At 63.8% G+C, this 227,809-nt stretch carries 206 protein-coding genes, 2 tRNA genes, 1 pseudogene and 2 riboswitches (1 of these 211 cut by a window edge); of the genes and pseudogenes, 76 read left to right on the forward strand and 133 right to left on the reverse strand.

Annotation, left to right across the window (positions count from 1 at the left end; all coding sequences use genetic code 11):
• Window positions 1-342 precede the first annotated feature (342 nt).
• The 4 genes from GEV02_RS13995 to GEV02_RS14010 all read left to right on the forward strand — a co-directional run bounded on the left by GEV02_RS13995 (window position 343) and on the right by GEV02_RS14010 (window position 4,771).
• Entirely contained in the window at window positions 343-1,278 is a 936-nt protein-coding gene (locus GEV02_RS13995) for a DMT family transporter (RefSeq protein ID WP_152838567.1), read from the forward strand.
• Window positions 1,279-1,384: 106 nt separating this feature from the next.
• The gene (locus GEV02_RS14000; protein WP_008450109.1) at window positions 1,385-1,846 is read left to right on the forward strand and encodes a RidA family protein; all 462 of its coding nucleotides are present in this window, start codon (window positions 1,385-1,387) and stop codon (window positions 1,844-1,846) included.
• Window positions 1,847-1,947: 101 nt separating this feature from the next.
• The gene (locus tag GEV02_RS14005) at window positions 1,948-3,141 is read left to right on the forward strand and encodes an aminotransferase-like domain-containing protein (RefSeq protein WP_152838568.1); all 1,194 of its coding nucleotides are present in this window, start codon (window positions 1,948-1,950) and stop codon (window positions 3,139-3,141) included.
• Window positions 3,142-3,406: 265 nt separating this feature from the next.
• Complete coding sequence (locus tag GEV02_RS14010) at window positions 3,407-4,771, forward strand: diguanylate cyclase domain-containing protein (protein ID WP_152838569.1); 1,365 nt, start codon at window positions 3,407-3,409, stop codon at window positions 4,769-4,771.
• A gap of 9 nt (window positions 4,772-4,780) precedes the next feature.
• On the opposite strand, the gene GEV02_RS14015 is transcribed toward GEV02_RS14010, so the two are convergent.
• Window positions 4,781-5,734, reverse strand: a complete 954-nt coding sequence (locus tag GEV02_RS14015; protein WP_152838570.1) for a hypothetical protein — start codon at window positions 5,732-5,734, stop codon at window positions 4,781-4,783.
• 165 nt (window positions 5,735-5,899) lie between these two features.
• On the opposite strand from GEV02_RS14015, the gene GEV02_RS14020 reads away from it, so the two are divergent.
• On the forward strand, window positions 5,900-9,280 hold the full coding sequence (locus GEV02_RS14020) for a DUF4214 domain-containing protein (RefSeq protein WP_152838572.1): 3,381 nt from the start codon (window positions 5,900-5,902) through the stop codon (window positions 9,278-9,280).
• A 15-nt stretch (window positions 9,281-9,295) separates the two neighbouring features.
• Here GEV02_RS14020 and GEV02_RS14025 read toward each other — a convergent pair whose 3' ends face one another.
• The 4 genes from GEV02_RS14025 to GEV02_RS14040 form a co-directional block, all read right to left on the reverse strand.
• Window positions 9,296-10,528, reverse strand: coding sequence for a hypothetical protein (locus GEV02_RS14025; RefSeq protein WP_152838574.1), 1,233 nt, complete (start codon window positions 10,526-10,528; stop codon window positions 9,296-9,298).
• 89 nt (window positions 10,529-10,617) lie between these two features.
• Window positions 10,618-12,180, reverse strand: coding sequence for an FGGY-family carbohydrate kinase (locus GEV02_RS14030; protein ID WP_152838576.1), 1,563 nt, complete (start codon window positions 12,178-12,180; stop codon window positions 10,618-10,620).
• Window positions 12,181-12,211: 31 nt separating this feature from the next.
• Entirely contained in the window at window positions 12,212-13,825 is a 1,614-nt protein-coding gene (locus tag GEV02_RS14035) for a glycerol-3-phosphate dehydrogenase/oxidase (RefSeq protein WP_152838578.1), read from the reverse strand.
• Window positions 13,822-15,414: an FAD-binding oxidoreductase gene (locus tag GEV02_RS14040; RefSeq protein WP_152838580.1), complete on the reverse strand. Its 1,593-nt coding sequence runs from the start codon at window positions 15,412-15,414 to the stop codon at window positions 13,822-13,824. The genes GEV02_RS14035 and GEV02_RS14040 overlap by 4 nt, the downstream gene beginning before the upstream one ends.
• Window positions 15,415-15,536: 122 nt before the next feature.
• Between GEV02_RS14040 and GEV02_RS14045 the strand changes: the two genes are divergently transcribed.
• Window positions 15,537-16,556 (forward strand): AraC family transcriptional regulator, encoded by a 1,020-nt coding sequence (locus GEV02_RS14045; RefSeq protein WP_152838581.1) that lies wholly within the window; start codon window positions 15,537-15,539, stop codon window positions 16,554-16,556.
• Here the strand turns inward: GEV02_RS14045 and GEV02_RS14050 are convergent.
• The 3 genes from GEV02_RS14050 to GEV02_RS14060 are packed head-to-tail and all read right to left on the reverse strand — an operon-like array spanning window position 16,553 to window position 19,019.
• Window positions 16,553-16,993, reverse strand: a complete 441-nt coding sequence (locus GEV02_RS14050; protein WP_152838583.1) for a hypothetical protein — start codon at window positions 16,991-16,993, stop codon at window positions 16,553-16,555. The genes GEV02_RS14045 and GEV02_RS14050 overlap by 4 nt on opposite strands.
• Before the next feature lie 18 nt (window positions 16,994-17,011).
• Window positions 17,012-17,536, reverse strand: a complete 525-nt coding sequence (locus tag GEV02_RS14055) for an SRPBCC family protein (RefSeq protein WP_008450128.1) — start codon at window positions 17,534-17,536, stop codon at window positions 17,012-17,014.
• Window positions 17,537-17,585: 49 nt separating this feature from the next.
• Window positions 17,586-19,019: a cytochrome P450 gene (locus GEV02_RS14060; protein WP_152838585.1), complete on the reverse strand. Its 1,434-nt coding sequence runs from the start codon at window positions 19,017-19,019 to the stop codon at window positions 17,586-17,588.
• Window positions 19,020-19,099: 80 nt separating this feature from the next.
• Between GEV02_RS14060 and GEV02_RS14065 the strand changes: the two genes are divergently transcribed.
• Window positions 19,100-19,492 (forward strand): VOC family protein, encoded by a 393-nt coding sequence (locus GEV02_RS14065; RefSeq protein ID WP_152838587.1) that lies wholly within the window; start codon window positions 19,100-19,102, stop codon window positions 19,490-19,492.
• A 16-nt stretch (window positions 19,493-19,508) separates the two neighbouring features.
• Window positions 19,509-19,901 carry a hypothetical protein gene (locus GEV02_RS14070; protein ID WP_152838589.1) on the forward strand — a complete coding sequence of 131 codons (393 nt, stop codon included), beginning with the start codon at window positions 19,509-19,511 and terminating at the stop codon, window positions 19,899-19,901.
• 19 nt (window positions 19,902-19,920) lie between these two features.
• Here the strand turns inward: GEV02_RS14070 and GEV02_RS14075 are convergent, their stop codons facing one another.
• The 3 genes from GEV02_RS14075 to GEV02_RS14085 are packed head-to-tail and all read right to left on the reverse strand — an operon-like array spanning window position 19,921 to window position 24,134.
• Window positions 19,921-21,027 (reverse strand): alpha/beta fold hydrolase, encoded by a 1,107-nt coding sequence (locus GEV02_RS14075; protein WP_174999110.1) that lies wholly within the window; start codon window positions 21,025-21,027, stop codon window positions 19,921-19,923.
• A 28-nt stretch (window positions 21,028-21,055) separates the two neighbouring features.
• Window positions 21,056-21,256, reverse strand: coding sequence for a hypothetical protein (locus tag GEV02_RS14080; protein WP_008450136.1), 201 nt, complete (start codon window positions 21,254-21,256; stop codon window positions 21,056-21,058).
• A gap of 52 nt (window positions 21,257-21,308) precedes the next feature.
• Complete coding sequence (locus GEV02_RS14085) at window positions 21,309-24,134, reverse strand: M16 family metallopeptidase (RefSeq protein WP_152838592.1); 2,826 nt, start codon at window positions 24,132-24,134, stop codon at window positions 21,309-21,311.
• 95 nt (window positions 24,135-24,229) lie between these two features.
• Window positions 24,230-24,379: riboswitch (FMN riboswitch) on the forward strand.
• A 97-nt stretch (window positions 24,380-24,476) separates the two neighbouring features.
• Between GEV02_RS14085 and ribB the strand changes: the two genes are divergently transcribed.
• Window positions 24,477-25,139 (forward strand): 3,4-dihydroxy-2-butanone-4-phosphate synthase, encoded by a 663-nt coding sequence (gene ribB / locus GEV02_RS14090; protein ID WP_070360301.1) that lies wholly within the window; start codon window positions 24,477-24,479, stop codon window positions 25,137-25,139.
• On the opposite strand, the gene GEV02_RS14095 is transcribed toward ribB, so the two are convergent.
• Window positions 25,136-26,524, reverse strand: coding sequence for an MFS transporter (locus GEV02_RS14095; RefSeq protein WP_152838594.1), 1,389 nt, complete (start codon window positions 26,522-26,524; stop codon window positions 25,136-25,138). The two genes, ribB and GEV02_RS14095, sit on opposite strands and share 4 nt — an antisense overlap.
• 109 nt (window positions 26,525-26,633) lie before the next feature.
• Between GEV02_RS14095 and GEV02_RS14100 the strand changes: the two genes are divergently transcribed.
• From GEV02_RS14100 to GEV02_RS14125, 6 genes are read left to right on the forward strand one after another with little or no spacing between them, the layout of a single operon-like run.
• Entirely contained in the window at window positions 26,634-27,503 is an 870-nt protein-coding gene (locus GEV02_RS14100; protein ID WP_152838595.1) for a LysR family transcriptional regulator, read from the forward strand.
• Between the two features lie 52 nt (window positions 27,504-27,555).
• Window positions 27,556-28,344 carry an MlaE family ABC transporter permease gene (locus GEV02_RS14105; protein WP_152838597.1) on the forward strand — a complete coding sequence of 263 codons (789 nt, stop codon included), beginning with the start codon at window positions 27,556-27,558 and terminating at the stop codon, window positions 28,342-28,344.
• Window positions 28,345-28,357: 13 nt separating this feature from the next.
• On the forward strand, window positions 28,358-29,326 hold the full coding sequence (locus tag GEV02_RS14110) for an MlaD family protein (protein WP_152838599.1): 969 nt from the start codon (window positions 28,358-28,360) through the stop codon (window positions 29,324-29,326).
• The gene (locus GEV02_RS14115; protein ID WP_152838600.1) at window positions 29,323-29,973 is read left to right on the forward strand and encodes a hypothetical protein; all 651 of its coding nucleotides are present in this window, start codon (window positions 29,323-29,325) and stop codon (window positions 29,971-29,973) included. Before GEV02_RS14110 ends, GEV02_RS14115 begins: the two co-directional genes overlap by 4 nt.
• A 43-nt stretch (window positions 29,974-30,016) precedes the next feature.
• The gene (locus GEV02_RS14120) at window positions 30,017-30,514 is read left to right on the forward strand and encodes a DUF2867 domain-containing protein (protein ID WP_152838602.1); all 498 of its coding nucleotides are present in this window, start codon (window positions 30,017-30,019) and stop codon (window positions 30,512-30,514) included.
• 27 nt (window positions 30,515-30,541) lie between these two features.
• Window positions 30,542-30,892, forward strand: coding sequence for a translation initiation factor Sui1 (locus tag GEV02_RS14125; protein WP_152838604.1), 351 nt, complete (start codon window positions 30,542-30,544; stop codon window positions 30,890-30,892).
• On the opposite strand, the gene GEV02_RS14130 is transcribed toward GEV02_RS14125, so the two are convergent.
• Window positions 30,889-31,506 (reverse strand): cysteine hydrolase family protein, encoded by a 618-nt coding sequence (locus tag GEV02_RS14130; RefSeq protein WP_152838606.1) that lies wholly within the window; start codon window positions 31,504-31,506, stop codon window positions 30,889-30,891. The two genes, GEV02_RS14125 and GEV02_RS14130, sit on opposite strands and share 4 nt — an antisense overlap.
• Window positions 31,507-31,613: 107 nt before the next feature.
• Between GEV02_RS14130 and GEV02_RS14135 the strand changes: the two genes are divergently transcribed.
• A complete protein-coding gene (locus GEV02_RS14135; RefSeq protein WP_152838608.1) occupies window positions 31,614-32,603 on the forward strand; it encodes a GlxA family transcriptional regulator in 990 nt (329 codons plus the stop codon).
• Between the two features lie 12 nt (window positions 32,604-32,615).
• Here the strand turns inward: GEV02_RS14135 and GEV02_RS14140 are convergent, their stop codons facing one another.
• Window positions 32,616-33,881 (reverse strand): DEAD/DEAH box helicase, encoded by a 1,266-nt coding sequence (locus GEV02_RS14140; protein WP_152838609.1) that lies wholly within the window; start codon window positions 33,879-33,881, stop codon window positions 32,616-32,618.
• A 121-nt stretch (window positions 33,882-34,002) separates the two neighbouring features.
• Here GEV02_RS14140 and GEV02_RS14145 point away from each other — a divergent pair, with 121 nt between their 5' ends.
• The gene (locus tag GEV02_RS14145; RefSeq protein WP_152838612.1) at window positions 34,003-34,992 is read left to right on the forward strand and encodes a dipeptidase; all 990 of its coding nucleotides are present in this window, start codon (window positions 34,003-34,005) and stop codon (window positions 34,990-34,992) included.
• A gap of 6 nt (window positions 34,993-34,998) precedes the next feature.
• Here the strand turns inward: GEV02_RS14145 and GEV02_RS14150 are convergent, their stop codons facing one another.
• Window positions 34,999-36,165, reverse strand: coding sequence for a mandelate racemase/muconate lactonizing enzyme family protein (locus tag GEV02_RS14150; RefSeq protein WP_328595814.1), 1,167 nt, complete (start codon window positions 36,163-36,165; stop codon window positions 34,999-35,001).
• Window positions 36,166-36,258: 93 nt separating this feature from the next.
• Between GEV02_RS14150 and GEV02_RS14155 the strand changes: the two genes are divergently transcribed.
• From GEV02_RS14155 to GEV02_RS14170, 4 genes are read left to right on the forward strand one after another with little or no spacing between them, the layout of a single operon-like run.
• The gene (locus tag GEV02_RS14155) at window positions 36,259-37,176 is read left to right on the forward strand and encodes a LysR family transcriptional regulator (RefSeq protein WP_328595815.1); all 918 of its coding nucleotides are present in this window, start codon (window positions 36,259-36,261) and stop codon (window positions 37,174-37,176) included.
• A 16-nt stretch (window positions 37,177-37,192) separates the two neighbouring features.
• Entirely contained in the window at window positions 37,193-37,567 is a 375-nt protein-coding gene (locus GEV02_RS14160; RefSeq protein ID WP_235922777.1) for a DUF2946 domain-containing protein, read from the forward strand.
• 57 nt (window positions 37,568-37,624) lie between these two features.
• Entirely contained in the window at window positions 37,625-39,040 is a 1,416-nt protein-coding gene (locus GEV02_RS14165) for a PepSY-associated TM helix domain-containing protein (RefSeq protein ID WP_152838616.1), read from the forward strand.
• A 36-nt stretch (window positions 39,041-39,076) separates the two neighbouring features.
• Window positions 39,077-41,185: a TonB-dependent receptor gene (locus GEV02_RS14170; RefSeq protein ID WP_152838618.1), complete on the forward strand. Its 2,109-nt coding sequence runs from the start codon at window positions 39,077-39,079 to the stop codon at window positions 41,183-41,185.
• A 35-nt stretch (window positions 41,186-41,220) separates the two neighbouring features.
• On the opposite strand, the gene GEV02_RS14175 is transcribed toward GEV02_RS14170, so the two are convergent.
• Window positions 41,221-41,685, reverse strand: coding sequence for a hypothetical protein (locus GEV02_RS14175; RefSeq protein ID WP_152838620.1), 465 nt, complete (start codon window positions 41,683-41,685; stop codon window positions 41,221-41,223).
• A gap of 78 nt (window positions 41,686-41,763) precedes the next feature.
• On the opposite strand from GEV02_RS14175, the gene GEV02_RS14180 reads away from it, so the two are divergent.
• Window positions 41,764-42,135 (forward strand): MerR family transcriptional regulator, encoded by a 372-nt coding sequence (locus GEV02_RS14180; RefSeq protein ID WP_152838622.1) that lies wholly within the window; start codon window positions 41,764-41,766, stop codon window positions 42,133-42,135.
• An 83-nt stretch (window positions 42,136-42,218) separates the two neighbouring features.
• Here the strand turns inward: GEV02_RS14180 and GEV02_RS14185 are convergent, their stop codons facing one another.
• A complete protein-coding gene (locus tag GEV02_RS14185) occupies window positions 42,219-44,036 on the reverse strand; it encodes a DUF4153 domain-containing protein (protein WP_152838624.1) in 1,818 nt (605 codons plus the stop codon).
• A gap of 160 nt (window positions 44,037-44,196) precedes the next feature.
• On the opposite strand from GEV02_RS14185, the gene dapC reads away from it, so the two are divergent.
• The 3 genes from dapC (at window position 44,197) to GEV02_RS14200 (ending at window position 47,456) form a co-directional block, all read left to right on the forward strand.
• Window positions 44,197-45,411, forward strand: coding sequence for a succinyldiaminopimelate transaminase (dapC, locus tag GEV02_RS14190; RefSeq protein ID WP_043481100.1), 1,215 nt, complete (start codon window positions 44,197-44,199; stop codon window positions 45,409-45,411).
• Window positions 45,412-45,422: 11 nt separating this feature from the next.
• Window positions 45,423-46,250 carry a 2,3,4,5-tetrahydropyridine-2,6-dicarboxylate N-succinyltransferase gene (dapD, locus tag GEV02_RS14195; RefSeq protein ID WP_008450189.1) on the forward strand — a complete coding sequence of 276 codons (828 nt, stop codon included), beginning with the start codon at window positions 45,423-45,425 and terminating at the stop codon, window positions 46,248-46,250.
• Window positions 46,251-46,313: 63 nt separating this feature from the next.
• Window positions 46,314-47,456 carry a PilT/PilU family type 4a pilus ATPase gene (locus GEV02_RS14200; protein WP_152838628.1) on the forward strand — a complete coding sequence of 381 codons (1,143 nt, stop codon included), beginning with the start codon at window positions 46,314-46,316 and terminating at the stop codon, window positions 47,454-47,456.
• A 6-nt stretch (window positions 47,457-47,462) separates the two neighbouring features.
• Here GEV02_RS14200 and GEV02_RS14205 read toward each other — a convergent pair whose 3' ends face one another.
• The 4 genes from GEV02_RS14205 to GEV02_RS14220 all read right to left on the reverse strand — a co-directional run bounded on the left by GEV02_RS14205 (window position 47,463) and on the right by GEV02_RS14220 (window position 52,068).
• Window positions 47,463-47,978: a YfiR family protein gene (locus GEV02_RS14205; RefSeq protein WP_152838630.1), complete on the reverse strand. Its 516-nt coding sequence runs from the start codon at window positions 47,976-47,978 to the stop codon at window positions 47,463-47,465.
• Window positions 47,975-49,936, reverse strand: a complete 1,962-nt coding sequence (locus GEV02_RS14210) for a TonB-dependent receptor plug domain-containing protein (RefSeq protein WP_152838632.1) — start codon at window positions 49,934-49,936, stop codon at window positions 47,975-47,977. Before GEV02_RS14210 ends, GEV02_RS14205 begins: the two co-directional genes overlap by 4 nt.
• Window positions 49,923-51,221, reverse strand: a complete 1,299-nt coding sequence (locus tag GEV02_RS14215; RefSeq protein ID WP_235922778.1) for a sensor domain-containing diguanylate cyclase — start codon at window positions 51,219-51,221, stop codon at window positions 49,923-49,925. The genes GEV02_RS14210 and GEV02_RS14215 overlap by 14 nt, the downstream gene beginning before the upstream one ends.
• Before the next feature lie 196 nt (window positions 51,222-51,417).
• Window positions 51,418-52,068: a PEP-CTERM sorting domain-containing protein gene (locus GEV02_RS14220; protein WP_152838634.1), complete on the reverse strand. Its 651-nt coding sequence runs from the start codon at window positions 52,066-52,068 to the stop codon at window positions 51,418-51,420.
• 194 nt (window positions 52,069-52,262) lie between these two features.
• On the opposite strand from GEV02_RS14220, the gene GEV02_RS14225 reads away from it, so the two are divergent.
• The 4 genes from GEV02_RS14225 to GEV02_RS14240 all read left to right on the forward strand — a co-directional run bounded on the left by GEV02_RS14225 (window position 52,263) and on the right by GEV02_RS14240 (window position 56,786).
• Window positions 52,263-52,616 (forward strand): ArsC family reductase, encoded by a 354-nt coding sequence (locus tag GEV02_RS14225; protein ID WP_070268992.1) that lies wholly within the window; start codon window positions 52,263-52,265, stop codon window positions 52,614-52,616.
• A 2-nt stretch (window positions 52,617-52,618) separates the two neighbouring features.
• The gene (dapE, locus tag GEV02_RS14230; RefSeq protein WP_070360328.1) at window positions 52,619-53,752 is read left to right on the forward strand and encodes a succinyl-diaminopimelate desuccinylase; all 1,134 of its coding nucleotides are present in this window, start codon (window positions 52,619-52,621) and stop codon (window positions 53,750-53,752) included.
• A 58-nt stretch (window positions 53,753-53,810) separates the two neighbouring features.
• Window positions 53,811-54,698: a 50S ribosomal protein L3 N(5)-glutamine methyltransferase gene (gene prmB, locus GEV02_RS14235; protein ID WP_008450202.1), complete on the forward strand. Its 888-nt coding sequence runs from the start codon at window positions 53,811-53,813 to the stop codon at window positions 54,696-54,698.
• A 114-nt stretch (window positions 54,699-54,812) separates the two neighbouring features.
• Window positions 54,813-56,786, forward strand: a complete 1,974-nt coding sequence (locus tag GEV02_RS14240) for an ATP-binding cassette domain-containing protein (RefSeq protein ID WP_235922779.1) — start codon at window positions 54,813-54,815, stop codon at window positions 56,784-56,786.
• Here GEV02_RS14240 and GEV02_RS14245 read toward each other — a convergent pair.
• Entirely contained in the window at window positions 56,783-57,277 is a 495-nt protein-coding gene (locus tag GEV02_RS14245; RefSeq protein WP_152838638.1) for a chemotaxis protein CheW, read from the reverse strand. The two genes, GEV02_RS14240 and GEV02_RS14245, sit on opposite strands and share 4 nt — an antisense overlap.
• Before the next feature lie 126 nt (window positions 57,278-57,403).
• Here GEV02_RS14245 and GEV02_RS14250 point away from each other — a divergent pair, with 126 nt between their 5' ends.
• Both GEV02_RS14250 and arfB read left to right on the forward strand, forming a co-directional pair.
• A complete protein-coding gene (locus GEV02_RS14250) occupies window positions 57,404-58,477 on the forward strand; it encodes a CaiB/BaiF CoA transferase family protein (protein ID WP_152838640.1) in 1,074 nt (357 codons plus the stop codon).
• Complete coding sequence (arfB, locus tag GEV02_RS14255) at window positions 58,474-58,863, forward strand: alternative ribosome rescue aminoacyl-tRNA hydrolase ArfB (RefSeq protein ID WP_328595816.1); 390 nt, start codon at window positions 58,474-58,476, stop codon at window positions 58,861-58,863. The genes GEV02_RS14250 and arfB overlap by 4 nt, the downstream gene beginning before the upstream one ends.
• On the opposite strand, the gene GEV02_RS14260 is transcribed toward arfB, so the two are convergent.
• Window positions 58,853-59,617, reverse strand: a complete 765-nt coding sequence (locus GEV02_RS14260) for a sulfite exporter TauE/SafE family protein (protein WP_152838641.1) — start codon at window positions 59,615-59,617, stop codon at window positions 58,853-58,855. The two genes, arfB and GEV02_RS14260, sit on opposite strands and share 11 nt — an antisense overlap.
• 74 nt (window positions 59,618-59,691) lie before the next feature.
• On the opposite strand from GEV02_RS14260, the gene GEV02_RS14265 reads away from it, so the two are divergent.
• Window positions 59,692-60,588, forward strand: a complete 897-nt coding sequence (locus tag GEV02_RS14265) for a LysR family transcriptional regulator (protein ID WP_152838643.1) — start codon at window positions 59,692-59,694, stop codon at window positions 60,586-60,588.
• Here the strand turns inward: GEV02_RS14265 and GEV02_RS14270 are convergent.
• The 3 genes from GEV02_RS14270 to GEV02_RS14280 form a co-directional block, all read right to left on the reverse strand.
• On the reverse strand, window positions 60,585-62,429 hold the full coding sequence (locus GEV02_RS14270; protein WP_152838645.1) for a flagellar assembly protein A: 1,845 nt from the start codon (window positions 62,427-62,429) through the stop codon (window positions 60,585-60,587). The two genes, GEV02_RS14265 and GEV02_RS14270, sit on opposite strands and share 4 nt — an antisense overlap.
• A 132-nt stretch (window positions 62,430-62,561) precedes the next feature.
• The gene (locus tag GEV02_RS14275; protein WP_152838647.1) at window positions 62,562-64,406 is read right to left on the reverse strand and encodes a flagellar assembly protein A; all 1,845 of its coding nucleotides are present in this window, start codon (window positions 64,404-64,406) and stop codon (window positions 62,562-62,564) included.
• A gap of 233 nt (window positions 64,407-64,639) precedes the next feature.
• A complete protein-coding gene (locus GEV02_RS14280; RefSeq protein WP_152838649.1) occupies window positions 64,640-65,038 on the reverse strand; it encodes a hypothetical protein in 399 nt (132 codons plus the stop codon).
• A gap of 171 nt (window positions 65,039-65,209) precedes the next feature.
• On the opposite strand from GEV02_RS14280, the gene ompR reads away from it, so the two are divergent.
• From ompR to GEV02_RS14295, 3 genes are read left to right on the forward strand one after another with little or no spacing between them, the layout of a single operon-like run.
• Window positions 65,210-65,977, forward strand: coding sequence for an osmolarity response regulator transcription factor OmpR (gene ompR, locus GEV02_RS14285; protein WP_008450215.1), 768 nt, complete (start codon window positions 65,210-65,212; stop codon window positions 65,975-65,977).
• A 15-nt stretch (window positions 65,978-65,992) separates the two neighbouring features.
• The gene (locus tag GEV02_RS14290; RefSeq protein ID WP_152838651.1) at window positions 65,993-67,354 is read left to right on the forward strand and encodes an ATP-binding protein; all 1,362 of its coding nucleotides are present in this window, start codon (window positions 65,993-65,995) and stop codon (window positions 67,352-67,354) included.
• Window positions 67,354-68,055 carry a hypothetical protein gene (locus GEV02_RS14295; protein WP_152838653.1) on the forward strand — a complete coding sequence of 234 codons (702 nt, stop codon included), beginning with the start codon at window positions 67,354-67,356 and terminating at the stop codon, window positions 68,053-68,055. The genes GEV02_RS14290 and GEV02_RS14295 overlap by 1 nt, the downstream gene beginning before the upstream one ends.
• 18 nt (window positions 68,056-68,073) lie before the next feature.
• Here GEV02_RS14295 and GEV02_RS14300 read toward each other — a convergent pair whose 3' ends face one another.
• Window positions 68,074-68,571 (reverse strand): Imm26 family immunity protein, encoded by a 498-nt coding sequence (locus tag GEV02_RS14300; RefSeq protein WP_043481106.1) that lies wholly within the window; start codon window positions 68,569-68,571, stop codon window positions 68,074-68,076.
• Window positions 68,572-68,746: 175 nt separating this feature from the next.
• A riboswitch (TPP riboswitch) is annotated at window positions 68,747-68,845 on the forward strand.
• Window positions 68,846-68,898: 53 nt separating this feature from the next.
• On the opposite strand from GEV02_RS14300, the gene GEV02_RS14305 reads away from it, so the two are divergent.
• Window positions 68,899-71,037 carry a TonB-dependent siderophore receptor gene (locus GEV02_RS14305; protein ID WP_152838654.1) on the forward strand — a complete coding sequence of 713 codons (2,139 nt, stop codon included), beginning with the start codon at window positions 68,899-68,901 and terminating at the stop codon, window positions 71,035-71,037.
• Here the strand turns inward: GEV02_RS14305 and GEV02_RS14310 are convergent.
• The 3 genes from GEV02_RS14310 to pnuC are packed head-to-tail and all read right to left on the reverse strand — an operon-like array spanning window position 71,034 to window position 72,885.
• Window positions 71,034-71,759 (reverse strand): hypothetical protein, encoded by a 726-nt coding sequence (locus tag GEV02_RS14310; RefSeq protein ID WP_152838655.1) that lies wholly within the window; start codon window positions 71,757-71,759, stop codon window positions 71,034-71,036. The two genes, GEV02_RS14305 and GEV02_RS14310, sit on opposite strands and share 4 nt — an antisense overlap.
• Window positions 71,756-72,277, reverse strand: a complete 522-nt coding sequence (locus tag GEV02_RS14315) for an AAA family ATPase (protein WP_152838656.1) — start codon at window positions 72,275-72,277, stop codon at window positions 71,756-71,758. Before GEV02_RS14315 ends, GEV02_RS14310 begins: the two co-directional genes overlap by 4 nt.
• Complete coding sequence (pnuC, locus tag GEV02_RS14320) at window positions 72,274-72,885, reverse strand: nicotinamide riboside transporter PnuC (RefSeq protein ID WP_152838657.1); 612 nt, start codon at window positions 72,883-72,885, stop codon at window positions 72,274-72,276. The genes GEV02_RS14315 and pnuC overlap by 4 nt, the downstream gene beginning before the upstream one ends.
• A gap of 213 nt (window positions 72,886-73,098) precedes the next feature.
• Between pnuC and GEV02_RS14325 the strand changes: the two genes are divergently transcribed.
• A complete protein-coding gene (locus tag GEV02_RS14325; protein WP_152838658.1) occupies window positions 73,099-74,088 on the forward strand; it encodes a hypothetical protein in 990 nt (329 codons plus the stop codon).
• Between the two features lie 90 nt (window positions 74,089-74,178).
• On the opposite strand, the gene GEV02_RS14330 is transcribed toward GEV02_RS14325, so the two are convergent.
• From GEV02_RS14330 to GEV02_RS14360, 7 genes are all read right to left on the reverse strand, one after another.
• The gene (locus tag GEV02_RS14330) at window positions 74,179-76,320 is read right to left on the reverse strand and encodes a S46 family peptidase (RefSeq protein WP_408014850.1); all 2,142 of its coding nucleotides are present in this window, start codon (window positions 76,318-76,320) and stop codon (window positions 74,179-74,181) included.
• A gap of 70 nt (window positions 76,321-76,390) precedes the next feature.
• Window positions 76,391-78,136 (reverse strand): PAS domain-containing sensor histidine kinase, encoded by a 1,746-nt coding sequence (locus GEV02_RS14335; protein ID WP_152838659.1) that lies wholly within the window; start codon window positions 78,134-78,136, stop codon window positions 76,391-76,393.
• A gap of 1 nt (window position 78,137) precedes the next feature.
• Complete coding sequence (locus tag GEV02_RS14340; RefSeq protein ID WP_235922780.1) at window positions 78,138-80,723, reverse strand: chemotaxis protein CheB; 2,586 nt, start codon at window positions 80,721-80,723, stop codon at window positions 78,138-78,140.
• A gap of 153 nt (window positions 80,724-80,876) precedes the next feature.
• On the reverse strand, window positions 80,877-82,304 hold the full coding sequence (locus GEV02_RS14345; protein ID WP_152838660.1) for an efflux transporter outer membrane subunit: 1,428 nt from the start codon (window positions 82,302-82,304) through the stop codon (window positions 80,877-80,879).
• Entirely contained in the window at window positions 82,301-85,597 is a 3,297-nt protein-coding gene (locus GEV02_RS14350) for an efflux RND transporter permease subunit (RefSeq protein WP_328595817.1), read from the reverse strand. The genes GEV02_RS14345 and GEV02_RS14350 overlap by 4 nt, the downstream gene beginning before the upstream one ends.
• A complete protein-coding gene (locus tag GEV02_RS14355) occupies window positions 85,594-88,701 on the reverse strand; it encodes an efflux RND transporter permease subunit (protein WP_152838661.1) in 3,108 nt (1,035 codons plus the stop codon). Before GEV02_RS14355 ends, GEV02_RS14350 begins: the two co-directional genes overlap by 4 nt.
• Complete coding sequence (locus GEV02_RS14360; RefSeq protein ID WP_152838662.1) at window positions 88,698-90,062, reverse strand: efflux RND transporter periplasmic adaptor subunit; 1,365 nt, start codon at window positions 90,060-90,062, stop codon at window positions 88,698-88,700. The genes GEV02_RS14355 and GEV02_RS14360 overlap by 4 nt, the downstream gene beginning before the upstream one ends.
• Window positions 90,063-90,313: 251 nt before the next feature.
• Between GEV02_RS14360 and GEV02_RS14365 the strand changes: the two genes are divergently transcribed.
• Genes GEV02_RS14365 through GEV02_RS14375 form a run of 3 tightly spaced genes read left to right on the forward strand, consistent with a single transcriptional unit; the run spans window position 90,314 to window position 92,817 of the window.
• The gene (locus tag GEV02_RS14365; protein WP_152838663.1) at window positions 90,314-90,784 is read left to right on the forward strand and encodes a Spy/CpxP family protein refolding chaperone; all 471 of its coding nucleotides are present in this window, start codon (window positions 90,314-90,316) and stop codon (window positions 90,782-90,784) included.
• A 42-nt stretch (window positions 90,785-90,826) separates the two neighbouring features.
• Entirely contained in the window at window positions 90,827-91,540 is a 714-nt protein-coding gene (locus tag GEV02_RS14370; RefSeq protein WP_174999112.1) for a response regulator, read from the forward strand.
• A complete protein-coding gene (locus GEV02_RS14375; RefSeq protein ID WP_152838665.1) occupies window positions 91,540-92,817 on the forward strand; it encodes a sensor histidine kinase in 1,278 nt (425 codons plus the stop codon). The genes GEV02_RS14370 and GEV02_RS14375 overlap by 1 nt, the downstream gene beginning before the upstream one ends.
• Here the strand turns inward: GEV02_RS14375 and GEV02_RS14380 are convergent.
• From GEV02_RS14380 to GEV02_RS14405, 6 genes are all read right to left on the reverse strand, one after another.
• Window positions 92,780-93,322 (reverse strand): GNAT family N-acetyltransferase, encoded by a 543-nt coding sequence (locus GEV02_RS14380; protein WP_152838666.1) that lies wholly within the window; start codon window positions 93,320-93,322, stop codon window positions 92,780-92,782. The two genes, GEV02_RS14375 and GEV02_RS14380, sit on opposite strands and share 38 nt — an antisense overlap.
• 1 nt (window position 93,323) lies before the next feature.
• A complete protein-coding gene (gene sppA / locus GEV02_RS14385; protein ID WP_152838667.1) occupies window positions 93,324-95,207 on the reverse strand; it encodes a signal peptide peptidase SppA in 1,884 nt (627 codons plus the stop codon).
• 51 nt (window positions 95,208-95,258) lie between these two features.
• On the reverse strand, window positions 95,259-96,704 hold the full coding sequence (locus tag GEV02_RS14390) for a sodium:solute symporter (protein WP_152838668.1): 1,446 nt from the start codon (window positions 96,702-96,704) through the stop codon (window positions 95,259-95,261).
• Between the two features lie 73 nt (window positions 96,705-96,777).
• On the reverse strand, window positions 96,778-97,989 hold the full coding sequence (locus tag GEV02_RS14395) for an MFS transporter (protein WP_152838669.1): 1,212 nt from the start codon (window positions 97,987-97,989) through the stop codon (window positions 96,778-96,780).
• Window positions 97,990-98,092: 103 nt separating this feature from the next.
• Entirely contained in the window at window positions 98,093-100,009 is a 1,917-nt protein-coding gene (locus tag GEV02_RS14400; RefSeq protein ID WP_152838670.1) for a M61 family metallopeptidase, read from the reverse strand.
• Between the two features lie 146 nt (window positions 100,010-100,155).
• A complete protein-coding gene (locus GEV02_RS14405) occupies window positions 100,156-102,168 on the reverse strand; it encodes a serine hydrolase domain-containing protein (RefSeq protein WP_217433134.1) in 2,013 nt (670 codons plus the stop codon).
• Between the two features lie 182 nt (window positions 102,169-102,350).
• Between GEV02_RS14405 and GEV02_RS14410 the strand changes: the two genes are divergently transcribed.
• The gene (locus GEV02_RS14410) at window positions 102,351-104,006 is read left to right on the forward strand and encodes a histidine kinase (RefSeq protein ID WP_174999116.1); all 1,656 of its coding nucleotides are present in this window, start codon (window positions 102,351-102,353) and stop codon (window positions 104,004-104,006) included.
• Window positions 103,994-104,695 carry a LytR/AlgR family response regulator transcription factor gene (locus GEV02_RS14415; protein WP_174999118.1) on the forward strand — a complete coding sequence of 234 codons (702 nt, stop codon included), beginning with the start codon at window positions 103,994-103,996 and terminating at the stop codon, window positions 104,693-104,695. The genes GEV02_RS14410 and GEV02_RS14415 overlap by 13 nt, the downstream gene beginning before the upstream one ends.
• Before the next feature lie 15 nt (window positions 104,696-104,710).
• Here the strand turns inward: GEV02_RS14415 and GEV02_RS14420 are convergent, their stop codons facing one another.
• A complete protein-coding gene (locus GEV02_RS14420; protein WP_217433135.1) occupies window positions 104,711-105,064 on the reverse strand; it encodes a hypothetical protein in 354 nt (117 codons plus the stop codon).
• Between the two features lie 65 nt (window positions 105,065-105,129).
• Here GEV02_RS14420 and GEV02_RS14425 point away from each other — a divergent pair, with 65 nt between their 5' ends.
• Window positions 105,130-105,354: a DUF3820 family protein gene (locus GEV02_RS14425; protein ID WP_152838674.1), complete on the forward strand. Its 225-nt coding sequence runs from the start codon at window positions 105,130-105,132 to the stop codon at window positions 105,352-105,354.
• Here the strand turns inward: GEV02_RS14425 and GEV02_RS32890 are convergent.
• Window positions 105,341-105,517, reverse strand: coding sequence for a hypothetical protein (locus GEV02_RS32890; protein WP_174999119.1), 177 nt, complete (start codon window positions 105,515-105,517; stop codon window positions 105,341-105,343). The genes GEV02_RS14425 and GEV02_RS32890 overlap by 14 nt on opposite strands.
• Before the next feature lie 131 nt (window positions 105,518-105,648).
• Here GEV02_RS32890 and GEV02_RS14430 point away from each other — a divergent pair, with 131 nt between their 5' ends.
• Window positions 105,649-106,668, forward strand: a complete 1,020-nt coding sequence (locus GEV02_RS14430; RefSeq protein ID WP_152838675.1) for a M4 family metallopeptidase — start codon at window positions 105,649-105,651, stop codon at window positions 106,666-106,668.
• A 10-nt stretch (window positions 106,669-106,678) separates the two neighbouring features.
• Entirely contained in the window at window positions 106,679-106,984 is a 306-nt protein-coding gene (locus tag GEV02_RS14435; protein ID WP_152838676.1) for a protealysin inhibitor emfourin, read from the forward strand.
• Here GEV02_RS14435 and GEV02_RS14440 read toward each other — a convergent pair.
• From GEV02_RS14440 to GEV02_RS14480, 9 genes are all read right to left on the reverse strand, one after another.
• On the reverse strand, window positions 106,981-107,370 hold the full coding sequence (locus tag GEV02_RS14440) for a PPC domain-containing DNA-binding protein (protein ID WP_152838677.1): 390 nt from the start codon (window positions 107,368-107,370) through the stop codon (window positions 106,981-106,983). The two genes, GEV02_RS14435 and GEV02_RS14440, sit on opposite strands and share 4 nt — an antisense overlap.
• Window positions 107,370-107,735: a glutaredoxin gene (locus tag GEV02_RS14445; RefSeq protein WP_152838678.1), complete on the reverse strand. Its 366-nt coding sequence runs from the start codon at window positions 107,733-107,735 to the stop codon at window positions 107,370-107,372. The genes GEV02_RS14440 and GEV02_RS14445 overlap by 1 nt, the downstream gene beginning before the upstream one ends.
• An 88-nt stretch (window positions 107,736-107,823) precedes the next feature.
• Window positions 107,824-108,411 carry a BPSL1445 family SYLF domain-containing lipoprotein gene (locus tag GEV02_RS14450; RefSeq protein WP_152838679.1) on the reverse strand — a complete coding sequence of 196 codons (588 nt, stop codon included), beginning with the start codon at window positions 108,409-108,411 and terminating at the stop codon, window positions 107,824-107,826.
• Between the two features lie 41 nt (window positions 108,412-108,452).
• The gene (locus GEV02_RS14455; RefSeq protein ID WP_152838680.1) at window positions 108,453-109,163 is read right to left on the reverse strand and encodes a hypothetical protein; all 711 of its coding nucleotides are present in this window, start codon (window positions 109,161-109,163) and stop codon (window positions 108,453-108,455) included.
• A gap of 25 nt (window positions 109,164-109,188) precedes the next feature.
• Window positions 109,189-110,397 (reverse strand): hypothetical protein, encoded by a 1,209-nt coding sequence (locus GEV02_RS14460; protein WP_235922781.1) that lies wholly within the window; start codon window positions 110,395-110,397, stop codon window positions 109,189-109,191.
• Between the two features lie 133 nt (window positions 110,398-110,530).
• Window positions 110,531-111,226: a glutathione S-transferase N-terminal domain-containing protein gene (locus GEV02_RS14465; protein ID WP_152838681.1), complete on the reverse strand. Its 696-nt coding sequence runs from the start codon at window positions 111,224-111,226 to the stop codon at window positions 110,531-110,533.
• A gap of 80 nt (window positions 111,227-111,306) precedes the next feature.
• Window positions 111,307-113,469, reverse strand: coding sequence for a putative bifunctional diguanylate cyclase/phosphodiesterase (locus GEV02_RS14470; protein ID WP_152838682.1), 2,163 nt, complete (start codon window positions 113,467-113,469; stop codon window positions 111,307-111,309).
• Window positions 113,462-114,442 carry an EAL and HDOD domain-containing protein gene (locus GEV02_RS14475; RefSeq protein WP_152838683.1) on the reverse strand — a complete coding sequence of 327 codons (981 nt, stop codon included), beginning with the start codon at window positions 114,440-114,442 and terminating at the stop codon, window positions 113,462-113,464. The genes GEV02_RS14470 and GEV02_RS14475 overlap by 8 nt, the downstream gene beginning before the upstream one ends.
• A gap of 68 nt (window positions 114,443-114,510) precedes the next feature.
• Entirely contained in the window at window positions 114,511-115,455 is a 945-nt protein-coding gene (locus tag GEV02_RS14480) for a LysR substrate-binding domain-containing protein (protein ID WP_152838684.1), read from the reverse strand.
• 121 nt (window positions 115,456-115,576) lie between these two features.
• On the opposite strand from GEV02_RS14480, the gene GEV02_RS14485 reads away from it, so the two are divergent.
• From GEV02_RS14485 to GEV02_RS14500, 4 genes are all read left to right on the forward strand, one after another.
• Entirely contained in the window at window positions 115,577-116,278 is a 702-nt protein-coding gene (locus tag GEV02_RS14485; protein WP_152838685.1) for a pirin family protein, read from the forward strand.
• 123 nt (window positions 116,279-116,401) lie between these two features.
• Entirely contained in the window at window positions 116,402-117,055 is a 654-nt protein-coding gene (gene ribA, locus GEV02_RS14490) for a GTP cyclohydrolase II (RefSeq protein WP_152838686.1), read from the forward strand.
• 22 nt (window positions 117,056-117,077) lie between these two features.
• Window positions 117,078-118,505: a S1 family peptidase gene (locus GEV02_RS14495; protein WP_152838687.1), complete on the forward strand. Its 1,428-nt coding sequence runs from the start codon at window positions 117,078-117,080 to the stop codon at window positions 118,503-118,505.
• Complete coding sequence (locus GEV02_RS14500) at window positions 118,502-119,494, forward strand: FHA domain-containing protein (protein WP_152838688.1); 993 nt, start codon at window positions 118,502-118,504, stop codon at window positions 119,492-119,494. The genes GEV02_RS14495 and GEV02_RS14500 overlap by 4 nt, the downstream gene beginning before the upstream one ends.
• Window positions 119,495-119,570: 76 nt before the next feature.
• On the opposite strand, the gene GEV02_RS14505 is transcribed toward GEV02_RS14500, so the two are convergent.
• Window positions 119,571-120,179: a PEP-CTERM sorting domain-containing protein gene (locus tag GEV02_RS14505; RefSeq protein WP_152838689.1), complete on the reverse strand. Its 609-nt coding sequence runs from the start codon at window positions 120,177-120,179 to the stop codon at window positions 119,571-119,573.
• Window positions 120,180-120,303: 124 nt separating this feature from the next.
• Window positions 120,304-120,915 (reverse strand): TetR/AcrR family transcriptional regulator, encoded by a 612-nt coding sequence (locus tag GEV02_RS14510; RefSeq protein ID WP_152838690.1) that lies wholly within the window; start codon window positions 120,913-120,915, stop codon window positions 120,304-120,306.
• A gap of 103 nt (window positions 120,916-121,018) precedes the next feature.
• On the opposite strand from GEV02_RS14510, the gene GEV02_RS14515 reads away from it, so the two are divergent.
• Window positions 121,019-122,263 (forward strand): MFS transporter, encoded by a 1,245-nt coding sequence (locus tag GEV02_RS14515; protein ID WP_152838691.1) that lies wholly within the window; start codon window positions 121,019-121,021, stop codon window positions 122,261-122,263.
• Here the strand turns inward: GEV02_RS14515 and GEV02_RS14520 are convergent, their stop codons facing one another.
• Window positions 122,264-122,566, reverse strand: a complete 303-nt coding sequence (locus GEV02_RS14520; RefSeq protein WP_152838692.1) for a hypothetical protein — start codon at window positions 122,564-122,566, stop codon at window positions 122,264-122,266.
• A gap of 54 nt (window positions 122,567-122,620) precedes the next feature.
• Window positions 122,621-123,526 (reverse strand): LysR family transcriptional regulator, encoded by a 906-nt coding sequence (locus GEV02_RS14525; protein WP_152838693.1) that lies wholly within the window; start codon window positions 123,524-123,526, stop codon window positions 122,621-122,623.
• Between the two features lie 137 nt (window positions 123,527-123,663).
• On the opposite strand from GEV02_RS14525, the gene GEV02_RS14530 reads away from it, so the two are divergent.
• Window positions 123,664-124,389, forward strand: coding sequence for an SDR family oxidoreductase (locus tag GEV02_RS14530; RefSeq protein WP_152838694.1), 726 nt, complete (start codon window positions 123,664-123,666; stop codon window positions 124,387-124,389).
• 182 nt (window positions 124,390-124,571) lie between these two features.
• Window positions 124,572-124,985: a DUF433 domain-containing protein gene (locus tag GEV02_RS33115; protein ID WP_217433136.1), complete on the forward strand. Its 414-nt coding sequence runs from the start codon at window positions 124,572-124,574 to the stop codon at window positions 124,983-124,985.
• Here GEV02_RS33115 and ispF read toward each other — a convergent pair.
• The 38 genes from ispF to GEV02_RS14725 all read right to left on the reverse strand — a co-directional run bounded on the left by ispF (window position 124,925) and on the right by GEV02_RS14725 (window position 165,793).
• Window positions 124,925-125,413 (reverse strand): 2-C-methyl-D-erythritol 2,4-cyclodiphosphate synthase, encoded by a 489-nt coding sequence (gene ispF / locus GEV02_RS14540; RefSeq protein ID WP_152838695.1) that lies wholly within the window; start codon window positions 125,411-125,413, stop codon window positions 124,925-124,927. The two genes, GEV02_RS33115 and ispF, sit on opposite strands and share 61 nt — an antisense overlap.
• A gap of 15 nt (window positions 125,414-125,428) precedes the next feature.
• Window positions 125,429-126,142: a 2-C-methyl-D-erythritol 4-phosphate cytidylyltransferase gene (ispD, locus tag GEV02_RS14545; RefSeq protein ID WP_152838696.1), complete on the reverse strand. Its 714-nt coding sequence runs from the start codon at window positions 126,140-126,142 to the stop codon at window positions 125,429-125,431.
• A 5-nt stretch (window positions 126,143-126,147) separates the two neighbouring features.
• Window positions 126,148-126,879 (reverse strand): hypothetical protein, encoded by a 732-nt coding sequence (locus GEV02_RS14550; protein WP_152838697.1) that lies wholly within the window; start codon window positions 126,877-126,879, stop codon window positions 126,148-126,150.
• Window positions 126,876-127,433: an NUDIX domain-containing protein gene (locus tag GEV02_RS14555; RefSeq protein ID WP_152838698.1), complete on the reverse strand. Its 558-nt coding sequence runs from the start codon at window positions 127,431-127,433 to the stop codon at window positions 126,876-126,878. The genes GEV02_RS14550 and GEV02_RS14555 overlap by 4 nt, the downstream gene beginning before the upstream one ends.
• 34 nt (window positions 127,434-127,467) lie before the next feature.
• Window positions 127,468-127,773 (reverse strand): DUF2818 family protein, encoded by a 306-nt coding sequence (locus GEV02_RS14560; RefSeq protein WP_152838699.1) that lies wholly within the window; start codon window positions 127,771-127,773, stop codon window positions 127,468-127,470.
• Window positions 127,773-129,278: an NADH-quinone oxidoreductase subunit NuoN gene (gene nuoN, locus GEV02_RS14565; RefSeq protein ID WP_152838700.1), complete on the reverse strand. Its 1,506-nt coding sequence runs from the start codon at window positions 129,276-129,278 to the stop codon at window positions 127,773-127,775. The genes GEV02_RS14560 and nuoN overlap by 1 nt, the downstream gene beginning before the upstream one ends.
• Before the next feature lie 16 nt (window positions 129,279-129,294).
• The gene (locus GEV02_RS14570; protein ID WP_152838701.1) at window positions 129,295-130,800 is read right to left on the reverse strand and encodes an NADH-quinone oxidoreductase subunit M; all 1,506 of its coding nucleotides are present in this window, start codon (window positions 130,798-130,800) and stop codon (window positions 129,295-129,297) included.
• A 31-nt stretch (window positions 130,801-130,831) separates the two neighbouring features.
• Window positions 130,832-132,934 (reverse strand): NADH-quinone oxidoreductase subunit L, encoded by a 2,103-nt coding sequence (gene nuoL, locus GEV02_RS14575; protein ID WP_152838702.1) that lies wholly within the window; start codon window positions 132,932-132,934, stop codon window positions 130,832-130,834.
• Between the two features lie 48 nt (window positions 132,935-132,982).
• The gene (nuoK, locus tag GEV02_RS14580; protein WP_008450334.1) at window positions 132,983-133,291 is read right to left on the reverse strand and encodes an NADH-quinone oxidoreductase subunit NuoK; all 309 of its coding nucleotides are present in this window, start codon (window positions 133,289-133,291) and stop codon (window positions 132,983-132,985) included.
• Window positions 133,288-133,917 (reverse strand): NADH-quinone oxidoreductase subunit J, encoded by a 630-nt coding sequence (locus tag GEV02_RS14585; RefSeq protein WP_152838703.1) that lies wholly within the window; start codon window positions 133,915-133,917, stop codon window positions 133,288-133,290. The genes nuoK and GEV02_RS14585 overlap by 4 nt, the downstream gene beginning before the upstream one ends.
• Window positions 133,918-133,996: 79 nt before the next feature.
• A complete protein-coding gene (gene nuoI, locus GEV02_RS14590; RefSeq protein WP_008450339.1) occupies window positions 133,997-134,485 on the reverse strand; it encodes an NADH-quinone oxidoreductase subunit NuoI in 489 nt (162 codons plus the stop codon).
• Window positions 134,486-134,497: 12 nt separating this feature from the next.
• A complete protein-coding gene (gene nuoH, locus GEV02_RS14595; RefSeq protein ID WP_008450341.1) occupies window positions 134,498-135,583 on the reverse strand; it encodes an NADH-quinone oxidoreductase subunit NuoH in 1,086 nt (361 codons plus the stop codon).
• On the reverse strand, window positions 135,583-137,904 hold the full coding sequence (nuoG, locus tag GEV02_RS14600) for an NADH-quinone oxidoreductase subunit NuoG (RefSeq protein WP_152838704.1): 2,322 nt from the start codon (window positions 137,902-137,904) through the stop codon (window positions 135,583-135,585). The genes nuoH and nuoG overlap by 1 nt, the downstream gene beginning before the upstream one ends.
• Before the next feature lie 22 nt (window positions 137,905-137,926).
• Window positions 137,927-139,222, reverse strand: a complete 1,296-nt coding sequence (gene nuoF, locus GEV02_RS14605) for an NADH-quinone oxidoreductase subunit NuoF (protein ID WP_008450345.1) — start codon at window positions 139,220-139,222, stop codon at window positions 137,927-137,929.
• A complete protein-coding gene (nuoE, locus tag GEV02_RS14610; RefSeq protein ID WP_152838705.1) occupies window positions 139,219-139,698 on the reverse strand; it encodes an NADH-quinone oxidoreductase subunit NuoE in 480 nt (159 codons plus the stop codon). The genes nuoF and nuoE overlap by 4 nt, the downstream gene beginning before the upstream one ends.
• Before the next feature lie 9 nt (window positions 139,699-139,707).
• Entirely contained in the window at window positions 139,708-140,961 is a 1,254-nt protein-coding gene (locus GEV02_RS14615) for an NADH-quinone oxidoreductase subunit D (RefSeq protein WP_152838706.1), read from the reverse strand.
• Window positions 140,962-140,964: 3 nt separating this feature from the next.
• Complete coding sequence (locus tag GEV02_RS14620) at window positions 140,965-141,555, reverse strand: NADH-quinone oxidoreductase subunit C (protein WP_070268888.1); 591 nt, start codon at window positions 141,553-141,555, stop codon at window positions 140,965-140,967.
• Window positions 141,556-141,573: 18 nt separating this feature from the next.
• The gene (locus tag GEV02_RS14625; protein ID WP_008450353.1) at window positions 141,574-142,050 is read right to left on the reverse strand and encodes a NuoB/complex I 20 kDa subunit family protein; all 477 of its coding nucleotides are present in this window, start codon (window positions 142,048-142,050) and stop codon (window positions 141,574-141,576) included.
• 3 nt (window positions 142,051-142,053) lie between these two features.
• A complete protein-coding gene (locus tag GEV02_RS14630) occupies window positions 142,054-142,413 on the reverse strand; it encodes an NADH-quinone oxidoreductase subunit A (RefSeq protein WP_008450355.1) in 360 nt (119 codons plus the stop codon).
• 172 nt (window positions 142,414-142,585) lie between these two features.
• A tRNA-Leu gene (locus GEV02_RS14635) sits at window positions 142,586-142,670 on the reverse strand.
• A gap of 218 nt (window positions 142,671-142,888) precedes the next feature.
• Complete coding sequence (gene secG / locus GEV02_RS14640; RefSeq protein ID WP_152838707.1) at window positions 142,889-143,305, reverse strand: preprotein translocase subunit SecG; 417 nt, start codon at window positions 143,303-143,305, stop codon at window positions 142,889-142,891.
• 48 nt (window positions 143,306-143,353) lie between these two features.
• Window positions 143,354-144,100 (reverse strand): triose-phosphate isomerase, encoded by a 747-nt coding sequence (gene tpiA / locus GEV02_RS14645; protein ID WP_152838708.1) that lies wholly within the window; start codon window positions 144,098-144,100, stop codon window positions 143,354-143,356.
• A gap of 133 nt (window positions 144,101-144,233) precedes the next feature.
• On the reverse strand, window positions 144,234-145,214 hold the full coding sequence (locus GEV02_RS14650; RefSeq protein ID WP_152838709.1) for an NAD(P)H-quinone oxidoreductase: 981 nt from the start codon (window positions 145,212-145,214) through the stop codon (window positions 144,234-144,236).
• 46 nt (window positions 145,215-145,260) lie between these two features.
• Complete coding sequence (locus tag GEV02_RS14655; RefSeq protein ID WP_152838710.1) at window positions 145,261-145,869, reverse strand: tetratricopeptide repeat protein; 609 nt, start codon at window positions 145,867-145,869, stop codon at window positions 145,261-145,263.
• Window positions 145,870-145,889: 20 nt separating this feature from the next.
• On the reverse strand, window positions 145,890-146,657 hold the full coding sequence (locus GEV02_RS14660) for a GIN domain-containing protein (protein ID WP_152838711.1): 768 nt from the start codon (window positions 146,655-146,657) through the stop codon (window positions 145,890-145,892).
• Between the two features lie 97 nt (window positions 146,658-146,754).
• Window positions 146,755-146,955 (reverse strand): hypothetical protein, encoded by a 201-nt coding sequence (locus tag GEV02_RS14665; protein ID WP_152838712.1) that lies wholly within the window; start codon window positions 146,953-146,955, stop codon window positions 146,755-146,757.
• Window positions 146,956-147,176: 221 nt separating this feature from the next.
• The gene (locus GEV02_RS14670; RefSeq protein WP_152838713.1) at window positions 147,177-148,331 is read right to left on the reverse strand and encodes a glycosyl hydrolase family 18 protein; all 1,155 of its coding nucleotides are present in this window, start codon (window positions 148,329-148,331) and stop codon (window positions 147,177-147,179) included.
• Window positions 148,332-148,346: 15 nt separating this feature from the next.
• Complete coding sequence (locus GEV02_RS14675) at window positions 148,347-149,459, reverse strand: acyltransferase family protein (RefSeq protein WP_152838714.1); 1,113 nt, start codon at window positions 149,457-149,459, stop codon at window positions 148,347-148,349.
• 230 nt (window positions 149,460-149,689) lie between these two features.
• Window positions 149,690-151,165 (reverse strand): ATP-binding protein, encoded by a 1,476-nt coding sequence (locus GEV02_RS14680; RefSeq protein ID WP_174999121.1) that lies wholly within the window; start codon window positions 151,163-151,165, stop codon window positions 149,690-149,692.
• Complete coding sequence (locus GEV02_RS14685; protein WP_328595818.1) at window positions 151,158-151,865, reverse strand: response regulator; 708 nt, start codon at window positions 151,863-151,865, stop codon at window positions 151,158-151,160. Before GEV02_RS14685 ends, GEV02_RS14680 begins: the two co-directional genes overlap by 8 nt.
• Window positions 151,837-153,246 (reverse strand): ABC transporter substrate-binding protein, encoded by a 1,410-nt coding sequence (locus GEV02_RS14690; RefSeq protein ID WP_152838716.1) that lies wholly within the window; start codon window positions 153,244-153,246, stop codon window positions 151,837-151,839. Before GEV02_RS14690 ends, GEV02_RS14685 begins: the two co-directional genes overlap by 29 nt.
• A gap of 116 nt (window positions 153,247-153,362) precedes the next feature.
• Window positions 153,363-155,957: a family 20 glycosylhydrolase gene (locus GEV02_RS14695; protein WP_152838717.1), complete on the reverse strand. Its 2,595-nt coding sequence runs from the start codon at window positions 155,955-155,957 to the stop codon at window positions 153,363-153,365.
• Window positions 155,958-155,972: 15 nt separating this feature from the next.
• Window positions 155,973-158,621 carry a TonB-dependent receptor gene (locus GEV02_RS14700; protein WP_235922782.1) on the reverse strand — a complete coding sequence of 883 codons (2,649 nt, stop codon included), beginning with the start codon at window positions 158,619-158,621 and terminating at the stop codon, window positions 155,973-155,975.
• A 93-nt stretch (window positions 158,622-158,714) separates the two neighbouring features.
• Window positions 158,715-161,348, reverse strand: coding sequence for a TonB-dependent receptor (locus GEV02_RS14705; protein WP_152838718.1), 2,634 nt, complete (start codon window positions 161,346-161,348; stop codon window positions 158,715-158,717).
• Window positions 161,349-161,386: 38 nt separating this feature from the next.
• Window positions 161,387-162,526: an ABC transporter ATP-binding protein gene (locus GEV02_RS14710; RefSeq protein WP_152838719.1), complete on the reverse strand. Its 1,140-nt coding sequence runs from the start codon at window positions 162,524-162,526 to the stop codon at window positions 161,387-161,389.
• Between the two features lie 110 nt (window positions 162,527-162,636).
• Complete coding sequence (locus GEV02_RS14715; protein ID WP_152838720.1) at window positions 162,637-163,503, reverse strand: carbohydrate ABC transporter permease; 867 nt, start codon at window positions 163,501-163,503, stop codon at window positions 162,637-162,639.
• Window positions 163,504-163,513: 10 nt separating this feature from the next.
• Window positions 163,514-164,440 carry a carbohydrate ABC transporter permease gene (locus GEV02_RS14720; protein WP_152838721.1) on the reverse strand — a complete coding sequence of 309 codons (927 nt, stop codon included), beginning with the start codon at window positions 164,438-164,440 and terminating at the stop codon, window positions 163,514-163,516.
• A gap of 102 nt (window positions 164,441-164,542) precedes the next feature.
• Complete coding sequence (locus tag GEV02_RS14725) at window positions 164,543-165,793, reverse strand: ABC transporter substrate-binding protein (RefSeq protein WP_152838722.1); 1,251 nt, start codon at window positions 165,791-165,793, stop codon at window positions 164,543-164,545.
• A 410-nt stretch (window positions 165,794-166,203) separates the two neighbouring features.
• On the opposite strand from GEV02_RS14725, the gene GEV02_RS14730 reads away from it, so the two are divergent.
• From GEV02_RS14730 to GEV02_RS14750, 5 genes are all read left to right on the forward strand, one after another.
• Complete coding sequence (locus tag GEV02_RS14730; RefSeq protein WP_070357582.1) at window positions 166,204-167,247, forward strand: LacI family DNA-binding transcriptional regulator; 1,044 nt, start codon at window positions 166,204-166,206, stop codon at window positions 167,245-167,247.
• Between the two features lie 2 nt (window positions 167,248-167,249).
• Window positions 167,250-168,458 (forward strand): AGE family epimerase/isomerase, encoded by a 1,209-nt coding sequence (locus tag GEV02_RS14735; RefSeq protein WP_174999123.1) that lies wholly within the window; start codon window positions 167,250-167,252, stop codon window positions 168,456-168,458.
• Window position 168,459: 1 nt separating this feature from the next.
• On the forward strand, window positions 168,460-169,368 hold the full coding sequence (locus GEV02_RS14740) for a carbohydrate kinase family protein (protein WP_152838724.1): 909 nt from the start codon (window positions 168,460-168,462) through the stop codon (window positions 169,366-169,368).
• 135 nt (window positions 169,369-169,503) lie between these two features.
• Window positions 169,504-171,582 (forward strand): TonB-dependent siderophore receptor, encoded by a 2,079-nt coding sequence (locus GEV02_RS14745; RefSeq protein WP_235922783.1) that lies wholly within the window; start codon window positions 169,504-169,506, stop codon window positions 171,580-171,582.
• A gap of 3 nt (window positions 171,583-171,585) precedes the next feature.
• A complete protein-coding gene (locus tag GEV02_RS14750; RefSeq protein ID WP_152838726.1) occupies window positions 171,586-173,157 on the forward strand; it encodes a histidine-type phosphatase in 1,572 nt (523 codons plus the stop codon).
• Here GEV02_RS14750 and GEV02_RS14755 read toward each other — a convergent pair.
• Genes GEV02_RS14755 through GEV02_RS14765 form a run of 3 tightly spaced genes read right to left on the reverse strand, consistent with a single transcriptional unit; the run spans window position 173,154 to window position 175,470 of the window.
• Window positions 173,154-173,903 (reverse strand): LytR/AlgR family response regulator transcription factor, encoded by a 750-nt coding sequence (locus GEV02_RS14755; protein ID WP_152838727.1) that lies wholly within the window; start codon window positions 173,901-173,903, stop codon window positions 173,154-173,156. The two genes, GEV02_RS14750 and GEV02_RS14755, sit on opposite strands and share 4 nt — an antisense overlap.
• On the reverse strand, window positions 173,900-174,934 hold the full coding sequence (locus GEV02_RS14760) for a sensor histidine kinase (RefSeq protein WP_328595819.1): 1,035 nt from the start codon (window positions 174,932-174,934) through the stop codon (window positions 173,900-173,902). The genes GEV02_RS14755 and GEV02_RS14760 overlap by 4 nt, the downstream gene beginning before the upstream one ends.
• 41 nt (window positions 174,935-174,975) lie before the next feature.
• Entirely contained in the window at window positions 174,976-175,470 is a 495-nt protein-coding gene (locus GEV02_RS14765) for a nuclear transport factor 2 family protein (RefSeq protein ID WP_152838728.1), read from the reverse strand.
• 247 nt (window positions 175,471-175,717) lie between these two features.
• Between GEV02_RS14765 and fdnG the strand changes: the two genes are divergently transcribed.
• From fdnG to GEV02_RS14800, 7 genes are all read left to right on the forward strand, one after another.
• The gene (gene fdnG, locus GEV02_RS14770) at window positions 175,718-178,789 is read left to right on the forward strand and encodes a formate dehydrogenase-N subunit alpha (RefSeq protein WP_152838729.1); all 3,072 of its coding nucleotides are present in this window, start codon (window positions 175,718-175,720) and stop codon (window positions 178,787-178,789) included.
• A gap of 19 nt (window positions 178,790-178,808) precedes the next feature.
• Window positions 178,809-179,723 carry a formate dehydrogenase subunit beta gene (gene fdxH / locus GEV02_RS14775; protein WP_070268843.1) on the forward strand — a complete coding sequence of 305 codons (915 nt, stop codon included), beginning with the start codon at window positions 178,809-178,811 and terminating at the stop codon, window positions 179,721-179,723.
• Entirely contained in the window at window positions 179,720-180,373 is a 654-nt protein-coding gene (locus GEV02_RS14780) for a formate dehydrogenase subunit gamma (RefSeq protein ID WP_152838730.1), read from the forward strand. The genes fdxH and GEV02_RS14780 overlap by 4 nt, the downstream gene beginning before the upstream one ends.
• Window positions 180,374-180,443: 70 nt before the next feature.
• Complete coding sequence (gene fdhE / locus GEV02_RS14785; protein WP_152838731.1) at window positions 180,444-181,442, forward strand: formate dehydrogenase accessory protein FdhE; 999 nt, start codon at window positions 180,444-180,446, stop codon at window positions 181,440-181,442.
• On the forward strand, window positions 181,439-182,917 hold the full coding sequence (selA, locus tag GEV02_RS14790; protein WP_152838732.1) for an L-seryl-tRNA(Sec) selenium transferase: 1,479 nt from the start codon (window positions 181,439-181,441) through the stop codon (window positions 182,915-182,917). The genes fdhE and selA overlap by 4 nt, the downstream gene beginning before the upstream one ends.
• Complete coding sequence (gene selB, locus GEV02_RS14795; RefSeq protein WP_152838733.1) at window positions 182,914-184,815, forward strand: selenocysteine-specific translation elongation factor; 1,902 nt, start codon at window positions 182,914-182,916, stop codon at window positions 184,813-184,815. The genes selA and selB overlap by 4 nt, the downstream gene beginning before the upstream one ends.
• Window positions 184,816-184,821: 6 nt before the next feature.
• Window positions 184,822-184,917: transfer RNA gene (locus GEV02_RS14800), tRNA-Sec, on the forward strand.
• Here GEV02_RS14800 and GEV02_RS14805 read toward each other — a convergent pair.
• Entirely contained in the window at window positions 184,902-185,609 is a 708-nt protein-coding gene (locus tag GEV02_RS14805) for an alpha/beta fold hydrolase (protein ID WP_152838734.1), read from the reverse strand. The genes GEV02_RS14800 and GEV02_RS14805 overlap by 16 nt on opposite strands.
• On the reverse strand, window positions 185,606-186,415 hold the full coding sequence (gene bla, locus GEV02_RS14810) for a subclass B3 metallo-beta-lactamase (RefSeq protein WP_235922784.1): 810 nt from the start codon (window positions 186,413-186,415) through the stop codon (window positions 185,606-185,608). Before bla ends, GEV02_RS14805 begins: the two co-directional genes overlap by 4 nt.
• A gap of 162 nt (window positions 186,416-186,577) precedes the next feature.
• On the opposite strand from bla, the gene GEV02_RS14815 reads away from it, so the two are divergent.
• A complete protein-coding gene (locus tag GEV02_RS14815) occupies window positions 186,578-188,002 on the forward strand; it encodes a PQQ-dependent sugar dehydrogenase (RefSeq protein ID WP_152838736.1) in 1,425 nt (474 codons plus the stop codon).
• Here GEV02_RS14815 and GEV02_RS14820 read toward each other — a convergent pair.
• The 10 genes from GEV02_RS14820 to rpsO all read right to left on the reverse strand — a co-directional run bounded on the left by GEV02_RS14820 (window position 187,987) and on the right by rpsO (window position 198,949).
• On the reverse strand, window positions 187,987-188,418 hold the full coding sequence (locus GEV02_RS14820; protein WP_152838737.1) for a DUF29 domain-containing protein: 432 nt from the start codon (window positions 188,416-188,418) through the stop codon (window positions 187,987-187,989). The two genes, GEV02_RS14815 and GEV02_RS14820, sit on opposite strands and share 16 nt — an antisense overlap.
• Window positions 188,419-188,463: 45 nt before the next feature.
• Window positions 188,464-189,462 (reverse strand): AAA family ATPase, encoded by a 999-nt coding sequence (locus tag GEV02_RS14825; RefSeq protein ID WP_152838738.1) that lies wholly within the window; start codon window positions 189,460-189,462, stop codon window positions 188,464-188,466.
• The gene (locus GEV02_RS14830; protein WP_235922785.1) at window positions 189,459-190,802 is read right to left on the reverse strand and encodes an AMP-binding protein; all 1,344 of its coding nucleotides are present in this window, start codon (window positions 190,800-190,802) and stop codon (window positions 189,459-189,461) included. The genes GEV02_RS14825 and GEV02_RS14830 overlap by 4 nt, the downstream gene beginning before the upstream one ends.
• 8 nt (window positions 190,803-190,810) lie before the next feature.
• A complete protein-coding gene (locus tag GEV02_RS14835; protein WP_152838739.1) occupies window positions 190,811-191,398 on the reverse strand; it encodes a hypothetical protein in 588 nt (195 codons plus the stop codon).
• Window positions 191,395-193,179 (reverse strand): vWA domain-containing protein, encoded by a 1,785-nt coding sequence (locus tag GEV02_RS14840; RefSeq protein WP_152838740.1) that lies wholly within the window; start codon window positions 193,177-193,179, stop codon window positions 191,395-191,397. Before GEV02_RS14840 ends, GEV02_RS14835 begins: the two co-directional genes overlap by 4 nt.
• Window positions 193,176-194,159, reverse strand: a complete 984-nt coding sequence (locus tag GEV02_RS14845) for a hypothetical protein (protein WP_152838741.1) — start codon at window positions 194,157-194,159, stop codon at window positions 193,176-193,178. The genes GEV02_RS14840 and GEV02_RS14845 overlap by 4 nt, the downstream gene beginning before the upstream one ends.
• A 1-nt stretch (window position 194,160) precedes the next feature.
• Window positions 194,161-195,741 carry an AAA family ATPase gene (locus GEV02_RS14850; protein ID WP_152838742.1) on the reverse strand — a complete coding sequence of 527 codons (1,581 nt, stop codon included), beginning with the start codon at window positions 195,739-195,741 and terminating at the stop codon, window positions 194,161-194,163.
• 69 nt (window positions 195,742-195,810) lie between these two features.
• Window positions 195,811-196,242 (reverse strand): DUF29 domain-containing protein, encoded by a 432-nt coding sequence (locus GEV02_RS14855; protein ID WP_152838743.1) that lies wholly within the window; start codon window positions 196,240-196,242, stop codon window positions 195,811-195,813.
• 93 nt (window positions 196,243-196,335) lie between these two features.
• Complete coding sequence (gene pnp, locus GEV02_RS14860) at window positions 196,336-198,459, reverse strand: polyribonucleotide nucleotidyltransferase (protein WP_008450435.1); 2,124 nt, start codon at window positions 198,457-198,459, stop codon at window positions 196,336-196,338.
• A gap of 220 nt (window positions 198,460-198,679) precedes the next feature.
• On the reverse strand, window positions 198,680-198,949 hold the full coding sequence (gene rpsO / locus GEV02_RS14865; RefSeq protein WP_008450438.1) for a 30S ribosomal protein S15: 270 nt from the start codon (window positions 198,947-198,949) through the stop codon (window positions 198,680-198,682).
• 225 nt (window positions 198,950-199,174) lie between these two features.
• Between rpsO and GEV02_RS14870 the strand changes: the two genes are divergently transcribed.
• The 3 genes from GEV02_RS14870 to GEV02_RS14880 all read left to right on the forward strand — a co-directional run bounded on the left by GEV02_RS14870 (window position 199,175) and on the right by GEV02_RS14880 (window position 201,958).
• Window positions 199,175-199,606 (forward strand): hypothetical protein, encoded by a 432-nt coding sequence (locus tag GEV02_RS14870; RefSeq protein ID WP_235922786.1) that lies wholly within the window; start codon window positions 199,175-199,177, stop codon window positions 199,604-199,606.
• Window positions 199,607-199,718: 112 nt separating this feature from the next.
• On the forward strand, window positions 199,719-201,044 hold the full coding sequence (locus GEV02_RS14875; protein ID WP_152838745.1) for an MFS transporter: 1,326 nt from the start codon (window positions 199,719-199,721) through the stop codon (window positions 201,042-201,044).
• Window positions 201,045-201,145: 101 nt separating this feature from the next.
• On the forward strand, window positions 201,146-201,958 hold the full coding sequence (locus GEV02_RS14880; RefSeq protein WP_152838746.1) for a hypothetical protein: 813 nt from the start codon (window positions 201,146-201,148) through the stop codon (window positions 201,956-201,958).
• Here GEV02_RS14880 and GEV02_RS14885 read toward each other — a convergent pair.
• The 9 genes and pseudogenes from GEV02_RS14885 to GEV02_RS14920 all read right to left on the reverse strand — a co-directional run bounded on the left by GEV02_RS14885 (window position 201,942) and on the right by GEV02_RS14920 (window position 209,388).
• Window positions 201,942-202,640 carry an ArsR/SmtB family transcription factor gene (locus GEV02_RS14885; protein WP_152838747.1) on the reverse strand — a complete coding sequence of 233 codons (699 nt, stop codon included), beginning with the start codon at window positions 202,638-202,640 and terminating at the stop codon, window positions 201,942-201,944. The two genes, GEV02_RS14880 and GEV02_RS14885, sit on opposite strands and share 17 nt — an antisense overlap.
• Complete coding sequence (locus GEV02_RS14890; RefSeq protein WP_152838748.1) at window positions 202,637-202,984, reverse strand: antibiotic biosynthesis monooxygenase family protein; 348 nt, start codon at window positions 202,982-202,984, stop codon at window positions 202,637-202,639. The genes GEV02_RS14885 and GEV02_RS14890 overlap by 4 nt, the downstream gene beginning before the upstream one ends.
• A 110-nt stretch (window positions 202,985-203,094) precedes the next feature.
• Window positions 203,095-203,712, reverse strand: a complete 618-nt coding sequence (locus tag GEV02_RS14895) for a TlpA family protein disulfide reductase (protein WP_174999125.1) — start codon at window positions 203,710-203,712, stop codon at window positions 203,095-203,097.
• Between the two features lie 215 nt (window positions 203,713-203,927).
• Window positions 203,928-204,395 (reverse strand): gamma subclass chorismate mutase AroQ, encoded by a 468-nt coding sequence (aroQ, locus tag GEV02_RS33800; RefSeq protein ID WP_235922794.1) that lies wholly within the window; start codon window positions 204,393-204,395, stop codon window positions 203,928-203,930.
• Window positions 204,396-204,398: 3 nt separating this feature from the next.
• Window positions 204,399-205,199, reverse strand: a pseudogene (locus tag GEV02_RS33805) (transporter substrate-binding domain-containing protein); the annotation flags it as partial.
• Complete coding sequence (locus GEV02_RS14905; protein WP_152838751.1) at window positions 205,199-206,746, reverse strand: 2-isopropylmalate synthase; 1,548 nt, start codon at window positions 206,744-206,746, stop codon at window positions 205,199-205,201. The pseudogene GEV02_RS33805 and the gene GEV02_RS14905, both read right to left, overlap by 1 nt.
• Window positions 206,747-206,805: 59 nt before the next feature.
• Window positions 206,806-207,678 carry a CDP-diacylglycerol--serine O-phosphatidyltransferase gene (gene pssA / locus GEV02_RS14910; protein WP_152838752.1) on the reverse strand — a complete coding sequence of 291 codons (873 nt, stop codon included), beginning with the start codon at window positions 207,676-207,678 and terminating at the stop codon, window positions 206,806-206,808.
• 104 nt (window positions 207,679-207,782) lie between these two features.
• On the reverse strand, window positions 207,783-208,553 hold the full coding sequence (locus tag GEV02_RS14915; RefSeq protein WP_152838753.1) for an SIMPL domain-containing protein: 771 nt from the start codon (window positions 208,551-208,553) through the stop codon (window positions 207,783-207,785).
• A gap of 67 nt (window positions 208,554-208,620) precedes the next feature.
• Window positions 208,621-209,388, reverse strand: a complete 768-nt coding sequence (locus tag GEV02_RS14920; protein ID WP_152838754.1) for an SIMPL domain-containing protein — start codon at window positions 209,386-209,388, stop codon at window positions 208,621-208,623.
• 140 nt (window positions 209,389-209,528) lie between these two features.
• On the opposite strand from GEV02_RS14920, the gene GEV02_RS14925 reads away from it, so the two are divergent.
• From GEV02_RS14925 to GEV02_RS32895, 3 genes are all read left to right on the forward strand, one after another.
• Window positions 209,529-210,428, forward strand: a complete 900-nt coding sequence (locus GEV02_RS14925) for a prolipoprotein diacylglyceryl transferase (protein ID WP_152838755.1) — start codon at window positions 209,529-209,531, stop codon at window positions 210,426-210,428.
• A complete protein-coding gene (locus GEV02_RS14930) occupies window positions 210,425-211,246 on the forward strand; it encodes a hypothetical protein (RefSeq protein WP_152838756.1) in 822 nt (273 codons plus the stop codon). Before GEV02_RS14925 ends, GEV02_RS14930 begins: the two co-directional genes overlap by 4 nt.
• 423 nt (window positions 211,247-211,669) lie before the next feature.
• Window positions 211,670-211,813 carry a hypothetical protein gene (locus tag GEV02_RS32895; RefSeq protein WP_174999127.1) on the forward strand — a complete coding sequence of 48 codons (144 nt, stop codon included), beginning with the start codon at window positions 211,670-211,672 and terminating at the stop codon, window positions 211,811-211,813.
• 43 nt (window positions 211,814-211,856) lie between these two features.
• Here GEV02_RS32895 and ilvC read toward each other — a convergent pair whose 3' ends face one another.
• Genes ilvC through GEV02_RS14945 form a run of 3 tightly spaced genes read right to left on the reverse strand, consistent with a single transcriptional unit; the run spans window position 211,857 to window position 215,140 of the window.
• On the reverse strand, window positions 211,857-212,873 hold the full coding sequence (gene ilvC, locus GEV02_RS14935) for a ketol-acid reductoisomerase (protein ID WP_152838757.1): 1,017 nt from the start codon (window positions 212,871-212,873) through the stop codon (window positions 211,857-211,859).
• A gap of 31 nt (window positions 212,874-212,904) precedes the next feature.
• Window positions 212,905-213,396 carry an acetolactate synthase small subunit gene (gene ilvN, locus GEV02_RS14940; protein ID WP_008450481.1) on the reverse strand — a complete coding sequence of 164 codons (492 nt, stop codon included), beginning with the start codon at window positions 213,394-213,396 and terminating at the stop codon, window positions 212,905-212,907.
• A 1-nt stretch (window position 213,397) separates the two neighbouring features.
• Complete coding sequence (locus GEV02_RS14945; protein WP_152838758.1) at window positions 213,398-215,140, reverse strand: acetolactate synthase 3 catalytic subunit; 1,743 nt, start codon at window positions 215,138-215,140, stop codon at window positions 213,398-213,400.
• A gap of 509 nt (window positions 215,141-215,649) precedes the next feature.
• Here GEV02_RS14945 and GEV02_RS14950 point away from each other — a divergent pair.
• From GEV02_RS14950 to GEV02_RS14970, 5 genes are read left to right on the forward strand one after another with little or no spacing between them, the layout of a single operon-like run.
• Window positions 215,650-216,219: an RNA polymerase sigma factor gene (locus GEV02_RS14950; RefSeq protein ID WP_008450484.1), complete on the forward strand. Its 570-nt coding sequence runs from the start codon at window positions 215,650-215,652 to the stop codon at window positions 216,217-216,219.
• Window positions 216,216-216,614 carry a DUF3619 family protein gene (locus tag GEV02_RS14955; RefSeq protein WP_152838759.1) on the forward strand — a complete coding sequence of 133 codons (399 nt, stop codon included), beginning with the start codon at window positions 216,216-216,218 and terminating at the stop codon, window positions 216,612-216,614. Before GEV02_RS14950 ends, GEV02_RS14955 begins: the two co-directional genes overlap by 4 nt.
• 47 nt (window positions 216,615-216,661) lie before the next feature.
• Complete coding sequence (locus tag GEV02_RS14960; protein ID WP_328595821.1) at window positions 216,662-217,408, forward strand: DUF3106 domain-containing protein; 747 nt, start codon at window positions 216,662-216,664, stop codon at window positions 217,406-217,408.
• A gap of 7 nt (window positions 217,409-217,415) precedes the next feature.
• The gene (locus GEV02_RS14965) at window positions 217,416-217,925 is read left to right on the forward strand and encodes an RDD family protein (RefSeq protein ID WP_328595822.1); all 510 of its coding nucleotides are present in this window, start codon (window positions 217,416-217,418) and stop codon (window positions 217,923-217,925) included.
• A 51-nt stretch (window positions 217,926-217,976) separates the two neighbouring features.
• Window positions 217,977-220,109 carry a prolyl oligopeptidase family serine peptidase gene (locus tag GEV02_RS14970; protein ID WP_152838762.1) on the forward strand — a complete coding sequence of 711 codons (2,133 nt, stop codon included), beginning with the start codon at window positions 217,977-217,979 and terminating at the stop codon, window positions 220,107-220,109.
• On the opposite strand, the gene GEV02_RS14975 is transcribed toward GEV02_RS14970, so the two are convergent.
• The 10 genes from GEV02_RS14975 to GEV02_RS15020 all read right to left on the reverse strand — a co-directional run.
• A complete protein-coding gene (locus tag GEV02_RS14975) occupies window positions 220,110-220,865 on the reverse strand; it encodes an rRNA pseudouridine synthase (RefSeq protein ID WP_152838763.1) in 756 nt (251 codons plus the stop codon). It abuts the gene before it with no gap.
• Window positions 220,862-221,884 (reverse strand): low-specificity L-threonine aldolase, encoded by a 1,023-nt coding sequence (gene ltaE / locus GEV02_RS14980; protein ID WP_152838764.1) that lies wholly within the window; start codon window positions 221,882-221,884, stop codon window positions 220,862-220,864. The genes GEV02_RS14975 and ltaE overlap by 4 nt, the downstream gene beginning before the upstream one ends.
• A gap of 21 nt (window positions 221,885-221,905) precedes the next feature.
• On the reverse strand, window positions 221,906-222,796 hold the full coding sequence (locus GEV02_RS14985; protein ID WP_152838765.1) for a class I SAM-dependent methyltransferase: 891 nt from the start codon (window positions 222,794-222,796) through the stop codon (window positions 221,906-221,908).
• Entirely contained in the window at window positions 222,783-222,977 is a 195-nt protein-coding gene (gene iscX, locus GEV02_RS14990) for a Fe-S cluster assembly protein IscX (protein ID WP_008450499.1), read from the reverse strand. The genes GEV02_RS14985 and iscX overlap by 14 nt, the downstream gene beginning before the upstream one ends.
• Before the next feature lies 1 nt (window position 222,978).
• On the reverse strand, window positions 222,979-223,320 hold the full coding sequence (gene fdx, locus GEV02_RS14995) for an ISC system 2Fe-2S type ferredoxin (RefSeq protein ID WP_328595823.1): 342 nt from the start codon (window positions 223,318-223,320) through the stop codon (window positions 222,979-222,981).
• 20 nt (window positions 223,321-223,340) lie between these two features.
• A complete protein-coding gene (hscA, locus tag GEV02_RS15000; RefSeq protein ID WP_008450503.1) occupies window positions 223,341-225,221 on the reverse strand; it encodes a Fe-S protein assembly chaperone HscA in 1,881 nt (626 codons plus the stop codon).
• Window positions 225,222-225,277: 56 nt separating this feature from the next.
• Complete coding sequence (gene hscB / locus GEV02_RS15005) at window positions 225,278-225,793, reverse strand: Fe-S protein assembly co-chaperone HscB (protein WP_152838766.1); 516 nt, start codon at window positions 225,791-225,793, stop codon at window positions 225,278-225,280.
• Window positions 225,794-225,799: 6 nt separating this feature from the next.
• On the reverse strand, window positions 225,800-226,123 hold the full coding sequence (iscA, locus tag GEV02_RS15010; protein ID WP_008450508.1) for an iron-sulfur cluster assembly protein IscA: 324 nt from the start codon (window positions 226,121-226,123) through the stop codon (window positions 225,800-225,802).
• 96 nt (window positions 226,124-226,219) lie between these two features.
• Window positions 226,220-226,609, reverse strand: coding sequence for a Fe-S cluster assembly scaffold IscU (iscU, locus tag GEV02_RS15015; protein ID WP_008450509.1), 390 nt, complete (start codon window positions 226,607-226,609; stop codon window positions 226,220-226,222).
• Window positions 226,610-226,634: 25 nt separating this feature from the next.
• Window positions 226,635-227,809, reverse strand: the 3' portion of a protein-coding gene (locus GEV02_RS15020; protein WP_008450511.1) for an IscS subfamily cysteine desulfurase. The gene runs 82 nt beyond the window's last position; the window shows 1,175 of its 1,257 coding nt (coding positions 83-1,257); its start codon lies beyond the right edge, outside the window — the gene reads right to left on this strand; its stop codon occupies window positions 226,635-226,637.

Genomic DNA, 227,809 nt, shown 5'->3' on the forward strand with positions numbered 1-227,809 from the left:
GCCCGGCCGGAGGCCGCGACCGAAGCCGCAGCCGCCTTGGCCGCCGAACGCGCCTCGGCCGCCGCCAGCGCATCGGCCACCGCCTCCGCCGCAGCCGACGCGGCGGCGCCCAAAAGTGAAGTGCGCGTACGTGTATTGGTCATTTTACCGTCACAGTATGAGAAATTATGTGCCGAAGTGTACTGGCACTGTACTGGTTTTGTCACGTAGCATACACCCATACCGCTTATAACCATATTTATAACGCCACCGGAGACCCGCATGACCCACAGCGCCCCGCCGCCCGCCGCCCCAGCGCCGTCATTCCCGCGAAAGCGGGAATCCATGCTGAGCGTGCGTTCTATGGATTCCCGCCTGCGCGGGAACGACCGTCCCGGCCTGAGCGACGAAACCACCGGCATGCTGCTAGGCCTGATCGCCGTCGCCATCTTCAGCCTCACGCTGCCGTTCACCCGCCTGGCCGTGGGCGGCGGCAGCAGCGGCGCCGGCATGTCGCCCACCTTCGTCGCCCTCGCCCGCGCCCTGGTGGCCGCCGTGCTGGCCGGCGGCTGGCTGGCCTGGAAGCGCGCCCCGCTGCCGCCGCGCTCCGCCCTGCTGCCACTTGCCATGGTCGCCATCGGCTGCATCATCGGCTTCCCCTGGCTGACCTCCATCGCCATGCGCAGCCTGCCCGCCGCCCACGGCGCCGTGCTGGTCGGCATCCTGCCATTGGCCACCGCCGTCTTCGGCGCCGTGCTGGCCGGCGAAAAACCCTCGTCCGGCTTCTGGCTGATGGCCAGTATCGGCTCCGCGCTGGTGGTGGGATTTGCGCTGCGCCAGAGCGGCGGCAGCCTGCACTGGGCCGACCTGGCGATCTTCCTGGCCGTGCTGCTGGCCGCCATGGGCTACGCCGCCGGCGGCCGCCTGTCGCAAACCCTGGGCGGCCAGCACACCATCTGCTGGGCGCTGGTGCTGTCCGCGCCGGTGCTGCTGCCGCTGGTGGCCTGGCTGTGCCGCGCCGAAGGCGCCCAATTGGCCGCCGCCAGCCCCGCCGCCTGGGGCGGCTTCGCCTACGTCTCCGTCTGCTCGATGTTCATCGGATTCTTCTTCTGGTACCGCGGCATGGCGCTGGGCGGCGTGGCGCGGGTCGGCCAGGTGCAGCTGGTCCAGCCCTTCCTGTCGCTGCTCGGCGCCGCCGTGATTTTGGGCGAGGCGCTGGAATGGCCTACTGTCATTTTTGCAATTGCCGTCATCGCCGTGGTGGGTGCGGGCCGCAAAATGCAGGTGAAACGCGGCTAAAACCGTAGACTATCTTGATTTTGCACCGATTGTGGGCAGGCCCTGCCGCTGACGTACAATATCGGTCTTAGCCTAATGCATTCCCACTTACTTTTTGGATAACCACATGTCTGTCTACGAAAAACTGAAAGCGCTCGATATCACCCTGGCCGCACCAGCCACCCCGGCTGCCGCCTACGTCATGTACGCCCAAACCGGCAACCTGGTGTTTCTGTCGGGTCATATCGCCAAGCGCGCCGACGGCAGCGTGTGGGTCGGCCAGCTGGGCAAGAACATCGACACCGCCGAAGGCAAGGCCGCCGCGCGCGCCATCGCCATCGATCTGATGGGCACCCTGCAAGCGGCCGTCGGCGGCGACCTGACCCGCGTCAAACGCATCGTCAAAGTCATGAGCCTGGTGAACTCCACGGCCGAATTCACCGAACAACACCTCGTCACCAACGGTGCTTCCGAACTGCTGGGCGAAGTCTTCGGCGAAGCCGGCAAGCACGCCCGTTCGGCCTTTGGTGTCGCCCAGATCCCGCTTGGCGCCTGCGTCGAAATCGAACTGATCGCGGAAGTCGCGTAAGCGGGCGGCCCCTTACCCGGAGCCGTTCCTTTTATAAAAGCACGCCACAAGCGAGCTTGTTGAACAGCCGGCAGCGCCGGCACACATCTAGTGAGACATGTATGAAAATCGAAAACCCGAATCCGATCCAGTGGCGCTTCTCCGAACGCGCCGACCAGCTGCAATCGTCCTTCATCCGCGAAATCCTGAAGATCACGCAGCAGCCTGAGATCATCTCCTTCGCCGGCGGCCTGCCATCGCCGCTGACCTTCCCGGTCGACGAAATGAAAGCCGCCTTCGACAAGGTGCTGCACGATTCCGGCAAAGTCGCCCTGCAATACGGCCCGACCGACGGCTACCTGCCGCTGCGCCAGTGGATCGCCGATTCGCTGTCGACCAACGGCGCCAAGATCGTGCCGGAACAGGTGCTGATGACCTCCGGTTCCCAGCAAGCGCTGGACCTGCTGGGCAAAGTGCTGATCGACGAAGGCAGCCGCGTGCTGGTCGAGACCCCGTCCTACCTGGGCGCGCTGCAAGCGTTCTCGGTCTACCGTCCTGAATTCAAATCGGTCGACACCGACGAACACGGCCTGGTGCCATCGTCGCTGGACAAAGTCGCCGCCGGCGCCCGCCTGCTGTACGCGCTGCCGAACTTCCAGAACCCGACCGGCCGCACCCTGTCCGTCGAGCGCCGCCTGGAACTGGTGGAGACCTGCGCCCGCCTCGGCCTGCCGCTGATCGAAGATGATCCATACGGCGCCCTGAGCTACAAAGGCGATCCGCTGCCGAAGATGGTCGCGATGAACCCGGACGGCGTGATCTACATGGGTTCCTTCTCCAAAGTGCTGACCCCTGGCATCCGCCTGGGCTACGTGGTTGCCCCGCTGCCGCTGGTGCGCCGCCTGGAGCTGGCCAAGCAAGCCGCCGACCTGCACACCTCGCAGCTGACCCAGATGGTCGTGCACGAAGTGATCAAAGACGGCTTCCTGGGCCGCCACATCCCGAAAATCCGCGCCCTGTACGGCGACCAGTGCCAGGTCATGCTGGACGCAATGGCCCAGCACTTCCCGGCCGGCGTCGAATGGACCAAGCCGGAAGGCGGCATGTTCATCTGGGTCACGCTGCCTAAGCACATCGACGCCATGAAACTGCTGGACGAAGCCATCGCCCAGAAGGTCGCCTTCGTACCGGGTTCGCCGTTCTACGCCAACGAGCCGGAAACCAACACGCTGCGCCTGTCCTTCGTCACCGTGGCGCCGGACCGCATCCGTACCGGCATCGAGATCCTGGGCAAGCTGATCGCCGCCAAGATCTAAGTCATCGCACCTCGTGGGCGGCGCCCGCCGCCCACATTCCCCTGCCGCAAATACAACACTGCCGCCGCGACTTTATCACCAAAAGTCACGGAAACCGGTCAAAGCCGTAACATCCCATCAACATTAAGTAAGCCAATAGCATGCTGGCGTGGCATGCTTGCCAATTCCGAAGCAATCCTCGAAAAACAGCGGATTTTTTTTCACCCGGCGCGGGGCCGACGCGTTATGATTTGAACGGATAGTCACTTTCAGATCAGGCCAGCCTTTGTTCAACCCAGTCCCAAATCCCATCATTGCCACGCGGCGCGATGCCGCGATACTCATAGTGGACGACGCGCCGGAGAACCTGAGCGCACTGCGCAAGCTGATGGTCCAGCAAGGCTACCAAACCTTTGTCGCCACCTCCGGCGAACGGGCGCTGAAGATCGCCCGCCGCGTCCATCCCGACCTGATCCTGCTCGACGTCATGATGCCCGGCATGGACGGCTTCGAAACCTGTCGCCAGCTCAAGAGCCACGTCGCCACCCAGGGCATCCCGGTGATCTTCATGAGCGCCCGCACCGAGACCGAGGATGTGGTGGCCGGCTTCGACATCGGCGCCGTCGACTACATCGGCAAGCCGCTGCGCATGGCCGAAGTGTGCGCCCGCGTGCGTACGCAGCTGCACATCCGCAGCAAGAGCGAGACCCAGGAAGAACAGGCCGAGCGCCTGCGCACCATCGTCAACAACATGGCCGAAGGACTGCTGATTATCGAAGCGGACGGCCGCATCCAGTTCACCAACCCGGCCTGCGACAAATACCTGGGCTACCAGGAAAACGAACTGGCCGGCCGCGCCATCTCGGAGCTGCTCAATCCCCTGGTGGCGCAGGAATACCTGGACTACTTCGAACGCTACGCCGCCGCGCCGGAGACGGCGCACAGCCACGGCACGCGCGAAGTCATCATCCGCCACCGCAATGGCAGCTCGGTGTGCATGGACTTGACGCTGACGCCGATGTATCTGCGCCAGCCGCTGTTCATCGGCCTGCTGCACGATATCACCCACCACAAGCAATCGGAAGACGCGCTGCAGCGCGCCGCGATGGTCGACCCGCTGACCAAGATCGCCAACCGCCGCCACTTCGACACCTTCCTGGAAAAGGAATGGCAGCGCGCCATGCGCAGCGGCCTGCCCCTGTCGCTGGTGGTGCTGGACGTCGACCACTTCAAGCTGTACAACGACACGCTGGGCCACCCGGCCGGCGACGCCTGTTTGCAGCAGGTGGCGCAGGCCATCGCCTCGCACGCGCTGCGCCCGACCGACCTGGCGGCGCGCTACGGCGGCGAGGAATTCGTGCTGCTGTTCGCCGAAACCGACGGCGACTCCGCCTACCTGCTGGCCGAATCGATACGCGCGCACGTGGAGTCGCTGCAGATTCCGCACCCGCGCTCGACCACCTCGGCGTGGCTGACGGTAAGCATAGGGGTGGCGACGATCAAGCCGCACCAGCTGGACAACACCGAATCGCTGTTCGTCGCCGCCGACCGCGCCATGTACGTGGCCAAGGAAGGCGGCCGCAATCAGGTGCAAGCCACCCAGACCGGCAGCGCCGCGATGGAAGCGGTCAAGGCGCTGGTGATGCGCTGATGTCTTGAATTATTGGGCGTTGTCGGCACGCAGCCGCTGCACGAAAACCTGTGCGGACTCGCGTAGCGCCGGCCTGGCGTCGCCTTTCGGACGGACCATCGAACTGATGACGATGGCGACACGCCCGTTCACGTTGAGCATCTCCGTGTAGGCCCCGCCAGCGTTTTCAGGAAGATAGGCGCACACTCTGTCCGCCTCGTCGCACGCCAGTTTGGCCGCGCCCAGTTCGGCGGCGAAGCGCTTCTTGATGGCCGCAAACTCTTTCACGTGGACGGGGATGGCTCCGGAGCGCACATCGTCAAGCACAAGCACCATCTGGGCCGGACCTGGTTGATCGACGGTGGTCCCGGCCGGAACAAACGCGCCGATAAACAGACTGGTATTGACGGCCGGGTGCAGGCGCTGGTCGGTATTGGGGTCAAGCAGCAATGGTTGCCACCCGGGCGGCAAGGTCATCGCCAGCGAGCTGGCTGGCGCATTTCCGATTCTGAGTTTGCTGTCGCCGCGCGGCGCGCAATCCGCTGCTTGAGCAAGCCCCTTCGGCCGCACACGCATGGAAACCGACTTCACACTGCGCGGCTGTTTGCCCGCAGCCGCCTTGGCGCCGGCATCCGCGAACTCCCGGTCGAACAGCAGCCACTGGTCTTCGATCCGATAGCGGACTTCCGATGGCGCCCCCTTGGCTTCCCGGCTTACCGGATCGAGCGGCGTCACGCGCAGCGTGTCCGCGCCAATCCGCTGATAGGCCGACAAGGTCTCCGTCAGACCCGACGCGGCATGACAGCGCGAACGAACGAATTGCGCATCGTATTCGGCCACGCAATCGCGGTTCTGGTCATTGAAAGACTGGTCGGCAAGCGTCACATGCACCTGCTGGCTGCGCCAACAGCCCAACAACGCGTCGTCGGCGTTGGCGGCAAAATGCGACAGCAGGAACACACCCGCAACCAGAGATTTCATCATGCAGAACTCCTGTCGTCTCGCGGCAGGCAAGCCTACCGGCGTGAAATGTTATCTAATTCACAGTATGACACGAAGCTTGCCGGGCGCCATGTGACAATTGAATAGTATTTCCAATTGGAAATATTGCTATCATGCCGCACCGCCCACCCACTGCCCCGATTCCGCATGACCGACGACTACCGCTCCGACACCAGCACCACTGGCCTACTCACCGCCGGCGGCTCCGTCACCGGGAATTTCGAAACAATCTCCGATCAGGACTGGTTCAAAATCTCGCTCCAAGCCGGGACCACCTACCTGTTCAAGATGACCGGCGCCCCCGATGGCGGCGGCACCATGTACGGCTATTCCCACGCGTTACTGGAGTTGGTGAATCAGGCGGGAAGCACGCAAATCATGCAGGATGTCGGCCTCTACGGACGCGCGCCGCTCAAGCAGTACACCGCCACGGTCAGCGGCACTTACTATCTTCAGGCCAGCGCCCCGCTGGTCGTCGGCAGCTACACCTTGTCGGCCACGTTGCCGGCGGCCGACGACTATCCAGCCGGCATCACCACCAACGGCGTCCTCGGCGTCGGCGCGCCAGTCCACGGTGCGTTCGAACAGGCCAATGATGTCGACTGGTTCAAATTCCACGCCGAAGCCGGCCAGCATTACAAGATCGCCGCCAAGAGGGATGGCGACCCCGGCCTGGCCAAGGTGACGGTCTACGACACCAGCGGCAATAAGGTCGCCGACAACGTCCATGCCGAGGCTTTTGAACCGGCCAGCGGCGGCGACTATTACCTGGCGCTGCGCGCCTCCGGCGTCGGCGCCTATACCGCCACGGTGCAGGTGCTGACCGACGACTACAGCGCCAACGACAGCGCGCCCGGACAACTCACGGCGGGCAGCTCGGCCAGCGGCGTGCTGCAATACAGCCGCGACATCGACCGTTTCAAACTCGATATGGTCGAGGGGCAGTTCTACACGATCGGGCTCAAGAAATCCACGGCGCCGGTCTTTAACAACTTCATGAGCCTGGACCTGCTGGGCCCGGCCCCGGCCGGCGGCGCCAGCGCAACCTATGCCCATGCGGACAGCAGCGGCACGCCCCTCTCCATCACGGTCAAGGCCGCTGCCACGGGCACCTACTGGGTCGATGTCACCGGCAGCCTCGACAACAGCCCCGACCCTGGCGCCTATACGCTGACAGCCAGCGCAAGCCCGGACGATTACGCCGACAACCGGGACAGCGCGACGGCGCTGGCGGTGGGCGGCGTCATGAGCGGCACGCTGCAGTCCGGGTCTGATACCGACGTGGTGAAGTTGACGCTGACGGCCGGCATCACCTATGCGTTCGCGATGCCACAGAACCAGGCTGCCGATGTGCGCGTCCTGTTCTATGGGCCAGATGGCAGCGTCATCCATGACAGCAAAGACAGCGACGCCTCGTTCGGCTACACGCCGGTCAGCAGCGGCGCCTACTATCTCTGGGTGGGTGGCCGCTATGACCGCGGCATTTATACGCCAACCGACACCCGCTATACCATCACGACCGCCCAGGTCGGCAACGACGTCAGCGCGAATGCCGACACCACGGCCAGGCTGGCTGCAGACGGCAGCTACCATGGAACGCTGAGCCAGAGCGGCGGCGACCGCGACTGGGTAGAGCTCGACATGACGGCCGGCACCACCTACGTAATCAACCTCGACGGCCAGCACTACACGAAGTTAAGCATCAAGGACGCGACGGGAAAACAACTGGCCCTGTCGACGCCCCAGACCGACGGGCTCCCCGCCAAGACGCTGTACTACACGCCCACCGCCAGCGGCAGCTATTACATAGAAGTGGCGGCAAGCTACGCCGACGCCGGTCAACCCTACCAGCTGCGCATGAGCAGCTTCGTCGACGACTACGGCAACGATACGGCCCATGCCGGCAAGCTGGCCTACGGCGCCACCGTCAACGGCGCCTTGGAGATCGCAAACGATGTGGACGTGTTCAAGATCACGCTGAACGCGGACGAAGCGTTTTCCATTGCGTTCAACTCGCCACAACTGAGCGGCGGTTCCACGCAACGCGCCAATGGCCCCATGCTGCAAATCGTCGACAGCGCGGGCAAGGCGCTGCTGCCCTTCGGCGGCGCCGAGGCCCGGCAAGACTCACTCCAGAGGTTTATGTCCCTGGGCTCTGGCGACTACTACGTCAAGGTCGTCAATGCCGGCGCCGCAGCCGCGCCAGCCAGCTACACGCTGACTCCAACGCTGGAATATCCCGGCGACGACATCGGCAGCGGGCTGGATTATGCCAACACACTGGCCATCGGCCAGCTGGTGGCGAGTGCGATCGACCGCAGGTTCGATGTGGATACGTTCAAGGTCCACGTCAACGGCAGCGGCGTGCTCAGTGTAGACCTGGGCGCGGCCGCCGGCACGGTCAAGCTGACAGTGATCGACAACAAAGGCTCGTCGGTGCAGCCCAGCCAGAGCACCGACTATGGCAGCCACACGGTGATCAGCTACGCCGCGCGCGCCGCCGGCGACTATCACCTGATCCTGACCACCCCGTGGGAAAAGCCAGTGCCAGCTGATTACTCGCTGCTGGCCACCTTCGCTTCGGACGACATCACCGCCCCGCTGATGAAGGGCGCGTCCATCGCCAACGGCGCCACCGGCGTCGCGCTGCATGCCAAGCTCACGCTGACGTTCAACGAAGCCGTGGCGGTCGGCACCGGCCTGGCGCTGATCGACGACCACGGCGTGGCCGTCACCGCGCCCGGCGGCGCGGCGCTGTTCAGCGCCAGCGGCAACACGCTGCAGCTCAACCCGCAAGTCCTGCTGCATCCCGGCACGACCTACACGCTGGCGCTGCCGCAGGGCAGCGTGCTCGACATGGTTGGCAACCGCTATGTCGAACATGCCTGCTACAACTACCACTTCACCACGGTGAAGCCGACCGAGACCGGCAGCAGCGGCAACGACCTGCTCGCCGGCAACGCAACCGGCAAGCACATCGATGGCGGCGCCGGCATCGATACGGTGTACTACGACGACAGCAACGGCCCGCTGGACATCACGCTCAAGCAAGGCCAGGCGACCGTCTCGCTGCATGGCGCCGACACCGGCGACACGCTGACCGGCGTCGAACGGCTGCTGTTCCCCGATCATGCGCTGGCGCTCGATATCAACGGCCATGGCGGCCAGGCCTACCGGCTATACCAGGCCGCGTTCAACCGCGCACCGGACCTCGACGGCCTCGGTTACTGGATCAAGACGCTGGACGACGGCTACTCGCTGGACAAGGTTGCGGGCAATTTCCTCATCAGCAAGGAGTTCAAGCAGCAGTATGGCGAGAACCTCAACGATCACGACTTCCTCACCAACCTGTACAGCAACATCCTCCACCGCGCGCCGGACCCGGACGGCTTCGCATACTGGATGAATACCCTGCACAATGGTTTCGACCGCGCCATCGTGCTGAGCGGCTTCAGCGAGAGCGCCGAGAATCAGGCGGCGCTGCTGCCGCTCATCGGCCAGGGCTTCCCCTACACCGTCACAGCATGACGGCGCGACGGCAAACTACGCGCCGGACTTGCCGCGCCCAGTCTCACCGGCCTTCGCCGCCGTAATCTGACCGACAGCCGATTCAAGCTGTTCAAGCTCTCCCGCCGGAAAATTCCTTTTCTCGTCCGGATATATCTTGATGAATTCATCGTCGAGAAAATGCACAGACGCGGGCGCATCGTCGCCCTTCGTCCGGTCTTGTTTCAGCGAGAACGCATAGATCAGCTTTTTATCCACCCACATCGCGTCGATATAATTCGCTCGCAGGGAGTCAGACCGGCGGGCAAAGATCTTGTTGCCTCGGCTACGGACAAAATACGTATGCCAGTCATCCCCTCGGTCGCTGACCCTGATCTCGTAGCAACTATCTTGATCGCTGGCGGGATCCGGAGTGACGCTGGCGCGTTCGATTTTTTTGAACAGCGGCTTTTTCGCCAGGGCGCGCCCGAGCGGCTCGCTTTCTCTCAAGCCGCAATTTTCCGGCCCCATTTCCATGTGCCCGGCGGTCATTGCCGCCATCACAAAGTGGCCGTTGCGGTCGATGAATCCCACCGGCTTGTTATCCGGATCCTCATATTTTTTCTGCCGCAGCTCCGCCAGCGCCCGATGCAGACGCTCGCCATCGGGCAAATACGGGATCACGGTGGCCTCCCCTTCGATGTCAAACGTGCCGGGACTTGTGCGGATCAGCGCGTTCTTGGCGACGTCGGTGTGCCGCACAAAACCTGCCGCATGGGCCGCCCCACCGGTGGACTGAGCCAAGGTAAAATTCCGGCCATTGACGCTGAAATCGCCATATTGCGTGTCGTCGCCATTCTTCCGGTCGACATAGCGATACTTGTTATCGAACACCGCGAAGCTGTCCAGCCGGTACGCTCCCGGTCCGTCGATCGCCACGTCAAACGGAAAGGAAACCTCGCCACGTTCACGGTCGACGTAGCCGGTCGGGTAGGCCGCCCTGGCCTCGACGAAGACGCTGCAGGGATGGACGTGCAAAATAATTCCGTTACATGACTTTTCCCGGGACACCCCTTTGTCGTCAGGCCGGCTCGCGCTGTACGACAGGATGACCGACATGTATTGCAAATCGTCCGGCGGCGCGCCCTGGAAACTGAGAACGATCACTGGCTTGCCCTTGGGCAGATCCTTCACATCCTTGGCGTGCGGATACCTGTCATAGATGTCGCCGATCACAAACACGGCCAACGCGAACAGCAAGACGCCGCCGAGTATCTTTTTTTTCTTCATGCGCTATTTGAACCAGGCGAAGAACGTGGATTTGCGCATTGTATGGAAACTTAAACATTATCGAAAATGCATTATGCCATAGTGTGCCGTCACAGCTGTTCCGGATAGCCCGTGATGTCCGCGATCTCCTGATACATCGGCTGCAATTGCTTGTACATGTTCAGGTACACGCGCCGATACAGCTTGTCGTAAATCTGCCGGTTCGCCGCGACAGGCTGGAACACCCGGCCCGGCCGCGTCATCGCGCGGGTCGCGCTGTCGAAGTCCTTGTGCAGGCCCAGCCCCGCCGCGATCGCAATCGCCGCGCCCAGTCCCGAGGTCTCGTACACATGCGCGCGCGCCGCCGGCAGGCCGAAGATATCGGCAGTCAGCTGCATCGCCGCGTCGCTCTGCGAACCGCCGCCGGCCACGCGCAACTCCGTCACCGGCACGCCGCTGCGCTTCTCGATGCGCTCCTTGCCCTCGCGTAGCGCGTAGGCCAGGCCCTCAAGGATCGCCCGGTACATATGGGCGCGCGTGTGCACATCGCCGAAACCGATCATCGCCCCCTTGGCCTCCGGCCCCGGGGTCCTGATGCCCGGGCTCCAGTAAGGCTGCAACATCAGGCCCATCGACCCGGGCGGCACCTCGTTCACCAGCAGATCGAACATCGCCTCCGGCGCCATGCCCTGCTGCGCGCCGGCCATCTGTTCGAAGTGTCCGAACTGCTCCTTGAACCAGTTCACCATCCAGTAGCCCCGGAAGATCTGCACCTCAGTGCTATAGGCGCCGGGAATGGCCGCCGGATAAGGCGGTATCAACGGCGTCACTTCGACATATTTTTTGGTGGTGGTGTTGATGGTCGCCGTGGTGCCGTAACTCAGGCAGGCGATGTGCGGCTCCAGCGCGCCCGCGCCGATCACCTCGCAGGCCTTGTCGGCGGCGGCGGCCACCAGCGGCGTGCCTTCCGGGATACCGGTCGCCTCGGCGGCGGCGGCGGTGATCGCACCAATCACCGTGCCCGGCTCCACCAGCTCCGGCAGCATCTCCTTGCGGATAGCCAGCGCCTCCCACTTCCAGTCGCGCGCGCCGGCCCATTTGTGGCGCTTGTAATCGAACGGCAGGTAGGCCACCTGCGAGCCGATCGAATCGACATGCCGCCCGCACAAACGGAAATTGAGAAAGCCCGACAGCAGCAGATACTTGTCGGTCCTGGCCCAGATATCCGGCTGATGCTCGGCGATCCAGTTGATCTCCGCCTCGCGCCGGAAGTACTCGATGGTGCCGGACACGCGCGCCAGCTTGAACGCCGTTCGCCACAGGAAGCTCAAAGGCTTCTGCTTGCCCACGCGCCGCTGGTCCAGCCAGGTGATCGCCGGCCGCAGCACCTTGCCGTCGCGGTCCAGGTTGACCACCGTGCCGCGCTGCGTCGTCACCGCCACGCCCTTGATGGCGGAACGCGGAATATCGGTGGAAGCCCACAGCTGCTGGCACGCCTGGCCGACCGCCTTCCAATAACCGTCGGCGTCATGTTCCGCCCAACCGGGATGATCGGAGAAGTAGGCCTGCAAATGCACCTGCGCCTTGGCGGCCAGGTTGCCGTTCAAATCGAACAGCAATGCGCGCACGCTCTGAGTGCCGTTGTCGATGGAAAGAAGGTATTGGTCGGCCATGTCGCTCTAGTCTCGTAATGTATGCCCGTACTTATGCGGGCAGACTGTAATGGGTATTCCATAATGCCAGATAGGCTGCCTGCTCGGCATCCCATCGCTCGTCGCTCCAGCCCAGCTCCGGCTGACAGATGGCGCGTATGCGGCCGAGGATATCCACGCCACCGCCGCGCAGCTGGATGCCGAGACGGCTGCGGCGCAGCATCAAGTCCTCCAGCTTTTGCACCGACTCGCAGCGCGCCGCCCAGCGCAGCTGCGCCCAGATGGTTTCCGTCCCCGCGATCAGCGCCAGTTCGCCCGGCTGCGCAGCGGCGATCAGCGCCTGCGTCAGCGCACCGTAGCGGCCTTGCAGACGCCGCGCCTGCCCCGCCGGCAAATGGCGCTGATAAGGCAGACCACGCGCCGCTGCCGCCGCGCCGAACACCGGCTGCGGCTCCAGCCTGTCGCGCCACTCCGGCAGCAGCGTCGCCGCCAGTTTGAGCGCATCGAGCGCGATCACGCGGAACGTGGTCAGCTTCCCGCCTGTCACCGTCAGCAATCCGTCCTCCAGCCACAGCGCGTGGTCGCGTCCTTCCTTCGACGGATCGGCCTTGCCACTGTCGATCACGGGACGCACGCCGGCATAACTGGCGATCACGTCCCGCTCCTGCAAGCCTAGCTGCGGGAACTGGTCATGCAGGGCCGCCATCAGATAGTCGACTTCGGCCCGCGTAATGGCGGCCTCCCGCGACAGATCGTCCTTGTGGTCCACATCCGTCGTCCCCACCAGCGTCACGCCCTCCCACGGGAAGGCGAACACCGGCCGGCCATCCAGCGGATGCATCAAACTGATCGCCTGCGCCAGCGGCAAGCGCCAGGCAGGCAGCACCAGATGGCTGCCGCGCAAAGGCCGCAATCGAGGCTTGGCCGCAGCAGCCTTGCCAGACGCACCACCTTGCGTACGCAGGCCATCGGCCCACGCGCCGGTCGCGCTGATGACCAGCTTCGCCCGCACCTCGTGCACCGCGCCGCTGACGCCATCACGCAGCCGCACGCCGCGCACGCCGCCGCCATCCACCCGCAGCAGCGACTCCGCCGCCATGTAATTGACGGCCATGCCGCCAAGCTGCTGCGCCTCCTGCAACACGCGCATGACCAGCCGCGCATCGTCGGTCTTGGCATCGGTGTAGACCATGCCCCCCTTTAGCCCAGCAGCCGACACATTCGGCGCCAGCGCCCCGAACTCGTTCAATCCAAAGTAATGCCGCCCCTTCTGCCCCGCCATCCGGTCGTAGATCGCCAACCCAAGCAGGAACATGCGCTTGCCGGGCTTGCGCCCTTCGTAATCGCCGAACGCAAAACTCTGCGGCTCCACCAGCCCGGCAGCATGCTGCAGCAGATGCTGCCGCTCGTGCACCGATTCACGCGTCAGCGCAAACTGGCCTTCCTTCAGATAGCGCAAGCCGCCATGCACCAGCTTCGAAGAGCGGCTCGACGTGCCCCACGCGAAATCGCGCTGCTCCACCAGCAAAGCCTTCAGCCCGCGCCGCGACGCCTCCAGCAATATCCCCGCGCCGGTGATACCGCCGCCGATCACGATCACATCCCACTCGCGCGCCAGCAGATCCGTCAACGCGGAGCGCCCGCCATTGCGCCAGTGCGCCGTCATGGCAGCAGCTTCCCGGGATTCATGGTCTGCTGCGGATCGAAGTGGTTGAACAAGGCCTGCATCGCCGACAAGCCCAACTCACCCTTCTCCGCCACCAGATACGGCGCATGGTCGCTGCCCACGCCGTGCTGATGGCTGATGGTGCCGCCGTTTTCGACGATCGCCATGCTCACCGCATGCTTGAGCGTGCGCCAGCGTGCCAGATTCTGCTCATAATCGCCGGCCAGCCGGTACACAAAGGTCGAATAAACGCTGGCGCCCTGCGCATACAGGTGCGACAGGTGCGTGTAGGCGTGCACCTTCTCGCCGTGCTGCGCCAGCGCATCCGCTGCCGCTGCCTCCACCGCCTGCATCATCGTGCCGACGCGCGGCCAGTCCACCGCCGTCTCCACTGTATCGATCGCATAGCCGTGCTGCCAGGCCGCGTTGCGCAGGTAGACATTGCGGAAGCGGTTCTGCTTCCACTTGTCGCCCATCTTGCGGCCGATATGCACGCCACCGTGCGGCGCCGCCAGCACCAGCGCATCCCGCAACGCAGCCCTGGCGGCGGCCTTGCGTCCGCTCACGCCTATCATCAGCATGCACTTGCCGTCCTTGCAGCCGCGCCAGGACAGATAACGCTCCAGCGCCGAGATCAATTTCTTGTGGCCGGCCAGCGCCAGCATGGTGGTGGTCTCCAATGGATTCGACAAGCGCAGCATCGACAGCGACAATCCCGCCTGCACCACCTGCCGCACCGCCGTCTCCGCCGCGTCCCAGCTCGGGAAGAACACCGCATGAAACGCTTCGTACTCCGGCAGCGGCGTCACGCGCACGGTGGCCTCGGTCAGGATGCCCAGTCGTCCTTCGGAGCCAAGCACCACCTCGCGCAGGTCCGTGCCCGCCGCCGACGCCGGGAAGGTCGGGATATCCAGCGTGCCGGCCGGCGTCTCCACCTTGCCGCCTCTGAACATCTGCTCGATGCGCCCATAGCGCAGCGATTGCTGGCCGGACGAACGCGTCACCACCCAGCCGCCCAGCGTCGAATACTCGAACGACTGCGGGAAGTGGCCCAGCGTGTAGCCGCGCGCGCGCAGCTGCGCCTCCAGGTCCGGCCCGAACACGCCGGCGCCGAAGGTCGCCAGCTGCGATTCGGTATCGAGGTAATGCAGCTGGCGCAAGCGCGTCAGGTTCACCGACAACACCGGCTGCGCACCGGCCGGCGCGGTCAAATGCCCGGCCACGCTGGTGCCGCCACCCTGCGGTATCAGCGCCACGCCGAACTGCTGCGCATAATCGATCAGCGCCCGCACCTGCTCAGGGCTTTCCGGATACGCCACGCCGTCCGGCGCCGTGCCGATCACGCCGTAGCGCAGACGCAGCCAATCCGGCAGGCTCTGGCCTAGCGCACTGCGCAGCCGAACCTCGGCCGAGGTGTCCACCAGCGCATGCGGCGGCAGCCGCGAAGGCGCGATCTGCGCGCAAGCCTGTTCGAACGCCGCATCCGCCACCGGCAAGCCCTTGCCGATGCGTTGCGCCAGAAAGCCCAGCGCATCGTCATTCAGCGCAAACTCTATCGTATCGTCACCCCAACCGTTCCAGCGTCTCATTGTTTTCCTGTCTGCGTAGCGGAGCGCTTGCTATACTGGCGCGCACCGAGTTTCAATGACAACAGAATAAGATAACGAACCTACCTGGTATTGCGCTTTCATGACATCCGCCTTGTTCGATCATGCCAAGCCCGCACGCTGACCTGTCGCGCCGCGTGGCCGGCTCCTATCTCCAGCCCCTGCTCGAAGCGGCAGCGGCGCGCGGCGTCACGGCTGCGGCGCTGGAGCACGCGGCCGGCATGCCCGCCGGCGCCCTGCAACCCCTGCCCGACTCGCTGCGCGCCGACGACTACGTGCGCCTGCTCGACATCGCCGCCCGGCTGGCCGACGATCCGCATTTCGGCCTGCACGTGGGCGAACGCGTCAAACTGGGCACCTACAGCGTCTACGGCCTGATTTTGCTGAGCTGCCGCGACTTCGGCCAGGCCTTCGAACAGACCATGCGCTACGAGCAGCTGGCGCACGACCTGGGTCGCTCGGCCTTAATCGTGGCGGACGGCGTGGCCCACTACACCTGGCACAGCAACTACGGCCCGGCGCAGCGCCACCTGGCCGACAGCGTCTTCGCCGGCATCCGCGTGTTCGGCAACTGGCTGGCCGGCGTCACGCTGCCCGCCGCGCAGCTCACACTGACCCACGACGGCGGCTCCCCCGCAGACCGCGACGAATACGTGCGCGTGCTGGGCGCCATGCCCGCCTTCGACGCGACGGCCAACGTCGCCAGCTTCGACGCCGCGCTGCTGGCCTACCCGGTGCCGAACGCCGACGTCAGCCTCTACCCGGTGCTGCAGCAGCACGCCGAACAACTGCTGCGCCAGCGCGCACAACCCGACAACGCCATCACCCAGCAGGTGCATGCCGCCATCGTCCGCAACCTCGCACACGGCCAGGTGCGGCTCGCGTCCATCGCTGAAGAATTGAAACTGTCGCCGCGCACGCTGCAACGCAAGTTGAGCGAGGCCGGCGCGACCTTCCAGCAGATACTGGACCAGGCCCGCTTCGCGCTGGCCAAGGACTATCTGCGCCAGCCGGAACTGAGCCTGGTGGATATCGCCTTCCTGCTGGGCTATCAGGAACAGAGCGCGTTCAATCACGCGTTCAAGGAATGGGCCGGCGTCAACCCCGGCGCCTATCGTGCCTAGATCGCGTTGCCCTTGACCCGGATGAAAGGCCCCAGACATTTGTCGGTACGCCGCTCCACGCACATCAGGAACATGTCGCCGCTGGGATGGAACAGCAGATAGGTGGTGGATGAGTGCCCCACCTCGCTCACATCGCCGAGGCAATCGCGCTTGCCGTTATCCTTGACGATGGTGTCGACCTCCTTGTAGAAGCCGTCCTTGTCCGGCTGGTCGCTGATGGAGAAGGTGGACTCGGCCACCTCCTCATTGCTGAACACCAGCGTGGTGCCGTCGCTGCGGATGCGGTAGGTCTCGCTGCACGAGCCATCGGGCATCGTGATCCGCCAGGTGCCGACAACGGGATGTCCCTGCCGCACCGGAGGCGAAGCGCCGGCAGTCGCCATCAACACCGCCGGCATCGCCAGCACCGCCACCGCCCGTCTCAGACGCAAGTTCATGGCTCACCTCCGCATATGCTATTTCTCGGCCACCGCCTTCATATTGGCCAGGCCGGCCTCGAAGTCCTTGCCTATCATGCTGTCCATGCTTACCACGAGGCCCATCAGCTTGGTCATGAACTCGCTGGGGCCGGACATGGTCCAGCTCACGGTGGTGATGTCGCCCTTGGTCTCCAGCGCGAACACGGTCTGGCAATGCGATTCGAACGGCTTCAGGAAATCGAGCTTGATATCGACCTTGGCCGGCGTCAGGCCGGTGATCTCCATGCGGCCGGCGCCGACCTTGTCGTCACCTTCCCATGCGTAGACCGCGCCCTGGTCCTTGGGCGCGCCGCTGAAGGTGCGCTTCATGGCGGGGTCCAGCTTCTCCCACGGCGACCACGAAGTCCAGTTGTGGAAGTCGCTGATCAGCGGCAGGATCTTCTCCGCCGGCGCCTTGATGGCGATGGTGCGCTGCACGCGATAACTGTCCGGCTGCATGGCGGCCAGGCCCAACACGATCAAAACCAGAACGACGACACCAATGGCGATCTTCTTCAGCATGATTTTTCCCTTTTTTTAAGATGCGGATGGACGCTGCGCACCTAGCCTATCATGTTTTTTTAGTCAGTCGCACCGGCAATGCGCTTGGCGTCATCGTGAAGGTGAAACGCTCCTCGACCGGCGCCGCGCCTGGCACGCGCTCGATCACGAAATTCTTGACCAGCATAGACATCGCCATCTTGATCTCGGCCATCGCCAGATAACGGCCGGGGCAGAAACGCGGCCCGCCGCCAAAGGGGAACAGCTTGCGCGCCGGGTCGTCGCCGCTGCCGTTGGCGCCCTCCAGCCAGCGCTCCGGCCGGAAGCGTTCCGGCTGCGCCAGTTCGCAATCCCGTTCGGAGGCCAGGCGCAGCAACAGAAAGATCACCGTCCCCTTCGGCACTGACAGGCCGCCGACCACCGCATCCTCGTTCGGCTGCGCCGCCATGATGGGCGCCACCGGCTTCAGGCGCATGGCCTCGCGCGTGGCGGCGTCGATATACTTCAGATGCTCCAGGTGGTGGTAGTCGTCCAGCACGGCCTTGGCGCCCAGGACTTGTTCGGTCTCCGCCGCCATGCTGTGCGCGGCCTGCGGATGGGTCGACAGAAAATCGATCAGCCAGGCGGTCGTATTCGAGGTCGTATCCTCACCCGCGAACACCATCGTGATCGCATTGCCGACCACCGCCTCATCGGTCAGGCCGGAATCCGGCTCGTCGCGGGCGACGATCAAGGCCTCCAGCATGTTGGAAGGCTTCTGCCGCAGCGCCGGATTGCGCTCGATGCGCTTGCGGGCCTCGGCGATGAAGCCGAAGATGGCGCGCTGGATGCGCTCCGCGGCCGCAATCGCCTCGTGGTCGTCGGCCCGCCGGAGCACCGACACGCGCCAGTAAGCGAACGGCGATGTCAGGCGCTTGGCCACCAGCTTGAAGAGGAATTCGATATCGCGCTGCAGCGGATGTTCTTCCAGCTCCAGCGTGTTGATGTCCTGCCCCATCGCCAGGCCGATGGTCACGTCCAGCGTATAGGCCTTCAGGTCGCGCAGCACGTCGACCGGCTGGCCGGCGGCGATGGCGTTTTCCCAGCGCAGGCGCAGGCGTTCGGTCAGCGCGGTCAGCGTGGGGAAAAAGTTATGGATCACTTCCGGCGTCAGAGCGCGCATCACCAGTTTGCGCTGGCGGCGCCAATCCTCGCCCTCCGCCGTGAACAGGCCACGCGTGCCGACCTCGTTGAGCGCATCGGCGGTGCGGCTGGAGCGGCGCATCGCGTCGGGCCGGTCGCGCAGCAGGCTGGCGATCAGCTCACGATCGGACGTGACGACGATCTCCTTGCGCAGCACGCGGAAACGGTACATGGGACCGAACTCGCGCCCCCACCCTTCCAGCACCTGATGCAAAGGCTTGCGATTGATATCGCGGACATTCCCCATCAACAGCTGCGCTTTCGGCGCGGGCAAATCGGCAATGCGGCGCAGCGGTGGCGGCGCGACGGACGTCAGTTCCATGGTGTTCCCCCATTTGATTAGTCTCCGGGTACACTATACCCCGAAATGTTGACGATCTGCTCACTCAACCGGGGAAACCGATGCTATCGCATATCTACATTGGAACCAACGACTTCGAACCGGCATTCGCCTTCTACAACGCCGTCATGACAGAGCTGGGGACTCGCCTGCGCTTCAACGACGCATCCAAGCCGTGGGCTGGCTGGCAGCCGGCCGAAGGCGCTCGGCCCTTGTTCATCATCGGCAAACCATACGACGGCCAGCCGGCCGCCAGCGGCAACGGCCAGATGACGGCCTTCATGGCGCCGACCCGCGAGGCGGTCGACCGGGCCCACGCCGCCGCGCTGGCGAACGGAGGCCGCTGCGAAGGGGCGCCCGCTTTGCGTCCGCACTACCACGCCAACTACTACGGCGCCTACCTGCGCGACCCGGAGGGGAACAAAATCTGCGTGGTCTGTCACGACGCAGTATAAGGAACCGCCCTACAGCATGAGCATCACAAACTACGAAGGACTGCGCGTGGTCTTGCGACCCGGCCCGCTGCCGAATACCTACGAATTCGTCGTCGAGAATAACGGGGACTTGTTATTGTGGGATGTACAGTTGGACGTCTACCCGCTGCAGGGACCCGGCGCGTTCGGGTTGGACGACACGCATATGCATGCAGTCCCCGAACATCAACGCACAGCGACGATCGACTCTCTTGCCCCGGGCGCCTCGGTCTGCATAGCGCAGGAAACCTGGATCAATCGGGCCAGCTTTAAAGTGACGGCAAAACGCAAGCTACTAAGCGGCACGTTCTCGACATCACAAGGTGGAGCGCCGCGATGGGGGCTGCGGGCCGATTTCGTCATCGCCCCGCCGATTTTGCGCGATCGCTGAAAGCGCCTCGCCAGCTTCTTTAACGACTCGCAGGAATCGCCAAAGGCCGCACATACTCCAGCAAGCTAGTGAGCGTTTTCCCCGGCTCCTCCCACGGAATCATGTGCGCCGAGCGTTCGAACCAGACTCCCTTTTTATAGGGTGCATCCACCTGCTCCAGCCAGGCAGCGGTGGGGGCCGAAGGCGTCGTGTAGTCGTGGCGCCCCATGAACATCACCACCGGAATTGGAAACTTGTGCACCTGCTTGTAGTCGACCTGGAGGAATTCGGGCAGTATCCGGTCCAGCGTGAACAGACTGCCCTGATCGACCGCCTGCGCTGACTTGCAGTCATATTCAGGCGACAGCAAAGGCGCGTCGAAATAGTACTTCGCGCCGCCATCGCGATACGCACTCAGGCCACCATAGAATTGCGGCCACTTCCTGGCGATGATGATGCGCTCCCGCGTGATCGGCGTGTTGCCCGGATACGGCGCAATGGAATTGAGCTCCGCGATCGCTTCCGCATTGTTATGCGCGCGGGCCTGATCCAATCCGTACTGAAAACTGAGCCGCTCGTTGTCGGGCGTGTTGATCACCTGGCCAATGCCGACGTAGGCATAGAACAGGTCGGGCCGCACAAGCGCAGCCTTCATGCCGATGACAGTTCCCCAGCTGTGCCCCATCAGGATCACCTTGTTCTTGCCGTAACGCTGGCGTATGAACTCGGCGACCTCAATGGCATCCTTGACGTAGCGGTCGATGTGGATGCTGTCGCTGATCTCTCCGGGCTTGGCCTCCAGATAAGTCTTGCCTGCTCCACGCTGATCCCAATTGACCACCGTGAAATACTCCTCGATCGGCCGCTGGAACTCCCAGATGCTCGGCGTCAGCGGCGCCGCAGGGCCGCCGTGCAGGAACAGGATAATGGGATTGGACCTGTCCTGCCCGCGCACGTTGAGCCACTGCTTGATGCCGCCGATGGTCGTCGTGTACGACTCATCGACGCCGCCCGGCGCCACGATGCGCTGAAGGTCGCGTACAACCGCCCTCGCCTGCTCATAAGACTTCCCGGCTGGGCACTCCTCGGCGTTGACCTGAGGGTAAAGCGTAACAAGGAACAGTAAGACAGCTGCGTATATTCTCATCGTGACAGTTCCAGCAAAAGACAATGTATCAGGCCAGCGCTTCCTTCGCGGCTTCTTCGGGCGTCAAGCCCTCATAGAACTGGTCGGTGAACCACTCGACCTGCTCTTCGATATGCTCCTGCGCTTCTTCCTGCGTGGCGCCGCCCTTGACCAGGAAGCCCTCCACTTCGATACACCAGTTGATCAATTCCAGGGTTTCCGGATCCAGCTCTTCTTTTTTCTTTGCCATGATTTACCTCTACATCGGTGAGTACAAGCCGCCAGTGTAACAGGCGGCCCGCCTACTTCGCCGGATACAGCACCACCTGCACATAGTTGTTCATGTCGAAATAGCGCCGCGCCGTCTCCTTCAACTCCGCAGCCGTCAGCGCCGTCACGCGCGATTCGTAGGTCAGCACCTCGGCAGGATCGGACTGATTGACGAAGGCGTTCATCATCACCGCCATCCAATAGCCGTTCTCGCGCAGGCCGTTGCGGTAGTTCTTCAGCCAGGTCGCCTTCACCTTCTCCAGGTCCGCATCCAGCGCGCCGCTTTCCTTGATCTTGTCGATCTCCGCAAACGTCGCCGCCAGCACCTTGTCGACATTCTCCGGCGCGCATGGCAAGGTGGCCGTCACCGCGTAGTGCTGGTACGGGATGCGCTCGATGCCGCCGCGTATGCCGCCGCTATACATCGCCCCCATCTTCTCGCGCAGCACCTCGATCAGTTTGATGTTCAACACCTCGATCAATGCCTGCAAACGCATGCGCTCCTGCGAGGAGAACTGCGTCTCGCCGGTGAAGGACAGCGAGATTGTGCTCTTCGGCTCCGAACCCGCATGCACTTCCTTCTTGACCACGCCGCGCACCGGCCGCACGCCCTCGTCCTTGAACGCCACCGGGATATCGCCCACCGGCAGGCTGGCCAGATACGTGGCGATCAGCGGCTTGACCTTCTCGACATCGAAACTGCCCGCCATGAAGAACGTGAAGCCCTTGGCGCTGGACATGCGGCTGCTGTACAGGTCCACCGCGCGGTCCATGCCCAGCTGGTCGAAATCGGCCGGCTTGGGCGCACGCTGCACGCGCGGGTTGTTGTTGTACAGCGTAGCCGTGATCGTATCGCCCAGGATCGACTCGGGCCGCGCCAGGTTGTTCTTCGCCAGTTCGCGCTGACGGTCCACATACGCGCTGTAGATGACGGGATCTTTGCGCGGCTGCGTCATGTTCAGATACAGCAGCTGCAACATCGTTTCAACATCGCCCTTGCCGGAAACACCGCTCGCCATCTCGTTAAGCGAGCTGACACTGGCACTGGCGCCCGCCGTCTTCCCGGCCAATACCTTCACCAGATCGCTCGGCGTGTAGTTCTGCACGCCCATCTGGTGCACGATATTGCTGGCGTAGCGGGCGCTGAACAAGTCCTGGTCGCCCAGCAGCGACCAGCCGCCGAAACGCAAGCCTGTCACGATCACCTGGTCGTTATTGAAATCGGTAGGCTTCAGCACCACCTTCACGCCGTTGCTCAGCACAAGCTCGGTGAATCCCAGCTTGGCATTGACGGTCTGGCTGACGATGCTACCGGCCTTGGGCGGAACCGCCATCAGCTGGCTGGCGTACACCTTCTCCTCCCGCGCACTGACGCTGATCTTTTCGGCGGCGCTGGCCACGGCCAGCAGCTCATCAGCCTTCGGCGTGAGCGTGCCCGCCGCCTCGCTGCCGGAGTAGACCACCAGCTTGTTCTGGCTGTCGGGGATCGCCGCGCGCACGGCCGCATTCACTTCCGACAGTGCGATGCCCGGGATCAGCTCGTTGGCGTAGCGGTACTCCGCCGCGATGCCGGGGATGCTTTCCTTGTCGAGGAAGTTGCGGATGTACTCCCCCGCATAGCCGGACGAATCGGACTTGTCACGCTCGTTGTACATGCGCTCGAAGTTGCGCAGCAGGCCTTTCTTGGCGCGCTCCAATTCGGACTCGGTCACGCCGTACTGGCGCGCGCGCTGGTCTTCCTGCACCAGCGCGTTGATGGCCGGCGTCACGCCGCCCTTGCCCAGCACCGCGCCGGCGACGAAGGAGCGATAGCCGCGCATCACGCCACTCATGCCGCTGAAGCCTTGCAGGAACGGCGGATTGGCCTGCTGCGTCAACTCATGCATGCGCTGGCCGAGAATGAAACCGTAAATATTCTCGATCATCTTCTGCCGGTAATCGGCGATGGTGGTGCCGGGTTCCCATGCCTGGATCGGATAGCGGATGAAGACCGAATTGCTGCCGATCTCCTTGTCGGTAAAGACCACGCCTTCAGGTTCGGCGCGCTCCGGAATCCTGGCATACTCGCGCGGCCGCTCGTTCTGCGGATTTTTCAACTTCCCGAAATGCTGCGTAATCAGCTGCTCGGCATCGGCCGGCTCGATGTCGCCGACCACCACCACCGCCATCAGGTCCGGCCGATACCAGTCGCGGTAGAAGCGCTTAACTGCGTCGTACTTGAAGTTCTTGAGGATGTCCTCCTTACCGATGGGCAGCCGCTGCGCATAGCGCGAGCCGTTCAGCACCTTCGGCAGCAGCACCTTGTTCATGCGGTCGTCCACGCCTTTACCCAGCCGCAGCTCCTCCAGCACGATGCCACGCTCGCTGTCGATGTCGGCGTCGTTGAAGGACAGCCCGTGCGCCCAGTCCTCCAGCACCTGAAAGCCCTGCTCCACCACCTCGCGCTTCTCGGTCGGTATCGGCAGCACGTATACGGTTTCGTTGAAGGTGGTGTAGGCATTGAGGTCGGCGCCGAACTTCACGCCTATCGTCTGCAGGTAGGACACCAGTTCGTTGCGCTTGAAATGGGTCGAGCCGTTGAAGGCCATATGCTCGGTGAAGTGCGCCAGGCCTTGCTGATCGTCGTCCTCCAGGATCGATCCCGCCTTGACCACCAGCCGCAGCTCCAGCTTCTTCTCGGGGCGGCCGTTCTTTTGCACATAGTAGGTCAAGCCGTTGGCCAGCTTGCCCACCTTGACCTGCGGGCCGATGGGAATCTGATCGCTCAAATTCAGCGGCGGCTGATCGGCGGCTTGCGCCATGAGAGTACACGCCAGCAGAACGGCGGCGGAGGCGCTACGCATTGTCATCAGCTTCATACCCGTTGCAATTTTAGGAAGGAAAAGGCTACCTTACACCGAAATTCTTAATTTGGGCTAGAATCCTTGCTCGCCTGCCAGCCGGCAGGTTTTAACGACGTCTTCGGGGCGGGGTGCGATTCCCCACCGGCGGTAAGGCCAGCGATGGCCAAGCCCGCGAGCGCCTTTGCAATCCACCGCAAAGGGTCAGCAGATCTGGTGTGACTCCAGAGCCGACGGTATAGTCCGGATGAAAGAAGATGTGCGGTGACGCGGCCTCCCGCCCGAGCGATCGGTGCGGCGGGCCGCGCGTATTCGCTTGCCCTGTCGCGTTTTTCGCCAATTTTGCGAGGAGCGTTCCACATGTTTGACCAACAATCCGCAGTATCCCCCTATTCCCTCGTTTCGGACGATCTGGAAGGCCGCATCGCCGCGGCGCTGGACGCCATGCGCGCCGGCGTGCCGGTGATCCTGCTCGACGATTTCGACCGCGAGAACGAAGCGGACCTGATCGTCGCCGCCGAAAAAATCACCGTGCAGTCGATGGCGATGATGATCCGCGAATGCAGCGGCATCGTCTGTCTCTGCCTGAGCGCCGACAAGGTGCGCGCGCTGGAACTGCCGATGATGGCCGCCGATAACGGCAGCCGTTACGGCACGCCGTTCACGGTGTCGATCGAAGCGCGTGAAGGCGTGACTACCGGCGTCTCGGCGGCCGACCGCGTCACCACCATCCGCACCGCCATCGCGGCGGACGCCGTGCCGCATGACCTGGTCCACCCGGGCCACGTGTTCCCGCTGCGCGCCACGCCAGGCGGCGTGCTGGCCCGCAAAGGCCACACCGAAGGCTCGGTGGACCTGGCGACGATGGCGGGCCTGAACCCGGCCGCCGTGCTGTGCGAACTGATGAACCCCGACGGCACCATGATGCGCGGCGCCGACATCGAAAGCTTCGCCGAACTGCACGGCATGCCCATCCTGACCATCGCCGAGATGATCGAATGGCGCCGTAAGCACGGCGTTTAAACCGGCTTACCCAGTTTGACGTAGCGGTACACCAGCAGCAGGGCCCCGGCGTATGCCGCTGTAATCAGGCAGAACGACAGCGGCAGACGCCACGCCCACTCGGGCGCCATATGCATCACGGTGCCCATCATCGCCACGCCGACCAGGGCGCCGATCTGACGATTGGCGTTCAGCGCGGCGGCGGCGCTGTTGGAATGCGCCTTGCCCGCCACCAGCATCACCGTCGCCGTCATGCCCGGAATCGCGATGCCGATGGCGAAGTTCATCACCACGGCGGCAAGCACCAGCAGCCAGTAAGGCGTTTGCGGCGTCAGGCCGATCAGCATCACAAACGCCATCACCAGCCCCACCATCAAGCCATACAGCATCGGCGGCCGCGTGCCGACACGCGCAGTGATGCGTCCCGAAGTCAAGTTGCCGACAGCGAAAGCGGCCATCATCGGTATCAGCTTCAAGCCCGTATGCAGCGCGTCCGCGCCGGACTGCTGGATGAAAAGGCTAAGCAGGAACAGTTGACCGAACACCGCAAAGTTAATCAGGAAGCCGACGCCATTGGCCGCCGCGAAAGCCGGCGTATCGAACAGCGCCCGTGGCAACAAGGGGTGTGCGCCATTGCGTTCGCGCCGCACCAGCATGAAGGCCGCCAGCACCGTCGCCACAACCGCGCCCAGCACCGGCGCCGAGCCCCAGCCCAGCGACGGACCTTCGATCAGCACAAAGCTCAGCGCCGCCAGCGCCACCACGCCCAGCAGATGGCTCAGCATCGACAGCGCGCGCTCATGACGCGGCGTAGCCGGCGCCACCACCTGCGTCAGCACGATGCCCAGCAGGCCGATAGGCACGTTCACCCAGAACACGCTGCGCCAGCCGAACGAATGCACCAGCAGGCCGCCCACCAGCGGACCTGCCGCCGACGAGCAACCGACGATGGCCGACCACGTTCCCAGCATGCGCGCGCGGGTGGCCTGGTCTTCATAGGCATGCGTGAGCAGGCTGAGGGAGCTAGGCATGAACAGCGCAGCACCGGCGCCTTGCAGCAGGCGCGCAGCGATCAGCGCATTGCCGCTCGGGGCCACAGCGCACAGCACGGAACCGAGGATGAACACACTCAGGCCGCCTTGATAAACGTTCTTCGGGCCGAAGCGGTCAGCCAGCGCGCCGCCCGCCATCAGCAGCGCGGCGAAGGTCAGCGTGTAGCCGTCCACCACCCAAACCAGGCCGGTGAGCGGAACGCCCAGGTTGACGGAGATATCGGATAAGGCGGTATTGACGGCGGTGACATCGATCATCGCCATCACAAAGCCTATGGCCAGTGTCATCAACACCAGCAAGGCGGGAATCTGGCGCGGCTGGATCGCCGGCGCCACGGAGACAGGGGTAGTCATGGTGCGTCCTTTAGAGAGATGCGCCGATGTTAGCCCGCTTGCATGATGCAGTAAATACGCATAACATCAGCACTCCGATGCAAAAATGCATCACCCTCGGACACACCGCATGGATTGGGACAACGCCAGGATCTTCCTCGCCATCTACCGCAAAGGCACGCTGCGCTCGGCCGCCGCCTTCCTCGATATCGACCAGGCCACCGTCGGCCGGCGCCTCAACGCGCTGGAGGCCTCGCTTGGTGCGCGCCTGTTCCTGCGCACGCCGTCCGGCTACCTGGCCACGCCGGCCGGCGAACTGGCCGTCACCGCCGCCGAATTGATGGAGCACGCTGCGCTGCAGTTCCAGCGCGAGATGCAGGGCATCGACAACCGCCTGTCCGGCACCGTGCGCGTCGCCACCTCGGACACCATCGCCAGCCACTCGGTGCTGGGCGCCATGCAGCGGCTGCACGTCATGCATCCCGAAATCCGCGTCATCCTGAGCACCAGCACCGAGATCAGCAACCTGACCCGGCGCGAAGCCGAGCTGGCGGTACGCACGCTCAAGCCCACCAGTCCCGACCTGATCTCGCGCCACCTGGCCCGGCGCAGCATGGGCCTGTACGCCACGCCGGCCTACCTGTCCGAACGCGGCATGCCGATCCCCGGCAACGGCATGCAGGGCCACGACATCATCATCTACCAGGGTTCGGTGGCGCCGCGCCACAAGGAGAAGCTGTGCCTGGAGCCGATCGCCAACGCCCGCGTGGCGATCGAGGTCAATAGCGGCATGGTCATGCTGGACGCCGCGCGGCGCGGCATGGGCGTGGCCGAACTGCCCTGCCACATGGCCGACGGCGATCCGCAACTTACCCGCGTATGGCCCGAACGCGTCGACCACTACGAGGTCTGGCTGGTGATGCACACCGATCTGAGTCGCAGCGCCCGCGTGCGCGCCACGGCCGACGCCATCATCGCCACCTTCGCGGAAGAAGAATAGGCGCGGCCGTGCCGGACACCTTCCGACGCCGTCGCGGTGCTAAGATGACCACATGAGCATGGACGCTTCTATTCCTCCGGCGCTGCGGCGCCTGAACCGCGCAACCGTCGCCTGGCTGAACAGCTGGTGGCGGCTGCTGCAATTCGCCGTGCTGATGCTGCCGCTGGCCTTCAGCCCCACCAGCTATCGCGGCGCCAACCGCAACCTGCTGGCGCGCCACATCGTGCGCGACACCGCCCCCAACCTGGCCTGGTATGGCGTGCTGTCGGCGCTGGTCAGCCTGGTGTTGATCCGCATCGTGGTGGTCACCTCGCAGAGCTATGGCCTCTCGCGCTTCGCGCTGGAGATGGTGGTGCGCGTGCTGGTGCTGGAGCTCATCCCGCTGACCGCCGCCGCCTTCGTCGCGCTGCGCACCACCCTGCCCGCCGGGCTGGAGTTCTCGCAAAGCCGCAACAGCGCCGCCAACACCAGCGAAGCGGAACTGCGCCAGGAATTCTTCCCACGCGTGGCCGCCGGCGTGTTCGCCGTGTGGATACTGGCCGCCGTCAGCTGCGTGATGACGCTGATCCTGGCCTACCTGTCGATGTACGGCTTCACGCCGTGGGCGCTGCCGGGCTACACGAGGGTGGTCGGCCAGGTGTTCAACCCGGCGGTGGCGCTGATCCTGGTGTTGAAGATCGTCTTCTTCAGTTTCGCAGTCGGCCTGATACCGATGGCCTCCTCCTTCTACTTCGGCAGCAGCTACCGCGCCAAAGTCACGCACGGCCTGTACGACATGGTGCGCCTGTTCGCCGTGATGCTGCTGATCGAAATCGCCTCCTTGATGGGCAACTACTACTGAGCGGAATAAAGCGATGACCGAACAAACAAACGAAGTGGCGCCGGTGCGCAACGCGGAATTCAAGGCGGCCCTGCTGCTGGTGCTGATGGTGGTGCTGGTGGCCGGTTCGGCCCTGTACCTGATGTATGCGCGTGGCGCCTTCGAATCGACGCAGACGCTGGTGCTGCAAGCGGACGATTCGGAAGGCGTCACCGTCGGCATGGACGTCACCTTCGCCGGCTTCCCGATCGGCCGCGTGCGGCGCATAGAGCTGGGCAAGGACGGCAAGGCACGCGTCATCGTCGACGTGCCGCGCAACGACGCGCACTGGCTGCGCAGTTCAAGCATCTTCACGCTGGAGCGCGGCCTGGTGGGCGGCGCAAAGCTGCGCGCCTTCAGCGGCATTCCGACCGATCCGCCGCTGGAAGACGGCGCAGCCCGCGCGCTGCTGGTCGGCGATGCCGGCGCCGAAATTCCGCGCCTGCTGGCCGCCGCCAAGGATCTGCTGGAAAACCTCAACGCGCTGACGGCGGAAAATTCCGCGTTGGCCGCCAGTCTGGCCAACGTGCAGGGCGTCACCGGCAAGCTCAATGGTCCAGGCGGCGCCATGGGCCTGATCGCCGGCGACGACAAGAACGCCCAACAATTGACTGAGCGCGCCAACAAGCTGCTGATTACCGTGAACGCACTGGCCACCAAGGCCGATAGCCTGATAGGCCACGCCGACACGCAAGTCTTCGGCAAGCAAGGCGTGATGACAGACGCGCAGGCGACCATCGTGCAGCTCAACGGCCTGCTGGCGGACGCCCGTAACAGCCTGAAGAAAATGGATGCGGTGCTGGTCGAAGCGCAAGCCGTCGGTGCCAACGCCAAGGAGGCCACGGCGGATCTGGGCGTGCTGCGCGGCGAAGTGGAAAGCAGCTTGCGCCGGGTGGAGCAGCTGGTCAATGAAATCAACCGTAAATGGCCGTTCAAGCGCGACACGGAGATCAAGCTGCCATGAAGACTACCGCTCACCTGATTGCAGCACTGACCGCCGCCACGTTGCTGGCCGCCTGCGGCAACAACCCGCCGGTGCCGGACTGGCAGATGAACGCGCAAAGCTCCATCGAACGCAGCACCGCAGCCTACATGTCCGGCAACGCCCGCGTGGAAGCGGCCGAGTACCAGCGTGCCCGCGCAGCGCTGGCCAGCACCGGCAAGGTCGATCTGATGATACGCGCCGAGCTGATACGCTGCGCCGCGCGCGTCGCCTCACTGGTGTTCGAAGACTGCGCCGGCTACGACAAGCTGTCGCAAGACGCCACCCCGGCCGACCGCGCCTACGCCGCCTACCTCTCCGGCCGCGCCAGCGCCGCCGACATTGCGCTACTGCCGCCCCAGCACCAGCCGGTAGCGGCAGGGATCAGCACCACCCAAGCCATCACCGACCCGCTCTCGAAACTGGTGGCCAGCGGCGTCCTGCTCCGCGCCGGCAAAGCCACGCCGCAGGTGCTGAGCGACGCCGTGGACACCGCCTCCGCCCAAGGCTGGCGCCGTCCGCTGCTGGCATGGCTGGGCGTCCAGGCCATGCGCGCCGAGAAATCGGGCGACACAGCCGAAGCCCAACGCATCAAACGCCGCATCGACCTGATTAGCGAAAAGCCGTAATGTGATACTGTTGGGGCATACTCTTTCATGCACCCGGAGCGCCATGATTTCCGTCATCGACATCCCGCCTCAAAGCGAAATATTCCGCCACCTTGACGGCGCCGACTTTTACGACTGCTACGAAACGGCCATCAAGCCAACGCCGCGCTCCGCGCTGGACTTGTATTTGCAAGTGGTCGCAGGTACCCCGGCATGGATCAACAGCCTGATGGCGTTGCGTAATCGCGTGGTCCAGCTGGTCGGCCTGAAGAACCTTGGCGGCCTTGGCGACGTCAACGCCGCCAAAGCGGCCAGCGACTACCGCATCGGCGACCGTGTCGGCATCTTCACCATCCGCTACCTCAGCGAGCAGGAAGTCATCCTCGGCGACACCGACAAACACCTGCACGTCGAAGTCTCCGTCTGCAAGCTGCAGGACAAGGTCGCCATCAGCACCGTGGTCCACATCCACAACCTGCTGGGCCGCGTCTACATGCTGTTCGTCGCGCCCATGCACCGCCGCATCGTGCCGGCATCGCTGAGGAACGCCCGTTTTATCTAGACCGGCTTCTGCTAGAATTCCGGCTCTATGAAAACCCGCCTCGTCTACTCCACCGAAACCGGCCGCATGTGCCCTGACTGCGGCCAGCCTGTCGCCGATTGCAGCTGCAAGGCCGCCGCCAAAGCCAAACCCGCCGGCGACGGCGTCGTGCGCGTATCGCGTGAATCCAAAGGACGCGGCGGCAAGACCGTCACACTGGTGAAAGGCCTGGCGCTGGACGCGGTCGCACTCGCGCTGCTGGGCAAGCAGCTGCGCAGCGCCTGCGGCTCCGGCGGCACCGTCAAGGACGGCGTCATCGAAATCCAGGGCGACCACTGCGACCTGGTGATGGAAGCCCTGAAAAAACAAGGCCACCAGCCCAAGCGCACCGGCGGTTAACGGGTACGCTGGTTCGACAGATAGATGTTGTCGGATTCCAGCTTGCGGCCGTCACGCACCGCCGCCTGCCAATCCTCGGTGCTCACCACCGCGCCGAAGTTCGAATGGAACACCGTATTGAAAACACGGTGTATCTCCTCCGCGCTGGCCTTGCCCGCCGCATTCTCATACGGCAGCGCGCCGGTGGCATTCTCCAGAACCTCCACTTGCAGGCCGCGATGCTTCGCCTCGAAGATGGTCGACGCATTGCAGTTGTGCGTCATGTAGCCGGCGATGGTCAGCGTATCGATGCCGCGCTCCTTCAGCCAGTCGGCCAGGTCGGTCCCGGCAAACACGCTGGCCATGCTCTTGTTGATGAAATGGTCGTGCGCTCGCTCGGCCACCACGGGATGCACTTTCCAACCGTCCGAACCCATGCCGAAGATCGGCGAAGCTTCCGGCGCATCGTGCTGCACCACCACCACGGGGATACCGGCTTCGCGCGCGGCGTCCATGGCGCGGCCGATATTCGGCAGCGAAGTCTCAACCGGTGGATACTCGATCTTCATCTTGCCGGTGAAGTATTCGTTTTGAACGTCGATCACGATCAAGGCACGGCGTGGGGTTGCGGTCATGTTGTTCTCCTGTAGGATAAGGCGGAAGCGCCCGGTGAGTGACATTCTGCGCCGCCGCACCGTTATTCAAAAGTGGCCCGAAGGCCACCATACGATATAATCAGGCCATGTCGACACGCACCCCGCCCATCCATAAATACCGCATCGCCGTCATCGCCTTCGACGGCATCAATCCTTTTCACCTGTCGGTACCATGCCAGGTATTCGGCGCCCAGCGCGCCGACTGCGGCAGCGCGACCTTCGACGTCAAGGTATGCGCGGAAGACCCGGCCGCGCCGCTGAGCACCACGGCCGGCTTCGACATCGTCGCCACCCACAGCCTCGCAGCACTGACCCGCGCCGACATCGTCATCCTGCCATCCTGGCACGCCGACTGCCGCCCGGCTCCCGCCAGCCTGCTGCATGCCTTGCGCCGCGCCCACCAGCGCGGCGCGCAGGTAGTGGGCCTGTGCATAGGAGCGTTCCCGCTGGCAGAAGCCGGCCTGCTGGACGGCTACACGGCCACCACCCACTGGGCCTGCGCAGACACCATGACCACGCGCTACCCCAAGGTCAAGGTCGACCGCGAAGTCCTGTATGTCGATGAGGGGAAAGTGGTAACGTCGGCCGGCGTGGCAGCGGGCCTGGATTGCTGCCTGCACCTGCTGCGGCAGCTGTGCGGAGCGGAGGTTGCCAACCGGGTGGCGCGGCAGTTGGTGGTGGCGCCGCACCGGCAGGGAGGACAGGCGCAGTTCATCGAGCGCCCGCTGCCAGTGACCGGCAGCGACGACCGCTTCGCACAAGTACTGGCGTGGGTTGGAGAGGATCTGACACAAAACCACGGCATCGACGCGCTGGCCGAGCGTGCGCTGATGAGTCGCAGGAACTTCACGCGCCACTTCCGCAACGCCACCGGTACCTCGTTCAAACAATGGCTGCTGAACCAGCGGCTAACCCACGCGCAGCATCTGCTGGAGAGCAGCGAAGTATCGATCGAAGTGGTGGCGCAGCAGGCGGGATTCGGTTCCGCGCTGTCATTGCGACAGCACTTCCGGGCGGCGCTGCGGACCTCGCCGTCCGAGTACCGCAAGCTATACCGCTCCGCCGCGCCGGAGTGACGGCGCGAGTCCTTACTCGTCCGAAGCCGTACCTGCGGCCGCAGCCGCTTCGCGCAGCTTGTCCTTCTTGCTCTTGCGCTTGCCCTTGATGCCGCCGTTGACGGTGTCCGTCACCGAATTGGCTGGCGCAGGCGGCAGCGTCTCCACCGCCTCAAAGCCCGCGATTTCCTCACGCGGCAGCAAAATACCCTGGCGCTTCTCGATCAGGCGGAAATGCTGCTCCGTCTCCGCGCTGACGAAGTTGATCGCCACACCACTCTCACCCGCGCGGCCCGTGCGGCCGATGCGGTGCGTATAGTCCACCGCCGAACGAGGCAGATCGTAATTGACCACCGCTGGCAGTCGAGCAATGTCGATACCACGCGCCGCCACATCGGTCGCTACCAACACTTGCAGACGGCTGGCCTTGAAGTCGCCCAGCACCTCGGTGCGCGCACCCTGGCTGAACTCACCGTGGAAGGCCCCGGCGCGGATGCCGTTTCGGTTCAATTTATCGGCCACATGCTCGGCCGCGTACTTGGTCGCGACGAACACCAGCACCCTGCTCCACTTGTGCTCCTGGATCAGATGCTTGAGCAGCATGGTACGGCGCGGCACATCGACCATGATCGCACGCTGGGCGATATCCGGCTTGCTCACCGGCTCGGACAGCACCTCGATGCGCGTAGGCTGATGCAGCATGCCATCCGCCAGCGCCTGCACCGCCGGCGGGAAGGTCGCCGAGAAGAACAGGTTCTGGCGCTGCTTCGGCAGCAGCTCAAGGATGCGGTTCAATTCTTCGCTAAAGCCCAGGTCCAGCAGGCGATCCGCCTCGTCCAGCACCAGCATCGCCGTGCGCGAGATCTTCAGCGCATTGTGGTCGATCAGATCCAGCAGCCGTCCCGGCGTGGCGACGACGATATCGGCGCCTCCGCGCAAAGCCATCATCTGCGGGTTGATCGACACGCCACCGAACACGATCGACACCTTGACCTGCATAGACAGATGCGACGCCAGCTTGCGGATCGACTCGCCCACCTGCGCCGCCAGCTCGCGCGTCGGCACCAGCACCAGGCCATGCAGCTGGCGCGGGCCGCTGCGGTTGTCCAGCAGCGCCTGCAACAGCGGCAGCGCGAAGGCAGCGGTTTTGCCGGACCCGGTCTGCGCCGCACCCAGCACATCCTCTCCGCGCAGGATGGCGGGAATGGCAGCGCTCTGAATGGCGGTCGGCTCCTGATAACCGATTTCGGTAACGGCGTTAATCAGTGAGGGAGCAAGGCCCAGCGAAGAAAAAGACATGTTGGCCTTAATAATGTGAATTTGTCGCCAGTATAAAGCATGCGCACCACACCCCGGCCGCCGTGATTTGCCCTGGACACGCATTCGTGGGAATATAGTATTTTCGACAAAGCCTACGAACATGATTAACTGGGACGCCCACGCTTGCCTGCCGCAGCATCCTCAGGCCGACTTCACGCCCGTCCAGCGGCTGCACGCCGCCGGGGTGAACTACGTCTCACTCAATGTCGGCGGCGACATGAACCCGGTCTCGCAAGTGATGTCGGTGATCGCCGGCTACCGCGCCACCATCGCCTCAGATCCCGACCGCTACGTGCTCGTTTCGAGCGTGGACGACGTGATCCAGGCAGCAGCCGACGGCCGCATGGCCATCAGCTTCGACCTGGAAGGCGCGATGCCGCTGCTCGAACAACCGGAGATGGTGGCCCTGTACGCCCAGCTGGGCGTGCGCCAGATCCACTTGGCCTACAACCGCAACAACAGCATCGCCGACGGCTGCCACGACCTGCCACGCGGCCTGACGCCGCTGGGCCACAGCATGGTGGCAGCGGTCAACGACGCCGGCATGCTGATGGACTGCTCGCACACGGGCCGTCTGTGCAGCCTCGATATCATGGCCGCATCATCGCAACCGGTGATCTTCAGCCACTCGAATCCCTACGCGCTGGTGCCGCACGGCCGCAACGTCACCGACGAACAGATACGCGCCTGCGCTGCCACCGGCGGCGTGGTGTGCATATCCGGCCTGTCGTGGTTTGTGGGTAAAGAGCGGCCGGGCGCCGACGATGTCGCCCGCCACGTGGCTTATGTGGCTAACCTGGTGGGTGTATCGCACGTCGGCATAGGCCTGGACATCTGCTTCCAGCAGCCGGGCCTGGACGATACGCCACCCGGCGTTTTCGACCCGGGCCACTGGTGGCCCGCTTCCGCCGGCTACAGCGCCGAACGCCCGCCAACGTTCACGCCGCCGGAAGTCTGGCGCCAACTGGCCGCCGCGCTGCGCAAGGTCGGCATGACCGACAGCGAGGCCGAACTGGTCATGGGCCGCAACATGATGCGCGTGGCGCAGCAGGTCTGGAGCAAGCCGCAGGCTCTGTTGAAAGCGGCCTGACGACGATCACGCGCTGAGCGCCTGCATCTCCGCATACAGGTTGACCTTGCCCTCGAAGCCGATGCCGACGAGGTCCGGCATGGTGATGTAGCCGTTATCGACCGTCACGCCATCCGGGAAGCCACCGAACGGCTGGAACAGGTCCGGGTACGACTCGTTGCCACCCAGGCCCAATCCCGCTGCGATATTCAGCGACATCTGATGACCGCCGTGCGGGATGCAGCGCTTGCGCGACCAGCCATGCTCCTGCAGCATATCCAGCGTCCGCAGGTACTCGACCAGGCCATAGCTCAATGCGCAATCGAACTGCAGCCAGTCGCGGTCCGCGCGCATGCCACCGTGGCGTATCAGGTTGCGTGCATCCTGCATCGAAAACAGGTTCTCGCCGGTGGCCATCGGCTTATCGTAGTAATTGCGCAGCGTCGCCTGCAATTCAAAGTCCAGCGGATCGCCCGCTTCCTCGTACCAGAACAGGTCATACTTCGACAGCGCCTTCGCATACTTGATCGCGGTGTCCAGATCGAAGCGGCCGTTGGCGTCCACCGCCAGCTTCTGGCCGTCGCCCAGAACACTGAGGATGGAGTCGATGCGGCGCAGGTCTTCATCCAGCGAGGCGCCGCCGATTTTCTTCTTCACCACCGTGTAGCCACGGTCGATGTAGCTGCGCATTTCGTCCTTCAGCTTCCCGTGGTCCTGGCCCGGATAGTAGTAGCCGCCCGCAGCATAGACGAAGATCTTGCGGTCCGGCGTGCCGTTGCCGTAACGGTCAGCCAGCAGCTGGAACAGTGGCACGCGTTCGATCTTGGCGACGGCATCCCACACCGCCATGTCGATGGTGCCAATGGCGACCGAACGTTCGCCATGGCCGCCCGGCTTCTCGTTGGTGAACATGCAGTTCCAGATCTTGTGCGGATCGAGGTTGGTGCCGGCGTCGTTCATCAGCGACACCGGATCCGCTTCCAGGATGCGCGGAATGAAGCGCTCGCGCATCAGCATGCCCTGGCCATAGCGGCCGTTCGAGTTGAAACCATAGCCCACCACCGGCTTGCCGTCGCGGATAACGTCCGTGATAACCGCCACCAGGCTCAGAGTCATCTTGCTGAAATCGATGTAGGCGTTGCGGATGGGGGAACTGATAGGGATGGTCTTTTCGCGGATCTCGACGATTTTCACGGTGCTGTCTCCAGTGGGCTAAGAATGGGACCAAGCTTACTCTTGAAAAGCAGTCGTATAATTCACTGATATTTACTCCTTTATACACTTCAAGTGAATAATGACATCGTCTCCGAATTGTCTTTCTTCGTGCTGCTGGCGAAGCTGGGCAGCCTTTCCGCCACCGCGCGGGAGCTGGGCATCACGCCGCCGGCCGTCACCAAGCGCCTGATGCTGATGGAGCAGCGCCTGGGCGTGCGCCTGCTGAACCGCACCACGCGCCGCGTCAGCCTAACCAGCGAAGGCGAAACCTACCTGTCGCAAGCCGCCCGCATCCTCGGCGACATCCGCGACATGGAGGAATCGGTATCGAGCAGCCGCGCCGCGCCCAAGGGCCTGTTGCGCGTGAACGCCACGCTGGGTTTCGGTCGCACCACCATCGCGCCATTGGTCTCCGCGTTCGCCCGCCGCTATCCGGACGTGGAAGTGCAACTGCAGCTGACCGACCGCGCCATCAACCTAGTGGAAGACGCCTACGACCTGGGCATCCGCTTCGGCGAACTGCCCGATACGCGACTGGGTGCGCGCAAGATCCTGTCCAACCGGCGCTTCCTGTGCGCCTCGCCGGCCTACCTGAAGCGGCGCGGCATGCCGCATCTGCCGCAGGATCTGGCGCAGCACAGCTGCATCCTGCACCGCCAGAACAACGATACCTACAGCACCTGGAAGCTGCAAAAGGGCCGCAAGGCCGAGACGGTGAAGGTACACGGCAGCCTGTCCAGCAACGACGGTGACGTGGTGCTGGGCTGGGCGCTGGACGGCCACGGCATCCTGCTGCGGTCCGAATGGGACGCGGCCAAATACCTCGACAGCGGCCGCCTGCAAGTGGTGCTGGCCGATTACACGCTGCCGTCGGCCGACCTGTACGTCTACTATCCGAGCCGGCAGCAGCAGCCGGCCCGCGTGCGCGCCTTCATCGACTTCCTCGCGGAGAGCATTCCGGCAGCGGCAAATAAACGCCATCGGATATAATGACAACATGATCGAAATGGCAAAACGACAAACGCTGCACATCTGGATAGCCTTGCTGGCAATCCTGTTCAGCGCACTCGCGCCTTCGATTTCGCACGCACTGGCCGCAGCCGGCGCCGACACCGTGGAAGTCTGCACGGTGAGCGGCTACAAACTGGTCAAGCTCGCCCCCGGCGACAACGGCAAAGCCCCAGCATCCGCCAAGCACGGCATGGAGCATTGCGCGTTCTGCGCCACACACGGCGGTTCCGACGCCATCCCCACCGCACCGGCTACCGTGCTGCTTGCGGATGGCGGCCGCGCTATCTACCCATCCCTCTTTTACGCCGCCCCGCAGCCGCTGCACGCATGGTCTGCGGCTCACGCACGCGCACCGCCCTCCCTCGTCTGATCCCTGCCCACGGGCGCACTTTTGTGCGCTAGGTCAAACTGTCTGACGAGGATAGCAATGAGCTTATCGTATTCTGCTACGGCCGCAGTCACGCGCGCCGGCCTGTATCGACGCATCTGGCGCTGGCATTTTTTTGCCGGCCTGGTTTGCGTACCTTTTATTTTTTCACTGGCGGTGACTGGCGCCATGTACCTGTTCCATCGCCAGATCGACGACCTGGTCTACGCCCCGCAAATGCTGCGCGCGCAGGCCAGCGACAACATGCAGCAGCCGTCCCGGCTGATCGCCGCCGCGTTGCACTCCTACCCAGGGCGGCCCAAGGCGCTCAACCTGCCTGAGGACGACCGGCACAACGCGCAGGTGGATGTGATCCTCCCCGACGGCAGCACGCTGCAGGTGTTTGTCGATCCCGCCACCGCCAAGGTTGCAGGCACCATCGCAGAAGACCAGCGGATCATGACCACCGTGAAGCACATCCATTCGCTGGCCATCGCCGGTGACGGCGGCAAGGTAGTGATTGAAATCGTGGCCGGCTGGATCATCGTCCTGATGTCCACCGGTGTCTACCTGTGGTGGCCGCGTGGCCGTCGAGTGGGCGTGGTGTCGATACGGCCGGGAGCCGAGGGGCGAACGTGGTGGCGCGATCTGCACGCCGTCACCGGCGCCTTTAGCGGCATCGTCATCCTGTTCCTGGCGCTGACCGGCATGCCGTGGTCTGTGTTCTGGGGCGCAAACGTCAACGCATGGCTGACCGCGCACGATCTAGGTGTCCCGAATGGCATGTGGCGAGGCGTACCCAAATCCACGCTGCCGGCGGGCGCCCTGGGCGAACTGCCGTGGACCCAGCAGCAGCTCGCGGTTCCTGAATCGGACGATCCGCATGCACACCACAAGGCCGTGCCGCACGAGGCCAGCGCCAACGACTATGTCCTGCTAAGCCACTCCGGCACGGCCAGCCCGGACGCCGTCGTCGCGCAACTGGCATCGATAGGCATCGATCGCGGCTACCGGCTTGCGTTGCCGCGCGATCCCCGTGGCGTCTACAGCGCGATCCGCAGCACCGGTCGTACGGAGGACCAGCGCGTGATCCACATCGACCAATACAGCCGCAATGTACTGATGGATATCGGCCCGGAGCGCATCGGCGCGATAGGCCGCATCACCGAATGGGGCGTCAGCGTGCATCAGGGCGGAGAGTACGGCACGCCCAACCTGCTGCTCATGCTGGCCGGTTGCCTGGCGCTGATCGCGCTTTGCATCAGCGGCATCGTCATCTGGTGGAAGCGCCGTCCCACCGGCAGGCTGGCCGCGCCCGAGCGCCGCAACAGCGACCAGCTGGCGCGTGGCGTCGTGCTGATCGCCGTGGTGCTGGGCTGCTGCTTCCCGCTGCTCGGCGCATCCATGCTGGCCGTGCTGCTGCTCGACACGCTGATCGCCGCGCTGCGCCGCCGTCCGCACACAAACTATCAATAACAGTAACTATCAACGACAGTAACAAAAGGATTTAGCATGAAACAGCACTACCTCACCGCCTGCCTGGCCATCGCCAGCGCCGCCGCTGCAACCGCCAACGCACAAACCGGCAACGAAGCGACCGCCGAGCCACGCATCAAAGTCATCGTCTCTGCCATTGGCGAAGGCTGGCTGCAACGACCGAATGCCGTCAGCGATTCCGCATTGCTGCTCAGCGCAACGCCCGGCTACAGCGCGGCGCAGGCTGGCGGCGTCTCGGCCCTGCCATTCGTCAATGGCCTGGGTGACGACCGCCTCAAGATCCGCATCGACGGAATGGAGATCACCTCCGCCTGCGCCAACCACATGAATGCCCCGCTGTCGTACATCGACCCGAGCCAGGTCGGCCGCATCGAAGTGCTGGCTGGCGTAACGCCGGTCAGCACCGGCGGCGACAGCATAGGCGGCACCGTCACCGTCAAATCCGCCGCGCCGGTGTTCGCCGAGACGGCGGATGCACTGCGCAGCACCGGCCGCATCACCATGAACGCTGGCAGCAATGGCGAGACGATCAACAGCGGCATCTCCGCCGGCATCGCCAGCGACCGCTGGAGCCTGGGCTACAGCGCAGCCTATGCGCGTGGCCACAGCTACGACGACGGCGATGGCCAGCGCGTGCTGGCCAGCCTGTACGAGAGCATCAACCAGTCGGCGGTGCTGGCCCTGCGCGGAAAAGACCAGCAGCTCACACTGCGTGCAGGTATCCAGCACATTCCCTACCAGGGCTTCCCCAACCAGTACATGGACATGACCGGCAACGACGGCAAGTTCGCCAACCTGGGCTACGTCGGCCGGTTCGGCTGGGGCGAGCTGGATGGCAGCGCCTACTGGCAACGGACCAACCACGATATGGGTTTCTTCACGCCGGAACGGCGCGGCATGATGCCGATGGTGACGCGCGGCCGCAACGCAGGTTACGCTCTCAAGGCCACGCTGCCTTGGGGCGACGCCGGCAAGCTGCGCGTCGGCCACGAGTACCACACCTTCCGCCTGGACGACTACTGGCCTGCAGTTCCCGGCTCAATGATGATGGGACCGCAGACCTATGTGAACATCAACGACGGCCAGCGTGACCGCGTCGCGCTGTACGGCGAGGCGGAGACTGTGCACAACGCGCAATGGACGTCGCTGCTCGGCGCACGTTGGGAGTCGGTACGCATGGATGCTGGCGACGTGCAGCCCTATTCCAACAACATGATGAACGCCGCCGACGCCGCAGCCGCTGCGGCATTCAACGCCCGCTCGCGCCGTCAGCGCGACAGCAATCTGGATCTGACCGCGCTGGGGCGTTTCGAAGCCGATGCGTCCACCACATATGAACTGGCGGCGGCACGCAAGACTCGTTCGCCCAATCTGTACGAGCGCTACTCCTGGGGGCGCGGCACGATGGCGATGACCATGACGAACTGGTTCGGCGACGGCAACGGTTATGTCGGTAATATCGATCTGAAGCCGGAGACCGCGTACACACTGGGCTTCACCGCGCACTGGCACGGCGCGGGGACTGCGGGATGGTTCGTCAAGCTGAACCCCTACTACAGCCGCGTGCAGGACTATATCGACGTGGATGTACTGGGGCAGTTCCATCCCTACATGCGGATGAGCGCGAGCGGTGCGCTGCTGCGCTTTGCCAACCACGACGCAAAACTGTATGGCGCCAACCTGTCCTGGAGCGTACCGGTTGCCAGCAGGTCTTCCTTTGGTTCGTTCACCTTCACCGGCAACGCCGCGTACGCGCGCGGAAAACGCACGGATGGCGGCGACCTGTATCGCATCATGCCGTTCAACGCCTTGCTGACGCTGGAGCACACGAGCGGCGCGTGGCACAACCAGATCGAAACCAAACTGGTCTCCCGCAAGGACCGTGTCGATGCACGCCGGTTGGAGCCGAAAACCGCAGGCTATGCCCTCCTCAACGCGCGCACCGCCTACCAAGTGCGGAAGAATGTGCGCCTGACGGCCGGCGTCAGCAACCTGCTGGATAAAGAGTATGCCGATCCACTGGGCGGCGTCTACCTGTCCGGCCTGCGCGCCGACGGCGGCGCACTGCGCCCGTTGCCGGGCCACGGCCGTTCGATCGACGTTGGCATCAGCGTCGACCTGTAAAAAATTGGGGTCAAGTCTGACATTTGGACACGGCCTCAGCCATCCTTGGCTATTTGCGGCAGAGCTCGTGTCCGAATGTCAGACTTGACCCCAGCCGTTTTTTGAGGCGCCACGCGTACCGGCAGCCACTGCGCCACGCAGAAGGCCATCTCCGGCAGGATAAACAGCCAGAGTAGCGGTGCGCCGGTGACGCTGAGCGTCCAAATCATCCAGGTTGAAAACAGCAGTCGCGCCACGCCGTCGAAACGGCCGAAGCGCTGCTGCGGGTCGCTGATACGCAATAGCGCCCACACCAGCACCACACTACCCAGCAAGCAGGCAAACAGCACATGGAACGGCGCGAACTCCGGCAGCGCGGGGCCGCCCAGCCGCTGGTTGATGTCGTCCAATTGCGTGCGGGCGAAGGCGAAACTCCACGGCGTGGCAAAGGGCGCCGTCACGATCAGATCGTAGATGGCGCTGCCGAGGACAATTTTACGAAAGGTGGATGCTGCAAGCATGACGTCTCCTGGAATATGGTGGAGCCATGCTAAAGCCTGGAGTACACTCCAAGGTCAAACGATATTTGGAGTTCGGGCATGCAAATCGGAGAAATCGCCAGCGCCACGGGGCTAAGCCGCGACACCCTGCGCTTCTACGAGAAGCGCGGCCTGCTGCGCGCGCGCCGCAGCGCCAACGGCTACCGCGACTATCCGCCGGAAGCAGTGGACTGGCTGCGCTACATCCGCCTGGCGCAAACGCTGGGCTTCACGCTGGGAGAGATCGAAGCCGACCTGCCGCTGCTGGCCGAACCGGAATCCTCCGCGCCCCAATTGCGCGCGGCGCTGGAACGCAAGCTGGAAGACATCGACAAGCGCATCGAAGGCCTGCACACCTTGCGCGGAGAACTGGCGCGCAGGTTGGGCGAGAACATGCAGGCCTGCCCGTTACAAGCCACATCCGACACTTAGAGTTCGTCAGCCTTTCCATCCGCATCAACTGAGGAAGCACCTCCGACTAGACGAACGGACTGGCTTCATACTCTCCCTTAGCGCTACTTCGCCGCCTTGATAAGCTTGCAGTTGTCAGGACCGAACTCCGACTGAAACTGCAAGACCTGCCCTGCCACTTCCAACGCCTTCATGCGCGGCGCCACCAGCGTGTACTGCCCCGCTTTGAGCTTGTCGATCAGCGGCTGGCATAGGCTTTCATCCGCATCCAGGTGTCCGACCGCCTTCCATTTTCCATCCGCCTGCTCGGCATAGAGCGACGGAGTTGTGTAAGGGCCTGTGTTAAACAGCAGCACCTCCGGCTTGCCGTCACCGTCGACATCGATCACCAAGGCGTCGCAAGTACGCCCGGACGTGACCAGACACTGAGCCTGAACCGCATCCGGCATGTTGTACCACTTCTGCGCCAGGAAGCTGGCCGGCAATCTGGTGGACGACGGCCACACCTTGACGTTGTCGGTGATAGACAACGGGGCCGCCGGCAGGCCATCATGCCAGCGGTTCGTCTCCTTCAAGGCCTTCGCGGCCAGGTCGCGTATCAGCGCCGCATCCGGGCCGGTGGCCTGCTGCGACAAACGCGTCAACGCCTCCTGGCCATAGCGCTGCCCATCGAAACGCAAATAATGGAAATCGAATTGCGCCGCCTTGATGCGGCCTTTCTCCAGTCGCGCCACCTGGTTGCTCACCGACAGCCGCGCAGGATCGGAGACAGGCGTGAACAATGCCAGCAGCACCGCCAGCACCACGAAGGCCGTCGCCACGTTCACTTTGGCGATGGGGCACAGCCACGTCTCGTAGCGATGCGCAGCCCATGCATAGCCCAGCGCATAGCAGCTGGCGACCACCAGGCAGGCGGCCGCGATCACGCGGTCCGAGGTCCAGCCATAGTCGTGCACCCGCAAACCCAGGGCATAGACGGCGATGGCCGTCAGCGGCAGAATCAGCAACGCCGCCACGCGGGCGCTCACGCGCACCACCAGCGCCGCCTTGGCCTGGCCGTTCTGGAAGGCCGCGTTAATCAGCACGATCAGCACCGCATCGGCCGCCAGCAGCAGCGAGGTCGCGTGGCGCGTGGCCCACAGCACATCCAGCCCCGTGAACGGCAGCGCGCACAGGAAGCCGCTGACGATCAGCGCCGCCACCGGCAATATCCACGACAGCAGCACCAGCAGCAGGCTGCGGATTCCGCGCACGATGGCGGGCCGCACGTCCGTGATGTGCATCGCGCACGACCAGGCGAAACAGATCACCGGCACCACGAACCAGGACTCTTCCATCATCTGCTTGAGGAAGTCCAGCTTCACCATCGCGAACAGACCGCTGCCCATCAACAGCACCAGCCACAACGCGCCGACAAAGAAGGCCGAGAACATCAGCTGCACCGCCAGCTTCCACGCCAGCTCGAAATAGGTGTGATAACTGGCGACGCGGCGCTTGTCCGCAGCTCCCGCCATCACCAGCGCATGGGCGATGTACATAAAGACCGCGCCGAAAACCATCATGGGGCCAGGTATCGACGTGAACGCGCCCTTCGCCAGCTCACCGGCGCCCCGCGCCAGGTCCGATTGGCGACTGACGGCATGCAATGCCATGACCAGCACCACACAGACAGCAGCCAGCATCCACTGCGCCACATTCTTCGGCGCCATATGGCCCATGGCCGATATCAGCATCGCCGGCAGCAGCGCACAGGCCATCAGCAGAGGCGTCATCACATACGGCGTCCCGGCCGGCCACCAGCCTCCCCGGTCGGCCTGGTACAGCCAATACAACAGCGCGCCCTGCACCAGTCCCGTCGCCAGCCGCAGCACCATCACGCGCCGGCTGACGCCCGCGTCCAGCATCGTTTCATCCTGTTCCATGCATAACCTCTTCGTGAACCATGGGCCGAAGTATCTCACACGTTTATTATTTGGCATTGATAGCAACGCTTCTAATGGTCGTATGACGAGGCCAGTGCGGAGGCGCTATAATGCTCGTCTACGCTGCTCTTTTATCAACGTTCCGCACCCGGTCCGCCAAGTGAATCCACATCTCGACAAGCTGCAACCCTATCCGTTCGAAAAACTGCGTCAGCTGTTCGCGCAGGTGACTGCCAGCCCACAGCACAAGGCCATCAGCCTGGGCATGGGCGAGCCCAAACACCCGACGCCGCAGTTTATCCAGCAGGCGCTGATCGACAATGTGGACGGCCTGGCCAGCTATCCGACCACCATCGGCTCGGACGCGCTGCGCGGCGCCATCGCCGGCTGGCTGGAACGCCGCTATGGCATCCCCAAGCTGAACCCCGCCACCCAAGTGCTGCCGGTGAACGGCTCGCGCGAGGCGCTGTTCGCGCTGGCCCAGACCGTGATCGATCCGGCTGCCAAATCGCTGGTGGTCAGCCCTAACCCGTTCTACCAGATCTATGAAGGCGCAGCCTACCTGGCCGGCGCCGAACCGTACTTCGTCAACTCCGACCCGGCCCGCAACTTCGGCTGCGACTACGACAGCATCCCGAGCTCGGTCTGGGAGCGCGTATCGCTGCTGTTCCTGTGCTCCCCCGGCAATCCGACCGGCGCAGTGCTGACACTGACCGACTGGGAAAACCTGTTCGCCCTGTCCGAGCGCTACAACTTCATCATCGCCGCCGACGAGTGCTACTCCGAGATCTACCACGGCGACAAGGCGCCACTGGGCGCGCTGGAAGCGGCCCACACCCTGGGCCTGTCCACGATCGACAAGCCTTACGCGCGCCTGGTGGTGTTCAGCAGCCTGTCGAAGCGTTCCAACGTGCCGGGCATGCGCTCGGGCTTCGTGGCCGGCGACGCCGACGTCCTGAAAAAATTCCTGTTGTACCGCACCTATCACGGCGGAGCCATGAGCCCTTCCGTGCAAGCTGCTTCCATCGCGGCCTGGAACGACGAAACCCACGTCGAACAGAACCGCGAAAAATACCGCGCCAAATTCGCCGCCATCACCCCGCTGCTGCAGGAAGTGCTGCAGGTGGAGCTGCCGGACGCCGGCTTCTACCTGTGGGCGGACGTCAGCCAGACCGGCCTGTCGGACACCGAATTCGCCCAGCGTCTGTACGCCGAATATAATGTCACGGTACTGCCGGGCAGCTACCTGGCGCGCGACGCCCACGGCGCCAATCCGGGCCGCAACCGCATCCGCATGGCGCTGGTCGCCGAAACGGAAGAAGGCCTGGAAGCTGCGCAGCGCATCGTCCAATTCTGCAAGTCCCTTAACAAATAATTGAGTAAATCATGAGCCAACAACTCCAGCAAATCATCGACCAGGCATGGGAAGACCGCGCCAACATCAACCCGGGTAACGGCACCGCCGAACTGCGCGACGCGGTTTCGCACGTGATCGCGGGCCTGGACGCCGGCACCATCCGCGTGGCCGAAAAAACCACCGGCGACTGGGTTGTGAACCAGTGGGTCAAGAAAGCCGTGCTGCTGTCCTTCCGCCTGGAGAACAACGTGCAGATGCCGTCCGACGGCACCATGCAGTTCTACGACAAGGTTCCAACCAAGTTCGCCAACTACACCGCCGAAGATTTCGCCAAAGGCGGCTTCCGCGTGGTGCCTCCAGCTGTGGCGCGCCGCGGCTCCTTCATCGCCAAGAACGTGGTGCTGATGCCTTCCTACGTCAACATCGGCGCTTACGTCGATGAAGGCGCGATGGTCGACACCTGGGCCACCGTCGGTTCGTGCGCGCAGATCGGCAAGAACGTCCACCTGTCCGGCGGCGTCGGCATCGGCGGCGTGCTGGAACCTATGCAAGCCAATCCGACCATCATCGAAGACAACTGCTTCATCGGCGCCCGTTCGGAGATCGTCGAAGGCGTGATCGTTGAAGAGAACTCGGTGATCTCGATGGGCGTGTACATCGGCCAGTCGACCAAGATCTACGACCGCGCCACCGGCGAAGTGACCTACGGCCGCGTGCCGGCAGGTTCGGTGGTCGTATCGGGCAACCTGCCTTCGGAAGACGGCAAGTACTCGCTGTACTGCGCGGTCATCGTCAAGCGCGTGGATGCAAAAACCCGCGCCAAGACCGGCATCAACGAACTGCTGCGCGGTATCTAAGCAGGCAACAAGAACCGGGGACTCTTTGCAGTCCCCGTTTTTTTTGATACTGAGGAGAGAGCCATGGCCATGGAGCGACTGTTCCAGCTGATGAAGGAAAAGAACGCGTCGGACATGTTCTTTGCGGTGAATTCGCCGGTGCACATCAAGATCAACGGCAACCTGATCCCCATCAATCAGCAAAAGCTAGAGCCGGACAATATCCACTCGCTGCTGTCGGAGATCGCCTCTCCCGCGCAGATGGAAGAACTGGCCGCGACCAATGAGCTGAACATGGGCGTGTCGGTGCCGAACATGGGCCGCTTCCGCCTCTCCGCATTCAAGCAGCGCGGCACCATCTCCGCCGTGTTCCGCTTCGTGCCCGCCACCATCCCGCTGCTGGCCGACCTGCAGCTGCCGCCTGTGCTGGCGGACCTCATCATGGAAAAACGCGGCCTGCTGCTGCTGGTCGGTTCGACCGGCTCCGGCAAGTCCACCACCATCGCCTCGATGCTGGACCACCGCAACGAACTGCGCTCCGGCCATATCCTGACGCTGGAAGACCCGATCGAGTATCTGTTCAAGAACAAGAAGTCCATCGTCAACCAGCGCGAAATCGGCAGCGACGCCAAGGACTTCTACACGGCGCTGCGCAACTCCATGCGCCAGGCGCCGGACTGCATCCTGATCGGCGAGATCCGCGACAAGGAAACCATGGCCGCCGCGCTGGCCTACGCGCAGTCGGGCCACCTGGTGCTGGCGACCCTGCACGCCAACAACAGCTATAACGCGCTAAACCGTATTATCAGTTTCTACCCTATCGAAAACCGCGCGGCGCTGCTGCAGGATCTGTCGTCGACGGTGAAGGCCATCGTCTCGCAGCGGCTGGTCCGCTCGATCAATGGCGGCACGCGCACGGCGGCGGTGGAGGTGATGGTCAACACCCGCTACATCTCGGACCTGATCGAAAAAGGCGAAATCGGCCAGATCAAGGAAGCGATGGAGAAGAGCATGTCGCCCGGCTCGCAATCGTTCGAACTGGCCCTGCTCAAACTGGTGCAGGATGGTTTAATCAGCCAGGACGAAGCGCTGGCCAACGCCGATTCCGCCACCAACCTGCTGTGGCTACTGAATAATGGCCCGGACAGCAAGAGCGCCCAGGCCGAGCCGGACGCCAAAACTGCGCCGGACGAGGCCTCGTTCACCGAGTTCACGCTCAATACCTGAAGCGCCCTACTTCACCTCGCGCGCCAGCTTCAGCATCTGGTAGCTGATCGCCAGGCCGCGCCGCCTGGCTTCCGTTTGATTGATGCGGAACGCCAGGCCATTCGGCTCGATCACCAGGCCGATGATGGCGCCGCTGCGGAACGACTCCGCGCTGTCGCCCACCACCAGTACCGGATCGTCCGCCAATATCTCCTGCCAGCGCCGCAGATCGCCGCGCACGCCCGCACCAAGGACCAGCAGCTGGCATTGCGGCACGCGCTGCGGCTCGCTCAGTTGCAGCGTATGCACCGGGATGCCGCCCGGCGTGGACTGCATCAGCGCGCGCAGCGCGTCCTGCAAGGGCGCGTCGCCCGCCACGCAATAGGTGAACTCGCGCTGCGGCGGTGGCGGCCATTGGGTCAGCTGCGCGAAGCGGTAGATGAACGCCGCCTTCAGTTGCAACTGGTCCTGCCCCGCGCGCGCAGGCGACGCCAGCGCCGCCAGCATCGGCAGCAACAGCCATGCTTTGCGCCAGGCCGTCATGGGCCGAACTGCCTGCTCAGCGACAACCTCAACACGCGCCCCTCCTGCCGCAGTGGCGGTCCCACGCCATCCGGCTGGTCGTAGTAACGCGCATTGCCGACGTTGTACAGCGACAGGGCGATGTTGACGTCCGCGCCCCGGCGCCACAGCAGCGTGCTGTTAAGCAGGGTATAACCAGGCAGGGTTGTCGTCGCTGTCACGCGCCGGCTTTCGCTCAGCACCTGCCAGGACAGCCGCAGCTGGTCGCCTTGCAGCGGTTGGCTGTACAGCATTTTGAGCAGCGCACGCGGCGAATTATTCAAGCGCTTCCCCAGCGCGTCGGTGGTGCGTTGCAGCGACAAGGCGGCCTGCCACTGCTGGCCTCCGGTCCAGCGCCGCTCAAGGCCGAACTCCGCGCCCAGGCTGCGTATCAGGCCGGTGTTCTCAAACACGCCGCTCTCCTGGCCTACGCTGATCAGGTCACGCAGCCGCGATGCATACACCGACGCCCGGTACTGCACATTGCGGCTTAACGCATGGTCCCACGCCAGCTCCAGCGTGCGCACCCGTTCCGGCGTCGGCAACGGCGCTTCCCACGGCGCGTTGACCTGGTATTCGAACAGGTTCGCCTCGCGGTAGGCGCTGCCGTACATCAGCTTGAGCGACGCATCGGGCACGCCGCTCCAGATCCAGGCGAAGCGTGGATTGGTGTTGATGCCGCCGACCACCGTGCTGTCCCGGCGCAGGCCGAGCGTCACGCGATGGGTGTCGCTGAGGCGCCAGGAGTCCTGCACGAACAACCCTCGCCGCCGGTTGTCGCCATAAAACTCGGCGTCGGCCTCCTCGCCGACCGGGCCGGCGATGATCTGCTGCGTGCGGTCGTACTGGTACTCGAAACCGGCCATCAATTCGTGATCGCGCCAGCGCTGGGTGCTGACGCGCAGGTCGACGTTGTACCAGCGGCCCAGCGAGCGCTTGTCGAATTCGAACGGCGTCAGATCCCGGTGTATAAACGGGAAGGCCTGCAGGTAGTCGCTGCGCTTGGACGACACCGCGCCGTACAGGCTCCAGTCGTTCCCCAGGTCGCGCTGGTACTCCGCCGACAGGAAGCGGTTGTTGAAGACATTCCGGTTCTGCACGATAGGCACCGGCGCTTCCGGCGGCAGGAAGCCTGGCGCTCCCTGCTCGCGGTGGCTCAGGCCCGCGCGCAGCGTCAAGCCGCCGTAGCGGCCCATGCCCAGCAGGCGCTGGCCACGATCCCAGTTGTGCTCCGTGAAGGGCGCGTCGAAGCCCGGCGGCAGCGGATACTGGGCGTCGATGTCGCTCTGCTTGAAGGCGCTCAGCGCCAGCCAGCCCTCGCCGCCCTGCTCCCAGCGATGGCCGACGCTGGCGCGCACTTCGCGCAGACGGTTGGAGTCCACGCTGGCCCGCATTTGCACGCCATGCAGCTTGTCGGTGCCCTTAGTGATGATGTTCACCACGCCGAAGAAGGCGTTGTTCCCGTACAGCGCGGAGCCCGGGCCCGGCGCATACTCGACCCGGTCGATCAGGTCGACGTCGACAAAGAACTCGGAACCCAGCAGGCCGGCATCGTAGATGTTCTCGTTGATGCGCATGCCGTCGATCAGGAACAGCAGGCGCGAATTGTAGTCGCCGGGCCGCCCCAGGCCGCGCGCGCCGACGTAGACGAAGTTGCCGTCGCCGGTCACGTACAGGCCCGGCATGCTGCGCAGGACGTCCGCCATATTGCGCATGCCGTGGCGGGCGATGTCGGCGTCCGTCACGACGTAGGTGACGGACGGCGCCTGCGATGCGCTCTGCGCAAAGCGCGACGAGGTCGATTCCTCGACGTCGCGCGTCACATCGGTCGGGGTTTGCCGCAGCAGTTCTTCGAGGCTGGCCGGGGCCTGCTGTTGTGCCAGCGCCACGGGCGCGCAGCACGCAGCCGCCAGCAGCAGGCCAGGCTTAAGCGCCCGCATGCCGCGCCCTCCTGTAGGTGTTCTTGCCGGCCCGCTTGGCTTCATACATGGCCTGGTCCGAGGCATTGAGCAAGGCCGAGGCGTCGCTGGCGTCGACGGGCGCGAACGCCAGTCCGACGGTGGCGCCGATCGGCATCACCACGCCGTTGATCGTCAGCGTCACGCGCACCGCGTCGATCAGGCGCTGCGCCAGATGTTCGGCCGCCTCCTGGTCCGGCAGCGCCGGCAGGATCAGTGCGAATTCGTCGCCGCCCAGACGGCACAACACATCGCGCGAACGCACCACGCTGGCCATGCGGCGCGATACCTCGCACAACACGGCGTCGCCGGCTTCGTGGCCATGCTTGTCGTTGACTGTCTTGAAGTTATCCAGGTCGATGAACATCAGCGCCATCAACTCGTCGTTCTCCGTGCTGAACGCAAGATAGCGCTGCAACTCGCCCTGGAAGAACAGGCGGTTGGGCAGGCCGGTCAGGCTGTCCCTGTGCGCCAGTTGCTGGAACTGCTGGCCGGCCTCCTGCTCCTGCTCCAGTTGCTGGTGCAGGTCGGCCTGCCACACTTCGATCCGTTTCAGCATATCGTTGAAGCGTTCGGTCAGACGCCCCACTTCGTCGCGCCGGTAGACCGTGGCGCGCTTGCCGTAATCGCGTTCGCGGGCGATATGCTCGGCCAGATTGGACAGCTCCACCAGCGGCGCCAGTGCGCGGCGCTGCACCAGCAGCAGTCCGCGCCAGGCGATCAGGATCGCCATCGCGATCAGCGCAGCCGCGGCAGCACTGAGCGTCAACACCGCCATTCGCAAGCCGGCCAGGCTTTCGCGCAATACCAGCACGCCAACCACTTCATCCTTCAGACGGATCGGCGCCCATACTTCCAGCTCCTGCATCGTCACCGATGTCGCATCGGCCAGCAGTGCGGCGGCGACCGGCGGCACGATGCGCGGCGGCGGCGCATCCTCGCCGGCCTGCCACTGCGCGAACACGGCGCCGGCCGGGGTCTGCACCTGCACCAGCAGCAGATCGCTGCGGCGGGAAAACGCTTCAAGCTCGATCTGCGCAGCGGGACGGTCGGCAAACACCATCATCGGCGAGACGCTGTTGGCCAGCAGCCTGGCGCTGAGCTGCGCCGCATGCACCTGGCGGCCGCGCGCGACGTACCACGTGGCCGTCGCCAGCAGGGCGAAGGTCAGCAGCATGGTCACGCTGAGCAGCTGCAGGTTCATGCGGGTCAGACGCCTGACCAGCGAATCGGCGGGAGGAGATAAAGAGGCTTCGGACTCGGTCATGGATACAGTCGGCAGCATGGGCGGCAAAGGGCGCGGCGGCGCCGCAAAACCCCAGCAATGGTATTTCCACAAAGAATGTTCTTAGTGGAATTGTAAGCGCAAAGGCGGGGAAAGTGGGGCGAAAGCTGGGGCGTCGTGGCGGCGCTGCCACCATGGGGCGCGGGCAGGCCGCCCGCGCCGGTGCAACGGGGCGAAATCAGCTCCGGCGACGGGCCGCGATGCCGATGGCGCCCAGGCCAAGCGCCAGCATCAGCCAGGTCGATGGTTCCGGTATCGCGTTGACGGCATAGGTGATGTTGTCGATGCCGACGTTGTAGGCGCTGTCGTGCCATTCGATGCGGATGCCGCTGAGCGAAGTCCAGCTGCCGTCAAAACTGCTGGGCATATTGCCAGGCAGGCCGCCGACATTGCCGTCGTAGCTGAACAACACAGGGCCGCCGACCGCGGAAACCGTCAGATGGGTGCCGCGCATGTTGTTGGGATAGGAGCCAAGGTCGAAGTGGGTGACGGTGACGGCCATGCCGTTCAAGGGCAGCAGATCGATCTGCGCCGCCGAGTTGCCGTCGCCGCCGACCGCCCAGGCCACGCCGCGCAGCGTGTTGTAATCGCCATCCCACCAGCTCAAACTGGTGTCGTGCGCGCGCAGGGCCGAGTACTGCACATCCAGCACGCCCGGCACGTCGCCGTAGGACTGCGCGATGCTGCCGTAGTTGGCGCAGCCGACGATGCTGCCGTTGCCATTGGCCGCGTCGCTGCACACGGGCGCCGGTGGATTGAAGTCGATCACACCCGCTTGCGCCAATGCGGCGGCGCCGCCCAGCGCCAGGGCCATCAGAGTCTTTTTCATATTATTTCTCCGTTGTTGGTTGCGGCCAGAGTTAATATTGTTTCAGACCGCCCCGGGCATGTCTATTCGATATTTCTTTCCCCCGATGGCGAAGGCATAGCTTGCAACTAAGGAGCGTCCACGCAGATCAACAGGGGCCAGCCATGGTATTCTGTCGCCCTTCGCCTATAACACTCGTTTCCGCATTCAAGCACATGAAAATCACCCTCTACGGCATCCCGAACTGCGATACCGTCAAAAAGGCCCGCGTATGGCTGGCCGACCAGCAGCAGGATTTTGTCTTCCACGATTTTAAAAAGCAGGGCCTGACCCGCGAAATCGTCGCCGGCTGGCTGCAGCACCTGTCGCGCGATGTGCTGGTCAATAAAAAAGGCACGACCTGGCGCGCGCTGTCCGACGAACGCAAAGCCTCCATCGTCGATGACGACAGCGCCATCGCCCTGATGCTGGAAAACCCGTCCGTGATCAAGCGCCCGGTGCTGGACAAGAACGGCACCTTCGCCGTGTCCTTCTCCGACGCCCAGTACAAACAAATCTTCGACAAATAAACATGACCCCTTCCAAGACCCTGGCGCTGACCGAAAAGCTGATCGCCCTCTCCTCTGTAACGCCGGACGATAAAGGCTGCCAGCAGCACCTGATCGATTTGCTGTCGCCGCTGGGCTTTGCCTGCGAAGTGATCGAATCGAACGGCGTGACCAACCTGTGGGCGCGCCGCGGCACGACCTCGCCGGTGCTGGTGTTCGCCGGCCATACCGACGTGGTGCCGACCGGCCCTGTCGAGCAATGGCGCTCGGAACCCTTCAACCCCACCCACCGCGACGGCAAGCTGTATGGCCGTGGCGCCGCCGACATGAAGACCTCGATCGCCGCCTTCGTCGTGGCCTGCGAGGAGTTCGTCGCCGCCCACGCAGACCATAAAGGCTCGATCGCCTTCCTGATCACCAGCGACGAGGAAGGCCCCGCCACCGACGGCACCGTCATCGTCTGCAATATGCTGAAAGAGCGCGGCGAGACGCTGGACTATTGCATCGTCGGCGAGCCGACCTCCGACGAGACCCTTGGCGACATGATTAAGAACGGCCGCCGCGGCTCGCTGTCCGGCCGTTTGACGGTCAAGGGCGTGCAAGGCCACATCGCCTACCCGCAGCTGGCGCGCAACCCCATCCACCTGGCCGCGCCCGCGCTGGCCGACCTGGTGGCGGAACGCTGGGACGAAGGCAACGAGTACTACCTGCCGACCTCCTGGCAGATGTCCAACATTAACGCCGGCACGGGCGCGAACAACGTGATCCCGGGCGAGATGGTCATCGACTTCAACTTCCGCTTCTCGACCGCCAGCACCCACGAGGAACTGAAGCGCCGCGTGCACGCCATCCTGGACAAGCACAATCTGCACTACGACCTGAAATGGGCGCTGAGCGGCCTGCCCTTCCTGACTCCGCGCGGCACCCTGAGCGATGCGCTGGCCGCCGCGATCAAGTCCGAAACCGGCGTCGACACCGAATTGTCGACCACCGGCGGCACCTCGGATGGACGCTTTATCGCTCAGATCTGCCCTCAGGTGATAGAATTCGGGCCTCCCAACGCAAGTATCCACAAGATCGACGAGCATATCGAGCTGCGTTTTGTCGATCCGCTGAAGAATATCTACCGCCGTACGCTGGAAAACCTGCTGGCCTGAGTCACGCAGGCTGGCGGCGCGGCGTGCGCAAACCGATTACTGTTTTACCGAGATAGCCATGAACACGACTCCTTTCACCACGCCGCGCGACCTGTTGCGCTATGCCGTCACCCGCTTCAACACCGCCAAGCTGTTCTTCGGCCATGGCAGCGTCGAAGCCTTCGATGAAGCGGCCTACCTGATCCTGCACACGCTCAAGCTGCCGCTGGACCACCTGGACCCGTTCCTGGACGCCAAGCTGCTGCCGGAGGAAATCGCTGCGGTCATGGCTGTCATCGACCGCCGCACCAACGAGCGCGTGCCGGCCGCCTACATCACCAACGAAGCCTGGCTGGGCACCTACAGCTTCTACGTGGACGAGCGCACCATCGTGCCGCGCTCCTTCATCGCGGAACTGATCCCGCAGTACTTCGCGCCGTGGGTCAACGAGCCTGAAAACGTCAGCAACGTGCTGGAACTGTGCACGGGCTCCGGCTGCCTGGCCATCATGCTGGCCGACGCCTTCCCGGACGCTCATGTAGATGCAGTCGATATCTCGGCCGACGCGCTGGAAGTGGCGAAGAAAAACGTCGCCACCTACAAGCTGGAAGACCGCCTGACGCTGATCCAGTCCGACCTGTACGCCAATGTGCCGGACAAGAAGTACGACCTTATCATCACCAACCCGCCGTACGTGAACTCGTCGTCGATGAGCAAGCTGCCGATGGAATACCGCGCCGAGCCTGAACTGGCGCTCGATGGCGGCAAGGACGGCATGGACCTGGTGCGCAAGATCGTCGCCGGCGCCGCCGAGCGCCTGACCGACGACGGCATCCTGATCGTCGAAATCGGCAATGAACGCGAGTTCGCCGAAGCGGCCTTCGGTGAACTGGGCCTGACCTGGCTCACCACCAGCAACGGCGACGACATGGTATTCCTACTGACCGCAGACCAGCTTAAACTCTAAAAAAAACCGCGTCATTCCCGCGCAAGCGGGAATCCATGCTGACTATGGATCCCCGCTTGCGCGGGGACGACGGCACGAAAGATTCCAATGATTCGCTTTATTCAAGTAAGCCTGATGCGCGGTATTAAGCCGCTGCTGGAACAGGTCGATGTCACCCTCAACCCCGGCGACAAGATTGGCCTGATCGGCGCCAACGGCGCCGGCAAATCCAGCCTGTTCGCGATGATGCGCGGCGAGCTGCACCCGGACCAGGGCGAGATCGATTTCCCGGCCAAATGGCGTGTCGCTTACGTGGCGCAGGAAACCCCTCCGCTGGACCGCGCGGCACTCGACTACGCCATCGACGGCGACGTCACCCTGCGCAAGCTGGAGGCCGAACTGGCCCGCCTTGAATCGGAGCCTGAATCGTCCGAAAACGGCATCGCCATCGGCGAGATCTACAGCGCGCTGGCCGACGCCGACGCCTACACCGTGCAGTCGCGCGGCGAACAGCTGCTGCTCGGCCTGGGCTTCTCGATCGACCAGATGCAGCAACCGGTGGCCAGCTTCTCCGGCGGCTGGCGTATGCGCCTGAATCTGGCGCAGGCGCTGATGTGCCCTTCCGACCTGCTGCTGCTTGATGAACCAACCAATCACCTGGATCTGGACGCGATCATCTGGCTGGAGGACTGGCTCAAACGCTACGCCGGCACGCTGCTCATCATCTCCCACGATCGCGACTTCCTCGATGAAGTGGTCAACGTGGTGGTGCATATCGACGAGCGCAAACTGAAACGCTACTCGGGCAACTACTCGTCCTTCGAACGTCAGCGCGCAGCGCAGATGATCCTGGCCGCCGGCGCGCTGGAAAAGCAGCAGCGCAAGCGCGCCCACCTGGAATCCTTCGTCAACCGCTTCAAGGCGCAGGCCTCCAAGGCCCGCCAGGCACAGAGCCGCATGAAGGCGCTGGCCAAGATGGAAGAACTGGCGCCGCTGCGCGCCGCCGCCGAATTCTCGTTCGAATTCCGCGAACCGCTCAGCGCCCCGAACCCGCTGCTGGTGATGGAAGACGTCGACGCAGGCTACAAGATCGAAGACGAAAAAACCGGCGAGATCACGCACAAGACCATCGTCAACAACATCAAGTTCTCGCTGCAGATCGGCCAGCGTATCGGCCTGCTGGGTGTGAACGGCGCCGGTAAATCGACGCTGATCAAGACCATCGCCGGCGAGCTGTCGCCGCTGACCGGCGACGCAACCATGGGCAAGGGCCTGAACATCGGCTACTTCGCCCAGCACCAGGTGGAGATGCTGCGCCACGACGAATCGCCGCTGTGGCACCTGGCGAAGATCGCGCCGACCGTGCGTGAGCAGGAGCTGCGCAACTTCCTGGGCGGCTTCAACTTCCCGGGCACGATGGTGACCAGTTCGATCGCGCCGTTCTCCGGCGGCGAGAAGGCTCGCCTGGCGCTGGCACTGATCGTCTGGCAGCGCCCTAACCTGCTGCTGCTCGATGAACCGACCAATCACCTGGATCTGGAAACCCGCGAGGCACTGACCGAAGCGCTGGCGCAGTTCGAAGGCACGCTGGTGGTCGTATCCCACGATCGCCACCTGCTGCGCGCCACCACCGACCAGTTCATCATCGTCGCCGACGGCAAGCTGCAACCGTTCGACGGCGATCTGGATGACTACAAGGACTGGCTGCTGCAAACCAAAATGGGCAAAGGCACCGACGTGCTGCCGGCCGCCGGCAAGGCTAACAAGACCGATTTCCCGGTCGCCTCGCCGGTCGCGCCGCCGCCTACTGCGGCGCCTGCGGTCAACACCAAGGAACAGAAGCGCAAGGAAGCCGAAGACCGCCAGCGCCTGGCCACGCTGCGCAAGCCGCTGGAGCAGAAGATCAAGCGCCTGGACGACCAGATCGCCAAGCGCAGCGCGCAGAAAGCCGATGTGGATGCGGCCCTGGGCGAATCGTCGATCTACGACGCGGCCAACAAGGCCAAGCTGAAACAGCTGCTGGCCGATCAATCCTTCTTCACCAAGGACCTCGGCCAGCTGGAAGCGGAGTGGCTGGAGCTGCAGGAGCAGCTCGAAGCCCTCGCCTAAGCGGCCTGGCGGGCGCCGACCTGAACTTTTTGGATCGACATCAGCTTATCGATGTCGACCACGATCAGGCGGCGCCCGTCCGCTTCACCGATGCCCACCAGGTAGTCCACCGCGCTGGCGCCCGGTATCGGCTTAATCTGTCCCAGCGACAGCGGGACGATATCCGTCACCCCATCCACCACCATCCCCATCACGCAGCTCGACAGCTTGAGGATGATTACGTCCGTCAGCGGGTCGTGCTCCGGCGGGCGTGGCCCGAAGGCGATGCGCATGTCGACGATGGGCATGATGACGCCGCGCGACACGGCCACCCCGGCCACGATCTCCCCCTCCGATGAAAAGCGCTCCAGCGCCTTCAAGGGCCGCAGCTCTTGCACCTTGGTGAAATCCAGCGCGTAATCGAGACCGCCCAGCCGGAACACCAGATACTGGCTGGAGGCGACGACGGCGGTTTGGTCGGCGCTGGCGGATTGCGTAGTCAATGAAGGCATGATGATCCTTTCGTCCGGGACGTGCGGTAACAGGCATGTGCCATCCTACCTTTGCGTCCCCAAGCGGTCGTTGAGCAACGTCAACATTCGCCGGGCTCGCGGTTGCTGGTTTGCTACAATGAATCCATGACTACAGAACTCCCTCTCAGCGGCATCCGCGTGCTGGACCTGACGCGATTGCTGCCCGGCCCCGTCGCCACCATGCACCTTGCGGACATGGGCGCGGAAGTGATCAAGATCGAAGACCCCGGTCCCGGCGACTACGCGCGCGCCATGGGGCCGGTGCGCAATGAGGTGTCGCAGTTCTTCGTCGCCGTCAATCGCGGCAAGCGGATGATGCGCCTGGACCTGAAGGACGCCGCGCACCGCGAGCAGCTGCTGGCGATGGTGGAGACGGCCGACGTGCTGGTCGAAAGCTTCCGTCCCGGCGTGATGGAGAAGCTGGGCCTGGGCTGGCACACGCTGCGCGAGCGTAATCCCAAGCTGGTGATGTGCGCGATCTCAGGCTACGGCCAGCACGGCCCCTACGCGCTGCTGGCCGGGCATGACATCAACTACATCGGCTATGCCGGCATGCTGGACCAGAACGCCGGCGCCGGCGGCGTGCCGGCGCTGCCCAACCTGCAAGTGGGCGATCTGCTGGGCGGTGCGCAGTCGGCACTGCAGGGCATACTGGCGGCGCTGGTCGCGGTCAAGATGGGCGGCGCCGGGCGCATGGTCGATGTCTCGATGACGGCCGCCGTCATGGCGCATAACATCATGCCGCTGGTGGGCGTCAACAACGGAGCGCCCGCCGCGCCGGGCCGCGATCTGCTGACCGGCGGCGTCCCCTGCTACAACGTCTACCGCACGACCGACGGCCGCTACATGGCGGTCGGCGCGCTGGAGCTCAAGTTCTGGCAGGGTTGCTGCGATGTGCTGCAACGGCCGGACCTGAAGCCCCGCCACTGGCAGCTGGGCCAGCAGGTCGGCGGCGAAGACGCGATGGCGCTCAAGGCGGAACTGGATGCGGTGTTCGCCACGCGCACGCTGGCGCAGTGGACGGAGGCTTTCGCCAACACCGACTGCTGCGTCACGCCCGTTCTGCGCACCGAGGAAGCCTTGCAACACCCGCTGTTCCGCGACATCGTCAGCCGCCGCCTGCACGATACCGAAGGCGAGTCGTGGGCCGTGGCGCAGCCGGTCAGGTTTGCGCCGTGATCGATCCGAATGAAGTGGAGTTCACCGCGATCCGCGCGCAGGGGCCGGGCGGGCAGAACGTCAACAAGGTTTCAAGCGCTGTGCATCTGCGCTTCGACATCGTCGGTTCATCGCTGCCGGAGCATATCAAGGAACGCCTGCTGGCCATGCGCGACCAGCGCATCACCAAGGATGGCGTGGTGGTGCTGAAGGCGCAGCAGTCGCGTAGCCAGGAGGCCAACAAGGAAGAAGCCTTGCGCCGCCTGCAGGAGCTGGTCGACAGCGTGGCCGTTCTGCCCGCCGCGCGCCGCCCTACCCGGCCCACACGCAGCTCCCAGCGCAAGCGGCTGGACGGCAAGAGCAAGGACGGCGAACGCAAACAGCTGCGCGGCAAAGTCAGTCTGTAAAGGCCCGCAGGCACTGGTGCGCGCCCAACGCCAGCAGGCTGGCGAAGAAGCAGCGCCGGAACAACGCAGGCGCCATGCGCTCGCGCAGCCACTGCCCCAGCAGCATCCCACCCGCAGCCGGCAGCAGCGCCAGGCACGAGGCGCCCGCAGCAGCCGCATGCCACGCTCCCTGATACGCCAGCATGACCGCCAGCGCCAGCGTCGACACGGTGAAGGCCAGCCCCATCGCCTGCACCAGATCGTCCTTCTCCAGCGCCAGCGCTTGCAGGTAAGGCGCCGCCGGCATGACGAAGACACCGGTAACGCCGGCCAGCGCGCCGGTGACGACGCCCGCCAGCGGCCCAAGCCAGCGTTCGGAGCGCGGCGCAACCTGCCAGCGCCAGCCGGCCAGGCCCAGCGCGCCGTAGGCCAGCAACGCCAGTCCCAGCACCGCCCCGCTCCACGCGGCGCCGCCCCTTGCGCCATTCCCGGCGCCGACCAGCACCGCCGCCAGCGCAGTGCCGACGCACACCGCCAGCAGCATGGGCCGCAGGCGCCGCCACAGCGGGTACAGCGCCGGCCCGGCCGCCAGCTGCCAAACATTCGTCACAGACGAAGGCACGATCAACAGCGCGGCAGCCTCCAGCGGTGGCATCTTCAACGTCAACAGCGCCACCGCCACCGTCGGCAAACCCATGCCCGTTACGCCTTTAACCATCCCGGCAAGCACAAACACCAGCGCAATAAAAATGTAAGAAGTATCCATGAGCGCCATTGTGGCGCAGCACATGGCGCCTGAAAATCTGGAATATACTCAGTCAGACTTCGTCAATTCCATAGGCAGAAACCATGCGCTTCGACCTTACCGATCTCAAGCTGTTCGTCCACATCGCCGAAAGCGGCAGCATCACGGCAGGAGCGCAACTGGCGCATCTGGCGCTGCCTTCCGCCAGCGCCCGCATACGCGGCATGGAGCAAGCCCTGGACGTGCCGCTGCTACAGCGCGGCCGGCGCGGCGCCGAGCCCACCGAAGCCGGCCGCGCCCTGCTGCACCATGCGCGCCTCATCGCCCGCCAGGTGAACGACATGCAGGCCGACCTGGCCGAATTCGCCTCCGGCCTCAAAGGCCGCATCCGGCTGCTGTGCAATACCTCGGCCATGACCGAGTTCCTGCCGGACGCGCTGGCCGCCTTCCTCGCCGCGCATCCGCAACTGGGCATCGATCTTGAAGAACGCCTCAGCCGCGACATCGTGCAGGCCGTGGCCGAAGGCGCAGCCGACATCGGCATCGTCAGCGACGCGGCAAATGCTGAGGCGCTGCAAACCTTCGCCTTCCGCGACGACCGGCTCGCTCTGGTGATGGCGCGCAGCCATCCGCTGGCGCGGCAGTACCGCAGGCGCAGCAGCATCCGCTACGCCGACGCCCTGGCCCACGACTTCATCGGCCTGGCCGGCGACAGCGCCTTCCAGCAGTACGCGGCGGGACAGGCATCGCGACTGGGATTGCACATGCACTGCAAGATCCGCCTGCGCAGCTTCGAAGCGGTATGCCGCATGGCGGCCAGCGGCGCCGGGCTGGCGCTGATGCCGGAAACCGCGGCCCGCCGCAGCGCCGACGCCAACCGTCTGCTGGTGCTGAAATTAAGCGATGAATGGGCCGACCGAAAACTGCTGATCTGCGTGCGCGACCTGGATGCGCTGCCGCGCCATGCGCGCGAACTGGTGGCGACGCTGCGGCGGGATTAATCCGTCTCCGGCGCCCAGGCGACAGGCCCGGTGGCGCCGGAATAGATAGTGACCATACCGGCGGCCGTGGTGCGCACCTTGGCCTTGACCTCCTTGGCCGGACGGTCGTAAGCCGGCGGGCCGTCCGGCACGAAGGTCATGGTCCGCAGCAGCACGTCGCCGGTCAGCATCTGCACCATGCAGCGTGAACCGCGCATGACGGCCAGCTTCTGGCGCTGCACCTGGTTGACCTCTTCCTGCGCCTGCTCCTGCTGCACCTGCGCCGCCTTCATCGCCAGCGAAATTTTCGCCACCGCCTTCAGCGAAGGCCCCACCGCCGCCGCCATCTTGTGGAACAGAGGCTCCTGCTCGGGCGTCAGCATCACCTCGCGCTTGCGCACGCGGGTGGCCAGCGTCAGGTAGTTGCGCACCTCGGTCTGGCCGGTGATCGCATCGATTTCCGCCTTTCGCAGATTGGCCTCGTGCGCCGCGTGCTGCACCTTGGGTTGCAACTCCGCGATCTTCTTCTCGAACTTGGAGGTGTCCGGCACCAGCGTGTAAAGCAGCATCTCGTTCTGCTTGCGCGGCCCTGCACTGGTGATCTCGATCTTGCGCGCGGCAATGGCGCAACCCTCCGCCACCTTGATGACGACTTCCTCCGCCATGATCTCGCAGTTGCTAGCCTCGCCGATCACCACCCGCGTGCCGGAGATGATGCAGCTCTCCGCGCGCGCCAGCGTCACCTCGCCTCGTTTCGTTTGCAGCACCGCGCCCGACGCCACGCCCTGCACGCGTATGCCGCCGTCGGCATTGGTGGCGGTGCCGCCCATCAGATTGCGGCTCAGGACAATGTCGCCGCCGCGCGAATTGATGATGCCGAACACGTCGCCGTGGATGGTGATATTACCGCCATCGACCGAGCGCTGCTCCTGCACGTCGCCGAATTCCTCGTACTCGCCGGTCAGCTGAAGATTGCCGGTGGTGCGTGCGCTGACGCCCTCGCGGCTGATGATCTTGGGGCCGATCGACAGCCGCTTGGTGGCCGGGTCCACGCTGAGGAAGCCCTCCACCGCCGACACCAGGAACTCGCCGTCGCGCAGGTTCTCGATCACCGTGCCCTCGCCGGCCACGCTGCTCAATTCGATGTCCTTGGGCGCGGGCGGCTCCAGCACGATGCCCGACAGTTCGAAGCCACGCACACCCGGCGTACGCGGCACCTTGCGCAGCAGCTTGACGTTGGGCTTCACCTGCGGGAAGCGGTTCTGGAAGGCCTGCAAATCGAGCTTGCCATCCGATTTTTCACGCGGCGCATTGCTGCGGTGGATATCCGCCGACACTTCCACGATGGTAGCGTCGCGGCCCGGCGTGGCGTTGAGACGGCGCGCGACGATGATGCGCGCCAGCCGTCCGTTGGTGATGACGTCGCGCACGGCCGGGGCGTCGATGCCGAAGCGTATGCCCTTGACCCACATGTCGGAGACGAATTCGTCGAAGTTCAGGCGCGCCGGTTGCAGCGGCATATCCGGCACCTCGAAGAACACCGGCTCGAAATAGTACTCGGCCTCGCCGTTGATGATCTTGACGGACTTGTACAGCGCGCGGCGCGGCGGATGGAAAGGCTCGATGCTGTCGGCGAAGCGCACCAGCGGCTTGCTGGTCAGGCTGGGCGGCAGGTCGGGGCCGCAATTGTAGAGCAGCTTGATGAAGATCGCGTAATCGAGGTTGGCGAAATAGGCGCTGCCGAGGAAGATCTGGCTGACCGCCGCCAGGCAGGACACGGCCGTAGCCTCCGCCGCAAAATAGACGCCGTCGGCGCGCTTGACGATCGCTGATGGCAGATCGTTTTCCGCGCTTGGTTCCATCGCCGTCGCGTCATCTGACACAGTAATCCCCAGGAAGATGTACGTCGAAGCGCCGCCGCAGCGGCACTTCTTCACTTTTTTAATGTTATTTCTAGATTAGCATGAACCGCAGGCCTTGTGCGCGCACCATGGCTAGCCAGCCACAGGCCGCAGACGCGGATTCAGATGCCAGTCCAGCGAGCCGGCGCCGTCGCAGAACAGCAGCTCACCGCCGTTGGGCGTACCGCGCAGGCGCTGCTTGATGTCCTTGGACGGCAGCTGCGTGAGCGCTGCAACCTCGGCCTGGAACGGCATGGTACGCACCGTGGTCTCGCCGCTGACCATGCGCAGGCCGCAGCGGGCGATGCCGGCCGCCTCCACCTTCTGCTCGATCACCCGGGTCAGCTTGTCCTGCAATAGCTTCAACTGCGTCTGGCCGGCCTGCAGGTCGGTGCGCAGCTTGGCGATGGCTTGCAACTCTGCCGCCACCGCGCCCGCGATCTTGCGCAGGTGCTGGCCCTGCTCGGCGTTCAGTTGCAGCTCCTGGGTGCGCAGCTTGGCCGCCAGCGCCAGATAGCGGCGCACGTCCGGGATGGCCGCGATGCGCTCCACCTCCTGCTGGTAGCCCAGGTTGGCCTGCTCGAAGCCGGCCACCCGCAGTTCCAGGTCGGCGATCTCCTTGTCGAACTGGCTGACATCCTTCACCAGCACATAGACCACCATCTCGGTGCGGCGGCGCGGGCCGGCGCTGTCGATTTCCACGTTACGCCCCGCCACCGCGCAGCCCTCGGCCACTTCGATGCGGATTTCATCGGCGATGATCTCGCAGTTGGAGGCCTCGCCCAGCGTCACGATGGTGCCGGAGATGACGCAGTTCTCGGCGCGGCCGATATGCACCGCGCCTTTGCCGGTATGGATCACCGAGTTGGAGGCCACGCCGGTCACGGTAATGCTGCCGGCCGCGTTGGCGATGCTGCCGCTGACCAGGTTCTTGTCCAGCACCACGGTGCCGCCGCGCGAGTGGATATTGCCGTAGACGTTGCCGTGCACCGTGATGTCGCCGCCGGTGACGTCGCGCTGCTCCTGCACGTCGCCGAACTCCTCGTAGGCGCCGGCCAGCTCCAGGTTGCCGGTGGTGCGTCCGCTGACGCCATCCAGGCTGACGATTTTATCGGTGATGGAAATGCGGTTGGACTTGGCGTCGACGTTGAGGAAGCCTTCGCGGGTCGACACCAGATACTCGCCATCCTCCAGCATCTTGGCCTCGGTGCCGTCGCCGGCGAAGAAGCGCAGCGTCAAATCCTTGGGCTGCTCGGCCGGCGTCATGCGGCCGGACAGGTCGAAGCCCGGATGGCCAGGCACGGCCGGCAGCTTTTTCAGCAGCCGCACATTGGCCTTGATCTGCGGGAAGCGGTTCTGGAAGCTGCCCAGGTCGATGCGGCCGTCGGCCCTGGCCTTGGGCGCGTCGCTGCGGTGCAGGTCGGACGATACCTCGACCACGGTGGCGTCCTGGCCCGGCTCGGGTTCCAGCTCGGTGGCCACGGTGATGCGGTCGGCCTTGGTCGACGCGATGGCCGCCGCCACCGCCGCCACCTCGATGCCGAACAGAATGCCCTTGTTCCACATCTCGGCCACGAATTCGTCGACATCGAGCCGGGTCGGCCGTTCCGGGATCACGGTGCCGTCGGGCAGCGTGATCTCATCCAGGTACAGGGTCTCGAAATAGTATTCGGCATAGCCGCGCCCCATCTTGGGCTGCTTGTACAGCGCGATGCGCTGGTCCTCCATCACGCGCAGCTCGCTCGCCAGCCGCGTCATGCCCGGCGTGCCCAGGTCGGGGCCGACGCCGTACAGCGCCTTGACCAGCACCGGATAATTCAGGCCGACGAAATAGCTGTGGGAATGGAAGACTTCATTGATGGCCGCCGCCAGCGTCAGCGGCGACAAGGACATGTCGATATAGATGCCGTCCGGGCGCTTGGCCAAACCGATAGGCATGCCAGCGCCCGGAGCGTGCGACTCCTCTCCTGGCACTGCAGGTGCTAGCGGTTGAACCACAGTCTTCCTCCGAACGGCACGCGGCCGAAAGGCATTGCGTGTAATTAATTAATATTACACTTGGGCCAAGAAAAAGAAAGCGATTTTAGTGACATCGACGATAAAACTGTGAACTTATTGCTACAGATCAATGTTCAATAAATAACATCGGAGCAATACGCAACAGTCAACGACTAGTGGCGCGGCGGATTGGCGTAGATATCCTGACCCACTTCATTGATCTGGCGGCGCAGATCGCGGCGTTCGTCGGGCGTCAGGCGGCCGGCGCGGCGGCTCATTTCGGCGTTGCGGCCGGCTTCCTGCATGGCGCGGCGCTGCTCTTCCGCGCGGGCGTCGTAGCTGCGCGGATCGATCTGGCGGGGTTCCACCTGGCGTTCCATGCGTTCCTGGCGCACCGGCTGCACATCGCGTGAAGCAGGCAGGCTGCGTGGATCTTCGCGGCGTGGCGGGTCGCGGTCGGCTGAACTATCGTGCGCCATGGCGCTGCCGCTCAGCAGCAGAACACCCAGCAGGGTACGAACGCAAAAAGTTGCGCTTGCTGCCGCGTAGTGTTTTTTGTGATCGATGCCCATGGCGTTCCTAAAAAGCTGAATCTATGCCCAGAGTGTATGATGCTTTACCTGAGGGGGTAAGACGAATTGGGTAAAGTTTGTAACACTTTGTAATGGGTTGTCACAGACGTTTTCGCAAGTCCGAATATGACGTTACCATAGCAACATGAATATGACAAATCTGGCAGCCAAATGACTAGCACAACGACTGAATCCGGCAACACTCCCGCCAACCAGCATGGCCACCAGGCCAAGATCATGGTAGTGGACGACGACGTCCGCCTGCGCGACCTGTTGCGCCGCTACCTGACCGAGCAGGGTTTCAACGTCTTCACGGCAGAGAGCGCCACCGCGATGAACAAGCTGTGGCTGCGCGAGCGCTACGACCTGCTGGTGCTGGACCTGATGCTGCCGGGCGAAGACGGCCTGTCGATCTGCCGCCGCCTGCGCGGCGCCGGCGACCAGACGCCGATCATCATGCTGACCGCCAAGGGCGAGGACGTGGACCGCATCGTCGGCCTGGAAATGGGCGCGGACGACTACCTGCCCAAGCCCTTCAACCCGCGCGAGCTGGTGGCCCGCATCGGCGCCGTGCTGCGCCGCCGCGGCCCGGACGAGATCCCCGGTGCGCCGTCGGAAACCCCGCAATCGTTCGAGTTCGGCCAGTTCGTGCTGGACCTGGGCACCCGCACGCTGAAGAAAAACGGCGAAACCGTGCCGCTGACCACCGGCGAGTTTTCGGTACTAAAAGTATTCGCCCGCCACGCCCGCCAGCCGCTGTCGCGTGAAAAGCTGATGGAACTGGCGCGCGGCCGCGAATACGAAGTGTTCGACCGCAGCCTGGACGTGCAAATCTCCCGCCTGCGCAAGCTGATCGAGCCCGATCCGTCGAGCCCGCTGTACATCCAGACCGTCTGGGGCCTGGGCTATGTGTTCATTCCGGAGGGGCAGCCGCGCTAAGGCGCGGACGCGCGCATGAAGTCGAAGTTCCCTTTCACGTTTCGACCGGCCAGCCTCAAGAGCGGCCTGTTCTGGCGCACCTTTTTCCTGCTGGGCGCGCTGACCACCACCAGCATGACGGCCTGGGTCGGCATGATCAGCGTGGTGCAGCACGAGCCGCAGGTGCAGCAAATCTCTTCCCAGGTGATCTCGGTGGTGACGATCACGCACGCCGCCCTCACCCACTCGGCGCCGGAACTGCGGCGCGAGCTGCTGTTCGACCTGGTGTCCAACGAAGGCATCCGCGTGTTCACGCTGGAGGACGACGACAAGGTCGATCCGCCGCCCGACAACGCGCTGATGCCCGACATCCAGAAGCTGGTCAAGGCCAAGCTGGGCGCGGACACCCGCTTCTCCGCGCGCGTCAACGGCGTGGCCGGCTTCTGGGTCAGCTTCAAGATCGATGACGACGCCTACTGGCTGATGCTGGAACGCGAGCGCATCCGCGGCCTGACCGGCATCCAGTGGCTGGGCTGGGCCAGCGTGGTGTCGGTGGTGTCGCTGCTGGGCGCGGCCTTCATCTCCAGCCTGATCAACCTGCCGCTGCGCCGCCTGACGCAGGCCACGCGCGCCTTCGCCCAGGGCAAGCGCCCCGAGCGGCTGCCGGAAAAAGGCCCGATGGAAATCATGGAAGCCAACCGCAGCTTCAACCAGATGGTGGTGCAATTGCAGCAGGTGGAATCCGACCGCGCCGTGATCCTGGCCGGCATCTCGCACGACCTGCGCACGCCGCTGGCGCGCATGCAGCTGGAAGTGGAGATGGCCAACCTGTCGAACGAAGCCCGCGAAGGCATCCAGTCCGACATCGGCCAGATGGACGCCATCATCGGCCAGTTCCTCGACTACGCCAAGCCGACCGAGGTGTCGAGCTTCATCAACGTCGACCTCAGCGAGCTGCTGAGCGACACCGCGCATGAAGCCGAGCGCCTGCCGGACGTACGCATCGGCACCGACATCGTGCCCAACGCCCACGTGATGGGCAACGCCACCGACATCAAGCGCGTCATCAACAACCTGATCGAGAACGCCCGCCGCTACGGCAAGACGCCTGGCAGCGAGCTGACCGAGATCGACATCAAATGCAGCATCAAGGGCATGCACACGTCGCGCCGCGTGGTGGTCGAAGTGCAGGACAACGGCAACGGCGTGCCGGACGACCAGATCGAACAGCTGCTCAAGCCCTTCACCCGGCTCGACGCCGCGCGCGGCCAGGCCAACGGCGCCGGCCTGGGCCTGGCCATTGTCGACCGCGTGATGCTGCGCCACGGCGCCGAACTGCAGGTGCGCAACCGCGAAGGCGGCGGCCTGCTGATCCAGATCGTGATGAAGGCGGTTTGATGCGGGCTCTGACGATTGCACTGCTGCTGAGCGCAGCCGGCCACGCCATGGCCGCCAAACCTGCGCCCGCGCCGCCGCGCATCGAACAACGCGCGCCGACCGAAGAAGAACGCAATTCCTTCGACATCTACTTCCACCAGAAAATGGTGACAGAGTCGCACGGTGCGCGCCCGGTGATGCCGCTGTTCGCGCCGGCCTTCGACATCGAGCGCCAGCGCGGCAAGCCGTGGCAGGTGATCGCCCGCGTCGATTCGGCGCCGCGCCATTCGGCGGTCGACCTGTGCCGGCAGATACGTTCCAGCTTCATCTACGACGCCAAGGCGCCCAAGGACAGCCGCTGGAGCGAAACGGCCCAGGAACCGACGTGGCATGTGTGGCTGGCCCAGCCTAACACCATCTGCAGCGCCGTCCAGCACACCGTGCTGATGGACCAGGCGGTGCGGCCGGAGGACGTGGTGGCGCTGCTGCGCCAGCATGGCGAACTGCTGAGCCGCGCACGCCTGCTCTTCGCCGGCAACTCGCACTGCATCCGCCAGCGCGCACTGCCCTTCACGCTGCGCGCGATCGCACCGGCAGCGCCGGCGGCCGGCGCGCCCGTGATGTTCAGTCTGGTGTTTGAAAGCGACCGCGACACCGTGGCCCGCGTGGCCGTGCGCCGCCATCGCGGCGAGTACGCGGCCTGGAACGTGGACTGCGATTAGGCCACGTCCAGGCGAAGACTACGCGCTGGCGCCGCTGCGGTTGATCGGATGGTCCAGCGGCTCCAGCAGCCGCGTCAGCAGCAGCTCGGTCGAACCGTAGCCGTACAGCGAATCCGTCTCCAGCCCCGGCGTATCGTAAGGCACGGATTCCTCCCGCTCCGAGCGGCTCGGGTCGGCATCCGAATACGTCACGCGCCAGGCGCGCTTGAGCGCGTCCGCGCGGCGCAGGAACTGCGGCACCGGCCACTGCGCCGGATCCCATTCCAGCGCATCGCCCAGCACCGGCCAGTGGCCGCTGGCCAGCGCCATATCGCCCACGCGCAGCACCTTGACCGCATCCTGCGGCCGCAGCGTGGCAAGCTCTTCCAGTGACGGCAAACGCGGCAGCTTGGGGCCGAACAGATACGCCAGCATGATCTTGCTGCCCGGCGACAAGCGCGCCACCAAACCCCAGCCATAGCCGCCATCCAGCAACGGCACGGCAAACCAGCTTCCCTCGTGATACGACTGCCTCATTCCTAACCTTTCACTCGCACGATGCAGCAGGGTGTCGCCAAAATGTACCGACATGACGGCGCCTCCGATAAAAGCTGTGACTGCTTCGTTGGCGCCCTGCGGCGCAAAGCGCAAGTTTAGCGGCGCGGCGCGGAACGCGGCGCACGGCACCGCAGCCCGCGCCTGTGCTACACTACTGCCTCGCTAGGGGTCCTGGAGCTTTGCTGCCGGGTGAGAGATACCCTTCGTACCTGATCTGGATAATGCCAGCGAAGGAAAGCGCAAAGTAGTTCTCCCCTCCTTTGATGGCTCTCTTCGCGGTTCCAGCCGAACACGTAGAGAGTCCATATGTCCACACCAAAATTTGCAGTTTCCGCCATCGCCATGGCGGTGTTACAGGCTTTTCCCGGCGCCGCCGTCGCTGAAACCTCCGCCCCCGAGCAAGCCCTGCCCGAAGTGGTAATCACCGGCGCCAAGGCGCAGGCCAGCCGCGCCTCCGTGGCCGGCTTCTCCAACGCGCCTCTGCTGGAAACCCCGGCCTCGGTCAGCGTGCTGAGCTCGCAGCAGATGCTGGACCTGCAAATCCGCTCCACCACCGACGCCGCCAAATACGACGCCAGCCTGAGCGACGCCTACAACGCGGTCGGCTACTCGGAACAGTTCTCCATCCGCGGCTTCAAGCTGGACAACGCCTCCAGCTACCGCAAGGACGGCATGGCCATCCCCGGCGACACCCAGATCCCGCTGGAAAACAAGGAACGCCTGGAAGTGCTGAAAGGCTTGTCCGGCCTGCAGGCAGGCGTGTCCGCGCCGGGCGGCATCGTCAACTACGTCACCAAGCGTCCGACCGATACGCCGGTGCGCACCGTGGTGCTGGAAGAGCGCGAGCGCGGCACGCTGTACGGCGCCGTCGACCTGGGCGGCCGCTTTGAAGACAACCGTTTCGGCTACCGCTTCAACGCCGCCGCCGAACGCCTGCGCTCCTACATCAAGGGTGCGGACGGCAACCGCAAGTTCGTCTCGGCCGCCTTCGACTGGAAGATCTCGCCGCAGGCGCTGCTGCAAATCGACGCCGACTACCAGAAGAAATCGCAAGTGACCGCGCCCGGTTTCCAGCTGCTGAACAACCAGACGCTGCCGAACATCCCGGCCGACACCATGCTCAACAACCAGCCGTGGAGCCGTCCGGTGGAAACCACCAGCAGCAATATCGGCGCCCGCTTCGAGTACCAGTTCACGCCCGACTGGAGCGCCACCGTCAGCGCCAACCAGCACAACTTCAAGCGCGACGACTACACCGCCTTCCCTTACGGCTGCGGTGCGCAGGATCTGTACCCCGGCTTCTGCGGCAATGGCGACTACGACGTCTACGACTACGTCAGCCTGGGCGAGAAGAAATCGCCGCTGACCGTGCAAGCGCTGGTGCAGGGCAAATTCACCACCGGCTCGATCGCGCACGCCTTCACCGGCGGCGCCTCGCTGTTCAAGAACAGCGAGAAATGGGGCGACGCGCTGTACACCCAGGCCGGCCCAGACGGCAAGGCCTTCAGCAACATCTACCATCCGATCATGGTGGCGCCGAACGGCGGCACCAGCCTCCCGGTCTCCGAACGCCGCCGCGACAACGAACGCGCCCTGTTCGCGCAGGACATCCTGAGCCTCAACGAACAACTGAAGCTGCACGCCGGCGCGCGCTACGTGCAGGTCAAACGCGACGAAATCGTCGACGCCACGCTGCCGTTCGCCCACACCGATATCGGCTTCTGGCTGCCGAACGTGGCGCTGGTGTACAGCCTGCGTCCCAACGTCTCGGTCTACACTTCGTACGCGCAGGGCCTGGAGCACGGCGGCGTCGCCGGCATCGGCACCAAGAACGTTGGCCTCGCACTGGCGCCCGGCAAATCGAAACAGGTTGAAGTGGGCGTCAAGGCCGACATCCATCCGGACCTGAGCGCCAGCGTCGCCCTGTTCGAAATCCGCAAGGGCCTCGAATACACCAACGCGCAGACCTACCTGGTGCGCAATGGCCAGGCGCAGAACCGCGGCCTGGAGATGGCCCTGAACGGCCGCGCCTCGCGCGATCTGACGGTGGGCGTATCGGCCACCGCGCTCAACACGCGCCAGCGCGACACCGGCCAGGCGGACATGGACGGCAAACGCGTCCCCAACGTCGCCGCCTTCAAGTCGAGCGTGTACGCCGACTACGCCGTGCCGCAAGTGGCCGGCCTGTCGGTCAACGCCAACTGGGTCTACTCGGGCAAGAAGGCGTTCGACAAGGAGAACCAGGTGTTCGTGCCGGGCTATCACGTGATGAACCTGGGCGGCGCCTACGCCACCCGCATCGCCGGCATGCAGACCACGCTGCGCGCCAGCGTCGACAACGCGTTCGACAAGTTCTACTGGCGCGATGTGACGCCGGACCTGGGCGGCTACCTGATGCCGGGCGCCACGCGGACCTTCCGGGTGTCGGCCCAGATGGACTTCTAAAAGATCAGCTGCGCGCGCATCGAAAAACTCTTCGCTGCGCGCGCCGAGTTCCTGCCGATCAGGTAAGCGAATTCGTACTTGATCTCCTGCCGGCCGATATCGCGGTGCCCGAACACCGCCGGTCCGGCGCGGTGCGACTGCTGCCGGTATGGCAGCCAGTCATTCCACTTCCCCACTTCACCGAAGGCCTGCACGCCGGGCTGCAGCCACGGCTTCCAGTTGTGCTTGACCTGCAGCTGGGAAGTCAGCTCCATCGGATGCTCGCCGCCGCCCGGCGCCACGCGATAGTCGCGCTGGAAGAACAGATTGGCGTTGAACTGCGTGCGGCCGATTTCCGTCTTCAGCACCGGTCCCCATTCCAGCGCGTAGCCGCTGGCATTGTCGCGTGCCTTTTCCAGCTTGGTGTGCAGCGCCAGGTCGAAGTCGTACTGGCCCTGCGTCAGCAGATAGTCGTTCTGCCACGCCGTCTCCACCCAATGGCCGGCGCCGCCGTTGACCTTGACCCACTTGGCATAGACCTCGGTGTACCAGCGCGACGTGACGCCGTAGCCGATGCCGATTTCCGGCGCAGCCACGGTCAGGCCCTTGTAGTGGGCGTTCCAGTATTTGTAGTCGAGGGAGAGCTGGCCCTCCACGTCGTAGGTGGAGACCAGGTAGTAGCCGGTGTCGGCCAGCGCCAGCGGGGATACGCACATCAACATCGCCGCCAGCTGCTTTTTCATCGTAGGTGCCGCTCCACTTGGGACAGTCGTTCAGCCGGATCGCCGGATACCAGCAGATAGGGTATCCCACGCGCAGCCAGCTCGTCCAGCAGCATGCGGTCGATAATCACGCTCACCTCTTCGGATTCGCGATGCAGGCCTTCCTCCACCCATGGGATATCCGGCGCCGTCACCAGCGTGATGGCGTAATCCTGCCGGTGGCTGGCCGCCAGCGCGCCCAGTTGCTGGTCGAAGCCGCCGAAATAATGGCGGCCGTACACCAGCGTCATCAACGGCGCGGTGTCGCAAAAAAGATACTGGTGGGCGCGCGGCGCGGCTGCATCCTCGCGGTCGCGCTGCGTGGCGGCGATGTGGAACTGGTCCTCCGCCACCGGCACCCGCTCTTCCGTGTCGACGAACTCGCGCAGATACTCCGGCACCCACAACGTTTGATAATGCTCGGCCAGCGCCGCGGCCAGCGTCGACTTGCCCGACGAGGTCGTGCCCAGCACGGCCACCCGCAGCGGCGCCGCGCTCATTCCAGCACCATGCGGCGGTCCTTGCCGTCTATGCGCCAGGCGCGCAGGCCGATCGCCGCCATGGCGACGAACACCGCGTACAGCACCGCCGTCAACATCAGGTGCTTGTGCACGTACAGCACCACGTACAGCACGTCGACGATGATCCATACCACCCAGTTCTCCAGCTTTTTACGCGACAGCAGAAGCTGCCCCAACAGGCTGCCGGCGGTCAGGAAGCCGTCGGCCATCGGCACATCGGTATCGGTGTAGTGCGACAGGAACCACCACAGCAGCCCGAAACCCAGCAGCCAGCCGCCGACGGCCAGCCAGCCGCTGTTGCGGTCCAGCCGCGTCACGGGCAGCGACTCGGCCGTGCTCGGCACGCCGCTCAGCCACTGCTTCCAGCCCCATACCGACACCGCGATAAACACCAGCTGCAGCGCCATGTCGCCATACAACCTGGCGTCGTAAAACACCACGCCGTAAATCGCCGACGACAGGATGGACAGCAACCAGGCCCAGTGCAACTGGGTGATGTTGAACAGCACCGTGATTACCGCCAGCACAAAGCCGAGCAGTTCAAGCGGCGTAGTGCCGAAGCCAAACAGGACAAGCGGATCGTTCATCAGTTCCGGGGGTAGCGCGGCCAGGGCCGCCAGGGTGGGAAATATCGCCGCGGCAGTATGCGAGTTTTCAGCTGAATAAGCAAGATTTGGCGGCTCGCCGCCCGTACATTCCTAAAAACATAACATTACAAATTAAACATTGTTATTGATTTGAAATTGCCCATATGTCATTATTAATTGGCAACATCCTTTTAATCCATATGGAGCATCAGAATGCGAAAAATCCTGTTTCTTGCCGCGATACTGGCGGCTGGCGCAGCACACGCCGACTTCATTCCCCGCGTCCGGTCCGGACAAAACGTCGCCACCGTCAGCCTGAACGGCGGCAGCCTGACTTACTCGCAACCCTGGGGCAGCGGCACGCTGGGCGCCCTGATTGTCGATGCGCAGAATGTGCCGCGCCAGATCGAAAACGGCTTGAACGCCGCCGCCGCCAACGCCATCAACGGCCATGGCGCGACCTTCGGCCGAGGCACCGTGACCGGCACCCCCACCCTGACCTTGCGTCCCGACGCGAGCGGCGTCGTGTTCGCAACCATGACCGGCCTCAGCTATCGTGTCACCTCGTCCTTCAGCGGCACCAAGTGGGGCGTAATCAACTACAGCTGCACCAACACCACCGACTACAACAACATCACCGTCACCGCGCAGTACGGCACGGCCGATGGCGTGATCCCGCCCACCAAGGTCGGCATCAACGGCACCCTGAACACTTCCACCGATTGCGATTCCAACCTCAGCTGGATACTGCCGGTGCTCGGCGACATCCTGATTAACAAGGCCGAAGGCAAGGTCGATGCCGGCATCGCCAACGCCGTGCAAAATGGTCTGGCCGGCGTCACGCAGAACTTCTTCTTCAAGCGTGACCAGAACTGGCTGGTGGGCCTGAACCGCCTGATCCCGGCCGACAAGGTCGTCACCTACCCGGGCGGCAGCTTCCCGATCGGTCAATACATCGCCAACAACCTGCCCTACCTGATCGCCAACAGCCAGATCACGCTGAAGCTGGGCCGCGGCGCCAACCTGAATCCCGTATTGGGCACCAACGAACCGCCGTATGACCTGAGCGGCGACGCCATCACGCTGACGCTGACGTCGCCGGGCGTGAACTTCACCGCCAATCTGAGCGAACAGGTCAACGTGTACTGGCTGTGGCAATGCAGCATCGCCAATCCATCGCGCAAATGCCAGGATCCGCGCTAAGCACGGATAAGGAAAAAGCCCCGTGTGCGCATGCGACGCTCAAGATCGTCGCACGCCACACGGGGCTTTTTGCATCGGGATCGTCCAGGCTTACTTGGACTTGGCCGGATACTTGATGGTCATTTCCCTCAGCACGTTATCGGCGTGGTCCACTTCGGCCATCACCCACAGCATGTAGCGGATATCCATGTGGATGGCGCGGGTGATGGCGGTATCGAAGTACCAGTCCTTGGTGATGGACTCGTAGGTCGAATCGAAATTCAGGCCGATCAACTCGCCGTTACGGTTCATCACGGCGGAACCGGAATTGCCGCCGGTGGTGTCGGCGCTGGTCAGGAAGTCGACCGGCACCGTGCCCAGGACAGGATCCTTGAACTGGCCGTAGCGCTTGGCCTTGATCGCATCCAGCAGTTTCTGCGGCGCGTTGAACGGATCCTTGCCGGTGTTCTTCTCGACGATGCCTTCGACCGTGGTGAACGGCCCTTTGGTGATGCCATCCTTGGGCGAGTATGGCGACACGGTGCCGTAGGTCACGCGCAGCGTCGAATTCGCATCCGGGTAGACCGGCTTGCCCTGCGATTTCTTCCACGCGATCACGGCCTGCATGTATTGCGGGATCACGCGTTCCAGGTTGCCGTCCAATTCCTTGCGGCGTTCCTTCAGCAACTGGGTCACGTCGTCCAGCTTGACGGCCAGCTGCACGAAGGCGTCGGTGGACGCGGCCATCGCGGCGGCATCCTTGCCCACCCACGCCAGACGCTTGGCGGTGTCGCCCAGTTCGGACTTGGCGTACAGCGCAGGCACCGCGTCCACGGCCGGCAGCAGCGCATCCATGCCGCTGACATGCATGGACTTCGGCAGCTTGGCGTAGCGCTGCAAGGCGGCGACGAAGCGCGCCTGGTCCACGCTGCCCACGTAGGACTGCTCCAGGCGGTTCAGGCGGGCCTTGATGAAGGTCAGGTCGCGCTGCTGGTAGCCGGTTTCGCGTTCCGCGTCCGGCTTGGCGCTTTCACGCGCCAGGCGATACAGCGTGCTGCCGCTTTTCAGCAGGTCGCCGGTGGTGGCGACGCTGTAGCCGAATTCCTCGTCGCTCAGCGCCAGGTCGGCGGCGATCACGGCGTCCAGTTCGGCCAGCAGGGTTTTCGACACGCCCGCCTGCTTGTTGTACCAGGCGCGGAACTCCGCATCCTGCACGTCCTTGATGGCGGCGATGTCCTTGCGCGCAAAGCCGTCCAGCAGGCCCTGGGTTTTCTTCATCACGTTGTTCATGCTCTTGTCGACGCTGGCGTAACGCACGGCGGCGGCAGGATTGCCCTTGGTGGCGGCGGCGATCACGTCCAGGTCGGCCTGGATCTCGGCCACTTTGGCCGGGTAGGCCGAATCGCGCGCGGCGCGGATTTCCGACGGCAGCTTGTAGCGGCTGGTGCGGCCAGGGTAGCCGGCCAGCAGCACCGGATCGCCGTTTTTCAGGCCGGCGGCGGAGACCACCAGGAAGTCCTTCGAGTGGTAAGGCACGTTGTCCGGCGACGGATCGGCCGGACGGCCATCCTTGCCGACGTAGGCGCGCAGGAAGGAATAGTCGCCGCCCTGGCGTGGCCATTCGTAGTTGTCGATGTCGCCGCCGAAGTTACCGATCATGTCGGCCGGCGCGTACACCAGGCGCACGTCGCGTATCATCATCTGGCGGATGCGGTAGTACTCCAGGCCGCGGTGGAAGGCCGGCACCGAGCAGCGGTAGATCTTGTCGCTCTCGCATTCGGCGATCAGCGCCTTGATCGATTTTTCCACAGCGTCGTGGCGCTGCTTGCCGCTCATGGTGTCGCTCACGCCCTTGAGCACGCGCTCGGTGACGTTTTCCACCTTGTCGGTCACGTAGACCAGCGTGTTCGGGCCGCCCGGCAGCTCTTCGGCGCGGGTCTTGGCCAGATAGCCGTCGACGATGTAGTTGTGTTCAGGCGTGGCGTTGCGCTGGATCGCACCGTAGGCGCAATGGTGGTTCGTCACCACCAGGCCGGCGTCCGACACGAACGACGCCGAGCAGCCGCCCAGCGAAACGATGGCGCTCATCGGATGCTTGGACAGGTCGGCCAGTTTTTCGGCCGGGATGGTGATGCCGATGCGCTTCAATTCGGATTTCAGCTGCGGCAGCTGGTACGGTTGCCATTGGCCTTCGTCGGCCTGGGCCGCGGTGGCGGCCATCAGCGCCGCTGGAAGAACGAGATATTTTAACAAGATATATGCCCCAGTTTGAGTTCTGGCGGCAGTATATGCCTTCTGCGGAAGGCTGAAAATGCTTTTATGTTCAGATAGGCAGCTCAAAGTCCATCGTCAGCGTGCAGCCGACACCCGGCTTGTAGCGGCCGATATCGAGGCGTCCGCCCAGCGACGCCGCCCGCTGCGCCATGCCGATCAAGCCAAACGACTCGCTCTTGTCGCGGTGCTGGGGCGCGATGCCGATGCCGTTGTCGCTGACGATGAACAGCAGCCGGCCGCCCTTGCGCCGCAGCGTCACGTCGACCCGGCTGGCGCCCGCATGGCGCCGCACATTGCTCAGCGCCTCCTGCAGGCTGCGGAACAACACGATCTCCATCGCCGGAACGATGGCGGCGAACACCGCTTCCGCCGGCAGCACCAGCTTGCAGGCCAGGCCGCTGCGCTTGCGGAACTCGCCCACCTGCCACTCCAGCGCCGCCTGCAGGCCCAGGTCCAGCACCGCCGGCCGCAGATCGTTCATGATGCCGCGCACGCTGCTGATGGTGGTGTCGACGTTTTCCAGCACCGCGTCCACCCGCTGGTGCAGCCGCGCATGGCGCTCGCTGGTGCGGGTGCTGAGCATGGAGATGTCGATGCGCAGCGCCAGCAGGTTCTGTCCCAGCTCGTCGTGGATATGGCGGGCGATGCTGGTGCGTTCCTCTTCCTTGACCACTTCCAGGTGCTCGGCCAGCTTGCGCAGCTGTTCGCGCGATTCGTGCAGCGCGGCCTCGGCGCGTTTGCGTTCGACCACCTCCAGCATCAGCTGGCGATTGGCCTCGGTCAGTTCGGCGGTGCGCTCCTCCACCCGCGCATCGAGCTCGCGCGACAGTTTCAGCAGCGCCGCCTCGGCCTGCTGGCGGGCCGTGATGTCCGAGAACACGCCGATGAAGTAGCTGATGATGCCGTCGTCGTCGCGCACCACCGTCAGCGACATGGAGGCCACATAAGGCGTGCCGTCGCGCCGCCGGTTATACACCTCGCCCTGCCATTTGCCGTAGGTGCGCAGACAGCGCATCGCCTCGGCGTGGTAGCCGACTGGATGGGCGCCTGGCCGGCCGAGGAAGCGCGGATTGCGGCCCAGCGCCTCCTCCACCGTGTAGCCGGTCAGCGTGGTGAAGGCAGGGTTGACGAACACGATGTCCTGCAAGGCATCGCATACCAGCACCGCCTCGTTGATGCTGTCGAGTACCTGGAAGGCCCGCCGCCGCGCCTCGTCGCGCACATCGTCGCTGCCGATGTCGGTCAGGATCATGCGGCACTTGGGCACCACCATATCCATATTGGCTTCGATGCGGATGCGGTGCAGCGAACAGGCCGCCGCGCCGGCCTGCGGATCGAACAGCGGCACCTCCAGCACGGCGCGGCCGCCGTTGTGGCGTAGCGCCAGCAGGAAGCTGCGCAGCGTCGCCTGCGATTGCGGCGCCACGAACTGTTCGAAGCGCTTGCCCTGCAGATTCTGGCGCGCGCCGCCCAGCAGTTCGGCGGCGGCGAAGTTGGCGCGGATGATGCGGCCGTCGGCATCCAGCGACAGATAGCCGGCCGGCGCCTGATCGTACAGCGCCGCGTACCGGTCGCGCCCCGCCTCGGCCTGGTCGCGCTCCTGCTGCAGCTCGACCAGCGCGGTGTTCTGCATATCCAGTTCGATCTGGCTGACCTGGAGTTCATGCCATCGTTTGAGCTCATCGCTTTCGTTCGCCGCCGACGGCGGGCGGGCATCCGGCAGCGCTGCCACCGTCATTTCGGCGATCTGGCGCAGCTGCACTGGATCGAGTTCGGGACGATGGCGTTTGCGCATGCTAGTCTAGGCCTCTCTGCATCGAGCGTAGCTGCGTTTCAAGCTGCTTCGACTCGCTGATGTTGATGAAAGTAACCACTACTCCGTCGATCACATTCTCCACTGTCCGGTAGGGCATGATGCGTACCGTGTACCAGCCGCCGCTATGCGTGGGTATTTGCCGCTCGCTGAACACCAGCGTGCGCAGCACCTCCTGGGCGTCGCGCTCCAGGTCCGGGTATTGCAGGTCGTTGACGATGTCGCTCAGCGGGCGGTGCACGTCGCCCGGTATCAGCTTGTAGATCTGCGTGCTGCGGTCGGTGTAGCGGCGGATGCGCAGCTCGCCGTCGAGGAAGATGGTGGCGACATCAGTGCTGTTGAGCAGATTCTTCATGTCGCCGTTCACCAGCGACAGGTCGTCGACCTTCGATTGCAGCTCGGCGTTGACGGTGTACAGTTCCTCGTTCAGCGACTGCATCTCTTCCTTCGAGGTGGTCAGCTCCTCGTTGGTCGATTGCAGCTCTTCGTTGGTGGACTGCAGCTCTTCGTTGGCCGACTTGAGCTCCTCGCGTGAGGCCTGCATCTCGTCGCGCACCGCCTTGATTTCCAGCCGGGCCTGCGCCAGCTGCTGCTCCAGTTCCAGCACCTGCGGATTGTTGGAGCGCGAGCGGCGCTTTTCCGGCGGCAGCGGCGCGCTGCCAAAGGTCAGCAGCACGCTGCCGGACAAGGGGCCGTTGCCGGGCATGGCCTCGGCGGTCAGGTCCAGCGCCTGCGACGGCTTGCCGGCGTCGTCGCGCTGGATCAGGCCACGCACGGCGATCATGCCCTCGCCCTGGACCGCGCGCTTGAGCAGGTCGGCCAGCTCGTGCCGCAGGCCCTCGCGCGCCATCGCATGGATGTTCCAGTTGGCCTTGCCCGCCGCAGGTTCCAGATAAGCGCCGGTGCGGCCGTGGATGTACAGGATGTCGCCATGGGCGTTGACCAGCACGGCGGCCGGCGCATGCTTCTTGAGCAGCTGCTGCTCGACCTGGGATTGAAGATTACCGTTCATGGATGGGTGTTGGGTCTCGCTGGCGAATGGAATCGATACGCTGCTGACGCGTGTCGGAAAATAGTTGGCGACGCGTTCGATGGACGCGTCCAGGCGGCGATAGATGCGGCCCGCGCCGCTCATCGGCGCGAACAACTCGTTGAAATGGCCGGGCGTATCGGCGCTGCCGAGCATCAGCAGGCCGTCGGTCTTGAGCGCGTAGTGGAACAAGGGGATCAGCTGTTCCTGGAGCTTGGCCGTGAAGTAGATCAGCAGGTTGCGGCAGCACAGGATATCGAGCTTGGTGAACGGCGGATCGGAAATGATGTTCTGGCGCGCGAAGATGATGGTGTTGCGCACATCTTTGCGGATGCGGTAGCCGCCATTTTCCTCCGGCATAAAGTAGCGCTGCAGCTGCTCGGACGAGACATAGTCCTCGATGCCGGCATCGAACACGCCCTGGCGCGCGCGGTCGATAGCGTCGCCATCCAGGTCGGTGGCAAAGATCTGCAGCGTGTAGCGCGCCTTGGGCCGCTGCTGCTCCAGCACCTCGTTGAAAGCGATCGCCAGCGAGTAGGCTTCCTCGCCGGTCGAGCAGGCCGGCACCCAGGCCTTGAAGGCCGCGCCGTCCGGATGAGCCGTCAGCAGCTGCGGCAACGCCGTCGTCGTCAGGTACTCCCACACCTTGGCGTCGCGGAAGAAATTGGTCACACCGATCAGCAGCTCCTTGAACAGCAGCTCGATCTCAACAGGATTCCCGGCCAGCACGGCGACGTAATCGGCCAGCGCGGCGCACTGGCGCAGCTGCATGCGGCGGTCGATACGACGCAACATGGTGCTCTGCTTGTAGTCAGAAAAATCGGCGCCGGTCTGCTTGAGCAGCAGATGGAACACTTGCTGCAGCGCGCTGCGATGGACGGCTGCATCGGCCGGAAAAACGGTGGGCTCGCCGCGCCACCAGTCAGCCAGTCGGGCCGCCATCTCGCCCGGCAGCGCCACGATATCGACCACCTTGGCGGCGATGGCGCTGGCCGGCATGGGATCGAAACGCGCCGACTCAGGCAGCTGCGCCATCGTCAGACCGCCGCGCTCGCGCACCGCGCGCAAACCCAGCGTGCCATCCTCGCCCATGCCGGAGAAGACGATGGCCACCGCCCGGTCATTGCCGCGTACAGCCAGCGCCTGGAAGAAGCTGTCGATAGGCAGACGGCGGCCGCGTGAGCCGGACGGCGGCAGCACGGCAAAGCGGTCGCCGTCGAAACCGAGATCGTGATTGGGTGGGATCACATACACATGGCCTGCCTCGACCGCCATGCCGTCTTCGACCTCGCGCACCGGCATGCTGGTGACACGCTGCAGCAGCTCCGGCAGCAGCGCCTTATGCATCGGATCGAGATGCTGGATGACGACATAGGCGAAGCCGCTGGCCGGCGGCACGCAGGCCAGGAACTCGCAGATCGGATCGAAGCCGCCAGCCGACGCGCCGATGCCGACCACTGGCACAGCACCGTCGTCCGGCATCAACGCCGGGGCTTCGACAGGAGGAGCTAGCAATGCATGGGCGGTTCGTTTTGTCATTGTGGCATGGCCACCGCCGGAAGAACCCTGCACCGGCGGTCAGGCGTCTCGGAGAAAATGGTATTTGTTTACATCTTGCCAGATGATTATACAAACACCACGTCCAAAAACCAAGCGCCGCCGCCCCGCTGTTGCAGGCCGCTGTTGTAGTCCCTACTCGCTAGCCATATGCCAGCCGCCGCCGAGCGACTGGATCAGCGCCACCGCAGTCGTCTGACGATCGGCCTGCGATTGCACCAGTGCGCGGCGCGCAGCCAGCGCCGTGTTCTGCGCCGTCACCACATCGCTGTAGCCGACCTGGCCGGCGCGGTAGCGGTTGAGCATCTGCGCCTCGACCTGGTCGGCCGCCTCGGAGGCGACCTTGCGCAAGTCCTGCTGCTGGGCCAGCGCACGCGTCGCGGCCAGCTGGTTCTCGACATCGGCAAACGCGGTCAGCACGGTCTGGCGATACTGGGCAATGGCAGCATCGCGCGCGGCCTCGGCGCCGCTGACGCGGGCCTTGGTGGCGCCGGCGTCGAACAAGGTCTGCGCCGCCGACAAGCCCAGCGACCACAGATTGTTGGAGGCGTTGAACAAGCCGCCGGTGGAGCCGGAACCGTAGCCGAAAGAGCCGGTCAGGTTCAGGCTCGGGAAGTAGGCGCTGCGGGCCACGCCGATCAGCTCATTGGCGGCGGCCACGCGACGCTCGGCGGCGGCGATGTCCGGCCGGCGCTGCAGCAGCGTCGATGGCACGCCGGTCGGCACATCCGGCACCACCACTTTCCACGGTGCGGGCGGCAGGCTGAAATCGCTGGCGGCCTTGCCCAGCAGGACCGCGATCGCATGTTCCAGCGTGGCGCGCTGGCGGCCCAGCGTAACCTGGTCGATGCGCGCATTGGCCAGCTGCGTTTGCGCTTGCAGCAGGTCCGACTTGGCGGCGATGCCGGCGTTGAAACGGTTCTGCGTGATCTGCAGCACGCGCTCGTAGCCTTCGGTGGTGGCGTCCAGCAGCGCCTTCTGGGCGTCGGTCTGGCGCAGCGAGAAGTAGTTGGTGGCCAGCTCGCCCTGTGCCGACAGGCGCGCCGCGGCCAGTTCGGCGGCGCTGGCTTGCATGCCGGCGCTGGCGTTGTTGGCGCCGGCGCGCAGCTTGCCCCAGATGTCCGGCTCCCAGCTGCCGCCGATGCTGGCGCGGTACTGGTTGGCGGTCGGCGTGTTGCCGCCTCCGCCGGAGCGGTTGGCGCTGCCGTTCAATGTCGCCGCCGGGAACAGCGAAGCGCGCTGCTGGTCGACCAGCGCCCGCGCCTGCGCGTAGTTGGCGACGGCGGCGGCGACGTTCTGGTTGGAGACGTCGATGCTGTCGGCCATCTGGTTCAGCAGCGGATCGCCGAACAGCTGCCACCACGGGCCGCGTTCCAGCGTATCGGCCGGCGCGGCGGCGGTCCAGCCGGCGGCGACCTTCTCGGCTTCGCTGGCGGTTTCCTTGTAGGCCGACGGCTGCGGCGTGGACGGCAGCTTGTAAGCCGGGCCGACGGCGCAGCCGCTGGCCAGCAGCGCCGCCAGCGCGATCAATGTGTAGCGGAAGGATGGTGCGTATGTGTTCATGGTGTGCTCGGCGCTTCGCTGTGGATGCGGCTTAAATGTTGTTCGGACGGGCTGCGGCGACGCAGCTTGTCCATCAGGATGTAGACCACGGGTGTGGTCAGCAGCGTCAATACCTGGCTGGCGATCAAGCCGCCGATGATGGCCACGCCCAGCGGCTGGCGCAGCTCGGAGCCTTCGCCGAAGCCGATCGCCAGCGGCAGCGCGCCCAGCGCGGCGGCCAGTGTGGTCATCAGGATCGGGCGGAAGCGCAGCAGGCAGGCTTCGCGCACCGCCTGCAACGGCGTCAGGCCGCGTGAGCGCTCGGCTTCCAGCGCGAAGTCGATGATCAGGATGGCGTTCTTCTTGACGATACCGATCAGCAGGAAGATGCCGATCAGCGAAATGGTCGAGAACTCCATCTTGAAGATCAGCAGCGCCAGCACCGCGCCCACGCCCGCCGACGGCAGCGTGGTCAACACGGTGATCGGATGCACCAGGCTTTCATACAGGATGCCCAGCACGATGTAGATCACCACGATGGCGGCCAGGATCAGCAGCGGCAGCGACTTGTTGCTGTCCTGCGCGGCCTTGGCCGAACCCTGGAAGCTGCCGCGCACATTGTTCGGCATGCCGATTTCCGCCTCCGCCGCCTTGATCTGCTCAGCGGCGTCGGACAGGCTGGTGCCGGGCTGCAGATTGAAAGCGATGGTGGTCGCCAGCTCGCCGTCCTGGTGGTTGATCGAGGTCGGCGCCGAGCTTTCGGCGAAGCTGGCCAGCGTCGACAGCGGCACCATGGTGGTGGCCTTGGTGCTCAGCGCCGAACCGGACGAAGCATCCTTGACCGCTGGCGCGGCCACGTTGGCCGGCGTGGCGCTGGCCGCGGTGGAACTGGTACTGGTGCCGCTACTGGTTGCGCTGGAGGCCACCGTCAACGCCACCGGTGCGCCGTTAGGATTGCTGGCGCTCGGCGCGGGCAGGCCTTTGGAAGGCACGTAGACATCGTTCAGCGCCGCCGGGCTCTTGGCAAACTCGCGCGGCACTTCCATGATGACGTGATACTGGTTCAGCTCAGAATAGATCGTGGCGACCTGGCGCTGGCCGAAGCTGTTATACAAGGCGTTGTCGACATCGCGCGCCGACAGTCCCAGGCGCGAAGCGCTGTTCTTGTCGATGGTGACGAAGGTTTCGACGCCGTTGTCCGCCTGGTCGGTATCGACATCGGTGAGCGCCTTCTGCCCTTTCATCGCATCGGCCAGACGGCTGGCCCACTTCTTCAAGTCGGCCTGGTTGTCGCTCTTGAGCGTGTACTGGTAGTTCGAATTGGCCTGGCGTCCGCCGGCCCGCAGATCCTGCACGGGGCTGAGGAACAGGCTCACGCCCGTGACCCTGGCCAGCTTGGGCCGCAGGCGCGCGATCACGGCCTGCCCCGCCACCGTGCGCTGGCTGGCCGGCTTCAGATTGATGAACATGAAGCCGCCGCCGGCCCTGCGGCCGCCGGTAAAGCCCACCACCGTGGCGACATCGGGATCGTCCTTGATGATGTTGACCAGCTGCTTCAGCTTGCCCTGCATGGCCTGGAACGAGATGCTCTGGTCGGCGCGGATGCCGCCGTTGATCTGGCCCGTGTCCTGCTGCGGGAAGCCGCCCTTAGGTATCGCCGCGAACAGGTAGAAGTTCAAGCCGATCACGAACACAAGGCTCAGCATCACCAGCCATACGCTGGACAGCGCCCAGTCCAGGCTATGCTCGTAGCCCTTCAGGATGAAATCGAACCCGCGCTCGAAGAAGCGGGCGATGCGGCCCGGCGGCTTGGCGTGAACGTGGCCCGGCTTGAGCAGCCAGGCGCACATCATCGGCGTGGTGGTCAGCGAGACCACCAGCGAAATCATCACCGCCGCCGACAGCGTGACGGCGAACTCCTTGAACAGCGCGCCGAACTGGCCGCCCATGAACAGCAGCGGAATGAACACGGCGATCAGCGAAAGGCTGATCGACAGCACGGTGAAGCCCACCTCGCGCGCGCCCAGCAGCGCCGCTTCGAAGCGGTCCATGCCGGCCTCGATGTGGCGGGTGGTATTTTCCAGCACCACGATGGCGTCATCGACGACGAAGCCGGTGGCCACCGTCAGCGCCATCAGCGACAGGTTGTTCAGGCTGAAGCCCAGCAGGTACATGGCGCCGAAGGTGCCCAGCAGCGACACCACGGTCGCCACCGCAGGCACGATGGTGGCGCGCACGCTGCGCAGGAAGGCGCTCACCACCAGCACCACCAGCAGAATGGAGATAATCAGCGTGATCTCGATCTCGTGCAGCGACGAGCGGATCGAATTGGTGCTGTCGCTGGCCACGTCGATCTTGACGTCCGGCGGCAACTGCGCCTGCAACTGGGGCAGCTGCGCGCGCACGCTGTTGACGGTCTCGATGACGTTGGCGCCCGCCTGCGAACGCAGGATGACGATGATCGCCGGCTTGCCGTTGAACAGACCGAGGTTGTTATTGTCTTCAACGCCATCGATCACCTGCGCCACGTCCTGGAGGCGAATGGCGGTGTCGTTGCGCCAGCCGACCACCAGGTTGCGGTAGTCGGCGGCGGAGCGTCCGCCGCTGGCGTTGGCCGAGACGGAATAAATCTGCAAGCGGCGGCCGTTGCCCTGCAAGGCGCCACGCGGACGGTTGGCGTTGGTGGCCTGGATGGCCGCGCGCACGTCTTCCGCCGACAGGCCGTAGCGGTTCAGCGCATAGGGATTCAGCTCCACGCGCACCGCCGGCAGCGAGCTGCCGCCCAGCTCCACGTCGCCCACGCCGGTCACTTGCGACAGGCGTTGCAGCACGGTGTTGGAGACGGCGTCGAAGATCTGGCCCGGCGTGCGGGTGTCCGACGTCAGCGCCAGGATCATCACCGGAATGCCGGAGGTATTGGCCTTGCGGTAGGTCGGGTTGCTGCGCAGCGTGGCCGGCAGATCGACGCGGCTGGCGTTGATGGCCGCCTGCACCTCGCGGGCGACCGAGTCGACGTTGCGGTTCAAATCGAATTGCAGAGTGACGCTGGAGGAACCGGTGTTCGATTGCGACGTCATCTCGTTGACGCCGGCGATCACGCCCAGGTGGCGCTCCAGCGGCGTGGAGACGCTGGTGGCCATGGTGGCGGGGCTGGCGCCAGGCAGGTTGGCGTTGACCGAGATGACGGGGAAGTCCACCTGCGGCAGCGGCGCCACCGGCAGCACGAAGAACGCGCCGATGCCGGCCAGCGCCAGGCCGCACGTCAGCAGGACGGTGGCGATCGGACGCTTGACGAAGGGCGAAGACAGATTCACAGCGCACCACCTTCAACGGAGGCCGGCTGGTTTGCGTCCTTGCGGCCGAAGCGGCGCGCCAGGCTGTCGAAGCCGAGGTAAATCACCGGCGTGGTGAACAGCGTGAGCATCTGGCTGACGATCAAGCCGCCGAAGATGGCCAGGCCCAGTGGGCGGCGCAGTTCCGCGCCCTCGCCCCAGCCCAGCATCAGCGGCACGGCGGCGAACAGCGCGGCCAGCGTCGTCATCAGGATCGGACGGAAGCGCAGCAGCGCGGCCTGGTGGATGGCCTCGCGCGGCGGCTTGCCCTCTTCCCGCTCGGCCTCGATGGCGAAGTCGATCATCATGATGGCGTTCTTCTTGACGATACCGATCAGCAGGATGATGCCGATGATGCCGATCACGCCCAGATCCTGGCCGCTGACCAGCAGCGCCAGCAAGGCGCCGACGCCGGCCGACGGCAGCGTCGACAGAATCGTCAGCGGATGGATATAGCTCTCATACAGCACGCCCAGCACGATGTAGACGCAGATCACGGCGGCCAGGATCAGCCACAGTTGATTCGACAGCGATGCCTGGTAAGCGCCGGACGCGCCGAGGAAGGTCAGCGTGACCGAGGCCGGGAAATGGATCTCGGCGGCGGCCTGCTTGATGCCATCCACCGCCGTGCCCAGCGAAACGCCGGGGGCCGTGTCGAAGCCCAGCGTGGTGGCCGGATACTGCGCCACGTGCGTGACCTGCAACGGCGCGGCGCGCTCGCTGATGGTGGCCACCGCCGACAGCGGCGTGGCCTTGCCCGAGCCGGTGCGGATCTGCAGGTTGCCCAGGTCGGCCGGCGTGGTGATGTCGTCGCGGCGCGCTTCCAGGATCACGCGGTACTGGTTGGTCTCGGTGAAGATGGTCGAGACGATGCGCTGGCCGAAGGCGCTGTACAGCGCGTCGTCAATGGAGGCGGCGGTGATCGACATGCGCGAGGCGCTGTCGCGGTCCACGCTGACGTAGGCCGCATTGGCGCTGGCGCCCACGTCCGACACCACATTGCGCAGCTCATGCCGCGTGCGCATCTGCTCCGCCAGTTTGTTGGCCCACAGGTTGACGGTGGCGTTGTCCGCACCTTCGATCGACACGCGGAACTGGGTCGGGCCGGATTCGGCGTCGATGGTCAAGTCCTGGGTCGGTTGCAGGTACAGCGTCAGGCCGGCGATCTGCGACACGCGCTGGCGCAGGCGGTCCATGGTCTCCTGCTGGCTGCCGATGCGCTTGTGTTTCAGGTTAATCAGCATGCTGCCGGTATGGAGCATGGTGTTGTTGGCTGCGTCGACGCCGACCACGGAACTGAGCGTGCCGACGTCCGGATCTTCCAGGATCAGGCGCGCGGCCTGCTGCTGCAGCTCCGCCATCTTGGCGTAGGAGACGGCTTTGCCGGTTTCCAGGCGCGCCTGCAATTGGCCGGTATCCTGCGTCGGGAACAGGCCTTTCGGGATCACCACGTACAGCAGCACCGTCAGCGCCATCGTGCCCAGCGCGACGAGCAGGGTCAGGCCCGCGTGGTTCAACACCCAGGTCAGCGAGCGGTCGTAGTGGCCGACCACCCAGTCGAAGAACTGCTGGAAGCGCTGCGCGAAGCGGCTAGGCTTTTCTTCGGCGTGGCTCTTGAGCCAGCGCGCCGACATCATCGGCACCAGCGTCAGCGAGACCACGGCGGAAATCAGGATGGTGATCGCCAGCGAGATCGCGAACTCGCGGAACAGGCGGCCCACCACGTCGCCCATGAACAGCAGCGGGATCAGCACGGCGATCAGCGACACCGTCAGCGAGATGATGGTGAAGCCGATCTGCTTGGCGCCCTTGAGCGCGGCGGCCATCGGCGTTTCGCCTTCTTCGATGTAGCGGGCGATGTTCTCGATCATGACGATCGCGTCATCGACCACGAAGCCGGTGGCGATGGTCAGCGCCATCAGCGACAGGTTGTTCAGGCTATAGCCCAGCAAGTACATCACGCCGCAGGTGCCAATCAGCGAGATCGGCACCGACAGGCTGGCGATCACGGTGGCGCGCAGGCTGTGAAGGAAGGCGAAGATCACCAGCACCACCAGCACCACGGCCAGCAGCAGCTCCATCTCCACGTGTTCGACCGAGGCGCGGATGCCGGTGGTGCGGTCGCTCAGCACCTCGACCTTCATCGCGCCCGGCAGGCCGGCTTGCAGCTCCGGCAGGCGGGCCTTGATGGCGTCGACGGTGGCGATGACGTTGGCGCCGGGCTGGCGCTGCACGTTGAGGATGATGGCCTGCTTGTTGCCGGACCATGCGCCCAGTTCGACGTTTTCCGCGCTGTCCTTGACGATGGCGACATCGTTCAGGCGCACCGGGGCGCCGTTCTTGTAGGCCAGGATCAGTTCCTTGTAATCCTTGGCCGTCACCAGCTGGTCGTTGGCGTTGATGCTGTAGGCGCGGGTCGGGCCGTCGAAGCTGCCCTTGGCGCCATTGGCGTTGGCGGCGGTGATCGCGGTGCGCAGCGTGTCCAGGCCCAGGCCATAGGAAGCCAGCGCGTTGGTGTCCGCCTGGATGCGCACGGCGGGACGCTGGCCGCCGCTGAGCGTGACCAGGCCGACGCCCGACACCTGGCTGATCTTCAGCGCCAGGCGGGTGTTGACCACGTTCTGCACTTCGGTCAGCGGCATGGTGTCCGAGGTGATGGCCAGCGTCAGCACGGGCGCGTCGGCCGGGTTGACCTTGGCGTAGACCGGCGGCGCCGGCAGATCGGTCGGCAGCAGCGAGGCGCCGGCGTTGATCGCGGCCTGCACTTCCTGCTCGGCCACGTCCAGCGTCTGGCCCAGGCCGAACTGCAGCGTGATGATGGAGACACCGGCGGCGCTGGTGGAGCTCATGCGCTGCAAGCCGGCCATCTGGCCGAACTGGCGCTCCAGCGGCGCGGTCACGGTCTGCCCCATCACTTCGGGGCTGCCGCCGGGGTACAGCGTCTGCACCTGGATGGTTGGGAAGTCGACCTGCGGCAGCGCCGACAGCGGCAGGAACTTGAAGCCCACGATACCGGCCAGGACGATCGCCAGCATCAGCAGCGATGTCGCTACCGGGCGCTGGATGAAGGGTGCTGATGGACTCATTGTTGTGCCGCGCCCTGTTCTTTGCGATGACGGCGCTCGCCGGCCGGCGCGGAGGCGTCGGCGGATGCGCCGGCCGAAGCACCGGCGGATCCACCGCGCTTGCCCCTGCCGCCTTCGCCCGGCAGCGTGACTTTGGCGCCCTCTTTCAGGCGGTCGCCGCCCTCGGTGATGACTTGCTCGCCCAGTTGCAGGCCGCTGGCGATCTGCACCTTGTCCACCGTGGCCTGGCCGCGCGTCACCGGACGCACGGTCACGCTCTTGTCGGCCTTGAGCACGTAGACGAAATCGCCGCTCGAACCGTGGCGCACCGCCGTCACCGGCACCATGATCGCGTCCTTGATGGTGCGCAGTTCCAGGCGTACGTTGACGAACTGGCTTGGGAACAGGTTGGATTTGGCGTTGGCGAAGCGCGCCTTGGCTTTCACCGTGCCAGTCTGCACATCGACCTGGTTGTCCATGGCGGAGAATTTGCCGTTATCCAGCGCATTGGTGCGGGTGCGGTCCAGCGCGATCGCCGTCAGCGAAGCGCCGTCGTTCACCTGTTTCATCACGCCTGGCACGCTGTCCTGCGGGATCGAGAATTCCACATCGATAGGCGACAGCTGGGTAATCACGGCGAGTCCGTTGGCGTCGCCCGATCCCACCAGATTGCCGACATCGACCACGCGCAGGCCCACGCGGCCGGTGATCGGCGCGATGACCTTGGTGTAGCCCAGATTCAGCCTGGCCGTGCCTTCCTGCGCGCGGTCGGTCATGACCGTGCCTTCAAGCTGCTTGACCAGCGCCGCCTGCGTGTCCACGTCCTGGCGGGCGATCGAGTCCTGGCCCAGCAGCGTGCGATAGCGGTTCAGCGTCAGCTTGGCGTTTTCCAGCTGCGCCTCGTCGCGCTGACGCTGGCCGGAAGCCTGCAACAGCGCCATTTCGAACTGGCGGGGATCGATCTGGGCCAGCACCTGGCCGGCCTTGACCATCTGGCCTTCCTTGAACAGTACATTCTGCAAGATGCCCGATACCTGCGGCCGCACGGTGGTGGTGGCCGCAGCCGTCACCGTGCCCAGCGCTTCCAGCGTGACCGGGATATCGACCTTCTCTGCGGTCGCCACGCCAACCGTGGTGGGCGCACCGCCACGGCGTCCGCCGCCACCGCCTGGGCCACCAGGGCCGCCAGCGCCCGGACCACCGGCGCCTTGCGCTCCAGGCGCGCCCGGACCACCGCCGCCGGCCGGCTGGTGCGTCAGGTACCACGCCAATCCGCCCAAGCCCGCCATGGCGGCGACGGCGATGACGCTGCCGACCACCCTGGAACGGCGGCTGCGCTGCGGTGGAGTGGCGGTCTGATTCGGCTTGACTGGTGTGTCCATCTTTATCCTTGTGTAGGCGTGCGTGTCCATGGCAAACACACCATGGCGATCAATGCGTGGACTCTAGCACAGGCGTCCTGCCGCTGTCAGTCGCAGCCGACCGAAGGTTACAAACTCGCTACAAATCAAGGACTTTGCGCATTCTCCGTTAATGTAGCTTTACATATCTTTACCGGCGCGACATCGCCGCTTCACGCTGGCGGCGCACACTGGCCTCGTTGTCTCCCAAATCAACCAAACGAGGACAAAACATGAGTATCTTTAACCGCCAAACCGTTGCCGCATTCCTGCTGGGTTCCACGCTGGTCGTGGGCGTCGGCGCCTTTGCCGTCGAACGCCACATGGGTGGCACGCACGCCGCCATCGACGCCGGCGCCCATATGGACCGCATGCTCAAGCACCTGTACGTTGAAGTCGACGCCACCGATGCGCAGAAAGCCAAGATCGAGCCGCTGGTGAAGGCCGCCATGGCCGACATCAAGCCGCTGCACCAGCAGGTGCATCAGCTCCATGCGCAGCTGATTGAGCAGATTTCCGCCGCCACCATCGACCGCACGGCGCTGGAAACCACCCGCGCCAACGGCCTGGCGCTGGCCGACCAGGCGTCGAAGCGCATCGTGCAGCTGCTGGCCGATGTGGGCGACACCCTGACGCCGGCGCAGCGCCAGAAGCTGGCCGAGCACCTGAGCCAGATGCACGGCCGCCATGGTCATCACGGCTAAGCCGTCTTGTGAAGCGGCTCGCCTGTCCGTAGAATGGTTCGCATGACTGATCATATTCTGCTGGTCGAAGACGACCCCCGCCTGGCCGAGATGCTCGTGGAGTATCTGGGCCAGGCGGCCTTTCGCGTCACGCACGCGGCCAACGGCCGCGCGGCGCTGGACTGCATCGCCGCCGGCGAGGTCGACGCCGTGATCCTGGACCTGATGCTGCCCGATATGGACGGCCTCGATGTCTGCCGCCAGCTGCGCGCCGTGTCCGATATTCCGGTGCTGATGCTGACCGCGCGCGGCGACGCCATCGACCGCATCATCGGCCTGGAGATCGGCGCCGACGACTACCTGCCCAAGCCCTTCGAACCGCGCGAGCTGCTGGCCCGCGTGCGCGCCATCCTGCGCCGCCGCGTCGAGCACCGCCACCAGCCGGACGCCGCGCCCCAGCGCGTCAGCGAACTGCTGCAGTTCGGTCGGCTGGAGATCGACCCGGCCGCCCATGCGGCCCGGCTGGATGGCGTCTCCTGCGAGCTGACCGCCTACCAGTTCGACCTGCTGCAGGTCCTGGCCCGCCACGCCGGCCGCGTACTGTCGCGCGACAGCCTGATGGAACTGCTCAAGGGCGAACCGCTGGAAGCCTTCGACCGTTCGATCGACGTCCACATGTCGCGCATCCGCGCCGCCGTCGAAGACGATCCGAAGAAACCGCGCCGCATCATCACCGTGCGCGGTGCCGGCTACCTGTTCGCCAAGGTGCAGGACTGATGGCCGGCCCGCGCTTCAGCTGGGGCCTGCCGCGCCTCTACTTCCGCTTCTACGCGGCGCTGCTTTTCAGCCTGCTGCTGTTCGCGGTGGCCGTGGTCATGGTGTGGAACCGCACCGGCGGCCCGCTGGAACGCTCCAACGCCACGCTGGCGATGGTGATGCAGAACGTGCTGGCGCCGGCCAACGCGCCGCGTGCCGAACAACAGGCCGCGCTGGAACGCGTGGCCGCCAACCTTAACGCCCACATGACGCTGTACACCCACGATTGGGAGCCGCTGGCCGTGGTCGGCGTGCAGATACCGGCACGCCACTGGCGGCAGCACAATATGGACGCCCCGCCGCCGGAATCCTACGTGCGGTTGCCGGACGGCCGCCGTCTGCTGTCGAGCGAACCGCTGGGCTTCACGCGGCCCAAGGCCATGCTGCACAACGCCCTGCTGCTGCTCGCGCTGGGCATAGGCATCGCCGCCTTCCCGCTGGTGCGGCGCCTGACCAAACGCCTGGAGCGCTTGCAGCAAGGCGTGGAATCGCTGGGCGCAGGCGACCTGACGGCGCGTGTGCCGGTCGAAGGCAAGGATGAAATCGCACGGCTGGCGCGCAGCTTCAACCGCGCCGCCGATCAGATCGAGGAGCTGGTCGGCGCGCATAAGACGCTGCTGGCCAATGCCTCGCACGAACTGCGCACGCCGCTGGCCCGCATCCGCCTGGCACTGGAGCTGATAAAGGACGATGTCGATCCCAAGCGCCGCGCAGGGCTGGAACAGGACATCGCCGAGTTGAACGAACTGCTGGACGAGATCCTGCTGGCCAGCCGCCTGGGCGCGATCAACGACAACACGCAACTGGAAGAGCTGGACCTGCTGGCCTTGGCGGCGGAAGAATGCGCGCGCTACGACGACGCGGTGCTGAACGGCGCCTCCGCCCCGATGCAGGGCGATCCGCGCCTGCTGCGCCGGCTGCTGCGCAACCTGCTGGAGAACGCGCACCGCCACGGCGTGCCGCCCGCGCACGTCAACATCGCCATTGCCGACGGCACGGCCACGCTGGCCGTGTGGGACAGCGGCCCGGGCATACCGGAAGAGGAATTCGAGCGGGTGTTCGAGCCGTTCTACCGCCGCCGCGGCACACGCGACAACAGCGGTGCGGGCCTGGGCCTGGCGCTGGTGCGCCAGATCGCCCGCCGTCACGGGGGCGAAGCGCGCTGCGTGCTGATGCCGGATGGCCGCAGCAGCTTCGAGATTACGCTGCCGCTGGCTGCAACGGCAGCGCCAGAATGATGTCGTCGTAGTCGGTATCGCCGACACGGAAGGTGCGCTGGCCGATCTGCGCAAAGCCGCAGCGCCGGTAGAACGCCAGCGCATCGTGGTTGCCCGCATAGACGCCCAGCAGCACGCGGCCCGCGCCACGCGCGCGCGCATCGGCCACCGCCGCATCCATCAGGCGCTTGCCGACGCGCTGGCCGTGAAAACGGTGCAGCAGGTAGATGCGCTTGATTTCCAGGTCGTCCTCATGCGGATCGGCGACCGGCAGCTTGGCCGGCGCCAGCACCAGATAGCCGATCGGCGCCCTGCCCGGCGTGGCTTCCGCCAGCCAGATGCGCATGTCGCCGTCGGCCAGCCAGTCGCGGTAGACGGCTGCCGCATGCTGGCGTTCGCAGTGCGCGATGATGTCGCCGCCATCGAGGATGCCGGCAAACGCTTCGAGAAAACTGGCCTTGCCCACTGCGGACAAGGCCTCTTCATCGCCGCGCGCGGCGGCGCGGATGCCGATCTCGTTGCTCATATCAGGGCGATTCGCACAGGCAGTGGGTGATCGCGGTGAACGGCTTGCGTGCCGCCGAAACCTCCGACAGCCAACCCAGATCGTTGACGATGCCGACGGCCGCGTTAGGCGGCAGGCCGGTGCTGGCGGTAACGCCCACCTTCAGCTGCGCGCCCAGGGTTTGCGCGACCGACTGCGCCACCGCGCGCGCGGCCGAACCGCCCACCATCTCGACCAGGCGATCGAATTTGCTGGTTTCGCGTTCGATGTAGACCACGCGGTAGTCGGTCAGCTTGGCGCGCTTGGCGGCGGACTTCAGCGCGTCGCCGTAGCTGCCCAGCGTATCGACCAGGCCACGTTCCTTGGCTTGCGCGCCGGTCCATACACGGCCCTGCGCCACGGCGTCGATTTTCTCCGGCGTGGTCTTGCGGGCCTTGGCGGCGCGGCCGGTGAACTCGGCGTAGACGTGGTTGATGCTGCCCTGGATCACCTGGCCGAAGCGCGGATCCAGCGGACGCAGTGGATTGCTGGCGTCGCCCAGCCAGGTGGTCGGCTGGCCGGCGGTGTGGATGCCCAGCTTGTCGATCACCTTGTCGGCGGTCGGCAGGATGGCGAACACGCCGATCGAGCCGGTGATAGTGTTCGGGTCGGCGATCACTTCATCGGACGACATCGAAATCCAGTAGCCGCCGGATGCGGCGACGTTACCCATCGAGACCACCACCGGCTTGCCGGCGGCGCGGGTCAGTTCCAGCTCGCGGCGGATCAGCTCCGAAGCGAAGGCGCTGCCGCCAGGCGAATCGACGCGCAGCACCACGGCCTTGATATGGTCGTCCTCGCGCGCGGCGCGTATCAGCTTGGAGGTCGAGTCGCCGCCGATGGCGCCGGGACCCGTGCTGCCGTCGCTGATCTCGCCCTGCGCCACGATCACGCCGACGGCGTCGCCGGTGAATTTGGGGCGCACGCGGGCCAGGTAGTCGTCAAAGCTGATCTGGCGGAAGCTCTTGCCCTCGGTGTCGAGCGCGCCGCGCTTGATCATCATCTCGCGCACTTCGTCCTTGGTTTTCAGGCCGTCGACCAGCTTGGCCGACAGCGTCAGCTTGGCCAGGTCGCCGTTGACCGCGGCCACTTGCGCCGGCAGGTCGTTGATGGTCTTCATGACCAGGCCTTCAGGCAGCTTGCGCGCCTTCTCGATGTCGCCGGTGTAGGAAGCCCACAGCGCGTTGTTCAGGTAAGCCTCCGCCTCGGTGGCGGCAGGCGATGGGCCGTTGGCGATATACGGTTCGCCGAAGCTCTTGTAGGTGCCCACGCGCAGCAGGTTGACCGTCACGCCCAGCTTGTCCAGCGCATCGCGGTAGTAGTTGCGATAGCGGCCGAAACCTTCCAGCATCACCACGCCCATCGGGTGCAGATAGACTTCGCTGGCATGCGCGGCCAGCAGGTACTGGCGCTGGTCGTAGCTGGAGCCCCAGGCCACCACCGGCTTGCCGGAAGCCTTGAAGCGTTCCAGCCCCGCCGCCACTTCGCGCAGCATGGCCTGGCCGCCGCCTTCCATTTCATCGGTCAGCAGCACGGCGCCGGTGATCTCGGGATCCTTGGCGGCCGTCTCCAGCACGGACAGCACATCGCGCAGCTGCATCATCTTGTGGTTCTCGCCGCCGCGCACGCTGGTCAGCAGCGCGTCGCGGGCGTTGCCGCTGGACTGTTCGACCAGCTGGCCCTTCAGGTTCAGCACCAGCGTGGTCTTGGATTGCAGCGGCTTGGCGCCGCCGCCGAAGATGGCGTAGCCCAGCACGATGAGCACGAACAGGAACAGCAGGTTCAATACCGCGCGGCGGCCGGTATCCAGCGCCCGCCACAAAAAGGCACAGCCGCTGCGTATGTAGGAAAACGTTGATCTGCTCATTGATACTCCAGGTGATTGCGTAAATTACAAGAATAATACTGCATGCCACTGCTACTGTCGCGGTTTGGAAATCAGGCACAGCCCGGCAAACACCAGCAAGCCGTTCATGATAAGCAACTCCAGGCCCAAGCGGTAGCTGCCAAAAAGCAATTTCTGATGATAATCAATGGCGTAGCAGATGGCGGGACCGGCCAGCGCAACCAGCGGTACCCAACGATCGCGCACGCTGCGTCGGGTCAGGATGCCGAAGGCGAACAGGCCCAGCAGCGGGCCGTAGGTGTAGCCGGTCAGCTTCAGCACCAGGCCTATCATGCTGGCGTTGTCCACCCATTTGAACAGCAGCACCAGCAGCAGGAACAGCGCGCAAAAGCCCAGGTGCACGCGGTGGCGCAGGCGCAGCTGGGCCGCCGGCGGCAGATCGCTACGGCGCTGGATGCCGAGGATGTCGATGCAGAAGGTCGAGGTCAGCGCGGTCAGCGCGCCGTCTGCGCTGGGGAACAGCGCCGACACCAGGCCGATGAAGAAGACCAGCTGCACGGCGGCCGGCATGTGCTGCATCACCACGGCCGGGAACAGCTTGTCGCCGCTGGCGGCCAGGCCGACCGTGGGCGCGTACAGGCTCAGCAGGCCACCGAGGAACATGAACAGCAGCAGCACGCCGGTCAGGATCACGGTCAGCAGCAGCATGTTCTTTTGCGAATCGCGCAGCGTCCGCACCGAGATATTTTTCTGCATGATTTCCTGGTCCATGCCGGTCATCGCCAGCACGATGAAGAAGCCGGCCAGGAACTGCTTCCAGAAATAGGCGGGGCTGTCGACCGAGCTGGTGACGACACGCGTCAGGCCCTGCGCCTCCATCGCGGCCAGGCTGTCCGGCAGGCTCAGGCCAAGTTGGCCCAGCAGCCAGCCGGCGCAGATCAGCAAGCCCAGCAGCATGCCGGTGGTTTGCAGCGTATCGGTCCAGACGATGGTCTGCACGCCGCCTTCGTAGGTGTACAGCAGGATCATGGCCAGGATCACCAGCGTGGTCAGCCAGAACGGCACGCCCAGGCTGTCGAGGATGGTCGCCTGCAGGATGTTGACCACCAGGTAGAGCCGCGCCGACGCGCTCAGCGTGCGCGACAGGATGAAGAAGGCGGCGCCGCTCTGGTAGGACCGGCGGCCCAGCCGCACGTCGAGATAGTGGTAGATCGAGGTCAGCTTGAGGCGGTAGTACAGCGGCAGCAGGATGTAGGCGACGGCGATGTAGCCCAGCACATAGCCCAGTATCACCTGCACATAACCGAAGCCGTCGCGGCCGATAGCGCCGGGCACGCTGACGAAGGTGACGCCGCTCAGCGTGGTGCCCACCATGCCGAACGCGACCAGCATCCAGTTGCTGCGCTTGTTACCGATGAAGAAGCTGTCGTTGGTGGCGTTGCGGGAGGTGCGCCAGGCCACGGCCAGCAGCAAGGCGAAATAAGAGAAGACCAGGCAGAACAGGGAAACAGCGGACATGAGGTGGCGATTTAGTGATTCGATTCGCCGCCAATATACACCGGCCGTGCCTGCTGCGCGGCCGGTCCCTGTTTTAGTGGGCTACGGCGTGGATCGATTTCTCGCCGCCGGCGCTGGCGGGACGCGGATTCAGACGGTCCAGGCGGCCGCTGAGCACGGTCAAGCCCAAGGCGCCCAGCACCACCAGGCCGCCGACCCAGCCGGTATGGATCAGGCCGAAATGATCGACGATCAGGCCGCCGCCCCAGGCGCCGCCGGCGATGCCGACGTTGAAGGCGGCAATGTTCAGGCCCGAGGCCACGTCGACGGCGCGCGGCGTGAAGTGCTCGGCCTGCTGCACCACGTACACCTGCAAGCCGGCGACATTACCGAAGGCCACGGCGCCCCACGCCAGCACGGTCGCCAGCACCAGCCATTTGTACGGCGCGGTAAAGCTCAGCACGAACAGCACGGCGGCCAGGCCGAGGAAGATGATCTTCAGCGCGCCGATCGGACCGCGCCGGTCGGCCAGCTTGCCGCCCCAGATATTGCCGACCGCGACAGACACGCCGTACACCAGCATCACCAGGCCCACCGTGTTGGCGCTGAAGCCGGTGATGTCCTGCAGGATGGGCGCGAGGTAGGTGAAGGCGGTGAACGAACCGCCATAGCCGAGCGCGGTGATCGCATACACCAGCAGCAGACGCGGCTCGCCCAGCACCTTGACCTGTTGCAGCAGCGAGGCAGGCTTGCTGTGCTTGATGGTCGACGGCACGAACAGCAGGCTGCCGAGGAAGGCGATCACGCCCAGCGCGGACACGGCCAGGAAGGTTTCGCGCCAGCCGAAGTGCTGGCCGATGAAGGTGCCCAGCGGCACGCCCGTCACCAGCGCCACGGTCAGGCCGGTGAACATGATGGCGATCGCGCTGGCGGCCTTCTCTTTCGGTACCAGCGAGGTGGCGATGGTCGAGCCGATCGAGAAGAACACGCCATGCGCCAGCCCGGTCAGGATGCGGGCGACCACCAGCGATTCATAGCCAGGCGCTTTCCAGGCCAGCAGATTGCCGAGCGTGAACAGCACCATCAGCGACACCAGCAGCGTCTTGCGCGGCACTTTGCCGCTGAGGGCGGTCAGCACCGGAGCGCCGACGGCGACGCCCAGCGCGTACAGGCTGACCAGCAGCCCGGCCGACGGCAGGTTCACGCCCAGATCGGCGGCGATGGTCGGCAGCAGGCCGACGATGACAAATTCGGTGGTCCCGATGGCAAACGCGCTGATGGTCAGCGCCAGCAAGGCAATAGGCATGACATTCACTCCTGAAAAGTTGATGTCATGCAGTATCGGGACTTTCGTTAATGAGAAAAAGACTCGAAAATGGCAAACATATTTGATTTCAAGTCAATAATCATCACTCCATCTTGCCCAGCAACTGCGAGAGGCGTTCGACCGTGCCCGGAATGCGCTCCAGCATCGGGTAGCGCAGCGATCCGAAATACTCGATGCCGACCGCGTGTTCGGCGCCGTCCGCCGCGAAGGTCAATTCGATCGCCTGCCGGCTGGCGGCGGCCGAACGGATCGCCTGCTTCAACGCTTCATCGCTATACGGCTGCTTGCCGACAGTCAGCAGCCTGGCGCCGATGCTGATCCCCGCGCGGAACGCCGGGCCATCCCAGGCCACGCTTTTGACCGCGCCGCTGCGCCCCACCACGACGCCCAGCGACGTGGACAGATCGGCGCCGCCCAGGTCGGCCTCGTGCTGCACAAAGAACTCGCTCGGCTGGTCGGTGTAGACCAGGCGGTAGCCGCCGCGCTTCAGGCCGTCCAGCAGATGGGTATCGTCGTGCGTATGCAGGCGCTTGGTGAAGTAGTCCGCCCAGTTGTAGGCCACGATGCGATTCAGGGTTTTGCAGACATCGTCGAAGGTGTAGGTCGATATCGTGCGGCTGTTCTGCCCTGCGCCAAAGAAGACGGCGGCGAAATCCGCCAGGCTTTTCTTGTCGCCGCTCAGTTCGCGCAGCAGCATGTCCACGTCCAGCCACAGCATCACGCCTTCGGGGTAGTAGTCTTCGCGGCGCTGCCAGTCACGCCAGTTCGCCTGCTTGCCCGGCATGTACAGCGCGTCGATGGTGCTGTCCTGCAGCGATTTCCATAGTCGGCCCTTGCGCTCGCTCATCAGCGAGGCAGTCTCCGCCAGCGCATCCAGGCCCTGCTGCACAGTACGCATGCCCAGGCGCGAGGCCATGACGTCGGCCCAGAACTCGGTCTGTCCTTCGTACACCCACAGCAGGCTGCCGCGCATCGGCAGGTTCAGGTTGGGCGACCACAGATCGGCCGGCTGCCGCGTGCGGCCGTTCCAGGAGTGCGCGAACTCGTGCACGATCAGGTTGGCCAGGAACATCTGCTCGGCGGGATTGTGTGCATAGCCGGCCGACACGTTGATCTCGGTGGACTCCTGGTGTTCATAGCCGCCGCCGGACTGCATCACGTCCGACATCGACATCAGGAAATCGAAATGGCGATAGTGCTGGGAACGGAACAACTGCGGCACGGCCACCACCATCTGCTTGAGCCGGGCCAGCCATTCCGCCGGCAAGTCCAGCGCCGCATCGGAGTCGCCGAACAAATTCAGGCGCACCGGTATCGCCGGCGCCGAGGTCAGGTCGATGCGCTTGTAGTGCAGGCCGGCATAGACCGGCGCATCGGCCAGGTCTTCGAAATTGGCCTGCTTGAACGTGATGCGGTTGGCGGCCGCGCGCTCCGTTTCCAGCGAGGTGGCGTACTGAAAATCCTTGGGCAGCGCCAGCTCGGCCTGGACCGCGATATTGCGGATGAACCAGCCGGCCGGATACAGCGCGACCTTGTGCCAGGGCAGCGTCAGCATATGCGGGGAGATCAGCTTGGGGCCGTACAGGGCAGGCAGAAACTGGAATTCGATGTTCAGTTGCTTGACGCCTGCCGGAACGTCGAGCCGGAAGGCAAACGGATTGACCGGATCACGCTGCCAGTCCAGCCGTCGCGCACCGGCCTTGATCTCCAGGCCGGCCAGCGGCGCGACCTCCTGCGTGGCCGAATGGCTGCCGGTTTCCCATTGCGGATACAGCAGCACCATCGCACCCGGCTTTTGCACCGGGATGGTTTCATGGACGCGGAATATCTTGTGGACGGTGTCGGTCGCATCGACCTTCAGCTGGATGGCGCCGCGAAACGGCCGGTCGCGCGGGGTTTCAATCCCGGTGGCGTCCGGCGCGGGCCGCGGGCCGACGCTGGCGTAGACGGGGGCCGCGATCCCGATGGCAGCCAATACAGCGAGTAGCAGGTTTTTCATTTTGAGATTGCAATGAGCATGGAAAGCTTTCACTTGCAAAATGCATGCCAACTCCCAATGCAAAGCTCAGGGGCAAGGATGGACGCTACGCTGTCCGCAGCGTGTCTAGCGATGTCCGGCGGACGTCCGCTGCCGGCATGACCGCATTATTCCACCTTGCGATGCACATAGGCACGCGCCACGGCGGCGTTCGGATAATCCGGCCGCAATTCCAGCGCCTTGCGGTAGGCGTCCAGCGCCTGCGCGCCCTGCCCTTGTGCCGCAGACAGTTCGCCCAGACTGTCGTAGAGGTTGGCGTCGTCCGGATACAGCATGGTCGCGCCCTGCAAAACTTTGACGCCGTGCTGCGGCTGGCCGGCGCCGCTCAGTTCATAGGCGAAGCGATTGAGCGCTTCGGCGCTGGCGCCGCTGCCCGGATCGAGCGCCTGCGCGGCGCGCAGCTGGCGCAGGCCGGTATCGCGCCGGCCCACGGCCATTTCCACCGTGCCGTGCAGCGCCAGCGCGCCGGCATCGGCCGCGTACCAGGCGCCGGCCAGCCGCGCCGCCGCCAGCGCACCGGCGTCGTCGGCACCGGCCAGCATGCGCATCGCACCAGCCTTCAGTTCAGCCACATGGTCCGGATAGGCACGCTTGCCGGCATAGCGCAGCTTCATTTGCCGCTCCAATGCAGCAACGCCTGCCGCACTGCCCAGATCGGGCTGCCGCAGCGGTGCCGCAACGCTGCTGCGCCAGTCGCTCTGCAAGGCGCCGATGGCGGCTTCCAGCGACGGCGCCATGCGCTGCGCCCCGGGCAAGGCCAGGTAGTCGGCGAAGAAGGACAATGCACCCCGGTTCGAATAATCCTCCAGGCGGGCGCCGTTGGCCTTCAACGCGGCGGCCATGGCGCTGCCCAGCCGCGCCAGATGCAGGCCGCCCTTCGGATGGCGCGCAGCTTGCAGGCTGGCCGGGTCCGGCTGCGCGCTCCAGGCATTGACGAAGGCTAGCGATGCTGCCAACTGGCCGGCATCGGCGTCCATGGCCCGGCCGTTGCGCTCGAACCAGGCGCGCCCTTCGTCGAACACCGCCTGGGCCAGTACGTTAGCCGGCTGCAAGCTGGCATCCGCCACGTAGGCGCGACGGTGCCAGGCTTCGCCGGTGAGCTGTTCAAACAAACGCTGGACCAGCAGCCGCGTCTCCACCCGCTGCAAATTGGCCGCCACGGCGATGGTCAGCTTGCGCGAGGGGAAGCAAAACAGGTAGGTCGAAGTTTCGGGCTGGATGCCGTCATGGGCGATGCCGAAGCGGCCCGGCGTGACGCCGGTTTCCCAGCCCATGCCGTAGCCGGTGAAGTCGCCGCCGGCGGTCGTCATGGGCTCGAACATCATGGCCATGCTGGCGGGCGACAGCAGCTTTCCCTGGCTGACGCCGCCGCCGAAGCGCAGCATGTCCAGCACGGTCGCGCGCGTGCCGCCGGCGGCGAAACGGCTGCTGATATCGATGAATTCCGCGTGCCGCAGCTGGCCGTCCTGCAACTGATAGCCGCGCACGCGCCGGGGTATCAGCGCCAGCGGATCGTCGAGGCGGGTGTCAACCATGCCCAGCGGCCCCCACACGCTGCGTTGCATGTGCTCGCCATAGCTGTCGCCGGTGGCGCCTTCGATGGCGGCGCCCAGCAGGTTGTAGCCGTAACTGGTGTAGCGGTAACGGGCGCCGGGCGCGGCGATCAGGTCGAACTGGCTGAACACCGCGATCGACTGGCGCGTGTCCATATGCTGCTTGAAGTGCTGCTCCAGCGCCGAATTGCGGTAGGCGTCGATGCCGCCCAGATGGCCTAGCAGCTGGCGCACCGTGACCACCGATGCCTTGCGCGGGAAATACGGCACATACGATTGGATCTCGGCGTCGAGATCGAGCTTTCCCTGCTCGGCCAGGCGCAGTACGGCCGCAGCCGTCATCGGCTTGGTCACCGATGCCATGCGGTAGCTCGACAGCGCCGTTGCCGGCGTCTTGTTCTCGATGTCGGCGTAGCCATAGCCCCTCGCCCACGTCTTCCCATCCATGCTGTAGCCGATGGACAGGCCGGGGATCTTCCTGGCCGCCATCTCCGCGGCGACGAACTGGTCGAACCCGGCCGGGCCGGCGTTGGCGCTGGCGTGGACCGGCGCTGCGCAAGCGAGCATCAAGGGAAGCATCAAGGCGGTCAGTCTCATGGGTGGCATGGTAAGTTGGCGACCCTCGCATCCTAGCCGAAAGCACCGCCAGCGCCGCCGGCAAATGCATGAACGGCACCATGCCAGCCTGAATTGCACCGGCACGCCAGACAAACCCCGCTACAATGCCTGCTCGTCGATCCAAGGAAACCATGCGCCGCATTCTGATTGCCTGTTGCCTGCTATTGCTTCTGCCCCTGCCGGGCATGGCCGGCGCCGCATGGTTCGACGGCCTGCGTTTCATCCAGCGCGATTTCAGCCGCTGCACGGAAGCCGGGGCCGGCGCACAGCGCAACTTCACATTGGCGCAGTTGGCGCCAAAGCGCTCCTACTGTCTGCTGGCGCCGTTCGACATGGCTCAGCAGGCGACCGAGCCACATGTGTTGCAGCTGTCGGCGTTGGCCGCCACCGAAGTATTCCTCGACGGCGTGCTGGTCGGCAGCAACGGCATCCCCGCCGATACCGCAGCCGGCGAGCGCGAAGGCCTGATCGACTACCGGCTCACGCTGACGCCGCAGCAACTGGCAGCCGGCCGCCATACGCTGACGCTGAAAATGTCGACCTGGCACGCCAGCCCGCAAGTGCACATGCTGTTCCACGAACTATCGCTGCAACCGCAGTCATCGCTGCGCTCCGCCGCGCTGTCCAACCTGCCGGCGATGCTGCTGGCCGGCGCCCTGGCATTGGCGGCGCTGCTGTTCGCTGGCCTGATCGCGTTCTACCAGCGCAACGCCACCTGGTGCGTGTTCCTGCTGCTATGCTTGACGGCCAGCAGCCTGCTGCTGGTCGAGGCCTGGCGCGACCTGGCCAACTATGCGTACGGCTGGCACCTGCTGCGGCTGTGGTGCGTGACCGCCCTCAGCGCCGCCTTCGCCCTGCTGCTTCCCGCCTACTTCCTGCTGGCCAGCGGGGTTCGCCGCCTGCTGCCGGTGATGGGTGCGCTGGCGCTGGCCTTGCTGGCCGCCGTGCTGGCCGTGCCCTGGTTCGATGGCCGGGCCGCGCTGATGTTCGTCATCGCGCTGCTGGCAAGTACCGGCATCAACTTGCTGGCCTGGCGCCGCCGGCGCGACGGTGCGCCGGCAGGGCTGGCCGTGTCCTTGCTGTCGATCGGCGTGTTCCTGTTGCCCGGCATCGACTTCGCCCGCACCGGCTTCGCGCTGGTGGTGTGCCTGCTGCTGTCGACCATCCTGGTCCAGCTGCTGCGCCGCTTCGTGCGCGAGCGCGACCGCGCCGCGCTCGCGACGCGCTTCGAAAACCAGTTGCTGCGCAAAAGCCTGCAACCGCATTTCCTGATGAACGCACTGAGCCTGATCGGCGAACTGGTGCACCAGTCGCCGGTGCGCGCCGAAAGCTATATCGAAGCGCTGGGACGCGAATTCAGGATGCTGGGCGAATATGCCCGCCGCCCCACCATCGCGCTCGACGATGAACTGGCGCTGTGCCGCAACTACCTTGAGATCATGAGCACGCGCTACCAGCAACGCTTCACGCTGGACGTGCAAGGCACGACCAGCGCCGCCATGATGCTGCCACCGGCGATCCTGCTGACCTCGCTGGAGAACGCCTTCTCCCACAACCGCTACGGCCGCGACGTGGCGTTCACGCTGGACATCGATGCGCAGCAACACCGGATATGCCTGCGCCTGTCCGCGCCGCAGGCGCAGGCGCGCGCGCACCACGGCGGCGGCACCGGACTCGACTACATCCGCCAGAGCCTGGCCGAAGCGTTTGGCGCCAGGGCCGCGTACACCACCGAACATCGCGACGGCGCCTGGCTGTCCACCTTCGCACTGCCATGCGCATCCTGATCGTCGAGGACGAGCCCCTGGTGGCGCAGCGCCTGCAACGCGAAGTGGCGACATTCTTCGGCGCCGGCGTCCGCCGCGTGGCCCATTGCGATACGCTGGCCGGCACCCATGCCCTGCTGCGGGAAGAGCAGTTCGACCTGGTCCTGCTGGACCTGAACCTGCACGGCGAGGACGGTTTCAAATTACTGGAGATGACTGGACCGGCGCCGTTCAACACCATCGTGGTATCGGCCCATGCGGAGCGCGCGCTGACCGCCTTCGATGTCGGCGTGCTCGATTTCGTCGCCAAGCCGTTCAGCCAGGCGCGCCTGACGCAAGCCTTCCAGCGCCATCTGGACAGCACCGCCGGCGCCCGTTCGCGCAAGCTGCTGGTGCGGCGCCTGGGCGATATCGAATTGGTGGAGTTCAGCGCGATCAGCCACGTGCGCGCGGACGGCCATTACGCCGAATTGGTGATGGCGGACGGCAGCACGCGCTTTTATGACCAGCCGCTCGACAAGCTGCTGGAAGCGCTGGGGGAAGGCTTCATGCGCGTGCACCGTTCCCATGCCGTGAACCTGGCGCATGTGGTGCGCTTGACGGTCGAGGCCGGCGGGCGTTATGGGCTCGACACCCGTTACGCCACCGCCATCCCGGTGTCGCGGTCGCTCTATCCGGCCGTGAAGGCAGCGCTGGCCGCCCCCACGTAAGCCAGGCCGCAGCGCTTATTCGGCTTTGGTCAGCTCGACGCCGTCAACCGTCATCTTCATTTTCTTGTCGTCCTGATGCGGCGGCTTGCTCACCACGAAGGTGCTGCGGATGATGCCGACGCCGACGTCGAAGTTGTCGCCATTGAAGCCCAGCATGTCGACGTTGAGGTCGAGGTTCTTGCCGGGCTGCTTGCGTTTGTAGTGCAGCTTGCCGCTGGCGGCGATGTTGAGTTCCATATCCTTGCCCTTCCATTCGCCGATGTAGGCGCGCTTGTCGGACGGGATGGGTTGCGGATCGGCCTGCGCGAACAGCGGCACGACTAGCGCACCCAGCAGCAGAACGGATTTGAAGGTAAGCTTAAATGACATACGGATCCTTTTAGACTAGGTTTAAGATAGCTAAAATAGCAATCCGATTGTAATGTAAGCCGACGATGAACTCAGAAAAACTTGCCCTGCTGCTAACGCGCGAAATGCCCTATGGTAAATACAAGGGCCGCGTCATCGCCGACCTGCCCGGTCACTACCTGGGCTGGTTCGCGCGCGAAGGCTTTCCCTCCGGCGAGCTGGGCGGCTTGATCGCGCTGATGTACGAGCTCGACCACAACGACCTGCGCAGCCTGCTCGATCCGCTGCGCAAGGCCATCAGGCCTGCTTGAGTTTCTCTGGCTTGGCGACAAAGACCAGAGGGATGGCGAAGGGGCCGATCACGGCGACCAGCATGGCCCAGAGCGTAGTCGGCCGGACGTTGCGGCGCTTGGCGATGTAGAGGCACACAAAGCCCGAAAGCAGCCAGACTAAAGCGGGGACATATTCGGACATGGTGAACTCCAGGGACTGATCGAACGAAAGATACTCCATACTCGCATGAAAAAATTGCTAAAGCAATCGTGACGTGCCGGCAATGAAAACAAGTGTATAAAGACATCATTGCATTTGTGAAGGAGAACGTCATGCCGATCCACCCGCACGGCTGCACTTGCTTCATCATCCCTTCCCGCATGCTGCGCCAGCTGGCCGATGAGGCCGAGCCCGCCGAACGCCACCTGCTGCTGGACCAGTGCGAAATGTCGGCCCATCTGCGCGGCCAGCGCTCGGTCGCGCCGACGTTGGCGGGCACCGCCGCTCCCGGCGAAAAGCGCCGCACCGTCTACGACGCCAGGCACAAGGCCACCCTGCCCGGCAAGCTGATGCGCGGCGAAGGCAGCATGGCGGTGGCCGATGTCTCCGTCAACCAGGCCTACGACGGCGCCGGCACCACCTACGATTTCTTCCGCGAAGTCCTGAAGCGCAACTCCATCGACAACAAGGGCTTGCGCATCGACTCCACCGTGCATTTCCAGACCAGGTTCAACAACGCCTTCTGGAACGGCCAGCAAATGGTCTACGGCGATGGCGACGGCAAGCTCTTCCTCGGCTTCACCCACGCCCTCGAAGTCATCGCGCACGAGCTGACCCACGGCGTCACCCAGCACGCCGTGCCGGGCGGCCTGGTCTACGAAAACCAGAGCGGCGCGCTGAACGAGTCGATCTCCGATGTGTTTGGCAGCCTGGTCAAGCAGTGGAAGCTCAAGCAGAGCGCCGAGCAGGCGGACTGGCTGATCGGCGCGGGCATCCTGGCGGCCAGCGTCGGCAAGGCGCTGCGCTCGATGGCCGATCCCGGCAACAAGGAATTAACCTGGTCGGGCGACGAGCAACCGAAAACCATGGCAGGATATGTGGACGGCGGCGACGTGCACACCAATTCAGGCATCCCCAACCATGCCTTCTATGCGGCGGCCATCGCGCTCAAGGGCAATGCCTGGGAGAAGGCCGGGCCCATCTGGTACAAGGCGCTCGGCCTGCTGACCTCGACCGCCACCTTCGCCGACATGGCCAAGGCGACCACGCAGGCGGCGGTGCTGCTGTATGGCGCCGATTCAGCCGAGCAGCACGCCGTGCAGGCAGCATGGAAGGTGGTTGGCGTTGTGTGAAAGGATGGTCATGACACGGTTGATCTTGAAGTGCACGGGCGGCTTCACCGGCCCGGCCGGCGCGCAGACGCGCACCGTGGAGCTGTCGCAACTGCCGCAACCCAAGGCGCAGGAGCTGGAACAGTTGCTGACGGCCAGCTGCTTCTTCACGCTGCCGGAAACGCTGACCAAGGCGGCGCCGCAATCGTCGGATTTTCTGTACGACCTCAAGGTCGATGAAGGCCAGCAGGCACATTGCGTGCGCTATCACCTGGACGCCGCGCCCGCCTCGCTCAAGGCGCTGACCCACAAGCTCAGCGAAGTCGATCCCGACTAGCCGATCTTCAATTCCGGATAGCCGGTGCGCGGGTCCAGCTCGCGCGTAAAACGCTGGCCGGGCAGCAGCGCCAGCAACAGTTCGGCCGTGGTGCGCACCGTACAGCCCGCGCACACATGGCCGCCCAGCACGGTCCCCTGCGCATCCGACACCGACATATGCAGATGCGCGCCGTCCGCCGAGATCGAGCCGGCCAGGGTCAGGATTTCCAGATCGCCGCGCAGCGCATCGGGCTGCGGCATGCCGGCGTAGCGCAGCTGCGCGCCGTCCAGGCTGCCGATACCCTGCAATACGAAGCCGGCCTGATGGCCGCTGGCGGCCAGCGCCGCCACCACCGATGCGCGCAAATCGTCGCCCGGATTGAGCCGCAGCGCCAGCGTCTGCATCAGGCCACCATGCGCGCGAATTCGCCGTCGTCCACCAGCTTCTGCAGGTCGGTGGCGCCGCCGATCAGCGTGCCTTTTACGAAAATCATCGGGAAGGTCGGCCAGCCGGTCCACATCTTCAGCGCCGTGCGCGGACGCCATTCGGACAGGTAGGTGCCGTAGCTCAGATAGGTGTAGGGCGTGCCGAGGCCGTCGAGGATTTTGCGGGCCTTGCGCGGGAAAGGATTCAAGCCCATGCCGACCACCACCACCGTGTTGGCGGCCACGGCGGCCTGCACTTCGGCCACCAGATCGCGGTGATAGCCGCTGACGCGCTCGCGCACGGCTGGGTGGATGCGGGCTTCGTCCAGGATGTTACGGCTCATCGTTATTCCTCATGAATGTTAGATGAGCGTAAGAGTAGCCGCAAACCGGCGCGGCGGCATAGCCTTTTCCGCGCCGGCGCTTGCCGGATCAGAGCTCCAGCTTGGAGATCTTGGTGCCTTCGAGGTTCAGGTTGGCCATCAGGCCGGCGTTGGTCAGCACCAGCGCCTGCACCGGATTGTTGGCGGTGTTGGTGTCGATCTCGCCGTTGGCGCCCACCTTCAGCAGCGCCACCGAGCCGTCGACGCCGGCGGTCCAGCCTTTGCTGTTGCGGAATTTATCCAGCGCTTCCCGCGTCATGAACAGCAGCACCACGGCCTTCGACTGCGCGCCTGCCTGGAAGCCGACCGACAGCGAAGCCACGCTGTAGTAATCGACGGTCTGGCCGCCGCTGCGCAGCACGCCCTTGCCGTATTCGCCGCCCACCACCAGGCCGGCCGCCAGCACGCGCGGGAACACCAGCACGCCGGCCGACTTGCGCACCAGCTCGCGCGAGCCTTTGACTTCGGAATACAGCCGCTCCAGCGTGGAGTAGGAGCCCTGCTCGATCTCGGTACGCACCGCGGCCGAATCCGGCTTGGCCGCCGACGTGGTGGTGGTGCAAGCACTCATGCCCAGGCCCAGACCGGCAAACGCCAGCGCAACCGTGGTACGAACCAGGAAATTACGTTTTTGCATAGCATTCTCCAAAAAAGTGCCGCGGCCGCGGCGTTCAACTGTTAATCGATTATAAACTCCAGTGTCGCCTCGCCGTCGCACGGCTGAGCGCTTTGCGCGGTTTGCTCGAAGGCCGAACACAGGCGATTGCCTTGCGGGTCTTCCAGCCGGGGATGCACGCGCAACAGATACCTTCCCGGCCGCCAGATCCGCTGCGGCGTGAAGCGCCATTCACGTTCGCCGGACAGCAACTGCGCACCGCCCGCCAGTCGCTTGCCGTCCGGCGCCTGCAGGGCCAGCAGTGCTGCGGCATCGCTGTCCAGTGCATCGGGAAAGTTCACCCGCAGCGGCTGGCGGCCGCCCCGTTTGACAGCATGCACCGTCCAGCGCTGCGGGTCGATGCGCTGGCGCAAAGGCGCGACCACGCGCCAGTGTTTTTCCACCACGCGTCCCAGTTGCGGATCGTCTATCTTCAGCACCACGGCCTGCCCGGCGCGCAACGCCGGCCCCAGCCCCAGGTTCGGCCCGACGCCGGTCTTGATGCGGCCAGGATGCAGCAACAGCGTCACCGACTGGCCGCCGGCTTCGTTCAGCGGCAGGTCGAGGAAGGCGCCATCGATGAGCTTGCCGTCGCCGTCGAACAGGGCCACGTGGCGCATGTCCAGCGGCGATGCCAACGGCGCGTCCGGATGCAGCGCGATGCGCAGCAGGTTCTCCGGCACCTCCGGCCCGGACGGCGTCACCGTCACTCTCGGGCCGGCCAGCGCCAGCAAGGGAGTCAGCGCCAGCAGCGCGCCTCTAGCGCGCCAGTTCAGGATAGCCCTCCAGGCCTCGCGCGTATTTATGGAAGTCGCGGAACTTGTCCCCGTCCGGATATTGGTAGTCAGGGAAATCGTACTCGTTGACAAAGTCGCTCAAGCGCAGATAAGCGCCCTTGGGAATCGACACCAGCTGCATATTGCCGCCGGCATCTTCGCGCCGCAGCGCCAGCAGCAATTGCGGATTGAGGTTATCGATGCGCATCGCCGCCGACAGCGGCGTCATCGTGGCCTTCACGCCCAGATACGGTTTGGATGGCCAGTCGATCGGTGTGGTCAGCCCGGGCGCGGCGGCGCCCGCGCTCAGGTCGGCCGCCGACAGCAGATCGGCCGAGCGGCTGGAATTGACCAGCAATGCGAATTCCGCGTCGCCCTGCTTGAACGTGACTAGGCCGTTGGGCGCACTGCCCCAGCCCAGTTCGCCCACGGTCTTGGCGACGATGTGGGCGCCATCCTTCAGATCCTTGAGCGGTATCGTCACCAGCGGCGTGCAGGTGTAGGCGGCCACCAGCGTCGGCTCGCCGCCGATGGTCATCACCGCCATGCTGCGGATCGGCGCGCGCGTTTCGACTTCGTTGTGCACCGGGTGGTACATCTCGACCGTGGTGGCCCGGGCCTTGCCGCTGAACGGATAGTCGTACACCCGCAAGGTCGAGGCGAAGCTGCGGTTCGACAGGCCGGCCACGTACAGCTTGTTCTGGTGGAAGCGCATGTCGGTCACGGTCAGCGTCTGCGCCGGCAGGTCGCGCCAGAAGGCCAGGTCGGCCGCCGGCGCATCGGTGATCGCGGCCGAGCCGCTGGCCTTGCCGAGGTCGACGCGCGCCACCTTGCCGGCGGCATCGATGCGCACGATCGCCGGCGTCTGCCTGCCGTTGGCGCCGCGCACCGTCAGCGCGACGTAGGCGATTTCGCTGTCGGGCTGGACCGCCATGTCTTCAAAGCGCAGCGCCGACGGCGCCACGCCCAGCGCCTTGGCGATCGGCCCCTGCACATCTTTCAGATTGAATGGTTTGCCGGCGGCCTTGGCCGGCGCCTCGACCGGCAGCGCATGAATGCGCGCGCCCTTCCAGTCGGCCACGAACAAGGTTTTCGCATCGCCGAAAGCAAGCTTGGAAGCGGACTGGACGGCAACAGGCGCGGCCTGGCAATGGGCCGCGAACACGGCGGCCAGCAATAGTAGTCGTTTCATTTGCTCTCCATATTTATCGCGTATCAGCAATACCTTGATGGCGCGTTGTCGAGTTGTCGCCGGTTTTCGGCATCGACCAGAGTAGCATCTGCAACCGTCCGCACGGTGCCTAAATTACAACAAGCGGAAATTACTAAGGTTTCGCGCCCTGACCGAACAGGATGGCGCGCTCTTCGGCCGACATGCTGCGGTCCTTGCGGGCATACACATTCTCGACGCCGACGTAGGCCTTGATGGTGGCCGGCCGCTGCCGCATCGCCTCGAACCAGCGCTGCAGGTCGGGGAAGTCGGCCAGCGTCTGCCCATGCCCTTCGTGCGGCACGATCCACGGATAGCAGGCGATATCGGCAATCGAGAATTCGCCGGCGATGAACTCGCGGCCTTGCAGCTGCTTGTCCAGCACGCCGTACAGCCGGCTGACTTCGCGCGTGTAGCGGTCGATGGCGTAAGGCACCGTCTCCGGCGCGTAGATGTTGAAGTGGCCGATCTGCCCCGCCATCGGCCCCAGCCCGGCCACCTGCCAGGTCAGCCATTGCAGCGCCTCCAGCCGCGCGCGCGGATCGCGCGGCAGGCCGAAGCCGGTCTTGTCGGCCAGGTATTGCAGCATCGCGCCCGACTCGAACATGCTCAGCGGCCCGCCGCCATCGGCCGGCGCGTGATCGACCAGCGCCGGGATCTTGTTGTTCGGAGAAATGCGCAGGTACTCCGGCGCAAACTGTTCGCCCTTGCCGATGTTCACGCGGATCAGGCGGTAGTCGATACCGGCCTCTTCCATGTACATGGTCATTTTCAAGCCGTTGGGCGTGGCGGCGTAGTAGAGATCTATCATGGTTTTATTGTGCACCGGGATGACCCGCAGGCGGGATGCCAATCGCGGGATTTTTCAGGAGGCCATTCAGGCCGGGGGTTTCAGCGATTGCCAAAGGCCAGGCGCTTGCCTTCGCGCAGCATGCCGGCGAAGTCGGCTGCCGGGATCGGCTGGCTGAACAGATAGCCCTGCAGCTGGTCGCAGCCCAGCTCGCGCAGGAAGCTCATCTGCTCGGCCGTCTCCACGCCCTCGGCGACGATCTCCTGCCGCAGCTGCTGCGCCATGGTGACGATGGCGCGCGCGATGGCGCAATCGTTCTCTTCATACGGCAGGCCGATGACGAAGGAGCGGTCGATCTTCAGGGTGCTGATCGGGAATTTCTTCAGGTAGGCCAGGCTGGAGTAGCCGGTGCCGAAGTCGTCCAGCGCCAGCGCCATGCCCATCGCCACCAGCTCGTTCATGATGGCGATCACATTGTCGGTGCCGCGCACCAGCAGGCTCTCGGTGATTTCCAGGTTGATCTGGTCGGGCTGCACGCCGTGCCGCTCCAGCACCGCCGCGATGCGCTTGGGCAGCTGGTTGTCGAACTGCCGCGCCGACAGGTTGACGGCGATCGGCGGCATGATGAGGTTGGCGTCCTTCCACTCGCGCACCTGGCGGCAGGCTTCTTCCAGCACCCAGCTGCCGAGGTCGAGGATCAGGCCGGTCTCTTCCGCCACCGGGATGAACACGCCCGGCGACACCAGCCCGCGCACCGGATGGCGCCAGCGCAGCAGCGCCTCGGCGCCGACGATGCGGCCGCTGCGCAGGCTGACCTTGGGCTGGTAATACAGCATCAGTTCGTTGTTGCTGAGCGCCTGGCGCAGCTCGCTTTCGATGCGCAGGTGTTCCTTGGCGCGCTGGTTCATTTCCTCGCTGTAGAACAGGAAGGCCGATTCGATATTCTGCGCCGCCTTGTTCATCGCCACGTCGGCGTAGCGTATCAGGGTCGGCACATCGGTGCCGTCCTCGGTGTAGACGGTGATGCCGATGTGTCCGCCCACCTGCAGGCTGTGGGTGCCGATGACGATGGGCGCGGCCAATGCGGTCAGCAGCTTTTGCGCGACGATGGCGGCATGTTCGCGCTTTTCGATGTGCAGCAGCGCGACCGCGAACTTGTGGCCGTCCAGCCGCGCCAGCACGTCGGCCTCGCGCAGCGACAGCCTGAACAGCCGGCCGATCTCGCACAGCAGGCCGTTGCCGACCTCGTGGCCCAGCGTGTCGCTGATGGCGCCGATGCGGGTGATGTCGATCACCAGCAGCGCGCCGTGCTCCTGCGAACGCTTGGTCTCGGTCAGCGCCTGGCCCACCAGCTGGTTCAGCAGGCACAGATTGGGCAGGCCGGTCAGCGAGTCGTAGTTGGCCATGCGCTGCATGCGCGCCTCGGCGTCCTTGTGCACGCTGATGTCGGAGAACAGCGAGAAGGTATGGCTGATCTTGCCCTGCTCGTCGCGCACCACGCTGATGGTCACCGATTGCGGGAACAGCTCGCCGTTCTTGCGCTTGCCGATGATCTCGCCGCGCCACGGCCCCTCGCCCTGCATGGCCGAGCGCACCTTGGCGCGGAACTCGGCGTCGTGCACGCCGGAGCGCAGCAGGTCGGGCGTCTTGCCTATCGATTCTTCCGGCGTGTAGCCGGTGATGCGGGTGAACGAGGAATTGATCGAGACGATGCGCTCGTGCGCATCGGTGATCAGCACGCCCTGGTCGCTATCCTCGATGATGCGCGCGTGCAGGTTGATCTTGTCCGAGGCCGACAGCGCGGAATCGGCCGCGTTCAGTTCGACCAGCATGCCGACCGGATCGCCGGCCTCGTCATGGCGCAGCAGCAGGCGCAGCTTTACCCAGATCAGTTCGCCGCTCTTCTTGCGGCGGCGTACTTCGGTGCGGGCGCCGGTGGCGCCGCTGTCCGGCTCGAAGAACAGCTCGGCGATATTGCCGTCGTCGTCATCCTCGGCGTACAGGAACAGCACGTGCTGGCCCAGCGCCTCCTCGGCCGCGTAGCCGAACATGCGCTGCGCGCCGTCGCTCCAGCCGGTCAGATAGCCGGCCAGGTCCAGCTCCAGCTCGGCGTCGGCGCTCGCAGCCGCGTTCGGCTCGGCGATGCCGGAGCGCGTGGCCGCCAGCAGCGCGTCGAGCTCGGCCAGCGTCGCCGCCAGCGCCGTGCCCGACTCTTTGCGGGCCTGACGGCTCAGCGCGAGGCAACGCTCCAGCGCGTCACGCATGGGGAGTGCCCGCCTTGCCCACCGAGACGCCCTGCATCCACAGGTAGGCGTCGGCCAGGATCTGGTTGAAGCCGGCGTTGTCGATCTGCAGCGCTTGCAAGCCCTGCGTCAGCGCGGCGATGTCGTCGTGCTCGGCCGCTTCGACCACGTCGAGCAGCTGGCCCAGCTCGCCCTCGCGCGCCAGCAGCGCCTGCTGCACCGAGACGCTGATGGACAAGGGCTTGAGCACCTCGGCCAGCGGCATGCCGAACAGCACGCCCAGCAGCGAGAACATGCCGGTCATGAAGGCTTGCTCCTGGTGCGGCTTGTCCTGGCCGGCGGCCTTGGACAGCAGCTCCATCGCCCGCGCCCGCACCGACACCCGCGCCAGCAGCATGGCCGAGCGCTGGTCGGCCTCGCGCGAGGAAAACAGCATCAGGTTAAGCCAGCGCCGCAGCTGCGAACGCCCGAGGATCAGGATGGCTTGCGAAAAACTGGTGACGCGGCGGCCGGTGCCCATGCCCAGCGAATTGACCAGCCTCAGCAAATGGTAGGACAGCGTCGGATCCTGGCGCAGCAGCGCTTCGATTTCGTGGGTGTCGGCGTCGGCCGAGACCAGCTGCACCAGCTGCAGCGCCAGCGCGCGCGAGGCGGCCTGGCTGCCGACCGGCTTGGGCGGCGGCGCCAGGAACCAGTCACCGTCGATCCAGGCGACGGCGGCCGGCAAGTCGGAGGCCAGCGCGGTGTCGCTGTGGTGGATTTTATCGGCGGGCAGCGGCTTCCAGCCGGCCTCGTCCAGAATCTGATGGACGGCCTCGGCCTGGCCGGCGCGGTAGTAGCAGCTCATGCTGCCCGACGCCAGCTCTTGCAGCAAGCTGGTCTGCACCGCGCCGGCCTGCAGGCTGGCGGCGTCGAGCAGCAGCGCCGACGGCACGCCGTTGCGGTCGGCCAGAGGATGCAAAAACACGGGCGGCATGGCAGTCGTAGCGGTCATGGAATGTCCAGCGTATAACAGTCGGTGATCCCGCTATGGTACTCCGAAATTATTGGCGTCGGCCAACATTATGGTGCCGGGGCCGGCAATATCAAACGATGCGGCAGATGGTCGAGCAAGCGTTCGAACAGACCGGGCTGTTTCATGCGGCTGAGCCACCATTGCAGCGCGGCGCCGTGCTCGCCGCTGCGCCAGGCCAGGTAGAAGGTTTCGGCCGGCTTCGGCTCCTCCACTTCCTTTTCCACCAGCAGGCCGGCGGCGATGGCGGCGCGCGCGCACGGTTCCGGCAGGAAGCCGAAACCCATGCCGTCGAGCTGGTACTGGAACTTGGTTTTCATGTCGGGCACGGTCAGCGTGTCCTGGCCCAGCAGCAGGCCGACGGTGCGCGGCGCCAGCTGGCGGGCCGAATCGGCCACGCTGACGGCGCGGTGCTGCTGCAGTTGCACGCGGTCCAGCTTGCCTTGCACCGAGGCCAGCGGGTGTGACGGCGCCACCGCGAATACGAAGCCGATCTTGCCGATCGGCAGGGAGACATAGCCGCCGCCGGCCGGGCCGTCGCCGGCCACGCCCACCAGCAAGTCGGCGCGGCGGTCCAGCAGCGCTTCCCAGGTGCCGGACAGCGCTTCCTGCACGATGCGCAGCCGGGTCTGCTGGGCGACCTGGTAGAAGGCCTTGATATCGTCCTGGAACAGGCTGGCCGAGAACATGCTGTCCATGCCGACTGACAGTTCCGTCTCCCAGCCGGAGGCCACGCGGCGCACCCGGTGCTCCAGGTCTTGCGCGGCCTTGAGCAGGTAGCGTCCCTCCTTGAGCAGCTCGATGCCGGCCGCCGTCAGCTCCACGCGCGGGCCGTTGCGCTCGAACACTTGCACGCCGAGATCGTCCTCCAGCTTGCCGACGGTGTAGGAAATGGTCGACGGCACGCGGTGCAGCTCCTTGCCGGCGGCGGAGAACGATCCGCGACGGTCGATGGCGTCGACGATTTGCAGGGCTTCCAGGCTGAGTCTGAGCATTCGATTTTTTCGATAGTAGAGGGGTAAATTTTCCGTTTTTTTATTCCAAAACACAGGCGTACACTGTGGTTCATGGATGCGAAATTATCGCACATTAATTAAAAAGAAACGGAGCCCTACCATGTTGCAAATTCGTAAAAGTGAAGAACGCGGCGTCGCCAACCACGGCTGGCTGCAGTCGCGCCATACCTTCTCGTTCGGCAGCTATCACGATCCCGAACATGTAGGCTTCGGCCCGCTGCTGGTCATCAATGAAGACCAGGTAGCGGCCGGCCAGGGTTTCGGCACCCACGGCCACCGCGACATGGAAATCATCTCCTACGTGCTCGACGGCGCGCTGGCCCACAAGGACAGCTTGGGCACCGGTTCGGTGCTGCACTACGGCGATGTCCAGCGCATGAGCGCCGGCAACGGCGTGCGCCACAGCGAGTTTAACCACTCGCAGGACGAGCGTGTGCATTTCCTGCAAATCTGGATCCAGCCCAACCAGACCGGCATTCCACCAAGCTACGAGGAAAAGCACTTCACGCCGGAAAGCAAACAGGGCCAGCTGCGCCTGATCGCTTCCAGCGACGGCCGCGAAGGCTCGGTGCTGATCCACCAGGATGCGGCGATCTACGCCACCATCATGGCGGCCGGCGACAGCCTGCAACACACGCTGGCAGGCGGGCGCAAGGCTTACGTGCACGTGATCCGGGGCGAGCTGACGGTCAACGGCACGGCGCTCAAAGGCGGCGATGCGCTGAAAATCAGCGGCGAAACGCAGGTGTCGCTGCAGGATGCCGAGGACGCGGAAGTGCTGCTATTCGACCTCCCCGCCTGAGGCTAGAGGGCAGCCTAAAAAAACTTTCCGCCAGTTTTGGTATCATGAAGGGCACGCCGGGTCTGTTGGAACAGCCCGGCGTGCCTTTTTCACCTTGAATATCACTAATTGAAGAGCATAGCTATGTCGCAGAGCGCAGCAACCCCGGCAACCGACGAACTGGATTACACGACTTCCTGCGCCCTGCCGACCCCCTGGGCCCAGTTCACGCTGCACGCCTTTGTCGAAAAAGCCACCGGCAAGGAACACCTGGCCATGGTGCTGGGCGATATCGGCAATGGCGAGCCGGTGCTGGCGCGCGTCCATTCCGAATGCCTGACCGGCGACGTGCTGTTCTCGCAGCGCTGTGATTGCGGCGCCCAGCTCGAAGGCGCACTGAAGAAAATCGCTGCCGAAGGCCGCGGCGTGCTGCTGTACCTGCGCCAGGAAGGCCGCGGCATCGGCCTGATTAACAAGATCCGCGCCTACCGCCTGCAAGAGGCAGGCGCCGACACGGTGCAGGCCAACGAGCAGCTGGGCTTCAAGCCGGATCAGCGCACCTACGGCCTGGTCCAGCCGATGCTGGCGCAATTCGGCGTCAAAAGCCTGCGCCTGATGACCAATAATCCGCGTAAGATCGATGCCATGACCAAACTGGGCATCGAGGTGGCCGAGCGCGTTCCGCTGCTGGTCAACCGCAATGCCTTTAACCAGCACTACCTGAATACCAAGGCCGCCAAGCTGGGCCACATGATGACGCCGCTGACCCCGGCCCCGGTGGAGGATGGCGCACTGTAAGAGGTTGATTTTTAAGGACTGCATGAAATTTAAAGAGCTTGCCGCTACCCTCGCCCTGACCTGGGCCAGCGCCGGCGCGCTGGCGGCGCCCGCCGACCATCCGCCGGCCGCGCCCGCGCAACTGGCTGCGGCGGCGCAATCCTCCGCCAAGGCTTCGGCGCCCGCCGCCGACAACGCCGACGCCGCCCCGCTGCCGCCGCCCTCCAGCGCGGCCCAGCATCTCTACGGTTCCGCCAAAAACGATATCCTGCAAGTGCGCTCGCTGCTCAAGAGCGGCCGCACGCAATCGTCGGTGGGCTCCGGCTTCCTGATCGGCACCAGCAACCTGGTGGTGACGAACTACCATGTGGTCTCGCAGTTCGCGCTCGATCCCGACACCTACGTCGGCGAATGGGTGGACACCAGCGGCCAGCGCGGCAACGTCGAACTGCTGGCGGTGGACGTGCTGCACGACCTGGCCGTGCTGCGCGTCAGCCGCAACGGCACCGGCTTCTTCAAGATCCCCGATCAGCTGGCCAAGCTGACGCAGGGCCAGTACCTGTACTCGCTGGGCAATCCGCTGGACCTGGGCTTCGCCATTTCCGAAGGCGCCTACAACGGCGTGATCGCGCGCAGCTTCTACGACCAGCTGATGTTCACCGGCCCGATCAACTCCGGCATGAGCGGCGGCCCCAGCGTGACGGTCGATGGCGCGGTGGCCGGCGTCAACGTCTCCAAGCGCCTCGATGGCGAGCTGGTCAGCTTCCTGGTGCCGGCCCGCTTTGCGCAGGACTTGCTCAAGCGCGTGGAGCAGCAAAAGAAAACCCCGACCGACTTCACGTCCATCGTCGCCGCCCAGCTGCTGAACCACCAGCGCGCCATGGTCGACCAGCTGCTGGCCAGCCCGCTGAGCCTGAAGCCCATGGGCCCTTACCAGGTGCCGGTGCGCGAATCCGAACAGATGCGCTGCTGGGGCCGCTCCAACGTCAAGGCCGACAAGCCGTTCACGGTGGACGACGCCAGCTGCGCGATGGAATCGGCGATCTTCATCAGCGGCTCGCTGCAGACGGGGCAGCTCAGCATCCGCCACCAGTTCCTGCGCGGCACCGGCCTGGACAAGCTGCGCTTCGCGCAACTGGCCAGCGCCTCGTTCAAGAACGAGCACTTCGGCACCAACAAAGACACCCGCCTGACCGGCCCGCAATGCACCGAGGACTTCGTCAAGAACAAGGATGTGCCGCTGCGCGCCGTGCTGTGCGTGCGGGCCTACCGCAAGTTCGCCGGCCTGTACGACTTCGCGCTGCTGACCGCGACCACCGATCAGGGCTTGATGAGCTTGCAAAGCCGGCTCGACGCGCGCGGCGTCTCGTATGAAAACGGCTTGCGCCTGTCGCGCGTGTTCATCGACTCGCTGGGCCTGGCGCCGGTGGCGAAGAAGCCCGCCGCGGCAAGCAAGGGAGGCGCGCAATGAAAGCCCCCTACTTCATCGAAATCCTGGCCCGCAACGGCGACGTGCTGCACCGGCACAAGGTGGCCGCGCTGCCGATACGCCTGGGCCGCAGCTACGATAACGACGTCATCCTCGACGACGCCCACAGCGCCGCCGCCCACGCCATCGTCGACGCCAACGAGCAAGGCGAACTGGTACTGCGCGACCTGGGCAGCCAGAACGGCACCTACCTGAAAGGCAAGCGCCAGACCAGCGTGGTGCTGAGTGGCGACACCATGGTGCGCCTGGGCCACACGCGATTGCGCGTGCGCGCGGCCGACTTCCCGGTGGCCGCCGAAATCGCGGACACCACCATGCATGGTTGGGAAGGCACGGTGCCGGCCGCCATCGGCCTGGCGCTGATCGCCATCTTCACCTGCCTGGAGACCTGGCTGTCCGATGTCGAACCATTCGCGCTGATACGCTACCTGCTGGTGCTGGCCTCCAGCCTCGCGGCCGGCCTGCTGTGGAGCGGCCTGTGGGCGCTGGCCAACCGCCTGTTCGGCAGCCATGCGCGGCTGGGGCGGCATCTGTTCATCCTCGGCAGCGGCCTGGCGACGGTGGGATTGTGGAAGATCGGCAGCGCGGCGCTGGCCTATGCGTGGTCGGCCGAGACGTTCACACGCTACGGCAATCTGGTGACGCTGGCGATCGCCTGCGGCATGTTGTTCTTCCACCTCATCACGATCAAACCGCACCATCCGCGACGCTTCGCGGTCAGCTGCTGGGTGATGCTGGTGGGTGGCGCCGGGCTGATGCTGATGACCAATCTGCAAGGCACAGGGCGTGCGGCCGACGAGCTGTACATGTCGGTGCTGCTGCCGCCGGAAGTACGGCACAGTCCGGATCACAGCGTCGACCAGTTCATGGCCGATGCCGCCAAACTGAAAACCGGCGCTGACGCAGCCCGCGCCCACGCCATCAAGGACGGCACGCCGGAAACCGAGGACGACGACGACGGCTCCGAATAAATCCAGTCCACACAAGGAAAAAAGGGGGCTGACCCACAGGTCAGCCCCCTTTTTTAATTTTGGCTAAGCCAGCGAATTACTTGGCGGCTTTGCGGCGGCGGGCGATAACGCCTACCAGGCCCAGGCCAGCCAGCATCATCGCGTAGGTTTCCGGCTCAGGTACGGCGGCGGTGACGGACACATTGTCCAGTACCGCGCCCGAGTAACCGTCGCCACCAACGCTGCTGAACACCAGCGCTTGCGTACCGCCGGTGGTGGTGAAGTTGAAGGTGTAGTTGGTGACAGGGGTGCTGCCTTCGAACGAGTAGTGGTTGCCACCAACGAACACGTCCAGGCCTGCGCCGTGCGAGTACGGATTGTGGGTCAGGTCGAACGACAGCGTGTAGGTGGTGCCGGCCACTGCGGTGAACGATTGCGACAGTACGCCCGGACCTGGCGTGCCCAGCATGTCGATGCTGTTGCCCGAGATCGAGTTGTAGCTGTTGTTGATGACGTCGACCGAGTTGCCGCCGACGCTCCAGAAGGCAATCGCGCCATCGCCTGCGCCTACGCGCACGTAGTTGTTCAGATTGACGCCGCTGACGGTTTCAAAGTCGCCGTTCTGAATCAGGTTGGTGGCCGATGCGGCGCCCGAAGCGGTCAATGCGGTAACAGCTGCAGCCAGAAACAGTTTAGACATTTTCATGATGTGACTTTCAAAAAGGATAGGACGGCGACTCAATGTAGCCATTCTACCGGGGAATTTCAAAAGCACAACTAAAATTTCATTTTGTTACTGAATATATTTTTCAGGCAACATTTCTGCGGGATCAAGAAGGCCAGCCGCGCAGCACCTGATCCACCACTTCCTGCAACTGTTTGCGGGTGGCGCCAGCCGCCGCCTGCACCGCCATGCCATTGGAAACCGTCATCACATAACGCGCCATCTGGCCTGAGCAGCTATCGGCCGGCAGATCGCCGTCGACCTTGGCCTGCTCCAGCCGGGCGCGCAATTTAGCCTCGCTGGCGGCGCGGCGTTCGATCAGCGAATCGCGTATCGGCAAGGCATCGTCGCTGCAGGCCAGCGCGCCATTGATCACCAGGCAGCCGTGCGGATTTTCGGTTTCGGTCTGGGCGTCGGCATTGCCGCGCAAGAAGTGCTCGACCACGGCGCGCGCCGTCGGCTGTGCCAGCGCCGCGTTGAACAACGGATCGTGGGTCGCGCCGTAACGCTCCAGCGCCATGCGGAACAGATTCTCCTTGTTGCCGAATACGGCGTACAGACTGGGCCGGTTCATGCCCATCGCTTCGGTCAGTTCCGGTAGGGAGCTGCCTTCGTAGCCCTTTTCCCAAAACACTTTCATGGCCTTGTCCAGGGCGGTTTCCGCGTCAAAAGTGCGCGGACGGCCTGACTTGCGTGCTGATGCGGAATTATCTTTCATACCGTTCGGTTAAAAATTCATTGACAAAGTTCCTTGCGCAGATCATTATGAACCGATCAGTAAAAAACTCAAGTATTTTTACAGCCGATAGGAATAATCTCATATGAAAAACAACACCAGCGCTCAAGCCGTCTTGCCCGACGACGCGCCCCTCTCTATTTCAAGCTCCCCCACCCGCGCCGCCTGGCTGGCCGTGCTGTCGGTCGCCGTCGGCTCGTTCGCGCTGGTGACGACGGAATTCCTGCCGGTCGGCCTGCTGCCGTCCATCGCCGCAGAGCTGGGCGTGACCGAAGGCGTCGCCGGCATGATGGTGACCGTACCCGGCCTGGTGGCCGCATTCGCCGCCATCCTGGTGACGATAGGCGTCGGCAAGACCGACCGCCGCTACGTGATCTGGGGCCTGACCGCCACGCTGATCGCCTCCAACCTGATCGTCGCGCTGTCGCATTCCTATCCTCTGGTGCTGCTCGGCCGCGCGCTGCTCGGCATAGGCGTCGGCGGCTTCTGGGCCATCGGCGGCGCGCTGGGCAACCGGCTGGTGCCGGAGGCCTCGGCCGCGCGCGCCACCTCCATCATCTTCGCCGGCATCTCGCTGGGCACCGTGGCCGGCGTGCCGGCCGGTGCGATGATCGGTGAACTGGTGGGCTGGCGCATGGCCTTCTTCGCCGCGACCGCCGTGTCGCTGCTGGTGCTGGCTGCGCAAATGTGGCTGCTGCCTCGCCTGCCGACCACGACATCCCTGACCTTCGGCCAACTGCCTGCGCTGCTGCGCGTGCAGAAGGCGCGGCTGGGCATGCTGGCCACGCTGCTGATCTTCATCGGCCAGTTCGCCGCTTACACTTATGTCACGCCGTTCCTGAGCCAGGTCGCGGGCTTGAGCGCCAAGAGCATCAGCGTGCTGCTGCTGATTTACGGCGCGGCTGGTTTCGTCGGCAATCTGATCGGCGGCTGGGCCGTGGCGAAGAGCGTGAAAAATTCGCTGATCGCCACCGGCGTCATCATGGGCTTGTCGGCTGCGGCGATGCCGCTGTTCGGCGCCAGCGCCGCCGGTGCGACGGTGTTGATCGTGATCTGGGGCCTGGCCTTCGGCATGATGCCGATCTCGGTGCAGACCTGGATGTTCAAGGCCGCGCCGGATGCGATGGAAAGCGGCGGCGCGGTGTTCGTCTCCACCGCGCAGATCTCGCTGGCCAGCGGCGCATTGGTGGGCGGCGTGTCAGTCGACCATCTGGGTGTGGCGAGTGCGATGGTGGTCGGCGGCGTGTTCGCGCTGGCGATGGCCGCCGTTATCGCGGCGTGGGCCAAGGACGACGGCAAGCCCCTGGGCAAGCTGCACGCCGTGCACTGATCAAATACGTCCGCGTTTGAAGGCAGCCAGGAAGGTCTCGGTCTCACTGGCTGTCAGCACTTTGATTTCATCGCCATGCCAGGCATACAGGTACTGCATGCCTCCCATGCGGTCGGTCAGCTTGGCGTCCAGCAGGAAGCAGGTGCCCAGCGGGTAAAGCTCGACGTCGCTCATGCGGCGCGAGCACTGCACAGGCAGTGCGGGCGAAAATGCCTGTCCCGGCACAGGATGGATTTCCACCTTGCCCTCGGGCGCCACCGAGTGCACCGCCACCTGCCGATAAGCGTAGATATCACGCGCCATTGTTTATCCCTTGCGTCAAAAGCGCCATGGTAGCAGATCGTTTATCGCGCCGCCCTAGCCTACCAGCGTAGCGACGAAGTCGAGGAAGGCCAGCGTCTTCGCCGGCGGGTGGTAGCGCGACGGATAGTAGGCGTACAGCGGGAAGCGCTCGTCCGGCCATGCCGTCAGCACTGGCGTGACGGCGCCGGAGCGCAGCAGCGGCTCGACCGCCAGGTCGATCACCTGCGCCAGGCCATAGCCGGCCAGCAGTACGCTCTCCATCGTGCCGGCGTCGTTCAGCGTCAGCTGGCTGCGCGGGTTGACGATGGTGGTCTTGCCGCCGCGATGGAACTCCCATTCGTAGGGCTTGCCCGTTGCCGGGTTGCGGAAGTGGATGCAGGTATGTTCCGGGCCTTCGAGGTCGGAGGGCTTCTTCGGCACGCCGTGGCGGCGCAGGTAGGCCGGCGTGGCGACCGTCAGCACACGGGTGTCCAGCAGCTTGCGGGCGATCAGCGATGACGATTGCGGATGGCCGAAGCGTATCGCCAGGTCGAAGCCGTCGCCGACCATGTCGCCCAGCTGGTCGCGCGCCACCACATCCAGGTCCAACTCGGGATATCGTTTCAGGAAGCCGCCGAGCTTGGGGCCCAGCAGCAGGCGCGCCAGCAGCGGCTCGACGTTGATGCGCAGCCGTCCGCGCACCGCCACCGCACCCTCGCCCGCCGAGGCAACCGCCTCTTCCAGCCCGGCCAGCAATGGTCCTATCTGTGCGTAGAAACGGCGCCCCTCGTCCGTCAGGGAGACCTTGCGCGTGGTGCGGTCGAACAGCCTGATATTGAGCCGCGCCTCCAGCTTGGCGATGGCGCGGCTGACACCGGACTGCGACATCTCCAGCGCCTCGCCCGCGCGCACGAAGCTGCCGGCATCGACAATCGCCGCCAGCACGCGCATGCCGTTCACTACCCGTTCATCGAAAGCCATATATGCCAGTTAGTCATGAATGATATGAGTCACATGCTATCGGAGTATCGGTGATTTTGCATCAGAATTCTTGCATGCGGACTTACCGCCCAATTCAAGGAGAACATGATGGATGCAATGAAAAAACGGGTGCCGGCATGAGCGGCCGTCTGCTTGGGCAGCGCGTGATCGTGCTCGGCGCCTCGTCGGGCATCGGGCTGGCGGTGGCGCGCGAGGCGCTGCGTGAAGGCGCGGAAATGCTGGTGGTGTCGAGCCAGATCTCGCGCATCGAGAAGGCGCTGGAGCACCTTGGCGGCAAGGCGCAGGGATGCGCGTTGGATCTGCTGGACGAGCGGGCCATCGAGCGCTTCTTCGCCACCACCGGTGCGTTCGATCATCTGGTCTACACGGCGGGCGATGCGCTGCAAATCGGCGCGCTGTCCGGGACCGATTTGACCGCTGCGCGTTCGGCATTTGAGGTGCGCTATTGGGGTGCGCTGGCGGCGGCCAAGCACGGAGCTCGGCATATCAGGCCGGGCGGTTCGATCACGTTCACGACCGGCATCGCAGCGATGCGGCCGCAGTCGGGATGGGTACTGGGGGCCAGCGTGTGCGGTGCGATGGAGGCTTTGACGCGGGCGCTGGCGGTGGAGCTGGCGCCGTTGCGGGTCAACGCCGTGTCGCCGGGCGTGACCGCGACGAACCTGTGGGCGGACATGGCGCCGGTGCAGCGCAAGCAGATGTTCGACGATGTCGGCGATGCGCTGCTGGTCGGCCGTGTGGGCTCGGCGGAAGACATCGCCGCCGCCTACCTGTTCCTGATGACCAGCGGCTTCGCCACCGGCCAGACCCACATCGTCGACGGCGGAGCACTATTGATCTAGGCCGAAGACGGTTGAGAATGGCAGGCGCAGGATATCAAAACGATGTCCTGCGCCTGTTTTTTTCAGTGCCGCTTGAAGGATGTCCTCAAGCCACTACACTGAAATGACAACATACACATGGGAAGACAATGTCATCCGAATTATTTCATGACACGGACAGTCCTGATAGCTGGATCAATGCCATGCCCAACTATGACGACGAGATAGAATTTGACGAGGATTGCCCGGAGCTTGATTCGGAATTCTTTGACAACGCGGTTCACCGCATTCACGGACGGATCGTAGCACCGCGAAAGTCTCCGACCGATCCGGTTGACCCGGAAGTGCTGGCCTACATGAAGGCCATCACGCCGCTGGTGCAGATGGAACCCGATATTCTGGGCGGTATGCCGGTATTCAAGAGCACGCTGGTACCCATCAAACGGATGTTCGCCTATCTGCTAACGGGCAAGCCCATGGCTGACTTTTTGGCCGACTATCCATCGGTCTCCCGCGACACCGCCATCGGCGTGCTGGAGAACGATGCGACCTTGTTTTACGAAGCGATCAGCAAAGCAATCGACTCAGCGGCAATGCCCTCTTCCCTGCCCAGGTAACCCAGCTTCTCATTGGTCTTGGCCTTGATGTTGACCTGGCCGACAGCCACGCCCAGATCCTCCGCGATATTCGCGCACATGCCGGCGATGTGCGGCGCCATCTTCGGACGTTGCGCGATGATGGTCGCGTCGATATTGCCGATGCTGTAGCCGGTGGCCACCACGCGCCGCGCCGCCTCCTTCAACAAGGTGCGCGAATCGGCGCCCTTGAACTGCGGATCGGTATCCGGAAAGTGCTTGCCGATGTCGCCCAGCGCAGCCGCGCCGAGTATCGAATCGGTGATCGCGTGCAGCAGCACGTCGGCGTCCGAATGCCCCAGCAGGCCCACATGATGCGGGATGTCGACGCCGCCGATAATCAGCTTGCGGCCTTCCACCAGTGCGTGGCAATCGTAGCCCTGGCCGATGCGGAATGGGAGTTTGGTCATGTTTTCTATCCTGTGTTATTCGCCGGCAGCCAGATACATTTCCGCGATGCGGATGTCGGCCGGCAGCGTGACTTTCAAATTTCGTGGATGGCCTTCGATCAGCCGCGGCGACAGGCCGAGCATCTCGACCGCGCTGGCGTCGTCCGTGATGGCGTTGGCGTCCGGCGCGCTGCCCAGGGCGCGCAGCAGCAGCTCGTAGCTGAACATCTGCGGCGTCTGCGCCAGCCACAGGCCGTTGCGCGAGACCGTCGTCGCGGCCACCGGCACCGCACCGGTCGCGCGCTTGACCGTGTCCACCACCGGCAGCGCCAGCAGGCCGCCCGCCGCATCGTCGCCCACGCCGTCTATCAGCCTGGCGATCAGCGCCGGCGTCAGGCCGGGACGCGCAGCGTCGTGCACCATAATCATGTCACCGCCGGCCACCACGCCCTGCAGCTCGCGCAAGGCGTTGAGCACCGTGTCCATGCGCGTGGCGCCGCCGCAGCGCAGTACCGTCACGCCGTCCAGGTCCGCCGGCAGCACGCCGTCGATCTGGCCGTCGGCCGCGCTGACCACCACATAGGTGTGCGCCACCAGATCGCTGGCGCGGAAGGCGTCGACCGCGTGGCGCAGCATCGGCTTGCCGCCGACCGTCAGGTATTGTTTGGGTCCGTCCGCCGCCATGCGCGCGCCGACGCCGGCGGCGGGCAGCAGTGCAAAGTAGCGAGGTGTCGTTTTGGATGCAGTCATATTCTTCAATTGTTTTTATGGCGGCGCAGCAGGATCGCAGCGATCTCGCCATCGCACACCTTGCCCATGCGGGCGTATTCTTCCGGCGTATCGATCTCCGCCTGCTTCGGCCTGCCCTTTTCGAATTCGTCGCGGATGAACGGGAACCAGGTGCCGTTGATCTCGTGCTCCAGCGCCGACATCGCGGTGCCGGACGGCGCGTACAGCGGCTTGGCTTCGAACCGTTTGCTCAGCGCTTCGCGCACCACCTTCTCCACGCGCGCCAGGTTTTCCATATACGCCTGCAAATGCCGCTGCTCGTGTTCGAGGATCGCGTTGTAGCCGCAGGTGCCCGGCGCGAACTCGTTGCCGACATAGATCAGCACCGGCGAATAATTCAACTTCACGTCCACGCGCGGCGCGATGCATTCGTAGCCGCTGACGGGATCCTGCAACACCGGCCCACCCAGATCGACCGTGTACTGGCCCTTGGTAACGGTCAGCCCCAGCGTCACCATCTTGTTGTCCATATTCCCGGACTTCGCGGTCAGCGCCCGATACGGCAGCTGGTTGTTGATGGTGTAGCCGTTCTGTTTTGCGGACAGCACGGAGATCGTCTTGGCGATGCTGTCTTCGCAGCGGATCTGGAACGGCGTGCGCGCCGCAGCGGCTGTAGCAGGCGCAGCCGGCGCGGCGGCATGCACCGCGCCGCTAACGGCCGACAGGCCGAAGGCGATGGCGGCGCACAGCGGCTTCATAGCTTCCAGTCGCCCGCGCGCAGCTTGTCCAGCCAGAAGATGCCGATGACGGTCTTGACGTCGGTGATCTTCCCTTCGCGTACCCATTGCAGCAGCTCGTCGATGGTGGCGGTGAAGGTTTCGAGGAACTCGCCGTCGTCCAGCTTCTGCGGGCCGGCCTTGAGGCCGCGTGCCAGGTACAGGTCCAGATGCTCGTCCGAGTAGGCGATGGCGTTGTGGATGGTGCTGACGAACTGCCACTCGCTGGCGGTGTAGCCGGTTTCCTCTTCCAGTTCGCGCCTTGCGCTGGCCAGCGGGTCTTCGTTGTGATCGATTTTCCCGGCCGGGAATTCGATGAACACCTGATGCAGCGGATAGCGGTACTGGCGCTCCATCAGCACGGTGCCATCGTCCAGCAGTGGCAGGATCACCACGGCGCCGGGATGCAGCACGTATTCGCGCGTGGTGCGCTTGCCGTCGGGGAGTTCGATGGTGTCGCTTTGGACTTTGAGGAAACGGCCGTTGTAGACCAATTCACCGTCGATACGGGTTTCTGTCAGATGCTTGTCGTCCATACCTGCTCCACTGTCGTTGAAGAACGATAGTGTATCAGCCGTGGCGCTTGCGCAGGTAGCGGACGATGAATCCCGGGAAGCCCAGGACGATGAAGATGCAGGCGGAGATCGCGTAGAACTCCCAGGTCTGCTGGAAGCGATTGCCGATCTGCGCTTCGAGGGCGAAGCCGATAACGCCAACGACAAAGTACAGCACCGTCATTTCCGCCAGCCGCACGAACAGCGGCTTGCGGGGCCAGCGAGTGGCCACCAGTGCGAATACTTTGTCATTGAAGAACGGCAGGTTGGCGGCCACCAGTGCAGCGGCGATCACCAACCAGCTTGCGACGGAAACATCCATCAGGTGTTCAGCGTCAGGGTGATGGCTTTCAGGCAGGCCGCCAGCAGCGGGCCTGGCAGAATGCCCAGGGCTACGATGGCCAGGCCGTTCAGGCTCAGAGCGAAGCTCATGTCGCCCTTCGCCACGATAGGCGAATTGTCGACCGGCTCATCGAACCACATCACTTTAACAACGCGCAGGTAGTAGAACGCGCCGATCAGCGAGAACATCACCGCGAACACGGTCAGCCAGATCTGGCCGGTGCCCAGTACCGCGGTCAGCACCGAGAACTTGGCGGCAAAGCCCATCATCGGTGGCACGCCGGCCAGCGAGAACAGCAGGATGGACATAATCACGGCGAACCAGCCATTACGCTTGCTCAGGCCTTTGAAGTCGTTCAGGTTCTCGGCTTCGAAGCCGGCGCGCGACAACAGCATCAGCATGCCGAAGCTGCCGATGGTGGTCAGCACGTAGGTGATGGTGTAGTACATCGCGGCGCTGTAAGCAGCAGCAGCGCCGGAGCGGTCGGTGGTGCCCGCAACGCCGGCCAGCAGGCCAAGCAGCACGAAGCCGATTTGCGCGATGGTGGAGTAAGCCAGCATACGCTTCAAGTTGGTCTGCGCGATCGCGGTGATGTTACCGATGGCCAGCGACATAACCGCCAGCACCATCAGCATCTGCTGCCAATCGACTGCCATCGGCAGCAGGCCTTCCACCAGCAGGCGGATGCAGATGGCGAAGGTGGCGATCTTCGGCGCGCCGCCCAGCAGCAGGGTCACTGCGGTAGGCGAACCTTCGTAGACGTCAGGCACCCACATGTGGAACGGTACTGCACCCAGCTTGAACGCCAGGCCGGCGACCAGGAACACCAGGCCGAAGACCAGGATGGTCGGCTTGATGGTGCCGGCGGCGACAGCGGTTGCCACTTTGGCGATGTCCAGCGTGCCGGTCGCGCCGTACAGCATCGAGATACCGTACAACAGGAAACCGGAGGCCAGCGCGCCCAGGATGAAGTACTTCATCGCGGCTTCGGTGGCTTTGTGGTTGTCGCGGCGGATGGCCACCAGCGCGTACAGCGACAGCGACATCAGTTCCACGCCCAGGTACACGGACAGGAAGTTCGAACCGGAGATCATCACCAGCTGGCCCAGCGTGGCGAACAGCGCCAGCACGTAGAACTCGCCGCCCAGGTTACCGCTCAACATGCCGCGGTCGTCCGCGTATTGGCGCGAGTAGACCAGCGTCAGGCCGACAGTCAGGTAGGTGAACAGCTTGAGCAGGTTCGACATCGGGTCGGACACGAACATGCCGCTGAAGGTGTAGACCGTGGTGCCGGCCGCGAAGTCGTGGTAGCTCAGTGCACCGCAGATCAGGAGCGTCAGCAGCGACAGCACGTACGTTACCGAACGCTTACCCTGCGACAGGAACATATCGATCAACAGGATCGCCGAGGCGCCGATCAGCAGAACGATTTCTGCATACACCGGCACCATGTCGATAACAGGTTGTGGAATTGGAGTAGTCATTTATGTGTTTCCGTTTTCAGTAAGGCAGCTTGCTGTGTGCAACGTGAGCCAGCAGGTCTGCAACCGAGGTTTGCATCGTGTCGGTGAACGGCGCTGGGTACAGACCCATGGCCAGGACGCAGACCGCCAGAATACCCAGCATCAGGAATTCGCGGCCGTTGACATCGACCAGTTCAGCCACATGGTGGTTGGCGACCTTGCCGAAGATGACGCGCTTGGCCATCCACAGCGAGTACGCTGCGCCGAAGATCAGCGCGGTCGCGGCCAGCAGGCCAATCCAGAAGTTGAACTGGGTGGCGCCCAGGATCACCATGAACTCGCCGACGAAGCCGGAAGTCGCTGGCAGACCGCAGTTGGCCATCGAGAAGAAGATGAACAGCGCGGCGAACTTCGGCATCTTGTTGACCACACCACCGTAGTCGGCGATCTGGCGCGAGTGCGCCTGGTCGTACAGTACGCCGATGCACAGGAACATCGCGCCGGAGATGAAGCCGTGCGAGATCATTTGCACGATGGCGCCCTGCACTGCCATGGCGTTGAAGACGAAGAAGCCCAGCGTGACGAAGCCCATGTGCGCGATCGACGAGTAGGCGACCAGCTTTTTCATGTCCTTCTGTACCAGCGCGACCAGGCCGATGTAGATCACGGCGATCAGCGACAGGGTGATGACGAACGGCGCCATGTAGTGCGATGCGTCAGGCACGATAGGCAGAGAGAATCGCAGGAAGCCGTAAGCACCCAGCTTCAGCATGATCGCGGCCAGCACGGCGGAACCGCCGGTCGGCGCTTCCACGTGGACATCCGGCAGCCAGGTGTGGACCGGGAACATCGGCACCTTGACGGCGAAGGCCATGAAGAAGGCGATGAAGATGAAGATCTGTTCTTTCATCGTCAGGGCGATCTTGTGCCACATCAGGATGTCGAAGCTGCCGCCCGATACCTTGTACAGGTAGATGATGGCGACCAGCGTCAGCAGCGAGCCGAAGAAGGTGTACAGGAAGAACTTGAACGATGCGTACACGCGGTTCTCGCCGCCCCACACGCCGATGATGATGTACATCGGGATCAGGGTCGCTTCGAAGAAGAAGTAGAACAGCAGGCCGTCCATCGCGCAGAACACGCCGATCATCAGGCCGGACAGGATCAGGAAGGCGCCCATGTATTGAGCGACGCGCTTCTGGATCACCTGCCAGGCCGAGATCACGACGATCACGGTGATGAAGGCGGTCAGCGGTACGAACCACAGCGACAGGCCGTCGATGCCCAGCGAGTAGTAGATGTTGAAGCGCTCGATCCACGGCGACTTCTCGACGAACTGCATGCCGTGGGCGGTGTTGCTGAAATTGGTAATCAGCGGGATGGTCGCGGCGAAGCTGACCAGCGCGCCGATCAGCGATCCAACGCGGACCAGCGCCGCATTGGTATCACGGCCTACAGCCAGCACGATCAGGCCGAAGATAATCGGGAGCCAGATCGCGAGGCTCAGGTAAGGAGGTAGTGTAGATATGGTTGACTGCATCATGGTTATCGTTATCTCTTTGCGTATCAGCTAATTAAGCGTGCCAAAACGGCAGGAAGTAGACCAGGAACCCCAGAATGCCGAGGATCATGACGAACGCGTAGTGGTAGATATAACCAGTCTGCGCCAAACGGGTCAGCGTCGAGAACCAGCCCACCACTTTGGCGCTGCCGTTGACCAGCAGGCCGTCGATCAGGGTCTTGTCGCCCACGTTCCACAGGCCATTGCCCAGGGCGCGCGCGCCGCCGGCGAATACGACCTCGTTGAACTTGTCCATGTAGTACTTGTTGTCCAGCAGCGTGTGCAGGAACTTGAACTTGGCGTAGAACCAGGCCGGTACGCGTGGATTGATCATGTAGCAGTAGTACGCGGTAGCGACACCGGAGATGGCCAGCCACAGCGGCAGCGACGTCAGCGAGTGCATCGCCATCGCCATCGGGCCGTGGAATTCGTGCGCCAGTTCTTCCATCGCAGGATGGTTTTCGCCGAAGGTGATGACACCTTTGAAGAAGTCGCCGAACAGCATAGGACCGATGGTCAGGTAGCCGATGATGACCGAAGGGATGGCCAGCATCGCCAGCGGGAACCAGACCACGAATGGCGATTCATGCGGCTTCTGGCCTGGTGCCAGACCGTGGTGAGCGTGGTCGTCTTCCTCGTCGTGGCCGTGGTCGTCGTGACCGTGGCCGTCGTGGGCGGCGGCTGCGTTCGTCCCATGGGACTCACCATGGTGATGATCGTCATGCGCGTGGGCCTTGCCGAAACGCTCTTCGCCGTGGAATACCAGGAAGTACATGCGGAACGAGTAGAACGCGGTCACGAACACGCCAGCCAGCACGGCGAAGTTAGCGAAGCCTGCGCCCCAGATGTGGGTCGCGGCGACGGCTTCGATGATCGAATCCTTCGAGTAGAAGCCCGAGAAGAACGGGGTGCCGATCAGCGCCAGGGAACCCAGCAGGGAAGTGATCCAGGTGATAGGCATGTACTTGCGCAGGCCGCCCATGTTGCGGATGTCCTGATCGTGGTGCATGCCGATGATGACCGAACCGGCGCCAAGGAACAGCAGCGCTTTGAAGAATGCGTGGGTCATCAGGTGGAACACAGCCACCGAGTAAGCGGACGAACCCAGCGCCACGGTCATGTAGCCCAGCTGCGACAGCGTCGAGTAAGCGACCACGCGCTTGATATCGTTCTGGATGATGCCCAAGAAGCCCATGAACAGCGCGGTGATCGAACCGATGACCAGGATGAACGACAGCGCGGTGTCCGACAGTTCGAACAACGGCGACATGCGCGTCACCATGAAGATACCTGCCGTAACCATGGTCGCGGCGTGGATCAGTGCGGAGATCGGGGTCGGGCCTTCCATCGAGTCAGGCAGCCAGACGTGCAGCGGGAACTGCGCCGATTTGCCCATCGCGCCGATGAACAGGCAGATGCAGGCTACGGTCAGTAGCGCCCAGTCGGTGCCCGGCAGGGTCAGCGTCATCAGCTGTTCCTTCTTGGCGAAGACTTCCTGGTAGTCCATCGAACCGGCGTAGGCCAGCAGCAGGCCGATACCCAGGATGAAGCCGAAGTCGCCGACGCGGTTGACCAGGAAGGCCTTCATGTTGGCCACGATCGCCGTTGGGCGGGTGTACCAGAAGCCGATCAGCAGGTACGACACCAGGCCCACCGCTTCCCAGCCGAAGAACAGCTGCAGGAAGTTGTTCGCCATGACCAGCATCAGCATCGAGAACGTGAACAGCGAGATGTACGAGAAGAAGCGGTTGTAGCCTTCGTCTTCCGCCATGTAGCCGATGGTGTACACGTGCACCATCAGCGACACGAAGGTGACCACGCACATCATCATCGCCGACAGCGCGTCGATCTGGAAGCCGATTTCCAGCTTCAGGCCGGCCACGGTCATCCAGTTGTAGACGGTGCCGTTGTAGTGGGCGCCGTTGACGACATCGTTCAGCGTCATCGCCGACAGGATGAAGGCAACCAGCACGCCCAGGATGGTCGCGGTGTGCGAGGTCTTGCGACCTACGACGTTGCCGAAGAATTTAGTTCCTAACAAGCCCGCAATCGCGGCGCCGGCCAGCGGCGCCAAGGGTACGGCTAGCAGGAGATTAGGGTTAAGAGTAACCGCCATGATGAACCTTAATCGTTATTTTTCGAGGTTTGAACTTTAGCCACGGGATCAACCCTTCAGGCTATCCAGGTCTTCAACGTTGATGGTGTCCAGGTTACGGAACATCACCACCAGGATCGCGAGGCCGATTGCCGATTCAGCAGCCGCCACGGTCAGGATGAAGAACACAAAGATCTGCCCGGCCGCATCGCCCAGGTAGTGCGAGAACGCGATGAAGTTCATGTTCACTGCCAGCAGCATCAATTCGATGGCCATCAGCAGAACGATGATGTTCTTGCGGTTCAGGAAAATACCGACGATCGAGATCGCGAACAGTATCGCGCCAAGAACGAGGTAGTGAGCGAGCGATAAAGTCATGGTGCCTCCTTAACTTCAGCTTCGGCCTGGCCGCGCGTGGTGACCGGCGCAATCTTGACGATCTTCAGGCGGTCATTGCGCTTGACGCGTACGGCGTCGGCTGGGTCGAAATGTTTGGTGTCCTTGCGCTTGCGCAGGGTCAGCGCCACGGCGGCGATAATCGCAACCAGCAGGATCGCTGCGGCGATTTCAAAGCCGTAGATGTATTTGGTGTAAATCAGCAGGCCCAGTTCCTTGGTGCCGCCGATGTTGCCGGCGTTGACCGGCTGCTGATCGAACGACAGGAAGGAACGCCACAGCACGGCGGCCATTTCCAGCACGATGATGACACCGACGAAGGAAGCGATAGGCAGGTAGCCCCAGAAGCCTTCGCGCATCTTGTCCGTATCGATGTCGAGCATCATGACCACGAACAGGAACAGCACCATGACGGCGCCGACGTAGACCAGTACCAGCACGATGGCGAGGAACTCAGCCTCCAGCAGCATCCAGATGCCGGCAGCGGAGAAGAACGCCAGCACCAGGAACAGTGCCGCATGCACCGGATTGCGGGCCGTGATAACGCGCGTCGCAGCCAATATCATGATGGCTGAGAAGGCGTAGAACAAAGCAGTTTTAAATTCCATAACTAACCCAAGAGACGTACAGTTTATTGATCAACACACCGCTGCGGCGGAACCCGGCCGGAACCGGGCCCGCCTTCCGTCAGCGGTAAGGAGCGTCCGCTGCGCGGGCTTCGGCGATCTCGTTTTCGTAGCGATCGCCAACGGCCAGCAGCATCTCTTTCGTGTAGTACAGATCGCCGCGTTTCTCGCCGTGGTATTCCAGCACGTGCGTTTCAACGATCGAATCGACCGGGCACGACTCTTCGCAGAAACCGCAGAAGATGCACTTGGTCAGATCGATGTCGTAACGCGTGGTGCGGCGCGAACCATCGTCGCGCTGCTCGGATTCGATGGTGATCGCCATCGCCGGGCACACTGCTTCGCACAGTTTGCAGGCGATGCAGCGCTCTTCACCATTCGGATAGCGGCGCAGCGCGTGCAGGCCACGGAAGCGCGGCGACATCGGCGTCTTCTCTTCCGGGTACTGCACGGTGATCTTGCGCGAGAACATATACTTGCCCGTCAGCGCCATCCCTTTGATCAATTCGGTCAGCATGAAGCTGCCGATGAAGTCTTTTAAACGTTCCATTTTTTCCAGTCCTTACTTCCAGATATTCCAGGATGTCTGCATCCAGCCGGCCACGAACACCAGGTACACCAGCGTCAGAGGGATAAACACTTTCCAGCCCAGACGCATGATCTGGTCATAACGGTAGCGTGGGAAAGTACCGCGCACCCAGATGAAGACGGACACCAGGAAGAACGCCTTGGCGAACAACCAGAAGAAGCCGCCGAAACCGCCCCAGAATTCGAGGAAGGCAAACGGTGCGGACCAGCCGCCCAGGAACATGATCGAACCCAGGGTCGCGATCAGAATCATGTTGGCGTATTCGGCCAGCATGAACATGGCGTAGGCCATGCCCGAGTATTCGACCATGTGGCCGGCAACGATCTCGGACTCGCCCTCGACCACGTCGAACGGGTGACGGTTGCACTCCGCCAGGCCGGAGGTCAGGTAGACCACGAACAGCGGCAGCAGCGGCAGCCAGTTCCACGACAGGATGTTCAGGCCGTGGTCGGCGAACATGCCCTTCTGCTGACCGGCGACGATGTCGCCGAAGTTCAGCGAACCGGACACCATCAGCACGACCACCAGCACGAAGCCCATCGGGATTTCGTAGGAGATCATCTGTGCCGAGGCGCGCATCGCGCCCATGAACGAGTACTTCGAGTTCGAAGCCCAGCCGGCGATGATGATGCCGTAGACTTCCATCGAGGTGATCGCCATCAGCAGCAGCAGGCCGGCGTTGACGTTGGCCAGCACGGCTTCGGCGCCGAACGGTACGACCGCCCAGGCGGCCAGCGCCGGCATGATGGTCATGATAGGACCGATCACGAACAGGCCAGGGTTGGCCTTGGCCGGGGTGATGATCTCTTTGAACAGCAGCTTGAGCGCATCGGCGATCGGTTGCAGCAGGCCCATAGGACCAACGCGGTTAGGACCGACGCGGATCTGGATCCAGCCGATGAACTTGCGTTCCCACAGCGTCAGGTAGGCAACCAGACCCATCAGCGGCAGCAGCACGACGATCACACGGATCAGCGCCCAGATCAGCGGCCAGGCCGGCGCCAGAACGCTGTTGGCGCCCATGGCATTAATAGTAGTGACGAATTCAGGCAGAGCCATTATTTACCCTCCCCTGCTTTTTCAACGGTGATGGAGCCGAACATGCCGCCCAGAGCAGCGGTCGACGCGTGAGCGGCGGCGACGCGGACTGCATTGGCTGGCAGTTTGGCATCAACAGCGGCGACCAGGATCGCGCTGCCGGAACCTTGCGTGACCTTGACCTTGTCGCCGGCGGCGACACCCAGTTGCTGCGCCAGCGCGGACGACAGGTGCGCTTTAGGCGCAGCCGCATCGGCCATCTTCTGCAGCGACTCGGCGCGACGCACTACGGCGTCGGCGAAGTAGATAGGCACGTCTGCAATACGTTCCGTACCCGTCGAAACCGCAGCGGCGGCGACGACAGCTTGCTTGGTGGTGTTGTTCAGCTTGGCCGACAGGTCGGTCACGCCGGCGCCCAGCACTTCGTCGCGGATCGCTTCGGAAGTATCGTAGTCGAAACCGGACAGGCCGAGGATGTTACCCAGCACGCGCAGGACTTTCCACGCAGGGCGGGTTTCCAGCAGCGGCTTGACGGTGCCGTTGAAGCTTTGCGCGCGGCCTTCGCAGTTGACGAAGGTGCCCGAGGTTTCGCTGAATGGCGACACCGGCAGCAGTACGTCGGCGTAGTCCATGCCATGCTTGTACGCCGACATGACGACAACCATCTCCGCGTGTTTCAGTGCGGCGGTGGCGGCTTGCGGGTTGTGTGCGTCCAGCTCTGGCTCGGCGTTCAGCAGCAGGTAAGCCTGCTTCTGTTCGGAGAACGCAGGGGCCTTGGCACCGTTGGCGTTGACCAGGTAAGCACCAACGGTGTTGGCGGCTTCGGTCAGGTAGCCCAGCTTGGCGCCGGTTTGTTCGGCGATCCATTGTGCGGCGGCGTGCAGCGCGGCAGCCTGCGGGTGCTGCGTTGCCGCGTTACCCAGGAAGACGGCCTTGTTCTCGCCGGAGATCAGCGAAGCGGCGATCGCGTTGGCGGCGTCGGAAGCTTGTACGCCTTCGAAGCCCGCTGGTGCGGCGACTTCCTTGGCTTTAGCCACGGCCACGACAACTTGCGACAGCGCCGACAGCCACTCCGACGGAGCAACGATCATTTTGTTCGCAACGGTCATCAGCTGGTCGTCGTCGGTGGCGTGCAGGATGGACAGCTTGGCGCCGCCCTTCACTGCCGTGCGCAGACGGGTAGCCAGCAGCGGGTGATCCTTGCGCAGGAACGAGCCGATGACGAAGGCGCGGTTCAGCTGACCGAACTCGGTGATCGACATGCCCAGCCAAGGGGTCACATCGCCCAGCGAGAAGTCGCTGTGACGCAGGCGCGTGTCCACGCTGTCCGAGCCCATGGCGCGGGTCAGCTTTTGCAGCAGATGCAGTTCTTCCAGCGTCGAGTGCGGCGTGGCCAGTGCGGCCAGCGCGCCGGCGCCGTGTTCGTGCTTGATGTTCTTCAGGCCGTGCGCCACGTATTCCAGCGCGGTTTGCCAGTCGACTTCTTTCCACTCGCCGCCCTGCTTCAGCATAGGCTGAGTCAGACGGTCGGCGGCTTCCAGGCCTTCGTACGAGAAGCGGTCCTTGTCGGAAATCCAGCACTCGTTGACGGCGTCGTTTTCCAGCGGCAGTACGCGCTTGACCTTGCCGGCTTTCACCTGAACGATCAGGTTGGCGCCCAGGCCGTCGTGCGGCGATACCGATTTGCGGCGCGACAGTTCCCACGAACGGGCGCTGTAGCGGAACGGCTTCGACGTCAGTGCGCCTACCGGGCACAGGTCGATCATGTTGCCGGACATTTCCGAGTTCACGGTCTGGCCGACGAACGCGGTGATTTCCGAGTGTTCGCCGCGGCCGATCATGCCCAGTTCCATCACGCCGGCCACTTCCTGGCCAAAGCGTACGCAACGGGTGCACTGGATGCAGCGCGCCATCTCCTGCATGGAGACCAGCGGGCCGGCATCTTTCGGCACGACGACGCGCTTGTCTTCTTCGTAGCGCGATTCGCCCTTGCCGTAGCCGACTGCCAAGTCTTGCAACTGGCACTCGCCGCCCTGATCGCAGATCGGGCAGTCCAGCGGGTGGTTAATCAACAGGAATTCCATGACGGACTTCTGTGCCTGTACGGCCTTGTCCGAAGCGGAGCGCACAATCATGCCTGCCGAGACCGGCGTTGCGCATGCTGGCAAAGGCTTAGGCGCCTTTTCCACTTCGACGAGGCACATACGGCAGTTCGCAGCGATCGACAATTTCTTGTGATAGCAGAAGTGCGGAATGTAGGTTCCCAATTTGTTGGCGGCGTCCATCACCATGCTACCAGCAGGGACTTCGACTTTTTTGCCGTCTATTTCGATTTCAACCATGGTGATCGTTACCTGACGCAGCTTAGATGTAAGCGGGCACTAAGCAATGCTTGTGCTCGACGTGATATTCAAATTCTTCGCGGAATTGCTTGATGAACGCGCGCATCGGCATCGCCGCGGCATCGCCCAGCGCGCAAATGGTGCGGCCCTGGATGTTGTCGCAGATCGAGTTCAGCACGTCCAGATCCGAAGGACGTCCCTGGCCGTTTTCGATGCGGTGAATCATGCGGTACATCCAACCCGTACCTTCACGGCATGGGGTGCACTGGCCGCACGACTCTTCAAAGTAGAAGTACGCCAGACGCTCCATAGCCTTGACCATGCAACGCGTTTCATCCATGACGATGACGGCGCCCGAACCGAGCATCGAGCCAGCTTTGGCGATCGAGTCGTAGTCCAGGTCGGTGTTCATCATCAGTTCGCCGCGGATCACCGGAGCGGACGAACCGCCTGGGATCACAGCCTTGATCTTTTTGCCGCCGCGCATGCCGCCTGCCAGTTCCAGCAGTTTGGCGAACGGGGTACCCAGCGGTACCTCGTAGTTGCCCGGCAGTTCAACGTCGCCCGAGATCGAGAAGATCTTCGAACCGCCGTTGTTCGGACGTCCCATGCCCAGGTACTTTTCAGGACCCATGTTCAGGATGAACGGAACCGCCGCGAAAGTCTCGGTGTTGTTGATGGTGGTCGGCTTGCCGTACAGGCCGAACGACGCAGGGAAAGGCGGCTTGAAGCGCGGCTGGCCTTTTTTGCCTTCCAGCGATTCCAGCAGCGCGGTTTCTTCGCCGCAGATGTAAGCGCCATAACCATGGTGCGCGTGCAGCTGGAAGCTGAACTCGCTGCCCATGATCTTGTCGCCCAGGAAGCCGGCGGCGCGCGCCTCTTCCAGTGCATCTTCAAACTGGGTGTAGACCTCGAAGATCTCGCCGTGGATGTAGTTGTAGCCTACAGTAATCCCCATGGCGTAGGCGCCAATGGCCATGCCCTCGATCAGCGCATGCGGGTTGTAGCGCATGATGTCGCGGTCCTTGAAAGTGCCTGGCTCGCCCTCATCTGAGTTACATACCAGGTACTTCTGGCCCGGGAACTGGCGTGGCATGAAGCTCCACTTCAGGCCGGTAGGGAAACCCGCGCCGCCACGGCCGCGCAACGACGACGCTTTGAGGTCGGCGATGATTTGTTCCGGGGTGATCTTCTCTTCGAGGATCTTGCGCAGGGCGCTGTAGCCGCCGCGCTTGACGTAATCTTCCAGGTGCCAGTTCTTGCCGTCCAGGCCGGCGAGAATGACTGGGTCGATGTGACGATTGTGGAGTGACGTCATTTCTTCAGTTCCTCCACGAGGGTGTCGATTTTTTCGTTGGACATGAAGCTGCACATGCGCTGGTCGTTCACCAGCATCACTGGCGCGTCGCCGCAGGCGCCCATGCACTCGCCTTCCACCAGCGTGAAAGCGCCGTCGTCCGTGGTGCCACGGAAGTCGATGCCCAGCTTTTCTTTCAGGTGGTTGGCCGCGCGCACGCCGCCCGACAGGGCGCATGGCAGGTTGGTGCACACGGAAATCTTGTGCTTGCCGACCGGCTTCAGGTTGTACATATTGTAGAAGGTCGCGACTTCCTGCACGGCGATGGCCGGCATGCGGATGTAGTCGGCCAACTCGGCCATCACTTCCGGCGAGATCCAGCCCAGTTCAACCTGGGCGTGGGCCAGCGAGGCCATCACGGCCGACTGGCGTTGGTCGGCCGGATACTTGGCCAACTCGCGGTCGATTTTTTTGTAGCACTGCTCTGATAACAACATACTTTTTCCTTAGCGGTCGATACTGCCGAACACGATATCTTGCGTACCGATGATGGTCACGGCGTCGGCAATCATGTGGCCGCGCGCCATTTCATCCAGCGACTGCAAGTGCGCGTAATCGGGAGCGCGCAGCTTCATGCGGTATGGCTTGTTGGCGCCGTCGGACAGCAGATAGATGCCGAACTCGCCCTTCGGATGCTCCACCGCGCTGTACGCTTCGCCCGGCGGCACGTGGAAGCCTTCGGTGAACAGCTTGAAGTGGTGAATCAGCGATTCCATATTGGTCTTCATGTCGACGCGGCCCGGAGGCGCCACCTTGCGGTTGTCGGTCATGACCGGACCCGGATTGTTGCGCAGCCATTCCACGCATTGCTTGATGATCTTGTTCGACTGGCGCAGTTCTTCCACGCGCACCAGGTAGCGGTCGTAGCAGTCGCCGTTGGTGCCGATCGGCACGTCGAAGTCCATCAGATCGTACACTTCGTACGGCTGGTGCTTGCGCAAGTCCCACTGGATGCCCGAACCGCGCAGCATGGCGCCGGTGAAGCCCATGGCCAGCGCATCTTCCGGCGCCACCACGCCGATGCCGACGGTACGCTGTTTCCAGATACGGTTGTCGGTCAGCAGGGTTTCGTATTCGTCGACATAGGTCGGGAAACGGCCGGTGAACGCTTCGATGAAGTCCAGCAGCGAACCCTGGCGGTCTTCGTTCAGGTTGGCGACGGCCTTGGCCGAACGGATGATCGACGGCTTGTGCTGCGGCATCGCGTCCGGCAGGTCGCGGTACACGCCGCCCGGACGGTAGTAGGCCGCGTGCATGCGCGCGCCCGACACCGCTTCGTAGCAGTCGAACAGGTCTTCGCGGTCGCGGAAGCAGTACAGGAACGGGCCCATGGCGCCGACGTCCAGCGCGTGCGCGCCCAGCCACATCAGGTGGTTCAGGATGCGGGTGATCTCGTCGAACATCACGCGGATGTATTGCGCGCGCAGTGGCACTTCCAGGCCCAGCAGCTTCTCGATGGCCATCACGTAGGCGTGCTCGTTGCACATCATCGAGACGTAGTCGAGGCGGTCCATGTAGGGCACGGACTGCAGGTAGGTCTTCTGTTCAGCCAGCTTCTCGGTGCCGCGGTGCAGCAGGCCGATGTGCGGGTCGGCACGCTGGATCACTTCGCCGTCCAGCTCCAGCACCAGGCGCAGCACGCCGTGCGCGGCCGGGTGTTGCGGACCGAAGTTCAGGGTGTAGTTCTTAATTTCAGCCATGTTTTACTTCCCGTAGTTTTCTTCGCGGATCACGCGAGGCACGTTTTCACGCGGCTCGATGGTGACCGGCTGGTAGATCACGCGCTTCTGCTCGGGGTCGTAGCGCATTTCGACATAGCCCGATACCGGGAAGTCCTTGCGGAACGGATGGCCGATGAAACCGTAGTCGGTCAGGATGCGGCGCAGGTCGTTGTGGCCTTCGAACAGGATGCCGAACATGTCGAACGCTTCGCGCTCGTACCAGTTGACGGCGCGCCACAGCGGCACCAGCGACGGCAGCAGCGGCATTTCGTCGTCGGCGCAGAACGCGCGCACGCGCACGCGCCAGTTGTGCTTCACCGACAGCAAATGGACGACCACTGCGAATCGCAGGCCGTCCCAGGCGCCATCGCCGTAGTTCAGATAGTCGACGCCGGCCAGGTCGATCAGCTGATCGAAGCCCAGCGACTTGTCGTCGCGCAGCGTTTGCATCACGCCGTAGTAGTCGGCGGCTTTCACGACCAGCGTGATTTCGCCCAACGCCACGGTCGTAGTAACGCGATCGCCCAGGGCAGTGCCGAGGGCGGTTTGCAGTTGTTCCAGATGTGTAGTCATATTCTTGAAGCAGCCCCGTTAGCGTGCGATCGTATTGGTGCGCTTGATCTTGTTTTGCAGCTGCATGATGCCGTACAGCAGAGCCTCGGCCGTCGGCGGACAGCCCGGCACGTAGACATCGACCGGGACGATGCGGTCGCAACCGCGCACCACGGAATAGGAGTAGTGATAGTAACCGCCGCCGTTGGCGCAGGAGCCCATCGAGATGACCCAGCGCGGTTCCGGCATCTGGTCGTAGACCTTGCGCAGCGCGGGAGCCATCTTGTTGCACAGCGTGCCGGCCACGATCATCACGTCGGACTGACGTGGCGAGGGGCGGAACACAACGCCGAAGCGGTCCATATCGTAACGGGCTGCGCCCACGTGCATCATTTCGACCGCACAGCATGCCAGACCGAACGTCATCGGGAACATCGAACCCGTGCGCGCCCAGTTGATCAGCTTGTCGGCCGAGGTGGTGATGAAACCTTCGTTTAATACGCCTTCAATAGCCATGGCTTATTCCCAATCAAGGGCACCTTTCTTCCAGATATACCAAAAACCGACGACGAATTCGGCGATGAACACCATCATCGTGACGAAGCCGCCCCAGCCCAGTTCGCGCATGGATACGCCCCACGGGAAGAAGAATGCCGTTTCCAGATCGAACAAAATAAAGAGGATCGCGACCAGGTAGTACCGGACGTCGAATTTCATGCGCGCGTCTTCGAAAGCTTCGAAGCCGCATTCATATGGGGAGAGCTTGGCGGAGTCAGGCTTATTCGGCCCGAGTAAGTGGCCAAGGACTTGGGGAGCGATGCCTACGCCGAGACCGACGAGGATGAACAACAGGACGGGGAGATAATTTTCGAGGTTCACGATTGATGAGCTTATATTGAACGGTCGGTTAAAAGGACACACTGCGATGTTCTGCGGTGCTCTTAACGTTCGACCCAATCGTAAAACCGCTTAGACCAGGATCGAACGACACATCCTCGTAAAAAAGCCAGCTCAGGTACACTTCGGTGCTCCCTTGCTGGCCTTATATTTCTGGTGCCGACGACGAGACTCGAACTCGTACAGCTTGCGCCACTACCCCCTCAAGATAGCGTGTCTACCAATTTCACCACGTCGGCGTAAGGCCGCTATTCTACTGTGTTTTCACGCGGTTGTTAATCCGTATTGCGCCAAAACAAGAAGAAAAACGATAAATCTTTGCTTCTTTTTACTCTGAATTGTTTTTCTAGCTTGCAACGCTAATGTACTGCCAAAACAATGAGCAAACAACTTAAAAAGTTGCTAAGGGACTTGAACTTATTTTACAACTGAGTTCATTACTTAGTTCAGTATTGTATTACTTTGGGATCGAAGCTGCAGGACCCGTTGCTGCCGGAGCGGCTGGCGCGGCTGCCGGAGCGGCCGGAGCCGCTGCAGGAGCGGTCGGAATCGCTGCCGCGCCGGTCGCTGGAACCGGAGCTGGCGCCGCTGGCACAGCCTTGTCCATCACGCCGCCGCTGACTGCGCCGCTGCCGCGTTGTGCCGAGATGTACGACAGGGCCAGCGTGGCGCTGAAGAAGATCGCGGCTGCAACGCCGGTCGACTTCGACATGAAGTTCGAGGAGCCGGTGGCGCCGAACAGGCTGCCCGAGGCGCCCGAGCCGAAGGCCGCGCCCATGTCGGCACCCTTGCCGTGTTGCAGCAATACCAGGCCGATAATGGCGATTGCGGAAAGCACCTGCACTACGATAACCAGATTGAACAAAGAGTTCATGTTATTCCATTCAAAAATAAAAGATTTGTATCGTTTTGTTTCTACAACTTAAACGGCCTGGATAATCCCGAGGAAATCCGCCGCTTTTAATGCGGCACCACCTATCAGGCCGCCGTCGATATCAGGCTGGGCCATCAATTCTTTTGCATTGTCCGGCTTCATGCTGCCGCCGTACAAAATCTGCATGCCGGCCGCAACCGGCGCATTCTTCTGCGCCACGCGCGCGCGCAGCAAGGCGTGCGCCTCCTGGGCGATCTGCGGCGTAGCGGTCTTGCCGGTGCCGATAGCCCAGACAGGCTCGTAAGCAACAACAATCTTGGCCAGGTCGTCAGCGGCAACCGCATCCAGCACGGCTTGCAGCTGGCCGCAGATGACCGATTCGGTCTCGCCTGCTTCGCGCTGCTCCAGCGTTTCGCCCACGCACACCACCGGCGTCAGGCCGGCAGCCAGGGCCGCGACGGCCTTCTGCGCCACCAGCTCGCTGCTTTCCTTGTGATAGGCGCGGCGTTCGGAGTGGCCGCACAACACATAGCGGGCGCCGAAATCGACCAGCATCGCGGCCGAGACTTCGCCCGTGTAGGCGCCGGCAGCGTGGACCGACAGATCCTGCGCACCCCAGGCGACCGGGCTGTCTTGCAGTTCAGCCTGGCACTGGGCCAGGTAAGGAGCCGGTACGCAAACTGCGCAATCGGCGCCAAAGTCGTTCAAGCCGGCGATAATGCCAGACAACAAAGCAGTGTTGCCGGCCCGATTGCCGTTCATTTTCCAGTTGCCGATGACGAGTTTGCGACGCATAGTAGCCTAAAATTCAATAACCCGCTATTTTAACGCGAGGCTGGAAGCCCGGTCAAACCAGCGGCCGGAGGCGTCGCCCCGGAAATCGCAAAAATACTACGGTCGAGCCCACCTTCCGGCCCGCGTTTTTGACCTAGATGACTTGCAACATGATCTTGCCGACATGATTGCTGCTCTCCATCAGCGCATGCGCGGCCGCCGCCTGCTCCAGCGGGAACACCTCGTAAATCACCGGTTTGAGCTTGCGCGCCGCCATCAGCGGCCAGACCTTGTCCAGCAACTGCTTGGCGATCGCGCCCTTGAAGGCGGCCGACCGCGGGCGCAAGGTCGAGCCGGTGATGGTCAGCCGGCGGCGCAGCACCTGGCCCAGGTCCACCGTGGCCTTGCTGCCGCCCAGCGTGGCGATCAGCGCGATGCGGCCGTCGTCGGCCAGGCAGGAGATTTCGCGCGGCAGGTAGTCGCCGCCCACCATGTCGAGGATGACGTCGGCGCCACGGTCGTTGGTCAGCGACTTGACGATGGTGGCGAAGTCCTCGGTCTTGTAGTTGATGCCGCGCTCGGCGCCCAGCTGCATGCAGGCGGCCACCTTGTCGTCGCTGCCGGCGGTGGCGAACACGCGGTGGCCCAGCGCGCTGGCCAGCTGGATCGCCGTCACGCCGATGCCCGAGCTGCCGCCCTGCACCAGCAGCGTCTCGCCCTCGCTCAGGTGGGCGCGGTCGAACACATTGCTCCACACGGTGTAGTAGTTTTCGGGGATGGTGGCGGCTTCCAGCATGCTCCAGCCCCTGGGGATAGGCAGCACCTGCTCCAGCGGCGCGACCACGTACTCGGCGTAGCCGCCGCCCTGCACCAGCGCGCAGACCTTGTCGCCGATATCGAAGGTGGTGTAATCGAGATCGCCGTCGACGATCTCGCCGGCCACTTCCAGGCCCGGCAGGTCGGAAGCGCCGGCCGGCGGCGCGTAGTTGCCCATGCGCTGGAACACGTCGGGGCGATTGACGCCGGCCGCATGGACCTTGATCAGCACTTCGCCGCCGCGCACGACCGGCATCGGCCGCTCGCACAGTTTCAGGACATCGGCCGAGCCGGGATGGGTGATTTCAATCGCGCGCATGGCTCGCCCTCTCGTGAAGAAAGGGCGATTGTACGACAGCTGACAATTAGCTGCCGCCGGTGCGCGATTGCCTGGGCAGTGGCGTGTTCGGTTTCCAGGCCGCCGACAAGGCCTGCCCTTCCTCGATCTGCTCCGGCGTCATGCTCTTGACCACGGCCGAGCGCTGCTCGGCCGCGTTCATCGAACCGTTGGCCGCCGCCAGGTTCCACAACATATAGGCGATCACGTTATCCTGCGGCATGCCGGCCATGTGATAGCGGTACATCAGCCCCAGCGCCTGCTGCGCGTCCGGGTGGCCCTGCTCGGCCGCCTTGCGGAACCAGGTGACAGCCTGCTTGTGATCCTGGATTACCGCATTGCCGGTGTAGTACATGGCGCCGACGACATATTGCGCGTCGGCCTTGCCCTGCAGCGCGGCCTTGCGGTGCCACTCCAGCGCCTGCTTGTAATCCTGGGTGACGCCACGGCCCATGTAATACATCAAGCCCAGCAGGTGCTGGGCATCGGCATTGCCGGCTTTGGCGAGCGGCGATATCTCTTTCAAGGCCGCCGAGTAGTTTTTGTTGTTATAGGCGGTAGCGCCTTCGGCGAATCCGGCCATCGCAGCCTGTTGCAGGCCCAGTGCGAGACCGATCGCTAGTATGAATTTTTTCATGTCGCGTAGGTGTGTGTGTTTTACTTCCAACTTACCTTGCCCAGACCGTCAACGCTCACGTTGCGGTTCAGGGGCTTGCCATAGACAGTGACCGATCCCAGGCCGCTCAAGTTCAATGTCGCATTGGTCTTGGCGTTGACGGTGGCGTTGCCCAGGCCGCTCAGGTCGATGTTGACGGAGTCGGCCTGGAATTTCTGCGCATTCAATCCGCCCAGTCCGCCCAGCGTCGCCTTCAGCAGCTTGCTGTTGCCACCCAGCGTGATGTAGCCGGCGCCGCGCAGATCCAGTTCCACGCTGTCGTTTTCGCTGACCCACAGATGCATGCTGCCGACGCCGCCCAGATTGGCCTTCAGGACCTTGTAGTCACAGACCACCTTCATCGTGCCGGCGCCATCCATCGTCAACTCCAGTTCGTCTCCGCTGAAGCCGTTGATCTCGGTCGAGCCCACGCCCTCGGACACCACTTCCCGCAACATCGGCAGCACCAGCTCGGCACGCGTGGAGGAGCGGCCTATCTTCAGGCCCCGCCCTTCGGTCTCCAGGTGCAGCGTATCGCCGGCGGTCGATGTCGTAATCTTTTCCATGGTGCGCTTGTCCGCGTACAGCGTCAACGAAGGCGTGGCGCCCTGGCGCAGCTTCAAGTCGAGTACGCCATCGAGCTTGACGCGCACCACGCGGGCATCCAGCGTGATGACGCGCTTCTCGGTGGCTTCGTCGGCTGCCTGGGCGCGGCCGAACAGCGCACAGAAAGCGGCAAACAGCAGGCCAAATTGGAAAAGCTTGTTCATTATCGGTTCCTCTGATGTGGTTCTTGGTGCGGCGAACGGCTAATGTAGCAGCGCACTAAGCTTTCTAGCAATCTTTGCAGTACGACCAATTGTCAAATTACGACAGGCTGGCTTTTTCCACTGCGGTCAGGCGTTTGGTCTTGATGAGGACAACTTGCATCGGAGCGTGGGCGGCGGCAACGTGGATGGCGGGTTGCAGGGCGACGGTGGCTTCAGCGGCGGCGCTGGCGTAGGCGGATACGCCCAGCAGTACGGCGGCTGCGACGAAGATGGCTTCCATGTTTTTGGCGATGTTCATTTTTGCTCTCCTTGAATGCGTTTCGGTATGTGATCACTATAGCCATCACTTAACTAACGATCATGCGGATTGCGACGAACTGCACAAATGGGGGACTGGGCGACAGAAAACCGGGGACAGGACAAACGCCGTCATTCCCGCGAACGCGGGAATCCATAGGACGCCTGCATTCAGCTTCAGCATGGATTCCCGCTTTCGCGGGAATGACAGGGAAGTAAAACTTACTGGTTGAGACCGGCGTTGACGGCGGTCCAGAAGCTGGCGTCCTCCATGCCGAAGGCGTAGATCGAAGTGCCGGCCAGGCCGTAGGCGCTCACCAGGCCGGTTTTCATGGCCACGCTCTTGGCGTTCTCATTCCACACCGTGTGCTTCTTGCCGCCGGTGGTGTAGTTGAAGGTGATGGCATTGACGTTGTTGTCGTACTTCGGCGTCACCCCGTACTTGCTCAGCAGCCCCGGCACGTTACGCCAGAACAGCTGGCTGCCCTCGCCTTCCTTCACCCAGTCATAGCCGTAGGCCGGAATGCCGTTCAACACCTTGGCCGCCGGCGCCTTGCTGGTGGCGTAGTCCAGCGCGTTCTCCATCCAGTCCGAACCGGCGACGGCGCCCGGCGCCCAGGCGGGGATCGCCTCGTCGTAAGTCATCACCTGGATATAGTCGGCCGACTGGCCCAGCGCGGCCAGGTCGAACGGCAGATTGTACGGATCGTTTTCGTCGGTGGCCGAGAAGGCCGGCACCGTCATGATCAGCTTCAGGCCCTGGGCGTGCAGCGCCGTGGACAGCGCGGCGGAGAACGCGCTAAGGTTGGCGCGGTCGGCCTGGTCCACCGCCTCGAAATCGACGTTGATGCCGGCGAAGCCATTGGCCTTGGCGAAGGCAACCAGGTTGGCCACCGCCGTGGCGCGCTTGGCGCCCGTGACCGCGTGCGAGATGAGCGGATCCCAGCCATCATTGGAGACGTTGGAGATGCAGCCGTAAATCGGTATGCCTTTGGACTTGAGGAAGGTGATGGCGTTGGTCGGCGTCGGATCGCCGTTGCCGACAATGGCGCCGGCGCTGGTGATGTTCCAGAAATCGATGGCCACCGCGTTGACGTTGGCGTAGTACTTGGTCAGCGAGTTGTAGTTGTTGCTGTAGCCCGAATAATAGGCCAGCACCATCTTGCCGTTGGCCAGCGCCTTGCTGCCTGGCGCGCCGCCCTGCACCACGCGCTCGCCGCCGGCATCGGCCGGTGTGTCGGGCAGCGGCGCCACACGCCCCGCCGCCAGATTGCCCATGCGCGCCATGGCTTTGGGCGATTGCTGGCCTGCGGGGTCGGAGCCCCCGCAACCGGCCAACGCAGCGGCGATACACACCGCTATCATTAATTTTTTCATCGCGTATTCCTCCGATTAAAGTTTGATGTAGATTTTTTGACGGTCCAGCACATACCCGACCAACCAGCAGCCCAGCATGTACACCACCGCCCACAGCAACGTCCCGTTGTAGGCACCCGCCCACGGACGGAACAGATTCAGGTAGATCCAATCGAAGACGTTCAGGTCGCCGATCTTGAAGAGGAAGAAGGTGGTCGCCACCACTTCGCTGAACAGGTAGATGAACAGCGTGTTGCGGCCGAAGACTTCGAAGAAGTAAGTCCAGCCGCGCTTGCCCAGCATGTCGATCACGTACAGCAGCAAGGACAGCGTGAACAGGTCGATGGCGATGGTGATGAGCGTATAGGAGCTGGTCCACAGCTTTTTATTGAGCGGGAATACACTGCTCCAGCACAGTGCCAGTACAGTCAGCACAGCGCCGGACATGGCCAGCTTGGCGACCGTCTCGTAGCTTGCGCCCAGCCGGCGTACCAGGCGGCCGGCGAAGTAGCCGGCCACCACGTTGACGATGGACGGCAGCGTGCTCAATATGCCCTCCGGATCGAAGGCGATGCCTTCGCCGTGATACATATGCGCCTCGCCCAGCACCAGCAGATCCAGCTTGCGCTGCGCGTTGCCGGCCAGCGTGTAGTCGCCGAAGCCGTACATGACGGCCCAGTAGCCCAGCAGCGCCAACACCGCGAACACCAGCGCGCCCTTCTCCTTCCAGTAATGCAGGATCAACGAACCGGCGCAGTAACCAAGCGCGATGCGTTGCAGTACACCGAAGATACGGGTGCCGGACAGCGGCAGTACAGTCAGCGAACCACCCTCGGTACTGAAGAACGGATACCAGTACATCAGGAAACCGCACAGGAAGATCAGCGCTGTGCGGGTGAAGATCTTTTTCAGCACCGCCGCCTCGCCCATGCCCTCGTACTTCTCCAGCGTGAAGCTGAGCGCCGTGCCGACCACGAACATAAAGGTCGGGAACACCAGGTCGGTCAACGTCAGGCCGTGCCATTCGGCGTGCAGGAAAGGGGCGTAGGTGGTGGCCGGTGTGCCAGGCATATTCACCATAATCATCAGCGCGACCGTCAGGCCCCGCAGCACGTCGATGGCTTGCGAGCGTTGATGCTGTGTTTTCATTGATCGTCGACTTTCAGTGAGTGTGTTGGGTTGCTGCAAACGTTATCATCTTCGCCAATGCACGGCGAATGACCATAAGCCTTTGATTTCATTATTTAATTCCCTACCCGGCTTACAGTTCCTTACGCATAAGGACGGGCTTGGCGGGAGCGCGTGACGGCGGCTGCAACAAAACTTCACAGAGCCTTACAAAATGTATTGCACGCCGTTGCGCGCTGTTGCGTTTCTGCTCAAGCCGGCAGGCGGATGGTGGCGTTCAAGCCTCCTTCGGGATGGTTCTCCAACACCAGCTGGCCGCCGTGGGCCTTGATCACGCTGCGGGCGATGCCCAGACCCAGGCCCATGCCGCCGTCGTTTTGTTCGCGGCCATGCGCCAGCCGCACATAGGGATCGAACAGGCTGGCGAAAGCATCTTCCGGCACGCCGGGGCCGTGATCGCGCACGGCGATAGCCACCACGTCCGGCCCGCTGCTGACGCTGATCTCGGCGCGGTCGCCGTAGTACAAGGCGTTGTCCAGCAGGTTGCCGATGGCGCGCTTCAAAGCCAGCGGCTTGGCGCGCACCGTGATGCCGCTGTCGCGGTAGCCCACCTCATGCCCGGCCAGCCGCGCGCTGCGCACCAGGCGTCCCAGCAGCGCGTCCAGCTTGACCTCGGCCGGGTTCTCGTGGATGTCGCTGTCCTTCACGCATTGCAGCGCGCCCTTGACCATCATGTCCAGTTCATCGAGATCTTCTTCGAACTCGTTGCGCAGCGCTTCGTCGTCCAGCAGTTCGGAGCGCAGCTTGAGGCGCGTGATCGGCGTGCGCAGGTCGTGCGAGATCGAGATGAACAGCCGCTCGCGATCCTCGATGTAGCGCTGGATGCGCTCGCGCATGGCGCTGAAGGCGCGCGCGGTGTTGATGAATTCCCGGCTGCCCGTCTCCGGCAGCGGCGGCGCGCGGTCGTCCTGGCCCTGGCCGAAGGCGGCGGCGGCATCCGACAAGGCGGCCAGCGGGCGCGTGATCCAGCGCACCACCAGCAGGCAAAGCAGCAGCACCACGGCCAGCGACAAGCCTTGCAACGACAGGCGATCCCACGCCAGCGGATCGTTACTGCTCAAGAAGTACGGGTTGGGCATCAACGCCGCCATGTACAGCCAGTTGCCCGGCTCGATCTCGGTCTGGATCACCAGGATGGGCGCGGGGTCCGGCTGCAGCAGCAGGATGTGCTGAACCCAGGCGTCCGGCAAGTCGCTCAGGTGCACGCCGTCTTCGGACACCACCAGCTGGTCCGGCCATGCGAAAGCCAGGTGGAAGCTGGGCGAATGCGGCAGGTCGCTTTTCAGCGTGGCGCCCACGGTCGCCAGCACGCTGCTGGCCAGCGGATGCTCGGCGATCTGCTGCACCGGCACGTAGGCGTGATTGAGGTTGACGAAGAAGCGCGTGCCGCCCATCTCGCGCAGCTGCTGGATCAGCAGCAGGCGGTAGTTCGGCGGCAGGCTGCGGAAGAAGCGGATCGCGCCGGAAGCGCCGTGCGCCATGTACTGCGACGCCGACTGCGCCTCCACCTGCGCCTTGGCGCGCAGCTGACTGGCCCAGATCACGCTGGCCGCCAGCTGCGTCACCAGCAGGCCAGCCGCCATCACCAGCATCAGGCGGCCCAGCAGCGACTGCGGCCAGATCCTGCCCAGCCGCTCCAGCATCCGATTCGATGCACGCTTAAGCATGCGAGACGCTGACATCGGCCGAGAACACGTAGCCGGCGCCGCGCACGGTCTTGATCAGGGCCGGCTGCTTGCCGTCGTCGTTGAGGCGCAGGCGCAGACGGCTGATCTGCACGTCCAGCGAACGGTCCAGCGGGCCGGCGTCGCGGCCACGGGTTTCTTCGCACAGCACGCTGCGGTCCAGGATCACGCCCGGATGTTCGACGAAGTATTTCAGCAGCTGGAAGTCCAGGCCCGTCAACGCGACGACGGCGCCGGCATTGTCGAGCACCTTGCGCTCCATCAGGTCCAGCGTGAAACCGACGAAGCGGTAGTAGCGCGCCGACGGCGTCTCCAGCGCGGTGCGGCGCAGGATGGCCTTGATGCGGGCCAGCAGCTCGCGCGGGCTGTATGGCTTGGCGATGTAGTCGTCCGCACCCAGCTCCAGGCCGACGATGCGGTCGGTCTCGTCGGAGCTGGCGGTCAGCATGATGATGGGGACATTGGAGCGCTGGCGCACCTGCTTGCACAGCGCGAAGCCGTCGGTATCGGGCAGCATCACGTCCAGGATCACCAGCGACAGCTGCTCGGTGTGCGCGTGCAGCTCGGCCAGGAAGCTCTCGCCGTTGTGCGACAGGATCACCTCGTACTGGTTTTTCTCCAGGTAGGTCTTGAGCAGGACGCGGGTCTTTTGGTCATCGTCTACGATCAGTATCTTGCGCACCGGTTGCTCCTTGGCTTCTGAGGTTAAACAACCGGAACAGCGCGCCCAGGCGGCGTTGCGCCTCGGCCGGCGTGGCCCGGTCGTCTAGAAAATATCGGTGGATTTCGGCGATGATGGCGTCGCGGCTGGCTTCATCGGTGGCCATGCGGTGCACCAGGCTTGGCGCCTGCACCGCCGCGCCCTGCGCGAAGGTGGTCCAGGAGGCGCGCGCGCAGCTGTCCATCTTGGACACGTCGGCGTCGCGCCGCACCGGCACCGCGCCCTTCAGCGCATTGAACTCGGCCTGCACCGGCGAGGACACCAGCAGCCGCGCCATCTTTTCCTGCGACGCCATGTGCCGGTAGTCGCCGGCAAACATTGTCAGCGTATCGACGCTGTACAGATGGTACTTGCCCGTGTCCGGCGCGGTGCCGCAGGCATAGTCGTCGTCCAGCGCCATGCCGCGTTCGGCCAACTCCGGCTTGGCCCAGTCACCCATAATCATCATCGCGGCCTCGCGGCGCGCGAACTGGCGCACCACTTCCGGCCATGGACGCTCATCGAGTTGGCCGCTGATCCAGCCCTTGACCACGCGCAGCCGTTCCAGCGCCTCGGCGGTGCGGCGGTCGGCGGCGGCGGCCGGATTGCGGCGCACGAACAGATCGCGATAAAACTCAGGACCACTTTCGGCCAGCACCAGATTCTCGAACAGCGCGGCGACCTGCCAGGCTTCGCTGCTCTGCGCCAGCGGCACGATGCCGGCGGCCTTGAACTTGAGCGCGACGTTCTGGAATTCGGCCCACGTCTGCGGCGGCGCCAGTTTGAGCTGGGCGAACAGCACGCGGTTGTAGTACAGCGTATTGACGCGGTGGATGCCGAGCGGCGCCGCCACCACGTGCTTGCGGTGCTGGATCAGCGCCTGGATGGTGGGGAACAGGAAGCCGTTCCAGTTGCCCGCGCTGGCCACGTTGTCGATTTCCAGCAGCAGGCCAAGTTCCGCCCATTCGGCGACGGAGACGCCGATGATCTGCGTGACTTCAGGCGCATCGCCCGCCAACACGCGGCTCTTCAACACCTTGCCCGCGCCCAGCCCCGCGCCGCCGGGGATCGCGGCATCCTTCCATTCAAGGCCTTCGTCGGCCATGCGGGAGGCCAGCACATTGGCGGCCTTGCGTTCGCTGCTGGAGGTCCACCAGTGCAGCACCTGCAGCGTATTGAGCGAAGCGACCGGTGAAGTCGCGCCGGTGGCCGCAGGCTGCTGCGGCAGTTGCGTGGCCTGGGCCATGGTCAACGCGCCGCAGTTGAACGCGCATGCAGCGGCCAGCAAGCCGAAGGACCAGGCCTTGGCAGGCGGCGCGCGGCGGGCGGTCGAACGAAATCGTAACCAGTCTGACCACGGCAAGGCTACTTTTTCTGTCGACGCAATCACTCGTTATCCCGAATAAAACAGTGCCACGATTATAACGGAGAAGGTAGCCTCCGGGATGAATTGGTATGCTTTGCGCGCGCCCTCCCCGCTCAAGGGTTGTCGATGCGCGACACCACGCCCGGCCTGCCGTTGCGGCCGAACGCGGCGACCTTGATCTGGCCCTTGTCCGATATGGGTCCGTCAACTGGTTTGCTAGTGGTATTCGGTTCACTGCCATCACTGGTGTAGCGCATCGCGATACCCGGCAGGACGTGGTTGACCAGCACCTTGCCGTTATCGACCACCAGCCCGGGAGGCGCGATGCGGTAATCGACGCCGGTGCGTTCCAGGTCCAGGCGCGGCAGCACGCGCTGGCTCAACGTGTTGACGAAGCCGGACCATGCGGTGCGGTGCAGCGCGGCGGCTTTGGCGGCGTCGGTCTCCGTGGCCCAGGCGGGATCGGGCGCCCATGAACGCTCGGCCATCGCCAGCAGGCGTGGCATGACGAGGTAATCCATGCGCTCCGTCGTGCGTACGGTTTCGGTGAACAGCGTCGCCTCCAGCCCGCGTATGCGGCGCTTGCCGTAGTCGGTCAGGGCGTCCTTGCCGACCAGCGGCAGATTGGCGTTCTTCAGGTAGTCCAGCGGGATGAAGTCGTAGACCGTATCCAGTTCGACGTAGTCGCCCCAGTTCACGCCCGGCTCTTCGGGATTGGCGTTGTAGGCCATGTCCATGTACATCTTCGTCACCGGCGCCAGCACGATGTCGTAACCGGCGTTGGCGAGGCGATAGGCGAAGTCCTCGGCGCCCTCGGTGTTGTTCCAGACGTAGGCGCTGAAGCCGCGCTGCGTGAAGCGTGGATTGGGGATCAGTTTATGCTCGCCGCGCACCTTGGTGGCGCGGGCCGCCATCTCTTCCCAGCCCGACGCATACAGGCCGTGCTTGCGCAGGATGGCGTCGACGCGGTCGTAGAAGTAGTCCCACAGTTCGGCGGTGCTTTCCAGTTTTTTCTTCTGCATGACAGCGCGGCTGGCGGGCGACTGCTCCCACGCGCCGCTCGGCAGCTCGTCGCCGCCGACGTGGATGGTGTGCAGCGGTGCACCGGCCTCCTTGTGCATCGCCACGACCTGCGCGATGACATGGTCGATGAAGGTGAAGCTGGATTCCAGGCCGGGATTGATGACGTGGTCGTTGTACAGCTGCGGCGATTTGTAGACCGACTTGTCGGCGAAATCGTTGAGCAGGTACTTGGCGGCGTCGCTCTTGCCTGCGGCTTTCATGCGGTGGTAGCGGGACTCCATCGCCTTGACGGCGGCGCGGGCGTGACCCGGCATTTCGATTTCGGGAATCACCTCGATATGGCGGGCGGCGGCGTAGCGCAGGATCTCGATGTATTCGGCGCGGGTGTAGTAGCCGGTGCCGCTGGCGTCGGCCGGATTGGGACCGGAGCCGTAGGCCGGTTGCAGGCGCACGCCCGGTTCCGCGCTGTGGCCGCGTACTGCGCCGATGGTGGTCAGCTCGGGCAGGCCGGCGATCTCCAGCCGCCAGCCTTCGTCTTCGGTCAGGTGGAAGTGGAATTTATTGAGCTTGTAGCGGGCCATCAGGTCCAGCAGCTTGAATACGGTCTGCTTGGTGTGGAAGTTGCGGCCGACATCCAGCTGGAAGCCGCGATACTCGAAGCGCGGCGCGTCGGTGATGGTCAGTTCCGGCAGTTCGATGCCGGCAGCGTCACTGCCCGGCAGCGGCAGCAGGTCGCGCAGCGATTGCAGACCGTAAGCCACGCCGGCGGCGCTGTTGCCGACGATGTCGATGCCGCTGCCGGCCTTGATCGTCAGTGTGTAGGCTTCCGGCGACGTGGAGCCAGGGACGGTGCCCACGCTCAGGCGCAGCGCGGCAGCGCCGGCGCTGCTGGCTGGCAGACCGGCCGCGAACAGCGAACGCGCAAACGCCGCTTCGGTCTTCAGCGCGGCCGGTGCGGAGATACTCGGCAACGCGGCCAGTTTCAGTTTGCCGCCGCCGGTCTCCAGATGCTGCGGCGTCGGGAACACCGGCGGCAGCGCGGCGGCCGGCAGCCAGTCGGCATTGGCGTTGCGGCGATAAATGTCCTGCACGATGACGACAGGCTTGGCGCCGCTGCTGCCCTTGTCCAGCTGCTCCGGACGCGTGACCGGTAGCAGCTGATAATCGGCGATGGCCTGGCCGACATCCGGCGCATCATCGTAGACCAGGTAAGGCCCGGCCGGCGCCTTGGCAAGCTTGATGACCAGGTCCGGATGGTTGTAAGCGATATTCAGCGTTTGCCCGGCAGGCACGCCAGCGAAGCCCGGTGCAGGACGAATGCGGAACAGATTGCCGGCAACCTGCTCCAGCACCAGCTTGCCCTCCAGCGGCCCGGTCGACACGCCGTCCATGACATTGAAGTACAGCGACCAGCCCCGCGCAGGCAAAGGCTGCTGGCCAACGTTGGACAGGATGAACCGCGCCTGTGTTCCACCGCCTGGCGACTCGGGCGTGAACACATTGCGCACTAGCTCCCAGCGCAGACGAAGCTGCGCGCCGCTGGCATATCGCTCCAACACGCCCCGGGCCGCCGGCGCCTTCACTTCCGGCGCTGCATACGCCACCTGCACCAGCGAGCCGCCCGCCATCGCCACCATCAGCCACGACGCCAAAACGAAACCACCGCACTTGCTCTGCTTACGCATTCGATTCCTCTTCATTTACCAGGTCGCGCCAAAACGGATGCCGTAGATGCGCGGGTCGTTATAGGATGCCGTCACATAGCCCGGGTCCACCACGCTGGCGTAGTTCTTCGCGAGCGTCTGGCCCCAGTTTTTCACATAAGCCTCCAGATGCCATTTGCCGTTCGGCGAAACCAGCTTGAGCGCCGCGTCGACCGTGGTGTAGGCCTTCTGTGCATCCGAGATGTGGGGATTATCCAGATTCCGCAGCGAGAAGTACATCTTGTCCTGCCAGCGTGCCGAAATCCACGGCGTCAGCGTGTACTCGCCAATCTCGAAGTCCTGCGACGCGTTCAGGTTCAGCGTATTGGCCGGCGCATACGGCAGACGGTTGCCCGCGATATTCAGCGGGAATTTACCGGCGAACAGCGGATCCGTTCCTTCGTACGCCACGCAAGGCGGAGCGCCGTACTTCTCGCGGATATTACAGCTGATCGAGCTGTCCTCGCTGTAGGTTGGATAGGACTTGATGACCGCCTTCAAGTGCGAATACGAATAGCCGATGTGCGAGCCGGGCCAGGGCTTGTACTCGCCCTCGATCTCCAGGCCCGAGATATTCGCCTGCGCCGCATTCTGCGTGCCGTAAATGACCACGCTGTCGCAGTAAGGATTGGTGACGGTGCACGGCACCTTCGGTATGATCTTGCCGACTGTGACGCCGCCGGTCAACTGCATGTCCTTGTAGCGGCTGTAGAACGCCGTGGCCGAGAAGGTCAGCTTGTTGTTCAGCAGCCGGCCCTTGTACCCCAGCTCGAAGTTGGTCAGCGTCTCCGGATTCCACGGCATGTTGGTGTAGTGCGGTCCCGGCGTCATGCCGGCGCAATTGCCGTTCAAGCCGGTGCGGCAAATGTCCTCCTTGTCGCTGAAGCCACCGGCCTTGTAGCCGGTCGACAGCGAAGTGTAGACAAGGTCACGCGGCGTCAGTTGGCGGCTCAGGCCCAGGCGCCAGGTGAACTTCTTCCACGAGGCCGAATCGTCGCTGACCACCGGATGGATGGACGAATCGAAACCGCCGGCGCCGTAGTAGCCGCCCATGCCAGGCTTCAGGTCCGAGCTGTTGAACGGGACGAAGCCCGGCGTTCCCGGCGTGCCGGGATTGTGCAATCCCTTGAAGTAGATAGCCGGATCGTCCGAGAACGCCGTGTCCCAGTACTGGCCGCCGACATCCTTGCGGGTATCGCGGGTCATGCGGCCGCCCACGGTCAGGTTCCAGGTCGGCGCGAATTCCCAATCGGCCTGCGCGAAGATGGCCTTGGAATCGGACTGGCGGTCGGCCTGGTGATAGAAGTACGACTCGGCCGGGAAGCCGTAGGTGCCCCACGATGCGCCCAGGTAGTCCTGCGCGTAGTCGATCATGTTCTTCTCGTGCATCCAGAACAGGCCTGCCACGTAGCGCAGGCGGTCGTACTTGCCGCGCAGTTGCAGCTCATGGACGGTGGAGACGTACTTCGAAGCCGTGGTGTACGTGGCGAAGTCGTTGAACGGCGACGTGCCGGGCCGCGTGGCCAGCTCGCTCTCGATAGGCTGATAGCCACTGTCGCTGTCCTGGATCTCGCGCCGCTTCTGGCTCGACCAGGAAGCGTTGTACTCAATGGTGGTGGATGGGCTCAAGTCCCATGCCAGGCTGCTGCGCACGGTGTCGATGGTCATGTCCATCACGCCCGGCACGTTGACCTTCACGTCCCACTGCCCGCCGGTGCAGGCGTACGGCGTGCCGGCCGCCTGTTCGCAGTCCTTGATCGGCAGGTCGCCCGCGCCGTTGTTCTGGTACTTCTCATACGTCAGGCGCCAGTCCAGGTCGGGGCGGATTTTCCAGCGCGCCTGCAAGCGCGCCGCGTATTCGTCCTTATTGGTGTAGAACTTGTCCGCGCCAACCTTCTGGTTGAAGCGCTGATCGACATCCGGAATGATGTTACCGGCGGCGTCACGCGCAGGCACGATGCCCAGCGCCGGGAAGTTCGCCGCATAGAAGTCCTGCTGCTGGTTGATGTAGCCATCGCGCTTGATCTTCATCGCCGTCACGCGCAGCGCGAAGTTGTCGCTGACAGGGATGTTCTGCACCGCCGATATCTGGCGTCCACGGTAGTTGCTCACATCCGTCTCGACGGTGCCGTAGCTGCTGCCGAATTCCGGCTTGGCCGGGATGATGTTGATACTGCCGCCGGTCGAATTGCGACCGAACAGCGTGCCCTGCGGGCCACGCAGCACCTCGACCTGATCCAGGTCGAACATCAGCGCTAGCGCAGCCTGGGGACGCGGCTGATACAGGCCCGCCACGTGCAGGCCGACGGCCGGATTGCCGATCTCCGTGAAGTCGGAGCTGCTCACGCCCCGGATCGCGATCTGCACCCCGCCGCTGCCATCGTTCGACGTACCCAGTTGCAGATTGGGGATCTGGCCACTCAAGCCGCGCACGTCGGTGATGCCATCGCGGCTCAAGGCCTCTTGCGTCACCGCCGTCACCGCCACCGGTGTCTTCAGCAGCGACGTGGAATGGCGCGTCGCCGTGACCTTGACCTCCGCCACCTGATCCTTGGTGGCGATGGCCGAAGTATCGCCACCATCCTGCTGCTGCGCCGCCGCGCCGCCGGCCATACCCGCGCAGACGCTGGCGATGGCGAGACTCATTAACTTTTTATTGGTACTGTAATGCGACATCATTGCTCTCCCGATTAAAACGTTATTTATCCCGCCATCTACCCAGCATTACGCTCAGCTTTTTTAGAACTTGGCTTTCAAGCCAACGCTGTAGCGCGCACCGTTTTCATACACACCTACCGGCAAACCATCCGTGGTATTGGTGCGGATGACTTCATTGGTGATGTTCACAGCCGTGAAGTACAGGCTGACCTTAGGCGTGATATCCCAGCTGGCCGACGCATCCCACTGGCCGTAGGCGCTGGTGACATCCTGGCCGCCTTCATCCAGCGCACCGTAAGCCTTGGAGCGGTAGTTATACGACAGCCGCGCGCTGTAGCCGTTCTTCTCGAAGAAACCGGTGATGTTGGCCTGGTTGCGCGAGTTGCCGACCACGTTCAGCTTCACGCCGCCCGCATTGGCGCCGGTCTTGGCGTCGGTGTAGGTGTAGTTGACGATGGCGCCGAAGCCGCTGCTGAAGGCTTGCTGCCATTGCAGTTCCAGGCCGTTGACCGTTTCGCCGTTGTTGGCGTTATACGGACGAGTCACCGGACGCATCACACCCGCCACGTTTTCCTGCGTCGTTTGCGTGTAGATGAAGGTATCCAGCTTCTTCGCAAACAAGGTCGCCGACAGCAGCGACGCATCGGCGTAGTACCACTCGGCGCCGATCTCCGCCTGGTTGGCGTGGTAAGGCTTGAGCAGCGGATTGCCGGAGGTGGCGGCGTTGGTGGTGCCGCTGATTTCCGTACTGGCGCTCAAATCGCTGTAGGTGTTACGCGCCATCACACGCGCCACTGCGCCGCGCACCAGCAAGTCCTTGTTGACGGTGTAGACCGCGTTCAGGTTAGGAAGCACGTCGGTGTAGCTGCGGCTGACGTTGGCCAGCGTGTAATTGCTGCTGCCCGTCACAGGCTGGAAGGCCTCGGAGTTCTGGTCGGTCTTGACGATGCGGGCGCCGAAGTCGCCGCGCCATTGGCCGAAGGCGAAGTCCGCGCGCGCATAGGTCGCGTAGATTTTCTCCTTGATCTTGTAGTACTCGCCGATCGCCTCCGCGTAGACCATGCCCTTGTCGTACATAGGGAAGCCCTTGGAATAGGCCAGGCCATCGTCCACCCACGCATACTGGGTCAGCGAGCCTGGATTGGCGGCCTTCTGGCTCAACAGCGGCGAGGCACCGGTCGACAGGTCGGCCAGCGAGAACGACTGCCAGCCCGCGTTGCCAGGACCGTCGGTGCCGATGGTGCGATGGTTCTGCACCGTGGTATCGCGGAACTTGGCGCCCACCTTCACCGACTTGAGGAAGCCGTTGTTCAGGTCCAGCGTCAGGTCGCCCTGCGCGTAGTTCTCCTTGGTCTCCATGCGGCGTATCCAGTCGCGGGAGCTTTGCAAAGTGAGCTTGCTCGCGTCGAGCGGATTGATGTCCAGGTACTTGACCTCATAGGTGTCCGGCGCGATGTTGAAGGTGGTGCGGGTATCGCCGACGAACCAGAAATTGCGGTCATGGTCGCTGCCGCCGGAGCCCTTGGTGGTGCCGGCCTGGCCGTGGAATTTCCAGTTATCGGCGTCATAGGTACCTTCCAGGTCCAGCACTTCCGACTTCACGTAGGACTGGCGGAAGATAGGCTCGAACGACACGCCGCCCGTCGGGCCGACAGTGCCGCCGACCAGCGCCTTGGTGCCGTCCGAGGTGGTGATGAACTTCGGATTGGCAACGGTGATGGAGTTGGTCTTCTTGTCCACCAGGCCGCCCGCTTCCCACAGGTAGTTCTGGTTGCTGTTGTCCATGCTCATATCCGAGTTCATGTAGTTCAGCGAGAGGTCGGTGTTGGCGTTCGGGCGGGCCTGCAGCGTGATGTCGCCGGTGGTACGCTTGCGGTCCTGGCGGAAGATGGCCGAGCCGCCGCCCCACGACGCATAAGCACCCGGCGTGACGACGCCGTTCTGATCGACGATGTTGTACTTGGTCGAATCGGTGAAGTTTTCCAGACCGTCGCGGCGCATGGTGCGTTGCTGGCGGCTCAGCGCGACCAGTGCGCCGAAGGTCTTCTGCTCATTGGTCCAGCTCAGCAAACCGGAAAGCTGTGGGTCGGTCTTCTTCGGCAGCTTGCTGTAAGTCGCTTCCGCCGACACCTGCGCCACCAGTGGCTTCAACTGGAATGGCTTGCGGGTCTTGACGATGACCAGGCCACCGATGCTGCCCTCATCCAGATCGGCCGACGGGCTTTTGTACACGTCGATGCTGCCCACCAGCTCCGATGCCAGGATGTCGTAGTTGAAGCCACGGCTCTGCGAATCGTTCTTCCACCAATAGCCGGAAGCGACGGCCTGGCCGTTCAACTGCGTCAGGTTCAGGTTCTTGTCGGTGCCGCGCACGAAGATGTCGCGGCCCTCGCCCCAGGTGCGGTCCACGGAGATGCCCGGCACGCGCTGCAGCGAGTCGGCCACGTTCTTGTCGGGGAACTTGCCGACTTCCTCGGCAGTCACGGTATCGATGACGTTGCCGGAGTCGCGCTTCTCGGCCAGATTGCGCTTCAGACGTTCACGGATGCCGCGCACCTCAACGGTTGCGGTGTCGCCAGCGGGTACCACGTCGCTGGCCTGCGCCGCTTCGGCCGCAACTGGATCGGCTGCATAAGCATGGTGCGCAAAGCCGCCGCTCAGCGCCAACGCGATCAAGTTAGGTAGTAGTTTTTTCTTAAATACCGGCTTAGTCATTCAATTCTCCTTGTTTGAAAATGTGAACCGCATAGACCTCAAACGCTGCGCATCATGCCGCGCGCGGCCGAGACCATATTCCCCGGACGCAGGCGTCGTAGCGCCTGTCCCCCTTCGTCAAAAACGTGGAAGGCAGTGCTGTCGGCCGAGAAGACGATGGATTGTCCGATCTCGACATGACGTTCGCCGTCCCCGCGTATCACCACGTCTTCTCCACCCTCACGACTGACGTAGATGTAATTAGCTTCGCCCAGGTGTTCGACCACACTGACCTCGCCTTTGAAAACTTCGGAACCGACGCGCGATTCGCTGATATGTTCGGCGCGCAGGCCCAGCGTCACCTTCATGCCGGTGCGCAGGCCGCTGCCGTCGACGTAGGCGCGCACCGCTTCGCCGCTGGGCAGCAGCACCAGCACGCCGCCGGGACCAGCTTCGGCGATGGTGCCCGCCATCAGATTCATCTTCGGCGAGCCGATAAAGCTAGCCACGAACAGGTTGCGCGGCTGCTGGTACAGGTCCAGCGGCGTGCCGGCCTGCTGGATCTGCCCTTCGTGCATGACGACGATCTTGTCGCCCAGCGTCATCGCCTCCACCTGGTCGTGCGTGACGTAGACGATGGTGGCGTCGAGCTGGCGGTGCAGCTTGGCGATCTCCAGGCGGGTCTGCACGCGCAGCGCGGCGTCCAGGTTGGACAGCGGCTCGTCGAACAGGAACAGGCGCGGTTCGCGCACAATGGCGCGGCCGATGGCCACCCGCTGCCGCTGGCCGCCGGACAGCTCGCGCGGCAGGCGTTCCAGCAGATGTTCGATCTTCAGCGTGGCGGCGGCGCGGGCGATGCGCTCCTTGATCGCCGCCTTGCCCTGCCCCGCCACCTTCAGGCCGAAGGCCATGTTCTGGAACACCGTCATGTGCGGATACAGCGCATAACTCTGGAACACCATGGCGATGCCGCGTTCGGCCGGCGGCAGATGGTTGACCACCTCGTCGCCGATGGACATGCTGCCGCCGGTGATGCTCTCCAGACCGCACAGCATCCGCAGCAGCGTCGATTTGCCGCAGCCGGACGGGCCGACCAGCACCACGAACTCGCCGTGTGCGATATCCAGATCGATGCCGGCCAGGACATCGGTCTTGCCATCGTAGGATTTACGCAGTTCTTTCAAGCTGACACTTGCCATTACATTCCTCTTTCGAATCAAGTCTGTGTCGTTCCCGCGCAGGCGGGAACCCATAGAACGCATACAATCACGCTCAGCATGGATTCCCGCTTTCGCGGGAATGACGGAAGCTATTTCACTGCGCCGGCCGTCAGGCCGCGGATCAACTGGCGCGAAAACAGCGCGTACAAAATCAGCATCGGTATCACCGCAAGCGACAGCGCCGCCAGCACGGAATTCCAGTCGGTGACGTACTGGCCGATGAACTGCTGCACGCCCAGCGTGACGGTCTTGGTACGGTCGGACGGCGCCAGGATAAGCGGGAACCACAGGTCGTTCCACGCCGGGATCATGGTGAACACCGCCACCGTCGCAATCGCCGGCCGTATCAACGGCAGCACCACCTGGAAGAAGATGCGTACCTCGCCGACGCCGTCGCAGCGCGCCGCATCCTTCAGCTCCGACGGCACCTGGCGCATGAATTCGGACAGGATCATGATCGCCAGCGGCAGGCCCTGCGCCGTGTACACCAGGATCAGCGCGGCCAGCGTGTTGACCAGCTCCAGCTTGACCATCAGCTCCAGGATGGCCACGGTGCCGAGGCGGATCGGGATCATGATGCCGAGGGCCAGGAACAGCGTCAGCACGCGGTTGCCCATGAAGCTGTATTCCGACAGCGCCCATGCCGCCATCGCGCCGAACAGCACGATGCACAGCAGCGCCAGCAGGGTCACATACAGGCTGTTGCCGAAGTAGAGCAGGAAGTTGGTGCTGGCCAGGACTTTCTGGAAGCCGATGAAGGTCAGCGACTCCATCGTCGGCAGCGCCAGCGGATCGTCGAAGATGGCGGCGCGGCTCTTGACCGAGTTAATCAGGATCAGCGCGATCGGGAACAGCGCCAGCACGGTGTAGGCGATCAGCGCGGCATGCACCATCAGGCGGCCCAGGTCGAAGCGGGCGGCCAGCGGTACGGATGGATTCATGGCGATAGCGGTCATGGCGCGGCCCTCACAGTGCGAAGCGGGTCAGCCTGCGCTGGACACCGACAAAATAGACGCCCACGCCGGCCAGGATCACCAGGAACATCAGCGTGGCGACGGCGGAACCCAGGTAGGCGTTGCCGACCTGCGCCTGGTAGCCGAAGAAGGTGCGGTAGAACAGCGTGCCCAGGATATCGGTCGAATAATTCGGCCCAGCCAGCGCGCCCTTGATCGAGTAGATCAGGTCAAAGGCGTTGAAGTTGGCGACAAAGGTCAGTATCGTCACCAGGCCCAAAGTCGGATAGATCAACGGCAGCTTAATCTGCCAGAAGATGCGCAGCGCGCCGGCGCCCTCCACGTGCGCCGCCTCGACGATTTCCTCCGGCACCGCCAGCAGCGCGGCGTAGATCAGCATCATCGGCATGCCGATGTACTGCCACACCGAGATCACCGACAGTGTGGCCAGTGCGGTTTCCTCTTGTCCCATCCACGGCGCGAACCAGTCGGCCAGGCCGGCAAAGCCCATCAGCTTCTCGCCCACGCCCCACAGCGGCGACAGGATCAGCTGCCAGATAAAGCCGATAATCACCACCGACAGCAGCGTCGGCAAAAAGATCAGCGTGCGGTAGGTACGGGCGCCGCGCAGCCCTTTCAAACTAAACAGCGTCGCCAGCAGCAGGCCGATGGGATTCTGCAGCAGCATATGGATGCAGAAGAATTTGGCGTTGTTGGCCATCGCATTCCAGAAGCCGGCCGACCAGTCGGGATCGAGCAGGATGGTGCGGAAGTTCTCCAGGCCGACGAAGACGGTCGTGCCGCTGTCGTCCGCGCTGAAGAAGCCCTGCCCCAAGGTCTGCACCAGCGGCAGTGCGCTGAACAGGGAGTAGATCAGCACCGCCGGCGCCAGGAACAGCAGCAGTTGCCAGGGCCGCACCGTATTAACCGCATGTTTCAAATAAGCCTCCAGAATTTCAGAATTCGGGCAAAAAAAGAGCCGGCGCCGCGCCCGGCGCCGGCCAAAGGAATCACACAATCAGGGGGAGGGATTGGTGTGATACTACTTTTGCTGTGGCTTGTACCACTTCGCAAATCCGTTTTGCAGCTTGGTGGCGGCGTCCTTGGGCGCCAGCTTGCCGTTCAATACCTGGGCATTGATGTTCCACAGTTCGCTCTCCATGCTGGGTTGGCCGCGGTTCAGTACCTGGGCGTTGAAGCGGATGGTCGAAGCGCAGGTGCTGCGCCATTCCGCCATCTGCTTGGCGACCGGGTCGCGCACCGCGATCAGGTGGTTGGACAGCGAGAAGAAACCGGTCACGCGGTTGGTGTAGATGTCCGCGAACTCCTGCGAGCCCACCCAGGCCAGGAATTTGAAGGCGTCGTCCTTGTTGCGCGACTTCTTGTTGATGCCGATGCCGATGTCCATGTGGTCGGAGATGAAGCACGGGTCGCCCGCCTTGCGCACCGGCGGCGGAAACGCGCCCAGCTCCAGCCCCGGCGTCTGGCCGAAGTACGAGATGTCCCATGAGCCGGTCGGGTAGATCGCCGCGCGGCCCAGCGCGAACTGGTTCTGGCTGTCGCCGTAGGTTTGGGCGCTGGCGCCCTTGCTCAGGTAAGTGCCCATGCGCTGCTCGAACTGCAAGGCCTCCACGAAGGGCGCGTCGGTGAGCTTGGCTTTGCCTGCGATCAGCGCCTTGCGGCCTTCCTCGCCACGCCAGAAGTTCGGGCCGATATTGGTATAAACCATTTGGCTCGATTCCCACTGGTCGGCCGTACCTAGCGCCAGCGGCGCTACGCCGCCCTTCTTCAGCGCTTCCAGCACGGCGAAGAATTCATCCACCGTTTTAGGCGGTTGCAGGTTCAGCTTCTTGAAGATCTTCTTGTTGTACAAAAAACCGTGGATCACTGAAGCCATCGGCATGCAGAAGGTGTCCTTGGCGTCGTCCGTCTGCCAGGCCACCGTCGACGTGGGCGCGAAGTTCTGCATGCCCGCTTTGCCGTCCAGCTTTTCCAGATGGCCCTTCTTGTACAGCGACAGCGATACGTCGAAGGGACGGCAGGCGATCAAGTCGCCGGCCGTGCCGCCGGCCAGGCGCGCGGCCAGGCTGGAATCGTATTCGGTCGGCGCGGTCGGCGCGAACTTCACTTCGATGCCGGGATTACTTTTCTCGAAGGCCGGCAGCAATACCTTTTCCCACAGCGTCTTGTCGTCGACGCGCCAGCTTTCGATCACCAGCGTGCCGGCCTGCGCGGCCTGGGCGGAGAACATGGCGGTCAACAGTGCGTTGCGAACAATCCGGCGTAAATGCATGGTTAAGTCCTTTTTGCGTAGCTTTATTTACAACGATGAATTTATTCTAGCATTGGCTTTTCTGTGACAAGAGAGTTAGTTGCATTATGGAATTAAACTCGTAAGCCATTGAATTCATTAATATAAATTTTCACGGCACGGCCACCGCATTACATTTCCTTACCGCTGAAGGGGCCGCAACGGGGTCCGCGCCCCGGGTTGGCGCAGCACTGCGCAAGGCTTCGCAAGAAATGCTTACAAAACTTAACAAAACTGTTGTGACGCCTGTTGCAGGAAGGAGGCAAAGCGGCCGCGATCACCAGATAAAGCCTTGTTTAGTAAACCTGCGCTAAACTTTTCACCTAAGCCGCCAAGTCGTTTGACCCTGACAGGACCCTGATGCAGACTTCTCGAAAAATAATGGAGACAAGATGGACCAAGCCACCAAAGACGTCGCAGTGACGATCAGGGATATCGCCCGCGTCGCCGGGGTGTCCGCCGGGACGATTTCGCGCGCGTTGAAAAACGAACCGGGATTGACCGAAGCCACGCGCCAGATGGTGCTGGAGGCAGCACGGGAACTCGGCTACGACTTCTGCAAACTGCGGCCGAAACGCCTGCGCCGCCTGACCTTCCTGCTGCACCGCCAGCACAACACCGCCTCCAGCAGTCCGTTCTACTCGCCGGTGCTGCACGGCGCCGAGGAAGCCTGCCGCAAGCAGGGCATCGTACTGTCGTTCATGGCGGTCGGCCCGGCGGACGGTTTGATCGACCAGATACGCATGCACGCGCCGGACGGCATCGTCTGCGCCGGCTTCTTCGAACCGGAGACGCTGGAAGCGCTGCGCTCCACCGGCAAGCAGCTGGTGCTGATCGATATGAAGCTGCGCGGCTACAGCTCCGTCAACCCGGACAATATGATGGGCGGCTACCTGGCCACCAAACACCTGATCGACGCGGGCCGCACGCGCGTGGGCCTGATCTCAGGTCCGCTGTCGCACTACAGCATCCGCGAGCGCGCACGCGGCTACCGCCAGGCGCTGTTCGAGGAAGGCATACTGGCCGACCCGCGCCTGGAGGCGGGCCTGCCCGATGGCGTCGATCTGGAAACCGGCGCATGGGAAGCGATGGAACAGCTGCTGTCCCTGCCCCATCCTCCTGACGCCGTGTTCTGCTACAACGACAGCGCCGCCCTGGTGGCGATGCGCTGCTGCCTGGCCAAGGGCCTGAAAGTCCCGCACGACATCGCGATCGTCGGCTTCGACGACATCGCCACCGCCGTGCTGGGACACCGTCCGCTGACGACGCTGCGCATCGACAAAAAAGCGCTGGGCGCGCTGGGCGTGGAGCTGCTGCTGCAAGGCCAGATGGCGGGGCCGGTGGAAAAGATCGCACCGGTGGAGCTGATCGTACGCGCCAGCACCGTGGTCGAAGGCTGGCGCCCGAAGACTCCCGCAACCCCTAAATGGACCTGACGATGGCCCCAGATTTCCAGTCCCGTAGCACGCTGCTGGACCACATCCGCCACACCAAGCAGTTCTACGATCCGCGTTGCGTGGACCCCAGCGGCGGCTTCTATCACTTCTACAAGGACGACGGCACCGTCTACGACAAGCACACCCGCCACGTCGTCAGCAGCACGCGTTTCGTGTTCAACTACGCGATGGCATGGCGCCAGTTCGGCGACGCGGCGGATCAGCAACGCCTGCGCCACGCGCTGGCCTTCCTGCGCGACGCCCACCGCAATCCGGCCACCGGCGGCTACGCCTGGCAGCTGGACTGGAGCAACGGTAACGGCACCGTCACCGACGGCACCAACCACTGCTACGGCCTGGCCTTCGTGCTGCTGGCCTACAGCCACGCACTGATGGCGGGCGAAGCCCAGGCGCGCGAGTGGATCGCCGAAACCTATGCGCTGATGGAGCTGCGCTTCTGGCAATCGGCCCATGGCCTGTATGCGGACGAAGCCAGTTTCGACTGGTCCTACCTGTCGCCCTACCGCGGCCAGAACGCCAATATGCACGCCTGCGAAGCGCTGATCGCCGCCTTCGAAGCGACCGGCGAGCGCGCCTACCTGCTGCGGGCGGAAACGCTGGCCCGCAACATCACGCAACGCCAGGCCGCGCTGTCCGGCAACCTGATTTGGGAGCACTACCACGCCGACTGGTCGGTCGATACCGAATACAACCGCCACGACAAGAGCAACATCTTCCGTCCGTGGGGTTATCAGCCGGGCCACCTGACCGAATGGGCCAAGCTGTTGCTGCTGCTGGAGCGCCACGGCGCGCACCTCGCGGGCGACGCCAACTGGCTGCTGCCGCGCGCCGCCGACTTGTTCGACACGGCGCTGGCCAAGGCCTGGGACCATGAGCACGGCGGCGTGTACTACGGCTTCGCGCCGGACGGCAGCATCTGCGACGATCTCAAATACTTCTGGGTGCAGGCCGAAAGCCTGGCCGCCGCCGCGCTGCTGGCCGCGCGCACCGGCCAGACCCGTTACTGGACGTGGTACGACAAAATCTGGGCGTACAGCTGGGAGCATTTCGTCGATCACCGCTACGGCGCGTGGTACCGCATCCTGGGCACCGACAACAGCAAGCTGACCGACGAGAAAAGCCCAGCCGGCAAGGTGGACTATCACACCATGGGCGCGTGCTACGAAGTACTGAACGTATTGAAGGATTGAGATGACGGCATTTCCCATCTTCGTGGCGGCGGGCGAAGCGCTGACCGACATGATCGTGCAAGACCCGGCGCAGCGCCAGTGGCTCAGCCAGACCGGCGGTTCGACCTGGAACGTGGCGCGCGCCATGGCCAGGCTGGATACGCCGACCGCCTTCGCCGGCGCCATCAGCCGCGATGTCTTCGGCGAAGCGTTGTGGCAAGCCAGCGAGGCCGCGCGGCTGGACCTGCGCTTCCTGCAGCGCTACGACAAATCGCCGCTGCTGGCGATCGTGCACCGCACCGATCCGCCGGCCTACTTCTTCGTCGGCGACGACAGCGCCGATCTGCAATTCGACGCGGCGTCGCTGCCGCAAGGCTGGCGCGCACACTGCAAGTGGGCGCACTTCGGCGGCATCAGCCTGGCCCGCCAACCACTGGCGGACAAGCTGGTGGCGCTGGCCGAACAGCTCAAGCGGGAAGGTGTGCGCATCAGCTACGATCCCAACTACCGCCTGCTGATGGACCAGCGCTACGACGCCACGCTGCGCCGCATGACCGAACTGGCGGACGTCATCAAGGTGTCGGAAGAGGATCTGGAAGGCCTGTTCCGCACCTACGACATCGACCAGGCATTCGCCACGCTGCGCAGCTGGAACCCGGCCGCCACCTGCCTGTACACCAAGGGCGGCGACGGCGCATCGCTGCACATCGGCGACGTCGCCTGGCATCTGCCGGCGCCGTCCATCACCGTGGCCGACACCGTCGGCGCGGGCGATGCCAGCATCGCAGCGCTGGCGTGGAGCATGATGCATAGGCCGCAGTATCAACCTGCGCAGCATCTGCAGTTCACGGTGGCCGCCGGCGCCGCCGCCTGCATGGCGCCCGGCGCATCGCCGCCGTCGCTGGAGCAGATCGAGGCGCTCATCAAGTAAAACCTGGGGAAGAGACAGAGACGTCGTCATACGGTTGTCATACAAGCTCGATAAGATTGCCGACTTTGTATAAAACCCATTGTCCCTCTTCCCTAGGTTCTCATGTTCCCGACTACTCCATTCGTCCGATCCCGTTTGCACCTGGCCCTCGCGGCCGCTGGCCTGTGCGCACTGCACGGCGCGGCTTTCGCCACTGAAGACGGCAGCGAAGGCGCACTGTCCAAGGTCGTCATCAAGGCGACGGTGGAAAAGAAAAAACTGGGCGACAGCGTCAGCGGCGGTGCATTGGGCCGCAAGTCGGAACTGGATACGCCCTTCTCCACCAAGGCTGTCAGCAGCGACGAGATCGAAGACCGCCTGGCCACCAGCATTTCCGAAGTGCTGAAGTACGACGCCTCGGTGACGGCCATCAGCCCGCCGATCAGCACCCACCCTGCCACCATCCAGATGCGCGGCCTGCGCCTCGATGACCTGAACGGCTACAAGATCAACGGCCTGGCCAACGTCAACCGCGGCACCGAAATGCCGCTGGAGATGTTCGAGAGCGTGGAAGTGCTGAAAGGCCTGACCGGCTTTATGTACGGCTTCGGTTCGCCGGGCGGCATCGTCAACTACGTCAGCAAGCGCCCTACCACCGACAAGAGCTTCAGCGCAGCGCTGGGCTATCAGGAAGGCGGCGCGATCAAGGAACACATCGACATGGGCGGCCGCATGGGCCAGGAAGGCGACTTCGGTTATCGCCTGAACCTGCTGCATGAAGACGGCGGCGTGCAGGAGGAAAGCGGCTCCATCAAACGCAACGCGGCGGGCCTGAACCTGGAATGGCGCGTCAACCGCGACGTGGCGATCACCTACGATGCGATCTACCAGCGCCGCAAGAGTGTGGGCGGCACCGATGTCGTGATCTCGCCATCGTTCGTGGTGCCTTCGCCTATCGCCGGCGACAGCAAACTCAATAGCGTGGGCGCAGGCAGCGATGTCGAATTCGCGCTGTCCACGGTCGGCATGGAATATCGCCTGAGCCCTGAGTGGATGGCGAACCTGTCATACCGTACCTCGAACTCGACCCGCGTCTACAAGAAGGACCAGTACTACATCACCAGCAACAAGGGCGACTACAAGGACCGCGTCACCTCCGAGCTGCACGGCTACCACTTCGACCAGGCGCAGGCCAGCTTCGAAGGCAAGGTCAACGCCTTCGGCCTGTCGCATGAAATCGTCGCCGGCGTTACTTCGCAAAACCTGTCGTCGACTTCGTCAGCCGTCACGCCCAAGACCTATCTGGGAACAGGCAATCTGTACGCGCCGACCATCATCAACGTCGACAGCATCAACTGGAGCGGCGGCACCTACCGCGACGAAGCCACCCGCCAGGAAGCGGCCTTCGCCAGCGACACCGTGAAACTGACCGACAACTGGTCGGTGCTGGCCGGCGCGCGCTACACCCGCTACAACGACAACGCCTACTCCACCAAGGGCGTCGTCATCGCAAACTATCCAGCGCAGCGCACCACGCCGACCGTGGCGCTGATGTACAAGCCGGCCGCCGACACCACCTTCTACGGCAGCTACGTCGAGGCGATGGAGCAGGCTTCCAGCGCGCCGACTTCCACCCTCAACGCCAACCAGACCTTCGCGCCGCTGAAAAGCAAGCAGGCGGAAGTCGGCATCAAGACGGAGCGCAGCTTCTGGAACGCCAGCGCGGCGCTGTTCCACATCAAGCGCGGCGCGCAGTACACCAACGCCGCCAACGTCTACGTGGCGGACGGTGAATCCAAATACCAGGGCGTGGAATTCAACACCGTGGTGCAGGCTGCGAAGAATCTGTCGATCGAAGGCGGCTTGATGCTGCTGGACGCAAAGCTGGAAAACGCCGCAGCGGCCTACACCGGCAAGCGTGCCGTCGGCGCCCCGCGTCGTCAGGTGTCGGTGCAGGCGACCTGGCGTGAAGTGCTGCCAGGCCTGGCCTTGCACGCAGGCACCCAGTATCTGGGTGAACTGCCGATGGACGCGGCCAACGCCAACACGCTGCCGGCATACACGCTGTTCGACGCGGGCTTCAACTACCGTCATCGCTACTTCGGCAAGATGGTCAGCGTGCGCGCCAACATCTCGAACATCGCCAATCGCAAGTACTGGACCTACTATCAGGAGAACTACCTGAACGTCGGCTCGCCACGTACCGCCAGCGTGAATGTTCGCGTAGACTTCTAAGGTATGAAACCACCACGCCTTGCGGCAGGCGCCGCGCTATCCCTGTTGCTGTTGAACGCATTCGGCGAGCAGTATTATCAAACCAAGACGCCGTATCAACCGCAGCAGGCCAGCGCCAGCTACGAAGCCGCACCGCAAGGCTACCGCGCGATCTACACCCAACTGCTGGCACGGCATGGGTCGCGCGGTTTGAGCAGCATGAAGACCGACCTGGCGTTGTACCAGCTGTGGCAGTTGGCCGGCAAGGAAAAGGCCTTGACGCCGCTGGGCGCGCAGCTCGGCGACGATCTTCTGCAAATGATGAAGGCCAATGCGCTGCTGGGTTACGGCGTGGCCGGCATTACCAGGCCGGGCTACGGCAACGAGACCATGCAGGGTGTGGCGGAGCACAAGCAGCTGGCCGAGCGCATGGTGCGCCGCCTGCCGCAGCTGTTCCGCGACGCCGCCGGTGGCAATGCAGGGGGCAATGCTGGCGGCGCAGGCGCACAGCCGCGCCAGATCCTGCTGGTCACCTCCGGCAAGGACCGCGCCGTCGACAGCGGCGACTACTTCGCCGGCTCGCTGGTGGCGCAACAACCGAATCTGCAAGCGCTGATCGTACGTCCGCCATCGCTGGCGCCGCGCGCCGAAACGAATCACGACAGCCGCCCAGCAGGCACCGACCGCTTCCTGCTCTACTTCCACAAGCTGAGCGCAAAGCAGGACCAGGTGGCCGACAGCAGCGATCCGCTGTACGCCACCTACCAGGCCAGCCAGGAATACCAGGCATGGGCGAAGAGCGACGAACTGCACGCGCGCGAAGCCGCCTTGCTGGCGCAGCCGCAGGTGTCCGCCGCCGCCAAGGCAGTGCTGGAGCGACTGTTCACGCCAGCCTTCGTCGCCGGCCTGGACCAGGGCCGCTACAGCGCGGCCAACACCGGCACCTACAGCTACACCAGCGCCGACGGCAAGTTCACCAACAAGCTGACCGGCGATGGCGATACCGAAATCAAATCCTCCGTGGCCGCCGCACAAGCGCTGTACGATCTGTACGCAGCCGCCGCCGACATGAAGGCCGAGCTGAAGGCGGACTTCACGCGCTACATGCCCGCGCAGCAGGCCGCCGTGTTCGCGGCCACCGAGGATGCCATCGCCTTCTACACCAAGGGTCCCGGCATCGTCGAAAACGGCGGCGTCAATTACCGCATGGCGCAAACGCTGCTGGACGATTTTTTCGGCGAAGTGGACGCCATCGCCAAGGGCAATCTGTCGCACGCCGCCAAGCTGCGCTTCGCCCACGCTGAAATCGTCATCCCGATGGCGGCAATACTCGGCCTGCCCGGCATGTCCGAGCAGTTGCCTCGCGCCACTACCTACAGCTACAGCAATAGCAGCTGGCGCGGCGACCAGGTCGCGCCGATGGCGGCCAACATCCAGTGGGATGTCTACACCAACGATCAAGGCCGCACGCTGGTTCGCATGCTGTATAACGAAAAGGAAATCGACTTCAAGCGCGAATGCGAACAGTCGAAGATCACGCCCGGCAGCCATTTCTACGACTACGCCCGCCTGCGCGCCTGCTACCGCCCCAACTAACGCACGTTGTGGCGCTCAAGCGCCTCCCGCAGCGCCGGCATGTAGGTGCGGCTGGCGCGCAGGAGGCGGCCGTCCCGCAGGCGCAGCATGGCGTCGCGGTTGGTCAACGCTCGTAATTCGACGACCATGTCGATGCGGACAATCGCCGAGCGGTGCACACGCTGAAATTGCAGCGGATCGAGCTGCAAGGCAAGCAGGTGCAGGCGTTCTCGAACCAGGTAAGTCTTCTCGCCCACGTACAGCGTCGCATAATCGCCATCCGATTCGATGCGTTCGACTTCGCTGGTACGCACCAGTACAGTGCTTGCTCCCGCCCTTACCGTGAACGTCTGTATCCAGGGCGTCGACTGGGCGGTGTCGGCCTGCCGGCGCCAGGGGAAGGCCCGGCGTGCGCGATCCAATGCCTCTTCCAGGCGTTCGTCGTCGACTGGCTTGAGCAGGTAGTCAAGCGCTGCCAGATCGAAGGCCTGCAGCGCAAAGCTGTCGTAGGCCGTGACCAGGACCGCCATTGGCCTGCTGTCACTGGGCAGTGCACGGAGTACTTCAAGGCCGCTACGGCCAGGCATCTCAACGTCGATGAACACGAGGTCCGGACGCAGCGCAGCCAGGCCCTCGACGGCAGTGTCACCATCGCCATATTCCGCGACCAGCTCGAAGCCGGGCAGGTTCTCAAGCCGCGTCCTGAGCGCGAGCCGCGCCAGTGGCTCATCGTCGACAATCGCAACGCGTATCGGAATGGACTTCATGCTGCGGCACGCAGCGGCAGCATCAGGCGCACGTGAAAGCGGTTCTCATCGCTCCAGTCAGCGTTGAACTGGTGCTCCTTGCCGTACAGATGGCGCAGGCGCTCGGCTACGTTGACCAGGCCGATGCCGGCACCGGCGCTACTCTCGGATGCAGATCGGCGTCCATCGTTGAGCAAATCGACAGCCAGGTGCGTTCCGGTATGCTCCACGCGGATGTCGAGCCGGCCCGCCGTGCCTAGCGGTGCGATTCCGTGACGGATCGCGTTCTCGACCAGCGGTTGCAGCAGCAGGTACGGAACCGCAGCGTCCAGCACATCGGGACCCGCCGTCATCGTCACCCGCAGGCGTTCGCCGAGTCGTGCCTGTTCGATGTCGAGATAGGCCTCGATCAACGCCAGTTCCTCGGCCAGCGCGTGTTCGTGGCGGCCGTCGTGCGCGAGGGTCGCGCGCAGAAAATCGGCCACACGAGCGATCATGCGATTGGCTTCGCGGTTGTCCCCGGCGGAGACGAGGGCCGATATTCCGTTGAGCGTATTGAAGAGGAAATGCGGATTCACCTGCAAACGCAAGGCGCGCAATTCGGCGTCCCGCGCGTGCGCGAGAGCCTGCGCGAGGTGCAGCTGGGCGCGTTGCAGCGACAGGTAGTACACCGCCACCGCATGCACGGCGCAGAAGGCAATCAGCGCGAGCCAGCAGCCATCGAGCTCCCTTGCCAGGCCGGTCCAGCGATAATCGGTCCGCAGCCCAAGTGCGATTGCCAGGCGCTGCCCCGCCACCGCGTTCGCGATCGACATCAGGTAGCTGACCGCCAACAGCACCACCGCCGTGAACAGCAGCGAGCTCTCACGACGCCACAAAGCGCGCTGCAGCTGGGCCAATGGACCGATCCACGCCATGCAGGCCACGAAGTACAAGCCGCGAAAGGCGGCGGCGTAGCCGTGTCCAAGTTCGGGCAGTCCGAGGATCGCCATGCAGACAGCGACAGGCAGCGCCGCGAGGACAGCGACGAGGTGTGGAGCGGGTTCTTTCACGCAGGCTGTCCGGGGAAAAGGAAACCAGCAATTCTAACGTGTTAGCTGCCGATCGAGAACAGCATGGAGCTGATCTTCCAGCCGTCTTCGGTGTACACCATCTGCCAGCTTTCCGCGCCACGGTTGTTGATCTTGCCGCCGGAGAGGAAGTCGAAGTTGAAGTACACCGAACCGACGGCGCCATTCGTATCGATGCGCACATCGTAGAAACGCTCCTCGATCGGCTGGGGAGACGTCTGGACGAACTCCACGAACTTTTGCCAGGTCGAGCGGCGCACCTTGCGCGCCGTCGGGAACTTCGCCTTGATCTCGTTCCAGGTCGCGGTGTCGTCGACCGCCAGCCAGCTATCGTGGTCCTGCAGGAACAGGCTGCCCAGGGTTTTTCCATCATGGGCGATGATCGCGGCCTGAAACTGCTGCACGACCTGGCGTATGCCCGCCACGTCGGCGTCATGCGCAGTGTCGGCGGCGCGCGCAGGTGCGACGCACGTTACCAATGCGGCGACGACAAAAGCAAGGGAAGACAATATGCGCATACGGGCTCCAAAGTGACTAAAAAGTAAAGAAGTCACGATAAGCACGCCCGGCGCGCCGGTCCAGCGGAATGCGCCGGACCGTGCAAGGATTGCGGCAAAGCGGTGTAGCCCCTCGCAGGAGGTGATTGTATCCACAGGGAAACTCTTCACTGTCACAAACGCAACGTTTGATTCAAATCGTTACGAGGCTCTCTTTTTTATAGTGATAGACTTGGTAGGTCTTTTCATATTATGAGAGGCTTCCCCCATGAACCAGATGACCAGGCGTCAGTTCCTTCGGGTGACTGGCGCAACCATCGCGGGTTCGAGCATCGCGCTCCTCGGCTTTGCGCCGGCAACGGCCCTGGCCGAAGTCCGGCAGTACAAGCTGGCGCGCAGCACCGAAACCCGTAACACCTGCCCCTACTGCTCCGTGGGCTGCGGGATACTCATGTACGGCCTGGGCGACGGCGCCAAGAACGCCAAGGCCAGCATCATCCACATCGAGGGCGACGCCGACCATCCGGTCAACCGCGGCACGCTGTGCCCGAAGGGCGCAAGCCTCATCGATTTCATCCACTCCGAAAACCGCCTGCTGGTGCCCGAGTACCGCGCACCCGGCGCGACCGAATGGAGCAAGATGTCGTGGGATGACGCGCTGACCCGCATCGCCAAGTTGATGAAGGCTGACCGCGACGCCAACTTCATCGACAAGACGGCGGACGGCAAGACGGTCAACCGCTGGACCACCACCGGCATGCTGTGCGCGTCGGCGGGCACCAACGAGGTAGGCTACCTGACGCACAAAACCATGCGCAGTCTGGGCATGCTGGCATTCGACAATCAAGCACGCGTATGACACGGTCCGACGGTGGCAGGTCTTGCCTCGACATTTGGACGTGGTGCGATGACGAATCACTGGGTGGACATCAAGAACGCCGATGTCATCCTGGTCATGGGCGGCAACGCAGCGGAAGCACACCCTTGCGGCTTTAAATGGGTCACGGAAGCGAAGGCGCATCGCGGCGCCAAGTTGATCGTGGTCGATCCGCGCTTTACCCGCACCGCTTCGGTGGCGGACTACTACGTCCCTACCCGCACCGGCGCGGACATCGTCTTCCTCGGCGGGATCATCAACTACCTGCTCACGAACGACAAGATCCAGCACGAGTACGTCCGCAACTACACGGACATGCCCTTCATCGTGCGTGAGGACTTCGCCTTTAACGACGGCCTGTATTCAGGCTGGGACGAGAAGGCCGGCAAGTACACGGACAAGAGCAGCTGGAACTACGAGATGGGCGACGACGGCTACGCCAAAATCGACCCCACGCTCGAACACCCGCGCTGCGTGTACCAGCTGATGAAGAAGCACTACTCGCGCTACACGCCGGAGATGGTGGAGAAAGCCTGCGGCGTGCCTCCCGAGAAATTCCACAAGGTCGCCGAGATGCTGGCGTCGACCGCCGTTCCGGGCCGCGCCGCCACCATCCTGTATGCGCTGGGCTGGACCCAGCACTCCACCGGCGCGGAAACGCTGCGCACCGGCGCCATGGTGCAGCTCCTGCTGGGGAATATCGGCATTGCCGGCGGCGGCATGAACGCGCTGCGCGGCCACTCCAACATCCAGGGCCTGACCGACCTGGGGCTGCTGACCAATATGCTGCCCGGCTACCTGACGCTGCCCGGCGAGGCGGAACAGGACTTCGAGGCCTACGCCGCCAAGCGCGCGCTCAAGCCTTTGCGTCCGAATCAGCTCAGCTACTACAGCAACGCGAAGAAATTCCTGGTCAGCTTCATGAAGTGCTGGTGGGGTGATGCGGCCACGGAGGAAAACAACTACGCCTTCGACTACCTGCCCAAGCTGGACAAGCCCTACGACATGATGCAGGCGTTTGAGCTGATGCATCAAGGGAAAATGAACGGCTACATCTGCCAGGGCTTCAACATCCTGGCCTCGGCGCCAGACAAGCAGAAGATCACGGAAGCCTTGTCCAAGCTGAAGTTCCTGGTGGTGATGGACCCGCTGGCCGTCGAAACGGCGGAGTTCTGGCGTCCGTTCGGCGAGTTCCACCAGGTCGATCCGACCAAGATCCAGACCGAGGTATTCCGCCTGCCGACCACCTGCTTTGCCGAGGAACGCGGCTCGCTGGTCAGCTCCTCGCGCGTGCTGCAATGGCACTGGCAAGGCGCGGACGGTCCGGGGCAGACGAAGAGCGATCTGGAGATCATGTCCGGCATCTTCCTGCGCATCAAAAATGCGTACCAGGCCGACGGCGGCAAGTTCCCCGATCCTATCGTCAACCTGACCTGGCCTTACGCCAAGCCATACAGCCCGACGCCGGAAGAACTGGCGATGGAGTACAACGGCAAGGCGCTGAAGGAGCTCACCGATCCGAAGGATCCCACCAAGGTTATCCTGAAGAAGAACGAGCAGGTTTCCGGCTTCGCGCAACTGCGCGACGACGGCAGCACGGCCTGTGGCTGCTGGATCTTCGCCGGCTGCTGGACTTCGGCAGGCAACCAGATGGGGCGGCGCGACAACTCCGACCCGAGCGGCATCGGCCAGACGCTGAACTGGGCCTGGGCCTGGCCGGCCAACCGGCGCATCCTGTACAACCGCGCCTCGTGCGACCCGAAAGGCAAGCCCTGGGATCCCACCCGCAAGCTGATAGGCTGGAACGGCGCCAACTGGGCCGGACCGGACATCCCCGACTTCAAGGCAGACGAGCCGCCGGAGAACGGCATGGGGCCCTTCATCATGCTGGCCGAGGGCGTGGCGCGCTTCTTCTCGCGCGACGCCATGGCCGAGGGACCGTTCCCCGAGCACTACGAGCCGTTCGAAACGCCGATCGGCCACAACCCGCTGCATCCGACCAACGCGCGCGCCACCAGCAATCCGGCCGGCCGCATGTTCCCGAACGACAGGGCGAAGCTGGGCAAGGCGGCGGAGTTCCCGCACGTGGCGACCAGCTACCGCCTGACGGAGCACTTCCACTACTGGACCAAGCACGCGCGCCTGAACGCCATCATCCAGCCGGAGCAATTCGTCGAAATCGGCGAGGAGCTGGGCAAGGAGCTCGGCGTGGCGCACGGCGACCGCGTCAAGGTCAGCTCCAAACGGGGCCATATCGTGGCGAAGGCGGTTGTCACCAAGCGTATCAAGGCGCTCATCATCGACGGCAAGAAGACCCACCAGGTCGGGCTGCCTATCCACTTCGGGTTCAAGGGAGTCACCAAACCGGGCTACCTGATCAACACCCTCACGCCGACGGTTGGTGACGGCAATTCACAGACACCGGAATTCAAGTCCTTCCTGGTGAAGGTGGAAAAAGCATGACGGCCCGAGGAGAATAACCATGGCACTGCAATCCCTTGATATCAAGCGCATGTCGGCGACGACGGTGCAGGAGCCGGTGGCGCGCACGCCCGTCACCGGCACCGTCGCCAAACTGATCGACGTGTCGAAGTGCATAGGCTGCAAGGCCTGCCAGACCGCCTGCATGGAATGGAACGACCTGCGCGACGACATCGGCGAGACCACCGGCGTCTACGACAACCCTATCGACCTGTCGCCGCAATCGTGGACCGTGATGCGCTTCTCGGAACACGAGACCAATGACGGCAACCTCGAATGGCTGATACGCAAAGACGGCTGCATGCACTGCGAGGATCCGGGCTGCCTCAAGGCCTGCCCCGCGCCGGGTGCCATCGTCCAGTACACCAACGGCATCGTCGACTTCCACCAGGAGAACTGCATCGGCTGCGGCTACTGCGTGGCCGGTTGCCCGTTCGACGTGCCGCGCATCTCGAAGAAGGACGACCGCGCCTACAAATGCACGCTCTGCTCGGACCGCGTGGCCGTGGGCCAGGAGCCGGCCTGCGTCAAGACCTGCCCCACCGGCGCCATCGTCTTCGGCACCAAGGAGGACATGAAGGACCATGCCGCCGAGCGCATCGAAGACCTGAAGTCGCGCGGCTACGCCAACGCCGGCCTGTATGATCCGGCCGGCGTCGGCGGCACGCACGTGATGTATGTGCTGCACCATGCGGACCAGCCGGGCTTGTACCACGGCCTGAAAGCCAATCCAAGCATCAGCCCCATGGTCGGATTGTGGAAGGGCCTGACCAAGCCACTGGCGCTGGCCGGCATTGCCGTCACCGCGCTGGCGGGTTGGTTCCACTACTCACGCGTGGGGCCGAATGAGGTCAGCAAGGACGAGGAAGCCGAGGCGCTGCATGAGGCCAACCGTATCCGGGAGAGCGAAAAATGAACGCACCTGATCGCGACAAGGACGGCAACCCGCTGATCGCGCGCTACACGCCGAATGAGCGCAGCAACCACTGGATCACCGCCATCTGCTTCATCCTGCTGGCGGTGTCCGGGCTGGCGATGTTCCATCCGGCGACGGCGTGGCTGGCCGTGTTCCTGGGAGGCGGCCAGTGGACCCGCATCCTGCATCCGTTTATCGGACTGGTGATGTTTGTGTCGTTCGCGCTGCTGGTAGTACGCTTCTGGCACCACAACAAGTTCGAACCGGGCGACAGGCAGTGGCTGGAGCAGATCGGCGATGTAGTCAACAACCGCGAGGACAAGCTGCCCAAGGCGGGCCGCTACAACGCCGGGCAGAAGCTGTTGTTCTATGTGCTGATCTTCTGCATGTGCGGGCTGCTGCTGTCCGGCGTGGTGATCTGGCGCGCGTATTTTGCGTTCTACTTCCCCATCGAGATCGTGCGCTTCGCCGCGCTGCTGCACGCGTTCTGCGCGTTCGTCATCATCTGCTCCATCGTGGTCCATATCTACGCCGGCCTGTGGGTGAAGGGCTCGATCGGCGCCATGGTGCGCGGCACCGTCACCTATGGCTGGGCGCGAAAACATCATCCGCGCTGGTTTGAGGAGGTCGCCCGCAAATCGCGTGATTAGCCCGGCAATTTAGGATTAGAATAGTCTTCGGGCCGGCGGCGCTGTCGCCGCCGGCAATCTGGGAGACATCTTGGTCCAACGTCTGCTTGCCCCCGGCGAGATCGAAGCGCTCGATCACAACGCCATACCACGCCTGCTGCTGCCGCAACCGCGCAGCCTTTTCACGGCGCGCGCCGCCCGCCTTCGCCAGCTTGCCAAGAATGAAATCAAAGGTATCCCCGTCGGCGAAACGCTGCGCGGCTATCTGCTGCTGATGGCGGCGCTGGTGGACGCGCAGGCCGCCGTGGCGCATGCCCTTCCGGCGGAAACCTTCGCGCTGCCCGATGCGGCGGACATCGATGTCTCGCTGGAACACAATATGCCGCCGCTGCCGGTCAGCGGGGCGCGGCCGCCGTCGTGGCGCGCGGTGTTCGACGCCCTGCTCGATCAACTGGACACGCTGGCGGACGGCCAGCCGCAGATTGCCGCCGTACTGGCCGAGCTGCGCGGGCTGGAAAGCGCGCAACTGGAAGGCTGCGCCGACGCCGTGCTGGCCGAGCTGACCGACAGCGTGCATCCGCTGCACGCGCCGTTCGTCGCCGCCGCCTTGCAGGTGATGTGGACCATGCGCGCCGGCCAGCTGGATGCGCAACGCGTGCAGCCGCTGGTGACGAATACCCTCTGCCCCGTGTGCGGCGCGCATCCGGTGGCCAGCGTGATCCGCATCGGCGGCCAGTCGCAGGGCTACCGCTACCTGCAGTGCAGCTGCTGCGCGAGCGAATGGCATATGGTGCGGGTCAAGTGCTCGTGCTGCGAACATACCTCGCGCATCGCCTACCAGAGCCTGGAGCCAGCCGATGCGAACTCCGCGCCCGAGAACACCAGCAAGGCCAATGACCCTAGCAAGGTCGCCCGCGCCGAAACCTGCGAAGACTGCCGTACCTACCGCAAGATCTTCAATCAGGAACACGACTACAACGTCGAGCCGCTGGCGGACGATCTGGCCAGCCTGGCGCTGGATCTGCTGGTCGGCGAACTGGGTTACGCGCGCGCCAGCGGCAACCCTCTGCTGTGGTTCAACGCCGAATGAGCGCCAAGCCGGACACCGCCTCGCCTGCGCGCGCCGAAGCCCACGCGTCTACGGCGGCAGGCGCGATCCACCTGCCCGCCGTCCACCTGATCCTGTCGGACCCCGCATGCGGTCCGCTGATCGCCGAATACGGCCGCGTGCAAACGCTGGAAGCGGCGCGCGCGCTGCTGGCGGAACTGCGCAGCGTCCTGCTGGCCGGCCGCCGTGACGGCGTGCCCGTCGCCGCAACGTGCGACACCAGCATCCCCGCCCTGCTGGCCATGCTATCCGAACGCCTGCGCGACGCCAACCGTTCGCCGCTGCGGCCCGTCTTCAACCTGACCGGCACCGTCCTGCACACCAACCTTGGCCGCGCCCTGCTGCCCGACAGCGCGGTGCAAGCCGTGGCCGAGGCGCTGCGCTGGCCGATGAACCTTGAATGGGATATCGATACCGGCAAGCGCGGCGACCGCGACAACCTGATCGAAGAACTGCTACTGGAGCTGACCGGCGCCGAAGCGGCCACCATCGTCAACAACAACGCCGCCGCCGTGCTGCTGATGCTGAACACCATCGCCCAGGGCAAGGAGGTGATCGTCTCGCGCGGCGAACTGGTGGAAATCGGCGGCGCCTTCCGCATCCCGGACATCATGACCCGCGCCGGCGCCGTGCTGCGCGAAGTGGGCAGCACCAACCGCACCCACCTGAAGGACTACGCCGAAGCCGCCGGTCCGCAGACCGCGCTGATGATGAAGGTCCATTGCAGCAACTACGCCATCACCGGCTTCACCAAAAGCGTCGAACTGCCGGAGCTGGCGCCGCTGTCGAAGCAGCACCACATCCCGCTGGCGGTGGACCTCGGCAGCGGCACGCTGGTCGACCTGGAACAATACGGCCTGCCGCACGAAACCACGGTACGCGAGACCATAGAAGGCGGCGCCGATCTTGTCACCTTCAGCGGCGACAAGCTGCTGGGCGGCCCGCAGTGCGGCATCATCGTCGGCCGCGCCGATCTGATTGCACAGATCAAGAAGAATCCGCTCAAGCGCGCACTGCGCGTCGGCAAACTGACGCTGGCTGCGCTGGAGCCGGTGCTAGCGCTGTACCGCGCGCCGGACCTGCTGCCGGAACGCCTGACCACCCTGAAGCTGCTGACCCGCCCCACCGCCGCCATGCGCGAACAGGCGCAGGCGCTGCTGACGCCATTACAGGCGGCGCTGGGCGCAGGCTATGAAGTCAGCGCCGAACCGATGATGAGCCAGATCGGCAGCGGCGCCCTGCCCGTCGACCAGTTGCCCAGCCACGGCCTGGTGATACGCGCCGCCGCAACGGGCCGCGTCAGCAATGCGCTGGGCGTGCTGGAACAGCGCCTGCGCGCATTGCCACTGCCGGTGATCGGCCGCGTCGCGCAGGACGCGCTGTGGCTGGACCTGCGCTGCCTGGACGACCATCAACAGCAGCGCTTCACAGATCAACTGGCGCTGCTGGCCGTATGATCGTCGGCACCGCAGGCCACATCGACCACGGCAAGACCACGCTGACGCGCGCGCTCACCGGCGTCGATACCGACCGGCTGAAGGAAGAGAAGGCGCGCGGCATCTCGATCGAACTCGGTTACGCCTACGCGCCGCTGGAAAGCGGCGAGATCCTCGGCGTGATCGATGTGCCGGGCCACGAGAAATTCATCCGCACCATGGCGGCCGGCGTCACCGGCATCGACGCCGCGCTGCTGGTGATCGCCGCCGACGACGGCATCATGCCGCAGACGCTGGAACACCTCGCCATCCTGCGGCTGCTGGGCGTGCGGCGCGGCGCGGTGGCACTGACCAAGATAGACCGGGTCGACACGCAGCGCGTGGAGCAGGTGGAACGCGATATCCAGGCGCTGCTCGCGTCCACCGATTTTTGCGGCGCCCGGATCTTCCGCACCAACGCCGCCGCTGCCGGCGACACGGGCGTCGATGCGCTGCTGCGGCATCTGTCGGAGATGGCGGCCTCCCTGCCGGCCGGCGACGAACGGCGCCTGTTCCGCCTTGGCGTGGACCGCGTGTTCACCTTGCAGGGTCAGGGCACCATCGTCACCGGCACCGCGCTGGCGGGCAGCGTCCGCGCCGGCGACATGCTGCAACTCGCGCCGGGCGGCCAGCAGGCCCGCGTGCGCAGCATCCACGCGCAGAACAGCAGCGCCGACACCGGCCATGGCGGCCAGCGCCTGGCGCTGAACCTGGGCGGCGTGGCGAAAGAGGACATCGAACGCGGCGCCTGGGTGGTGGCGCCGGCGCTCGCCGACTGCTCCGAACGCATCGACACCGAACTGACGCTGATGCCGGACTGCGGCCATCCATTGAAGTCCTGGTCGCCGCTGCATGTGCACCTGGGCGCGGCGCATCGCACCGCCAACGTGGTGCTGCTGGACGGCGACCTTCTGGTCCCAGGGCAGACCGCCCGCGTGCAGCTGGTGCTGGATGCGCCGGTGCACGCCGTTCCCGGCGACCGCTTCGTGATCCGCAACGCCCAGGCCACCGCCACCATCGGCGGCGGCGTGGTGCTCGATCCCTTCGGCCCGGCACGCAAGCGGCGCAGTGCGGCGCGGCTGGCGTGGCTGCAGGCTTTGTCCGACTTTATCGCCGGCGGCGATATCGGCGCGCTGCTGGCGCGCAGTCCGCTCGGCTTGCGCATGTCCGCGCTGGTGCGGCTGTCGCAGCGGCCGGCGGACCGGATCGCGCTGCCGCCGGATACCATCGACATCGCCCTGCAAGGCGGCGACAGGCTGCTGCTGGCGGCGGCCGAAGTGCAGGCGCTGGAAGCGCGCATCCTGAACGGCCTGGCCGTGTTCCATGAGCGCGCGCCGGACGATGCAGGCCCCGAACGGGGGCGCCTCAAGCGCATCGTGGCGTCCGAGATGGAGGACCGCTTGTGGAGCCGTCTGATCGACGCACTGATCGGCGGCGACCGGATAAGGCAGCGCGGACGCAGCCTGCACCTGCCCGGCCACAGCGCCGAATTGAGCGACACGGAGAAGGCGCAGGCCGCGCCCTTGTTGACGTCCCTGCTGGAGGGCCGCTTCGATCCACCCTGGGTGCGCGACCTGTCGCGCGCGCACGCGCTGCCGGAGGCGGAGGTGCGGCGCCTGCTGCTCAAGCTTTCCAGGACGGGAGAGCTCAGCCAGGTGGTGCCCGACCTGTTCTACCATCCCTTGCGGCTGGCCGAACTGGCGGAGCTGGTGACGGCGCTGCCCGAAGTGCAGGCGTCGTCGTTCCGCGACGCCGCCGGCTTGGGGCGCAAGCGGGCCATACAGATATTAGAGTTCTTCGATCGCGTCGGCTATACTCGGCGCGTGGGCAACGTCCACCTGATACGGCCAGACGCGGTCTGGTCGTACAGTGGAGAGTAGTACCACGGAAGGCATACTCATCCGGTGATGGGGCCGGGCTTCAAACCCGGTGGGGGGCGTCAGACGCTCCCCTGTAAGTTCGACTCCTACTGCCTTCCGCCATTCACCGTATCGGCCACCATATCGACGCCCGCTTCGAAGCTGGGCGGGTGTTCCGCCAGCAGCGACCACAGACGATTGTGCTCCGCGCCCTGCACCACATGCAGGCGGCTCGATTGCGCGCGCGTCGCGGCGGCGACCAGGCGCTGTGGAATCTCCAGCGGGATGGTGGCGTCATGCTCGGCGGCGATCACCAGCAGCCGGCCTTCGAAGCGCGACAGGATATCCCATGCGTCGCTGTCGGACCAGCTGCGCTCACGCCGTATCACCGCCGAGAACTCGGGGCCGAACGGTACTTCGTAGGCCGACGGCGTGTACACACCGGGCACGATCAGCACCAGCGCATCGACGCGATGGCTTTGCGTCATGCGCACGGCGTTGTAGGCGCCCATGCTGGCGCCCACGATCGCCAGCGGCTGCGGCACGCCGCGCGCCTCGGCCACCGCCTGCGCCTGGCGCGTGCGGCTGGCCACCGACGATTGCGCCAGCGCGCCGCCGGTGTCGCCATGGCCGATGCAATCGAAGCTGGTGCTGCCTATGCCCCGCTGCTGCAAGGCCGCGCGCAGCAAATGATGACCATGGCGGCTGCCGGTACCCGCGCCGTGCAGGTACATCAGGCGGTTGCTGTCTGCGCCGACGAACTGGTCGCCCTTCAGCACGTGGCCTTCGTAAGCCACATCGAAATCGACGATCATTTGCCTGCCTCCTCTGCCAGACGCTTGTTGAGCTTCTCGCGCGACTGCCGGACGTAGGCCTTGCAGCCTTCGCCGCCGTCGAGCAAGGCGTGCGGCTTGCCGCTCTTGACCTTGTCCCACATGCCGGTGAAGTCCGGGTGCCCGGAGACGACGATATCGCACGCCACCTTGTCCAGCGCCGCGTAGCTTTGCTCATACTGCTTCAGCACCGCCGGATGGGCGCTGAACTTGTAGCCGTCGCTGGATACCGGGTTGATACTGTCGGCGAACACGATGCTGGCGCAGCGCCCCTGTTCGCAGGCGCTCCAGGTCCAGCTGGTGCCGCCCGTCGTGTGGCCCGGCGTGTACAACGCGGTCATGGCCAGCGGCCCCAGTTTGACCACCTCGCCATCGCGCACCGTGCGTATCTCGGGCACTTTGGGATACGGCGTATTGCCTGCGAATTGGGGATCGTCCTCGCCCATGCTGCCGCGCTTCAGCGCATCCGCCGTCGCCGGGCTGGCGACCACCGCCGCCCCCGTCATGCGCTGCAGTTCGGCGATGCCGCCGGCGTGGTCCCAGTGATCGTGCGAACTCAGTATCAGCTTGACGTCGCCCAGCTTGAAGCCCAGCTTGCGGATGCTGGCGGCGATCAGTTCGGGCGAATCGGGGAACGCTCCGTCGATCAGGATGTGGCCCTGGGGCGACGTCACCAGCACCGAGCTGAGTCCGGCCACGCCGACGTAGTAGCTGTTGCCATAGATCTGGAAGGGCTCGACCGGCTTGTTCCAGTCGTCGAAAATATGGGCATTTGCGAAAGCGGCCATGGCGCACAACGCGCCTGCCACACAGATTTTAATCATGAATGGAATTGGGATGGGTTGAAGGGCACGGCATTGTACCTTGAGCAAGACAGGGCGGCGGGCAGGCGTGGTCATTCCCGGCAGGGACTGGCACAATACCGGTTCGCCCAGACCAAGGACCAGTCCATGAAATCTCCTGCCCTCCACCTTGCCGCCCTCGCCTGCCTGGCCGCCGCCGCGCTGACCGCCCAAGCGGCCGAGCCGGCGCTGTCCGCCGCGGAAAAGCTTTATCAAGCCAACTGCGCCGCCTGCCATGGCAGCAGGATGGAAGGCGCCGTCGGCCCCACGCTGCGCGCGCACAACTGGCTGCACGGGGCGCCGACCAAGGCCAACCTCATCAAGATCATCAGCAAGGGCGTGCCGGAAAAGGACATGCCGGCCTGGTCGCCAGCCCTGAACGCCAGCCAGATCGCGCTGCTGGCCGACCTGATCGCCGCCAACGCCGGCAAGCCGGCCGCCGCGCCATCGCCGGCCACAGTGGCCGCAGCGGCGGCCGCCAAGGTCCAGCAGAGCGTGCCCGACCTGAGCGGATTCAAGCTGCCCAAGGGCTTCCACATCAGCGTCTACGCCAATGACGTCAGCACCGCGCGCAGCATGGTGGTGTCGGACAGCGGCATCGTCTACGTCGGTTCGCGCAAGGCTGGCAAGGTGTACGCACTGGTGCCGCGCGCCGACAAGCAGACGGCCGATGTCGTCACTGTCGCCGAAGGGCTGGAAAATCCGATCGGCGTCACGCTGCTCAACGGCGCGCTGTACGTCGGCGAGATCAGCCGCGTAATCCGCTTCGACAAAATCGACCAGCGCTATGCGCAGAAGCCATCCTATGAAGTAGTCAAGGTCAGCCTGCCCAACGACAAATGGCACGGCGAGAAGGTCATGAAGGCCGGGCCTGACGGCAAGCTGTACATCCCGGTCGGCGCGCCCTGCAATGTGTGCGATGTCGAGGACACCAAGAGCGCGAAAATCTACCGCATGAACGCCGACGGCAGCCAGCTGGAAGAATACGCGCGCGGCGTGCGCAACACGGTGGGCTTCGCCTTCCATCCGGCGACCAAGGTGCTGTGGTTCACCGACAACGGCCGCGACGAGATGGGCGACAACACGCCATCCTGCGAGTTGAACGTGGCGCCCAAGGCCGGCATGCATTTCGGCTTCCCCTATTGCCACGGCGGCGTGGTGCCGGACCCGGACTTCGCCAAGGGCCGCAGCTGCGAAGAGTTCGAGCCGCCGGTTGCCAAGCTGGGCCCGCACGTGGCGCCGCTGGGGCTGACTTTCTACACCGGCAAGCAGTTCCCCGAGGCTTATCGCAACAACGTCTACATCGCCGAGCACGGCTCGTGGAACCGCTCGACCAAGAGCGGCTACAGCGTGCGCCTGATTACGCTGTACAACAGCAAGGTCGTCACCGACACCGCCTTCATCGACGGCTTCCTGCGCGGCGAGGAAGTGGTCGGCCGGCCGGTGGATGTGGCGACGCTGCCGGATGGCTCGATGGTCGTGTCCGACGACTACGGCGGCCGCGTGTATCGCGTGACTTACGACGGCAAGTAATCCGCCGATAAAACCTGCCTGAAGTCCCATATGCGGACTTCAGGCAGGCCGGATAAATTGGCTTCACGGCCAGCCAGGTCGACCGCATCGTCCCAGACGTCCCTATCCCACTCGGGATCTTCCAACAGCTTCCGCAAGCTCGGCATTTTTATGAGCAGCCGGTCGACCTTGTCTCGCTGGTTGCGTATGGTGCTTTTCCAGCTGCCGCCGCGCCGGTCTGGCTGATACTTCCATTTCAGTAAATGCGCCATCAAGATCGCCATCCGGTGCGCCAGTTGGTGGCGGTGGCTGATGTTCATGTCCTCGATTTCTTCGGCGATGTGCTCGATATCGAGCAATGCCCATTGCCCCGAGCGCAGCAAGGCGACCTGCTCCATCCCCCACTCGGCCATGTCGTCTTCGTATGTCGCAGTCATGATGTATCCCTCCCTCATGAGGAGACCGCGAGCGACGGGAAAAGTTCAGCCCAGTTGGGCGACGGCGTCAGTGATGCGCTGTTCCAGTGAGCCGGTCAGCAAGACGTAGGGCAGCTTGCGGCGGGACAGCTCATCCAGGTACCAGCGGTGCTGCTGCTGGCGGAAATCGACATCGCGGCGGGTGCCGTCCTGGATGAAGTCGAAATCCGGCGCGCACAGGAAGAAACGCTCGTATGGCGCGTCGGCCATCGCCTCCAATGCAGGATCGGCGCGGCCGAACATCTCACGGGAATAGAACAAGGTGGTCAGCGGCGACGTGTCGCAGAACAGAAAGCGCTTGGCCTGCAGGCGCGCCGCCGCTTCGCGTTGCAGCTGCGTGCGGCCGATACGGGCCATGTCCTCGTAATTGAGCACGCCGTCTTGTGCCACCCACAGCTCGCGGCCGTACTCGGGCACCCAGGCCGTGTCCAGCCGCTCGGCCAGGACGGCGGCCAAAGTCGTCTTGCCGCTCGACTCCCCGCCGAGAATACAGACCCTGTCGACAAAGCTGGCATAGACCACGTCAGACAAAAACCGGCGATGCGCATGCGGATCGCTGCGCGCCATTGTTCCGGACACAGGTACAGCGCTCCGCGCCTGGTCCACGTTCACATGCCGCACCGTGTGCGGCCGCCCTGTGCGCTCGGTGAAGCAGCGGCCCAGTTCAAGGGCGAAACCGTCGCCATAGTCTTCGCTGGTGAAGACCGCTTCCACCGTCGTATCCAAAACATCCACGCACAGACTGGCGCAGAAGCGGCGGTGTATCAACGCGTCGTCATCGTTGTGCGGTACATCCTTGTCTACCACCAGCACGACCGCACCGGGAAAGCGCGCGCGCAGCCATTGTTCGCGCTTGCCCGCTTCGCAGCCCGGCAGCTCCGGCAGCGAATAGCTGATGATGAAGGTTGTGTCGCAAGCGTCCACGGCGCGTTGTATCAACAGTTCATGGCCCAGATGCAGCGGACTGAATTTTCCGACCACCAGGCCGGTCTTGAATTGCTTCATGCGTGAGCGCCATCCAGGGCGGAAGTATATTGAACGGTCTTGTCGTCGGTGGCCGGCACATCCAGCAGCACGCCGCCCGCGCCGAACAGCGCCTCCAGCGCGGCGCGCGCGTCGGCGCCCAGCGCCGTATGGGCCTGCGCCAGCCGCAGCACCACGACGCCATCAGCGCGCTGGTGCACGCTGAAGTGCGGTATCGGCAGATGCTTCAGCGCGTGCGTCACGTCGATATTGTTTATCCAGTTTCCGGACGCGAGATAGCGCACCGGCGAGCGGCCGGACAACCCTACCAGGACCGGCGCATCGGCATAGAACGACAGCGATGCATAATCGCCGGTGCGGTAGCGCAGCAGCGGCAGGCAGAAATTGAAGCCGCCCGTCAGCGTGATCTCGCCGCGCTGGCCGGGGGCGAGCGGCTTGCCGTCCGGGTCGAGTATTTCGACATAGAGTTCCGGTTGCAGCAGTACGTGGCCGCCGGCCTGCGCGTCGAATACGGCAACCGGGCCGACTTCGTTGAGCGAGTAGATGTCCAGCACCGGGCAGCCGAAACGCTGTTCCAACCTTGCCCGCAATGCCGGCAGCAACAGCATCGACACCGACAACAGCGCACGCGGCTTCATCGTCACCGGCAGTTCAAGCAGCTCGGCAAACGAGATCGGGTCGCCGGCGACGACTTCCGGCGACAGCGCGTCCAAATAGCGCGCACGGTCGTCCGGATGGCGCCATTCGTCGGGATACAGATTGATCTTGGCCAGCCCCGACTCGCCCATCGTCGGCGTCACCGACACATATGTGAAGCAGCGCTGCTGATGGCCAAGCAGCACCACGCCCACCTGCCCGCTGCCGTGCCGCAGCTCGACGCCGAAGCGCTTCAACGCGCGCTTGTGAAACGCCAGGTAGCGCGCCGCGACCACCGGATGCGATGCGATCAGCAAGGGATGGCCGGTCGTGCCGGTGGTGCGAAAATTAATCAGCCGCGCAATCTCCACGGTATCCGGCACGAAGGGCGTGATATCGGCCGCCAGCGCAGCCCTGCTCTGCGTCGGCAGATCCTCGAAGATCTTGGGTGGCGAGCCGAGTTGGCGATAGTAAGGCACCGTGTCGAAGGCGGAGCGGATAAACGCATCCAGCCAATCCGGCTTGCCATCCGAAGGCCAGCCCACCGTGGCCTGCGCCACATCGTACTCGAACCGGCGCACCTGCTCCACCTCATGCGCCAGCAGCTTGTTGCCGCTCTGGTTGCGGTAGAACGGCGCGGCAGGATGCTCGCACAAGAACTCCAGCATGCCCCGCCCCGCAGGCGTCAGCGTGGGAAAGCGTTCTTCTTCATCCGGGATCGCCATGCCTGCACTCATTCGCGCGACCATTTGTCGGCCGATTCCTCGGCAGCCTTGCGGGCCAGCGCTTCGCGAATCTCGGCGGCGCGGCGTTCGGCCGCGCGGCTCGCTTCCAGCAGGCGCTTGCGCTCCATGCCGCTGATGCCGGACAGGCGGTCGGTGGCCTGCGCCTCCGTCTCCCCGGCAGGCCGGAAGCCCAGCCGCGCCAGCGTCACGCGCACAAGCTCCTCGCGCCGGTCGGGATCGTGGACGAATTTGTGCGCCGCAGTCGCCTGCGCCAGTTCGCCAAGCGCGCCGTCGAGCAGCGCCAGCACCTTGTGCTGCGCCAGTTGCGCCGACAGGAACCAGTCATCGGCCAGCAGCCACGCCGCGATCATCACCAGCGCCAGCCGGTTGCGGTCGCGCCGCGCATCGGCGCCGACAAAGCGTTCCAGCGCCGCCGCAGGTGCATGCTTGCCTTGCATCTTCAGCAGATCGTTGACCAGCGCGGCCACGTGCACCGTGCCTGCCACGCCGATACGCGGCTCGTCGAGGAATTCGGCCGGCGTATCGGACAGGCGGTGCGTCAGCGTTTCAAGGGCGGGACCGGTATGTTCCATCATGCGTTCTTTTTCTTTGGCGGGGACTTGGGCGCGTAGTGCCGGCGGCTGAAGGCGCGCGCGAATTCTACCAAGTCCTCGAACTGCGCGATCGCGTGGATTTCCCACTGCTGCTGTTCCTTCGCCTGACGCAGCACTTTGTAGGCGGAGCTGCGCCAGTCGTCGTCGCCGAACTGTTCCCAGCCGGAGGGCAGGTTCAGCGCCATCGTGCCGCCTGCGTCGCCCACGGCCAGCGCCCTCGCGGCCACGTCCCAGCCGCTGTTGCCACGTTCATCCGGCTCGAACATGGTGGTGATGCCGTCGTCGGAGATGTGCAGGATGTGCGTGCGGCGCAGCCGGGCCTTCTCGTAGGTTTGCCGGAGCTGGGGAATCGGGAAGCAGGTGGAGCCGCCAAAAAATCCGGTCAGCACTTTGAGCACGCTGACATCGTCGCGCACAAAACCCTTGGTGACAATGACCTCGTCCTTGCCGCTCCACAGCGTGACCTGCACGCTGGACCCGGCGCGCAGTGCGGACAAGGCGATGATGGCGCCGGCCAGCGTCAGGTAGGAAGTCTGCTGGCGCGGGTTGGGCATCGATCCCGAACTGTCGACGTACAGGTCAAGGTCGATGGGTTCGGGCTTGCGCCGTGGCGCAGCCTCGCGGCCATAGGAGCGCTGCACCGTGGTCACGCCAGGGATCGGGCGCGGGCTCTGGATGACGGTTTGCAGCCAGTCGATCTGGTCCAGCGGATCGCCGATCTGCCACGGCTCCAGCCCTTCCAGCTGCAATTCGTCGGACTGCGGCGCCGGTGTGCGGGGGAAGGAAATCAGGTGCGGCAGCGCGCGTTCGCGGTAGTAGCGCACGGCGATATCCTCTTCACTGAGCTTGATGCCGGCCGCCTTGAGGATTTCGCCGTATTCGTATGGTTCGCGCATCTGGCCGGCGCTGTTGCTTGCGGCAGCCTTGTCGTCTGGGGGCTTGCCCGTTTCGTCGAGGCCCGAGATGCGGCTGTCCTGAACCGGGTGCACGGCATCTTCCATTTCGCCCGCTTCGATCTGCTGTCCGCCGCTCGGCTCACAGCCTTCGGCGGCATCTTTGGTGTCGAACATGCGGCGGAACTCGTCCTCCTGGTTCTGGCTGTCGACCAGGTAAGGCAGCAGCAGCGTGGCGAACCTGCCGGCGCCGTCCATCCAGTCCTTGGCGTAGACGCGGATCAGGCGCGCGCCCAGCCAGGCATCGGTGTCGGTCGCATCGTCGGCGCCAGCGCCGCCCAGGGCGCCCTTGGCGAGCTGCCACAGGTTCTCGTAGATGCGCATGTACAGCAGCCACACCTTGCTGCGCGACGCCGGATCGGCCGGCGCGCGGCCCTGCTCCAGAATGCGGTAGATGTCGGCCATGCGCAGGCCGGCCTGCCGTTGCAGGCGGTCGTTGATGTACAAGTCGGTGTACAGGTTGGCCACCATCGGCGCGTGCTTCTCCAGCGTGGGCAAGGCGCGGCGGATGCGCGCCAGCAGCCGGAACTGGTCGGTCGCGCTGGCCGGCGCCAGCACGTGGTGGCCGATCTCGTGCGCCAGGATCTCGACCGCGTAGTCGTTCAGGCCCAGCTCCTGCACGCCCTGCATGTCGACCACCACGCTTTGATCGAGCAGCCGTATCATCGCGAAGCTGCCGCTCAGGCCTTCGCGCGCCGCCTCCACCGTGCTGGCACACAGGCGGGCGTCGCGCAGGCGCGTGAACCGGCTCCACGCTTCCAGCGCCTGCGGCCAGGCCGCCTGCCATTGTGCGATCAGCGTGGCCGTCATCGCAACGGCAACAGCAGAATGGAGTGGCTGTATGCCGACGTCACGGCGACCGTGTGCTGGTTCGCGGTGGCCGCCAGTCCCTGCGCCGGCAGATCCAGTTCGATCTGGCGCTGCCCCAGCGTCAGGCGCTGGCCGGACAGGCTGACCGCGCCACGCGGCGTCGGCTCTTGCAGGTACTCGTATTCGTCGGCTGTGGCGCCATGCAGCACGGCGCCGCAGGCATCGGCAACCAGCAAGGCGTAGCGGTCGCCGCTGCGTACCCAGAAACCTTCGGCGGCCGGACGGACTTGCGGCGGCATCGCGAAAGCGCCGCCGAAGCCGCTGAAGCCACCGAACTCGCGCCCTTGTTGCGCGCGCTGCCGCTCGGCCGGGTCCGGCGTCCACCACGGATCGGCCAGCAGCACGGTGCGCAGCGCCTGCCAGCCGCCCTGGATGGAGCCGAAGGCCGCCAGCGCCAGTGCTTCCGGCAATGCGTCCGCCGCCTGGAGCGCGCCGGTGCGGAAGTGCGCCAGACCGGAACGCCATGCGCAGATCTGGCCTACCGCTTCCAGTTGCTGCCAGTCGTCGATCTGCGGCGCCAATGCCTGCATCAGCGCCAGCCATTGCGCCGGGCGCGCCACGCCGCTACGCTCCAGATGCAGCGCGGCGTTGGTCAGCATGCCGAGCAGGCGCGCCGGCTGCGCCAGCAGCAGCGCCGGATAACACGTCGCCAGCTCGCGCCAGACTTGCGCGATCAACGGCCCGGCCTGTCCTTGTCCCACCAGCTCCAGCGCGACATCATAGGCGGCCATCGCCACGCCGCCGCTGCGGTCGGGCGCATGCACGGCCGCCAGCTGGACCACGCCGTCGACGCCGCTCTCCAGCAACGCCGCGAAGGCCTGCGCATCGAAACTCGGATAGCGGCGCCGCGCCTCGGCCGCGCGCCGGTTGAATTCCGGGCGGCCTGCGGCCAGCACTTGGGCAAAGGCGGACGAGATCATCTTATTGCGACCGTACCCAGCTCAGATAATTGGTGTAGCGCTGATGCAGATACTTGAGCTTCAGCAGGTCGTCATACAGATGCCCGTACAGCTTGCGGCCCTTGAGCTGCTCGGCCACCAGGCGCTCGATCTTGGTGAGGCGGGCCAGCGCTTCGCGCTCGGTCAGGCCATCCAGTCCCTTGGCGAACTCGGCGGCGAAGTCGCCAACCGGGTCGCTGCGGTCCAGGTCCAGGCGGTCGTAGTCGGCGTTGGAGAGGTCGAACAGGCGGCGCAGCCAGCTCAGGCGGTCGGTGCGATAGGCGGCGTTTTCCGGCAGGCCGAAGAACGGCGCGTCCAGGTCCGGCTGCAACTTGTCGTGCAGGACGAAGGGCAGCACCTGGCGCAGGTCGTCCAGTTCGACTTCGACGTTGCCGCGGAAGTAGGCCAGCGCCTTGGCGTAGATCAGCAAGGTCATCAGGTTGCGCACCGAGATGCCGTTGAGGGTCTGGCAGCCCAGGTCCTTCAGGCGATCGCGTCCGGTTTCGGCGGCGACCACCTGGCTCCAGTCGAAGCCGGACAGGCGCGCCGTATCCTTGGTCATGTATTCGAACTGGCCGCCGGCGGTTTCCAGCAGCTCGAACTGGCTGGTGAAGAATTCCAGCCGGCGCCGCACCGGCTCCGGCACCAGGATCTCTCGCACCTCGATGCCGATGCGGTCGACCTGCTCCGGCGTGAAGATGATTTCCGGCGGCACCAGTTCCTCGGGCTTGAGGTTTTCCTCGACGCGCATCAGCAGGTCGCCGAGGAAGCGCGGGTTGAAGGACAGCGCCTGCACGATCACGTCAATACGGTCGCGCAACGCTTCGATCACCTCGTAGGTGCCGCCGCCCTGGTCGTCGTTGGCGGTTAAGTACCAGGCGGACTCGGGGCACTCGTAGACGTGGTTGAGCACTTCGGCGTAGTTATCGCCCATCAGCGTCAGCAGCGCGCTTTGGGTGCGGGTCGGGATGCGGTTGTATTCGTCGATGATCTTGACGCGCATGCCCAGCCACGAGCGCCAGGCGATGCGGATGTCGTCCATGCTTTGCGCGTTGACCAGGTCGGCCGGCAGCGGATTGCCGAGCAGGTCGGCGATGGTCATCTGCGGATGGCCGTGCTGCATGCCGCGCTTGACCTCCTTGACGGTGGCGCCGGACAGCACGCCCATCAGGATGGCGCTGGCGGTCTTGCCGCGTCCCGGCCCGCCGACGAACAGGCACTTGCGGCGCGTGGCGAAGGTCAGCAGCGGCAGCAGCACGAAGCTGGAATAGCTCTGCGCCGAGGGCAGGCTCAGCGTGCGCTTGCTGTCGCCGACCGAATACGATTGCGCCGGGCCGTGGTTGTACTCGATGTCATAGTGCGGGCTGATGATGGCGTTGTTGACGATCCAGAAGTAGGCCTGGCGCAGCTTCTCATCCAGCGACTGGGTCGCCGCGCCCTCCCCGGTGCCGAGCTTGACCGGCCCCTGATAAAGATCGGCGACATCGAACTGGCGCGGCTTCGGCGCGGCCTTGGGATTGGTGGGCGCTTTGGAGACGCGCTGGAACAGATTAAATGGAGGCATCTGCGCTGTCCAGTTGGGAAATTGGCAATGCGCAGAGTATAGCCGAGGCGGCTTTTTGATGTCGTGCGGCTAGTCGGGGAAGAAATCGGACGATAGGACTTCCTCAACGTGCCAAGGCAATTCCGCAGGAAATACCTTCAACTGCGTCTGCGCTTCAGCATCTCTCGCTGCGCGGCGGTAGGTTTTTTCCAGCCATTGAGGATCGTCGAGCAGCGTCTGCAAACTTGGGCAGTCATCGAGCGCGTCTTCGATGGCCGCACGCTGCGTGCGTATGGTGTGGGCCCAACTGGGGCCGCGATGCGATGGCTGGAATTGCCACTTCAGCAGATGGGCAAGCAGGACCACGAACCGGCTGCGCAGCGCTTTCTTTTCCCGATGGCCCACATCCTCGATCTCCCCGGCGATGTTGTCGATGTCCAGTTGCGACCACTGGCCGCGACGCAGCAAGGCCGCCTGTTGTTCGGACCAGGCGATGACGTCGTCTTCGTATAAGGTGCCCATAATCTGGTTTGACCGGGCGCGGCTCTAAAAGTTCAGGACGAAAAAAAACCGCCGGGGCGCTCCGGCGGTTTTTTTTGTCGAACGCTTTAAAGCTTACTGTGCAGCGGCGGCAGCGGCTTCTTCAGCAGCTGCTTTCATCGACAGTTTCAGACGGCCGCGGTCGTCGGTTTCCAGAACCTTGACGCGAACTGCCTGGCCTTCTTTCAGGTAGTCGGCAACAGCGTTCACACGCTCGTTGGCGATTTGCGAGATGTGCAGCAGACCATCTTTACCTGGCATGACTTGTACGATCGCGCCGAAGTCCAGCAGCTTGAGCACAACGCCGTCGTAGGTCTTGCCTACTTCGACCGATGCGGTCAGTTCTTCGATGCGGCGCTTGGCTTCCTGGCCGGCAGCAGCGTCAACGGAAGCGATGGTGACCACGCCTTCGTCGCTGATGTCGATCTGGGTGCCGGTCTCTTCGGTCAGGGCGCGGATGACTGCGCCGCCTTTGCCGATGACGTCACGGATCTTTTCTGGGTTGATCTTGATGGTGATCAGGCGCGGTGCGAAGTCCGACAGTTCGGTCTTCACGTGCGGCATGGCTTTCTGCATTTCGCCCAGGATGTGCTCGCGGCCTTCTTTGGCTTGCGCCAGCGCCACTTGCATGATTTCCTTGGTGATGCCCATGATCTTGATGTCCATCTGCAGCGCGGTGATACCGTTGCGGGTACCGGCTACTTTGAAGTCCATGTCGCCCAGGTGATCTTCATCGCCCAGGATGTCCGACAGCACGGCGAACTTGCCGCCTTCCTTGATCAGGCCCATCGCGATACCGGCGACGTGCTCTTTCATTGGAACGCCGGCATCCATCAGCGCCAGGCAGCCGCCGCAGACCGAAGCCATCGACGACGAACCGTTCGATTCGGTGATTTCCGACACCAGACGCACGGAGTAGCTGAACTCTTCCGGCGATGGCAGTGCGGCGATCAGCGCGCGCTTGGCCAGACGGCCGTGGCCGATTTCGCGGCGCTTAGGCGTGCCGACGCGGCCGGTTTCGCCGGTGGCGAACGGTGGCATGTTGTAGTGCAGCATGAAGGAGTCGGTGAACTCGCCCATCAGCGCGTCGATCTTCTGGCTGTCGCGTGCGGTGCCCAGGGTGGCAACCACCAGCGCCTGCGTTTCGCCGCGGGTGAACAGCGCCGAACCGTGGGTGCGTGGCAGTACCGAGGTGCGGATCGAGATCGGACGGACGGTGCGGGTGTCGCGGCCGTCGATACGTGGCTCGCCGTCCAGGATCTGGGTACGGACGATCTTGGCTTCCATGTCGAACAGGATGTTGTTCACTTCGGCTGCGTCGACTGGCGCGGCGCCGGCAGCGGCGGCTTCAGCGGACAGGTCGGCCAGCACTTCGCTGGTGGCGGCCTTCAGCTTGGCGGTACGCTCTTGCTTGTCTTTGGTCTGGTAGGCTTCGTTGATTTTGCTCGATGCGAAATGCGCAACGCGGCCGATCAGCGCTTCGTTCTTCGCTGGTGGCACCCATTCAACTTCAGGCTTGCCGCCGTCGCGTACCAGGTCGTGGATCGCGTCGATGACTGCTTTCATTTCGGTGTGGCCGAACACCACGGCGCCCAGCATGATTTCTTCGGACAGCTGCTGCGCTTCCGATTCCACCATCAGCACGGCGGTTTCGGTACCGGCGACAACCAGATCCATCTGCGAGGTCTTCAGTTGTTCAACGGTAGGGTTCAGGATGTACTGGCCGTTGGCGTAGCCGACGCGCGCTGCGCCGACCGGGCCGTTGAACGGTACGCCCGACACGCACAGGGCGGCCGATGCGCCGATCATGGCGGCGATGTCTGGATCGATTTCCGGGTTGACCGACAGCACGTGAATGATGACTTGCACTTCATTCAGGTAGCCTTCCGGGAACAGCGGACGGATAGGACGGTCGATCAGGCGGGAAGTCAGGGTTTCTTTTTCCGAAGGACGACCTTCACGCTTGAAGAAACCGCCCGGGATTTTACCGGCAGCATAGGTTTTTTCAACGTAGTCGACGGTCAGCGGGAAGAAGTCCTGGCCTGGCTTGGCGTCTTTGCGTGCGACGACAGTAGCCAGAACCACGGTATCTTCAATCGATACCATGACTGCACCGGAGGCCTGGCGAGCGATCTCGCCGGTTTCCAGCGTCACGGTGTGTTGACCGTACTGGAAGGTTTTCGTAACTTTATTAAACATGGGTAATCCCTTTCTATTTGCCGACAGATTTTCAGGGGCTGTCGTTCACCTCACCACAGACGGCATGCGCCGTCTTTACTGCAACTGCTAAAACCCAGGAATTCCATGTCGCACTGCCAAGACGCTATTCCGCTTGGCAAGTTTTCCCGGCAAAAATGACAAAATGCCCGCGTCAGCAAACTGGCGCAGGCATTTCGATTAAGCCGGATGACGCAAAAAATTACTTACGCAGACCCAGTTTAGCGATCAGATCGCGATAACGGGTAGCATCTTTGCCCTTCAGGTAGGACAGCAGGCTCTTACGACGGTTAACCATCATAATCAGACCACGACGCGAGTGGTGATCCTTGCTGTGTGCCTTGAAGTGGCCGTTCAATTCGTTGATGCGTGCGGTCAGCAGCGCAACTTGAACTTCTGGGGAGCCGGTGTCTTTTTGACCACGGGCGTTGTCCGCGATGATCGCGGCTTTGTTGATGTTTTCTACGGTCATGATATTTACCTTTAACATGCGGTGCGCGGAGTCTGAACCCTGCACACCGTGAACTTCAAAAAAAACTGATCCGAAGACCAGACCCGGAAGTATAGCGGAAAATCCCCCGCATGTATCCTGTGTTGGCTACAATTCTTCTATCTTTCCAGTCTTACAGAGGGGTTCGTCATGAAAAAACTGATATTTGTGGCAATGTTGCCGGTTGTATTGAGCGCTTGCGCCGGCATGGGTACCCCTCCCCTGACGGCCGGCGAACCCGCCGACGCGGTCAAAGCCAAACTGGGCCAGCCCACCGGCACCTACGCCAACGGCGCCGACACCATGCTCGAATACGCCGGCGGACCGTTCGGCCAGTACACCCACATGGCCCGCATAGGCCCGGACGGCAAGCTGATTTCCTTCGAACAGGTGCTCAGCAGCGAGAAGTTCGCCACCGTCAAGCCGCGCAAGGACAACAAGCAAACCATCCTCAGCACCTTCGGCAAGCCGGCCCAGCAGGTGCACTACGCCAGCGTCGACGGCGATGTGTGGGTTTACCGCTACAAGGAGCAGAACGTCTGGGATTCCGTGATGCATGTGGAATTCGACCGCAACGGCATCGTCCAGGCCATGGTCAACGGTCCGGACCCGGAACGGGAATCGCGCCGCGGCCGTTAAAAATGTAGCAAAGATACACAAACACAATCCCTCATCGCGAGGATATTCCCCATTTTTGTAGCCAAACTACTTTTTCAAGTAGATAATACGCCAACAAAAATGGAGATCCCCCATGCATGCAAAAGTGAAACCGGCCGCGCCGGCACAAAAGCCCAAGCTGTCGTTCTGGGCCATCTGGAACATGAGTTTCGGTTTCCTCGGCATCCAGGCCGGCTTCGCCCTCCAGCAAAGCAACGTTCCCCGCATCTTCCAGACCATGGGCGCCGAGCTCGACAAGATCGGCTTTCTGATGACCGCAGCGCCGCTGGCCGGCCTGCTGGTGCAACCCATCATCGGCTACCTGAGCGACCGCACCTGGGGCCGCTGGGGCCGTCGCCGCCCCTACTTCTTCATCGGCGCCGTGCTGGCCACGCTGGCGATGCTGGGCTTGCCGAACGCCACGGTGTTATGGACCGCCGCCGCCATGCTGCTGGTGCTCGACGTGGCGATCAATATTTCGATGGAACCGTTCCGCGCCTTCGTCGGCGACCTGCTGCCGAAAGAACAGCTGACCACCGGCTACGCCGTGCAGACCTTCTTCATCGGCGTGGGCGCGGTGGGCGCCTCGGCCCTGCCGTGGGTGCTGACGCACTGGTTCGACGTGGCCAACACCGCCGCCGCCGGCAAGACGCCGGACTCGGTGGTCTACGCCTTCTACATCGGCGGCGCGATCTACCTGGCGGCCGTGCTGTGGACCGTGCTGCGCACCCGCGAATACTCGCCAGAGCAGCTCAGTGAATTCCATCCCGAGCCGGAACAGGCGGCGCCGGCATCGACCGGCGTGCGCGGCTTTATCAGCGACTACCTCAACATGCCGAAGATCATGGTGCAGTTGTCGCTGGTGCAGTTCTTCACCTGGTTCACCTGGTTCTCGATGTGGACCTACGGCACGGCCACACTGACCCAGCACATCTATCACGCCACCGACACCACCTCCGCGCTGTACAACGAAGGCGCCAACTGGTGGGGCGTGTGCGGCGCCGTCTACAACGCGGCCTCGATCGCCTTCGCCTTCGTGCTGCCGCTGATCGCCGCGCGCACCAGCCGCAAGACCGCGCATGCGCTGGCACTGGCCGTCGGCGGACTGAGCTTCGTCTCGATCTACTTCATCACCTCGCCGATGATGTTGCTGCTGTCGTTTGCCGGCGTCGGGCTGGCGTGGGCCAGCACCTTGTCGATGCCCTATGCCATCCTCGCGGGAAAAATACCGGCGAAGAAAATGGGCATGTTCATGGGCATGTTCAATATGTCGATCGTGATTCCGCAGGTGGTGTCCGGCGTCTGCCTGGGCTACTTCCTGACGCATGTGTTCAACGGCAGCGCCGTGATGATGATGGTGCTGGGCGGGCTGTCGATGTTGATCGCCGCCGCGCTGGCCCTGCGCGTCGAGGAAGACTAGTAGGAACAGTCCCACGCGCAGTATGGGAGTGCACCGACGTAAAACGCCATGACCGATTGCTAAGATTCCGGCATTCAATTGCCAACCAATCGGAGCACTACATGTCCTTACGCACGCCCCCGGCACGCCACGCCATCTACGCCGCCTCCCTGCTCGCGCTGAGCACCGTCACCGCACTGGCCTGGGCCGATCCATCGCCCGCGCTGGACCGCGCCAGCGTATCGGTCGGCGCGTTCTACGCCGACCCGCGCATCAACTACGAAGGCGACACCAACTACGGCCACATCGACAGCGGCAGCTACAAGCCCGATCACGCGACGCTGCCGCGCGTGAAGGCGCAGCTGTTGCTGGGCGATACGCAGGGCCTTGACTTCGATTACTACAACTACAGCAAGACCTACAATCCCAGCTTAAGCGGCAGCACCAACCGCAACGGCATTCCGCTGACCGGCAACGGCAAGCTGAACGCCAAGCTGAAACTGGACCTGGCCAACCTGGCCTACAAATGGTGGCTGGGCAGCGGCAATGATGTGTTCGGCATTGGCGTCGGCGCGGCCTACTACCGCGCGCGCATCGACGGCACCGCCAGCGGCGTGCTGAACGGCGTGGCCGGCAATGCCAGTTATTCGGAAAGCGAAAACGCCTACGCGCCCTTGCTGGAACTGGGCTGGCGCCACGCGTTCTCGCAGAATGTGCGCATGTATGTGGACGCCAGCGGCATCAAGAAGAACGGCGGCAGCATCCAGGGCCACATCTACGGCGGCGCCATCGGCGTGGAATGGTATCCGACGCCGGCGGTCGGCGTGGTGGCGGAATACAGCGCCTCCAAGATCAGCCTGCATCGCGAGCGGGATGCCATGGATGTCAATGTTCGCCTGAACGGGCCGGCGGCCTACGTCAAGCTGCGCTTCTAAGCCAGGCGGGCAGTTCGGTCTTGCCGCGCGCCGACACCGACAGCGCGCGGCTGTCATCGCTGCGGCGCAGCCAACCGCGCTCGACGAAGTTGTCGAGCAGCGCCACGGCCAGCGGCCCGGCAAAGTGATCGCGGCGTTCGGACCAGTCGACGCAGCCATACAATTGCCGCTGCGCCGTCGCGCCTGCCGGCAGCACGATGCCCAACTCGCGCATCCGCGCTTCGCCTGCCGGCGTGAGCGGGTACTCGTGGCCGTCGCCCTCTCCCGCTTTAACCCAGCCGTTGTCGACAAAGCAGCGGCACAGATCCACGCCCAGCACGCCGGCCAGATGGCCGTAGCAACTGCGCGCATGACGCAGGCCGCGCATGGCCGGCGCCTGCCAGCGCGTGGTCTCGGGCAGCGCGCCATCGGCGACGCGCAGCAAGGCTTCCAGCGCATGGGCGACGTTGCCGTCGGCCAGCATGTAGTAGCGGTGGCGGCCTTGCGCGCGCACCCGTGCGAGGTTTTCGTCGACCAGCAGCTTCAGGTGCTGCGACGCGGTCGGCGCGGACACGCCGGCGTGCTGCGCCAGATCGGTGGCCGTGTAGAAGCGGCCATCGAGCAAGCGCGACAGCATCAGCGCGCGGGTCGGGTCGCCGATCGCGGCGGCCACGCGGGCGAAGCGCGGTTGCGGCGTGCTCATCGTGCGGCCACCGGTGGGTGATAAGGCGGCGCTTCGTCGCGCTCCATCAAGCCGTAATCGCGGATGACGCTCGCCACGCGCAGGCGGTAGTTGTCGAACACACCGGCGCGGCCGGCGCTTTGCGCCTCGCGATGCTGCTCTTGCTCGCGCCAGGCGCGCACCGCATCCTCGTCGCGCCAGAACGACAGCGACAACAGCTTGCCGGGCGGCTTCAGGCTTTCAAACCGTTCGATGGAAATGAAGCCGTCTATCTTTTCCAGCAACGGCGCCAACTGGGCGGCGCGGTCGAGATATTCGGCATAGCCTTCGGTGCTGGGGATGACTTCGAATATCACGGCGATCATGTGGAGCTCCTGGGAAAAAAAGGCGTTGGCGGCATTGCAGTCGACAAGATAGCTGTTTGAATCAGCGCATGCTTCGGCGTGGAGCGAAGTATGCGCTGCCTCCGCATCAACTACTGCGCACGGCTTGCGATGGCGTTCTTCACCCACTTGTCCAAGGTCGCGCCCTTGCCGGCAGCCTCAAATCCATTTTCGATCGTGACCAGAACACCGTTGGGGTCCAGCAGCGCAAAAGTCGGGTAACTTTTTACGCCGACCTGGTCGATCAATTCCTTAGCGCCAGCGACGGTGCGCCAGCTCAGCCGAGTTTGCTGTGCAAATTTCTTTGCCTCATCGGGCGAATCAAACGTGACTGCGAGGGTAGAAAATTCCTGATTACGCTCGGCGAATGCGTTGAGCATCGGCACTTCCTTGATACAAGGTGCACATTCAGAAAAATAAAAGCTCACGACGGTGTACTTGCCACGCAGAGCCTCGTTGTCGACAATATTGCCATCGGTCGCATGGAGTTTAAAGGCGGGAAAAGGCGAGCCGGCAGCAAGCTTGTACTTAACCTTGGCCGCCTTGGACTTCGCCGACTGGAGCTTGACGATGGCCGTGGCTTGCTCACCCACCTTGCTCTTCTCCATGCTGAATCCCGAGTCGGAGAGCTTTTTCTGGAACTGTGCGAAGGTGATCGAGGCCCCATTCACATCCTGGTACTCAACATTCTGATAGTCCGTCAGGGCCATTTGATCTCTGAATTCGAGTTCGGCACTTGATACAGACTTGGTGGATTTAACCGAATTCGCATTCGCGAACTGGGGAGTGCAAGCAAAGGAAATTAATAGCCCGACAGCAGCGAAGGAGAGTGAGCGCATGAGGAAGAATAATCGTGAAATAATTGACAATAGTAGCATATTGCCAATGCAAGCCATGGTGAAGGCGGCACATCTTTGCAGCGTATTCACCAGGGTGGGGAGAATGGCGACAGCGCTTGCGTAACCGCCTGCGGGCTGAGCGCCCTCGCGTCAAGCGAACGCATGACGCGGGCCACATCGGCTTTTCTCGCCTCATCGTTCAACACCGCCTGATTGTCCGCCATGGAGCGCAACAGCTGCGTGGTGAGCCGGTCGAGCTCGGGGCGCACGGTCTTGGCGAGATCGGGAGCGTCGTCAAACTTGCCGGCGTGTTGCGCGCTCCATTGAGCGAACAACTCGCGCTGCACGGTCTTCGACGCTTCGATCTGTGCGCGAAACACTGTCTCGATCCACACGCTGGAAAGGCCAAGCGCAGTCCCCTCCTTCACCGCGGCCTGGATGACTTGAGCTTCGCGCCCGAGGTCTTCAATCGGCGCCTGCGCATTCCATTTGGCGCGCGCCACGGCTTGCGCCAGCAGCAGGCGCTGGTCGATCGCCAGCCGTAACGGCTCCAATCCCCAAGGGAAATCCAGCCAGCGATCGACACTGCGCTGCATGGCGCCGCTGGCAATGAGCTGACGCAGCCATTGGTCGACAAAAGCCTTGAGCGCGGGGTCGCGCGGCAGCAGGATGGCTTTCTCCGCAAAATCGAAAGGCGCGTCGGGGTGCACCGCGCAGAGTCGCGGGCGCAGCCGCTGCTGAAGGCGCGCTTCGATCGCGTCGGTCATCATCAGATCGGCAGCGCCCGCGACGATCCGATCGAAAATCGTCACGTTGTCCGGGTACACGGTCAGCTGTGCGTTCGGCGCCTGCGATCTCGCGAAGCGCTCGTTGGTCCCGCCAGGATTGACGATCAACCGAACGCTGGGCTGGTCAATTTGCGCCAGCGTCTGGAATCGCGCCGAATTTTCGCAACGGGTGATGGGCGTCTTGCCGTCGCGCAGATACCCGACAGAGAACAGGCCCTGCTTCTGCCGCTCCGGCGTGATCGACACACCGCCCAGCGCGATGTCGAACTTGTTCTCGCCGAAGTCCTTCATCAGCGCGGGCCAGCTGGTGGGAACGATCTGCACCTTCACACCCAGCGCACGTGCAAGGCCGTCGGCCAGTTCGATGTCGAGGCCGACAAAGTCATTGCCTGCCCGGGAGCTGAAGGGTTTGTAGTCGCCGGTGGTGCCCACGCGCAGCACGCCGCGTGCGGTGATGTCATCGAGCCGGTGGCCGGCGCCTGCCTGGGCGCTTGCCATCACGCCGGCAAGCAGCAGCCCAAGCAGGGCAATCAGCCTCAAGCAATATGCATAGCGCGCAGATATCTGCATCAAGGCTGCGGATTGACGCGTTCGATCTTCGAATGCAGCTTGTTCAGCGCCGACAGATAGGCCTTGGCCGAGGCGACGATGATGTCCGGATCCGCGCCGACGCCGTTGACGATGCGCCCTTCCTTCGACAAGCGCATCGTCACCTCGCCCTGCGACTGGGTGCCGGTGCTGATGGCGTTGACCGAGAACAGCACCAGCTCCGCGCCGCTGCCCACTTCGGATTCGATGGCGTTGACGGTGGCGTCGACCGGTCCGTCGCCACGGCCTTCGGACACATGCTCCTCGCCGTCGATGGTGAACACCACTTTCGCGCTAGGCGTCTGGCCGGTGTTCGACTGTTGCGCCAGCGAGAGGAAGCGGTAGTACTCGCTCTCATGCGATTGCTGCTCGTCCGACAGCAGCGCCAGGATGTCTTCGTCGAAGATGTCGGCCTTGCGGTCGGCCAGCTCCTTGAAGCGCACGAAGGCGGCGTTCACTTCCGCTTCCGATTCCAGGTCGATGCCCAGCTCCTGCAAGCGCTGCTTGAAGGCGTTGCGGCCAGACAGCTTGCCCAGCACGATCTTGGTGGCGGTCCAGCCCACGTCCTCCGCGCGCATGATCTCGTAGGTCTCGCGCGACTTCAGCATGCCGTCCTGGTGGATGCCGGACGCGTGCGCAAACGCGTTGGCGCCCACCACCGCCTTGTTCGGCTGCACGGCAAAGCCGGTGATCTGCGACACCATCTTCGATGCGGCAACGATCTGCGTGGTGTCGATGCCGACGTCGAGGTTGTAGTAGCCGCCGCGCGTGCGCAGCGCCATCACCACCTCTTCCAGCGCGGTGTTGCCGGCCCGTTCGCCCAGGCCGTTGATGGTGCATTCGATCTGGCGCGCGCCGCCTATCATCACGCCGGCCAGCGAGTTGGCCACCGCCAGGCCCAGGTCGTTATGGCAGTGCACCGACCACACGGCCTTGTCGGAATTGGGTATGCGCTCGCGCAGGCGGCGTATGGTTTCGCCGAAAATCTCCGGCACCGCGTAGCCCACCGTGTCCGGGAAGTTGATGGTGGTCGCGCCCTCCTCGATCACGCCTTCCAGCACGCGGCACAGGAAGTCCTCGTCCGAACGGCTGCCGTCTTCCGGGCTGAATTCGATATCGTCGGTGAACTGGCGGGCGAAGCGCACGGCGTTGCGCGCCTGTAGCAGCACCTGGTCGGGCAGCATGCGCAGCTTCATCTCCATGTGCAGCTTGGAGGTGGCGATAAAGGTGTGGATGCGTTTGCGTTCGGCCGGCGCCAGCGCTTCGGCGGCGCGCGAGATGTCGCGGTCGTTGGCGCGCGACAGCGAACAGATGGTCGATTCGCGCACCACCGAGGCGATCGCCTTGATGGACTCGAAATCGCCTTGCGAGGCGGCCGCGAAGCCGGCTTCGATGACGTCCACGCGCAAGCGCTCCAGCTGCTTGGCGATGCGGACTTTTTCGTCCCTGGTCATCGACGCGCCCGGCGATTGCTCGCCGTCGCGCAAGGTGGTGTCAAAGATGATGAGGCGGTTGGATGAGTTGCTCATGATAGCTCCGTGGCTGATGCTTCGTTGCTTGAATTCTCAGGGCCTACCGCCCTTGCCGGTCAGCGCCGCTCGCTGGGGTCGCTGGAGTGTTCGTCGGTCTGGATCAGGCTGACCTTCTTGCCCTTGGCCAGCCGCCATGCCGATACCGCGTAGCCCGACAGGCCGTAGGCGATGAAGATCGGGAACAGCACTTTAGGCGGATCGATCGACACCAGCGCGAACACCAGCGCAATCAGGAACACCGCGATGAACGGCACCGATTTGCGGAAGTTCACGTCCTTGAAGCTGTAGAACGGCACGTTGGTCACCATGGTCAGGCCGGCGAATACGGCGATGCTCCACGAAACCCAGCGCAGTTCGAGGCCGGATACTTCCTGGTCCACCATCAGCAGCACGAAGCCGGCCACCAGCGCGGCGGCCGATGGCGATGGCAGGCCCTGGAAGAAACGCTTGTCGACCACTTCGATGTTGGTGTTGAAGCGGGCCAGGCGCAGCGCGGCGCCGGCGCAGTAGACGAAGGCGGCGATCCAGCCCAGCTTGCCCAGGCCGCGCAGCGACCATTCGTAGATCACCAGCGCCGGCGCGGCGCCGAAGGACACCATGTCCGACAGTGAATCGTACTGGGCGCCGAATTCGCTCTGGGTATTGGTCAGGCGGGCGACGCGGCCGTCGAGGCCGTCGAGGATCATGGCGATGAAGATCGCCCAGGCGGAGTGTTCGAATTTCTGGTTCATCGCCATGACGATGGCGTAGAAGCCGCAGAACAGCGCTGCGGTGGTGAAGGCGTTCGGCAGCAGATAGATCCCGCGATGGCGCGGCCGGTCGAGGTCTTCGCCCCGGGCGCGGCGGGCAAAACGGCTGAAGCGCGACATCTGGGGCGTTTTGCCTTGGGCTACGCCATTCTTGGCTCGGCGACGGGGGAATTTGGCCATAAGGTTCCGTTTCTGATTAACTGGTCATGTTGCGCCATCATTATAGTGGAGCCGCCCATAAAAAAGGGGATGGCGAGCCATCCCCCTATTCTGCCCAAGTTCGCTTATTTGAAGCGCACTTTGCCTACCAGCCGCATTTGCAGCGTGGTTTCGCCCGGTTCAAAGCTGGGCTCTTCCACCGGAGGCGGCGGCGGGCTGCCGGCCATCGCCATCGCCACGCGCGACGAGCCCGTGACGTTGACGCGGTCCTGGTAATTGCCCGAGCCTTCGAAGTCTATGGTGTCGATGACGGCGTCGCCGACCTTGCGGCCCATCGCGCGCGCGATCGAATTGACGCGCTCGGTCAGATTGGCGTAGGTGGCGGCGATGCGCTGGTCGTCCAGCTTGCGGGTGGTCTCCGGCGCCAGGCCGAAGTGCAGATTGTTCAGCGCCAGCGTGCGCTGGGCGGCGGCCACGGTTTTCGGCAGGCCAGCCAGGTTGACGGTGGTCACTTGCAGCGACTGCCCCACGCGCCAGGCGGTCGGCACGCGCGGCTTGCGCGGCTGGCCGTTCAGCGGCTGCGCCGGCTCTTCAGGATAAACCGGATAGGTGTAGTAGCCCTGGGTCTTCAGGCTGGCCTGGGGATCTTCCTGCTTGACGATCTCCAGCCCCTGCTTCATCTTCAGATTGACGCGGGAGGCGGCGGCGGCCTTGTCCTTGTCGACTTCCTCGACGGACAGCGTGATAACGGCCTGGTCATTGACGTGGCGGACTTCGCCGAATGCGGGGACCACCACCAGCGCACCAGCGGTCGGCAGGGCTTCCTGCGGCGCCGCCTGCGCGGACAGCGCGCAGGCGGTGATGGCGGCGGCGGTCAGATGTTTCATTACAGTCATTGCATTCTCCGTGATTGGTATAAAAGCAATTGCAACTGTAACTCAGCGCGCGCCGCCGCGCATAGACTTACTTGAATCGTACCTTGCCGACCACGTTCATTTGCAGCGTGGTCTCGCCCGGCTCGAAGCTAGGTTCCGACACTTCGGCGCTATCCATCATCTTGGCCGAACGCATCATCATCGGCGCCGGTGCGCCGCCCATGCGCTCCTGGGCGTAGTTGCCCGAGCCTTCGAAGTCGATGGTGTCCAGCACGGCGTCGCTGACCTTGCGGCCCATGGCGCCGGCGATCGAGTTGATGCGCTCGTTCAGATTCTTGTAGGTGGCGGCGATGCGCTGGTCGTCGAGTTGACGGGTGGTTTCCGGCGTCAGGCCGAATTGCAGGCCGTTCAGGGTCAGGATCTTCTGGGCGGCGGCCACGGTCTTCGGCAGTTTTTCCAGGTTGGTGGTGGTCACTTCCAGATACTGGCCCACGCGCCAGGCGGTCGGCACGCGCGGCTTGGACGACTGGCCGTTAGGCATCGGACGGTCTTCCGGGTACACGGGATAGGTGTAGTAGCCCTGGGTTTTCAGGCTGGCGCTCGGGTCTTCTTTCTTGACGATGTCCAGGCCCTGTTTCATTTTCAGGTTGACGCGCGAAGCGGCGGCGGCCTTGTCCTTGTCCTGCTCTTCGATCGCCAGGGTGGCGACCGCTTGATCGTTGGCGTGTTTGACTTCGCCGAAGGCCGGCACCACGACCAGCGTGCCGGAGGTCGGCAGCGATTCGAGCGGGGCGGCGTGCGCGGCGAGCGCGAAGGAGGCGGCAGCGGCTGCGGCGATAGTTTTCATGACGGTCATTGCGGGCTCCAAAATTAAAATTACAACAAGACGAACTTTACCTGAAATTACCCCGGAGACATGTAAGACATGGTGAGTGTTTGTAACAAAGTCCCATGTGCTAAAGTTGCCGCCGGATTCAATCACTTTCGAAAGCTGCCATGTCGTATCCGTATTTGAGTGACGTTATCAAGGCCTGGACCGGCATAGCCCTGCCGCTGCCGCTGGCGACCTTCGGCCTGTTCGTGGCGCTGGGCGCGCTGGTGGCCGGCGCGCTGTTCCGCGCCGAGTTGCAGCGCCTGTATGAAGCGGGCAAGGTCTGGCCGGCGCGCGTGCGCGGCGCCGATGTGCCGCCGCAGGATGTGGTCAGCGATTTCATGGTGGTGGTGATGGTGGCCGGCGTGCTGGGCGCCCGCCTGTTCCATATCCTTGAGCATACCGACCAGTTTGCCGCCGATCCGATGGGCATGATCTTTACGCGTTCGGGCTTGAGCATTTTCGGCGGGCTGATCCTGGGCACGCTGGCCGGCATGGTGTGCGTGCGGCGCTGGCGTTTGCCGGTGCGTCCGCTGCTGGACGCGGCGGCGCCGGCGATGATGATCGGCTATGCGATCGGCCGCATCGGCTGCCAGGTCTCGGGCGATGGTGACTGGGGCATTGCCGCCAACATGGCGTTGAAGCCTGAGTGGCTGCCGACCTGGCTGTGGGCGCAAACCTACGACAACAATATCTACGGCGAGCTGATCGCCCTGCCCGGCGTGTATCCGACGCCGATGTATGAAACGGCGATGGCGCTGTTGTGCTTTGCCGTGCTGTGGGCGTTGCGCAAGCATGTGTTCCGCATCGGCTGGCTGTTCTCGGTGTATCTGGTGCTGGCCGGCGTGGAGCGCCTGCTGATCGAGCAAATCCGCGTCAATCCCGTGTTCAATGTCGCGGGCCTGCATGCCACGCAGGCGGAGATCATCGCGGTAGCGTTGATTGCAATGGGTGCCATCGGCGCGATGATCCTCAGCCAACGTACGCCTGCTGCGGCCGAAAACATGAAAGACAATTTATCATGAAGCCGATTTTCATCGCGCTGATAGCTGGCGGATTCATGCTGTGCGCTCCGCTCACCCACGCTGAATCGGCCAGTGAACAACCGACTGTACGCCTGACAGGCGGTGGCGAAGTACCACCATGGGCCGGTGAGCCATGGGAAGACTCCTACGCGGGCGGCTACCCCATTACATGGAACTACCCGGTCTTTAAAGGACTCGACAAAATTCGCCTTGAAAAATTGAATGCTTGGGCGCGCACTATTTCACTGCAACAGCTGTTCTCCTACGACGGCATATGGTCGCCAAAAACCACGGCCAGTAAAGACTCTGCTGTGATCGCATTGCTGTCGCAGGAAAAAGCGGCGCGCGAGGCCGCGCTGACGCAATCGGTATTAATGCCGTCCAGGCGATTTGTGCGGCACATTACTTTCACCCTTTACAGCGAGATGCCAGGCGCCGCACATCCGTCGCATGGCCTGATCCATCCGATTTTTGACTATCGCAGTGGACAACAGGTGGAGACAGAATCTCTTTTCAAGCAGGGTGCGAAAGGCAAGCTGACTCAAATGCTGGAGCAAAGTATCGAACGCAGTTTCAAGGAGACGCCCGCATTGAACACCGATGACCTTGGACGCTGCCAGCACAACCGGCAATTCGAGTGGGAAGCCGTTTCGATTTTAAGCAACCACGAGATTATCGTCGAGTTCCCGTCGGTTTCAGGTGAAAATGCAAGCTGCGGCGAGGGGTACTATATTCTGCGCAGTCCGGCCATCAAAAAATTGCTGGTGTCGCCGCAGGATTTCGGCGTGGGCGAAATGCTTTATTCACCTACGAATTAACCTTGCTGCAAATTAGCACATATGCGCTACGCACTGTTAGCGTGCTACAGTTAAACATTAGCCATCAATACCATTAAAACATGATCCCACCTCGCGCTGCACTTGCCTGCCTGCTACTGGCTGCAGCCCGCTTGACCCCAGCCCAAACCGTGGACGCGCCGCCACTGCACTTACAGCTGCCATCGGCCTGGACACTCGACTCGGCCAGGCGGCCGATGGAAGGCAAGGGACCGGATGGCGAAAAGATGCTGGTGATGATAGCCCGCGCAGACCACCACGGCCAGGGAAGACGCGCACGCGTTTGCACAGGGCGTCCTGAAAGACGTGGCCAGCCGCAATGGCAAACTCGTCGTACGCGCTGTCGAAGAATTCCCTGTACCGGCGGGGAAAACTGCTTACTCGTCGGCTTCGGAGTCTTCTCGCATGTTCGGAAAATATTATTTCATCCAGTATCTGCTGGCCTCCGACGACGCAATGTTTTATTTCACGTTCGAAGGCAAAGGCGAAGCCATGCCGGCGCTGAAGCGCTTCGATGCGCTGATGAACGAGCAGCGCTGGGACGAATGAAAAAAGCCGGCTCGCGCCGGCTTTTCCGCATCGAAGATGAAGCTTAGTTCTTCGATTGATCGACCATCTTGTTCTTGGCGATCCAAGGCATCATGGCGCGCAGCTTGGCGCCGACTTCTTCGATCTGGTGCTCGGACGTCAGGCGACGGCGCGAGATCAGGGTCGGAGCGCCTGCCTTGTTTTCCAGGATGAAGGACTTGGCGTACTCGCCGGTCTGGATGTCCTTCAGGCACTGACGCATCGCGTCCTTGGTAGCCGAAGTCACAACCTTAGGACCGGTCACATACTCGCCGTATTCGGCGTTGTTCGAGATCGAGTAGTTCATGTTGGCGATGCCGCCTTCGTAGATCAGGTCGACGATCAGCTTCAGCTCGTGCAGGCATTCGAAGTAAGCCATCTCCGGAGCGTAGCCCGCTTCGGTCAGGGTTTCGAAGCCGGCCTTGATCAGCTCGACCGCGCCACCGCACAGAACAGCCTGCTCACCGAACAGGTCGGTCTCGGTCTCTTCGCGGAAGTTGGTTTCGATGATGCCGGCACGGCCGCCGCCGTTGGCCGATGCGTACGACAGGGCGATGTCACGGGCGATGCCGGACTTGTCCTGGTACACGGCGATCAGGTGCGGCACGCCGCCACCCTGGGTGTAGGTGGCGCGCACGGTGTGGCCTGGGGCCTTCGGTGCGACCATGATGACGTCCAGGTCGGCGCGTGGCACGACTTGGCCGTAGTGCACGTTGAAGCCGTGGGCGAAGGCCAGTACCGCGCCTTGCTTGGCGTGCGGAGCGACGTTTTCGTTGTAGACCTGGGCGATGTTCTCGTCCGGCAGCAAGATCATGATGACGTCGGCGGCCTTGACCGCGTCGTTCACTTCCGCCACTTTCAGGCCGGCTTGTTCAACCTTGTTCCACGAAGCACCGCCCTTGCGCAGGCCGACGGTCACGTTGACGCCGGAGTCGCTCAGGTTTTGCGCGTGGGCGTGGCCCTGCGAACCATAGCCGATGATGGCAACGTTTTTGCCCTTGATGAGGGAGAGGTCAGCGTCTTTGTCGTAGAAAACTTTCATGGTATTTCCTTAGTAGTATTTTTGAATTTGTTTAAACTTTGAGGATGCGTTCGCCGCGTCCGATGCCGGAACCGCCGGTACGTACCGTCTCCAGAATGGAGGCGCGGTCGATCGAGTCGATGAACGCGTCGAGCTTGCTCTTGGCGCCGGTCAGTTCGATCGTGTAGGTCTTTTCGGTGACGTCGATGATGCGGCCGCGGAAGATGTCCGCCGTGCGCTTCATCTCTTCACGCTCCTTGCCCACCGCGCGCACTTTAATCAACATCAGTTCGCGTTCGATGTGCTGGCCTTCGGTCAGATCGACCACCTTCACCACTTCAATTAAACGGTTGAGGTGCTTGGTAATCTGTTCGATGATGTCGTCCGAACCGGTGGTGACGATGGTCATCCGCGACAAGGTCGCGTCTTCGGTCGGCGCCACGGTCAGCGTTTCGATGTTGTAGCCGCGGGCCGAGAACAGGCCTACCACGCGCGACAGCGCGCCGGCTTCGTTTTCCAGCAAGACAGAGATAATGTGTCGCATGTTATAAGTCCTCCGAACCCAACAGCATTTCAGAGAGCCCTTTGCCCGCTTTCACCATCGGCCAGACGTTTTCCGATTGATCGGTAATGAAGTTCATGAAGACCAGCTTGTCTTTCATGCCGAAGGCGTCGCGCAGCGCGCCGTCGACATCGCCCGGTTTCTCGATGCGCATGCCGACGTGGCCATAGGCTTCCGCCAGCTTCTCGAAGTTCGGCAGCGAATCCATGTAGGACTCGGAATAGCGCGAACCGTAGTCGATCTGCTGCCACTGGCGCACCATGCCCAGGAAGCGGTTGTTCAACATGATGATCTTCGGCGTCAGATGGTATTGCTTGCAGGTCGCGAGTTCCTGGATGCACATCTGGATCGAGCCTTCGCCGGTGATGCAGGCGACGGTGGCGTCCGGGTTGGCCATCTGCACGCCCATGGCGTACGGCAGGCCCACGCCCATCGTGCCCAGACCGCCCGAGTTGACCCAGCGCTTAGGCTTGTCGAACGGGTAGTACTGCGCGGCCCACATCTGGTGCTGGCCGACGTCGGAGGTGATGAAGGCGTCGCCCTTGGTCACTTCCCACAGCTTCTGCACCACGGATTGCGGCTTGATCACCAGGTCCGAGGTCGGATACTTCAGGCAATCCTTGCCGCGCCATTCGCCGATCTGCTTCCACCAGTCCTTGAGCGCAGGCGCGTTCGGCTTGGCTTCCGCAGCGTCGAGCTGGGCCAGGAATTCGATCAGCACGTCCTTGACGTTGCCGACGATAGGGATGTCGACCTTCACGCGCTTGGAGATCGACGATGGATCGATGTCCACGTGGATGATCTTGCGCGGGTTGGAGGCGAAGTGTTTCGGGTTGCCGATCACGCGGTCGTCGAAGCGGGCGCCGATGGCGATCAGGACGTCGCAGTGCTGCATCGCCATGTTCGCTTCGTAGGTGCCGTGCATGCCGGGCATGCCGACGAAGTTCTCGCTCGACGCCTTGTAGGCCCCCAGGCCCATCAGCGTGTTGGTGACCGGGAAGCCCAGCTTGTCGACCAGCTTGTTCAGCTCGGGCGAGGCATTGGCCAGGATCACGCCGCCGCCGGTGTAGATCATCGGGCGTTCGGCTTGCAGCAGCAGCTGGACTGCCTTGCGGATCTGGCCGGAGTGGCCCTTGTCGACCGGTTTGTACGAACGCATCTCGACCTCTTTCGGGTACGAGTACGTCGTCTTGTGCATCGAGATATCCTTCGGGATGTCGACCAGCACGGGGCCTGGACGGCCGGTGCGGGCGATGAAGAAGGCTTTCTTGACGGTTTCCGCCAAATCCTTGACGTCTTTGACGAGGAAATTGTGCTTGACCACGGGACGGGTGATGCCGACCGTGTCGCATTCCTGGAAGGCATCCTGGCCGATGGCGTGGCTGGGCACCTGGCCCGAGATCACGACCATGGGGATGGAATCCATGTAAGCGGTGGAAAGACCTGTCACGGCATTGGTGACGCCCGGACCGGACGTGACCAGCGCGACACCAACCTTGTTCGAGCTGCGCGAGTACGCATCGGCGGCATGCACTGCGGCCTGTTCGTGACGCACGAGGACGTGTTGGAATTTGTCTTGCTTGAAGATGGCGTCGTAGATATACAGTACGGCTCCGCCCGGATAGCCAAAGACGTGTTCTACGCCTTCCTCGGCCAGGCAGCGCACCAGTATTTCAGCACCTGTGAGCGTGTTCGCTCCTTGTGATGCGGTTGCTTCGGTATTCATGAAACATTCCTTTCAAGGTCCATAGGAGATTGATCGGATGCTCTTTCCTAACGAAGTAGGCCCACCTCTACAGCTTTGCCCTGCTTCCCTTTTTTTCTGCAGTCACACCTGCCTCTTCCGTCAACCGTAGTGACGTGCAAAGCAGTGCTAGCTGCAAACTCTCGTTTGGCTGGATCTGTCTGTAGCGGTTCTGCGTACCTCTCGCGCTTGTGGCACGGGTTAGAGCAAACTGCTGACATATGAAAGCGCGTCTCGTCGATTGCGGCGTTGTGTGCCTGCTGCGACCAGACCATAGAGCTTCGGGGTGTTCAAAGCGTCCCATACGGTACACCCGGCGCCCCCGTTTGGGCAAGGAAAAAATCGCAAAAAGCCTGACTCTGGTGCATTTTGCATCGTCAAAGCCGCAAAAACCATGCAGAAATGGCTAATTTTTGCTAGCATGCGCTCAGTTCAGAGCCGCTCACTAGCGGCCCAGCGCCGGCTTTTCCGGCAGTACCCACACCCGACGCATGGCCACAGACAAAGAATTATCCGACTTTCTCGAAAACGTCGAGCGGCGTGCCTTCAAACAAGCCGTCTACGCAGTGCGCAAAGACGAATCCGCATTGGACATCGTGCAGGACGCGATGATCAAGCTCGCCGAAAAATACGGCGACAAGCCGGCCGCCGAGTTGCCGATGCTGTTCCAGCGCATCCTGCAAACCACCATCCTCGATTATTTCCGCAGGGAAAAGGTCCGCAACACCTGGGTCAGCCTCTTCTCGGGCATGGCCCCCTCGGGCGGCGAGAACGAGGACTTTGATATACTCGAATCCTACGCCGCCGAAGACGGCACCGAGGCTTCCGAATCGAGCGCGGACAAGGTCGAGCGCCAGCAAATGCTGTCTTTGATCGATGCCGAAGTACAAAAGCTTCCGGCGCGTCAACGAGAAGCCTTCCTTATGCGTTATTGGCAGGACATGGACGTGGCTGAAACAGCCGAAGCGATGGGATGTTCCGAAGGGAGCGTGAAGACACATTGCTCACGTGCAACACACACACTCGCGGAGTCGCTAAAAGCCTTGGGAATAACACTATGAATACCGACGATCTGAATTTCGCTTACAAAGTGCGCCACGCGCTCAATGAAAAGCTGGACGATCTGCCTGCATCGACCACAGACCGCCTGGCTCAGGCGCGCAAGCTGGCGCTGGCCCGTAAAAAGGCGCATGTGGAGGCGCCGATGACGGTGCGCGCCACCAAGGCCGGACTGGCGACGGCCGGGGGCTTCTTCTCGTTCGCCTGGATGACCCGCATGAGCGTGGCGCTGCCGCTGCTGGTGTTGGTCGGCGGCCTGGCCGGCATCTACCAGTACGAGCAGGACCAGCGCGTGGCCGACCTGGCCGAGCTCGACGCCGCCGTGCTGTCCGACGAATTGCCGCTGTCCGCCTACCTGGACCACGGTTTTAACGCCTACCTGACCCAAAGCGAGTAACCAGCATGGCATTGAGCGGTCGCGCAAAATGGGGCGCAGGAACGGTGGTGTTAGCGGTAGCAGCGGCAAGTGCGCTGATTGGCTGCGGCAATTCCGACACGCCGGCACAGCCTGCCGCGCAGCATGCTTCGGCAACCGGCGCCCTGCCCGGCGCGGCGGCGGGCAAGCGCGCGTCGGCCAAGTCGCCGGAAAAAACCATGTGGAAGGATTTGACGCCCGCGCAGCAGCAGGCGCTGGAGCCGCTGGCGCCCGAGTGGGACCAGATGGAGCCGATCCGTAAGCAAAAATGGCTGGGCATCGTCAAGCGCTACAACTCGATGAAGCCGGACGAGCAGGCCCGCGTGCAGGAACGCATGCGCGAATGGGTCAAGATGACGCCGGAAGAACGCCGCCAGGTGCGCCAGAACTTCACCCGCGCGCAGAAGATCGACCCGTCGCAGAAGTCCACGCAGTGGGAATCCTACCAGCAGCTGCCGGAAGAACAGAAGCAGGAGCTGGCAGCCAAGGCGGCGATGAAGAAACAGGTCGCCAACCTGCCGACGCCCGCGCAGAGCAAGCTGAAAACCGTGGCGCCGATCAAGCCCGCCGTGCCGACCACGGGCGGCGGCCCTGCCACGGCGCCGGCTGCAACGACGGCCACCGCAGGCGCCGCGCCTGCCACAGCGCCCGGCATCGATCCCGCCACCGGCGCGCCAATACCCAACGCCTCGAACGTGGCGCCGGTGATCGCGCCGGCCGCCGCCACGCCGGCCTCCGCTCCTCCCGCCCAGCCTGCCAGCAGCAATGTCAAATAAGCCGCCTGTGACCGTACCGACCATCAAACGCCGTCTGATTTCGATGGTCTACGAAACCCTGCTGGGTTTCGCCGTGCTGTTCCTGCCCTTCCTGATTTTTGAATTCGCCGTCCATGGCAGCCACACACCCACCGCCGAGCACATGCGTCAGGCGCTAGCCTTCCTGGTGCTGGGCGCCTACTTCATCCACCAGTGGAGCCGCGACGGCCAGACGCTGGCGATGAAGACCTGGCGCCTGCAGCTGGTTCGCCCCGGCCACGCCCACCTGTCGCTGCAAACGGCCGCCGTGCGCTACCTGTTGAGCTGGATGTGGGTGCTGCCGGCGCTGCTGCTGTCGCTGGTGCTGGATCTGCACCGCTGGCAAGCGTTGGGCACGGTCGGCGCCGGTATCCTGCTGTGGTCGCTGACGGCCTTCTTCGACAAGGACCGCCAATTCCTGCACGACAAACTGACCGGCACCCGCCTGGTCCAGCTGCCGCCGCCTGAAAAGAAAAAGAAGGCCGTGCCAGTGGTGTAATTCTTGCAATCTTCTGTGGCAGAATAGGACTTTTGCCACAGGGGGTAGCACATGACCACAGCTGTTCGCTTGATGTACGGGGCAGTCCTTGCCCTGTCAGTCTCCGCCGCGTTCGCGGCCGACATTCCCGCCGCGCCTGTTGCGCGGGTTGAACCCGTCACCGATACCTACTTCGGCGAAGCCGTGGTCGACCGCTATCGCTGGATGGAAAACGACAAAGATCCCGACTGGCTGCCCTACCTCAAGCAACAGAACGCCCACGCGCGCGGCCTGCTGGACGCGCTGCCCAAGCGCGATGTGCTGCTGACCCGCATCCAGCAACTGTCCGGCGACGTCGCCACGCCGTCACGCATGCAGAAGGCCGGCGCCCGCCTGTTCTTCCAGCAGCGCCCGGCCGGCGCCAACAACTTCAAACTGTTCGTGCGCGAAGGCGGCAAAGACCGCGTGCTGGTCGACCCAACCAAGCTCGATACCAAGACCAGCCACGTCTCGCTGGACTGGTGGCAAGCCTCGCCGGACGGCAGCAAGCTGGCCTATGGCCTGTCCAAGGACGGCAGCGAAGACTCCGTGCTGCACATCATGGACGTGCGCACCGGCGCCATCCTCAAGGAACGCATCGCCGACACGCAGGGGGCCGACCCGAACTGGCTGGACGACAGCTCCGGCTTTTTCTACAACCAGCTGACCGGCAAGAACAACACGCCCGAGCGCTACCTCGATTCGGTGGCCCGCTTCCACAAGCTGGGCACCGACCCCGCCAAAGACCCGCTGCTGATGAAGCGCGGCCTCGACCCTGCGGTGAAGTATGAAAACATCCAGGCTCCCTCCATCGGCACCGCGCTGCACTCGGCCACTGCGCTGCTGATCCTGAGCGACGTGCGTCCCGAGAAGCGCATCTACGCCGCGCCGCTGCGCGACGTCATCAAGGGCAAAGCCAAGTGGCAGGTGGTCGCCGACTTCTCCGACGAGATCACCAACCTGGACCTGGATGGCGACAACCTGTACCTGCTGTCGACCAAGGGCCATCCGCGCGGACGCCTGCTGAAAACTTCGGCCAGCGCCCCATCGCTGGCCAAGGCCACCGAGGTGGTGGCGGAATCGAAGCTGGTCCTGCAAGGCATAACGCGCGCCAAGGACGGCCTGTACCTGCGGGCGATGGACGGCGGCCCGAGCACGCTGCAACGCCTGGGCAACGACGGCAAGCTGACCACCATCGCCCTGCCCTTCGAAGGCACGCTGCGCGCCGTCGAAGCCGATCCAGCTGCTGCAGGCGTGCTGACCGTGCTGACCGGCTGGCTGGAACCGGCCGGCATCTGGAGCGTGAGCGCCGACGGCAAAGTGAGCGACACCGGCATCACGCCGAAGCCGGCCATCGACACCAGCGCCTACACCACCGAACGCCGCTACGCCACCGCCAAGGATGGCACGCAGATTCCGTATAGCCTGATCTACAAAAAAGGCCTGAAGATGGACGGCAAGAATCCGGCCTTCATCTCGGCCTACGGCAGCTACGGCTCGGCCGCGTACACGCCGTCGTTCGCCGGCCGCACGCTGGCACTGGCCGACCAGGGCGCCATCGTCGGTTACGCCAATGTGCGCGGCGGCGGCGAGTTCGGACGCCAGTGGCACCGCGCGGGCCAGCTGGAAAACAAACCGAACACCTGGCGCGACCTGATCGCCGTGTGCGAGGACATGAACGCAAAAGGCTACACCTCGCCGCAGCATCTGGCGATCGGCGGCCGTTCGGCCGGCGGCATCACCATGGGCCGCGCGCTGGAAGAGCGTCCGGACCTGTTTGCGGCCGTGGTGTCGGGAGTGGGTTGGCACAATCCGCTGCGCTACGTGGCGGAGCAGAACGGCTATGGTGAAGAACCTGAATGGGGTGCGATTGCCGATCCGGCCGGCTTCAAGGCGCTGAAGAGCATCGACAGCTACCAGCTGGTGGCAGACGGCACCAAGTACCCTGCCATCATGCTGACCACCGGCGTCACCGATCCACGCGTGGCGCCGTTCCATCCGGCGAAGATGGCGGCCCGCCTGCAGACCGCAACGGCCAGCGGCAAGCCGGTGATACTGCGGGTGGACTTCGACGCCGGCCACGGCATGGGTTCGACCCGCGCGCAGCAGGATGTCGAAGCGGCCGATACCTACGCCTTCATCCTGTCGCAGACCACCGGGAAGTAATCAGAAGCGCTCGTGAGCCTGCAGGTAGCGCCACTCGCCTACCGGCAGGCTGGACATCGCGATGCGGCCGACGCGGATGCGCTTCATCGACACCACCGTCAGGCCGACCAGCTTGCACATATGTTCGATCTGGCCCGGCTTGGGGTTCTTCGGCGCGAAGCGCAGGCGGTTCTCGTTCTGCCAGCTGACCTTCATCGGCGGCAGCGGCTTGCCGTTGAACGGCAGGCCGTGGTTCAACAGCGCCAGGCCGTTTTCCATGATATCACCGGTCACTTCGGCGATGATCTCATGCTCGATCTTGACCGCTTCGTCGACCAGCTTGCGGCTGACGCGGAAGTCCTGCGTGAACACCAGCAGGCCGCTCGCATGCGTCTCCAGCGGCGTGGTCAGGGTCAGGTTGACCAGGTGGCGCTTGAGGAAGCGCTGGCCCGGCGCGGAGCGCGTCAGCGAGGCAGGGTTCAGCAGGTGCACGGCCGGCGAGCCGTCCTTGCCGATGCCACCGTTGGCGCCCACCGGTTTATGCAGCAGTATCGTCACCGGCAGGATTTCGAACAAGGTGGCATCCGGTGCGACAACGATCTGCTGTTCCATCGTCACGCGGGCGCCCGCCTCTTCCACCACAACGCCATCGACGCTGACGAAACCGCCCTCGATATAGAGTTCGGCTTCGCGGCGCGAGCAAGGGCGCATCTCCGACAGGCGCTTGGCCAGGCGGACGGTGTTATCGGTGCTGCTATCAGCGGTGGTATCGGTCATCCGAAGAAATCTCCAAAAACGGTAATGGCGCGGTCGATGTCCTCGCGCGATGCATCCATGTGCGTGACGATGCGCAGGTGCGGCGACATCGATACGCGTATGCGGGTCAGTTGCAGCACGTCGTTCAAAGCACGGCAGGTATCGGCCGGGATATCGACGTAGAAAATATTGGTTTGCGGCGTGCTGACCTTGATGCCTTTCAGCTTGGCCAGCTCGCTCGCGAAGTAGGCGGCGTTGTCGTGGTCTTCCGCCAGCCGCTCGAAATTGTGCTGCAAGGCGTACATGCCGCCCGCCGCGATCATGCCGGCCTGGCGCATGCCGCCGCCCAGCATCTTGCGCCAGCGCCGCGCCTCGGCGATCAATGGCTTGCTGCCGCACAGGACGGAACCGATAGGCGCGCCCAAGCCCTTGGACAGGCACACGGAAACGGAATCGAAGCCCGCCACTGCGGCACGCGGGCTCACGCCCAGCTTGACGGCGGCATTGCAGATACGGGCGCCGTCGAGGTGCGTAGCCAGGCCGCGTTCATGCGCCAGCGTGGTCGCCTGCTTCAGGTAGTCGAGACCCAGCACGCGGCCGCCGATGGTGTTCTCCAACGCCAGCAGCTTGCTGCGGGCGAAGTGGAAATCGTCAGGCTTGATATAGGCCTCGATGTCGGCCAGCGCTATGCTGCCGTCAGGCTGGTTGATGATGGGCTGCGGCTGGATACTGCCCAGCACCGCAGCGCCACCGCCTTCGTAGCGGTAAGTATGGGCTTCCTGCCCGACCAGGTATTCGTCGCCGCGGCCGCAGTGGGCCAGCAACGCCAGCAGATTGCTCTGCGTGCCGGACGGCGCGAACAGCGCGTCCTCGTAGCCGAACAAATCGGCCGTGTATTCCTGCAGGCGGTTGACGGATGGGTCATCGCCATAGACATCGTCGCCGACGTCCGCTGCATTCATCGCGGCGCGCATCGCCGCGCTGGGGCGGGTGATGGTGTCGCTGCGGAGGTCCAACCATTTTTCGTTCAGCTCACTCATCGTCCCGTCACCCTTTCCAGTTTATTGATTCGCTACCTGCTCGGTGAAGAAGCGGTTGCCCATCTCCTCCAGCCCCAATGTCTCCAGCACTTCCTGCAGGCGCTCCGATGGCCGCTGGCGCGGCAGGTTCTTGTACGTGGCGATGATGAGCTCATTCTTCATCGAATGCTCCCAGCCTACCAGCTCGGTCACGTTGACGTGGTAGCCGTGCGCCTCCAGTTGCAGGCAGCGCAGCACGTTGGTGATCTGGCTGCCGAATTCGCGCGTGTGAATCGGGTGGCGCCAAATCTCGGTCAGCGCGGACTTGGCCAGCGACTTGCCCTTGTTCTTCTTCAGCACCGACGCGACTTCCGCCTGGCAGCACGGCACCAGCACCATGTACTTGGCCTTCTTCTTCAGCGCGAAGTGGATGGCGTCGTCGGTCGCCGTGTTGCAGGCGTGGAGCGCGGTGACGACGTCGATCTGCTCCGGCAGCAGCTTCGATTCGGTGGACTCGGCCACCGACAGCGGCAGGAAGGACATGCCCGGGAAGTTAAACTGTTTAGCCAGTTCCTGCGAACGCGCCACCAGCTCTTCGCGGGTCTCGATGCCGTAGATGTGCGAGTTATCGCCCAGGGCCTTGAAGAACAGGTCGTAGATGATGAAGCCCAGGTAGGACTTGCCGGCGCCGTGGTCGACCAGCGATACACTGTCCTTCCCGGCCAGCACTTCCTTCAGCAGCGGCTCGATGAACTGGTACAGGTGGTAGACCTGTTTCAACTTGCGGCGGCTGTCCTGGTTCATCTTGCCGTCGCGGGTCAGGATGTGCAGCTCTTGCAGCAGCGCGACGGTCTGGCCGTCGCGGATTTCCGGCATGTTGTCCGCACCGGTAACGGTGGCGCCGATCTTGGTGGCTTGCTTACTTGGCTTCATCGATCCACGCCTGCTGAACCGCTTCAAGAACCTTTTCACCGCCGCGCGTATGGTCGTCGTCGAACTCTTCGAGGTCGACGATCCAGTTGTGCAGATCAGTGAAGCGGATAGTCAGCGGATCGATGTCCGGGTGCTTATCGTAGAGCGCTTCCGCAATCGCGGTGATGTCGGTCCATTTCATATCAGTGCCCGCCTTCGCTTGCGTGATTGATGGTGTATTTCGGGATCTCGATGACCAGGTCTTCGTCCGCCACCACCGCCTGGCACGACAGGCGCGACACGGCTTCCAGGCCCCAGGCCTTGTCCAGCTGGTCTTCTTCGTTTTCGCTGGCTTCGCTCAGCGAGTTGAAGCCTTCGCGCACCAGCACGTGGCAGGTGGTGCAGGCGCAGGACTTCTCGCAGGCGTGCTCGATGTGGATGTCATTTTCGAGCATGATGTCGCACAGGGTCTTGCCGACTTCGGCTTCGACAACAGCGCCGTCCGGGCACAGTTTTGCGTGGGGCAGGAATACGATTTGTGGCACTTGATACCTCTAGGTTTTGTTTAAACTACCTGGTCCAGCGTCTTGCCGGCCAGTGCGCTGCGCACGCTGCGATCCATGCGGCGCGATGCGAATTCTTCGGTGCCGTGCGCCAGCGCCTCGACGGCCGACTTCACCGCCGCATGATCGGCGGCGCCGGTCTGCGATTGCGCGACCACGTCGCGCACCTTGTTCATCAAGGCGTCGACTGCGACGCGCTCTTCGTCCGACAGCAAGCCCGCATCTTCATCCAGCGCCGACTGCGTGGCCAGGATGATGCGCTCGGCCTCGACCTGCTCTTCGCGCAGTGCGCGGGCGACCATATCGGTGTCGGCGGATTTGTACGAATCCTGCAGCATGCGCGCGACATCGTCGTCACCCAGGCCGTAGGCCGGCTTGACGGTGATCGATGCTTCCACGCCGGAGCGCAATTCGCGTGCGGACACCGACAGCAAGCCGTCCGCATCCACCTGATAGGTGATGCGGATGCGCGCCGCGCCGGCCACCATCGGCGGAATGCCGCGCAGCTCGAAGCGTGCCAGCGAACGGCAATCGGATACCAGCTCACGTTCGCCCTGCAGCACATGCACCGCCAATGCGGTCTGGCCGTCTTTAAACGTGGTGAACTCCTGCGCACGGGCGCAAGGGATGGTCGAGTTGCGCGGAATGATCTTCTCGACCAGGCCGCCCATGGTTTCGATACCCAGCGACAGCGGGATCACGTCCAGCAGCAGCCAGTCGTCGCCCGGCGCGCGGTTGCCGGCCAGCAGATTGGCCTGCACCGCCGCACCCAGCGCCACGACTTTGTCCGGGTCGATGTTCGCGTGCGGGATGGTGTGGAAGTATTCGCTGACAGCGCGCTGCACATGCGGCATGCGCGTCGCGCCGCCGACCATGACCACGCCATCGACATCGTCCGCATCGACGTTCGCGTCGCGCAGCGCTTTCTTGATGGCCTTCATGGTCTTGTCGATCAGGTGTTTGGTGATCTCCTGGAAGGTCTCTGCGGTGATCTTCAGATGCACTTCTTCGCCGGAGCCGAGGATGGCGTCGACGGTCACATCGTTTTTGGTCGACAGCTGTTCTTTGGCTTCGCGCGCTTTGACCATCAGCACTGCGGTGTCTTCGTCCGACAGCGGCGCCAGTTTTTCCTGCTGGTGGATATAGCAGAACAGGCGGTGGTCGAAGTCGTCGCCGCCCAGCGCGGAGTCGCCGCCGGTGGACAGTACTTCAAACACACCCTTGCTCAATTTGAGGATGGAGATGTCGAAGGTGCCGCCGCCCAGATCGTAGACGGCGTACAAACCTTCCGAACCGTTATCCAGGCCGTAGGCGATGGCCGCGGCGGTCGGCTCGCTCAGCAGGCGCAGCACGTTGATGCCAGCCAGCTGCGCCGCATCCTTGGTGGCCTGGCGCTGCGCGTCGTCGAAGTAAGCCGGCACGGTGATGACCGCGCCCACCAGATCGTCGCCCAGCGAATCTTCCGCGCGCTGGCGCAGCGTGGCCAGGATCTGCGCAGAGATCTCGACCGGGCTCTTGACGCCGGCGATGGTCTTCAGCTGCACCATGCCAGGAGTGTCCTGGAAATCGTAGGGCATGTTTTCCGCGTAGGCGATATCGGCCAGGCCGCGGCCCATGAAGCGCTTGACGGAAACGATGGTGTTCTTCGGATCGGTGGTCTGCGCGGCCTGCGCCTTGTAGCCGATGTTGGCATGGCCGTTCGGCAGGTAGCGCACCACGGACGGCAGCAGCGGGCGGCCATCCTCATCGTTCAGCACTTCTGGAATGCTGTTGCGCACCGTAGCGACCAGCGAATTGGTGGTGCCCAGGTCGATACCTACCGCCAGCCGATGCTGGTGCGGTGCGGTGGACATGCCTGGTTCGGAGATTTGCAGAAGTGCCATGGATGGACCTGTATTCTTATCTTGTCTGCTGAGGGTGCGCGCACGAGGCGCGGCGCTCAGGCTTCGATTGCTTCGAAGGCGAAGCGGACTTCTTCGCCGAATTTTTCAAGGAACATCAACGCGCGTACGCCCTGGGCCGCCGCGTGGAAATCGCCAGCGCCGATCTGCGTTTCGATGTCCGCCAGGCGTGCCTTGCGCTCGTTGCGCAGCTGCTTGTCCAACGCGTCCAGCGCGTCGCTGTCCTTGGCGGCGCGAGCGTCGCCCAGTTCTTCGCGCCACTCCATCTGCTGCATCAGGAAGGCCATCGGCATCGCCGTATTCGACTCGGTCTGCAAATCGACGCCATTCAACTCGCACAGGTACTGCGCGCGCTTCTGCGGATTTTTCAGGGTCTGGTAGGCTTCGTTGGCGCGGGTGGCCCACTGCATCGCGACGCGCTTTTCGGCGTCGGTGGCATTGACGAATTTGTCGGGATGGACGCGGCTTTGCACGTCGCGGTAGGCGCTGTCCAGCGCCCCCGCGTCTACGGCAAACTGCTGCGGCAGATTGAACAGCTCAAAGTGATTTTGCATGGCTTATCAGATGCGGAAGCTTTCGCCGCAACCGCAAGCGTCTTTCTCGTTCGGGTTATGGAACTTGAAGCCTTCGTTCAAGCCTTCGCGCGCGAAATCGAGCTCGGTGCCGTCGATGTACGGCAGGCTTTTCGGGTCGACGAATACCTTCACGCCATGCGATTCGAAGACGCTGTCCTCTTCCGCGATTTCGTCCACGTATTCCAGCTTGTAGGCCAGGCCCGAGCAGCCGGTGGTACGCACGCCAAAACGCAAACCGACGCCTTTACCACGGCGTTCGATGTAGCGGTTGATATGCTTGGCTGCTTTTTCGGTCAGGGTGATTGCCATTTGATTCTCCTACGTCGTTCCCGCGCAGGCGGGAACCCATGCTGACTGGCCGTATCCGGCTCGGCATGGATTCCCGCTTTCGCGGGAATGACTGGGTTACGCTGCGACTGGGTGCTTGGTCTGGTAGTCCAGTACCGCTGCCTTGATGGCGTCTTCCGCCAGGATCGAGCAGTGGATTTTCACTGGCGGCAGCGCCAGTTCTTCAGCGATCTGGGTGTTCTTGATGGCCAGCGCCTGATCCAGCGTCTTGCCCTTGACCCATTCGGTCACGAGCGAGCTGGAAGCGATGGCCGAACCGCAACCGTAGGTTTTGAACTTCGCATCTTCGATCAGGCCATCGGCGCCGACTTTGATTTGCAGCTTCATCACGTCGCCGCATGCCGGTGCGCCGACCATGCCGGTGCCGACGGTTTCATCGCCCTTTTCGAACGCGCCCACGTTGCGTGGATTTTCGTAGTGGTCCAACACTTTTTCCGAGTAAGCCATTTTGATGCTCCTGTAATCTTAAAAATTAGTGGGCTGCCCATTGGATCGAGCTGATGTCGATGCCTTCTTTGAACATGTCCCACAGTGGCGACAGCTCACGCAGTTTGTGTACCTTGGACTTCATCAGGTTGATGGCGAAGTCGATGTCCTCTTCGGTGGTGAAGCGGCCGATGGTGAAACGGATCGAGCTGTGTGCCAGCTCGTCGCTGCGGCCCAGCGCGCGCAGCACATACGATGGCTCCAGCGAAGCCGAGGTGCAGGCCGAACCGGACGACACGGCTAGGTCTTTCACGGCCATGATCAGCGACTCGCCTTCGACGTAGTTGAAGCTGACGTTCAGGTTGTGCGGCACACGGTGCTCCATGTCGCCGTTGATGTAGGTTTCTTCGATCTCTTGCAGGCCGGTGGCCAGGCGGTCGCGCAGGCCCTTGATGCGGGCGATCTCGCTGTCCATTTCCACTTTCGCCAGGCGGAAGGCTTCGCCCATGCCGACGATCTGGTGGGTAGGCAGGGTGCCGGAGCGCAGGCCGCGCTCGTGGCCGCCGCCGTGCATTTGCGCTTCGATGCGCACGCGTGGCTTGCGGCAGACGTACAGCGCGCCGATGCCTTTAGGACCGTAGGTCTTGTGCGCGGTGAAGGTCATCAGGTCGACCTTGGTTTTTTGCAGGTCGATCACCACCTTGCCGGTCGCTTGTGCGGCGTCGCAGTGGAAGATAATGCCCTTCGAACGGCACAGCGTGCCGATTTCGTCGATAGGCTGGATCACACCGATCTCGTTGTTGACCAGCATGACGGAGACCAGGATGGTGTCCGGACGGATGGCGGCGGTCAGCTGCTCGATGGTGATCAGACCGTTGTCCTGCGGTTCCAGGTAGGTCGCTTCGAAACCGACGCGTTCCAGTTCACGCACCGTGTCCAGCACAGCTTTGTGCTCGGTCTTGACGGTGATGATGTGCTTGCCCTTGGTTTTGTAGAACTGCGCCGCGCCCTTGATCGCCAGATTGTTCGATTCGGTGGCGCCGGAGGTCCAGATGATTTCGCGCGGGTCGGCATTGACCAGGGCCGCGACGTGGCCGCGTGCCTCTTCCACGGCCTTTTCCGCGGTCCAGCCGTACATGTGGCTGCGCGACGCAGGATTGCCGAACTGCTCGCGCAGGTAAGGAATCATCATGTCGGCAACGCGCGGATCGATCGGCGTGG

The sequence above is a fragment of the Rugamonas aquatica genome (assembly GCF_009380215.1).
Classification (GTDB): domain Bacteria; phylum Pseudomonadota; class Gammaproteobacteria; order Burkholderiales; family Burkholderiaceae_D; genus Rugamonas; species Rugamonas aquatica_B.

What these genes read in the sequence shown, in the direction of transcription:
- GEV02_RS14625 (WP_008450353.1), bottom strand. Translation starts at nt 142,050, where the DNA reads ATGGCTATTGAAGGCGTATTAAACGAAGGTTTCATCACCACCTCGGCC.
- GEV02_RS14400 (WP_152838670.1), bottom strand. Translation starts at nt 100,009, where the DNA reads ATGAAAAACCTGCTACTCGCTGTATTGGCTGCCATCGGGATCGCGGCC.
- GEV02_RS14840 (WP_152838740.1), bottom strand. Translation starts at nt 193,179, where the DNA reads ATGACGGCCACGCTGATCGCACAATGGCAGGCGGCCTGGCCGCAGGCG.
- GEV02_RS14245 (WP_152838638.1), bottom strand. Translation starts at nt 57,277, where the DNA reads ATGCCTTCATTGACTACGCAATCCGCCAGCGCCGACCAAACCGCCGTC.
- bla (WP_235922784.1), bottom strand. Translation starts at nt 186,415, where the DNA reads ATGGCCGCTTTCGCAAATGCCCATATTTTCGACGACTGGAACAAGCCG.
- GEV02_RS14395 (WP_152838669.1), bottom strand. Translation starts at nt 97,989, where the DNA reads ATGCCTATTGCCTTGCTGGCGCTGACCATCAGCGCGTTTGCCATCGGG.
- hscA (WP_008450503.1), bottom strand. Translation starts at nt 225,221, where the DNA reads ATGGCACTTCTGCAAATCTCCGAACCAGGCATGTCCACCGCACCGCAC.
- GEV02_RS14420 (WP_217433135.1), bottom strand. Translation starts at nt 105,064, where the DNA reads ATGTCATTTAAGCTTACCTTCAAATCCGTTCTGCTGCTGGGTGCGCTA.
- GEV02_RS14115 (WP_152838600.1), top strand. Translation starts at nt 29,323, where the DNA reads ATGAAGACTACCGCTCACCTGATTGCAGCACTGACCGCCGCCACGTTG.
- GEV02_RS14740 (WP_152838724.1), top strand. Translation starts at nt 168,460, where the DNA reads ATGACGGCATTTCCCATCTTCGTGGCGGCGGGCGAAGCGCTGACCGAC.
- GEV02_RS14880 (WP_152838746.1), top strand. Translation starts at nt 201,146, where the DNA reads ATGTCCTTACGCACGCCCCCGGCACGCCACGCCATCTACGCCGCCTCC.
- GEV02_RS14170 (WP_152838618.1), top strand. Translation starts at nt 39,077, where the DNA reads ATGAAACAGCACTACCTCACCGCCTGCCTGGCCATCGCCAGCGCCGCC.
- GEV02_RS14815 (WP_152838736.1), top strand. Translation starts at nt 186,578, where the DNA reads ATGAAATCTCCTGCCCTCCACCTTGCCGCCCTCGCCTGCCTGGCCGCC.
- GEV02_RS14180 (WP_152838622.1), top strand. Translation starts at nt 41,764, where the DNA reads ATGCAAATCGGAGAAATCGCCAGCGCCACGGGGCTAAGCCGCGACACC.
- GEV02_RS14060 (WP_152838585.1), bottom strand. Translation starts at nt 19,019, where the DNA reads ATGGAACTGACGTCCGTCGCGCCGCCACCGCTGCGCCGCATTGCCGAT.
- GEV02_RS14100 (WP_152838595.1), top strand. Translation starts at nt 26,634, where the DNA reads ATGGATTGGGACAACGCCAGGATCTTCCTCGCCATCTACCGCAAAGGC.
- GEV02_RS14110 (WP_152838599.1), top strand. Translation starts at nt 28,358, where the DNA reads ATGACCGAACAAACAAACGAAGTGGCGCCGGTGCGCAACGCGGAATTC.
- GEV02_RS32890 (WP_174999119.1), bottom strand. Translation starts at nt 105,517, where the DNA reads ATGTCCGAATATGTCCCCGCTTTAGTCTGGCTGCTTTCGGGCTTTGTG.
- selA (WP_152838732.1), top strand. Translation starts at nt 181,439, where the DNA reads ATGAGCGCCAAGCCGGACACCGCCTCGCCTGCGCGCGCCGAAGCCCAC.
- GEV02_RS14780 (WP_152838730.1), top strand. Translation starts at nt 179,720, where the DNA reads ATGAACGCACCTGATCGCGACAAGGACGGCAACCCGCTGATCGCGCGC.
- nuoL (WP_152838702.1), bottom strand. Translation starts at nt 132,934, where the DNA reads ATGGCGGTTACTCTTAACCCTAATCTCCTGCTAGCCGTACCCTTGGCG.
- dapE (WP_070360328.1), top strand. Translation starts at nt 52,619, where the DNA reads ATGACCCCTTCCAAGACCCTGGCGCTGACCGAAAAGCTGATCGCCCTC.
- ltaE (WP_152838764.1), bottom strand. Translation starts at nt 221,884, where the DNA reads ATGAGTGAGCTGAACGAAAAATGGTTGGACCTCCGCAGCGACACCATC.
- GEV02_RS14850 (WP_152838742.1), bottom strand. Translation starts at nt 195,741, where the DNA reads ATGCCTCCATTTAATCTGTTCCAGCGCGTCTCCAAAGCGCCCACCAAT.
- GEV02_RS14020 (WP_152838572.1), top strand. Translation starts at nt 5,900, where the DNA reads ATGACCGACGACTACCGCTCCGACACCAGCACCACTGGCCTACTCACC.
- nuoI (WP_008450339.1), bottom strand. Translation starts at nt 134,485, where the DNA reads ATGGAACGTTTAAAAGACTTCATCGGCAGCTTCATGCTGACCGAATTG.
- GEV02_RS14325 (WP_152838658.1), top strand. Translation starts at nt 73,099, where the DNA reads ATGCGAAAAATCCTGTTTCTTGCCGCGATACTGGCGGCTGGCGCAGCA.
- pnp (WP_008450435.1), bottom strand. Translation starts at nt 198,459, where the DNA reads ATGTTTAATAAAGTTACGAAAACCTTCCAGTACGGTCAACACACCGTG.
- GEV02_RS14250 (WP_152838640.1), top strand. Translation starts at nt 57,404, where the DNA reads ATGACTACAGAACTCCCTCTCAGCGGCATCCGCGTGCTGGACCTGACG.
- GEV02_RS14765 (WP_152838728.1), bottom strand. Translation starts at nt 175,470, where the DNA reads ATGCGCATATTGTCTTCCCTTGCTTTTGTCGTCGCCGCATTGGTAACG.
- GEV02_RS14820 (WP_152838737.1), bottom strand. Translation starts at nt 188,418, where the DNA reads ATGACTGCGACATACGAAGACGACATGGCCGAGTGGGGGATGGAGCAG.
- GEV02_RS14890 (WP_152838748.1), bottom strand. Translation starts at nt 202,984, where the DNA reads ATGATCGCCGTGATATTCGAAGTCATCCCCAGCACCGAAGGCTATGCC.
- GEV02_RS14550 (WP_152838697.1), bottom strand. Translation starts at nt 126,879, where the DNA reads ATGAAGCCGCTGTGCGCCGCCATCGCCTTCGGCCTGTCGGCCGTTAGC.
- GEV02_RS14035 (WP_152838578.1), bottom strand. Translation starts at nt 13,825, where the DNA reads ATGACGGCGCACTGGCGCAATGGCGGGCGCTCCGCGTTGACGGATCTG.
- ribB (WP_070360301.1), top strand. Translation starts at nt 24,477, where the DNA reads ATGTTTGACCAACAATCCGCAGTATCCCCCTATTCCCTCGTTTCGGAC.
- GEV02_RS14095 (WP_152838594.1), bottom strand. Translation starts at nt 26,524, where the DNA reads ATGACTACCCCTGTCTCCGTGGCGCCGGCGATCCAGCCGCGCCAGATT.
- GEV02_RS14665 (WP_152838712.1), bottom strand. Translation starts at nt 146,955, where the DNA reads ATGAACATCGCCAAAAACATGGAAGCCATCTTCGTCGCAGCCGCCGTA.
- GEV02_RS14805 (WP_152838734.1), bottom strand. Translation starts at nt 185,609, where the DNA reads ATGATCGTCGATTTCGATGTGGCTTACGAAGGCCACGTGCTGAAGGGC.
- GEV02_RS14835 (WP_152838739.1), bottom strand. Translation starts at nt 191,398, where the DNA reads ATGATGGAACATACCGGTCCCGCCCTTGAAACGCTGACGCACCGCCTG.
- GEV02_RS14735 (WP_174999123.1), top strand. Translation starts at nt 167,250, where the DNA reads ATGGCCCCAGATTTCCAGTCCCGTAGCACGCTGCTGGACCACATCCGC.
- GEV02_RS14370 (WP_174999112.1), top strand. Translation starts at nt 90,827, where the DNA reads ATGACTGATCATATTCTGCTGGTCGAAGACGACCCCCGCCTGGCCGAG.
- GEV02_RS14220 (WP_152838634.1), bottom strand. Translation starts at nt 52,068, where the DNA reads ATGAAAAAGACTCTGATGGCCCTGGCGCTGGGCGGCGCCGCCGCATTG.
- GEV02_RS14200 (WP_152838628.1), top strand. Translation starts at nt 46,314, where the DNA reads ATGGCCATGGAGCGACTGTTCCAGCTGATGAAGGAAAAGAACGCGTCG.
- ompR (WP_008450215.1), top strand. Translation starts at nt 65,210, where the DNA reads ATGACTAGCACAACGACTGAATCCGGCAACACTCCCGCCAACCAGCAT.
- ispF (WP_152838695.1), bottom strand. Translation starts at nt 125,413, where the DNA reads ATGACCAAACTCCCATTCCGCATCGGCCAGGGCTACGATTGCCACGCA.
- GEV02_RS14730 (WP_070357582.1), top strand. Translation starts at nt 166,204, where the DNA reads ATGGACCAAGCCACCAAAGACGTCGCAGTGACGATCAGGGATATCGCC.
- GEV02_RS14345 (WP_152838660.1), bottom strand. Translation starts at nt 82,304, where the DNA reads ATGAACACATACGCACCATCCTTCCGCTACACATTGATCGCGCTGGCG.
- GEV02_RS14410 (WP_174999116.1), top strand. Translation starts at nt 102,351, where the DNA reads ATGCGCCGCATTCTGATTGCCTGTTGCCTGCTATTGCTTCTGCCCCTG.
- prmB (WP_008450202.1), top strand. Translation starts at nt 53,811, where the DNA reads ATGAACACGACTCCTTTCACCACGCCGCGCGACCTGTTGCGCTATGCC.
- GEV02_RS14365 (WP_152838663.1), top strand. Translation starts at nt 90,314, where the DNA reads ATGAGTATCTTTAACCGCCAAACCGTTGCCGCATTCCTGCTGGGTTCC.
- GEV02_RS14240 (WP_235922779.1), top strand. Translation starts at nt 54,813, where the DNA reads ATGCGCGGTATTAAGCCGCTGCTGGAACAGGTCGATGTCACCCTCAAC.
- GEV02_RS14825 (WP_152838738.1), bottom strand. Translation starts at nt 189,462, where the DNA reads ATGAAGCAATTCAAGACCGGCCTGGTGGTCGGAAAATTCAGTCCGCTG.
- GEV02_RS14075 (WP_174999110.1), bottom strand. Translation starts at nt 21,027, where the DNA reads ATGAGAATATACGCAGCTGTCTTACTGTTCCTTGTTACGCTTTACCCT.
- GEV02_RS14030 (WP_152838576.1), bottom strand. Translation starts at nt 12,180, where the DNA reads ATGGCCGACCAATACCTTCTTTCCATCGACAACGGCACTCAGAGCGTG.
- ilvC (WP_152838757.1), bottom strand. Translation starts at nt 212,873, where the DNA reads ATGAAAGTTTTCTACGACAAAGACGCTGACCTCTCCCTCATCAAGGGC.
- GEV02_RS14750 (WP_152838726.1), top strand. Translation starts at nt 171,586, where the DNA reads ATGAAACCACCACGCCTTGCGGCAGGCGCCGCGCTATCCCTGTTGCTG.
- GEV02_RS14105 (WP_152838597.1), top strand. Translation starts at nt 27,556, where the DNA reads ATGAGCATGGACGCTTCTATTCCTCCGGCGCTGCGGCGCCTGAACCGC.
- nuoK (WP_008450334.1), bottom strand. Translation starts at nt 133,291, where the DNA reads ATGACTTTATCGCTCGCTCACTACCTCGTTCTTGGCGCGATACTGTTC.
- GEV02_RS14050 (WP_152838583.1), bottom strand. Translation starts at nt 16,993, where the DNA reads ATGAACTTGCGTCTGAGACGGGCGGTGGCGGTGCTGGCGATGCCGGCG.
- GEV02_RS14070 (WP_152838589.1), top strand. Translation starts at nt 19,509, where the DNA reads ATGAGCATCACAAACTACGAAGGACTGCGCGTGGTCTTGCGACCCGGC.
- GEV02_RS14510 (WP_152838690.1), bottom strand. Translation starts at nt 120,915, where the DNA reads ATGAAAGATAATTCCGCATCAGCACGCAAGTCAGGCCGTCCGCGCACT.
- GEV02_RS14555 (WP_152838698.1), bottom strand. Translation starts at nt 127,433, where the DNA reads ATGGACGACAAGCATCTGACAGAAACCCGTATCGACGGTGAATTGGTC.
- GEV02_RS14660 (WP_152838711.1), bottom strand. Translation starts at nt 146,657, where the DNA reads ATGAACAAGCTTTTCCAATTTGGCCTGCTGTTTGCCGCTTTCTGTGCG.
- GEV02_RS14430 (WP_152838675.1), top strand. Translation starts at nt 105,649, where the DNA reads ATGCCGATCCACCCGCACGGCTGCACTTGCTTCATCATCCCTTCCCGC.
- ribA (WP_152838686.1), top strand. Translation starts at nt 116,402, where the DNA reads ATGTCGCAGAGCGCAGCAACCCCGGCAACCGACGAACTGGATTACACG.
- GEV02_RS14915 (WP_152838753.1), bottom strand. Translation starts at nt 208,553, where the DNA reads ATGACTGTAATGAAACATCTGACCGCCGCCGCCATCACCGCCTGCGCG.
- GEV02_RS14975 (WP_152838763.1), bottom strand. Translation starts at nt 220,865, where the DNA reads ATGACCGATACCACCGCTGATAGCAGCACCGATAACACCGTCCGCCTG.
- dapD (WP_008450189.1), top strand. Translation starts at nt 45,423, where the DNA reads ATGAGCCAACAACTCCAGCAAATCATCGACCAGGCATGGGAAGACCGC.
- GEV02_RS14295 (WP_152838653.1), top strand. Translation starts at nt 67,354, where the DNA reads ATGCGGGCTCTGACGATTGCACTGCTGCTGAGCGCAGCCGGCCACGCC.
- GEV02_RS14620 (WP_070268888.1), bottom strand. Translation starts at nt 141,555, where the DNA reads ATGACTACACATCTGGAACAACTGCAAACCGCCCTCGGCACTGCCCTG.
- GEV02_RS14310 (WP_152838655.1), bottom strand. Translation starts at nt 71,759, where the DNA reads ATGAAAAAGCAGCTGGCGGCGATGTTGATGTGCGTATCCCCGCTGGCG.
- GEV02_RS13995 (WP_152838567.1), top strand. Translation starts at nt 343, where the DNA reads ATGGATTCCCGCCTGCGCGGGAACGACCGTCCCGGCCTGAGCGACGAA.
- GEV02_RS14655 (WP_152838710.1), bottom strand. Translation starts at nt 145,869, where the DNA reads ATGAAAAAATTCATACTAGCGATCGGTCTCGCACTGGGCCTGCAACAG.
- iscX (WP_008450499.1), bottom strand. Translation starts at nt 222,977, where the DNA reads ATGAAATGGACCGACATCACCGCGATTGCGGAAGCGCTCTACGATAAG.
- nuoE (WP_152838705.1), bottom strand. Translation starts at nt 139,698, where the DNA reads ATGTTGTTATCAGAGCAGTGCTACAAAAAAATCGACCGCGAGTTGGCC.
- GEV02_RS14205 (WP_152838630.1), bottom strand. Translation starts at nt 47,978, where the DNA reads ATGACGGCCTGGCGCAAAGCATGGCTGTTGCTGCCGATGCTGGCGGCG.
- GEV02_RS14755 (WP_152838727.1), bottom strand. Translation starts at nt 173,903, where the DNA reads ATGAAGTCCATTCCGATACGCGTTGCGATTGTCGACGATGAGCCACTG.
- GEV02_RS14670 (WP_152838713.1), bottom strand. Translation starts at nt 148,331, where the DNA reads ATGAAAAAATTAATGATAGCGGTGTGTATCGCCGCTGCGTTGGCCGGT.
- GEV02_RS14970 (WP_152838762.1), top strand. Translation starts at nt 217,977, where the DNA reads ATGACCACAGCTGTTCGCTTGATGTACGGGGCAGTCCTTGCCCTGTCA.
- GEV02_RS14335 (WP_152838659.1), bottom strand. Translation starts at nt 78,136, where the DNA reads ATGCGCAAACGCCATCGTCCCGAACTCGATCCAGTGCAGCTGCGCCAG.
- GEV02_RS14525 (WP_152838693.1), bottom strand. Translation starts at nt 123,526, where the DNA reads ATGGCTTTCGATGAACGGGTAGTGAACGGCATGCGCGTGCTGGCGGCG.
- GEV02_RS14040 (WP_152838580.1), bottom strand. Translation starts at nt 15,414, where the DNA reads ATGAGACGCTGGAACGGTTGGGGTGACGATACGATAGAGTTTGCGCTG.
- GEV02_RS14375 (WP_152838665.1), top strand. Translation starts at nt 91,540, where the DNA reads ATGGCCGGCCCGCGCTTCAGCTGGGGCCTGCCGCGCCTCTACTTCCGC.
- GEV02_RS14520 (WP_152838692.1), bottom strand. Translation starts at nt 122,566, where the DNA reads ATGGCGCGTGATATCTACGCTTATCGGCAGGTGGCGGTGCACTCGGTG.
- GEV02_RS14500 (WP_152838688.1), top strand. Translation starts at nt 118,502, where the DNA reads ATGAAAGCCCCCTACTTCATCGAAATCCTGGCCCGCAACGGCGACGTG.
- GEV02_RS14985 (WP_152838765.1), bottom strand. Translation starts at nt 222,796, where the DNA reads ATGAAGCCAAGTAAGCAAGCCACCAAGATCGGCGCCACCGTTACCGGT.
- GEV02_RS14005 (WP_152838568.1), top strand. Translation starts at nt 1,948, where the DNA reads ATGAAAATCGAAAACCCGAATCCGATCCAGTGGCGCTTCTCCGAACGC.
- GEV02_RS14895 (WP_174999125.1), bottom strand. Translation starts at nt 203,712, where the DNA reads ATGGCCCTGACGGACTATCAGAATGTTGAGTACCAGGATGTGAATGGG.
- pnuC (WP_152838657.1), bottom strand. Translation starts at nt 72,885, where the DNA reads ATGAACGATCCGCTTGTCCTGTTTGGCTTCGGCACTACGCCGCTTGAA.
- GEV02_RS14065 (WP_152838587.1), top strand. Translation starts at nt 19,100, where the DNA reads ATGCTATCGCATATCTACATTGGAACCAACGACTTCGAACCGGCATTC.
- ilvN (WP_008450481.1), bottom strand. Translation starts at nt 213,396, where the DNA reads ATGCGACACATTATCTCTGTCTTGCTGGAAAACGAAGCCGGCGCGCTG.
- nuoN (WP_152838700.1), bottom strand. Translation starts at nt 129,278, where the DNA reads ATGACTACTCCAATTCCACAACCTGTTATCGACATGGTGCCGGTGTAT.
- GEV02_RS14885 (WP_152838747.1), bottom strand. Translation starts at nt 202,640, where the DNA reads ATGAGCACGCCGCAACCGCGCTTCGCCCGCGTGGCCGCCGCGATCGGC.
- iscA (WP_008450508.1), bottom strand. Translation starts at nt 226,123, where the DNA reads ATGGCAATCACCCTGACCGAAAAAGCAGCCAAGCATATCAACCGCTAC.
- nuoG (WP_152838704.1), bottom strand. Translation starts at nt 137,904, where the DNA reads ATGGTTGAAATCGAAATAGACGGCAAAAAAGTCGAAGTCCCTGCTGGT.
- GEV02_RS14435 (WP_152838676.1), top strand. Translation starts at nt 106,679, where the DNA reads ATGACACGGTTGATCTTGAAGTGCACGGGCGGCTTCACCGGCCCGGCC.
- GEV02_RS14055 (WP_008450128.1), bottom strand. Translation starts at nt 17,536, where the DNA reads ATGCTGAAGAAGATCGCCATTGGTGTCGTCGTTCTGGTTTTGATCGTG.
- fdxH (WP_070268843.1), top strand. Translation starts at nt 178,809, where the DNA reads ATGGCACTGCAATCCCTTGATATCAAGCGCATGTCGGCGACGACGGTG.
- ispD (WP_152838696.1), bottom strand. Translation starts at nt 126,142, where the DNA reads ATGACTGCATCCAAAACGACACCTCGCTACTTTGCACTGCTGCCCGCC.
- GEV02_RS14570 (WP_152838701.1), bottom strand. Translation starts at nt 130,800, where the DNA reads ATGATGCAGTCAACCATATCTACACTACCTCCTTACCTGAGCCTCGCG.
- GEV02_RS14505 (WP_152838689.1), bottom strand. Translation starts at nt 120,179, where the DNA reads ATGAAAATGTCTAAACTGTTTCTGGCTGCAGCTGTTACCGCATTGACC.
- nuoF (WP_008450345.1), bottom strand. Translation starts at nt 139,222, where the DNA reads ATGACGTCACTCCACAATCGTCACATCGACCCAGTCATTCTCGCCGGC.
- GEV02_RS14530 (WP_152838694.1), top strand. Translation starts at nt 123,664, where the DNA reads ATGAGCGGCCGTCTGCTTGGGCAGCGCGTGATCGTGCTCGGCGCCTCG.
- GEV02_RS14460 (WP_235922781.1), bottom strand. Translation starts at nt 110,397, where the DNA reads ATGAAACGACTACTATTGCTGGCCGCCGTGTTCGCGGCCCATTGCCAG.
- GEV02_RS14125 (WP_152838604.1), top strand. Translation starts at nt 30,542, where the DNA reads ATGAAAACCCGCCTCGTCTACTCCACCGAAACCGGCCGCATGTGCCCT.
- GEV02_RS14360 (WP_152838662.1), bottom strand. Translation starts at nt 90,062, where the DNA reads ATGGACACACCAGTCAAGCCGAATCAGACCGCCACTCCACCGCAGCGC.
- GEV02_RS14265 (WP_152838643.1), top strand. Translation starts at nt 59,692, where the DNA reads ATGCGCTTCGACCTTACCGATCTCAAGCTGTTCGTCCACATCGCCGAA.
- GEV02_RS14145 (WP_152838612.1), top strand. Translation starts at nt 34,003, where the DNA reads ATGATTAACTGGGACGCCCACGCTTGCCTGCCGCAGCATCCTCAGGCC.
- GEV02_RS14415 (WP_174999118.1), top strand. Translation starts at nt 103,994, where the DNA reads ATGCGCATCCTGATCGTCGAGGACGAGCCCCTGGTGGCGCAGCGCCTG.
- GEV02_RS14950 (WP_008450484.1), top strand. Translation starts at nt 215,650, where the DNA reads ATGGCCACAGACAAAGAATTATCCGACTTTCTCGAAAACGTCGAGCGG.
- GEV02_RS14000 (WP_008450109.1), top strand. Translation starts at nt 1,385, where the DNA reads ATGTCTGTCTACGAAAAACTGAAAGCGCTCGATATCACCCTGGCCGCA.
- GEV02_RS14485 (WP_152838685.1), top strand. Translation starts at nt 115,577, where the DNA reads ATGTTGCAAATTCGTAAAAGTGAAGAACGCGGCGTCGCCAACCACGGC.
- GEV02_RS14465 (WP_152838681.1), bottom strand. Translation starts at nt 111,226, where the DNA reads ATGATAGATCTCTACTACGCCGCCACGCCCAACGGCTTGAAAATGACC.
- GEV02_RS14450 (WP_152838679.1), bottom strand. Translation starts at nt 108,411, where the DNA reads ATGCAAAAACGTAATTTCCTGGTTCGTACCACGGTTGCGCTGGCGTTT.
- GEV02_RS14445 (WP_152838678.1), bottom strand. Translation starts at nt 107,735, where the DNA reads ATGAGCCGTAACATCCTGGACGAAGCCCGCATCCACCCAGCCGTGCGC.
- GEV02_RS14905 (WP_152838751.1), bottom strand. Translation starts at nt 206,746, where the DNA reads ATGAGCAACTCATCCAACCGCCTCATCATCTTTGACACCACCTTGCGC.
- GEV02_RS14130 (WP_152838606.1), bottom strand. Translation starts at nt 31,506, where the DNA reads ATGACCGCAACCCCACGCCGTGCCTTGATCGTGATCGACGTTCAAAAC.
- GEV02_RS14560 (WP_152838699.1), bottom strand. Translation starts at nt 127,773, where the DNA reads ATGGATGTTTCCGTCGCAAGCTGGTTGGTGATCGCCGCTGCACTGGTG.
- GEV02_RS14015 (WP_152838570.1), bottom strand. Translation starts at nt 5,734, where the DNA reads ATGATGAAATCTCTGGTTGCGGGTGTGTTCCTGCTGTCGCATTTTGCC.
- GEV02_RS14715 (WP_152838720.1), bottom strand. Translation starts at nt 163,503, where the DNA reads ATGACCGCTATCGCCATGAATCCATCCGTACCGCTGGCCGCCCGCTTC.
- GEV02_RS14925 (WP_152838755.1), top strand. Translation starts at nt 209,529, where the DNA reads ATGTCGTATCCGTATTTGAGTGACGTTATCAAGGCCTGGACCGGCATA.
- GEV02_RS14405 (WP_217433134.1), bottom strand. Translation starts at nt 102,168, where the DNA reads ATGCTCGCTTGCGCAGCGCCGGTCCACGCCAGCGCCAACGCCGGCCCG.
- GEV02_RS14025 (WP_152838574.1), bottom strand. Translation starts at nt 10,528, where the DNA reads ATGAAGAAAAAAAAGATACTCGGCGGCGTCTTGCTGTTCGCGTTGGCC.
- GEV02_RS14290 (WP_152838651.1), top strand. Translation starts at nt 65,993, where the DNA reads ATGAAGTCGAAGTTCCCTTTCACGTTTCGACCGGCCAGCCTCAAGAGC.
- GEV02_RS14140 (WP_152838609.1), bottom strand. Translation starts at nt 33,881, where the DNA reads ATGTCTTTTTCTTCGCTGGGCCTTGCTCCCTCACTGATTAACGCCGTT.
- rpsO (WP_008450438.1), bottom strand. Translation starts at nt 198,949, where the DNA reads ATGACCGTAGAAAACATCAACAAAGCCGCGATCATCGCGGACAACGCC.
- GEV02_RS14930 (WP_152838756.1), top strand. Translation starts at nt 210,425, where the DNA reads ATGAAGCCGATTTTCATCGCGCTGATAGCTGGCGGATTCATGCTGTGC.
- hscB (WP_152838766.1), bottom strand. Translation starts at nt 225,793, where the DNA reads ATGCAAAATCACTTTGAGCTGTTCAATCTGCCGCAGCAGTTTGCCGTA.
- nuoH (WP_008450341.1), bottom strand. Translation starts at nt 135,583, where the DNA reads ATGGCTCTGCCTGAATTCGTCACTACTATTAATGCCATGGGCGCCAAC.
- GEV02_RS14495 (WP_152838687.1), top strand. Translation starts at nt 117,078, where the DNA reads ATGAAATTTAAAGAGCTTGCCGCTACCCTCGCCCTGACCTGGGCCAGC.
- GEV02_RS14955 (WP_152838759.1), top strand. Translation starts at nt 216,216, where the DNA reads ATGAATACCGACGATCTGAATTTCGCTTACAAAGTGCGCCACGCGCTC.
- GEV02_RS14315 (WP_152838656.1), bottom strand. Translation starts at nt 72,277, where the DNA reads ATGAGCGCGGCGCCGCTGCGGGTGGCCGTGCTGGGCACGACCTCGTCG.
- GEV02_RS14210 (WP_152838632.1), bottom strand. Translation starts at nt 49,936, where the DNA reads ATGCGGGCGCTTAAGCCTGGCCTGCTGCTGGCGGCTGCGTGCTGCGCG.
- GEV02_RS14710 (WP_152838719.1), bottom strand. Translation starts at nt 162,526, where the DNA reads ATGGCAAGTGTCAGCTTGAAAGAACTGCGTAAATCCTACGATGGCAAG.
- GEV02_RS14135 (WP_152838608.1), top strand. Translation starts at nt 31,614, where the DNA reads ATGTCGACACGCACCCCGCCCATCCATAAATACCGCATCGCCGTCATC.
- GEV02_RS14680 (WP_174999121.1), bottom strand. Translation starts at nt 151,165, where the DNA reads ATGCTTAAGCGTGCATCGAATCGGATGCTGGAGCGGCTGGGCAGGATC.
- GEV02_RS14470 (WP_152838682.1), bottom strand. Translation starts at nt 113,469, where the DNA reads ATGCGTGACGCGCTGGAGCGTTGCCTCGCGCTGAGCCGTCAGGCCCGC.
- iscU (WP_008450509.1), bottom strand. Translation starts at nt 226,609, where the DNA reads ATGGCTTACTCGGAAAAAGTGTTGGACCACTACGAAAATCCACGCAAC.
- GEV02_RS33115 (WP_217433136.1), top strand. Translation starts at nt 124,572, where the DNA reads ATGCCCAACTATGACGACGAGATAGAATTTGACGAGGATTGCCCGGAG.
- GEV02_RS14340 (WP_235922780.1), bottom strand. Translation starts at nt 80,723, where the DNA reads ATGACAAAACGAACCGCCCATGCATTGCTAGCTCCTCCTGTCGAAGCC.
- GEV02_RS14675 (WP_152838714.1), bottom strand. Translation starts at nt 149,459, where the DNA reads ATGAAAACACAGCATCAACGCTCGCAAGCCATCGACGTGCTGCGGGGC.
- GEV02_RS14845 (WP_152838741.1), bottom strand. Translation starts at nt 194,159, where the DNA reads ATGATCTCGTCCGCCTTTGCCCAAGTGCTGGCCGCAGGCCGCCCGGAA.
- GEV02_RS14215 (WP_235922778.1), bottom strand. Translation starts at nt 51,221, where the DNA reads ATGACCGAGTCCGAAGCCTCTTTATCTCCTCCCGCCGATTCGCTGGTC.
- GEV02_RS14855 (WP_152838743.1), bottom strand. Translation starts at nt 196,242, where the DNA reads ATGGGCACCTTATACGAAGACGACGTCATCGCCTGGTCCGAACAACAG.
- GEV02_RS14225 (WP_070268992.1), top strand. Translation starts at nt 52,263, where the DNA reads ATGAAAATCACCCTCTACGGCATCCCGAACTGCGATACCGTCAAAAAG.
- GEV02_RS14695 (WP_152838717.1), bottom strand. Translation starts at nt 155,957, where the DNA reads ATGCGTAAGCAGAGCAAGTGCGGTGGTTTCGTTTTGGCGTCGTGGCTG.
- GEV02_RS14725 (WP_152838722.1), bottom strand. Translation starts at nt 165,793, where the DNA reads ATGCATTTACGCCGGATTGTTCGCAACGCACTGTTGACCGCCATGTTC.
- GEV02_RS14585 (WP_152838703.1), bottom strand. Translation starts at nt 133,917, where the DNA reads ATGGAATTTAAAACTGCTTTGTTCTACGCCTTCTCAGCCATCATGATA.
- tpiA (WP_152838708.1), bottom strand. Translation starts at nt 144,100, where the DNA reads ATGCGTCGCAAACTCGTCATCGGCAACTGGAAAATGAACGGCAATCGG.
- GEV02_RS14650 (WP_152838709.1), bottom strand. Translation starts at nt 145,214, where the DNA reads ATGCGCGCGATTGAAATCACCCATCCCGGCTCGGCCGATGTCCTGAAA.
- GEV02_RS14260 (WP_152838641.1), bottom strand. Translation starts at nt 59,617, where the DNA reads ATGGCGCTCATGGATACTTCTTACATTTTTATTGCGCTGGTGTTTGTG.
- GEV02_RS14120 (WP_152838602.1), top strand. Translation starts at nt 30,017, where the DNA reads ATGATTTCCGTCATCGACATCCCGCCTCAAAGCGAAATATTCCGCCAC.
- GEV02_RS14305 (WP_152838654.1), top strand. Translation starts at nt 68,899, where the DNA reads ATGTCCACACCAAAATTTGCAGTTTCCGCCATCGCCATGGCGGTGTTA.
- GEV02_RS14270 (WP_152838645.1), bottom strand. Translation starts at nt 62,429, where the DNA reads ATGGAACCAAGCGCGGAAAACGATCTGCCATCAGCGATCGTCAAGCGC.
- GEV02_RS14165 (WP_152838616.1), top strand. Translation starts at nt 37,625, where the DNA reads ATGAGCTTATCGTATTCTGCTACGGCCGCAGTCACGCGCGCCGGCCTG.
- GEV02_RS14515 (WP_152838691.1), top strand. Translation starts at nt 121,019, where the DNA reads ATGAAAAACAACACCAGCGCTCAAGCCGTCTTGCCCGACGACGCGCCC.
- GEV02_RS14615 (WP_152838706.1), bottom strand. Translation starts at nt 140,961, where the DNA reads ATGGCTGAAATTAAGAACTACACCCTGAACTTCGGTCCGCAACACCCG.
- GEV02_RS14275 (WP_152838647.1), bottom strand. Translation starts at nt 64,406, where the DNA reads ATGCCTATCGGTTTGGCCAAGCGCCCGGACGGCATCTATATCGACATG.
- GEV02_RS14080 (WP_008450136.1), bottom strand. Translation starts at nt 21,256, where the DNA reads ATGGCAAAGAAAAAAGAAGAGCTGGATCCGGAAACCCTGGAATTGATC.
- GEV02_RS14300 (WP_043481106.1), bottom strand. Translation starts at nt 68,571, where the DNA reads ATGAGGCAGTCGTATCACGAGGGAAGCTGGTTTGCCGTGCCGTTGCTG.
- secG (WP_152838707.1), bottom strand. Translation starts at nt 143,305, where the DNA reads ATGAACTCTTTGTTCAATCTGGTTATCGTAGTGCAGGTGCTTTCCGCA.
- GEV02_RS14705 (WP_152838718.1), bottom strand. Translation starts at nt 161,348, where the DNA reads ATGACTAAGCCGGTATTTAAGAAAAAACTACTACCTAACTTGATCGCG.
- GEV02_RS14280 (WP_152838649.1), bottom strand. Translation starts at nt 65,038, where the DNA reads ATGGGCATCGATCACAAAAAACACTACGCGGCAGCAAGCGCAACTTTT.
- GEV02_RS14355 (WP_152838661.1), bottom strand. Translation starts at nt 88,701, where the DNA reads ATGAGTCCATCAGCACCCTTCATCCAGCGCCCGGTAGCGACATCGCTG.
- GEV02_RS14390 (WP_152838668.1), bottom strand. Translation starts at nt 96,704, where the DNA reads ATGTCCGCTGTTTCCCTGTTCTGCCTGGTCTTCTCTTATTTCGCCTTG.
- GEV02_RS14380 (WP_152838666.1), bottom strand. Translation starts at nt 93,322, where the DNA reads ATGAGCAACGAGATCGGCATCCGCGCCGCCGCGCGCGGCGATGAAGAG.
- GEV02_RS14045 (WP_152838581.1), top strand. Translation starts at nt 15,537, where the DNA reads ATGCCAAGCCCGCACGCTGACCTGTCGCGCCGCGTGGCCGGCTCCTAT.
- sppA (WP_152838667.1), bottom strand. Translation starts at nt 95,207, where the DNA reads ATGAGCAGATCAACGTTTTCCTACATACGCAGCGGCTGTGCCTTTTTG.
- GEV02_RS14700 (WP_235922782.1), bottom strand. Translation starts at nt 158,621, where the DNA reads ATGAGTCTCGCCATCGCCAGCGTCTGCGCGGGTATGGCCGGCGGCGCG.
- GEV02_RS14425 (WP_152838674.1), top strand. Translation starts at nt 105,130, where the DNA reads ATGAACTCAGAAAAACTTGCCCTGCTGCTAACGCGCGAAATGCCCTAT.
- selB (WP_152838733.1), top strand. Translation starts at nt 182,914, where the DNA reads ATGATCGTCGGCACCGCAGGCCACATCGACCACGGCAAGACCACGCTG.
- GEV02_RS14480 (WP_152838684.1), bottom strand. Translation starts at nt 115,455, where the DNA reads ATGCTCAGACTCAGCCTGGAAGCCCTGCAAATCGTCGACGCCATCGAC.
- GEV02_RS32895 (WP_174999127.1), top strand. Translation starts at nt 211,670, where the DNA reads ATGTTCGGAAAATATTATTTCATCCAGTATCTGCTGGCCTCCGACGAC.
- GEV02_RS14175 (WP_152838620.1), bottom strand. Translation starts at nt 41,685, where the DNA reads ATGCTTGCAGCATCCACCTTTCGTAAAATTGTCCTCGGCAGCGCCATC.
- GEV02_RS14185 (WP_152838624.1), bottom strand. Translation starts at nt 44,036, where the DNA reads ATGGAACAGGATGAAACGATGCTGGACGCGGGCGTCAGCCGGCGCGTG.
- GEV02_RS14475 (WP_152838683.1), bottom strand. Translation starts at nt 114,442, where the DNA reads ATGACCGCTACGACTGCCATGCCGCCCGTGTTTTTGCATCCTCTGGCC.
- GEV02_RS14085 (WP_152838592.1), bottom strand. Translation starts at nt 24,134, where the DNA reads ATGAAGCTGATGACAATGCGTAGCGCCTCCGCCGCCGTTCTGCTGGCG.
- GEV02_RS14870 (WP_235922786.1), top strand. Translation starts at nt 199,175, where the DNA reads ATGGGTACCCCTCCCCTGACGGCCGGCGAACCCGCCGACGCGGTCAAA.
- GEV02_RS14945 (WP_152838758.1), bottom strand. Translation starts at nt 215,140, where the DNA reads ATGAATACCGAAGCAACCGCATCACAAGGAGCGAACACGCTCACAGGT.
- GEV02_RS14160 (WP_235922777.1), top strand. Translation starts at nt 37,193, where the DNA reads ATGGCAAAACGACAAACGCTGCACATCTGGATAGCCTTGCTGGCAATC.
- GEV02_RS14830 (WP_235922785.1), bottom strand. Translation starts at nt 190,802, where the DNA reads ATGGCGATCCCGGATGAAGAAGAACGCTTTCCCACGCTGACGCCTGCG.
- pssA (WP_152838752.1), bottom strand. Translation starts at nt 207,678, where the DNA reads ATGGCCAAATTCCCCCGTCGCCGAGCCAAGAATGGCGTAGCCCAAGGC.
- GEV02_RS14875 (WP_152838745.1), top strand. Translation starts at nt 199,719, where the DNA reads ATGCATGCAAAAGTGAAACCGGCCGCGCCGGCACAAAAGCCCAAGCTG.
- GEV02_RS14440 (WP_152838677.1), bottom strand. Translation starts at nt 107,370, where the DNA reads ATGCAGACGCTGGCGCTGCGGCTCAATCCGGGCGACGATTTGCGCGCA.
- GEV02_RS14920 (WP_152838754.1), bottom strand. Translation starts at nt 209,388, where the DNA reads ATGACCGTCATGAAAACTATCGCCGCAGCCGCTGCCGCCTCCTTCGCG.